The following is a 230,686-nucleotide window of genomic DNA, read 5'->3' as shown; positions in this document are numbered from 1 at the left end:
CGTAGAAGGACTCCTCTACGGTGTACAACGCACGGCCGACCGGCCGCGCCCGCCCTGCCTGCCGCCCTCCGGGAGTCCCTTTTGTCCCAGCCGTCCGTCCCCCTGCCCATCGCCCCGCACCCCCGGCGGTGGGTCATCCTGGCGGTGGTCTGCCTGGCCACGCTGGTGGTGCTGCTCGACAACACCGTGCTCAACGTGGCCATCCCCTCCCTGACGGAGGACTTGGGCGCGGGCACGGCCGACATCCAGTGGATGATCAACGCCTACGCGCTGGTCCAGTCCGGCCTGCTGCTGACGGCCGGCAGCCTGTCCGACCGGTACGGGCGCAAGCGCGCCCTGCTGGTCGGCCTGGCGCTGTTCGGCCTGGGGTCGGCGGCGGCCGCCCTCGCCCAGACCTCCGGGCAGCTGATCGCCGCCCGGGCCGGCATGGGCATCGGCGGCGCGCTGCTGATGACCACCACGCTGGCGGTGGTGATGCAGGTATTCCAGGGCCCCGAGGTGCCGAAGGCGATCGGCATCTGGGGGGCCGTCAGCTCGCTGGGCTTCGCGGGCGGCCCGCTGCTCGGCGGCGTGCTGCTGGCGCACTTCTGGTGGGGTTCGATCTTCCTGATCAACGTCCCGGTGGCGCTGCTCGGCCTGGTCGCGGTCGCCCGCCTGCTCCCGGAGAGCAAGGACCCTTCGGGCCGCCGGCCGGACGTACCGGGTGCGGTGCTGTCCACCGTCGGCATGGTCGGCCTGGTGTACGCGATCATCTCCGGTCCGGTGCACGGCTGGGGCTCCGGTCCGGTGCTGCTCGCGGCGGGGGTCGGCCTGGCCGCGCTGGCGGGCTTCGTCGCCTGGGAGGTGCACACCCCCACCCCGATGCTGGACATGGGCTTCTTCCGGAACCGGCGCTTCAACGGCGCGGTGGCGGGCGGCATCCTGGTCGCCTTCGGCATGGCCGGCTCGCTGTTCCTGCTCACCCAGTACTTGCAGCTGGTGCTCGGCTACCGGCCGTTGGAGGCGGGCTTGCGGATGTCGCCGCTGGCCCTGGTGATCGTGCTGCTGAACCTGTCCGGCGTCGGCGCCCGCCTGCTGCCGAAGATCGGCTTCGCGGGTGCCGTCGCCATCGGCATGGGGCTGCTGGCGGGCGGCCTGGCCGTGGTCGCCGCGATGGGCTCGGGCCACGGGTACCCGGGGCTGCTGGCCGGCCTGCTGCTGATGGGCTGCGGCATCGCCATCGCCAGCCCGGCGATGGCGGCGGCCGTGATGGGCGCCATCCCGCCGGAGCGGGCGGGGGCCGGCGCGGGCGTGCAGGGCACGGTCACCGAGTTCGGCGGCGGCCTGGGCGTCGCGGTGCTCGGCGCGGTGCTCGGCTCCCGGTTCGCGGCGGGCCTGCCGGGGTCGGTCCCGGCCTCGGCGGCGAAGTCGCTGCCGGAGGCGCTGGCCGCCGCCCCGGACGAGGCCGCCCGCACCGCGGTGCGGGACGCCTTCGCCCACGGCCTGACGGGCAGCCAGCTGATCGGCGCGGCGGCCGTCCTGCTCGGTGGCCTGCTCTCCGCAGCCCTGCTGTACCGGGCCGACCGCCCGGCCCCGGGAGCGCCCGCCGCCCCGCAGGGGCAGGACGCCGTCCCGGCCGCGCACTGACGAACCGCCCCCCGGCTCCGGGCCCGTGCACGCCGCACGGGCCCCGGGCCCGCTCCTTCGGATCTTGCCGGGCGCCCACCGCCGCGCGCTGATCCGACAGATCCGAAAGAGCGGGCCGAGGCCGTACGGTGTGGAAGCACCCGTCGAAGCGAAGGAGCAGCGTGGCCACCAAGCGAGCCTCGCAGGTCAAGAAGAGCGTGTGGCTCACCCCCGGCCCCGTCCGGGGCCGCCGCTCCCCGCGGGCCGGCGAGGGCGGTCCGGGCAGCCTGGACCGCGAGGTGATCGTCGCCGCGGCGATCGGCCTGCTGGACGCCCAGGGCGAGGCGAAGTTCTCGATGCGCGCCCTGGCCGCCCGGCTCGACGTCACGCCGATGTCCCTGTACTGGTACGTCGCCGACAAGGACGACCTGCTGGAGCTCGCCCTGGACGTGGTGGCCGGCGAGATGGCGCTGCCCGAGCCGGGCGACGGCTCCGACTGGCAATCCGGCCTGCGCGCCCTCGCCGTGACGTGGCGGGCAGCGATGCTGGCGCACCCCTGGGCGGTGCGGATCTACGCCGACTACCTGAACATCGGGCCGAACTCGGTCCGGTTCTCCGCCCGCGCCTTGGAGATCGTCCGCACCTCCCCGCTCTCCGAGACCGACGCCATGGCCGCCCTCTCCGCGATCTTCCAGTACACCTACGGCTTCACCTCCACCGAGGTCAACTGGGCCGAGAAGGCCGACCAGGCCGGCACCACCACCGAGGGCCTGGTCGCCGAGATCACCGAGGCCGTCCGCGACCTCCCGGGCGTCGCCGACTCCGGCGTCCTCGTCGAACGCCCCAGCGAGCCCGAACACCTGATCCGCGAACGCGAGTTCCACCGAGCCCTGGACTGGCTCCTCACCGGCATGCAATCCTCCCTCCCCTGAGGGCCGCGCACCGTCCCCTTCTTCGTTCCCGAGCAGGCTGCCCGGTGCCGGACGGGGAGCGGGTGTGCTCCACTCCCTCTCCGCCGCCGGGCGATTCGTGCTCGACACGCATGGGGTTCGATGGATGAACCGCCCCGCCGGTTCAGGTGAGTTCCTGTTGGCAGCGCTCCAGCCAGTCGAGTTCGGCCTGGAGGTGCAGGACCTCGCCCTCGATCAACAGGCGTGAGACGCCGTGATCGGGGGACTGGTCGGCGGTGGCGTGCAGGCCGCGGATGGCGGCGAGGCAGTACGAGCGTTGGAGGTCGATCAAGGTGCGTGGATCGGCGAGACGGGTGCGCGGGGCGAGGACGAGTTTGAGGAAGAACTCCTCGCGGACCTTGGCCCCGTCGGACGGGCGGGCGAACCAGTCGGCGAGGGCTCGTCTGCCGTCGTCGGTGAGGGCGAAGACGCGTTTGGCCGGGCGCCCGTCCTGGGCGACGTCCTCCCCTTCGATCAGGCCGGACTTCTCCAGCCGGCCGAGCGTGACGTAGACCTGCCCGTCGTTGGTGCGCGAGTAGGCCGGGCCGAACGTGGACTCCAGGGCTCTGCGGAGCTGGTAGCCGTGCGCCGGGCCGGTGGCAAGCAGCGCGAGGAGCGGAAGCCGCACTCGGATGCCTCCCTTCGAGGTGAGTGAGGGGAGTGCGCCGTGCGGCCGAACTTCGTCGGTCGTACGCCGGGCGGCTCTCCTGGGCTTTGCCCTACCCCGTTGTGCGCCCCCTTATTCGCCCTGATTCGCCCCAACTATTGGCACTCTCCGTCCCGGGAGGTGACATCTTCATCTCCTGTCTCCTGGACATGGTCTTTGGCCTATACCTAACATCTAGGTATCCCCGAGGAACTGACGAACTGTCAGCCCGGGTCCGTGCCTGTCAGCGCGACCTCCCTCGCGCGCTCCCGTGAAGGTGACGCATGATCACTTCCGTCGTCCCCACCGACCCGCCGCACGCCGCGGAGACCGTCGCGGACTCCGCCGTCCTCACCGCGGACGGCACGTTCCCGGAAGAACGGGCGGTCGCCGCCGCCCCCGACGCGCTGTGGTGGCGCGACGCGGTGATCTACCAGGTGTACGTGCGCAGTTTCCAGGACTCCAACGGCGACGGCATCGGCGACCTGCCGGGCGTGCGGGCCCGGCTGCCGTACCTGAAGCGGCTGGGCGTGGACGGGGTCTGGTTGAACCCGTTCTACCCGTCGCCGCAGCACGACCACGGCTACGACGTGGCCGACTACAAGGGCGTGGACCCGATGTTCGGCACCCTGGAGGACTTCGACCTGCTGGTCGAGGACTGCCGCAAGCTGGGCCTGCGCCTGGTGCTGGACACCGTGCCCAACCACTGTTCGGCCGAGCACCCGTGGTTCCTGGAGGCGCTGGCCGCCGCCCCGGGGTCGACGTCCCGGGCCCGGTTCCACTTCGCGGACGGCCGCGGCACCGACGGCGAGCTGCCGCCGAACAACTGGCGGGCGATGTTCGGCGGCCCGGCCTGGTCCCGGATCACCGAGCCGGACGGCACCCCGGGCCAGTGGTACCTGCACATGTTCACCCCGGAGCAGCCGGACCTGAACTGGCGCAACCCCGAGGTGCCGGTCGAGTTCGAGAAGGTGCTGCGGTTCTGGCTGGACCGGGGCGTGGACGGTTTCCGGATCGACGTCGCCGCGGGCCTGTTCAAGCACCCGGAGCTGCCGGACTCCCCGGACCCGGACGCCGACGAGCGGACCCGCGACTCGGTGAACCCGCTGGCCTGGAACCAGCCGGAGGTGCACGAGGTGTGGCGCTCCTGGCGGGCGATCTGCGAGGAGTACACGGCGCTGGACGGGCGGCAGCGGCTGCTGGTCGGCGAGGCGTCCGTGCCGACCCCGGCCGAGCAGGCCATGTACGTGCGCGGGGACGAGCTGCACCAGGCGTTCTTCTTCCACCTGCTGCACGCGCCGTGGGACTCCGAGCACTTCCACCAGGTGATCGACGCGGCGGTGCGGGACATCACGGCGACCGGCTCGACCGTCACCTGGGTGCTGAACAACCACGACCAGGTCCGCACCACGACGCGCTTCGGCAGCCCGGAGCGGGCCCGGGCGGCGGCGCTGCTGATGCTGTCGCTGCCGGGCGCGGCGTACCTGTACCAGGGCGAGGAGCTGGGCCTGCCGGAGGTCGACGACCTGCCGGACGAGGTGATCACCGACCCGATCTTCCACCGCACCGGTAACCGCAAGGGCATCCGGGACGGCTGCCGCGTCCCGCTGCCGTGGGCCGGGACCAGGGCGCCGTACGGGTTCAGCCCGGAGGGTTCGGCGCCGACCTGGCTGCCGCAGCCTGCCTCGTTCGCCCGGCACACCGCGGAGCGGGCGCTGGCCGACCACACCTCGCCGTACCACCTGTACCGGGAGGCGCTGCACCTGCGCCGGCTGCTGCCGCAGCTGGGCGAGGGCACGCTGCGTTGGATCGAGACGCCGCCGAACGTGCTGGCCTTCGTCCGGGGCGACGGCCTGCTGGTGGCGACCAACTTCGGCACCGTCCCGGCCCCGGCGCCGGTCACCGGCCAGCCGCTGCTGTCCTCCGGCCCGTGCCCGGCGGGGGTGCTGCCGCCGGCCACCACGGCCTGGTGGATCCTGCCCCGCCGCTGAGGGCCCCGTCCCCGGTGCCTCGCCCCCGGCGTCCCGCCCCCGGTGCCCGGCCGGTCGGTCGGTCGCCGGGGGCGGCCTCCCAGGACACGCCCGAAACTCGCAGCGAACTCACACCTTTCCCGAGGTTTGAATCACATAGCCCGGAAATTGAGCTGGATATGGACCGGTCTTTACCTGCGGGCTGACCGAAATGACCCATTCGGGTGTTCACATCGTGGACATGCGGTCGATGCCCGCAGGTCAGCCCTGTGACAATGGTGCAGACCATCGGTCCCACCCCGTCGACCGACGCGTGTCAGGCGCGCCGCCGACGATCCTCAACGGCGAGGAGGACCAGGGGCACTCCCCGGGACGGGAGCGCCCTCGTGCACCATCCGCATCACGGAAGGTTGTGCCTGAATGCCGGCCACCCCCACCTCCGCCGCGTCCACCGACGCCGGTGCCCGCCTGATCGAGCCGCTGTACCAGGAAGTCCTGCGCCGCAACCAGGGCGAGAAGGAGTTCCACCAGGCGGTCCGCGAGGTTCTCGAGACCCTCGGCCCGGTGCTGCAGCAGCGCCCCGAGCTGGTCGACGCCCGGATCGTCGAGCGCGTCTGCGAGCCCGAGCGCCAGCTGATCTTCCGGGTGCCGTGGTCCGACGACAAGGGCGGTATCCACGTCAACCGCGGCTTCCGGGTGGAGTTCTCCAGCGCCCTCGGCCCGTACAAGGGCGGCCTGCGCTTCCACCCCTCGGTCAACCTCGGCATCGTCAAGTTCCTGGGCTTCGAGCAGATCTTCAAGAACGCCCTGACCGGCATGCCGATCGGCGGCGGCAAGGGCGGCTCCGACTTCGACCCCAAGGGCCGCTCGGACGCCGAGATCATGCGCTTCTGCCAGTCCTTCATGACCGAGCTCCACCGCCACCTGGGCGAGTACACCGACGTCCCGGCCGGTGACATCGGCGTCGGCGGCCGCGAGATCGGCTACCTGTTCGGCCAGTACAAGCGGATCACCAACCGCTACGAGTCGGGCGTGCTCACCGGCAAGGGCCTGGGCTGGGGCGGCGCGCAGGCCCGCACCGAGGCCACCGGCTACGGCTGCGTGATGTTCACCGAGGAGATGCTGCGCACCCGCGGCGAGAGCCTGGCCGGGCAGCGCGTGGTGGTCTCCGGCTCCGGCAACGTGGCCATCTACGCGATCGAGAAGGCCCAGCAGCTCGGCGCGACCGTGCTCACCTGCTCCGACTCGACCGGCTACGTGGTCGACGAGAAGGGCATCGACCTGGCCCTGCTCAAGGAGATCAAGGAGACCCGCCGCGGCCGGGTCTCCGACTACGCCGAGGCCCGCGGCGAGCACGTGAAGTACGTGGCCGGCACCGGCGTGTGGAGCGTCCCCTGCGACGTGGCACTGCCCTGCGCGACCCAGAACGAGCTGCACGAGGCGGACGCCGTCGCGCTGGTCCGCAACGGGGTGAAGGCCGTCGCCGAGGGCGCCAACATGCCCACCACCCCCGAGGCCGTCCGGGTCTTTCAGGAGGCCGGCGTGGCCTTCGCGCCCGGCAAGGCCGCCAACGCCGGCGGTGTCGCCACCTCGGCGCTGGAGATGCAGCAGAACGCCTCCCGCGACTCGTGGACCTTCGAGCACACCGAGGCCCGCCTCGGCGAGATCATGAAGCACATCCACGACTCCTGCTTCACCACCGCAGAGAAGTACGGCAGCCCGGGCAACTACGTGGTCGGCGCCAACATCGCCGGCTTCGAGCTGGTCGCCGACGCGATGCTCGCCCAGGGCCTGATCTGACGCCCCCCTGACACCCCTTCCGACACACCGTCGGGCAACCGGGCCCGGACCGCGGCGGCGGTCCGGGCCCGGGCGCCTTCCCGCTCCCGCCGGCGGGGAGGTAGGTTGTGCCGTCCCGCCGGGCCCGGCGGGCGGTGCGCACGGGGGAAGGTGGGGATCCGCCATGTCCGGGAAACCGGCGAAGCCTGGAAAGTCGAGGAAGCCCGGAAAGCCGGACCGGACCAAGTACGGGCCGACGCCCGGGCGCGGCGAGCAGCGCGGCCCGGCACCCCGCCGCCGGCTCCCCTCCCCCGTGTCGGCGGTGCTGCGGGCCCTGCTCCCGCTGGCCGGGATCGCCCTCGGGGTGGGCGTGACGATCGGCGGCGCCGCCGCGATGGGGGACGTCCGCGCGCTGCACCACCGGCCCGAGCTGCGGATGACCATGACCGAGTGCCACACCACCGGCCAGTCCCGGAGCGCGGTCAACCACTGCCGGGGCACCGGCGATCCCGGCAGCACCGGCGTCACCACCGGGACGTGGTACTACAACGGCGCGCCGAACGACTACCGGGCCGGCACCGTCGCCACCGTCCGCTGCACCCCGGACGGCAGCTGCGAACGGCTCGGCGTCGGCAACCACGCCCTGTCCGCCGGCGCCACCGTCGGCGGCCTGCTGCTGGCCGGCGGCGCCCTGACCGCTCTGGCCCGGTCCCTGCTGGAGAGCTTCGCCCCGGCCCGCGCGGCGGCCCTGGCCGACCGCCGCACCGTCCGCGCCCTGCTGCTGACCGCCGGGGCCGTCCTGCTGCTCACCGTCGCCGCCTCCGTGCTGTACATGCTCTCCTGACCTGCCGTCAGTAGCCCCGGCGCGCCGGAACGGCGGGTCGCACCGGCCGGAACCGCCGCCCGCCGCCGACACTGGCAGGATGCCCGCCTCCTCCCTCCCGCCCGGCCGCCGCGCCCTCCTGCTCGCCGGGCTGGGCGGCGCCCTGGCCGCCTGCTCCTCCGGCCACCCCAGCACCCCGAACAGCCCGAGCGGCCCGAACTCCCCGAACAGCCCGGACAGCCCGAACAGTTCACCCAGCACCAGCAGTGCCTTCCCCGCGCCCGCCGCCTGGCAGCCCGGCCCGGGCGAGCTGCAGCCGGACGTGAAGCTGCGGGCCGTGCAGGTGGTGGAGGCGATCGGCGGGTGGCCGCCGGGCGGGCAGGGGGTGGCGGCGGCCCGGCAGCGGGTGGCGGCGCTCGGGGCGGAGCCGGGGCTGGCCGACCAGGGCGGCGCGCTGCTGGCGGACGCCCCGCGGGCGGCGCTGGAGGTGGTGTACGCCCAGTACGGCGGGCTGTTGGCGGATTCGGCGAGCGTGCTGGTGGTGTGCCGGCAGTGGCTGGCCGGGCCGGACGGGGCGCCGGTGTCCACCGGCAGCACGGTCGACGTCCGGCTGAGCAGCGCCGCGCCCCGGTGGGAGGTCACCGCGTTGCACCCGGCCGATCCGGGGCCCGCGGCGGCGGCGCTGGGCGATCCGGCGACCCGGGTGCTGGCCCAGCCGCGGATCGCGCTGCCCCCGGCGGCGGTGGCGGACGTGCGCAGCGGGCAGGTGCACGACGGGGCGCTCGCGGCGATGCTGGCGCTGGCGGGGGCGTACGCGTTCGAGGTGAGCGTGGTGCGTTCGGGGCATCCGCTGTTGGTGTTCGGCACGGACCGGCCGAGCGACCACCCGCAGGGGCGGGCGTTCGACACCTGGCGGATCGACGGCCGGGCGGTGGTGGATCCGGCGACCCCGGCCGACCTGGTGGACTCCTTCATGCGGGCGGCCGCGGCGGCGGGTTCGTACAACGTGGGCGGGCCGCGGCTGCTGTCGGGCGGGGCGACGGCGAACCAGTTCTTCAGCGACGCCACCCACCACGACCACGTGCACGCGGGGTTCCGGGGCTGACCGGCCGTCAACCCGGCGGGTGCGTCCACGAATGATTTGCCTTCGCGTCGGGTGCCGCGAGAATGTATGCCCCGCTGGTCATGTCTTCCGAGTTCGGATCCGTCCGGCCCGTCGGTCCGCGGGACCCGGGTGTCGTGCGGGGGTGGGGTGGGGTGGTGTCGGTGTCGAAGCGCGCGGTCGGGGCCGCCGCGGTGGCGGCGGGGGTCGTGCTGGCGGCCGTCCTGACGGGGTGCTCGGGCGTCCGCTCCGCGCTGGGCGCCGACTCGGCGGCACCGGACCACCGGGCGCAGGAGATCGAGCAGCTCAGGGCGGTGCTCACGGAGCCGGCGGAGCCGTTCTCGGCGTCGCTGTCGGTGAAGTCCTCGGACGACCGGACCTCGGTCGAGGGCCAGGGCACGGTGACCGTGTCGGACGTCCAGACCGGCGCGACCGGGGAGTGGATGATCTCCGGGAGCGCGCCCGTGCTGGTGTACACCACGACGACCCGGGACGCCGTGTACACCCAGCTCGACGGCGGGAAGTGGCACCGGGAGACCCGGCAGGGGCAGGTCCTGGTCGCCGACCACCGCCAGTTGGCGCTGGCCCTGCTGGCCGCCGACCCGGCGTCCTACCGGGGCCCGGAGCAGCTCCGTTCCGGCGGCACGGCCTACCGCCTGAACGGGCCGCTGCCGGTCGACCGGCTCTCCGACGCGCTGGGGGTGCTGCGCCGTCGGGTGGCCGACCAGCAGGTCCCGCAGTGCACCACCGACCTGCTGGTCGACGACCGGGGGCGGCTGTCCGAACTGAGCCTGACCTGCGAGGCCGGCACCTACCGGGCCGTCACCTACCTGGGCCTGGACGGGTACGGCCCGCCCCGCGAGGTCCCGCCGCCCCCCGACGCCGACCTGCCCGCCCCTTCCTGAGGTCCCCGGCCCCGCCCGCTCGGAGGGGCCGGGGGCTGCCGGCGCCCCGTCAGCAGGTGATGCTGCCCTTGCGCAGGGCGTGCTTGCCGGTGTTGCTGTCGTCCGCCCAGTAGACGGGCTTGCTGCCGCCCACGCACTCGTCGGCACCGGCCAGGGTGAAGCCCTCGTTGTTGAGGTTCGCCATCCCGGCGGGGCGGTTGTAGACGGCGGTGAGGGCGAACGCGCCGCTGCCGTCGACCTGGAAGGTGCGCAGCTGGCCGGAGCAGTTGTCGTCGCACACCACCCACATCCGGTGCGCCTGCGGCTCCCAGGACAGCTCCATCACGCCGGACATGCCGCTGCTGACGGTGGCGACCTTGGTGAAGCCCCCGGACTCCAGCAGCACGTAGCCGTAGACCTTGGCGCTGCCCTCGACACCGACGAAGAACACCCCGCCGGTGTGCGCCGGGTAGCGGCCCGGGTCGTAGGCGGCGCCGGTCGAGGCGTCCTTGAAGCCCGCGCCGGTCAGGTAGCCGTCGGGCACCCAGGTGACGCCTTCCAGCCCGAGGTTGGAGCCGGTGGACGGCAGGTCGGCGGTGAGGTTCCACTCGCGGGTGGCGGTCAGCGTGCCGCCGCTGCCGGAGACGTCGTAGCGCAGCACGGAGAGCCGGCTGGTGGAGGAGGAGTCCGCGTTGCGCTCGCTGGAGACGTACACCCCGCCAGCCGAGCCCGCACCGGTCAGGGTGACGCCCTCGTCGTCCGGGGTGCCGGTGCCGCCGGTGAAGCGCAGCGACTTGCCGGAACCCCAACCGTTGGCGGTGTCGGGCTTCCAGCCGCCGGAGCCGTTCGGGACCAGCCGCCACAGCTTGCCGGAGTTCTGCACGCCCCACATCACCCCGCGCTCCTGGTAGAGGCCGGACAGGTCGGAGCCGAACACGTTGGAGCCGTCCGCAGTACTGACGGCGGAACTGCCGGGCCAGGCCACCGCACCGGCCGCCGGGGCCGGAGCCGCGGTCAGGGCCCCGACGACGAGGGCCGACAGGACGACGGCCGCCGACGACAGGAAGCGGCGACGACGTTCGGGGGTGCGCGATTCGGTCACGGGTTCCGTCCCTCGGGTCGAGTGGTCAAGCGGTCGAGCGGTCGAGCGGTCGAGCGGTCGAGCAGCTGAAACGGCCGCGAAAACGGCATCCCCCAACCTCCCGGCCCCATCCCAACGAGCCCCCACCGCAACCCGCCCCCACCATGAACACCCGACGAACCCCCACCCCTCCCCCGGACAAAACCCCTCGCCCCGCCCCTTCCCGTCCGGCATCCTCTCCCCCGTGCGCCTCCTCTTCGACGGAACCACCCCGCTGCCACGCCTGCTCCTGCTCAGCACCTTCCTGGTCAGCCCCGACTTCGAGGCCGTCCTGAACCCCCCGGCCTTCCTCCCCGCCGGCCACCGAGTCACCTACCACCCCACCCACCTCACCGTCACCTCCCCCACCGGCACCCGCCACGCCGTCCCGATCGCCGACAGCTACTGGCTCTGCCGCCGCCGACCACCCGCGGGGAACTCCGCTGCCACCGACCGGCGTTGACGGACGGACCGTACTGGTGCGCTGTCGTTCCGGGTACAGCCGTTCGGGGCTGGTGGTTGTGCAGGCGCCGGCGGAGCTCGGGGTGGACACCGCTCGGCTGCTCGGCTCGCTCGGGCCGGGGTGAGCCCGACGGCCCGTCGACAGGGGGTGACGGGCCGTCGGGGTCAGGATTTCGCGGGGGGTCAGTGCTTGCGTTGCCGGCGGCGGCGCAGCAGGAGGGCGGTGCCGGCGGTGAGGGTGGCGGCGGCGGCAGTGGCGGCGAGGGGGAGGGCGGGGCCGGGGCCGGTCGCGGGGAGTTCGCCGCCCGGGCCGGTGGGGGTCGGGGCGGGCAGGGTGGTCGAGGGGCTGGGTGACGGGCTGCCCGTGGGGCTGGGCGAGGGGCTGGGCGACGGGCTGCCGGTGGGGCTGGGCGAGGGGCTGGTGTCCTCGCAGGCGATGGCGGCGTCGAACGGCCAGTAGTGCAGCTCCCCGGCGACCACCGACGTGCCGTGGACCAGCGGCCCGGCGTCGTAGGCGCGGGCGATGACGTCGCCCTCGATGTTGGAGGCGTTGAGGTCCTTGAGGTGGGCGCTGGGCGCGTAGATGGTGCCTTCGAGGGAGTCGCCGCTGGACATGGTGAGGTCGGTGGCGTCGGGGAAGTCCCACAGCACGTACGGAGCCTGCGGTCCGCTGATGCCCGCGGTGTTGGGGTTGTGCCAGTCGAACACGCCGTTCTCGGCGGTGGTGTCGGTGACGATCACCAGCGGGGTGTCCTTGGTGGGCTGGTTGTGGAAGTTGATCTCGCCGAGGGCGTTCATCTGCCGGCCCGTCAGGTGCAGCACGTTGGTGCGGCCCGGGGTGAGGGTCAGGTGGCCGACGGTGCCGGGCGGGTAGGGACCGTCGGGCAGCGGGTGGCCGGCGTCGTCGAGCAGGGTGACGTTCTGCGCGCAGCCGGCCATCGCCCGGGCCCGTTCGCGGAAGGCCTCGAACGCGGTGGTGAAGTCGATCAGGCCGGGGGCCGGTCCGACCGAGGCGGTGGGCTGGTGCAGCGTCATCTCGATCCGCGGCACCGAGTTGTGGACGGTTCCGGCGGCCACCACCTGGGTGTTGACCTGGGCGTTGTTGACGTCCCGGTCGACGGCGAGCGAGCCGGTCATGTCGCCGATCTTCGTGTAGCCGTTGCTGAGCACCTTCAGCACGCCGTCCGGGGAGCTCCCGGCGTAGTCGATCCGGCCGCCGACCACCAGCGCGGCGGGGTGGTCGTCGCCGGGGGCGGTGAAGGTGCCGGGGTTGTGCAGGCTGACGTTGTAGCCGGAGCCGAAGGCGAGGTTCCCGCCGGTGGCGACCGGCCCTTCGGCCTCGGTGCTCCCCAGCGTGGTGTCGTGCTCCACGAAGGCGTTGTAGCCGAGGTTCCCCTGGACCGGGTTTCCGATCGAGGCCCGCTTGGATCCGGCCGCGGCGGCGGTCGGCGACAGCAGGGCCGGGGCGAGCACGGGGGCGGCGGCGAGGCCGAGGGAGAGGGCCGCGAGGGCGAGGGGGCGTACGGGCATAGCGGGAGGTTAGGCAGAAGAAACGGTCGATCCGGCACCGCCACGCGGCACCCCCCGAACGGCGGCACCCACTTGACGGAGCGTCGGCAACTCCCCGCACCGGGACCGCGCCGCCTGCCGGACGGACGCCGACCGGACGCCGGACGGGCGCACTCGGCGGGCTCCCGGCCGCCTCGGCGCCGGCCCTCGGGAGCCCCGACACCGACCGCCCCCGCGCGCCGCCCTCCCCACGCACCGCGCACCGCGCACCACAGCCGACGGCCCGCCCTGCCCACCGCCGTCCGGCTTATCGCAGCATTATCCGCGGCTTGGATTCTGCCTAACCTTCCCGCCCGTCACCTGCACCGAAGCGCCCCCGGACGCCCCGCGCCCACCTCCGGACACGCCCCGGCCGACGCCCCGCGAGCAGCGTTTTCCCCACCGTTCTGGGGCTGCGGCCGATCGGCCGGAACCTGACGTGACGCCAGGTCGGCCTCGCCGGAAGGACAGTGCCGGTGGCCGAATGCCGCCATTCGCCAACTGCTCGCCGTTGGCCGACACTTGTCAATTGGTATAGGCCAATCGTAGCCTTCGGACGGCTCGCGGTGTGCCGGGTCCACACCACGCCGTCCCGGGGTCGCTCCCCGTGGCTCGCGGGCAGACGTGCCCGTTTTTCCCCCACGATCGGCCCGATCTTCCCGAGGAGAACCATGTCTTGGTCCCGCCGTCTGCTCGCCGCCTCCGCGGTGGGCGCGGGTGCCCTGGTCGCCACCACCGTCGCCGCCGGCACCGCCGGCGCGCACGGTGCCATGTTCGGTCCGCCCAGCCGCATCGCGGCCTGCTACGCGGAAGGCCCGGAGACTCCCAAGTCCCAGGTCTGCAAGGACCTCGTCGCGGACAGCGGAACCCAGCCGCTGTACGACTGGAACGAGGTCAACATCGCCAGTGCCAACGGCCAGAGCCAGCAGATCATCCCGGACGGCCACCTCTGCTCGGCCAACCGCGACAAGTACCGCGCCCTGGACTGGGCCCGCACCGACTGGCCGGCCACCTCGGTGGCGGCCGGCGCGAAGACCTTCGACTTCCGGGTCACCGCACCGCACCAGGGCACCATGAAGCTGTACCTGACCAAGGCCGGCTACGACCCCGCCAAGCCGCTGAAGTGGTCCGACCTGGACCTGGCGAGCCCGGTCGCGGTCTACGACACCGCCCGTACCTCGGACAACGGGTACTACCACGTCAACGTGAACCTGCCGCAGCGCACCGGCCGGCAGCTGGTCTACATGGTGTGGCAGCGCTCGGACAGCCCCGAGGCGTTCTACGGCTGCTCGGACCTCGACTTCGGCTCCACCACCACCGCCGCGGCCGCCCCGCCGGCCGCGAACACCCCGTCCGCGCCGACCCAGGCGCAGCTCGACGCGGGCGCGGCCCGCTCGACCGTCTCGCACCACGGCCACGGCGGCGACCTCACCGCCGCCGAAGCGGTGGTGGCCTCCTCCGGCACCGTCGCGGTGGACCGGCCCGGCCAGGACAACCTGCTGCTCGGCCTGGCCGGCGCGGGCCTGCTGGCGGCCACCGCCTCGGGCGCGTACCTGGCCCGCCGGATGCGCGGCACCGCCGTCTCCGCCTGACGGCCCACGGACGCCTGACTTCGGGTCAGGCGGGCGGCGCGGTCCCCTCCCCCACGTTTCGGGGGCCGCGCCCTCCGTCGTCCGATGGTTCCCCCATGCCTTAACTGCTCCTGATTGAACCGTCAACTCCTTGCAAAACCAAAGGACTTGACCTTGACGGCCCGGATTGGTCTGGACCATCTTGAGTGCGCCCCACGCACTCCGTGCCCGGCCCCCACCCATCCCCCACACCGTCAAGGAGGACTCGCCCATGAGGCGCGTCACCCTCTCCCTCGCCGCCGCGGCGGCGTTGATCGCCGCCCCGCTGGGCGCCACCGCCGCCGGTGCGGCCGGCGTCTCCGGCCTGACCGCCGACTACGCGGTCACCCAGAGCTGGTCGAACGGATTCCAGGCCACGTACACCGTGACCAACCACACCAACGCCACCGTCAACAGCTGGTCGCTCTCCTTCGACCTGCCGACCGGCGAGAGCGTCTCCAGCCTGTGGAACGGCACCCTGAGCTCGACCGCCACGCCGACCGGCACCCACTACACGGTGACCTCGCCGAGCTGGGCCGCCCCGCTCGCCCCCGGCGCCGCCGCCCCCGCAGTCGGCTTCGGCGTCACCACCGGCGCCACCCAGAGCGCCCCCGTCAACTGCACGATCAACAACCAGCCGTGCGCGGGCGCGCCCGCCGACACCGTCGCGCCGTCCGTCCCCGGCAGCCCGCACTCGACCGGCACCGGCCCGGGCAGCATCACCCTCGGCTGGACGGCCTCCACCGACAACACCGCGGTGGCCGGCTACCACGTGTACGAGGGCACCACCCCGGTGGCCACCGTGACCGGCACCTCCACCACCGTCCGCGGCCTGCTCCAGGGCAGCAGCCACACCTTCACCGTGACCGCCTTCGACGCGGCGGGCAACGAGTCGGCGGCCTCCCCGGCCGTCACCGCCACCGCGGGCACCGGCACCGGCGCGGGCACCGCCGCCCCCTACGTGGACCTCGGCGCCTACCCGACGCCCAGCCTGCCCGCGCTCTCCGCCGCCAGCGGCATCAAGGAGTTCTCGCTGGCGTTCATCATCAACGGCAGCCAGCCGTGCACCGCCAGCTGGTTCGGCGCCTACGACCCGGCCACCGGCTGGAACAAGGCCGACATGGACGCGATCCGGGACGCGGGCGGCGACGTCCGCCCGTCCTTCGGCGGCGCCAACGGCACCGAACTCGCCCAGTCCTGCACCACGGTGGCCTCGCTGGCCGCGCAGTACCAGAAGGTCGTGGACGTCTACGCGCTCGACCGGGTCGACTTCGACATCGAGGGCACCGCCGTCACCGACCACGCCTCGGTCGACCGCCGCTCGGCCGCGCTCGCCCAGGTCCAGGCCGCGCAGCGGGCCAAGGGACGCGACCTGAAGGTCAGCCTGACCCTGCCGGTGCTGCCCAGCGGCCTCACCGCGGACGGCGTCTACATCCTGCAGTCCGCCAAGAACGCCGGCCTCTCGGTCGACCTGGTCAACGTGATGGCGATGGACTTCGGCGACTGGGCCGCCCCGAGCCCGGCCGGCAAGATGGGCGCCTACGCGATCCAGTCCGCGCAGTCCACCCAGGCGCAGATCCGCTCGGTGTGGACCAACCTGACGGACGCGCAGGCGTACGCCAAGGTCGGCGTCACCCCGATGCTGGGCCAGAACGACACCGCCTCCGAGGTGTTCGGCCTCACCGACGCCCAGCAGCTGGTCTCCTTCGCCCAGCAGAACCACCTCGGCGAGCTGGCCTTCTGGGAGATGACCCGGGACGCCAACGCGTGCACCGGCTCGCTGCCCAAGTGCACCAACGTCCCGCAGACGCCGTACCAGTTCTCGAAGCTCTTCGCGGCCTACCAGGGCTGATCCTCCGTCCTTCCGCGGGGCACGTCCCCGCGCGGGGGCGGAGCCGGTGGCCCCGGAGCGCGCTGCTCCGGGGCCACCGGCTCCGCCCTTCCGCCCCGACGGGGCGTCAGGCGGGCTGGTGCTCGCCCTCCTTGCGGAGCGCGTCCTCCTCCCCGGAGCCGCCGTCCTCGCCGCCCTCGTGCTCGGGGCGGCCGTGCATCGGCAGCAGGAAGATCGCGGCGAAGACCACCACCAGCAGTCCGACCTCGGCCCACAGGGTGACCTGCTCGGCACTGGCGAAGTCCGCGCTCTTCAGCCGCTCGAAGAAGACCGTGCCCAGGATCGCGCTGCCCAGCGCCGCGCCGAGCTGCTGCACGGACGTCAGCGTGCCGGAGGCGGAACCGGTCTCGTGCGTCTCGACCGAGGCCAGCACCATCCCGAAGAACGGGGCCATCACCAGGCCCATGCCCAGACCGCTGACCGCCAGCGAGGGCACCATCTCCCAGGGCGTCACCCCGGCGCCCTGACTGTGCAGGGTGTACATCAGGCCCAGCACGCCGGCCAGCATCACCACCAGGCCCGCGTGCATCACCTTGCGGCCGTACTTCTGCAGCGCCTGGGCGGCGCCGAACGCGATCACCATGCCGATCGAGGACGGGATGCCCGTCAGGCCGGACTTGAAGGCGCTGTAGTGCAGGCCGAGCTGGGTGTACAGGCTGAACGTCAGCCAGAAGCCGGTCATCGCGGTGAAGAAGACCAGGCCGAGCGCCATGCCGCCGCTGAAGCCGCGCTTGGCGAACAGGCTGGGCTCGACCAGCGGGTCCGCCCCGACGGCCTTGCGGCGGGCCTCGTACCAGCCGAACAGGCCGAACACCGCCACGCCGACCGCCAGCAGCGCGAACGCCCACAGCGGCCAGTCGTGCTCGCGGCCCTGGACCAGCGGGTAGATGACCAGCGCCGCGCCGAGGGCGGCCAGCAGCGCGCCGAGCAGGTCGAGCCGGACGGTCGGACCGTGGCCCTGGGCGGGCAGGAAGACCCGGCCGCCGACGAAGGCGAACAGGCCGAGCGGGATGTTGATCAGGAAGATCATCCGCCAGCCGGTGCCCCCGAAGTCCGCGTCGATCAGCCAGCCGGCCAGGATCGGGCCGCCGACCGTCGACAGGCCCATCACCGGGCCGAACATGCCGAAGGCCGCGCCCTGCTCCTTGGGCGAGAAGATCTCCTTCATGATGCCCAGGCCCTGCGGCAGCATCACCGCGCCGAGCAGGCCCTGGAGCACCCGCGCGGCGACCAGCTGCCAGGGCTCCTGGGCCAGGCCGCAGGCGAGCGAGCCGAGGGTGAACCCGGCCGCGCCGATCATGAACATCCGGCGGCGCCCGAAGATGTCGCCGAGCCGGCCGCCGGTGATCAGGCCGATGGCCATCGCCAGCGTGTACGCCGCGCCGAGCCACTGGATGGTGGACTCGCCGCCGCCGATGTCCGCCCGGATCGCGGGGGCGGCGATGTTGGTGACCAGGGAGTCGAGCAGGTCCATCACCTCGGCGGCGAGGATGACGAACAGCGCGACCCAGCGCCACCGGTAGGGTTCGGCGGCGGCGCCGCCGCCGGAGGGCGGTGCCGATGTCGTGGGGCCGACCGCGTCGGTCATGACAGCTCCTGTTTGCTACCAGGCGCGGTGGACGGGGGCCGCGCGATTGAACGGTGTTTGCTTGGACGAACACTGTTCTACGAGTCGAGCGGCGTTCCCGTCAAACGGATTAACCCTGATTTCCCCCTTACTCCTCCCCTACTCCTCCCCCACCCCCGCCCCGGCCACCGTCGGCCCCCGCCCCCTCCGCACCCGCCCCCAGCTGCGGCGATCCCCCGCCGGACGGTGATCGCTTCGCACCCGCTTCGAACGGCGTTCGTCCGGAGTACGATGATCGCCGGTGGAACGTTCAGCGAAAGCAGGTGGCCCGATGCCCGCGCAGATGCCCGAGAACCCGTGGCACAAGCCCCGCAAGGCCGAGCCCCGGCAGCCGCTCAGCCGCGCACTGATCGTGGAGACCGCGGTCCGGGTGCTGGACACCGAGGGCCTGTCCGGGGTGACGATGCGCCGGGTCGCGCAGGAGCTGGGCACCGGCCCGGCCTCGCTGTACGCGCACGTCTCCAACAAGGAGGAGCTGCTCGACCTGGTGCTGGAGCGGGTGGTCTCCGAGATCCGGCTGCCCCGCCGCCCCGAGCCGGCCCGGTGGAAGGAGCAGGTCACCGAGATCTGCTTCGAGGCGCAGCGGGTGCTGACCTCCCACCGGGACGTGTCGCTGGTCTCGCTGGGCAACATCCCGCTGGGCGAGAGCCAACTGACCATCACCGAGTTCCTGCTCGACCTGCTGCTCCGGGTCGGCCTGCCGCCCCAGGTGGCGGCCTGGGCGCTGGACGGGCTCGGCCAGCTGATCGACACGGACGCGTACGAGGCGTCGGTGTACGCGGAGCGGATCGCCCGCGGCACGGACATCGGCGAGTACTTCGGGCAGCTGCACAGCTACCTGGAGGCGCTCCCGGCGGACCGCTTCCCGAACCTCCAGGCGATGGCGGACACCATGGTGACGGGCGACGGGGACGAGCGCTACGCCTTCAAGATCGAGGTGTTCCTGCGCGGCCTGGAGTCCTACCTCCCGACCCGGAGCTGACCCCGCCCGCACGCCCCCGCCCCCCTCCCCGCCCTCCTGACGTGGCGTCAGCGAATCCGCGACACCCGCTTTGACCTGTAATTTACCGGCATTTGACCGCCCCATGAACCACTCCGCCCCGGCTCCGGCCGGAAGGGTTGACGGCCGCCCAACACAGGTCTATACCAGTGGCAGTCACGTCAACCTCGGCTAGGTACCCGACCGTTGGCCCGGCCGCGCACCCCCACTTCCGCGCGTCCGGGCTGCCGTCCTCGCCGCCTCCTGGAGAGGTCCTCGATGGAACGCGCACTTCCCCCACACCCCCCTGCCGACGCCCCCGCCGCCACCGCCCCGGTGCGGCACCGCCGTCCGCGCCGCGCCGTCGCGGTCGCGCTGTCCGTGTTCGGCCTGCTGGCCGGCGGCGTCTCCGCGATCGCCGCGTCCGGCTCCGCCAGCGCCGCGACCACGGGCGGGCTCGGCTCCAACTGGTACGCCTCCGCGCCGTACCTGATGCCGGAGGACAACAGCCCGCCGGACGCCGCCGCCGTGATGGACGCCACCGGCCAGAAGGCGTTCCAGCTCGCGTTCATCCTGGCCCAGGGCAGCACCTGCAGCCCGTCCTGGGGCGGGACGTCCTCGATCGACACCGACACCACGATGCCGGCCGTCATCCAGACCATCCGCAACAAGGGCGGCGACGTCTCGGTGTCGGTGGGCGGCTACGGCGGCACCAAGCTCGGCCAGACCTGCGGCACCCCGGAGGCGACCGCCGCCGCCTACCAGAAGGTCGTCACCAAGTACAACCTCAAGGCGATCGACTTCGACCTCGAGGAGCCGGAGTACGAGAACACCGCCGCCATCCACAACGAGATCGGCGCGGCCCGCATCCTGCAGCAGAACAACCCGGGGATCTACGTCTCCATCACCACCGCGGGCACCAACGCCGGCACCGGCTGGTTCGGCACCCAGATGCTGCTCGAGGCGAAGTCCCAGGGCTTCACCCCGAACAACTACTCGATCATGCCGTTCGACGGCGGCTTCAGCGGGGCGGCGGCGCAGACCGACGCGCTGGTGAAGTTCAACCAGCTCCTGCAGAGCACCTTCGGCTGGAACGAGGCCACCGCGTACGCCCACGAGGGCGTGTCGATGATGAACGGCCGCACCGACGCCGCCGAGTACTTCAGGCAGGCGGACTTCCAGACCGTGCTGGACTTCGCCACCGCGCACAAGCTGGCCCGCTACACCTACTGGTCCGTCAACCGCGACCGCCAGTGCCCCGGCACGGTCGACCCGGGCCTGTCCGGCGCCTGCTCCAGCGTGGCGCAGAACGACTGGGACTTCACCAAGTACACGGTGAAGTTCGCCGGCGCGACCCCGCCCACCAGCTCGCCGTCCCCCTCGCCGAGCACCGGCACCAGCACCTCGCCGAGCCCCTCCCCCAGCACCGGGACCGGCACCTGCAGCCCCGCCTGGTCGGCGACCACCACCTACGTGGCCAACGACAAGGCCAGCTACAACGGCCACAACTACCACGCCAAGTGGTGGACGCTGAACGAGAACCCGGGCAGCAGCGGCCAGTGGGGCGTGTGGGCCGACGACGGCCCGTGCTCCTGACCGCTCCCGACCCGAACGACCGACGGGCCGTCCGGTCCACGAGCCTCGAGCTCGGGACCGGACGGCCCGTCCGCCGTACCACCTGCCTGACCCGCCGACCCGCTCGGCCCGCTACCGGGCCGTCGGTGCCGGTGTCGGTGACGAGAGGTCAGACCTCGGCGCGGTTGCGGAACTCCTCCGCCACGGCGCGGGTGGAGGGCAGGTCGGCGAGCGGTTCGCCGACCACCCGGGAGGCCAGCTCGGACGCCAACTTGATGACGTCCTCGCGCAGTTCGGCCTCGGCCAGCACCTTGTCGGCAGCCAGTTGCACCTGCGCCTCGGCCACCAGCTGCTCGCGCTGCTGCAGCGCCTCCGCCCGCAGGGCCGCGACCAGCGCCGCGCCCTCCTCGGCGGCGGTCTGCCGGATCGCGGCGGCCTCGTGCCGGGCGGCGGTGAGCTCGGCCTGGAACTCCTGGCGGATGCGTTCCGCCTCGGCCCGGGCCGCCTCCGCGCGGGCGATGCCGCCGTCGGTCTTGTCGTGGCGTTCGGCGAGGGTGCGTTCGATGCGGGGCAGCAGCACCTTGCCGAGCGCCCAGAAGAGGGCGAAGAAGACGATCAGTCCGAGGATCAGCTCGGGTACGTTCGGTTCGAGAGGTCCCATACTCAGTATGCTATCCGCTCATCCGATGAATCATTCGGCCGCCCCCCTGCCCAGCGCCCTTGCCCCGCAAGGAACTTCGTCCCGCGCTCCCCCACCCGGTCAGCCGCCGGTCACCCCGTCGGTGTGCTCGCGCAGCAGGTCGGCGTGCCCGTTGTGGCGGGCGTACTCGGTGATGACGTGCAGGTACGTCGTCCGCAGGGACTGCTCCTCCCCGTACGCGGCCAGCGTGGCGTCCAGCGAGGCGCCGGCCACCGCGAGGTCGGCGAGCCGCTGCTCCTCCAGCAGCGCCAGGTACTCCTGCTCGGCCCGCTCCGGCTCCAGCAGGTCGAAGTCCGCGTCCTTGTGGCCCTCCACCGCGTGCAGCGGCGGTACGTCCTGGGCGGCGAAGCGGATCCGGAACCACGTCCGCTCCACCTTGGCCAGGTGGCGCATCAGCCCGAGCAGCGAGAGCGAGCTCGCGGGCAGCGGGCGCAGCGCGAGCTGCTCGCCGGTCAGGCCGGCGCACTTGTGCAGGAAGGTGGCGCGGTGCCAGGCGAGGTAGCCGGGCAGCAACTCGGTCTCCGGGGCGGTGAGCGAGCCGCCGGTGCGGGTGGTGGCGGGAACGGTCCATGTCATGCGCCCGATCATGCCCGGACCGGCTCGGACCGCACCAGGGGATTTCCCCCGCCGCAGGGGCCGCCGGCCGGGCTTCCGGGACCCGCCCGGGCCCACGCGCCCGCCCCCGAACCGGGATCCGGCCCGGGGTCCGATCCGGGATCCGGCCCGGGGTCCGGCCCGGGTGATCCGGGGTCCGGCACGGGTCCGGCTCGGCGGTTGGTAGCATCGCGGTGAGCCGTGACTGGCGCGCTGGGATGGAATCACCATCGGGGAGCGGCTCCGTGCGGTGCCCTCGGGCACCGCCTGCTGTCGCCGTGCGCCTGGGCCGTCCGAATCGTCGCCGTTCCGTACGAGGAGACCGCCCGTGGCCGAGTCCCTGCCCGCGCACACCTTCGGCAGCCCTGCCGCCGACACCGCCTTCCGCAGCGCCCTGGACGTGGTGCGCGCCGTCGAACCCCGGATCGCCGCGGCGATCTCCGGGGAACTGGAGGACCAGCGCGCCTCGCTGAAGCTGATCGCCAGTGAGAACTACGCCTCGCCCGCGGTCCTGCTGGCGATGGGCAACTGGCTGAGCGACAAGTACGCGGAGGGCACCCCGGGCCGCCGCTTCTACGCGGGCTGCCGCAACGTGGACACCGTGGAGGAGCTGGCCGCCGAGCACGCCCGCGAGCTGTTCGGCGCGGAGCACGCGTACGTGCAGCCGCACTCCGGGATCGACGCCAACCTGGTGGCGTTCTGGGCGGTGCTCTCGCAGCGGGTGGAGAGCCCGGCGCTGCAGCGCGCCCAGGTCCGCAACGTCAACGACCTGAGCGAGCAGGACTGGGCCGAGCTCCGCCGCGAGCTGGGCAACCAGCGGATGCTGGGCATGTCGCTGGACGCGGGCGGCCACCTCACCCACGGCTTCCGGCCGAACATCTCGGGCAAGATGTTCGAGCAGCGCAGCTACGGGACCGACCCGGCGACCGGACTGGTCGACTACGACGAAGTCCGGCGGATCGCCCTGGAGTTCAAGCCGCTGATCCTGGTGGCCGGGTACTCGGCGTACCCGCGGCTGGTGGACTTCCGCCGGATGCGGGAGATCGCGGACGAGGTCGGCGCGACCCTGATGGTCGACATGGCGCACTTCGCGGGCCTGGTCGCGGGCAAGGTGCTGACGGGGGACTTCAACCCGGTCGCGCACGCGCAGATCGTCACCACCACCACGCACAAGTCGCTGCGCGGCCCGCGCGGCGGCATGGTGCTGTGCACCTCCGAGCTGGCGGAACACGTCGACCGGGGCTGCCCGCTGGTGCTCGGCGGCCCGCTGTCGCACGTGATGGCGGCGAAGGCGGTGGCCTTCGCGGAGGCGCGCCGCCCCGAGTTCCAGGTGTACGCCCAGCAGGTGGTGGACAACGCCCGGACGCTCGCCGAGGGCCTGCTGAAGCGCGGCGCCCGGCTGGTGACCGGCGGCACCGACAACCACCTGGTGCTGGCGGACGTCTCCTCCTACGGACTGACGGGCCGTCAGGCGGAGGCGGCGCTGCTGGACTCCGGCATCGTCACCAACCGCAACGCCGTCCCGCAGGACCCGAACGGCGCCTGGTACACCTCCGGCATCCGGCTCGGCACGCCCGCGCTGACCACCCGCGGGCTGGGTGCGGCCGAGCTGGACGAGGTCGCCGAGCTGATCCACACCGTGCTGACGGCCGCCGCGCCGGTCGGCTCCTCGAAGGCGCAGTACACCCTGGACGAGGCCGTCCGCGACGCGGTCGCCAAGCGCGCGGTCGACCTGCTCGCCGACCACCCGCTCTACCCGGGCATCGCGCTCACCTGATCCGCCCCTCTCCGCGTCCCCGTCCGGACGCCCCTCGGCCCGGCCCGCCGCCATCCCGGCGGGCCGGGTCTCCGGCTGCCCGCCCACCTCCGCCGACCGCCCGGGAAGAGAGCGCCGAAGTCCGTTGCAGAGGCGGCGGAGACCGTCACGGAGACGGCGCCGCGAACCCCCGCCGGGGCAGCCCCGGAGGCAGCCGCCGGAACCACGGCGGAGGCTGCCTAGGATGACCGCCATGGATGCCATGACCTCCGTGAACACCGGAACCGGCGACGGCGGACCGCTCGACCCGGCCGGCGTCCCCGGGGTGCGCAACTTCCGGGACGCGGGTGGCACCGGCGCGCTCCCCCGCGGGGTGCTGTACCGCTCCGGCGCGCTGGACCGGTTGACGCCCGACGGCGCGCGGACGCTGCACGGCCTGGGCGTGCGCACCGTGCTGGACCTGCGCAGCACGCCGGAGGTCGACGCCCGGCCGGACGCCCTGGCCGGCGGCGGCATCCGGTACCTGCACGTCCCGGTGTTCCCCGAGCAGCGCTGGCCGCAGGAGCAGGCCGAGCTGTACCCGCTGATGGCCGAGCTGGCCGGGCGGCCCGTGGTGGCCGCGGTCCGGCAGCTGCTGGTGACCGAGCAGCGTGCCGTGCTGGTGCACTGCGCGTCCGGCAAGGACCGCACCGGGGTGGTGGTCGCGCTGCTGCAGTCGCTGCTCGGTGCGCCGGAGGCCGAGGTCACCGCCGACTTCCTCCGTTCCAACGCCGCGCTCGGCCTGACCGTCGCCGACCCGGCCGTGCCCGGCCACGCCGCCCGGCCGGTCGCGGCCGGCCACCTGCGCCGGGCCCTGCTCTCCGTCCGCTCCCACCACGGCGGCCTGGACGAGCACCTGCGCGCCCACGGGGCCAAGGCCTCCGAACTCGCCGCGCTGCGCGCCGCGTTCCGAGCCCCACGGGGCCCGGGGCCGTCGGTCCCGGGTGCCGCCACCGGCCGGTGACCAACCGGCGGACGCTCCCGGCGACCGGGCCGCCCGCGCCGATAGGCTCGCCCCCGCCGCGGCCGGGTGCACGACGCACCGGCTGCCGTTCCGCACCCCTTCCGCAGGAGAACACCCATGCTCAAGGTCAACGAATACTTCGACGGCACGGTCAAGTCGGTCGCCTTCACCTCCGCGGACGGCCCGGCGACCGTCGGTGTGATGGCCCCCGGCGAGTACGAGTTCGGCACCTCCGCCCCGGAGGTCATGCACGTGGTCAGCGGCGCCCTGACCGTGAAGCTCCCCGGCTCCGACGACTGGCAGACCTTCTCCTCCGGCGAGCGCTTCTCCGTTCCGGGTGACAGCAAGTTCCACCTCCAGGTCTCGATCGACACGGCCTACCTCTGCGAGTACTGCTGACCCCGCGGCCCGCTCCGCCCGCCGCCGCGGACGTGCCGGACCGCCTCTCCCCGTCGGTCCGGTAAAGGCCCGGCCAACCCGGTCACGGCCCGGACGGCGCGCCCTACGGTGGACCGGTCGACCACCGACCGACGGGGGACCACCATGGGCAGAGCCGGACCGCACCGCCCGGAGAGGAGCGCACCCGGGCCGCTCCGCGCCCGCTCCCGCACCGGCTGCGCCGCCGTCATCGCGGTGCTCGCACTCCTCCTGGTCTCCCTGCTCGGCGGCACCCTCGCCTACGGCGCGGCCGGGAACCTCGGCTACCAGACCGGGTGGCGGGGCACCCCGCGCCTGGCGATGACCATCGACTCCTGTTCCTCCCACGGCAGCGGACAGAGCCTGGTGCACGCCTGCTTCGGCCACGGTGACCGGGGCAGCGCCGACACCGTCGACGGCGAGTGGCTGCTCGACGACCTCAGCCACGGCTACCACCGGGGCACTGTCCTGAGCGTCCGCTGCTCCCCCACCGGCGGCTGCGTCGAGGTCGGCGCAGGTCACGTGGCGGGGGACATCGCCAAGCTCCTGTTCGGCCTGTGGCTGGCCACCGCCACTCCCGGCGTGGGGCTCGCCCTGCTGTCCGTCCGCCGCAACGAACGCCCCGGCCGGGCCCCGAGGACCGGTCTCAGCCTGCCGTTCCGCCTGGGCCTGGTCTGGTTCGCCGCCCTACCGGCCCTGGCCCTGCTGTCGGGCGTCCTCTCCCTCTTCCTCTGATCTCCCCGTGAGCGGATTCCCTCCTCCTCTTCCGTTCGCCGCGAGCGGTCCGGCCCTGACCGCACCCGGCCCCGTCCCGCCCGGTGGCGTCCCCTCCTCGGCGTTGACGGCGCGTCAGCTCCGCGGATGCGTCTCGCACATCCCCACCGCCACGGTGGCGCCGGCCGCCGCGGTGAGCGCTGCGATGGGCCCGGATCGCGGTGGTCAGGCCGTAGGCGTCGATCAGAACGCCCGCGGCCGGTGCGCCGACCGCGCATCCCCCGTCACACCACCGCTTCCGCCGCAGACCCCAGCCCGACCCCAGCCCCAGCCCCGGACTCGGACTCGGACTCGGACTCGGACTCGGACTCGGACTCGGACGGCAGGCTCGCCGGCAGGTGGCGGACGGCGGGCAGCGCGAGGAGGGTGAGTGCGGCCGGAACCGCGAGGACGGTCATCCCGAACAGCGTGGGGCGCACGCCGAGGCTGTCCGAGAGCGGGCCGGCCAGCACCAGCCCGAGCGGCATCAGGGCGACGGAGATCAGGTGGTCGTAGGAGCTGACCCGGGAGAGCACCCGCTCCGGTATGTGCACCTGGAGCGAGGTCTCCCAGAGCACGAAGCACAGGGACACGCCCACACCCGTGACCGCCTCCAGTGCGGCGATCACCCAGACCGGCGCGCCGGACCCGATGATCGCGGCCTGGCAGGAGGCGACCGCCATCGCCACGGCCGCGACGGCCATCGGACGGGCCGGTTTCAGGCGGTAGGAGCACACGTCCCCCACGATCGAGCCGAGGCCGAACGCGATGACCACCACCGTCCACGCACCGGCACCGCCCCACTCGTGCTCCGCCAGCACCGGGCCGAGCACGAACACCGAGGGCAGCACCACCACGTGGTAGACCGCGATGGCCAGCATCCCCGACCACACCCACGTCCGGCTGCGCACCTGCTGCCAGCCGACCCGGAGTTCGGCCAGGAAGCCGAGCCGCTCGGCCCGCTCCGCCCCGCCGTCGACGCCGCCCGCGCCGCCCGTGGTGGCCGTACCGTCCACCGTGCCCAACCTGGCCAGCACGGCGGCGCTGACCGCGAAACTCGCGGCGTCCACCGCCAGCGCGCCGCCGGGCCCGACCGCCGCGATCAGCAGACCGGCCAGTGCGGGCCCGACCACCAGCCCCGTCGACTGCACGAAGCCGCGCAGCGCGTTCGCCTCGCGGAGGCGGTCGGCGGGGACGAGCAGGGGCAGCAGCCCGGTGGAGGCGGGGAGGAAGAAGGCGTCCGCGACACCGAACACCGCCATCAGCAGCGCCAGCAGCCCGACCCGGGCGGTGCCGGTGAGCAGCAGCACCGCGGCGGCGGTCTGGACGGCGCACCGCAGCAGATCGGAGGCCAGCATGATCCACTGTCTCGGCATCCGGTCCGCCCAGACGCCTCCGGCGAGCGTGAACACCAGCAGCGGGAGCAGTCCGGCGGCCGTGACCAACCCGACGTCGGCGGCCGAGCCGCCGATCGACAGCACGGCGAAGGGCAGCGCGACAAACGACACCCGGTCTCCCAGGACCGACAGCGACTGGCCGACGAACAGCCTGGCGAACCGGCGTTCGGTGCGGAGCACTTCAGGAATCAAGGCACCCACAGAACCTCCCCAACAAATTCGACGGATCCGACCACGCACCCACCGGAACAGCGAGCACGGCGATCGTAGGAAGCCCGCCGACCCCCTGTCGCATCATTTATCCGCAACGCCGCGAATGCCCCGATTCTCTCCAATTCGCCGTCTCAGCAGGCAAGTTGGCGGTCCACGACCATCGCCGCCGACGGATCGGGGCCCCTGCCTACCCCACTCCCCTCCGCCCCAATCCCACCGATCGGCCAGACTTCTCCAGCCGATCCGCCGACCGCTCCCCCGCCCGAGCCACCGTCAACAGGTCGTTCACACACCACGCAGGGCCCGGCGTGACGGAGGCGTGATCCGGGCGCGACGCGCTTGTGATTGCCACGTTCGAGTGAATAGGCTCGTCCCGGCCCGCACCGCCGGGCCCCCGCGCGCGACAACGCCGAGCCCTGTCCACCGCGTTGCGGGTCGACCACCACAACCCTTGGGCAGGGACGGGGGAACCACGTTAGTTGCCATCCCCCACGGCTAGGGGTGAAGCCGTCCGCGCCGGATGACCGGGGCGCGACGGCCGGGCCTCCCTCCCGGCCCGAACCCGACAGCTCACCCCGTAGGCGTGCGGAGAGGATCTCGCATGCTCTTCACGGGTTCGGGACGTCACCGCCGGCAGGGCCCGACGGAGAAGGCCGCCGAGCGGGCGATCGCCGCAGCCGGTGTGGCCGGTGTCGGCATCGCCCTGCCGCTGCTCGCCGTGACCGGCGCGCACGCCGCCCCCAGCGCGGTCTGGGACCGGGTCGCCGACTGCGAAAGCGGCGGGAACTGGAACTCCGACCAGGGCAACGGCGGCTACGGCGGCCTGGGGATCAACGCCCAGCGCTGGACCGACTACGGCGGCACCCAGTACTCGGCGCTGCCGAACGGCGCCACCCGCAGCCAGCAGATCGCCGTCGCCGAACGCATCCTGGCCACCGAGGGCCCGTCCCCCTGGTCGGCGTGCGCGGACGACGCGGGCCTGAACACCGCCAGCGCGCCGGGCGTCGTCGACGACAACGACTCGGCGGACGAGACGGGTTCGCTGCGCGGCGCCCGCGGCGTCGCGGCGGTCAACGCCGCCGCGGACGGCAGCACCGTCCCGGACGGGAAGAGCGCGCCGGTGTTCTCCGGCCTCCCCGGCTACGACCCGGTCTCGCACGTGTACTGGTACGAGAAGAACGGCGCCTGGTTCTGGACCAGCCACCAGAGCCTGTACGAGCGCTACATGCAGCTGGCGCACCCCCAGCCGCAGCCCAGCGCGCCCGCCACGGAGACCCCGGCCACCCCGGTCACGCCGGCCCCGACCACCCCTGCCCCGGACGCCTCGGCCACCCCGACCGTCCCGCCGGTCTCCCCCGGCCTCCCGCTGCTGCCGACCGACCCGACCGACCCGACCGCCACGCCCAGCCCGGGCACGCCCACCACCCCCAGCCCGGGCACGCCCGCCGACGGCGGCAACGGGACCGTGCTGCCCACCCTCCCGGGCACGGGAACGGGAACGGGCACCGCCTCGCCCAGCCCGTCCACCGGCACCGGTGCCGGCAGCACCGACAGCGCCACCACCCCCACCGCGACGCCCACCACCGGCAGCCCGACCGCTCCGGGCACGGGCAGCGGCGCCACCGCCGCCGCGGACGCGTCCGCCACGCCGGCCGCCCCGGCCGAGTCGACGCCCCCGGCCCAGGCCCAGGCGCCGTCCGCGCAGCCGTACACCGTGGGCCCCGGCGACACGCTGGCCTCGATCGCCCGCAACCACGACCTGGGCGGCGGCTGGTCCGAGCTCTACGAGTCGAACCAGCAGACGGTCGGGGAGAATCCGGACCTGATCCGTCCCGGCCAGGTGCTGAACCTGGGCTGACCGGCGCCCGGCCCGGCCGCCGTCACTTCGGGACGGCGGCCAGGCCGGTGCAGCCGCGCAGGCCGTCGCGGCGCTGCTGGGCGGCCTTCGCCGCGCTGCCGCCCTGCGGGACGGGCACGCCGCGGCCGTCGATGTGCGCGGGGGTGAAGGTCTCGCCGGTGACGCGGCCGTCGGCGGTGACGGTGATCGTGGTGACGCCGGTCTCGTCGGAGGCGGTGTAGTTCGAGGTGCCGTACCAGAGGAAGTTGCCGAAGCCGTACGACACGTAGGTCTTCCCGAGCATGCCCGCGCCGAGCATGGTGTGGGCGTGGGTGCCGACCACGGCGGTCGCCCCGGCGTCGGCGAGCTTCTTGGCGAGTGAGGTCTGCGCGCGGGTCGGGCAGGCCACGCCTTCGTCGCCCCAGTGCAGGTAGACCAGGACCACCGGCGCCTGCGCCTTCGCCCCGGTGACGGCGCGCAGCAGCGCGGCCTCGTCGAGGGCGGACGCGATGCCCGGCTTGTGCGCGCCGGCCCGCCACTTCTGGTTGGTGATCTCGTTGACCTGGCTGGCCGCCAGCACGGCGACCTTCACACCGCGCACCGTGCTGACGTGGGGGGCGTACGCCTCCTCGGCGTCCTTGCCGATGCCGATCACGGGTACCGGGGAGGCGGCCTTGGCGGCGAGGGTGTCGGCGAGTCCGTCGGGGCCGAAGTCGACGGCGTGGTTGTTGGCCTGGGAGACCACGTCGACGCCGGCGCCCTTGAGCGCGTCGAGCGCCTTGGGCGTGGTGCGGAAGGTGTAGGTCTTGGGCTCGGCCCTGCCGCGGGAGGTGATCGCGGTCTCCAGGTTGAGCACCGCCAGGTCGGCCGCGGAGAGCGTCGCGGAGATCGGGCCGAGCGCGGTGTCGGCCTTGGTCGCGCCGAGCCGGGCGGCGGTCCGGCCCTCGAAGTGGACGTCCCCGGCGAACGCCACCGTGATGCTGCCGCCCGCGCCGGCGTTCTCCGGCGCCTCGCTCCCCGTTCCGGCGGACGGCCCCGCCGTCGGCTGTCCCGCCGTCGGCTGCCCTGCCGTCGGCTGCTCGGACGGGGCCGCCGAGGTGGACGGACCGGGCGGGGTGGAGACCGGCGTGCCCCCGGCGGTGGGGGCGGCGCGGTCCGCGGACGGTGCCGGGCCGCCGCATCCGGCGACGGTGCCGAGCAGCAGGACGGCGGTGGCGGTGACGGTGGCGGCGGTTGAGCCGGCCGTGGTGCGGCGCATGAACGGACCCCCCGGTGGTTCGGTGACGACGCACTGTATCCGCGCCGCTCGAACACCGGAAGGCCACATCACCACCGGACGGTCACGATTCCCGTCCGCCTCGAGCCGCCGTCCGGCCCGGCGACCGTCGACCCGCGACCGGACACCCTGCGGCCGTCGACTCAGGCCACCACCCCGGCGGCGCGCAGCAGCCAGCGGTTGGTCCGGCCGACCAGTCCGGCCCGGTCCAGGACGGAAACCACCTTCTGCGCCATCTCGACCTTGGTGGCCCGCCAGTGGGGGTTGGCCCGGGCGACGGCCCGGCCGGTCTTCGGCTCGATGCCGACGGCGGCGTACAGCCGGGGGTGGATCAGCGCGGTGGTGGCGTAGTAGACGATCAGTCCGATGAACAGCTGCTCGTACCGGCGGCGGACCGGGCCGAGGCGCTTGCGGACCAGTTCCTCGCGGGCGTAGCTGATGTGCCGGGCCTCTTCGATGACGTGGATCCGGGAGACCTGGCGGGTGAGCGGCTGGAGGGTGTCGTCGTTCATCACCTCGCGCTGGAAGGCGTCCAGGATCTCCTCGACGTACATGGTGCCGCCGAAGGTCTGGCTGTGGGTGGAGATCGCCTTGAACAGCCGGCCGAGGTTGTGCGCGACGAATCCGGCGCCGTACGCGGGGACGCCCATCTTGGCGATCATCCGGGCGAACATGATCGAGTGCCGGCACTCGTCGGCGATCTCGGTGAGCGCGTACTGGACGTGGTTGCTGGTCGGGTCCCGGTCGAAGGCGTGGCGCAGCAGCATCTGCATGAGGATCTCCTCGAACCAGATGCCGACGCTGGCGATGGAGGCGACCTCGTGCTTGGAGAGTTCGATCCGCTCCTCGTCGGTCATCCGCTCCCAGAGGTCGGTGCCGTAGAGGGAGAGGTGGCGGGGCGGACAGTAGTAGGCCCCGGGGACGGGGTCGGCGTCCCAGTCGACGTCCTTGAGGGGGTTGAACGAGAGCTTCGCGGAGGAGGCGAGCAGGCGTTCGGCAGTGCGCTCCCGGTCGGGGGCGGTGCGGGCGGACTGGGTGGAGGCGGGCTGGGGCGGCATGCCGGCTCCTTCGCGGTGGGGGCGTGGAGGGTGGAGTGGTGGCACTGCCGTGAAGGTAGAAGTTATTAGACTTCCCGTCAATACACCGCGCGCAAAGCGGCCGTCGCCGACCCCGCGGGAGGCCGCCCGCCTGCCTGGGAGCCCGTCCAACCCCGCGGCAGCCCGCTCGCCCGCCTGGGAGCCCGTCCGGCCCCGCGGGAGCCCGTCCGCCTGCGCGGGAGCCCGTGCCAGGCGGTCAGCCGCCCCGCTCCGGCCGCCCGGCCGTCCTACCCCGCCGCCGCCCAGCCCTCGGGGTCCTGCCAGGCCGCCAGCACCCGTCCGCTGACGAAGCGCCGCCGCTCCCCGCCCACCGGGTCGGTGAACTCCAGCGAGCGGGCCAGCAGCTGGAGCGGGCGCCGGTAGTCCTCGGGGACGTCCCCGGCCAGCACCTCGGGGTAGAGCGGGTCGCCCAGGATCGGCAGCCCCAGCCGGTTCATGTGCACCCGCAGCTGGTGGGTGCGCCCGGTGCGCGGGGCGAGCCGGTAGCGGCCCAGGCCGCCGCGCGCCCCGACCAGTTCGATCCAGCTCTCCGCGTTGGGCTCGCCGGGCTCCTCGTAGGCGTCGAGCCGGCCGCGGTCCTTGCGGATGCGGCTGCGCACCACGGTCGGCAGCAGCGCCGCCGCGGCCTCCTCGTGGCGGGCGACGGCCTCGTACTCCTTGACGACCTCGCGGCGTTCGAACAGGCCCTGGTAGGCGCCGCGCAGCGCGGGGTCGGCGACGAAGAGCACCACGCCTGCGGTGAGCCGGTCCAGGCGGTGGGCGGGGCTGAGCCGGGGCAGGTCGAGGTCGCGGCGCAGCCGGGCGAGGGCGGTCTCGGTGGCGTGGCTGCCGCGCGGGGTGGTGGCGAGGAAGTGCGGCTTGTCGGCGACCACGATCCGCTCGTCGCGGTGCAGGACCTCGACCGGGAAGGGCACCACGGGTTCGGGCGGTCCGGGTTCGCGGTGGAACCAGACGTGGCCGCCGGGCCGGTAGGGCGTGCCGTCGGTGACCGGCCCGTCCGGGTCGACGAACTCGCCGGCCGCGAGCATGGCGGCGATCCGTCCGTCCCCGGCGGCGGCGCCGTAGCGCTCCTCGAGGTAGGCGCGCACGGTGGGCCAGCCGCCCTCGAGCGGCAGCCTGACGTGGACGGGGTCGATGCCGTCGCGCTGCGGCAGCGGGCTGACGGGGGCGGGTTTCCTACGCACCACCGTGCGCCGCCCCGGGGTGCCTCCGGCGGGTGTCCATCCGGGTCACCCTAGCGGCAAGTCACCCGTCTGGGCTCGGGCGGCCCGCCGTGCGACGATGGCAGGGCGGTACCCGCCCCCGAACGGTAGGTGGCCGGATGGATGCCGAGAACCAGATGGACGCCGGGCAGCAGCGCACGATCCCCCGGAGCCGTCCCACCTCCCCGCTCACGGCGGGCGGTGCGCCGGTGCCGGACGGCCTGCTGGCGATCCCGGTCGCCACGGCCCTGATCGCCGCGGACGGCCGGATCCTGCACTGGAGCCCGGACGCGGAGGCGCTGCTCGGCTTCCCGGCCGACCTCGCGGTGGGCACCCGCGCGGCGGACATCCTGGTCGGCCCGGAGCGGCGTCCGGCGGCGCTGGAGCTGTTCGCCCGGATCCTGAGCGGCCGCGCCTGGTCGGGGGTGTTCCCGGTGCGGCACCGGGACGGGCACCTGGTGCGGCTCGACTTCCGGACCTTCCCGGTGCTGGACCGGGAGGGCTCGCCGATGGTGCTGGCGGTGGCCTCGGACGTCAGCGAGGTGCGCCGGCTGGCCGCGGACCTGGCGGTGCTGGACGGGTTCTTCACGCAGTCGCCGGTCGGGATGGCGGTGTACGACACCGACATGCGCTACGTCCGGCTGAACGAGGCGCTGGCCCGGATCAACGGGCTGCCGGTGGAGCAGCACCTGGGGCGGCGGCTGAGCGAGGTGCTGCCGGGGATCGACGGCCGGGCGGCGGAGGAGACGATGCGCCGGGTGCTGGCCGACGGGCAGCCGGTGGTGGACGCCCGGACGCACGGCTGGACGGCGGCCGACCCGGACCACGAGCACGCCTGGTCGGTGTCGAGCTTCCGGCTGGAGCAGCCGGACGGCACGGTGCTGGGGGTGAGCACCACGGTCGTGGACATCACCGAGCGCTTCGAGGCGGAGGGCGCCGCCGAGGCCGCCCAGCAGCGGCTGGCGCTGCTGAACGAGGCGTCCACCCGGATCGGCACCACGCTGGACCTGGCCACCACGGCCCGGGAGCTGGCCGAGACGGCCGCGCCGAGCCTGGCGGACACCGTGGTGGTGGAGGTGCTGGACGCCCTGGTGCGGGGCGAGCCGGCCGCGCTGCCGGGCCGCGGGGACCGCTCCGCGGTGCTGCGGCGGCTGGCGTTCCACACCGTGCCGGGCAGCGGGATGTCGTCGATCGCCCCGGCCGACACCGTGCAGCGGCTGCACCCGAGCACCCCGTACGCCTGGGCGCTGTCGCACGGCCGGCCGGTGCTGGTGCCGCGGACGGACGGGGCGGCGATGAGTTGGTTCACGGACGACCCGGTGCGGGGCGGGGCGATCCGGGCCCAGGGGGTGCGTTCGATGATGGTGGTGCCGCTGATCGCGCGGGGTGCGGCGATCGGCACGGCGACGTTCTTCCGGTCCCGGACCGAGACTCCGTACGGGCAGGCGGACCTGGCGCTGGCCGGCGAGCTGGCGGCCCGGGCGGCGGTGTCGATCGACAACGCGTTGTTGTACACCCGGGAGCGGGACGCGGCCGAGCAGCGGCAGCGGGCGCTGGAGGCCGCCGAGGCCGCCCAGCAGCGGCTGGCGCTGCTGAACGAGGCGTCCACCCGGATCGGCACCACGCTGGACCTGACGATCACCGCCCAGGAGCTGGTGGACGTGGTGATCCCGCGGTTCGCGGACTTCGTGACGGTGGACATCCGCGAGGCGGTGCTGACCGGCGAGGACCCGGAGCCGGTGCCGGAGTCCGGTTCGGTGCCGCTGCGGGCGGTCGCGGTGGGCGAGCGGGAGGACGGCCTGCTGCTGACGGGGGCGGCGGACGAGGTCGGGGAGACCACGCACTCGGCCAAGCTGTACGCGCAGGCGATGCGCACCGGCCGGTCGATCCTGGTGCCGCACGTGGACGAGTTCGAGCTGCGCCGGATCGTGGCGCACCCGGACCGGGTCCAGCCGGGCCTGGACGCCGGGATCCACTCGTACCTGATGGTGCCGCTGCTGGCGCGCGGCCAGGTACTGGGCGGGGTGGAGTTCGTCCGGCTGGCCAATCCGGAGCCGTTCACCCCGGCGGACCGGGCGCTGGGCGAGGAGCTGGCGGCGCGGGCGGCGGTGTGCATCGACAACGCCCGGTTGTACCGGCGGGAGCGGGACACCGCGCTGACCCTGCAGCGCAGCCTGCTGCCGCAGGACGTGCACCACACGCCCGGGCTGGAGATCGCGCACCGCTACCTGCCCTCGACGGTGGGCGACGAGATCGGCGGTGACTGGTTCGACGTGGTGCCGCTGACCGGCGGGCGGGTGGCGCTGATCGTCGGCGACGTGATGGGGCACGGCATCCGGGCCGCCGCCACGATGGGCCAGCTGCGGACGGTGGCGCGGACGCTGGTGACGCTGGACCTGGATCCGGCGCGGGTGCTGCGGCGGCTGGACGAGGCGACCGCGCAGCTCGGCGAGGGCCAGTTCGCCACCTGCGTGTGCGCGGTGTTCGACCCGGTGGACGAGGAGTGCATCCTGGCCTCGGCAGGACACCTGCCGCCGGTGGTCTCGGAGCGGGACGGCCAGGCCCGGCTGGTGACGCCGCCGCCGGGCGCGCCGCTGGGCGTGGGCGGGGTGCCGTTCGAGTCGGTGCGCTTCCCGCTGCGCACGGACGGGCTGCTGGTGCTGTACACGGACGGCCTGGTGGAGCGGCGCGGGCAGGACCTGGACGAGGGTCTGGAGCTGCTGCGGGAGACGGTGACGCACCGTCAGTCGACCCTGGAGCGCGGCTGCGACGCGGTGCTGGGGGCGCTCGGGGCGACGATGGGTCAGGACGACGTGGCGGTGATCATGGCGCACGCGGGGCCGGTCGGCGCGGACCGGCTGGCGACCCTGGCGCTGTCGGGGGATCCGGCACTGCTGCGGCACGCCCGGGAGTTCACCCGGCGGACGCTGGCCGACTGGGGGCTGGGTTCGCTGGTGGAGCCGGTGGTGCTGCTGGCCGGGGAGCTGTTGGCGAACGCGGTGCTGCACGCGGGTTCGCCGTTGCAGTTGCGGCTGTTCCGGGGCTCGCTGCTGACGGTGGAGGTGTCGGACGCGGACAGCCGGGAGCCGCGGCTGCGGCCGGTGGGCGAGCACGACGAGGGCGGGCGGGGCATGCTGCTGATCAACGAGCTGGCGCACCGCTGGGGCAGCCGGGCCACCCGGGACGGCAAGGTGGTCTGGTTCGAGATGGAGCTTCCGGTCCGATCGTCACACTGACGTGACGTCAACTTCCTTGGCCCGCAGGGGCGTCAACCCCGCGCGCCGCCCGGTACGGCATCCGGCGGTACGGCGCTCACCCGTCGCGGCGGTGGATGTGCCCCGGCCGGGTGACCGACCGGCCCGCGGCGTACGGCCGGGGGCTCCGGGTGCCGATGATCGTCGCGTCCGGCCCCCGAAACCGCGCGCGACGCCACGGCGTTCAGCGCCGAGCATGGAGAACTCGATGCGTTCCAGCCTTGCCAAGGTCACCACCACCGCCTTCCTCACCGGGCTCGCCCTGCTCGGCACGGTGGGCACCGCCTCCGCCCACTCCCACCACCACCACATGCACCCGCACGGGGCGCTGGCCGTCGGCGGCGACGCGGCGGCCCGGGGCGGCGACGCGGGCGCGGTCGGCGGCGACGCCTGGGCCGAGGACGGGAACGCGGGCGCGGTCGGCGGGGACGCGGGCGCGCTGGGCGGCAGCGCCCTGGCGACGGGTGGCGACGCCTGGGCCGAGGGCGGCGACGCGGGCGCGATCGGGGGCGACGCCGAGGCGCTGTGCGGCTCCGCGCTGGCCGTCGGCGGCGACGCGCTGAGCGACGGGGGCGACGCCCTCGCGGTCGGCGGGGACGCGTCCTCCTCGCACTGACCTCCCCGGGTGCGCGCGGCGGCCGGGCGGTGTCCTCCGGGACCCGCCCGGCCGCCGCATGCGCTACGGGAGCGGGGTGACGTACGCGCCGGAGATGCCGCCGTCCACCAGGAAGGTGTTGGCGGTCATGAAGGAGGAGTCGTCGCTGGCCAGGAAGGCCACCGCGGCGGCGATCTCCTCGGGTTCGGCGAACCGGCCGAGCGGGATGTGCACCAGCCTGCGGGCGGCGCGTTCCGGGTCCTTGGCGAACAGCTCCTGCAGCAGCGGGGTGTTGACCGGGCCGGGGCACAGCGCGTTGACCCGGATGCCCTCGCGGGCGAACTCCACGCCCAGCTCGCGGCTCATCGCCAGCACGCCGCCCTTGGAGGCGCTGTAGGAGATCTGCGAGGTCGCGGCGCCCATCACCGCCACGAAGGACGCGGTGTTGATGATCGAGCCCCTGCCCTGCCGCCGCATGTGGCCGATCGCGTACTTGCAACACAGGTACACCGAGGTCAGGTTGACGTCCTGGACGCGCTTCCACGCCTCCAGGCCGGTGACCAGGATGGAGTCGTCGTCCGGCGGGGAGATGCCCGCGTTGTTGAACGCCACGTCCAGGCTGCCGTAGTGCTCGACGGCGGTGTCGAACAGGGCCCGGACCTGCTCCTCGTCGGTGACGTCGGTGCGCACGAACAGGCCGCCGGCCTCGTTGGCGGCCTTGGTGCCGGTCTCCTCGTCGATGTCGGCGCACACCACCTTCGCGCCCTCGGCGGCGAAGCGGCGCACCGTGGCCAGGCCGATGCCGCTGCCCGCGCCGGTGACGACCGCCACCCGGCCCTCAAGTCGCTTGCTCATCTGGCTCATTCCTCCGTGGCGATGAAGACGTTCTTGGTCTCGGTGAAGGCGTGCAGGGCGTCCGGTCCGAGCTCGCGGCCCAGGCCGGACTGTTTGAAGCCGCCGAACGGCGTCCAGTAGCGCACCGAGGAGTGCGAGTTGACGGACAGGTTGCCCGCCTCCAGGGCCCGGGCGACGCGCAGCGCCCGGCCCACGTCGCGCGTCCAGACCGACCCGGACAGGCCGTACTCGGTGGCGTTGGCGATCCGCACCGCGTCGCTCTCGCCGCGGAACGGGACCACGGTGACGACCGGGCCGAACACCTCCTCGGTGAACGCCCGGTGGTCGGGGGCGATCGGCGCCAGCACCGTCGGCGGGTACCAGAAGCCGGGCCCTTCGGGCGCGGCGCCGCGGAACGCCACCTCGGTGTCGCCGTCCACGTAGGAGGCCACCCGGGCCCGGTGCGCGGCCGAGACCAGCGGCCCCATCTCGGTCTTCTCGTCCGCCGGGTCACCGACCCGCACCCCCCGGACGGCGCGCTCCAGCCGCTCCATGAACTCCTCGTACACGCTCGCCTCGACCAGGATCCGGGAGCGCGCGCAGCAGTCCTGCCCCGCGTTGTCGAAGACCGCGTACGGGGCGGTGGCGGCGGCCTTGTCCAGGTCGGCGTCGGCGAAGACGATGTTGGCGCTCTTGCCGCCGAGTTCGAGCGTGACCGGCTTGACCTGGGCGGCGCAGCCCGCCATCACCGACTTGCCGACGGCGGTGGAGCCGGTGAACACCACCTTGCGGACGTCGGGGTGGGTGACGAAGCGCTGTCCGACCACCGGGCCGCGGCCGGGCAGCACCTGCAGCACGCCCTCGGGCAGGCCCGCGCGCAGGGCGAGTTCGGCCAGCCGCAGCGCGGTGAGCGGGGTGAGCTCGGCGGGTTTGACGATGACGGTGTTGCCCGCGGCCAGTGCGGGGGCCAGCGCCCAGGCGGCGATCGGCAGCGGGAAGTTCCACGGGACGATCACGCCGACCACGCCGAGCGGCTCGTGGAAGGTCACGTCGAGGCCGCCGGCCACCGGGATCTGCCGGCCGAACAGCCGCTCGGGGGCGCCCGCGTAGTACTCGATGACGTCGCGCGCGTTGCCGGCCTCCCAGCGGGCGTTGCCGATGGTGTGCCCGGCGTTGGCGACCTCCAGGGCGGCCAGCTGCTCGCGTTCGGCGTCCACTTCGGCGGCGAAGCGGCGCAGCAGCCGGGCCCGGTCGCCGGGGGCCACGTTCCGCCAGCTCTCGAACGCCGCCTTGGCGCGGGCGATCGCGGCGTCGGCGGCGGCCGGACCGGCCAGGTCGACGGTGGTGATCACCTCCTCGGTGGCGGGGTTGACCACCCGGTACGGCTCGGACTCCTCGGACACCTGCTCCTCCTCGCTCTCGTGCGCCTGCCGCGCCCGCCTCACAGCCGCTCGAAGCCGCGGCGGCGCTCCCAGTCGGTCACCGCGGCGTCGTACGCGGCGAGTTCGACCCGCCCGGCGTGGGCGTAGTGCCGCACGACGTCCTTGCCGAACGCCTCGGTGGCGGCCTCGCTGCGCTCGAACCGGTCGACGGCCTCGCGCAGCGTCGGGGGCACCCTGGGCGCGTCGGAGGCGTACGCGTTGCCGGTGAACTCTGGCTCCAGCGGCAGCTGGTGCTCCACGCCGTGCAGCCCGGCGGCGATCAGCGCGGCCACCGCCAGGTACGGGTTGACGTCACCGCCGGGCACCCGGTTCTCGAACCGCAGCGAGGCCCCGTGCCCGACCACCCGCAGCGCGCACGTCCGGTTGTCGCGGCCCCAGGCGATCGCGGTGGGGGCGAAGCTGCCCGGCACGTAGCGCTTGTAGGAGTTGACGGTCGGGGCGAGCAGCAGCGCGAACCGATCGAGGCAGGCGAGCTGCCCGGCCAGGAAGTGCTCCATCGTCCGGGAGAAGCCGTGCGGGCCCTCGCCGGGGAAGACCGGGCGGCCCCGCTCGTCGCGCAGGCTCAGGTGCACGTGGCAGGAGTTGCCCTCGCGCTGGTCGTACTTGGCCATGAAGGTGAGGCTGACGCCCTCCTGCGCGGCGATCTCCTTCGCGCCGGTCTTGTAGACGGCGTGGTCGTCGCAGGTGGTCAGCGCGTCGGCGTAGCGGAACGCGATCTCGTGCTGCCCGAGGTTGCACTCGCCCTTCGCGGACTCCACCGTCAGCCCGGCCCTGGCCATGCCGGTGCGCAGGCGGCGCAGCAGCGGTTCGATCCGGGCGGTGCCGAGGATCGAGTAGTCGACGTTGTACTGGTTGACGGGCGTGAGGTCCTGGTAGTGCTTCGCCCAGGCGTGCTCGTAGCTGTCCCGGAACACCATGAACTCCAGCTCGGTGCCCACGCACGCGCCCCAGCCGTAGCCGGCCAGCCGCTCCAGCTGGCGGCGCAGCACCTGCCGGGGCGAGACCGCGACCGGCGTGCCGTCGTGGTGGGCGAGGTCGCACTGGACCATGGCGGTGGCCGGGTGCCAGGGCACCATCCGCAGGGTGGCCGGGTCGGGGGCGAAGACCAGGTCTCCGTAGCCGTTCTCCCAGGAGGAGACGGTGTAGCCGTCGACGGTGTTCATCTCCACGTCCACCGCCAGCAGGTAGCCGCAGCCCTCGGCGCCCGCGCCCAGCACCTCGGTCAGGAAGTACCCGGCGTCCAGGCGTTTGCCCTGCAACCGGCCCTGCATGTCGGTGACGGCCAGGACGACCGTCTCCACCGCGCCCTCGGCCACCAGTCCCCGCAGCCGCTCCACCGTGAGCCGTGCCTCGGTCATCCGCCCACCACCTCCGCCACCCGGCCCGCCGCACGCGGACCGGTCCGCCACGACGACGATGATCCCGCTCCGGGCCCGGGCGCACCAGTGGCCGCGCGGGCACCGAACAAACCTGATTACCCGTCAGAAGATCGCTCATACCGATGAACTGACCGCTCATCAGTTTTTCCACCCTCGTTCCACTCGTCGTCCGATCCGAAATGCGATTGCCCCGGACGTCCGGACCTGCTTCGGTGGCGCCTGCCCGCCCGCCCCGTCCTCCTGGAGTCCACCGCCCGTGACCTTCCGCCTGACCGCCCTCACCGATCCCGCCGACAGCCCCTTCTCCCACCGCCTCGCCTGGCTGGCCTCCGCCCGGGACGGCACCCCGCTCGGCAGCGCCTTCCTCCGCCTGTTCGACTCCCCCGAACAGGCCCATCTCTGCGAACTCACCCTGGACGTCCACCCCGCCGAGCGACGCCGCGGCGCCGGGTCGGCACTGCTCGCGGCCGCGGTCGCCGCGGCCCGGGAGGACGGGCGCGGCGCCCTGCTCGCCCAGGCCGTCGAGGGCTCCCCGGGCGACGCCTTCCTCTCCGCCCGGGGCTTCGGACGGGCCCTCGTCCTCGACTTCGCCCGGCTGGACCTGACGGCCGGAACCTCCACCGGTGGAGCGGCGGCGGCCGGGCTCCCGTCCGGCTACCGGCTGGTCTCCTGGCTCGGCAGCTGCCCCGAGGAGTGGCTGCCGGCCTTCACCCGCTCGCGCAGCGCCATGGACGACATCCCGCTGGGCGACGTCGGGTTCGGCCGGGTCGTGTGGGACGAGGCCCGGGTGCTGGCCGTGGCGAAGGCCGTCGCCGACCGGGGCGAACTGCTGCACACCGTCGCCGTGCTGGAGACCGCCACCGGCGACCTGGTCGGGTTCAGCGAGCTGGTGCTGCCCGCCGACCGGTCCGGCGACGGCCAGCACTACGGCACCGCCGTCCAGCCCGCCCACCGCAGGCGCGGCCTGGCCCGGGCGATGAAGGCCGAGGCGATCCGTTGGACGCGGGCCGAGCACCCCGCGATCACCGGCCTGCTCACCGACACCGCCGACCACAACACCGGCATGCTGGCGGTCAACCGCGCCCTGGGCTATCGGAGCACCCACCGCTCCGTCGAGTTCCGCCGCCCGCTCTGACCCGGCGCCCGCCGCCCGCTCCGAACCGCCGCCCCGGACTGTCACGCAGCCGCCGCTCGGGGCGGCGGGCCCTCAGCTGCCCTGTCCCACCGGCTGCCCCACGGTCTGTTCCGCCGCGGCCGCTGTCGGGCTCCGCGGGCCCGCCGCGCCGCCGACCAGCACCACACCGATGGCGAAGGCGAGCAGGACCCGCCAGTCGGGCGATCCGCTCCGGGCCAGGCCCTGGACCGCCCAGCGGGCCAGGGCCCAGCCCACCGCCGCCAGCCCCGCGAGCAGCATGGCGGACCGTCCCGCGCCCGCTGTCCGGGCCTGTGCCCGGATGCGCCCGGCCAGCCGCAGCAGCAGGCCGTCGACCGGGCGCAGGGCGGCCAGCAGCGCGCCGAGCAGCACGGCCAGCACCAGCACCCACGCCGGGCGCCAGGCCCACCAGGCTGCCGAGCCGACCTCCGGTTCGGGGGCCAGGTCGGTGAGGTAGAACGCGGCCCCTACGGCCAGCACGGGCACCATGTGCCAGAGGTACAGCGACATGCCGGCCCGGCCGAGCTGGGCGATCAGCCGGCCGGGGCCCCGCCGGGCGTTCAGGACGCGCTCGGCGTACGGAGCCAGCAGCAGGCACAGCCCGCACTGGGCGAGCAGCCAGGCCAGCATCGCCAACGACGGCGGGTCGGTGTTCGAGACCTCCTCGCCGCTGACCAGGACCAGGCTGACCGGGAACGGCCCGAACCCGACCAGCGCCGCGTACCCGGCCGCCCCGCCCACCGCCAGGGCCGCGCCGAACACCGGGCGGGCCACCGCGCCGCCCGCCCGCCAGGCGAAGCCGAGCTGGTAGGCGACGGCCCAGACCAGCAGGTAGTTCAGCAGGCCGACCCGGTACGCCCAGTCGGCGTCCACCTCGATCACCAGCAGGCCGACCGCCGCCCCCGCCGCGGCGAGGGCCGCGACCGAGCCCAGGCCCCAACGCCGGTGCAGCGCGGCCAGCCACGGTGTCAGCATGCTGATCGCCAGGTACACGGGCAGGAACCAGAACTGCATCGCCAGCGCCCACCCGATCATGCCGAGCAGTGCCGGATCGGCCCCGCACGCCCCCGCGATCGCCAGACCGCCCAGCGTCGGCACCAGGTAGGCGGCGGTGGGCAGCAGCAGCCGCAGGGCGCGGCCGCGGATCCAGCCCGCTGCCGTCCCGCCCCCGGCCCGGCAGCGGTTCCAGGAACCGGCCGCCGCGTAGCCGCCGGCCAGGAAGAAAACCGGCATGATCTGGAAGCCCAGGGTCAGCCACTGCGTCCACGGCACGGCCGCCATCAGCTCGGGCGCCGCCAACGCTCCGTCAGGTGCCCGTACCAGTGCGGTGATCAGCCAGTGGCCGAGCACCACCAGCACGATCGCCCCCGCGCGCAGCAGGTCCACGTACCTGCTGCGACCCGTTCCACCGTCCATGGTCCTCCCCCGTCTCCCCGTGCCGGTTATCATCGCCAGCCGCCCCTCACGATCACGTCACCCGGCGCGTTGCGGTTCGGCCACAACCCGCCCTTCCCCTGCGCGCCCCACCGCGCCCCCGCTGCTCCACCGCCCCGCACCACTCCCCTGCACCGGCCCGGACCCGTCCCGTACGGCCGGGGGCCGGGCCGCTCCGAACGGAAAGTGATCGAGGAGTCAAACCCTGGTCAAGGATGAGGTGATGGGGGTGACGGGGGGCCTATCCTGGTCGCGCAACGACAAGACACCTCGTTCGGTGAGGCGTCTTCACGGACACAGGCCACTGATCCCACCCGTCGAGAGACGCTCCGGATCAGGACAGGTCTCCCCGGCTCAAGGGGTGATCCCAAGTGGCTTCCCCGCTGCCGGGGACACGCCGTGGAGTGCCAAAGCTCTGACGAGTTGGGGTGTGCCGGGCCGCCGCGGCCCGGTCGCCTGCCGTGCGGCCGCGAGCTGAACTCGTCGGCCAGAACCGGGAGGAGGCGGGATGGACAGTAGTAGTCCGGGGCACAGTCGGCCCCTCCCCGTTTCGTCCTCGCCGCTGTTCCGCGGTTCGAGGCAGTTCCTCCTCCACTGATTCCGCCGGACTCTCCGATTCCGAACGGCCGGGTACCCCGGTTGTCCGTCGTGTCGGCCGCCTTCCCTGCGGCCGGTTCGTCGGACCGCCGACGCCCCGCCGCGCCGGGGTGGGACCGGCGCCGCCTCCCGGCAGCAGCCGCCGTCGTCCGCTGCCCGGAGCCGGCCGCCACCGTCTGCCGGACGACCTCACCGGACCGGCCCCGGCCCGGGTCCACTCCCGACGCCACCGCGCCACGCCGCCACGCCCGCCTGCCCTTCACCGGGGCGGGCTGCCGGCCGGAGTGCACCGACGGGGTGTCGGCGGACCGCGGGCGGCCGTCGGCCGGTGACCGGTGCCGCTGGTCGGTGACCGGCGTCGGCGGGGCCGCCGGTACTCGGGCGCGCCCTCCGGGGGCGCCCGCCGGCCGGAGCGTGGAAGGAACTGTTGCGAGCCGCTCGTCGGCCCCGCCCTGTCGGGGCAGAGGAGGTGTTCCCCCATGGCCACCAACACACTGTTCAGCTCGACCACGGCCCGGCTGCGCGACCGCCGGGTCAACCTCGACCACCGGGCCACCGCCAGCCGCGCGGTGCGCGCCTCCCTGGTCTCGCTGGCCGGGCTGATCGGGGCGCCGGTCACCAACCAGGCCGGGGCGGAGGTCGGTCGGCTGGCCGACGTGGTCGCCCGGCTGTACGGCCCGGACCCGTACCCGCCGATGACCGGGCTGATCCTGCGGATCGGGCGGCGCCGGACGTTCCTGCCCGCCGAAGCGATCGGACGGCTTGGCGCCGGGCACGTCCGGCTCCGGGCGTCCCGCGTCGACCTGCGGGACTTCCAGCGGCGCCCCGGTGAGGTGCTGCTGGCCCGCGACGTGCTGGACCACCAGCTCGTCGACGTCGACGGCGTCCAGGTCACCCGGGCCGCCGACCTGTACCTGGCGCCGCTGGTCGGCCGGGTGGTGCTGGTCGGAGTGGACGTGTCGCTGCCGACCCTGCTGCGCCGGCTGGGCCCGCGCCGCTGGCAGGCCCGGCCCACCCCGGAACGCGTGCTGGACTGGCAGTCGTTCGCCCCGTTCGGCGAGCAGGCCACCGAGGGACCGGCCGAAGTCCGGCTGCGGTCCTCCCGCTCGGCCCTGCACCAGCTCCGCCCCGCGGACCTGGCCGACATCCTGGAGGACCTCGGCCGCAGCGAACGGCAGCAGCTGCTGGGCTGGTTGGCACCCGAGCAGGCCGCCGACGCGCTGGAGGAGATGGAGCCCGCCGAGCTGGAGAACCTGCTGCGCGAGGCCAGGCCGGAGCACGCCGCACGGCTGGTCGACGAGATGGAGCCCGACGAGGCCGCCGACGCGCTGCGCGACCTCCAACCGGGCGAGCGGGAGCGGCTGTTGGAACGGATGCCCCACGGGGAGGCCGCCGAGCTGCGCGGGCTGCTCGCCCACCGGGAGGGCACCGCCGGTGGCGCGATGACGACCCGGCTGGTCACCGCCCGGCTGGAGCAGACCGTCGCCGAGGTCCGCGCCGAACTGGCCGCGCAGGCCGAGCACCGCACCGAGATCGACGCCGTCGTGGTGCTGGACACCGCTGGGCGGCTGGTCGCCGACGTGCCGCTGTTCGACCTGGCGGTGGCCGAGGACAGCACGCCGGTCACCGATCTGGTGGCCTGGCTGGCCCAGTTCGGCCCGCCCGTCGCGGTCTCCCCCGACGCCCGGCTGGCCAAGGTCGCCGACCGGCTGGTGGCCGCCCGCAAGTCCTCCCTCCTGGTGGTCGACGAGGAGGACCGGCCGCTCGGCCGGATCCTCGCCGACGACATCCTCGACGCCCTGCTGCCCGAGCGCGGGCGCCTGCACTTCCGGAGGTTCCTCCAGTGAACGCCCGCACCGGCCTCGGCCCGACCGACCCCGCAGCCGCCCCCACCGCTGCCGGCCCCACCACTGCTCCCCGGTCCTCCGACCACTTCCCCTCCCAGACCGGTCCCTCCGCGGCCGGGCCCGTCACCGGGGCCGGGCCCGGGCGCCCGGCCCCGGCCCGTCGGCGCGGGCTGCGCCGGATCGCCGCGGTGGCGATGATCGCCGGCCCCGGGCTGGTCGCCGCCAACGCGGGCAACGACGCCGCCGGCATCGCCACCTATGCCTCGGCCGGCTCCCAGTACACCTACGGCACGCTGTTCTTCATGGTGCTGGTGACCGTCGCCCTGGTGATGGTCCAGGAGATGGCCGTCCGGCTCGGCGCGCACACCGGCAAGGGGCTCGGGGCACTGATCCGCGAGCAGTTCAGCCTCCGGCTGACCGCCCTGGCGGTCGGCTGCCTGCTGCTGGCGAACACCGGCCTGGTGGTCAGCGAGTTCGCCGGGATCGGCGCGGCCTTCGAGCTGCTGGGCATTCCGAAGTGGGCGGTGGTGCCGCCCGCCGCCGTGCTGCTGTGGGCGCTGGTGCTGTTCGGCTCCTACCGGTGGGCGGAGCGGATCTTCCTGGTGATGTCGCTGGCGTTCTTCTCCTACCCGATCGCCATGGTGCTCGGGCACCCGCACTGGGGGGAGGTCGGCCGGAACCTCGCGGTGCCGCACATGCAGCCCTCCAGCGACTTCGTCCTGCTGGCCGTCGCACTGATCGGTACGACCGTCAGCCCGTACATGCAGTTCTACGCGGCGGCCGGCGTCGTGGACCGGGGCGCGAAGCCGGAGGACTACCGGCTGATCCGGGCGGACGCCGTGCTCGGTGCGGTGTTCGCCTGCGTGATCAGCCTGACCATCATCATCGCCACCGCGGCGGCGATCGGCGGGACGGGACCGCTGCAGTCCGCCTCCGAGGCCGCCCGGGCGCTGGAGCCGGTGGCCGGGCCGGGCGCGGAACTGCTGTTCGCCTTCGGGCTGCTCGGCGCCTCGGCCCTGGCCGGGGCCGTGGTGCCGCTGTCGGCGAGCTACGCGATCGGCGAGGCGGCCGGGGTGGAGCGCTCGGTCTCCCGCCGCTTCCGGGACGCCCCGCTGTTCCTCGGCGTGTTCACCGCGCAGATCGCCCTGGGCGCGATCGTGGCGCTGACCCCGGTCGACGTCATCCAGCTGCTGATCGGCACCCAGGTGCTCCAGGGGCTGATCAGCCCGATCGTGCTGGTGTACCTGCTGGTGCTGACCAACCGGCGTTCCCTGCTCGGCGCCGCCGCGAACGGCCCGCGCTACCGGATCGCCGCGACCGCAGTGGTCGTCGGGGTGGCGCTGATGTCCACCGTCCTGCTGGTGCAGACCGTCCTCGGCTGGTTCGGCCTGGCCTGACCGCGTGCCCCACCGGGGGCCGCGGAGCAGCAGCGCCCGCACTGCCGCCCACCGGGCCCGTCCCCTCCCCGTGTTCCGCGCACCCATGCGTTCCCTCCTCCCGGGGCGCCGTCCCGACCGACCGGGACGGCGCCCCCGCTGGTTAATCCGTTTGTCTCCCGGCAACCGCCCTGCCAGGCTCCCTGCCATGTCTGCTCACGAACCGCCGGCCGATCTCGCCGCTTTCTTCTCCGACGGCCGTCTGGTCTCCGTCCCGCGCCGGCCGGCCCGCCGCGCCGCCCTGCTCGGGCACCTCGTGCGCGCCCTCTTCGACCCCGAGCGCTCGTACACCGAGCGGGAGGTCAACGAGACGCTGCTCGGCGTCCATTCCGACAGCGCCATGCTCCGGCGCTACCTGGTCGAGGCCCGGTTGCTGATCCGCACCCGGGACGGGTCTAGCTACCGGCGGGCCGTCGCCGACGACTGCGACGGCCCGGCTGCCCCGACCGGTCCGGCGAGCGCTCAGCCGCCCGCCGCGTAGCTCCAGAACTCGCGCAGCAGCGGTGGCGGGGTGGGCCCCGTCATCTCCCGCTGGGTGAGCAGTACCGTCACCAGCCCGGTGCGTCGCACCACGTGGGCGGCGGTGCCGGTGCCGCCGACCCAGCCGTAGCGGCCCGGCGTGTTCCACGGGTCTCGGCGGACCACGTCCACCGAGCCGCCGTAGCCCCAGCCCTGCCCCTCCAGGAACAGCTCGCTGTCCTTGCGTTGGCGCTCCGTCAGGTGGTTGGTGGTCATCAGCCGGACCGCGCCCAGCGAGAGCACCCGCCGCCCGTCCTCGGCGCGGCCGCCCGCGCGCAGCATCCGCAGGAACGTGAACACGTCGTCGAGGGTGGACACCAGGCCGCCGGCCCCGGACGGGAACGGGGGCGGGGTGCTCCACTGGCCGTCCGGTGGGTCGGCCACCGTCAGGGTGCCGTCCGGGTCCGGGTGGTACAGCGGGGTCAGCCGCCCCGGTGGCGCGTGGAAGGCCGTGTCGGGCATGCCCAGCGGTTCGAACAGCCGCTCCGTCAGGACTCGGTCGAGCGGCTGCCCGGCCGCCCGGGCGATCAGGACGCCCTGGATGTCGGAGCAGGTGTTGTAGAGCCAGGCCTCACCCGGCTGGTGGAGCATCGGGATGCCCGCCAGGGCGGCCGTCCACTCCTCGGGCGGTGCCACCTGCTGGGGCCGGGGCGGTGCCTGGGCGAGCTCCGCGAACAGCGGGGCCAGCGCCGGCAGGGTGAAGTCCGTCGAGAAGCCGTAGCCGGCCCGCGACTCCATGACGTCCCGTACCGTGACGGGCCGGTTCGCCGGGACGGTGTCCGTCACCGGGGCGCGTGGTGTCCGCACCACCCGCAGGTCGGCCAGCTCCGGCAGCCAGCGCTCGACCGGGTCGTCGAGCGCCAGCACCCCGTCGTCGACCAGTTGGAGCGCCGCCGCGGCCGTGACGGGCTTCCCGACCGAGGCGATCCGTACCGGCGACTCCCTGCTCAGCTCGCCCGCGGCGGCCGTCTCGACCCGCCCCTCGCGGGCGACCAGGGCGACCGCCCCCGGCACCGTCCCGTCCGCGACCCGACGCTCCAGCAGCGCCTGCAGTCCGCCCGCGCCGCGCGGCTCGTCCGTCGTGCGCATCCCGCTCGTCCCTCGCATCGTGCTCCCCTTTCGTCGCCGGTGCCCGATCCGCACCGTACGCCCCTTCTGTCTCCTGCTGTTTGAAGTGTGCCCCGCCCTCCCGGCCCGCCCACCGGACGATCGGCTGGCTTTGGCGCACCGATCAGTTGACGATCCGTCAGCCGATCGGTTGACCCCGATGTCAACCACCGGTTGGTTTTCCGCGGCGCAGGCGATTTCCGGCGTCGGAATCCGCCGTCCGGGTACTGTCCTCGAGTAGCGTGGCCCGCACCCTCGACCACACCGACCGGAACACCACGATCACCCCCGGCGTCGATCCGGAGGACATCACCGCCCTGAAGTCCTCCGCCGAGTCCGACCTCGCCGTCGGCGGCGCCGTCCTCGCCGCCGGGCTGTGCCGGCTGGACCTGATCGGCTTCACTATCGACTTCACCGGGGAGAACGCCCCTGCCCGGCGCGGAGCCCGACCATCAGGCTCCGGGGTGAAACGCCCAGCGGTTTTCGCCCTCACCGACTCCGCCGGCCTGCGCCTGGCAGAGACCGCCACGCCACCGGTCCACTGCCGGTGCGGCCGGCCTCCGGAGCGGCCCTTTCCCCGGCGGGGCCCCACATCGCAGGCGTCTTCCTCCGGTCCGCCCGCCGATCCGGACGAAACTGCCCGGCGGGGCGCCGCCGTGCGGGCCGTTCACCGCCCGGGCAGGTCCTCCAGGCCGGGCAGCACCTTGTCCAGCGTGACGGGCAGGTCCCGCACGCGGACGCCGCAGGCGTGCCACACGGCGTTGGACACCGCGGCGGCCGTTCCGACGATGCCGATCTCGCCGATGCCCTTGGTCCCCATCGCGTTGACGTGGGGGTCGTGTTCGTCGAGCCAGTGGGCCTCGACCTCGGTGACGTCCGCGTTGGCCGTGATGTGGTAGTCGGCGAGGTCGTGGTTGACGACGTGGCCGGTCCGGGGGTCGAGGACGCTGTGCTCGTGCAGCGCCATGGACAGCCCCATCGTCATGCCGCCGATGAACTGCGAGCGCGCCGTGCGCGGGTTGACGATCCGTCCGGCGGCGAAGACGCCCAGCAGGCGCGGTACCCGGATCTCCCCCGTGTCCAGGTGGACCCGGGCCTCGGCGAACTGGGCGCCGAAGGCGTGCATCGCCCAGCGGTCGTCCGCCGGCTGGACGGAGCCGGACGCCTCGGCCCGGTCCGGCGGCTCGGCGCCGTACCGGGCGCGGAGGGCGCGGGCGGCCTCGACCACGGCCGAGCCCCAGGTCGACATGCCCGAGGAGCCGCCCGCCACCGACGCCACCGGGTAGGCGGTGTCGCCGATCCGCACCTCGACCCGCTCGACGCCGACGCCGAGCGCGTCCGCGGCGATCTGCGCGAGCGTGGTCCAGGTGCCGGTGCCGAGGTCGGCCGCGCCGATCTCGGCGACGTACCGGTCGCCCTCCCGCCGGATCACCGCCGTCGACTTCGACATCCGGTGCACCGGGTAGGTGGAGGCGGCGACGCCGGTGCCGACCAGCCAGTCGCCGTCGCGGCGCACGCCGGGCCGCGGGTCGCGCCCGTTCCAGCCGAACCGCGCCGCGCCCTCGCGCAGGCAGCCGACCAGGTTGCGGCTGGAGAAGGGCTTGCCGGTCTCCGGGTCGGTGGCGGGTTCGTTGCGGATCCGCAGCTCGACCGGGTCGAGGCCGAGGCGCTCGGCCAGTTCGTCCATCGCCACCTCGGGCCCGAACATGCCGGGGCACTCCCCGGGCGCGCGCATCCAGGACGGCACGGGGACGTCGAGGGCGGCGAGGCGGTGGGTGGTGCGCCGGTTGGCGACGGCGTACATCATCCGGGCGGGCACGCCGGTCTGCTCGGCGAACTCCTTGATCCGCGAGGTCTGTTCGACGACGTCGAGCGCGAGGGCGGTCAGCGTGCCGTCGCGTTCGGCGGCGAGGAGGCAGCGCTGGATGGTGGGGGTGCGGTAGCCGGCGAGGGAGAACATCTGCTGCCGGGTCAGCGCGAGGCGCACCGCCCGGCCGGGGACGGCGCGCGCGGCCATCGCGGCGAGCACCACGTTGACGTGCGGGGTGCCCTTCGACCCGAAGCCGCCGCCGACGTACGGGCAGATGACCCGGACCTTCGCCTCGTCGAGGCCGAACACCGACGCCACGGCACTGCGGGCGGGGTGGACGCCCTGGGTGGAGTCCCACAGGGTGAGGCGGCCGTCGCCGGGCTCCCACCGGGCGGTGGTGGCGTGCGGCTCCATCGGATTGTTGTGGTACATCGCGGTGGTGTACGTCTGCTCGACCACCGCCGCCGCGGCGGCGGTGGCGGCCGCGACGTCGCCCTCGACGGTGTCGGTGGCGAAGTCCGGGTTCACCCGCTCGGGCGCGTACAGGTCGTCGCGGTCGGCCCGCAGCTCGCTGTCGTGCGCCGCCCGCGCGTAGCTCACCCGGACCAGGGCGGCGGCGTGCCGGGCCGTCTCGGAGCTGTCGGCGACGACCAGCGCGACGACCTGGCCGCGGAAGGCGACCTCGTCGTCCTGGAGGGCCGCCAGTTCCCGGTCCTCGGTGGAGGCCAGGCGTTCCGCGGTGGCGGGGGTGAGCACCGCGAGCACGCCGTCGAGCGCCTCGGCGGCGGCGGTGTCCAGCGCGGTGACCCGCCCCCGGGCGACGGTGGCCTGGACGGGGTGCGCGTAGGCGGGGTGCTCCACCGGCGTCTCGTAGGCGTAGACGGCGGTGCCGCGCACCTTGGCGGCGCCGTCCCGGCGGGGCAGGTCCAGGCCGATGGCGGCGGGGCGGTCGATGAACGTCATCGGGCGTCCTCCCGGACGAGTCCGCGCAGGGTGGCGGCGAGGGTGCGGCGCAGCAGCGGGATCTTGAAGGCGTTGCCGCCGTCCGGTCCGTCGGCCGGGCGGGCGTCGGCGAGTTCGGCGTCCGCGGCGGCGCGGTAGGTCTCCTCGGTGGCGGGGGCGCCGCGCAGCACCCGCTCGGCCCGGTGCGCGCGCCACGGCACGTGGGCCACGCCGCCGAGGGCGACCCGCGCGTCCGTGATCACCCCGTCCCGGACGTCCACCGCCGCGGCGACGCTGACCAGGGCGAACGCGTACGAGGCCCGGTCGCGCACCTTGCGGTAGGCCGAGCGGCGGGCGAGCGGCAGGGCCGGCAGGTCGATCGCGGTGATCAGGTCCCCGTGTTCGAGCACCGTGTCCCGCTCGGGGGTGTCGGCGGGCAGCCGGTGCAGGCCGGTGAAGGGGATCGTGCGTTCGCCGTCCGGCCCCAGCACCCGTACCTCGGCGTCGAGGGCGGCCATCGCCACGGCCATGTCGGAGGGGTGGACGGCGAGGCAGTGCTCGGAGGCGCCGAGGATCGCGTGGTGGCGGGTCCAGCCGCCGACGGCGGAGCAGCCCGAGCCGGGCTGCCGCTTGTTGCACGCCGTGGTGACGTCCTGGAAGTAGACGCAGCGGGTGCGCTGCAACGGGTTGCCGCCGGTGGTGGCCATGTTGCGCAGTTGGCCCGACGCGCCCGAGAGCAGGGCCTGGGACAGCACGGGGAAGCGCTCGCGCACCCGCCGGTCGGCGGCGAGGTCGCTGTTGCGGACGCCCGCGCCGATCCGGAGGGCTCCCCCGTCGAGTTCCTCGATCCCGGCGGGCAGCAGGTCGGCGACGTGGACGACCAGGTCGGGGGCGGCGACGCCGAGTTTGAGGTGGTCGACCAGGTTCGTCCCGCCGCCGAGGAACACCGCGGCCGGGTTCCCGGCGACGCTGCGGACGGCCGCCGCCGGGTCGGCCGGGCTCCGGTAGTCGAACGGTTTCACTCGGCCACCTCCGCACCCGGCGCGGCCGGGCCGGACTCGGCCGCGGCCTGCTGGACGGCGGGCACGATGTTGACGTAGGCCGCGCAGCGGCACAGGTTGCCGCTCATCCGCTCGGCCACCTCGGCCCGGTCCAGCTCCGGCGGCCGGCTGCCCTCGGTGACGGCGCTCGGCCAGCCCTGCGCGAACTCGTCGAGCATCCCGACCGCGGAGACGACCTGCCCCGGGGTGCAGTAGCCGCACTGGAACGCGTCGCAGTCGATGAACGCCCGCTGCACCGGGTGCAGCCCGTCGTCGGAGCGCTGCCCGTCGGCCCCCTGCCCCCGGGCGGCGAGCCCCTCGGCGGTGACGACCCGGGCGCCGTCCTGGGTGAGCGCCAGGGTGAGGCAGCTCAGCACCCGCCGTCCGCCGGAGAGCACCGTGCAGGCGCCGCACTGCCCGTGGTCACAGCCCTTCTTCGGGCTCGTCACCCCCAGCCGCTCGCGCAGGGCGTCCAGCAGGGTCGTGCGGGTGTCGACGGTCAGCCGACGCGGGGTTCCGTCAACGTGGACGGTGATCTCGCTCATCACCGCACGAAGGTTCCCGGCGCCGGTCCCGCTCACACGGGACCTGCCGGGACTCACCCGGGCGGGCCCCCGCGCGAGGATCTTGACTCGGAGTGGAGGGGAGCCTACGTTACTCGCGGGTCAACTCGGCCGGGCCGCGCCACCGCGTGCGACCGCCCTCGCCCTCGCCCCGACCGCGTGGGGCTCCCGTTCCGGAGAGGGTCGGACGACGCGTTCCACCGGGCACGGTCCACGGCTCCCCACCGCCGTCGCCGCGAGGAACCGGCCTCGGCCCCAGATCCCGCCGCCGATTGGACGCACCGCCATGGACTCCCTCCTGCTGTCCCGCCGCGACCTGGACTTCCTGCTCCACGACTGGCTGGACGTCACCGCCCTGACCGCGCGCGGGCGCTACGCCGAGCACGACCGGGACACCGTCGACGCGGTGCTCGACCTCAGCGCGGAGATCGCCACCCGGCACTTCGCCCCGCACAACAAGAAGAACGACGCCCAGGAGCCGACCTTCGACGGCGAGCGGGTGCACCTCATCCCGGAGGTCGGGCAGGCCCTGCGGGTCTTCGCCGACTCGGGGCTGGCCGGCGCCGCGATGGACCACGCGGTGGGCGGCCAGCAGCTGCCGCAGGTGGTGGCCAACGCCTGCATGGCCTGGTTCCAGGCGGCCAACGTCGGCACCGCCGCGTACCCGTTCCTCACCGTGGCCAACGCCAACCTGCTGCTGGCGCACGGCAGCGCGGAGCAGGTCGACACCTACGTGCGGCCCATGGTCGAGGGCCGCTTCTTCGGCACCATGTGCCTCTCCGAGCCGCAGGCGGGCTCCTCGCTGGCCGACGTCACCACCCGCGCGGTGCCGCAGCCGGACGGCACCCACCGGATCACCGGCACCAAGATGTGGATCTCCGGCGGCGACCACGACCTGAGCGAGAACATCGTCCACCTGGTGCTCGCCAAGATCCCCGGCGGTCCGGCGGGCGTGAAGGGCATCTCGCTCTTCGTCGTCCCCAAGTACCTGGTCGCGCCGGACGGCTCCCTCGGCGAACGCAACGACGTCGTCCTGGCGGGCCTCAACCACAAGATGGGCTACCGGGGCACCACCAACACGATGCTCAACTTCGGCGAGGGACGGCACACCCCCGGCGGCGCGCCGGGCGCGGTCGGCTTCCTGGTCGGCGAGCCGCACCACGGCCTGGCCTACATGTTCCACATGATGAACGAGGCCCGGATCGGCGTCGGCCTGGGCGCCGCCGCGCTCGGCTACACCGGCTACCTGCACGCCCTCGACTACGCCCGCACCCGCACCCAGGGCCGCCCGCCCACCGGCAAGGACGCCGCCGCCCCGCAGGTGCCGATCATCGAGCACGCCGACGTCAAGCGAATGCTGCTGGCCCAGAAGAGCTACGTCGAGGGCGGCCTCGCACTGAGCCTGTACTGCAGCCGCCTGCTGGACGAGGAGCGCACCGCCCCCGACGCGGACGAACGCGCCCGGGCCCGACTGCTGCTGGACGTGCTGACCCCGATCGCCAAGAGCTGGCCCTCGCAGTGGTGCCTGGCCGCCAACGACCTCGCCATCCAGGTCCACGGCGGCTACGGCTACACCCGCGAGTACGACGTCGAGCAGTTCTACCGCGACAACCGGCTCAACCCCATCCACGAGGGCACCCACGGCATCCAGGGCCTCGACCTGCTCGGCCGCAAGGTCGTCATGGGCGGCGGCGCGGGCCTGCGAGTGCTGCTGGAGACCATCGGCGCCACCGTCCGCCGCGCCACGATCGCCGGTGGCGAAGCCGGCACGCTGGCCGCCGCGCTGGCCGCGGCCGCCACCCGGGTCGGGGACACCACCGCCGCACTGTGGGCGGGCGGCGACCCGGACACCGCGCTGGCCAACGCCTCCGTCTACCTGGAGGCCGTCGGACACGTCGTGCTGGCCTGGATCTGGCTGGAGCAGTTCCTCGCCCTCCCCGAGGCCGGGGACGGCTTCCACGAGGGCAAGCGGCAGGCCGCCCGCTACTTCTTCCGCGTCGAACTGCCCCGCACCGGACCCCAGTTCGACCTCCTGGACGCCCTGGACCGCACCGCGGCCGACACCCGCCCCGACTGGTTCTGACCACCGCCGAGGGACAACCGCTACGGCGTGCCCGACCCGGCCGCCTTCGACGCACCCGCGGACGCTCCGGCCGAGCTCGCGTGCCCCGACGCCCCGCCGGAGGACGCACCGGGCGCAGACCCGGAGCCCGCGCCACCGCCCGGCGAACCGGACGAGCCGGAGTGCCCGGGCGAGCCCGGGCCGCCGGAGGACGGCGCGGACGACCCGCCGGACGAGGGCGCCGAGGAGGAGGCGCCGGACGGCGGGCCCGTCCCGGAGTGGCTGCCGGACGACCCGGAGCCGGAGGCACTGGGCGAGGCCGATCCGTCGTTTCCGCCCGTTCCGCCGACGGGACGGTCGAACTGACGGCCCGTCGCCTGGTCCACCAGCACGATCTGGTTCACCGGCGCCGCCGCGGGCTGCACCGTCACCACCCCGTCGGGGTGGAAGGAGGACCACGCCGTCCCGGTGTACGCACCGCCCGTCCCGCTCGGCGGGGTCAGCGGGTTGCCGCAGGCGCAGCGCACCCGCGGCACGCCCTGGCTGTCGACCAGCACGGCCGTCCCGGACTGCAGGACGGCCTGGTAGGGGGTGGCCTGCCCGCTCTGGTAGCCGTGGTTGGTGACCCGGGTGTCCTGGCGCAGCACCACGGGTGTCAGGCCGTGCAGGTAGCCGTCGATCTGCGAGCTGTCGATGCCCTCGACCCCGGCCCAGGCCTTGGCCTTGTCGGTGTTGGCGGCCAGGTAGCCGGAGAGTTTCGGCACGTCGCAACTGGCCACTTCGCGGGTTCCGCCGTACAGGCCGGGCTGCCCGCCGTCCACGGTGCCGCCGGACGCGCCGGAACTGCCGGACGCGCCCGGGGCGGAGGCGCTGCCGCCCGGGCCCGAGCCGCTGGGCGAGGCCGAGGCGGAGGCGGTGCCGTTGGCGACCGAGTCGGTGAACGGTTTCTGCCCGGAGGCAGCCACCGGCTGCATCTCGACGGCCTGGGCGCTGCTCCCGCCCGAGCCGCCGGTGGCGACCACCCCGAGCGCCACGCCCAGCCCCACGACGAGGACCGCCCCGGCGAGCACCGGCCCCTTCCGCCACCACGGCTTCCCCCCGTCCCCCGCACCGCCCCCGGCCGTGGGCCGCCCACCGCTCGGCGGCCCGCTCCCGCCCGCCGACGACCCGCCCCCACCGCCCGACGGCGCCCCGCCGCCCGCCGACGCGTCCGACGGCCGTGCCCCACCCGCCGACAGCGGCCCGGACGGCGGCCCCACCGGACCGTCCTCACCACCGGCCCCGGCCCCGGTCCCGCTCCCGGCCCGGGAGGAGAAGGACGGCGACGCCCCCGACCCGCCGTCCGCCGCTCCCCCGGCCGACGGCGACGGCCGCACCACCTCCGTGGGCTGCGCCTCCGCCGCCGATGCCGCGCCGGCCGCACCGCCCGCCCGTTCCACCAGTTCGGTCGGTGTCCCCGCCCCGTCTCCCGGATCCGTCCCGGGTTTGACCACTTCGGTGGGAGGGCCGGCCGTTCCGCCCACCACCTCGGTGGGCCGGTGCGGCGGCGGGGCCTGGGCCTCGTCGTTCCGGCCGTCCGGTCCTTCGGGCCGGTCGTGGTCGGGTTCTTCGGGCTGTCGGGGTGTCGGCTGCTCACTCACGGGACCGCCTCCCGGTCGGACTCCCCCGAGTCCAGCTGCGCATCCACCATTGTCCGCCCGCACCACCGCCCCCGCCGCTTCGAGCACGCCCCCGGACCGACCGGCCTCCCGCCCGCAGGCCGCCCCCGCACGCGGCGATTCGCCGCCCTCCCGGCCCTGTTGGAAGCTGGAGGGACCGGCCGGTCCGGGCCGGTGCCGGGGGGTCGCGCTCGAAGGGCCGGTGAGACGTGTGCCTGGTGCTGCCACTCCCGCGAACCCCCGCACCCCGCCGCCACCGCCACCGCCCTCGTCCGGGCCCCCCGACCGGCTGGCCGCTCCCGGATCCGTCCTGCTCTCCGCGCTGGTCACGGTGGTCGGCACGCTCGCGGCGATGGCGGCGGTGGCCGCGCTCGGCCTGTGGCTGGCGGGCGCGGACGAGTTGCCGGGCGGCGGTTTCGGCCCGGTGCTGGCCGCGACGCTGCTGATGGCGCTGGGGGCGCCGGCGCAGCTCGACGGGGGCGCCGCCTTCGTGGCGACCGCGCAGGGCGGGATCACCGCGATGCCGCTGTCGGTGACGCTGGTGGGCGCGCTGGTGGCGGCGTACCTGTTCCTGCGGCCGCTGCGCCGTCACGCGGTGGTGGGCGGGCGGCTGTTGCTGGCCCGGGTGCTGGCGCTGGCGGCGGGCTGGGTGGTGGCGGTGCTGCTGCTGTCCGCGGCGGCCCGGCACGGTTTCACGGTGTCGACGGGCGATCCGCTGCTGGACGAGCTGGGCGGGGCGTTCGGTGCGGCGCCGACGGTGGGGTTCCGGGTGGATCCGGGTCCGGCGGTGGGTTTCGGCCTGCTCTGGCTGGCGGTGGTGGTGCTGCTGGCCCTGGCGGCCTCGCGCCGCGCGCCGTTGCCGACCGGCTGGGTGCGCTGGCACGGCACGCTGCGGCCGACGGTGCACGCGGTGCTGTCGCTGCTGCTGGTGTACGTGCTGCTGGGCCTGGTGGGCGGCTTGGTGGCGGCGGTGACGGGCAGTGAGCCGCGGGAGACGCTGGCGGTGCTCTGCCTGGGGCTGCCGAACCTGGCGTGGCTGGGGTTCGGGGTGGGCCTCGGCGCGTCCTGGCACGGTCACGTCACGGACAGTCTGGGCCTGCCGTTCCCGCATCCGCTGGCGGCGGTGCTGCGTTCCGGGCAGGACGTGACGCTGGACCTGCCTGCGCTGGCGGCGCAGAACGGCTGGGCGTGGCTGCTGCTGCCGCTGGCGGCGCTGCTGGTGCTGGCGGCGGGCGTGGCGGCGGCGGCCCGGACGCGTCCGCCGCTGCCGGTGTGGCGCTCGGTCGTGCAGTGGGCGGTCGTCCTGGCGCTGGCGGTGCTGGCCGTCGGGTCGGTGACCCGGGTGTCGGCGGCGTACGGGCTGTCGCTGCTGGGCCTGGGCGGCGAGGGGCGGACGGTGCTGGAGCCGGACCTGCTCACCGCCGTCCCGATCGCCGCCGGCTGGGGTGCCCTGGCCGGTCTGCTGGGCGCGCTGGTCGCCCGTCGGCGCGGGGTCCCGTCCGACGCCGCCGCAAGGGCTCCGGCGGGCCGGACGGGGAGCTGACGCCGTGGCGCCGCGGCGCCTGACCGGGCGTCAGCCGTCGATGCGGTGCTGCGTCCAGAAGGACGTCAGGTCGACCGTGGTCGCGGCCTGCGCGGCGGCCTTGAACTCGGCGGTGGTGGAGATCCCGTACCAGTGCGCCGCCGCGTAGTCGTGCAGCAGCGTGGTCATCGCGGTGTCGCCGATGGTGCGGCGCAGGTCGTGCAGGGCGCACTTGCCGTAGCCGTAGACGACCGTCGAGTAGCGGGAGGAGTGGGCGTCCCAGTAGGCCATCGAGTTGCTGATCTTCTCGGTGGAGGACGCCCAGGAGGTGCTGTTCCAGCAGTTGCTGCCGGTCTTGCCGAGGGCGAGGTCGGTGGCGTAGTCGGTGAACGCCTCGTCCAGCCACGGGCTGTTGTACTCGTCGTCGCCGACGATGCCGTACCACCACTGGTGGCCGATCTCGTGGGTGAGCGCGGTGGTGGAGACCAGGTCGAGGACGAAACCGGGGTACTCCATGCCGCCGAACCAGAAGTTGTTGTCGATCACGGCGTCGAGTTCGCCGTAGGGGTAGGCGCCGAAGCGCGCGGCGTGCGCGTCGACGGCGGTCCTGGCGGTGCTCAGCATGGACTGCGCGTCGCTGGAGCTGATGCCGCTGACCGAGTAGACGTTGATCGCGGTGCCGGCCGCCGAGCTGCCGGAGACCTTGCTGAACGGGCCGGCCGCCCAGGCGAACTCGCGGACGTTCTTCGCGGTGGCCGTGGTGACGGTCCGTCCGCTGCTGCCGGGGGTGTCGACGGAGGTGCCGGTGGCGGGGACCAGCAGGCTGCTGGGGTGGTCGAGGGTGACGGTGTAGTCGGAGGCCAGGGTGTAGAAGGACTCGCCGTTGTTGGTGTAGGGGTCCAGGTGCCAGCCGTTCGCGTCGCGCACGGCGAGGACGGGCAGCGCGTTGCCGACGAAGGCGAACGCCCCGTCCCGGCCGAACCGGTCGGCGCCGGAGGGGACGGCGATGGACAGGTCGAAGCCGAGGCTGCCGCTCCGGCCCTGGCCGAGCGGCGCGGACAGGGTGACCTTCAGCGCGGTGCAGTCGGCGCTGAGCGCGCCGGCGGTGCCGCCGGTCAGGTTGCTGACGGTGACGGGGGTGCTGGGGCAGCTGCCGTGGGCGTTGTCCCAGAGCCGCAGGTACACCTCGGTCAGCGGGGTTGCCGAGGGGTTCCCGAAGGCGATGCTCTGGTGCCCGGTCCAGGTGGCGCCGCTCGCGTCGCTGCTCAGCGCCACGGTGTACCCGGCGGGGGCCGGCGTGCGGGTGGCGTCGGTGGCGGGCGGCGGGGTGGTGGTGCCGCCGGAGGCGTCGAGCGTGACGTCGTCGAGCACGAAGCCGGTCTGCAGCCCGGAGTCCTCGACGCCGCCGAAGGAGAGGCTGACGGTCTGCCCGGCGTACCCGGAGACGTCGATGCTCTTCTTCACGTAGCCGGCCGCGGCGTCCAGGTTGGAGTAGGTGGCGAGGGTGGTGCCGCCGAGCTTCACGGTCAGCTTGTCGTACGCCGTGGTCCTGCTGGTCTCGGCGGTGTCGACGTGCAGCCAGAAGCCGAGGGTGGCGCTGGTGCAGCCGGCCGGGAGGGTGACGGTCTGGCTGAGGGTGTCGGTGTGCGCCGACCCGTAGCCGTCCAGCCAGGCGAAGGACGTTCCGCCGTGGGCGCTCTGGCCGCCGCCGCTGGTGATCACGCCGCTGGACGAGGTCCAGGACGCGCCGCCGGACTCGAACCCGCCGTCCGCCACCACCTGGGCCGCTGCGCAGGTGGTCTGCGCGGTGGGGGCGGCGGTGGCGGTGGTCGCGGTGCCGGCGGCGGCGAGCACGGTGGTGCCCAGCACGGCGACGGCGCGGGTGGCGAGGGCGCGGAGTCTGTTGCTCATGGTGCTCCTCTCGGTCGCCAGGGTCTGTGGGGGCCCCGGCCGAGGGGCAGACTGTCAGCAAACGCTCGGCTTTGAAAGGTGCATGCCATCGATCGTTACACCCCGGAGACGGGGGAGTCCGGGTTCAGGGTTCGAACACCGGCCGCGCCCAGGCCGGCGGCCTCGGCGGCCCGTCCGGCCGCGGCACCTCCCCCGCCCGCGGAGCGACCCGCACCGCCCCCGCCCCCGCCCCGGCCCGCAGCGCCGCGACGAACTCCAGGCAGCTCCCGTACCGCTCGCCGGGCCGCTTCGCCATCGCCCGCCGCAGCGCCGCGCCCACCCCGGCGGGCAGGTCCGCGCGCTGCTCCCGGACGTCCGGCGGCGGGTCGTTGAGGTGCGCCCAGAGCAGGGCCAGGTCGTCGTCGCGCCGGTAGGGCGGGCCGCCGGTGAGCATCTCGAACACCACGCAGCCCAGGCTGTACACGTCGCAGCGGCCGTCCACCGGCTTGCCGGAGATCTGCTCGGGGGCCACGTAGTCGAGCGTGCCGACGAACTGGCCGACACTGGTCAGGCCGGTCAGCGAGAGCGACTTCTTGGTCAGCCCGAAGTCGGTCAGGTAGGCGTGCTCGGGGTGGTCGGGGTCGGTGCCCTCGGCGATCAGCACGTTGCCGGGTTTGACGTCCCGGTGGACCAGGTCGTGGGCGTGCGCGGCGTCCAGCGCGCTGGCCACCTGGACGGCGATCCGCACGGTCTGGGCGCTCGTCAGCGGCCCCTCCCGGTCGAGCAGCGCGCGCAGGTCGCGGCCGCGCACGTACCGCATGGCCAGGTACAGCACGCCCTCGACCTCGCCCGCGTCGTACACCGGGACGATGTTCGGGTGGTCGAGCGAGGCGGCGACGTGCGACTCGCGGACGAAGCGCTGCCGGAAGGTCTCGTTGCGCGCCAGTTCGGGGGCCAGCAGCTTGACCGCGACGGTGCGGCCGAGCCGCAGGTCCTCGGCGCGGTAGACCACCGCCATCCCGCCCCGCCCCAGCACGTGCTCCAGCCGGTAGCCGGCCAGCGTCCGCCCGTCCAGCTCGCCGGGTGCGGCGGCGGCCAGGGACGGCTGCTCCGGTGGCTCCCCTGGCATCGGGGGTCAGCTCCGGCCGTCGCGGTCGGCGGTCGCGTAGGTCTGCAGCTGGGCGGCGTCGCAGTAGTACCAGCGGCCCCGGTCGAGGTCGAGCAGCCAGGCGTCGGAGCCGTCCAGCACCGCGCCGAGCCGCAGGTCGCGGGTGCCGTCGCGGAAGGTCTCCAGGTCGATCCGGCCGGCCGCCCAGTCGTCGACCAGCCGCCGGTAGGTGGCCAGCGAGCGTTCCAGGGCGGCGAGCAGCGGGCGCGGGTCGTCGGTGGTGGCGAGCGGTCCGCCGGTGGCCGGGGGGCGCTGCGGGAGGGCGACCAGCAGCCGTCCGTCGACCCAGGCGGTCCAGCCGTTGGAGCAGACGATCCGGGCCCAGTTGCCGTTGGCCTCGGCGAGCGCGACCGGCAGCAGCGGGTCGAGCGGCACCCCGGCGGCGGCCGGGTCGGGCGAGGTCCAGGTCGGCAGGCCGTCGGCCGGGACGACGTGGGTGGGCCGGAAGCCGTCGGGCGGGCCCATGCGCTACCGCCGCATCACGGCGGGCTCGTGCCGGCGCAGCAGCCGGGCGACGACCAGCCCGTACGCGACGGACAGCACGACGAGCATGCCCAGGTCGAGCAGCCAGACGCCCTGCCGGTGCGCGAACAGCGGGTCGTCGGTGAGCGCGCCGGGGACGATCGCGTGCAGGTCGATGGTGGCGGCCATCGCGCCGAGCGCCCAGCGGGAGGGGACCAGCCAGGACAGCTGGTTGAGCACCGGGACGTGGTCGAGCTGCAGCAGCGCCCCGCAGAACACCACCTGGACGATGGCGACCAGCACCAGCAGCGGCATGGTCACCTCTTCCTTCCGCACCAGTGCGGAGATCAGCAGGCCGAGCATCATCGCGGTGATCGAGAGCAGCACCACGGCCAGCGTGATCTCCAGCAGCGGTGGCAGGAACACCCCGCTGCTGCGCGGTCCGAGCTTCACGCCGATCAGCGCGACCATGGTCAGCACCACCGACTGGACGGTCGTGACGGTGCCCAGCACGACGACCTTCGAGCACAGGTACGCGGATCTGGACAGGCCGACGGCGCGTTCGCGCTGGTAGATGGTCCGTTCCTTGACGAGTTCGCGCACCGCGTTGGCGGCGCCGGTGAGCACCCCGCCGACGCACAGGATCAGCAGCGCGTTCAGCGCGCTGTTCTGGTCGAGCCGGCTGCCGGCCAGGGCGTGCGCCATCGCGCCCATGACGAACGGCAGCGCGATCATCACGGCGAGGAAGGTCCGGTCGGCGGCGAGCGCGCTGGCGTACCGGCGGCACAGCGTGCCGACCTGCTTGCGCCAGCGCCGCGGCCGGGGCGGGTCCGCGGGGGTCGCGTCCGCGGGCAGCGCGCGTTCGGCGGGGGCGGGGGCGAGCGCGCCGGGCCAGTCGCCGACGCCGCCGGCCGGGCCGCTGACGTACTTGCGGTAGGGCTCGGAGGCCCGGAAGTCGCCGGCCCAGTCGCGGTCGGCCTGGTTCTCGAACGCCTCGAAGGCGTCCGGCCAGTGCGCGAAGCCGAAGTGCTCCAGCGTCTCGCCGGGCGGCCCGTACCAGGCGGTCCGGCCGCCGGGGGCGAGCAGCAGCAGCCGGTCGCACAGGTCGAGGCTGAGCACGCTGTGGGTGACCACGACGACGGTGCGCCCGTCGTCGGCGAGGCCGCGCAGCATCTGCATCACGGACCGGTCCATGCCGGGGTCGAGCCCGCTGGTGGGCTCGTCGAGGAAGAGCAGGGACGGCTTGGTGAGCAGTTCGAGGGCGACGCTGACGCGCTTGCGCTGGCCGCCGGAGAGGCTGGAGATGACCTGGTCGGCGCGCTTGCCGAGGCCTAGCTCGTCGATCACCTCCTCGACCCGGGCGGCCCGTTCCTCGGGCGCGGTGTCGTCGGGGAAGCGCAGTTCGGCGGCGTACGACAGGGCCTTCCGGACGGGCAGTTGGGTGTGCAGGATGTCGTCCTGCGGGACGAGGCCGATCCGGCGGCGCAGTTCGGCGTAGTCGCGGTAGAGGTCGCGGCCGTCGTAGCGGACGGTGCCGCGGTCGGCGGGTCGCAGTCCGGTGAGCGCGTTGAGCAGGGTGGACTTGCCGGCGCCGCTGGGTCCGGCGACCGCGAGCAGGCACTTCTGGCCGACCGGGAAGGTGACCTGGTCGAGCAGGGTGCGGCCGTCCGCGACCTGGACGGTGAGGTCCGCCACGTCGAGGTCGATGTCGCCGGTGTCGACGAACTCCTGGAGTTCGTCGCCGACCAGGCAGAACACCGAGTGGCCGATTCCGACCAGGTCCCCGGGCCCGACGGGGGCCTGTCGCACCGGCCGGCCGTTCAGGTAGGTGCCGTTGTGGCTGTCCAGGTCGGCGATCTCGTAGCGGCCGCCGGGCACGGCGCGCAGTTCGGCGTGGTGCCGGGAGACGGTCAGGTCGCCGACCACCAGGTCGTTGTCGGGGCCGCGCCCGATCCGCACCACCTTGGCCGGCAGCGGGCGGACGCTGGAGGGTGGCCGGAACGAGCCGGTGATGGCGGTCAGCGCGGACGGGCGGCGGCCGGGCAGCGGGTGCACGGCGGTCGGTTCGGGCAGCGCGCTGAACGTGCAGCGCGGCCCGTCGCCGGGACTTCCCAGGCAGAGCACGGTGCCGGGCCCGATCTCCAGGTGGATGACCCGGTGCCCGTCGGCGGCGTAGGTGCCGTTGGTGGAGCCGGTGTCGTCGACGATCCAGTGGCCGTCGCCGACGTGCAGTTCGGCGTGGTGCCAGGAGACCCGGGGATCGGTCAGCACGATGTCGCTGGTGGGGTCGCGTCCGAGGGCGTACCTGCGGCTCGGGGTGATGACCGTCGAGTCGCTGCCGGTTTCGAGGATCAGTTTCGGCGCGGTGAGCGCAGCCTCTCGCTCTCCCATAGGTCGATGCTAGACCGCGCGCCGGGCACCCGCCCGGGGGGCGGTTTTCGGCCCTTCGGGTGACAGTGGGAAGCGGCCGCCGCGGATCGGGTACCTGTGGGGTCGGGACCGAGAGGCCCGTTGGGCGGCGGATGGGAGCGGGCTTGTGAACACCTGGGCAACCTGGACCACTCAGGGGATTCTGTCCGGTCACGGCGGTGTGAAGACCGTGGAGATCGGCGTCATCACCGGGGACCTGACGGTGCACACCATGTGGATCGAGGGCGAGGCGCGGCTGACCGTGCAGTACAGCGGCGCGCTCGACTGGTTCACCGTGGAGGGCAGCCCCGTGCCCGCCGCGGACGAGGCGGCGGCGCGCGAGGTGCACCAGCACATGGTGGAGGCCGTGAAGACGGGCGGTGGTGCGACGGCGCCACAGGCCTGACCGGACCGCCCCGCCCGGGCCGCCGCCGACGCACCCGTCGGCCGCGACCCGGGTTTCGTGCGCCCTCCCGCCGGTGGCCCGGGTGCGGGTGGACCGTGGTGCGCCCCCGGCCGGAGGGGTCCGGCCGGGGGCGGGGAAGGTCGCGGTCCGGCTGTTCCGCGCGCCGGCCGCGGGGGCGTCACCAGGCGCTGTCCGCGGGCGGCACGTCGCGGCGGCGGGCGGACTCGGCGGACTCGGCGGCGGTGGAGCCGCGGTGGATCAGCTGCTGGCCGAGGGCGGTGAGGGCCCGGCCGACGGCGAGCTCGTCGCCGATCTCCGGGTCGGCGGGGTCGGTCCGGCTGCGGTGCGCCTCGGCCTCGACCTCGATCAGGTTGACCCCGGTGTCCAGGACGGCGTGCGCCTGGGTGAGGTCGCCGACCTCGACCACCCGCAGCCGGACCGACCACTCGGCGCTGTGCGGTTCGGGCGCCGCCGCGTGCCCGCTCACCGCCGCTCCTCCGGTTGCCGCTCCGGCCGGTCCGTGTCCGGGTCGCCCTCCGCCCGGGACTCCTCCCACGCGTGCATCGTCTGGTAGGAGGTGACGCCCTCCTCGGGGTCGGCGGCGCGGATGTCGTCCTCGTCCCGCCGGGCCTTCTCTTCGAGCCTGTCGCTCATCTCGGACATCCCGGGCTCCTCGCTCTAGAACCCCCGCTGCTCCCTCCAGCGTGCCTCCGCGGGCGGGCTCAGTCGAGTTCGGCCAGCAGGTCCGGGTTGACCGTACCGACGATCGTCCGGACGTCCGCCGCCGCGACGGCGGGCCACAGCACCGCCCGGGCGGCCCGGTAGCGCTCGGCCAGCCGGGCCCGGTCCGCCGCCGGGAGCAGCGCGGCCCGGTCGGCGCGGGAGTTGTGCGCGTTGTCGGCGATCTTGACCAGGGTGGCGGCGTGGTCGGTGACGACGTCCAGCAGCATCGTCCGGTAGTCCGTCCCGGCCGTCCGCGTCACCCGCCGGACGGTCGCCACCACGGCGGCGGGCACGCCGGCGGCGAGCAGTTCCCCGGCGGTGACCGGGGTGTCCTCCAGGACGTCGTGCAGCAGCGCCGCCATCCGCACCCCCGTCCCGAACGGGGCGACGCCCGCGGCCACCGCGCGCACGTGCTCCACGTAGGGCACCCCGATCCGGTCGTACTGGCCGGCGTGCGCGCGGGCGGCCAGGGCGTCGACCTGGTCGAGGGTCAGCTGCGGTGCGGCGGTCATGCGGTCTCCCCTTCTCCACTTCTCCACTCCGTCTGGAGTGCTCTGCCTGGAGTGCTCTGTCTGGAGTGCTCTGTCTGGAGTGCTCCGCCCGGGGCACTACGGGTGAAGTGCTCCGGGCGGAGTGCTCCACTGCACCGGAGTGTCGCACGGGCCGGGTCGGCGGCCGGTCGGCGGACGGTCCCTCAGGTGCCGCGACGTATAGTCCGGTTGACCGAAGGGAGTGATCGTCCGGTGCGGGTGACCCCGATCTCCCCGGAGCGGCTGGCCGAGCTGCTCGTGGGGCGGATCCACGAACTGGCCGACGACGACCGGCGGCTGCGGGTCGCGGTCGACGGCGCGGCGGCCACCGGGCCGGGCCGGCTGGCGGACGCCCTGGTGGAGCCGCTGCGCCTGCTCGGGCGGCCGGTGCGGCGGGTGTCGGCGGACGACTTCCTGCGCCCGGCGTCGGTGCGCTTCGAGTACGGCAAGGAGGATCCGGACGCCTTCCACGACCTGTGGCTGGACCAGGGCGCGCTGCTCCGCGAAGTCCTCGACCCGCTCGAACCGGGCGGCGACGGCCGCGTGCTGCCCACCTACTGGGACCGGGAGACCGACCGCGCCACCCGGGCCCGCTACGTGGAACTCCCGCCGCGCGGCGTGCTGTTGCTGGACGGGCCGTTCCTGCTCGGCCGCTGGCTGCCGTTCGAGCTGACGGTGCACCTGACCCAGTCCGCCGCCGCGCTGGCCCGCCGCACCCCGGAGGCCGAGCGCTGGACGCTGCCCGCGTTCGAACGCTACCGCACCGAGACCGGCCCGGACGAGCTGGCCGACCTGACGGTGCGGGTCGAGGACCCCCGGCACCCGGCGCTGGTGGAGCGGGACTGAACCGCCTTCGCCCCGCGTTCCGCCCGGAGAGCCTGCGCCCGCCGGGGAGCCCGGGGAGGCCCGGAGCCCGTCAGGCGGTCGGCGCGGGGCCGCGCTGGCAGCGCGGGCACCAGTAGGCGATGCGGTCCCGGTCGTGCTTGGCGGTGCGGATCGGGGTGCCGCAGCGCACGCAGGTGCGGCGGGCCCGGCCGTACACCCAGTGCTGGGAGCCGGGCCGGGTGTCGCCGGTGGTGACGTGCCCGGGGCGCAGTTTGTTGGCGTCCAGCAGTTGCCGGGCGCGGTGCAGCAGCCGCTCCGGGTCGGGCAGTTCGCCGACCGGCAGCCAGGGGGTGACACCGGCCAGGAAGGCCAGCTCGTTGGCGTACACGTTGCCGAGGCCGGCCAGGTTGCGCTGGTCGAGCAGGGCCGCGCCGACCGGGCGGCGCGGGTCGGCGAGCAGGCGGCGGCGCGCCTCGTCGGCGTCCCAGTCCGGGCCGAGCAGGTCGGGGCCGAGGTGGCCGACCACCCGGTGCTCCTCGTCGCTGCGCAGCAGTTGGACCACCGGCAGCCGGTAGCCGACGGCGGTGCCGTGCTCGGTGCCGAGGACCGCCCGGATCTGGAACGCGGGGCCGCTGCTCCAGCGCTCGCCGGGCCGGAAGGTCCGCCAGCGGCCGTCCATCCGCAGGTGGGTGTGGAGCGTCACGCCGCCCTCGAACCTGGTCAGCAGGTGTTTGCCGCGCGGCACCGTCCGCAGCACTCGGCGCCCCGTCAGGTCGGCGGTGGCGTGGGCGGGAACGCGGAAGTCCGTCACCGTCAGCACGTGACCGGCGAGCGCCTGGTTCAGCTGGGTGGCGACGAGGTAGATGCTGTCTCCTTCGGGCACCCCCCCATCATGCCGCCCGCCTGCGACAGCGCCACCCCCGCCCTCGTCCGCGCCCCGGGCTCTGCCCGCAGCGGAAATCCCTGGTCGGCGGCACGCTCCTGCTCTACGGTCGGCGGAATGACGATCACTCACGAGGTGGCTGGAAGCGGCCCCGCGGTAGTCCTGCTGCACTCCTCCGTCTGCGACCGGCGGATGTGGGACGGGCAGTGGGACGCCCTGCACGAGGCCGGGTACCGCGTGGTGCGGTGCGATTTCCGCGGTTTCGGGGAGACCCCCTGCGCGGACCGCCCGTACGACAACCTGACCGATCTGGCGGAGCTGCTGGACGAACTCGGCATCGAGCGGGCGGCCCTGGTCGGCTCCTCCTTCGGCGGCCGGATCGCCCTCCAGTTCGCGGCCCGCCACCCCGACCGGGTCGGCTCGCTGACCCTGCTCTGCCCGGGCAGCCCGGACCACGAGCCGAGCGCCGAACTGCTGGAGCTGGACGAGCTGGAGGTCGGCCTGGTCGAGTCCGGCCGACTGGACGAGGCGGTCGAGCTGATGGTGGACACCTGGCTCGGCCCGGACGCGGACGAGGCGGCCCGGGCGAAGGTCCGGACGATGCAGCGGCACGCGTACGAGGTGCAGTTGGCGCCCGAGGAGGAGGTCCTCCCGGCCCGGGTCGAGGTCGACCTGCGGGCGGCGGTCGCGCCCACCCTGGTGTACTCCGGCGCGCACGACCTGGACGACTTCCGCCGGATCGCCGCCGACCTGGCGGCCCTGCTGCCGGACGCCGAGCACCGCGAACTCCCCTGGGCCGGGCACCTGCCCGCGCTGGAGCGCCCCGCGGAGACCGCCGAACTGCTGCTCGCCCGGCTCGCCGAGGTCGGCGGGCGCTGACCGGCCGCACCGCGCGCCACCGCGGGCGTCGCGGGCAGCCAACTCTCCGAACCACGACCGATATTCACCCCCAGGAGTGAATGTCTCCGGTCGGTCGGGGTGCCGCAACCACTGGGTTCCCGGCCGACCGGCCCATTTTCCTGGCCCTGCAAGCCGATCCGCCGCCGGGAGAAACGATTCGCTCCTGACGACCCCGCACCGACCCGTTCTCGAACAGGAGGCGTGAGCGGTTCGAAAAAGCCCGTGCACACGATCGACCGCTCTGGTGTGATTCCGCTTGATCAACCTCCACGAGAGGAAGCACCACACCCTTGGACGGCACGATGCGCGACACGAACCACCCCCTCGCCTCCGGGTCGGAGGCCGTCCTGGCCCGGCTCGAAACCTACTACGACGCGGTTCCCAGGTTCTCCGCGACGACCGAGGAGCACGGCCCCTTCACCCTGTTCGTCCGCACCGGGCAGGGCTGGCACTACTACGCCCGGCCCACCCTGGACGGCCCGGGCGCCTTCACCGCCGAGGACGTCGAGCGGGTCCGGGCCCGACAGCGCGAGGTCGGGGCGCCCGAGAGCTTCGAGTGGGTGCACGAGACCACGCCGGGTCTGCGCGCCGTCGTCGAGGCCGGCGGGCTGGAGATCCACGAGCACCCGCTGCTGGTGCTCGACCTGGACGGTCCGTCCACCGCCGCCACCGGGACGGCGGCGGCAGCGGCGGACGGCGGCCCGGAGGTCCGGGTGCTCGCCGCCGACGACCCGCTGCTGCCCGCCGCCATCACCCTGCCGCACCTGGCCTTCGCCGAGTCCGGCACCCGGATCGGCACGGCCGGGCCCGAGCAGCTGGTCGAGGCGGTGAAGAGCCCCGACACCGATGCCGCGGTGGCCCGCATGGCCGGGCGGATATCGGCCGGACGCACGGTCCTCGCCGCCGCCGTCGGCCCGGACGGGGCCCCCACCGCCTCCGGCTGCCACCAGCCGATCGACGGGGTCAGCGAGATCGTCGCGGTGGCCACCCTGCCGGCCCTGCGCCGCCAGGGCCTGGCCCGTCGGCTCACCTCGCACCTGGTCGAGCACGCCCGCACCACCGGGGTGCGGACGCTGTTCCTCTCCGCCAGCGACGACGCCGTGGCGCGGATATACGAGAGCGTAGGCTTCCGGCGAATAGCCACCGCCCTGATCGCCGAGCCGCCCGCCGAGGGCTGACCGGCCGCCACCACCCTCCTCACCGGGGCCCGCCCTGCCACCGGCCCGCCGCGTCGACGCGAGGCGGACCGGGCAGGCCGGGACGACCGGGCGGTCCGGACCGCCCGGTCCCGACGGGCCCCGGTGCCGGCAGGCCCCGGTGAGCGGCGGTGCGCAGCGGTGCGCGGCCGTGCGCGGTGGACGGGCACCGGCGAGCAGGAGCGGCAGAGGTACCGGCAGGTGTCAGCAGACCGGATCAGCGGGTACCGACGGGAGGGCTGCCACTCGCTCAGGAGAAGAGCGCGGAGCGGAGCTTGAGCCGGTCGGAGGCGCGGCCGCCGGGGCGGAGGCTGTAGTAGTCCCCGTCGCAGTCGGAGCCGGTGAACACGGTGACGGTCGACCCGGTGAAGTTCTGCGGGGCGAAAGCGGGTTCGGTGGTGTCGGGGTCGGCGACCTCGGGCAGGGTCACGCAGGTGCGGCTGTCCGGTTCGACGAGAACACCGGCCGCCCGGTTCCCGAAGTCGTCGTAGTAGGTGTAGCGGAACTCACCGACGGCCGCACCGGCCGGGTTGGGCAGGGCGAGCAGCAGGGCGAACGAGGCAGCGGCGGCGGCAACCGTCTGACGCAGGTGCATGGAGTGGAACGGCCTTTCCGATCGGGTGGATCGGGCCGGATCGGGACGCCGGCCCAACACCCACCACCGTAGGAGCGGGGCACGGCGGCGAATCGATTCTGTCCGCCCGCCTCGCGTGTCACCCCGCTTCCCGCGCCTGCCTCCCGCACCCGCTTCCACGGATCGGGGCCGACACAACGTCAACTGGAGGGAATGCCAACGGACACCGAGCAGGTCGAGCGCGCGTTCGGGTGTTAGAACCGGCGTCCAGCGGGCACATGTGTTGCTACCTGGGAGCAGGGTCACGTCGGCGGGGAAGGCCGGGGCGTGCCTGCCTCGCGGCGCGGAGGTGGTTGATGGACGGACCCGCACTCTCCCCCCGTGAGCTACTGATCCTCGAACAGATCGAGGCAGAGCTGGGGAGCGATCAGGAGTTGGAGCGCGAGCTGCGCACGATGCGGACAGCGAGGATGGCCCGGCTGCGACGAACGCTGGTGGCCCGGCCGTGGTTGGTGGTCGTGGTGATCTCGGGCTGTCTGGCCGTCTCGTTCACACTGCTGGCGCTGGCGGTGGTGTTGAACGAACCGGTCCTGCTGCTGGCCGTGGTGGTCAGCTGGGCAGCCGTGTTGGTGATGCTGATGCTGGTGGCGATGCAGCTGCGCCGACGAGGACGGATCGAGTAACCGCCCACCGGCCCGGGGGCCTCGGTGGCAGAGGCCCCGGGCCGAGGACGCGCACGGACCGGATAGCAGCGCTCAGGTCGGCGACCGGCCGCCGGCCTGAGCGTCCGGGGAGAGGGAGGAGCGGCAGGACGGGTAGGTGGTGGAGCAACGGCGAAGAGTGAGGCGGGGCGTGGGGAGAAGGAGAGGAGCGGTGTGGAAGGTCGGCGGGCCCGGCCGGGCCCGCCGGGGTCAGACGCCGGGGAGACCGGTCTCCAGGTCGTCCAGGGCGTGGGAGCAGGGGCAGTCGCGGGTGGCGGGCAGTGATTCCAGGGCCTTGAACAGGACGGTGCGCAGGCGGTCGACGTTGCGGGCGAAGACCTCCAGCACCTCGGCGTGGGTGACGCCCTCGCCGCTCTCCACACCCGCGTCCAGGTCGGTGACCAGGGCCAGGGAGGTGTAGCAGAGGCCGAGTTCGCGGGCCAGCACCGCCTCCGGGTGCCCGGTCATCCCGACCACCGACCAGCCGTTGGCGGTGAACCAGCGCGACTCCGCCCGGGTGGAGAACCGCGGGCCCTCGACCACCACCAGCGTCCCCCCGTCCACCGGCTCCCAGGCCAGGCCCCGCGCCGCCGCCAACGCGGCACCCCGCCCCGGCGGACAGTACGGGTCGGCCATCGACACGTGCACCACCTCCGGCACCGAACCGTCCGGCAGGACCCGACCGTCGTAATACGTCTGCACCCGCCCCGACGTGCGGTCCACGAACTGGTCCGGCACCAGCAGCGTCCCCGGCCCGTACTCCGCACGCAGCCCGCCCACCGCACACGGCCCCAACACCTGCCGCACCCCCAACGCGTGCAGCGCCCACAGATTGGCCCGGTAGTTGATCCGGTGCGGCGGCAACCCGTGCCCGCGACCGTGCCGGGGCAGGAACGCCACCCGCCGCCCCGCCACCTCCCCCACGAACAACGCATCCGACGGCGGCCCGTACGGCGTCTCGACACGCACCTCGACGACATCATCGAGCAGGGCGTACAGACCCGACCCCCCGATGACGCCCAGTTCGGCGGTCGGGGTGCCGTCGGTGCGGGGCGGGTGGACGTCGGCCATGGCTCTCCCTCGGCTCTGCCGGTCGGTCGCGGCCCCGGATGCCCGGCCCGGGCAGGTCGGTGCGGGTCGGGGCCGTGGTGCGCGGGGTCGGTGCGCGGACGGAGCGGTCCGGCCGCGCAGCGCGGGCACGCTCCCACCCTACGAGCAGTCAGCTCCGGTGGCCCGCACCGGAGGTCGCGGTGCGCCGCCCGCCCGGCGCTCCGCTCGGGGTGCCTCCGCCCCGGACCCCTCCGGTCCGGGGCGGGCCGCCTCCCGGCGGCGCCCGCGTACAGTGGCAGGGCCGGGGCGGCGGACGCGTACGGGCGCGGGCGGACGGCTCCGGGTGACGACGTGTGCGGGCGGGCCGGGCGGCCACGGGTGATCGTGGGCGGCTGCGGGCGGACGGTGAACGACTACGGCAGGGACGGTGCGATGGGCGGGCGGGTGGCGGTGCGTTCCGGTGGTGCTGCGGTGGGGGCGGCGCACCGGGCGCTGTCCTGGCGGGTGCTGCCGCCCTCGCCGGAGGCGGCGGTGCTGGTGCTGCACGGCGGCAAGGAGCACGGGGCCGCGCCGCCGCCGGTGCTGAACCTGCCGGGGTTGCGGATGGTGCCGTTCGCCAGGGCGGTGCAGAGCGGCGCGAAGGCCGCGGGCGGCCGGTCGCTGGCGGTGGGCACGGTGCGCTACCGGTGCCGGGGCTGGAACGGTGAGCGGGCGGACGCGGCCCGGGACGCGGAGGCGGCGCTGTCCGAGCTGGTCGAGCAGTTGGGGCCGGTGCCGACGGTGCTGATCGGGCACTCGATGGGTGGCCGGGCGGCGCTGCGGGCGGCGGCCCACCCGTGCGTGCGGGGCGTGGTCGCGCTGGCGCCGTGGTGCCCGCAGGACGAGCCGACCGCGCACTTGGAGGGCCGCTCGGTGCTGATGCTGCACGGCGACCGGGACAAGATCACCGCGCCCGGCGACACCGACCTGTTCGCGCTGCGGGCCCGCGGCCACGGTGCGCGGGTGGCCGGTTACCGGGTGCTGGGCAGCGGTCACACCCTGATGCGGCGGGCCGGCGACTGGCACCGCGCCGCCGCCGCTCTCGCGCTGGCCCTGCTCGATCTGGGCCCGCTGCCCGAGGAGGTCGGCGCCGCCCTCGCCCTGCCCGGCCAGGCCCCGGACGGCCAAGCCCCGAACGGCCAGGCCCCGGACGGCCTGCACCTCCCTCTTCTAGGCCGCCGTTGACCGCCGGGCCCGAGGGCGGAGCCCGGGAAGCCCGGCTGACGGTTGGACGGACGGCTCGACGGAAGGTCCGGCGGACGGCCCGGCAGGCGGGCAGGCAGGCGGCCCGGGCGGGCAAGGTGGCCGGCGGGTGACCGTCCGGTGACAGGTGGTGCGGATCAGGCTTCCGGCTCGACTCGGGCGGGTAGGGGGCGCACACTCCGGTGGAGGGAGACGTCCGCCAATCGACTGAGGGAGGACCCGCCCATGGGGATCAGCCTGACCACTGATCGGCTCGTCGTCCGGGGCTGGACACCGGACGACGCCGAGGACGCGCTGGCCGTGTACGGCTCCACGGACGTCGCCCGCTGGCTGACGCCCGTGATGGACCAGGTCGCCGACGCCGAGGCGATGCGCTCGGTGCTGCTCGGCTGGGAGCAGGAGCAGGCCGGGCTGCTGCCGCCGCGCGGGCGGTGGGCGGTCGAGCGCCGCGAGGACGGGAAGGTGGTCGGCGGCCTGGGCATCCGTCCGCTGCCGCCGTACGACGAGGACCTGGAGATCACCTGGCAGCTCTCCCCGCAGGCCTGGGGGCAGGGCTACGCGACGGAGGCGGGCCTGGCGCTGCTGCGCTGGGCGTTCACCCAGGACATCGAGGAGGTCTTCGCGGTGGCCCGGCCCAGGAACGACCGGGCGCACGCGGTGGCGAAGCGGCTGGGCATGCGCTGGGTCGGCGAGACCACCAAGTACTACGGGCTGAACCTCCAGGTGTACCGGATCCGCCCGGCCGACCTGCCCGACGACCGCCCCTGACTCCCCGACCCCGAACCCCCGCGCACACCCCCCGTACCGGCCCGCGGAACGGGGCTGACAGCGCGTCGGCCCCGTTCCGTGCTCCGTGCTCCGTGCTCCGTGCTCCGTGGGGGGTGTTACTTCTCGGCGGGCAGTTCGTAGACGTGGCCGGGGGTGGCGATCGAGGTGACGGCGCGGGCGAACAGGGTGGAGGGTTCGCTGCCCTCGTGGATGGTGTCGGTGTTCAGCAGGACCACCAGGGTCGCGTCCTGTTCGGGCAGGTAGACGGTGACGCTCTCGTAGCCGGGCAGGGAGCCGTTGTGGCCGACCCAGCCGTTGATCCGGAACAGGCCGAGGCCGTAGCCGGCGTCGTCGCCGAAGCCCGGGACCGGGAGGTACTTCTCGCGTTCGGCCTGGGTGGCGGGGCTGAGCAGGGTGCCGGTGGCGAGGGTCTTGGCCCAGTGGTGCAGGTCGTGCAGGTCGGAGATCATCGCGCCGGCCGCCCAGCCCCAGGAGGGGTTCCAGTGGGTGGCGTCGGCGGTCCGGCCGTCCAGGGTCTGGTTGGTGTAGCCGTGCGCGTAGGGGCGGGGCAGTTCGGCGGCGCGCGGGAACAGGGTGCGCTTCAGGTGGGCGGGCTCGGTGACGTTGCGGTGGATGAAGTCGCGCAGCGGCATCCGGCCGAGCTTCTCGACCAGCAGGCCGAGCAGGACGGTGTTGGTGTTGGAGTACTGGTAGGCGCTGCCGGGCGGGAAGACGTTGTCGTGCTTGAACGCGTACGAGAGCAGTTCCTCCGGGGTGAACGGCCGGTCGGGGTCGCTGAGCAGCGCGTGCACGAAGTCGTCGTCGAAGGTGTAGGAGTACAGTCCGCTGCGCATCTCGGCGAGTTGGCGGATCGTGATGTGCTGGCCGTCGGGGACGCCGTCGAGGTACTTGCCGATCGGGTCGTCCAGGCCGACCAGGCCGCGGTCGACGAGTTCGAGGACGGCGGTGACGGTGAAGGTCTTGGTCTCGCTGCCGATCCGCAGGTTGAGGTTGGGGGTCATCGGCTGTCCGGTGGCCAGGTCGGCGACGCCGTCGGCGTGGACGTAGGTGCCGCGCCCGGGCAGCCACAGTCCGACGATGACACCGGGTGTTCCGGTCTCCTTGCGCACGCCGGCGATCGCCTCGTCCAGCCGGGCGACCAGGGCCGGGTCCAGCGGGCAGTCCTCGTCCGCGAGTTGGTGCACGGGGCGGTGGGCGGGCTGCACGGCCGGGCGGGCGAACGGGGCACCGGAGTCGGCCGCGGCGGGGACGGCGGGGACGAGGGCGCTCAGGGCGAGCAGGGCGACGGCGAGTCGCCGGGCGCGGGGACGGCGCATGACGGGCATCTCCTCCGGGAGGGCGGTGATCTGTTCCGCACAGGTCACCACCCCGGCGTCCCCGCCGGACCCCGTCCGGCCGCCCGGACACGACGATTCCACCCGTGCGGCGGTCGGCCGGTCCGCCTGCTGACAGACTGTCGCCGAACGGCCCCGCTCGGGTCGCGGAAGGGCCCTCTGCTGACGCATCGCCAGGGAGGCAGGACCCGCCCCTGCCCCTTCGGCCGTCGGCACCCCGCCGCCGACGGGCGGTCAGCGAGCCAGGCGGACCGGGTGCTTGCTCAGGATCGACACCCGGTTGAACGCGTTGATGGCGATCGCCACCCAGATCACCGCGGAGAGCTCCTGGTCGCCGAACACCCGCCGGGCCTGTGCGTACGCCGTCTCCTGCACGGCCGCGTCGGACGGGTGGGTGGTCGCCTCGGCCAGCGCGAGGGCGGCCCGTTCGCGCTCGTCGAACACCGCGGCGTCCCGCCAGGCGGAGAGCACGCCGATCCGCTGCACGCTCTCGCCCTCCTTGAGCGCGGCCTTGGTGTGCACGTCCAGGCAGTAGGCGCAGCCGTTGAGTTGCGAGACCCGCAGGTTGACGAGTTCGACCAGCCGGCGGTCGAGTCCGGCGTCGGCGGCCGCCTGCCGGACGGCCTCGGCGGTGCCCAGCAGGGCGCGGAACGCCTGCGGGGTCTGCTTGTCGACGTAGATCCGGCCCGTCGGGGTCGCCACCTCGGTCACCTGGACTCTCCTCCACTGCGCACTGGTGTTTGTCGGACGTCGCGGTCCATGATAGTTGAATATACAACGATCTGCTGGACGTGTCCGCCGGCCCACGGCGGCACGGGAGGGAGCACCCGATGAGCACCGTCGAGAACGGCGCGGCGAACGACGCCGAGAACGGTACCGGGAACGGCGCCGGGCCCGGCCCGGCCGAAGTCCTGCCCCCGCGGGACGTTCCGCTCGGCGGACCGCGCGCGATGACCGTCCGCCGCACCCTCCCGCAGCGCGGGCGCACCCTGATCGGCGCCTGGTGCTTCGTCGACCACTACGGCCCCGACGACGTCGCCACCACCGGCGGCATGGACGTCGCCCCGCACCCGCACACCGGGCTGCAGACCGTCAGTTGGCTGTTCAGCGGCGAGATCGAGCACCGCGACAGCCTCGGCGTGCACGCCTTCGTCCGCCCCGGCGAGCTCAACCTGATGACGGCCGGCCACGGCATCGCCCACTCCGAGACCTCCACCACCGCCACCACCGTCCTGCACGGCGTGCAACTCTGGGTCGCCCTGCCCGACGCCCACCGGCACACCGCCCGTGACTTCCACCACCACGTCCCCGACCCCGTCCCGCTCCCCGGCGGCGGCGAGGCCCGCGTCTTCCTCGGCACGCTGGCCGGCGACACCTCCCCCGTCCCCACCTTCACCCCGCTGCTCGGCGCCGAACTCACCCTCCCCGCCGGCGCCACCACCACCCTCGACATCGACCCCGCCTTCGAACACGGCCTCCTGGTCGACCAGGGCGACGTCCTCTTCGCCAGCACCCCCCTGCACCCCGCCGACCTCGGCCACCTCCCGCCCGGCCGCACCACCCTCGCCCTCACCAACACCTCCGCCGTCCCCGCCCGCCTGATCCTGCTCGGCGGCCCGCCCTTCGGCGAGGACATCGTCATGTGGTGGAACTTCATCGGCCGATCCAGTGAGGAGATCGTACAAGCGCGGCTCGACTGGGAGAAGGGGGTCCGGTTTGGCGAAGTCCAGGGCTACCCGGGCGAGCGGCTACCCGCGCCGGAGCTGCCGAACGTGGCTCTCAAGGCGCGCGGAAACCGGCGCTGACATGGTGAAACGCCTTCTCTCGGCGGTCTCGCGGAATGGGGCGAGGAGGGCGTTCCGCGACCGTCCCAGCCCAAGCATCGGAACCAACGAACGTCGCCCCCAGGCGCCTCAGTGGCGGTCGTGGGCACCCCGTTGATTCCCGCCTGTGGGCCGGTTTTGCAGCCTGCGAGCGGATGGATGCTGACCTTTTGCTGACTTTCCTGATGGTCCGTCAGCACATCGAGAGATCTCATCGGACCAGACGACAGATGCGGGACGACAACCTCGACGGACCCGTAAGGCGAGGCGGTCGGGCAGACTTGCTGTCTTCACACTCCCCTCAGCACCCCGGTTCTTCACGGTTTCGTCACGACTGTCGCCCGGCGCGCTCCCCCGCCCTACCCTGATGTCCCTGCCTTCGGATGGACCCTGGGGGGCTCGTGACAGATCCGGCGGACATCCCGGCGCCCGACGACACCGGCACCATCACTCTGCGCCGGTTCACGTACCAGGAGAAAATCGCGGCGCGCTACGTGATCGCCATGCTGGGCGATGGCGGCGGTGTCCTGAACGTCACGGGCGAGCACATCGAGGACGTCACGGTTGCAATCGGCCATCCCTCCGACCCTGCTGATGTGCTGTGGCACTTCATGCAGGTGAAGACGAAGGACGACCCCGCCCCTTGGGGACTGTCGGACGTCATCGCCAAAAAGTCCTTGAAGAGTCTGTGGCGCGCCTACCAAGCCGTTCGTGACTGCGGCTTCGCCTACGAGTTGATCTCCGCTCTCGAAGGACACCTCGATCCGGCTGACGGCGCGCTCACGGCACTGGCACAGGGGGCAGGAGGTGATCATCCCGACTGCCTGTCGCGAGTATCCAGGCACCTCGGGGCTCAGGATCCCGACGAGGTCCGCGGATACCTGTCGTTGGTCCGGATCAAGGGCTTGCCTCGGCGCGAGCACATCGACGACAAGAGCTTGGCCGGCCTCATGGAGCTCGCGCCGAGAGTCACCACCGGCGAGCAGCGTGCCGTGTACCTGGAAGTGCTGAGCCGGGTTCACGAGGCGATGCAGGGAGAGGCCGGCCCCGGCTGGAAGGAGAAACTCGGTGTTGAACACCCCGGCGAGACCGTGCTTCGCAAGAGACTCACCGCCGCTTCGATCAGCGACCTGGCGCAGCGGCTCCGGCGACCTGACCACGTTCTGCTGGCCGCCTACTCGGATCGCTTGGACGCCGTCGAAACAAACCTCGTCCGCAAACTGCGTCGTGGTGGGGCTTCGCCGGGGTTGATCCACGAAGCCCAGTTCCTGCGCGCCCAGGCCGATGAACAGAGGCTGAACGAGATCGCCCTCGGGGTGTGGCCGGAGAACCCTCGTGTGGAGCAGGACCTGGACACCCGTTTGAAGTTCACCGCGACTCCTGTCGTCCGACGGCACCAAGAACGTGAACACCGACCGGCTGACTACATCTGGGACGACCTGAAGCACGAGATCGCGTCCACCGCGGGGGAGGTCGACCGCCGCCCGCTGTACGCCAAGGACCCGTTGCTGCTCATGGGACGCGCCTGCGCGGTCTCCGACCAGTGCCACTTCGGTTGGGGGGTCGCTTCCGGTGAGGACTGACCCGACCGAGGCAGGCGGGGCGCCTTCGGTGGACGCACAAGCGCGGCTGCTCCTACTGATCGACGCGTTCGGCAAACCCGGGGTCGAGGGCCGAATGAAACTCGCGAAGCTGGATTTCCTCCTCCGCTACCCGGACCGCTTCGCCGCGCTGCTGGCCGCGCGCGCGCCGGGCGTCGCGGTGGGCGAAGATCCCTGGCTGACGGGAGCCATCGAACAGCGGATGATCCGTTACCGCTACGGCCCCTGGGATCCTGCCTACTACGGCCTGTTGGGGGCCCTGGTCGGCAAGCGGCTCATCACCACCCGGCAGCACGGAAACGTCGCCGTCTACGCCGTGACGGAGAGCGGGCACGGGGTTGCCTCAGCGCTCTCGATAACCGACAGCTGGAGGGCCGTACGGAGCAGGACGCAGTTGCTTCGCCGCTACTTCAACTTCACAGGAACGTCCTTGAAGGACCTGATCTACGAGACGTTCCCTGACATCGCCGAAGCGGACTGGGGGGTACGGCTGTGAGGCTGCGCGTCGAGGAACTGACCATCAGCGGCACGACCCGCACTATCCGCTTCTCGCCTGGCCTCAACGTCATCACCGGCGCGATGAGCGGCGGCAAGACCGCGGCCGTCAGTTGCCTGCGGGCTCTCTTCGGTGGTGATGTGAACGTCGTTCCCGAACTGAAAGGCCGGACAATCGCGGGCACGGTGATGATCGGCGACCGCCGGTTCCGCATCGTGCGCCTGCTGGTGACCACTGATACCGCGAAGGTGGACGTCGCGGAGATCGGCGGCGCGGAGCATGCCTGGCGTCTGCCCGCAGCACGGCTCGAACCCGGGTACGACCTCACGTTCCGCGGCTGGTACCTGCAGATGCTTGCCCTCCCCGAGGTCCGGGTACCCCGCGCTCCCAGCGACGAGACCAGTCCGCTGGTTCCCGTCACCGTCAATGACTATCTGATGTACTGCATCCTGCGCCAGGACCAAATCGATTCGTCGGTGTTCGGCACGCCCGACAACTACCACAAGGACATCAAGCGCCGTTACGTCTTCGAGATCTACTACGGGATCTTCAATCCGAAGGCAATCGAACTGCGTGAGAAGCTGAGAGAGGTCCTGGTCGAGCTCAAGGCCCTGACCGCTGACAGCAAAACCTTGGAAAGGGTTCTGGAATCCAGCTCCTTCTCCTCCGCTGCCCAGCTGCAGGAGAAACACGCCCAATCCGCCGCGGCGCTCGCGGCCTCCCGAGAGGCGGAAAGCTCACTCAACCGCTCGTTCGACCCGCCTGCCACGGTGGATGCACGTGCCCGCATCGCAGCTGCCGAGGTCGATCTACAGGAAGTGGAGACTGCTCTTCGGTCCGAGAGTGCGGCGATCGCCCGACTTGCGGCTCTGCGCGACCAACTCGTCGCGCAGAGCAGGAGAATCACCCGCGCGCTCGTCGCCGAAAGGCTGCTCAGCGATTTCGAGTTTCACATCTGTCCGAGGTGCGGCTCGGACGTCCCGGACCGTGGGGACGCCGACACCTGTCGGCTCTGCCTGCAATCCCCGCCAGCGGCTGCGCCCACGCCCGCTCTGGCCGCCGAACAGGACCGCGTCATCGAGCAGGTGGCGGAGACCGACCAACTGATCGTCCGGAGCGAAGAACGTCTGCGCTCGCTCGAACGCGCCCGCATCGATGCAGCCGCTCGCCGGGCGGCGCTGGGCGTCGAACTGGATCGCCTGTCGCATGGGTTTCTCACCGACCAAGTCGACCGGATACGCCGCTTCGCCGCTGAGCAGGCACGTCTCGAGGAACACCTGGCCCGGCTCGACGACGCGCTCAAACTGCACGAACGCCTACACGACCAGGGAAGCCGCGTCGCAGAACTGGAACGCGAGCGTGACGACCTGACCGAGCGCCTGGACTCCGCGCGCCACGACAACACGGCCGCCACGGAGCGCATCACCACCCTCGACCGAGCTTTCGAGAGCACGTTGAGATCGTTCGACGCACCGCGCTTCGACTCCATGCCCGGCTCCTACATCAACCGCAGGACCTACCTCCCCGTCGTCGACGGACGCCCGTTCACCGACCTCAGCTCGCAAGGCGTCGAGGTCATGGTGAACGTCGCCCACGCCCTCGCCCACCAACTCGTAGCACTCTCCCACCCCGAGAACGTCCTCCCCAACTTGCTGGTCATCGACGGCGTCAGCAGCAACGTCGGCCACGAGGGAATCGACCTGGACCGACTGCGCAAGATGTACGCGACGCTCCTGGCCGCCAGCCTCCAGCACGAGGATCGGCTGCAGATCATCATTGTCGACAACGACCCTCCGCCCATCCCGGGAGTGCGTGTCGCACTGACCCTGTCGGACACGGACCGCCTGGTGCCCACCCCGCCGCCGTCGGGATAGGCACGACTGATGCATCCGGCAACCGCCTCACGGGGCCCATCCGACGGAACGGCTCACCGACAGCCCTGCGATGGCGGGTTGAGCTTGGCCACGAGCGCGGAGAGGTACACCGGAAGCTTGTCGACCATGCCCTTGGAGACCGGGATGCTCTGGATGGTGCCGCACGGGACGTCCTCGTCGAGGAGAATGTGGGCGCCGTCCTCCTCGACGAGTTCGGCGGCGAAGAGCAGTGTCCGGGTGAAGGTCGCCATCAACGCTCCTGGATCTGGAGGCGTTGAGCCAAGCGGTCCACGCCTTGGTGGTCTGCTGTTCGTCGGTGTCCGCGGCGAACAGGTGGTGTCCGAGCCAGGTCGGCACGTTCCAGGTGCTGCCGTTGAAGAACCAGTACAGGGCGTCAGGGCCGCGCAGGCCGAGGAAGTCGGTACTGATCCAGTCGACGACCACCTCCTCGAGGTCGTGCTCGGGGCCCGGAGCGCAGAACGTGAACCGGTCACCGACGGCGGCGTCGGCGAGGAGGCCGAGGCGGGGGTCTGTACAGCCAGCGGCTCTGTCCCGTATTCGGGATGCTGTTGGTGATCTTCACTGGTGAGAGTGAGGTTGTCCTCGATCAGCGGCCTGTGATCGGGCCTGCCTGTTTTCCTGGTCGGGGAGTTTGGGCTGCTCAAAGGGGTGGGTTGCGGTGGCGACGGGTTCCTGGTCCGGTCGGGAGATCCCGCCGCTGACCGCGCGGATGGCCCGGGCGAGCAATCCTCGGGGCACAGCGGCGATGTGGGTACGGGATCACCTGGACAGGCTGTTCACGGACAGCGACTTCGAGGAGTGGTATCCACCTGACGGGCGTCGGGGCCTGTCGCCGGCACGGCTGGCGTTGGTGTCGGTGCTGCAGTACGCGGAGAACCTCACCGACCGGCAGACCGCCGAGGCCGTCCGGTGCCGTCTGGACTGGAAATTACTGCCTGGGGCTGGAGTTGGACGATCCGGGGTTCGACTTCTCGGTGCTGAGCGAGTTCCGTGACCGGATGGCCGAGGGCGACCGCGCGGACGGGTTGCTGGCTGTGATGGTGGACCGGCTGGCGGAGGCAGGACTGGTCAAGCGGCGCGGGCGCCAGCGCACCGACTCCACCCACGTCCTGGCGGCGGTGCGGCGCCTGGACCGGACCGAGCTGGTCGGGGAAACCCTGCGCGCGGCCTTGGAGGAGTTGACCGCCGCCGACGAGGACTGGGTGTCCGCCCTGGTCACCGACGAGTGGGCCCGACGCTACGGCCGGCCGGTGCGCTATGACCGGCTACCCAAGGAGGCAAAGGAACGCGAGCAGTACGCACTCACGGTCGGCGAAGACGGTATGCGCCTGTTCAGCGCTCTTCTCGCCGCTGATGCCCCGGCCCGGCTGCGGCGGCTGCCGCAGGTGGAGGTGCTGCGGCAGGTCTGGGTCCAGCGGTACTGGTACGACGAGATCGGCGTTCTGCGCCAGCGCGAGCCCAAGCAGACCCGCGACCGGCTCAGCCGGCGGATGACAGAGCGGCGGACTGCTTCCGGGGCGGCCGCTGCCGGCGGGAGCCCCGCGCCTGCTTCGGCCACCACACCCTGGTCGTCGGTGGAGATCGTATTTCCGCACGATCCGCAGGCCCGCTTCAGTCACAAGCCCGGCAAGGCCGAGTGGGTCGGCTACAAGGACCACCAGACCGAGACCTGCGACGAGGGCCTGCCGAACGTGATCGTCCATGTCGCCACCACACACCGGCGCCCGCGCAGGACATCGACGCCCTGGCGCGGATCCATGCCGACCTCGCAGCCCGTTCTCTCGCTCCGGCCGAGCACCTGGTCGACGGCGGCTACGTCACCCCGGCCACCATCCACCGGGCCAGGACCGAGCACGGGATCGACCTGGTCGGCCCGGTCAGGCTCGGCCCCAGGACACGGGCACTGCCGGGCTTCAACAAGGAGGATTTCCATCCCGACTGGCATGACAAAACACTCACTTGCCCGAACGGAGCAACCAGTCCGCCCTGAAAGCCGACACTCGCCGACGGGCACGAGCGGCTGTCGGTACTCTTTTCCCCGCGCCGTCTGCAGGTCTTGCGAAGACCGCCTGAAATGCACTGGGAACACCGCTGGACGAGGCTGGCACATCCTCCTGCTGCCTCAGCCCCTGCAGGAGATCCAAAACCGCGTCCGGAAAGAGCAGAACACCCAGGCCTGAAAAGACCGGTATGCCATGAGAGCCGGCTGCCAGGCCACCGTCTCCGAGACCGTCCACGCCCACGGCCTGCGCAACTGCCGCTACCACGACACAGCTAAGACTCACGTCAAGCACGTCCTCACGGCAGCCGGACGGCAGCGGGACCAGTCCGAAAACCCGCTTCACGCGCCTGTGCAGGCAAGTACGCGACGGACTCGAACCCACAACCCTTGAAGATCACCAACAGCATCCCGATTACGGGACAGAGCCGATGGCTGGACAGGCCCTGGGGACCCGGGGGTGAGGGAACGTCACCTGGCTGGCCGTGCCCCCGTGGCCGCCCCCCACCGTCCGTGGTCACCTGGTGGCGATCACGCCGGTACGGCGTTCGATCCCGTTGCCCTTTCACGTCGTCCACGGTGCAGGAGGTGCCATGTCGACTGAAGGTCCACCCGAGATCAATGTCCTCAACATGAACGTCGTCTCGCTGAAGAGGTTCGTCTTCGCGGTGCGCACGATCTCGCAGAACGACCTGTGGGACGAAGTGGTCGAGGAGCTCGCCGCCCGCGGCTGCCACTCAATCGCCATCAGCGTCGAACCGATCGAAGCCATGAAGGACGCCCTGCGGGAGCGGATGGCCTACACCGCGGCGACGAAGAAACGGCCGAGCCGGAGCCGCGACGACCGCGGCGGGCAACGCGCGGAGAAGCCGCCGGGGAGCGGTAGCCCGCAGCCCGACGCGTCGGGGGACCCTTTCGACATGAGCCGGCCTCAGCGCCACCTCGAAAGGTTCATGGCCTCCGCCTGCGGCACTCCTCCCACCAAGTACCCGCCGCGGCCCCCGGACGACTGGCCGGAAGGCCCCTGGGACCCACAGCAGATGGAGGAGTAGCGCCCGTGGCTCTCCCGGGCCGCTACGCCGGGCCGGCTGCCGGTTCGATCGCCGACGTCGCACGTCGGCGATCGAACCGGCAGCCGGTCGTTCATCCGGCGGGGCGCTCCTGCGCGAGCATACGGCCGGCTCGGTTCAAGAGGTCCGCGTTGTCCTCCAGGAGATCCCGCCGGGTCATCCGGTGGACTGCGTCCGGCGTGACCCCGAGGTCTTCCACCGGCGTGCCGGACCGGGCGCCCACCCGCAGCGTGCGGCGGATGGCGACCCTCATGTTGGACTGCTTGGGCAGAGGCGCGTAGGGCGAGGCGGGGTCGTGGACCATCAGCTCGCAGAGGACGTCGTGAGTCCAGACGTTGGCGCCTCCGGCACCGGTGTTCGGATCGGTGCCGAGCACGGGACCGATCCCGTGGTCCTGGAACCCAGCGGCGAAGATGTCCGTCGCGGAGAAGCAGCGCGCGTTCGTGACCAGCACGACGGGGCCGAAATACTGTCGGCCGATCGTGTTGGCCGCGGTGGGGGACGTGGCCGGGAAGGCTTCGGAGAACGTGGCGCCCAGTTCGAGCGCCTGGTCCATCGAGGGGATCCAGGCGGCGAGGTCGATGCCGAGGTCGGCCACGGCGGACCGGCAGATCCGCAGGTTCAGCGGGGAGCTCAGGAACTGGACCGGCTCGGGGGCCACCCGGTGCGGAGTGAAGACCTGCAGGAGGCATTCGGCGACCCGCATGTCGCCCCCGCCGTTGTCGCGGACGTCCAGGATCAACCCCTGCCGAGGCAGGAGGCGCACGAGACGGATCAGTTCCTGCGTGTAGCCCCTCGGGTCGTCGGTCTCGAAGGTGAAGATCCGGAGGTGGCCGAACGTCCCGGACGAGGTCCGGACCTCCCGGGCCCGGAAGGCGATCGGGTTCCTGGTGGGGATCTCCCCCGGGCGTGGCTCCGGGAGCGGCCCGCCGGTTGCGACCGCGTTCTGCCGGGCGAGCACCTGCGGGGCGAACAGCACGACCTTGGCGCGGTTCGTCTCCTGCGTGTCGATGTCGACGGCCTGGGCGATCGAGGCGGAATCGGTGGGTCCTGCACCAGCCGGACCCGAGGGGCTGTCGAAGATGCGCCAGCTCTCGCGCAGTTCCCCGGCCTCCCCGCCCGTGCCGATGTAGCTGACGGTCACCCACTGCTCGAACGGCGGGAGGTGGACCATCAACGGGCGCACCGTCATCGACTGCACGCCGCGGCTGCGCCGCGCCGCGCCGCGGCGCTGTTCCCGGCGAAGCGCGCCGCGTTGATCTCGACTGCCGTCGTGATGGGGATCCCGCTCCAGTGGGTGACAAGGGCCCCCGGGCCGAATCCGGGGGCGTGGAAGCCGCCGGAGACGAAGGTCACCATGAACCCGGAGCCGTCCCGGTCCGCGTACTCCTCGATGAGGAAGGGCAGGCAGGCGACCTTGCCGGCGAACGGCTCCGGGAGGAGGTAGTTGGTGTGCAGGTCCTTGAGGGAGAGGAAGATCGCGGAGACCTCCGAGTGGAAGTGCCACTCGGGAGGCATCGTCCGCTCGGTCTGCCGCTCCATCCGCCGCTGCAGGACTCGCAGGCGCTGGACCGGATTCACTCCGTACATCGCCGCTTTCAACGGGAGGTGCACGTAGTTCTGCTCCAACAGGACCAGCGCCTGCGCGACGATCAGGCGCCGCTCGGCCAGGGTCAGCAAACCGGCGCTCTGGAGGAAATCCGCCAACTCCCCCGACGTGTCCGGCCGGGAGTGCGCCACAGCACCGTTCCTGTCGGAATTGGCGTTCACATTGCCTCCCGAAGGGGCCGATCGTCCGGTTCGGTGCTCATCGTCCGCTCGCGGCCGGGTCTTCCCGGGGTGCCACACGGCGCACAGCCCATCTGCATCCGAATGGCGGATGGCCGGCACGACTGCGGGGCGGCTCGGACGCGACCGGACGCGTTGCTACTGAACTCGGGTGCGTGATGCAGGTCAGCCGTCCATGAGCAGACCGGTGCCGACCAGGCAGCGGTCGACCAGGTCGGGGTGGTGCTGGATCTGCTTGAGCCGGCGCTTCACAGTCCGGGTGATCTGGTCGAGGTTGGCAGCGGCGAGGGTACCGATGTCGCGTTTGACCGGCGACCAGATGCTCTCTTCCGGCTGAGGTCGGGCGCGTACAGGCAATGCCACCGATTTTCTGGCCGTTTGATCCTTTTTAACGCTCATACATCCTGAGGCACCAGATCGTGCACCGTTTACCCCGAGCGCGCGCACTGGCGCCCGGGGCCACCAGGCAGGTCGGCATCACGCCTGAGCCTCGCTGCTACACGAGCGATCCGTCCGATGCCTGGCGGGCCCCGGCCAAGGCAGACTCCCGTCTGTACTTCTACCGCGGCTCCGCGGGCTCGGGCACGCGCCTGGTTGACTCTGCGTCCGGCTGGCTACCGGAAGTCGACGGCGGGAGGTTGGTACCTTCGATGTCAACGTCGGGAGTGATGCGGTCGAGCCAGCGGGGCAGGGTCCAGGCGCGGCGGCCGAGGAGGGCCATGGCGGCGGGGACGAGGGTCATGCGGACGATGAAGGCGTCGATGAACACGCCGATGGCGAGGGCGAAGCCGATGGACTTGATGATCGGGTCGTGGTTGAAGACGAAGCCTCCGAAGACGGCGACCATGATGAGGGCGGCGGCGGTGACGACGCGGCCGCTGGCGGCGACGCCGTGAGTGACCGCCTGGTCGGCGTCTCGGGTGTGCTGGAAGTGCTCGCGCATGCGGCTGACGAGAAAGACCTCGTAGTCCATGGCGAGGCCGAACAGGACGCCGATGAGCAGGACGGGCAGGAAGGCAGTGACAGGGGCGGCGGTGGGGATGTCGAGCAGACCGTTGAGGTGGCCGTTCTGGAACACCCACACGGTGGCGCCGAGGGAGGCGGCGATGGAGAGCAGGAATCCGGCGACGGCCTTGAGGGGGACGAGGACGGAGCGGAAGGCGATGGTCAGCAGGGCCAGCGCGAGGACGACGATGATGCCGATGAACAGGGGCAGGGCGTCGGCGAGTTTGGCGGAGACGTCGATCGTGGCGGCGGTGGCGCCGGCGATGTAGAGGGTGCCGCCGTCGTGGGCGACGTCGGCCTTCAGGGCGCGCAGGTGGTCGACGAGGTCGGTGGTGGCCTTGTCGTCGGGGCCGGTGGTGGGGATGACGGGGATGGCGACGAGGGTGGAGTCGGCGTTGGGGACGGGAGTGTCGAGGTGGGCGACGCCGGGGACGTGGGCCAGTGAGGTGGTCAGGCGGCCGAGGGCGGCCTCGCGGTCGGCGGCCGGGATGCGGCCGGTGTCGACCACCGCGGTGAGGGTGGCATTGAAGCCCGGGCCGAAGCCCTTGGTGAGCAGGTCGTAGCTCTTGTGCTGAGTGGTGGCGGCGGGCTGGGAGGCGTTGCTGGGTAGGCCCAGGCGCAGGTCCTTGGCGGGGACGGCCACGGCGAGGAGCGCGAGGATGCCGGTGAGCAGGACGAGCAGGGGCTTGCGGGTGACGGCGCGGGCCCAGGCCAGGGACCAGGTGGTCTCCTTGCGCGCCCTGGCCTTGGGGGCCTTGGGGCGCAGGCGCTCCCCGAGCAGGCCCAGGACGGCGGGCACGAGGGTGACGGCGATCAGGACGGAGAGCAGCACGGTGGCGGCGGCGGCCAGGCCCATGACGGTGAGGAAGGGGATGCCGGTGACGGCGAGCGCGGCCAGCGCGATGACCACGGTGGCGCCGGCGAAGACGACGGCGCTGCCGGCGGTGGCGGTGGCGCGGGCGGCGGACTCCTCGACGTCGGCCTCGGGGTCGGCGAGCTGTTCGCGGTGGCGGGCGATGATGAACAGGGCGTAGTCGATGCCGACGGCCAGGCCGATCATGAGGGCCAGGGCGGTGGCGGTGCTGGTCATCTCGACGACGTTGGCAGCGAGCTGGGCTCCCAGGACGCCGATGCCGACGCCGATGAGGGCGGTCAGCAGGGGCAGGCCGGCGGCGATGAGGGAGCCGAGGGCGACGGCGAGGACGGCGAAGGCGACGACGACGCCGACGATCTCGGCGGGTCCGCCGACCTCCAGGCCCGGTTCCATGACGTCGCCGCCGTACTCGACCTGCAGGCCGGCGTCGCGGGCGGGGGCCATGGCACCGGTGAGGGCGTCCCTCGCGGACTCGGGGACCTTGTCGGCGCGTTCGCGGAATTGGATGTCGGCGAAGGCGATCGTGTGGTCGGGGGAGACGGTCTGGGTCTCGAACGGGTTGGCGACGTAGACGACGCCGGGGACCTGGGCGGCCTTGGCGAGACTCTTGCCGAGGGCGCTCTGTGCGCTTTCGGCATCGAGGGTGGTGCCCTTGGGGGCGGCGACGACGACGCGCACGGTGCCGCCCGCGGCCTCGGGCATCTTCTTCTGCAGCAGGTCCTGGGCCTGCTGGGACTCGATGCCCGGGACGGTGAACTCCGTGGTGGTGGGCCCGGCCATGGAGATGCCCAGGCCCCCGACCAGGGCGAGCAGCAGCAGCCACATGCCTATGACGCGTCCGCGGCGGCGTGCCGCCCATCGTCCCCACCCGTACAGCACCGATGCCATGACGTCCTCGCTTCCGGCGAACTCTCAGAATTCTCGCAGCCTAAAGCAACTTTGCAGAGCTCTGCAAAATTGCTTCCTCGTGTAGGATTTCTGTATGACCGAGGGTGTGAGAGAGCGCGGCAAGGCCCGGCGCAGGGAAGCGATCCTGCGCTCGGCGTACAGGCTGTTCGCAGAGCGCGGGTTCGACGCGACGACGATCGCGGACGTCGCCGAGGCGGCGGAGGTCTCCGCCCGGACGGTGACGCTGTACTTCCCGACGAAGCTGGACCTGGTGACCTCGCACCTGGAGGAGTTCACCGGGGAGCTGAGCTTGGCGCTGGCCGAGCGCGAGGCGGGCGTCACGACGCTGGGCGCGCTGGAGGCGTGGCTGCGCCACGACCTGGAGGACGGCGAGGGGGACGAGCTCGAAGAGCTGTGGGAGGTGATGATCGACCGGAACCCGCAGCTGCGGGCGATCGCCAACAGCCGGGTCACCGAGGCGATCCAGGAGGGCGCACGGATCTTCGCTGCCGAGCACGGGGACGACCCGGACTCCTTCGCGCCCCGGATGGTCGCCGCAGCCGCGGCCGCGGTGGTCTCGGAGGTCTACCTGGCTCCGAGCGAGGAGAACATCGCCGCCGCTATGGCCTTTCTCCAGGGCGGGATCGCGGCGCTGGGCTGAGGCCCGCCCGGCAACGGCCGGGGCCCCCTCCGGCCGGGCAGGCTGGAGGGGGCCCCGATCGCGCGCAGCGGCGGACGGGCCGGAGCGCGTGGCTGCTATGGGCCGCTGTGGGGCGCGGGCGGGTCGCAGCGGTAGAGCAGCCGGTACCACAGGACGGAGACCCGTTGGGCGAGTTCGTCGACGTCGCCGAACGCCTCCCGCAGGGAGGCGTCCTGCCAGGCGAAGTACTGCATGAGCACTCCGTCGAGCATCGCCTGCGCCGCCCGGGCGGCGGCGAGGTCGGGCTCTTGACCGGTGCGGCGTGCCACGCCGGCCGCGATGTGCTCGGCGATCGCGGCGTTGGCCTCCTGCCAGGCCGCGCGCACCCTCTCGCTCTCGTCGACGAGCTGCTGCAGGGCCCTGTTGAAGGGGCCCGCCGAGATGAACAGCGCGATGTAGCGGGTGTTGGTCTCCACGATGGCCGCGAAGGGGTCGCCGCCCTGTCCGGCGCCGACCAGGATCTCCTGCGTCACGCTGCGGACCACCCGGACGAGGACTTCCTCGCACAGGGCGCTGCGGTCCTTGAAGTGGGTGTAGAAGGTGCCCGCGGAGATCCGGGCCGCCGCGCACACGTCCAGCACCTTGAGGTCGTGGTAGCCCGATGCGGCGAGCAGGGAAGCGGCGGCTTCGATGATCCTGGCCCGGGTCTGCTCGCCCTTGCGGGTGGCGGGGACCTCGTCGGCGACGAGGGCGGCGATCGCGGTGGTGCCGTTCACGGGCGCTTGCTCCCGACGGCGGTCGCCGCCAGCGCGCGGCGGTTCAGTTTGCCATTGGGCAGCAGGGGCGGCTCGTCCATGAGGATGAACCGCTTGGGCACTTTGTAGCTGGCCAGCGTGGTCTTGAGCGCGTTGCGCACGTCGTCCTCGTCGAGGTCGGTTCCGGGGAGCAAGGTGAGGAAGGCGATGCCGACTTCGCCGAGCGTGTCGTCGGGCGCGGCGACGACGGCGGCCATCACGACATTTGGGAGGGCTTCGAGGGCTTCTTCCACCTGGCGGGGGAAGACATTGTAGCCACCGGACTTGAAGACGTCCCGGAGCCGGCCGGCGAGGCTGATGCTGCCGTCGGCGTTCCGCACGCCGAGGTCGGAGGTCTTGAAGTACCCGTCCTCGGTGAAGGCGTCAGCGCTCGCCTGGGGGTCGCCGAGGTAGGAGTGCATCACGCCGGGGCCGCGGACCTGGATCTCGCCGGCACTCCCGTCGGGCGTCCGGACTCCGGTGGCCGGGTCCGCGATGCGCACCTGCCAGCCGGGGTCCGGCAGGCCGACGGTGTCGACCAGGTGGTCGATGTCGGCGTCGGGCCGGGTGAAGGTGAAGCTGCCCGTCGTCTCGGTCATGCCGTAGAAGTTGTGCATCGGCTTGCCCAACGTGGCCAGCAGCATCGCGGCGTTCTTGGGCATGTGGCCGCCCGACCACAGGATGCGCCGTACGTGGGAGAGGTCGGTGCTCCAGAACTCCGGCTTCTCCATCAGGTAGAGCAGCATGGCCGGTACGCCGCCCAGCAGGCTGGCTTTGGTGCGGGTGAGCGCGTCGAGGAAGGTCTGCGGCAAGAAGTCCTCGACGAAGACCTGCGTGCCACCGGTGACCAGGGCGGTGAGGCCGATGTCGACGATGCACCCGACGTGGTTGATGGGCAGCGAATTGAGGACCGCGCCGCCCCACTGGCCGTAGTGGTGCGCCTGGATCCGGGCGCAGGCGAGCAGGCCCGACTGGCGCAGCAGCACGCCCTTGGGCTTGCCGGTGGAACCGGAGGTGAACACCAGCAGGGCCGGCTCATCGGGCGCGGCGTCCCCGCCGGTCGGGGTGTCGGCCGGCGGCGGGTCCAGCGGCAGCCGCAGGGTGCCGAACTCCTCGGTCAGGGCCGCAAGGTCGGCGGTGTAGTCGCGCTGCCCGATCTGCTGGCGCGCGTAGAGGGCCTTGGGGCGGGCGACGGCGAAGATGCCGCGCCACTCCTCCAGGCGGTAGCGCGGGTTGAGGCCCAGCCACAGGGCGCCGAGGTCGACGGCGGCCAGGAAGGTGAGCCAGTGGTCGACGCTCGGCGGCGCCAGGGTCGCCACGACGTCGCCGGGGCCCACCCTGCCATCCAGCAGGCCCTTCTGGAGGCCGCGCACGGCGGCGGGCAGCCGGCCGTAGGTGATCGAGGCGCCGTCGAGGTCGGAGACCGCCACGGCGTCGGGGGTACGCGCGGCGTAGTGCTCCACGTACTCCATGACCGTCTCGTAGCGGGGGATGTCGCCGCGCGGGATCGGCTGCCACACGGGGGCGGTCACGGCAGCACCAAGACCTTCCACTCGGCGACCAGCGCGACCGTCTCCGGCGCGCACCGCACGGTGACGTCGAAGGTGATCAGGGCGCCGCCGTTCTTGGGCTGCACCTCGCGGAGCACGAACTCGCCGCGGACCTCGGAACCCACGGGGACCGGCGCGACGAAGCGCACGCGGTCGAAACCGTAGTTGACGTTCTGGGTGAAGCCCAGCTCCCCGCCCGCCTCGTAGAGGAAGTGCGTCAGCAGCGACAACACCATGAAGCCGTGCGCCACCGCCCGGCCGAAGGGGCCGTCGGCGGCCTGGCGCGGGTCGATGTGGTGCGGGTCGAAGTCCAGCGTCAGGCCGCCGAAGGCCGTGACCTTGTCCTGGGTGATCGGCACCCAGTCGGACATGCCGATCTGCGTGCCGATGCGCTGCTCGGCCTGTGCGACGGCCTCGGTGAAACTGCTCATGGTGTCCTCCCGCCGTTCCCGGCGTGGATAGGGCCCCTCCGCGGAAAGGAGAGGGCGAGTTCATCAGGGATGGGTCGTGCACCCGGACACGGGGTCAGGCCGGCGGCGCGGCGGCGGGCTGTGCCTGCGGAAGGCGGGCGGCGGTGAGGCGGTAGCGCAGCAGCAGCGGGATCGAGGCGAGCAGCAGCAGGCTCGGCAGCAGGCCGGAGCCCAGCGCGATGGCCAGCCTGGCACTCTCGGGCTGCACCGCGGTGTGCCCGGCGGTCGAGGACACGTACCCGCCGCCGGCCAGCACCAGCGAGTACAGCGCCGGGCCGACCGCGAGCCCCAGGCTCTCCCCCGCGGTCCACACACCGGTGAACGTCCCCGCCCGACGCAGCCCGGTCAGCTGCGTGTCCTCCTGGATGGTGTCGGGCAGCATGGCCAGCGGGAACATCTGCATGCCCGCGTAGCCGACGCCGCACGCCGCGACGGCGAGGTAGACCAGCGCCGCAGGGATCCAGTTCGCGGCCGTCAGGACCAGCGCCCCGGCCAGGAAGACCACGCTGGCGCGCAGGTAGCCGACCCGCTTGCCCGAGCGGTTTGCCACCCGCTTCCACAGCGGCATGACGACCACCGCGGGGCCCACCAGGGCGACGAACAGGAAGGTGATCGCGCTCTTGCTGCCCACCAGGTCCTCGGCGAGGTAGGGGATCGCCGCGAGCATGGCCCCCGCCGCCAGGGTCTGGAGCGTGAAGGCCAGGAACAGGAACCGGAAGTCGCGGCTGTCGCGCACCGCGCGCAGCTGCTCGCGGATCGATCCCTCGGCTTCCGAGCGCACCACCGCCGGCACCCGGCGCATCCCCACCGCGGTGGTGAGGAACCCGGCCGCCAGGACCACGGCGGCCACCGCCCCCATCGCCCGGTAGCCGCCCAGGCCGCCGCCGAAGAGGTCGACCAGCACTGGTGCCCCGGCGCCGAACAGCAGGATCGCCAGCGTCAGCACGACGATGCGCACGGCCGTCATCGTGGTGCGCTCCTTGTAGGAGTCGGTGATCTCCGCGGGCAGCGCGACGTACGGCACCTGGAACAGCGCGTATCCGGTCGCCGCCAGCAGGAACATCACCGTCACGTACAGCGCGGCCCCGCCGCCGGTCAGATCGTCGGGCACGGCGAAGGTCGCCGCGAAGAACACCGGCAGGACGACCGCGCCCGCCGCCATCCACGGCACCCGCGGCCCCCACCGCGAGGTCGTACGGTCCGACCACGCCCCCACCACGGGGTTCAGCAGCACGTCCCACAGCTTCGGAGCGAGCACGACCACACCCGCCAGAGCCGCCGCCACCCCCAGCTCGTCCGTGAGGAACACCAACAGGAGTAGCCCCGGCAGGGTGCTGAAGCCACCGGTGCCCACCGAGCCGGCGGCGTAGGCGGCGTACGAGCGGCGGCCCAGCCTCCTACCCGCAGGCCCACCCGCTGGGCGCGCAGCGCTGTGAATCGACTCGTCATCCGGCATGTCGGGGATCTTAGTAATCCGGATTCAGTTTCGTAAAGAGTTGCGCCGCCTCGACTCGGGCTGACCCAAGGCGGAAGGCACAGGTCACCGGACGGCGAAGCGCCCGCTGCCCGCCCTCTCTCGTTCGGCTCGCAGACCGCCTCTCCGGCGGGGCAGGTCGCGCGGGCGGCCGGTCCGCGGAGGACGACCGCAGTACGGGTACAGGACCGCCTGAACGGACTGCGGCACGATGAGGACTTCGCCGACTGGCACCCAAGCGACGAGCGCCGTGGTCTTTTCGCCAGCCCGGCCGACCACCGCCTGCACACCACAACCCCCGTTTGGCCTGTCCGAGCAGCAGACCACAGGGGCGGACCGCCAACACCTCGGCTTCAAGTGCATCCCGGCCACAGGGCTGAGCGGCCCCGAATTCCACCACAGCGCCAGCAGACCCCCGCGAGCGCCTCACCTGGAACGGCGGCGCCGACCACCCCTGGAGCCGACACTCGCCCGCTTCAAACACCCCAACCAAGTTTGCATACGTACCCTTTTGCGCCCGAGCCCACGACGCCGGCCTCCTCAGTTGTCTCCACAGCCGTCCGACTACCGACACGCCCTACAGCGAGACCAGCGCCTTACCGGTCCTTCCCAAGCTCGAACTGACCATCGCGGTTTGACCGTCAACCCATCGGATGTCCACAGCGTCTCCGGGGCGACGGGGCTGATGCGCCGGATCGGCTTCAGCCTGCAGGTCTCCGCGCGGCGGGTGGCCGAGCACGACGAGCAGGCAGTTGCCGCGGGGAGGGAGGAGGTATGGCGAAGGTAGAAGAACCTGGGCGGCCTGGGAGAGCCACATCCGCTTCGAGGACGAGGGCAGCTCCACCCATCGACCGCCCAGAGACGCACCGAGGCCGTCCATGCCCTACGCCGGTCGTGACAGTCAGCGGCCGTCGCACCAGCCGCCTGTCCGTGGCCGGGCCGATCGCGATGCGGCCCGGCTCCCCCGCACCCGGCTGTGCTAGCGCCTGGCCACCTGCTTTACAGGCAAGGGCAGGCGCCGCAGCATGGGCGAGCGCGGCTTCCCTACTCCAGTGGACGGCATCCCCCAGCTCGCCGAGGCTCCGATCATGCTGGCCGGGGACCGCCTGAACACACACGCCTCCCACGCCATGGGCGAGTTGGTCGCCCAACATGCCTGGCTGGCGGTCTTCCCCTCTGACTCAACCCCGTCGAGTGGGTCTGGGCGCACGTCGAGCGCAGCTTGGCCAACCTCGCCGTCATGGCCCTCGATCGACTCGAGGTCCTCGTCCGCACCGGCTCAAGCACCTGCAATGCCGACCGACACCCTCGACGACCTCAGAGCCGGTACCGGCCCGGTCCTCGACACCTCCGGCCTGACAAGCCGAAACCAGTAATGCCCGACTCGGAGCGGTTCGCGGATACCGGCGAGCCCCCGTACCGGGAGGTTCAGCGACGTCGGTCCGGCATCTCCCTTGTCGCAACCGCCGCCCCGGCGCCGATGACGGTCCGCTTGCCTAGCCGCCGCTGATGCCCGCCGCAACCGCCTTGCCGATTGGGTCGCTTGTCGAAGCCGAAGTACAACCGCCAGAGGCCGACCTCAAGGAGCGGAACGGAAGGCCCTCGCCCGATGTGCCGCCAGACGGATCCGAAGGGGAGGACGCGCACCACGATGACTTCGGCCGAGAAGACCAAGCCGAGTCGTCGCCCCGTCCCTCTCCCCTCCGCACGGACTCACATCGTCAGCAGCGGTGGAAGGTGACGCTGCACGAATCGGGTCTTCCGTTCCCACACGTGGGCGAGGGTCAGCAGCGATTGGTCCTCGTGGTTGCGCGCGATGACCTGCAAACCTATGGGCAAACCCTGCGTAAACCCGGCCGGCATGGCAAGTGTGGGGGCATTGATGAGGGTGCCAATCGTAGCGACCTCCATCCAACGGTGGTACGAGGACATCTCAACGCTCTGGATGCTCCGGGGCCAGTGGGTAGCCGCATCGAAGGGCATCACCTGGGCCGTTGGAAGCATCACGTAGTCGTACGTCTCGAAGAGCTCCCTGAAGGTCAGGTACAGGCTGGTGCGCTTGGTGGAGTTGGTGTGGATGTCGATGGCGGTGAGTGGGCCGTTCCCGTCGGCTCCGACCGTGAGGCCTTCGTATTCGTAGAGCGCCTCAGGCTTGAGCAGTCCTCGCAGCGGGGAGTCGTAGGCGATCTTGACCTCCATACCGGACAGCCAGTGTCGGTAAGTCAGCCAGGTGGGCCAGAGGTCCTTGCTGACCTGGAATCCGTGTGACGTCGGCAGCTCGTCGAGGTGGGTGACCGTCATCCCCAGGCCGGTCAAGTGCTCCAGTGCCGCTCGGGTCGCGTCGAGAACGGCCGGCTCCATGGGGAGATAGCCTCCGAGGTCGCCCAGCCAGGCAACTCGTTTGCCCTGAACGGCGTCGCCCAAGTCGGTGAGGTGACCGGGGGCCTGCCTGTTGGACAGGGGTGCGCGATCGTCGTAGCCGGACATCGTGTGCAGGAGCAACGCCAAATCGAGGGCGGTGCGGGCCACTGGACCGATGAGACCGCCTTGGTTGATGAAGACCTCGCTGTCGTCCGACGGGACCCGACCGTAGGAGGGGCGCAGCCCGAGGACGTTGTTCCAGCCGGGTGGATTGCGCAACGAGCCCATGAAGTCGCTGCCGTCTGCGACCGGGACCATCCGCAAAGCAACGGCTACGGCGGCTCCCCCGCTGCTGCCACCAGCGGTCTTGGTCTGGTCGTAGGCGTTGAAGGTGGTACCGAAGACCGTGTTGTAGGTCTGAGAGCCGAGGCCGAGCTGGGGGGTGTTGGTCTTGCCGATGAAGATCGCGCCTGCAGTCCGGAGACGGGCGACGAAGAGTGAGTCGGCCGTTGCGGGGGTGGCTTCGGCCGCGGGGATCAGCCCGTAGGTAGTCGGGAGGCCGGCGACGTCTGCGAGATCCTTGACGGCCTGCGGGAATCCGTGCATCCATCCCTGGTACTCGCCGCTGGCGAGGAGGTTGTCCTTGGCCCGGGCTTCTGCCAGTAGCTCAGGGCGGGTACGCAGGCTGACGATGGCGTTGACGTGAGGGTTGATCTTGTCGATGTGGTCGAGGTAGGCGGTCATCACCTCGACGCAGGAGACGATACGGGCACGAATGGCGGCGGACAGTTCGGCGGCATCCCAGTAAGGGATGCGGCTGAGGTCCTCGGGTCGGCTGACCTTCGGCCAGTTCACCGCGGGAGGCACGTGGTACGACGTCGACTCGGCCGTCGGGCTCGCACCCGCAGACCCACGGGTGGCTTGGACGGTCGAGTCGTGTGCCTGCTGCCGAGGCGGCGCCGCGGGCCGGGGCAAGTGGTGACGAGATGGTGAGGTCATCGTCGCTCCTTAGGGCAAAAGCCCGGGGGGTCTTCCGGGGGTATCACGCTCTGTGCTCGACAAGGCGGCTTCGCCCTAAGTGGAACCGGAGGGTGGATGCGGTGCCGATTGAACAGGAGAGTGAGCATTGTTGTCCTCAAGGCCCCTTACAGATTGATGCAACCGTGGATGAATCACTGCCCCACATGCTGCTCGCACCCGCTCTGGGCCAGCTGGCGGCACTGGGCGCCGACACCAATCTCACTCGTGCAGCAGCGCGTTGCGGGATCAGTCAATCCACGCTGAGCCGGGCGATCCGCCGCTGGGAGGAGCAGCTCGGTTTGCAGTTGCTGGAGCAGGACGGACGGGCAGTGCGCTTGACCACGGCAGGATATGCCTTGGCCTCCGCAGCCGAAGATGTAGCCCAGCAGTTCGATGACGCGGTGCTGCGACTGCAACGCAGCACCGCGCGGTCCGTCACCGTCGGCTTCCTCAAGTCCCTCGGACCCACCGTCGTCGCAGAGCTCGTGGGCTCGTTCCTGGACGCGGTGCCCGCCGCTCTGGTGTCCCACCGCCAGGGGACGAGCAGTGAACTGCTGCGAAGCCTCGATGAGGGAGACATCGACGTCGCGGTGACCACGCAACCGCCGCAGAGGTACGCGTGGTTGCCTCTCGGCCGGCAGTCCCTCGTTCTGGTGGTCCCTGCGGGGCACCGGCTGGCCGGTGCTGCACCGATCACGCTCAAGGAGGTGCGTGACGAACCTTTCCTCGCGCTAGACCGGCGGTTCGATGCGCGTCGAAGGGTTGATGCTCTGTGCACCCAGGCGGGGTTCAGACCGCGCGTCGCCTTGGAAGCCGACGACGTGACGACGCTACGCGGCTACGTGGGCGCGGGGTTGGGCGTGGCTGTGCTTCCGGCTGACACGGCGGCGGGGGCACGAACCGTGGATGTCCCGATCCGCGCGGAGGGCACCACCTGGCGTGAGTTCGGGCTTGTCTGGCTTCCTCACCGGGCAACCGTCGAGTTGGAGGCTCTGCTCGAGCTCGCCAAACGGTTGGGCGAGGAGTACCCCGGCTGGGCGGACATCCTGACCTGAGTTCGAAGCCCTGGTGGCTACCCACCAGGCCAATGATGCATAAATGCATGAACCATGCATGGTCAGCGGCGCGGCGAAAAGCAAGGATCGTGACCTGGGCGCGCTCCAGGCTCCGCCCATTCACCGCTGAGACGCCGTAGAGAGTGGCCTGATCGCCGCCACGGCTCAGCACCATCCGCTAGAGAGGCAGTTCGCGCATGCCCGCCACCGCGCATCAATCCACCTCCCCCCATCCGACCCCATCGGCCCTGACGGGCATCCGGGTTCTCGACTTGTCCCGGATCCTGTCCGGCCCCTTCGCCACCATGATCCTCGGAGACCTCGGCGCCGAAGTGATCAAGGTGGAAGACACCCGACAGGGCGACGACACTCGCCAGTGGGGACCCCCCTTCCAGGGGCCTGAGTCTTCGTACTTCCTTTCCGCCAACCGCAACAAGCGCGGCATCGGTATCGACCTGAAGACTGAGGGCGGGATCGGCCTCCTGCACAAACTGGCCCGGCGCGCCGACGTATTCGTGGAGAACTTCCGCCCCGGGACAGCCGAACGGCTGGGGCTCGGCTACGGTGCGCTCGCGGAAGAGAACCCCGGCCTGATCTACGCGTCCATCTCCGGCTACGGCCACACCGGGCCCTGGTCCGCACGCCCCGGTTACGATGCCATCGCCCAGGCGGAAAGCGGCATGATGAGCATCACCGGCGAAGCAAGCGGTCCCCCACTGCGGCCGGGCGTGGCCACTGCCGACCTTGCCGCAGGCATGTGGGCCACGATCGGGATCCTCGCCGCCCTGCAAGCCCGCACGCACACCGGGCGTGGCCAACATCTCGACGTCTCCCTCCTCGACGGGCAACTCGCCTGGCTGAGCTACGTCGCGAGCGGCTGGTTCACAACTGGCAATCCCCCTGCACGCCACGGTTCCGCTCACCCGACGATCGTCCCCTACCAGGCGCTTCCCACCGCGGACGGCCACCTCATGGTCGCAGTGGGGAACGACCGCATCTGGCAGCGCTTCACCCGTGCGCTCGAAGCGCCAACCCTTGGTACCGATCCGCGGTTCAGCACGAACCCTGACCGCGTTCGCCACCGCGGCGAACTCATCCCCCTCCTGGAAAAGGCGTTGACGAGGCGCAGCACGCAAGACTGGGCAGCCACTTTGACGGAAGCAGGCGTGCCCTGCGCACCGATCAGCACCGTCGCCGAGGCTCTCACCAGTCCGCAGGCCACGGCCCGAGGCATGATCACACACCTCGACCACCCCACCGCAGGCCCCATCCGCACGGTCGGCTCCCCGCTGCGCCTCAGCGCCACCCCACCCCGGATCCGCACCGCTCCGCCCGTCCTGGGTCAGCACACCGACGAGATCCTCACCGAAGCAGGCTACGACCGAACCGCAATCGCCCGGCTGCGGGCAGAAGGAGCGGTCCGGTGAGCTCGACCGCCGCTGTCGATGTCCACCGTGCCGACGGCATCGCCACAGTTCGGATCGGACAGCGCCAGCACGCCAACGCCCTCGGCATCCGCGACTGGCGGGTACTCGCCAGCGTCTTCGACGACCTGGCCACCGATCTCTCCGTGCGAGCGGTCATCGTCGCCGGCCACGGCGACCGGACATTCAGCGCCGGCTCTGACTTGCGCGAATGGCTCGGCGCCGATCCAGAGGTCGTAGAAGCATCGTTCGTGGCGATGGAGAACGCCCTGACAGCTCTTGAGCGCATACCAGTACCGACCCTCGCGCGGATCCGCGGCGACGCGGTGGGTGCCGGTTGCCAGCTCGCTTGCGCCTGCGACCTACGCGTGATCACAGAAGACGCCCGGATCGGCATGCCCGTGGCCCGTTGGGGCATCCTCCTGCCGCCGATGTTCGCGGCCCGGCTCGCCGTCGTCGCGGGCCCGGCGGTGGCGATGGACCTGGTGCTCACCGGCCGCCTACTCGACGGCACACAAGCGGCCCGACTTGGGCTGGCGACCCGTGCCGTGCCCGAGGACGACCTGGAAGACGCCACCGCGGCCCTTGTCGCTGCGGTCACCGCTCAGCCTCTCGGCGCGCTGCGCGCCGCCAAGCAGGCGGTCCGCAACACCGTCGAACCCGTGCGCACCCACATGCGAGACCGCGCTTCCGGTCCTGCCGCCGACTTCGCGGTCATGCAACACAACCTGGGCGTTTTCCTGCGCCGACTCCCAGGCCGGGCAAGCAGGCTGTAGAAACAGATACTCGCGTGGGACGGGATTCACGAGTTCCAGTGACTGCGCTCGTTGCCTGGCCGGTGCTCCAGGACCAGGTCTGGGTCTCGATGACGCCGATCCGGCCCCGTACCTGGGGACGCCGTGGCCGAAGGCCTGTCGTCCGGGTGTGTGCCAGCTACGGCCGACGGGCCTCGATCACTGCCCTGACCTGCGACAAGGCCGACGAGCGCTCGCAGCCGACCTACCGCCCCGGCTGGACGACGGGCAGGGCCGGGGCAAGAGCCGCACGAACTCCGGCTGGACCGGCTACCGCGACCTGATCGTCGCCGCGCAGAACCAGCTCGACGGCCCGATCGTCCTGGTCCGGAACAGCCTGAACATCCATCTGGCCGCGCATGAAGGAGTGCGTCGCTCCCCAGAGACGGCTCAGCATCTCCCAGTTACCCCCGTACGCGCCCGAGCTCAACCCTGTCGAGGGCATCTGATGACTGCTGCGACACAGTTTCCTGGCCAACATCGCTTTCGCCGATCCGGACCACCTGGCGCGGATGGCCAGACATGGCTCACGGAAGATCGAGTAGTGGCCCCAACTCGCCCTCGTCGGTGGGAACATCAGGGAAACGGCTTCGTCTGACGAGCAGGCGAAGCCACTGTCTTTATCGGTTCCGGCACGGCGAGCAACCTCGACGATGCCATCCTGCCGGCCGACGATGGCTGGTCCGCTGCGTGACCGGAGCACTCGCCCCTCACGTGCTCACGCTGGGCGTTTGCCATGCTTCGGTCTTCGAACAGCAGCACAGGACGGACGATGTACTGCGGACGCAGTAGGCCACATGTCGGTATCCGCACGACGACACGCCGAGGCTGACCGGAAAGGCTGATGGGCCTCAGCGGTCGGCCTTACTCGTTTCCGCTGCCCGAGCGCCTTGGGAGGCCCTGTATGAAGAATCGGAAGCACGCGACTACAGCAGCTGAGCTTGCTCCGCCACGACGCCTGCACGCCCGAGGGCACTCGCTGGATCGAGCTCCTACTTCCCGCCTCGCCAGCAGCGCCCATGCACCCCAATGCCCTTGGTGAGAGCGGGATGGCTTCCTCGGTGCTGACAGCCGTACGACGTTGAGGCCGGCCCGTGTGGAAGACAGGTCGCACCCCCAGGTACATGCTGTTCCGGAGTCACTGCGCCCGGCCTGCGGCCCGCGTCAGTGGCACCTCCGCAGATACCTTGAATCCGCCGCCAGGCAGCGGTTCCGTTCGCAGGATGCCGCCCACCGAGTGGGCGCGTTCGCGCATGCCCAGAATGCCGTAACCAGGTGCAGTCGAGGGGATGTCGCGGGCCGGTCCCCGATTGGTGACGGTGATCCGCAGCCGGTCCGGATCGTAGTTGAGCCGTACCTCTGCACGATCGGTATCCGCGTGCTTGGTGACGTTGGTCAGAGCCTCTTGGATGATCCGGTAGGCCGTCAGCTCTGCGCCCGGCGGCAGCGCTCGCGATTCGCCCTCGACTGCAACGTCGACGATCAGTCCTGCTGAAGCAAATGACTCGATCAGGTCAGGGACGTGCGCAAGCCCTGGAGCAGGCTCCAGGGGTGCGGACTGGTCCGATGCCTGCCGCATCAGACCGACGGTCGCCTTCATCTCGCGTAGGGCTTCGGAGGTGGTCTGGGTCAGCTGGTCAACCAACTGTTGCGCCTGTTCCGGTTTGCTGCGCAGCAGGCGTGCGACGGCATTGGCCTGCGCATTCGCCAGGGCGAGGTGATGGGCCACCACGTCGTGCAGTTCACGCGCGATCCGCAACCGTTCCTCCGCGACCCGTTGCCGGGCCTCGTCCTCGCGCGTGCGTTCGGCGTACTCAGCTCGGTTGCGTTCGGCGGCCAGCACAGCACGGTGGAGTCGGCTGAGGCCGCCGAGTGCGGCGGGCAGCAGCAGCCAGGCCACGGGAGCGGCGGTCTTGAGCACGATCGGCTCGGTTGCTGATCCACCCAGCAGCGCCGCCACGATCACCGATCCGACGCTCAGCATGACGGCGGGGTACGACGCCCTGGCCGGCAGTCGGACGGTGACCTCGTACAGGGCCACCATCAGCGGTGCCAGTAGCAGGATGGTGGGGAGGTATCCGATGGCACATACGGCGACCGCGCACAGGTTCGTCACAGCGAGGGTTCCCCTGGGCCAGCCGTGGCGCCAGAGCAGGGAGACACATCCGATGAATGCGATCAGCAGACCCGGCCACCATGGCAGGGCGGCGTTGTGAGGGTATTGAGGCACCGTGCCAGGACCGGCGAGCACGAAGCAGACAGCTGCCAGGGCAGCGTCCATGGCGCGGGGGTGGTCACGCAGTGCCTGTCGCCACCTGCTGATCATGCCTCGTCCTGTCCAGCTTCGGGTCCCGTACGGGTAGAGACCGGGATTCCATCGTCTCGGAATTGTCGGATGCCGTCATCGTGTGCGCGCCGATGATTGCCTCGCCTTCATGTCATACATCTGCAGTAGGCGGCTGATCGCCTGGCGAGGTGCTCGGCCGGGGATTGCAGGGGCATGAGCTGTGTGTACTGAGATCGCCGTAGAGGAAGAGACGGCATCTGCACGACGACCGGAAAACCGTTTCATCAGAGCCTGGGCAGGTATCCGAGACAAGATCGGGAGACCTGCTTACAATGGCCGCATTCCTCTACCAGCTAGGCAGACTGGCATTCCGGCGTCGATGGACGTTTGCCGTGCTCTGGGTGGTTGTACTAGCCGGTGTCGGTGTCGGCGCGTCACTTGCACCTGCTGCGCCGGACAGCGGCTTTTCCATGCCTGGTACCGAGTCGCAGAAGGCACTCACCCTGATCGAAGAGCGCTTTCCATCCGCTGGAGCTGACGGTGCCAGCGCTCAGGTTGTGTTCGTAGCGCCGGGTGGCGAGAAGATCACCGAGGGAAAGAACAGGTCGGCCGTCGACACATTCGTCTCTGAGATTGCGAACGGCCCGCAGGTCGCGAGCGCGGCCAGCCCTTTCACAGCCCAAGCGGTCAGCCAGGACGGCACGACGACTTACGTCAACGTCAGCTACAAGGTCGCGGCCAAGGACCTCACGGCCGCCAGCAGGAAGTCACTGGAGGACGCTGTCCAACACGGCCGTGACGCCGGCGTCGCTGTCGAGGTCGGTGGTAACGCGCTCACTACCCAGCCGTCAGTGGGCGGTGCCACTGAGGGGATCGGACTCATCGCCGCCTCCCTGGTTCTGCTCGTGACGTTCGGCTCGCTGGCTGCCGCCGGTATGCCGTTGCTCAACGCGATTCTCGCCGTCGGCATCAGCACGGCAGGCATCATGGCGCTGGGCAGTGCTTTCGGGCTCTCGACCAGCACCTCAGCCCTGGCAAACATGCTCGGCCTCGCAGTCGGCATCGACTACGCCGTCCTGATCATCTCCAGGTACAGGGAGGAGCGGGCCAAGGGCCACAGCCCGCAGGAATCTGCCGGGCGCGCCTTGGGTACTGCCGGTTCGGCGGTGGTCTTCGCTGGACTGACTGTCATCATTGGCCTTGCGGGCTTGGCGGTGGTGAACATTCCCGCACTGACGAAGATGGGCTTGAGTGCCGCTGGCGCTGTCGCCGTGGCTGTCCTGGTCTCTCTCACACTGGTGCCGGCCCTGCTCGGATTCTGGCCGCACAAGACCCTGGCTCGCCGGGTTCGGAAGGGCACGGACAAGGTCGAGGCGAAGGGAAGCGGGGGCAAGGCGAACGGCGGGGCCCTGTGGGGCCGATTGGTACTGCGCCACCCGCTGCCAGTCCTGCTCCTCGCCGTCGTCGGCCTGGGCATCATGGCGTCGCCCGTGTTGAAGCTGAATCTCGGCACGACCGGGGCCGAGTCACAACCCACGTCCACCACGGAGCGCCGGGCATACGACGATCTTGCCAAGGCCTTCGGTCCCGGCTTCAATGGTCCGCTGACGGTCGTCGTGGACGCCAAGGGCACCCAGAATCCGCAGGCTGGGATATCCAAAATCGCGGACGTACTACGTGCCACGCCTGGAGTGGTCCACGTTTCCCCGGCCCACGTGGACACCGCCGGTGACACGGCCATTCTGTCAGTCGTGCCGTCAACCTCACCGACGGACACCAAAACCCGATCTCTGATTGAGAGTATCCGCAGCGAGCGGACATCGATTACGGCTGGGACCGGCATGGATTTCTCCGTCACCGGTTCAACGGCAATTAACATCGACAGCGGCCAAAAGGTACAAGGTGCTCTGGTCCCTTACCTGAGCGTGGTGGTCAGCTTGGCCTTCGTGCTCCTGATGGTCGTCTTCCGGTCGGTTCTGATCCCGCTCAAGGCTGCCGTCGGCTTCCTCCTCTCGGTGCTCGCGGCGCTGGGTGCGGTAGTCGCTGTCTTCCAGTGGGGCTGGGGCGCGAGCCTGCTCGGCGTGCATGCCACAGGCCCCATCATGAGCCTCATGCCGATCTTCATGGTGGGGATCGTCTTCGGGCTCGCCATGGATTATCAGGTCTTCCTGGTTTCCCGAATGCGGGAGTCCTACGCTCACGGCGAGGCACCACACGACGCGATCGTCTCGGGACTGCGTACCAGTGCCCGCGTCGTGGTCGCTGCCGCACTCATCATGGTCTCGGTGTTCTCCGGTTTCATCGGCGCCGCCGATCCACTAATCAAGTTGATCGGTTTCGGCATGGCGACCGCGGTCATCTTCGACGCCTTTGTGGTCCGCATGGCAATCGTCCCCGCAACACTCGTGCTGCTCGGCAGGAAGGCCTGGTGGATGCCGCAGTGGCTGGACCGTTTCCTGCCTCGCGTCGATATCGAGGGTGAGTCTCTCGCCCGTCGTCCATCTGTCGAGCAGAAGCTGGTCGACGTGAACTCGGTCCACTGACGGAACACCCGGGTGGGGCCGCCAGCATGCTGGCGGCCCCACCGAGTTCCCTCGAACGTTAAGTTGTGATGATGGAAGCAGCGTCGACGGGGCTGTCCGTTGCCCCTGGCACCTGGAGGAGAGGCGAATCGATGACCATCCGAGTGCTGCTGGCCGATGATCAGGCGCTGCTCCGCGCCACGTTCCGCCTTCTCATCGACATGGATGAAGACATGGACGTGGTCGGGGAAGCCTCAGACGGGGCCGAGGCAATCGCTCTGGCCTTCGCTCACCGTCCTGATGTCGTCCTGATGGACATCAGAATGCCCGGCATGGACGGAATCGCCGCCACCACCGCCATCTGTTCGGACCCTGCACTTTCCCGCACACGCGTCCTGATTCTCACGACGTTCGAGATGGACGAGTACGTGGCTCAGGCCCTACAAGCAGGCGCGTCCGGCTTCCTTGGCAAAGACGTCAGTGCCGACGACCTTCTCAACGGCATCCGCACCATCGCCGCAGGAGAAGCGTTGCTCTCCCCCCATGCGACCCGGACCCTGATCAGCCGGTTCCTCGCCACGCCCGACTCGCCGGGTGTGGAACCTCTGGCTGAACCAGTCGGTCTCGAGAATCTGACCGCACGCGAGCGAGAGGTCATGGCCCTGGCCGCCGAGGGCCTGGCCAACGACGAAATCGCCGCGCTGCTCGTCGTCAGCCCGCTCACCGTCCGCACGCATATTCACCGCGCCATGACCAAGCTCCACGCCCGCGACCGCGCTCAACTCGTCGTCTTCGCCTACAAGTCCGGCCTTGTCCGCGCCAATCCAAGAGGGCGCTGAAGGCTTTTACGCCCGATGCCGACTCGTCGCAGGCGCAACCCCGGGCCGTCTCGGATGTGGGGAAGCCCATCGCCTGGTACGTGACGGCTTCTCTCTTCCAGCAGCACGCCACGCGTCTCCTGCGTCAAGCAGCTGGCAGGTTTTCGGGTTCGGGAAAGTTGGGGATGAGCGGGTCCGCGGCGCCGGCGTGGACGTCATGGGGTCGGTTCCGGACGAGGTCGAGGGCGTCGGGGATCTCCTCGAGGAACAGCTTCTCGTACGTGAGCGAGCCGAAGCCGTGTTCACGTGAACCGTTCTGCCCGGGCGTGCGGACCCGGGTGCGGACGTGCCGCAGTTCGGGGCGGGTGGCGATGAACGCCTCGAACCGGAACGAGCGGAACGGTCCGCCGTTGTCGGTGACGACCAGCGGTTGAACGGTCCCGTCCGCGTCGCGCGGGGCGAGCTCGGCCAGTGGCTTTCCGGCCGCAACTCCGCTTCCTTGACGGCGAGTTCGATCGCGGCGATGGCGTCGTACCGGTTCGCGGTGGGCGACACGTGCCGGCCCAGCTCGTACGTCGACCAGTAGCCCCGGCAGCCCGCGAGCCGCCAGATGCCGCCGCCGGGCGTCTCGAACTCGGAGAAGTCCAGCTGCCGGACCTGGTTCGGGCCGGTCGGCCCGGTCGCGAAGGCGGCCTTACGGCGGGCGGCGAGCCGGCGCCGTTCCCGCTGGTAGCCGGCCTCCAGCAGCAGGCCCTCGTCGCGCAGCAGCCGCAACGCGGTCGCCTGGGACACGCGGTGACCGTCCCAACGGCACATCGCTCAGACCTTGCGGTGGCCCCGGGCCGAGTGGGCCGGTGCGTGCCGACGGGCGCTCTCCCGGACGCCCTCGCAAGCCGGGCGCGGGCACAGGCCTGGTGACGGCGCCAGGCCCGCTCGGGCACGCCGATGAGTCGGCAGAACCGCGCGGTCGGCATGCCCGCCCCGGTGCGGATCACCGCGAGGCCCTCGAAGGGCCCAGCCGACCCTCCGCGGACTTCTCCGGCCGCGGCCTCACCCAGCGCCTGGGTCAAGTCGGCGGTCTGGGCTTCGAGTTGCTGTTCCCGGGCGCTGGGACCGAACGTGCCCGCGAGGCCGGCCCGGCCGGACTCCGGGAACCGGCGTTTCCAGGTGCCGGTCGACTGCTCGGACACCTTCGCCTGCCGCGCGCCTCGGCGACGGTCATCTGACTGGCCAGGATCGGCAGCACGATCCGGGCCTTCTCCTCCGACGGAGGCGTCGGAGGCCTCACCATGATCGATCAGGCCCCTTCAAGCGGCAGGACCCGTGAGAAACGAGCCCTGCCACAAAGTCCGACGCCCGGCAGTCCAGCTCACCCTGGACCTGCTGCTCGCCTGGATTCCCATGCTCGCCCTGACCAGCGAAACCCGTAGGCGGGAACCAAAACGCCTACGGCTGCGCCTGTTCTCGGCCGCCGCCCATCTCGTTACGACGGGCCGCCGACCCTGGCTCCGGCTCTGCCGACACTGGTCCTGGATCCCGATCATCACCAGCGCGTACGACCGCCTCCGAGCACTGCTGAACCCCGGATGACCAGCAACGACGTCCCCTCTCCCCACACCCGAAGCGGCGGAAGCCGGCACCCACCCGACGCGGCAGCCGGGCTACAGGGATGCCCGCCATCAGCCCTAACAGCCGAAACGGCCCGCCGGACAAACCGACGGGCCGTCACGAAGCATCGAGGCTAGGGCGGGAAAGGTCAGATGCCCGGCGCCGATCCCACCCTGGTGATGATGTCCAGGAAGTCGCCGTACCCGGCGACGAGCACGGGCGACTCCCATGTCTTCTGCGCCATGACACGCAGGCGCGGGAAGATTGATACCGCCGCCTCGTCCTCGGTCCAACTGCCACCGCTGTTCCAAAGGTTGACGGCTGAACCGAGGTTGCCCGGAGCAGCCGGGCTCACAGTGGAAAACCCACTGGTGGGGTAGTCGCCGCTGTACGCAAATCCATGGAAGGTGTCGACACCCCAGTTCTCGTAGGTCCACGGCATCGACGGCTGCGCCGGCGGCCCCTGCGGGAAGTCGTACGTGGGGAAGAAACCACGGTTGTTGACGCGGTATCCGGCGTCGATCAGGGTCTGCGGCGAGTCGGGGTTGACCGGCTGGAACGGGTAGTAGAGGTCCGACCACCAGTCGACGACGAGGTCCTGGTCGAGCTTGACCACACCCTCGTGGCTGAACAGGTCGTTCCAGACCCGCATGGTGCGGCCCTGATCGCGCACGAAGTCGTGCATCTCGTTGACCAGACCGCGGACGCCGTCCTTGCCGATCGCGTTCGGCCCGAACTGCTGCTGGGCGTAGGCGACCAACTGCGGATAGGCGGCGTAGGCGGACGAGACGATGTACTCGTCCGCGCCCATGTGCCAGTACGGGCCGGGGAACAGGTCCAGGTACTCGGCGACCACCTGGCGCAGCAGGCGCCGGGCACCGGGGATGGAGTAGTCGATCTTTCCGGGCGCTACGACCCCCGAGGAGTCCCGCAGTTGGTACTGCGGGTAGTGGGCCAAAAGGGCCCCGGTGTGCGCGGGCATGTCGATCTCGGGGACCACCGTGACGTGGTACTGCGCGGCCAGCGCCAACAGGTTGCGGACCTGCTGCTTGGTCAGACAGGGATCGGATTGCACCCCGAGCCGGCTTTCGATGCGCCAGCCCTCGTCGTCCGTGAAGTGAAGGTGGAGCATGTTGAGCTTGAGGTAGGCCATATCCCGAATGCGGTCGGCCAGCCACTCGTATGAGAAGTTCATGCGAGCGGTATCCACCATGAGGCCGCGCTCGGTGTAGCGGGGCCAGTCCTTGGCGACACCGGCGGGGACGGTCGGCCCCTGCCGGAACAGCTGCAGGAGGGTTCGGGTGCCGTAGAACGCCCCCTTCACGGTGCGGGCGGTCACGGTGATGCGATCGCCGACCTCCAGCAGGTAGCCCTCGGCGCCGAGATCCGGGTCGACGGCGCCGAGCCGCAGGACGATGTCCCCTCGGGCCGCGGGGACGTCCCCGACGGCGATGCTCGCAGCGCTCTTGGCGTCGGCACGCAGATCGGCGGCGAAGGTCTCCGCCACTCCTCGGAGCTGTCCGCTTCCCCATCCGCACACGACGATGCGGCAGGAGGCTCCAAGGTGGTAGGCGCCGCTTCGCCCGGACCACTCACGCAGTGCGGGAATGGTCTGGGGACGGTCCGTACCGGCCGTCGCCGGGTCGGCAGCGTGCGCCGACCCGGCCGCGAACGGCACTGCCGCCATGCCGCCCAGCAGGGCGGCGGAGCCGACGAACGAGCGGCGGGTGATAGATGGTCTTGTCTTGTCTCGCATGGCCATTCACCTTCTTGGGTGTCGGCGGTGCACGGAAACTTCGGATTGCCGGCGCGGCGCTGTTTCGACTTCGCGCCGCTGTACTCACCCCTTGACGCCACCGGTAGCGAGACCGGACTGCCAGTACCGCTGCAGGAAGAGGAAAGCGATCATCAGGGGAATGATGGAGACGAACGCTCCGGTGATCACGGTGGAGAAGAGCACCTGGGCTCCTCCGCCGGCCGCAGCTGCGCCCTGCCACTGCGCCAGCCCGACGGTGACCGGGAACAGCTTGGGAGAGTTGAGCATGATCAGTGGCAGGAAGTAGTTGTTCCAGGTGGCCACCAACTGGAACAGCAGGACGGTGACGATGCCGGGCGTAAGCAGTTTGAGCGAGATGGTGCGGAATACCCGGAATTCACTGGCCCCGTCGATGCGGGCTGCTTCCAGAATGCTGTCGTCGACGGCGTCGGCCGCGTAGACGCGCATCAGGTAGACCCCGAAGGGGCTCACCAACGACGGCAGGATGACCGCCCAGGGGGTGTCGGTCAGGTGGGCGGCGGCGAAGAGCAGGTAGGTCGGAAGGGCGAGGGCGGTCAACGGGACCATGATGGAGCCGAGGACGATGTTGAACACCGCCCGCGAGCCCGGGAAGCGGTACTTGGCCAAGGCGTAGCCGGCCATGGTGGATAGCACGGCAGCCCCGACCGAGCCGACGACGGCGTACAGGACGGTGTTGATCAGCCACCGGCTGTAGATCCCGTCCTGAAAGGTGAACAGGGATCCGAGGTTCTTGAAGAGCTGGAAGGAGTGGCCGAGCTTGAGGCCGAAGGTGGTGAAGAGGTCGGCGTTGTCCTTCGTGCTGGAGATGACGAGCCACAGCAACGGGACGATGAAGTAGAGCACCGTGAGCCAGATGATGACGGTCAGCACGCTGCTCCGCTGCTTGCCGCGCTCCGCCTTGCGCCGCCGACGACCGACCACGGGTGCGGATTTCACCGCGGCATGCTCCGCCTCGGTGCTCATTGCAGGGGCGGTCATGCCTGACGCTCCTTCCGGTTGGTGACGCCCTGGACGACGAAGGCGACAATCATGACCACGAAGCCGAGCAGGAAGGCGATCGCAGCTGCGTAGTTGTTGTCCTGGCCGCGGAAGGCCAGATTGTATGCGTACAGGTTGGGGGTGAAGTCGCTGCCGATCGCGTTGGGGGCGATGTTGAACAGCAGATTGGGCTCGTTGAACAGCTGGAACGAGCCGATGATCGAGAAGATGAGCGTCAGCAGCAGCGCGGGCCGCAGTGCCGGCAGTTTGATGCTCCAGGCGATTCGCCACTGCCCGGCGCCGTCGATTTCGGCAGCCTCGTAGAGGTCGTTCGGCACCGAGCGGAGGGCCGCGTAGAGAACGATCATGTTGTAGCCGACGAACTCCCAGCACACGATGTTCATCGTCGACCCGAGAATGCTCCCCGGGGACAGCAGGTCGGGGGCGTGCAGGCCCACGGCGTCGAACATCTGGGTGATCAGCCCGTAGTCCTTGCCGTAGAGGTACCCCCACATCAGGGTGGCGACCACGCTGGGGACGGCGTAGGGCACGAAGACGAGCAGGCGCACGAACTTGCCGCCGCGAACGCGCTGGCTGTCCAGCGCGAGAGCGATGAACGTCGAGGCAGCCAGCATGATCGGCATCTGGACGCACAGGAAGAACGCCACCCGGCGCAGACCTTCCCAGAAGTGCGGGTCGTGCAGCGCCCTGCTGTAGTTGTCCAATCCGCTGAACACCTCGCCGCCCACCAGTTTCGAGGTGAAGAGGCTGAGGTACGCCGAGTAGCCGAGCGGGACGGTGAAGAACGCGGCGAAGACCAGCAGGAAGGGGAGGATCAGGAGCCACGCCGTCCTCGTCTGGCCGGCGTGGATGCCCCGGCTTCGGCGGGCGGCCGGTGCGGAGAGCGCCATGCGGCGCGGTGTTTCGGCGGTCATGACTGCCTTCTGGTGAAGTGGCCGGGCCCCCGCCCGGCCGGCGCTTACTTGACGCTGAAACCCTGCTGCTTGGCGTAGGTGACCAGCTGCTGCTGCCAGGCGCTCAGCGCGGCCTTCAGGTCACCGTGATCGGCGATCGCCTTGCCCAAGGTGTCGTTGTACGAGGAGTTCACGTAGTCCTCGAACGGCACGTACTTCTGGTTCTGCGGGACGGTGCTGGAGACGTCGGCGAAGAACTTGTTGACCTGCTGGCCGCCGTAGAAGTCGGACTTCGCGTCCGTGAACGCGGGGCTGGACAGCGTGCTGATCGTCGTGGGGTAGAGCGACTGCTTGTTGGCGAGCTCGATCGTGGACGACGGGTCGTTGTTGATGAACTTCGCCAGCTCGTAGGCCGGGATCGGGTTCTTGGTGGCGGCCATCACCGCGTCCGACGATCCGCCCCAGTTGCCCGAGACGTTCTGCCCTGCGCTCCACTGCGGCAGCGTTGCGGCACGCCAGGCGCCGCTCGTGTTCTTGGCGCTGCCGGCCAGGAAGGTGGGACCCCACGCCGCCGTCAGCCAGGTCGCGTACTTGCCGCGGGAGAGGCCCTGGTACCAGGCGTCGGTGAAGTCCGGGTCGGTGGACACCAGGTCCTTCTGGATCAGGTCCTGCCAGTAGGCGACCACCTTCTGGGTGACGTCGTTGTCGACGTTGATGCCGACCGTCGTCTTCCCGTCGTAGGTGAACAGACTGGCACCGGCCTGGGAGAAGAACCCGAGCGTCTGCGGCATGTCGTTGCCGGGGAGGTTGGTGATGTACGCACCGGTCTTGGACTTGACCTCCTGTGCAGCGGTGGCGAAGTCGGCCCACGTGGCGGGGGCGTCGACGCCGGCCTTGGAGAGGATGTCGGTGCGGTACAGGGTGCCCATGGGGCCGGAGTCCTGCGGGACGGCGTAGATGCCGCCGTTCTGCACGACCTGGCTCCAGACGCCGGGAACGAAGTCGGAGGCGATCTTGTCCGCCCCGTACGGGGTCAGTTCCAGCAGGCTCTTGGTCTGCGTGAAGGAGGGCAGGTAGTCGTAGCCGACCTGCGCGACGTCGGGGACCCCCTGGCCGGCCTTGACGGCGGCGCGAAGCTTCACGTACTGGGCACTGGCGTCGCCCTGGTTGACCAGGACCACCTTGATCTTGGGGTACTTCTTCTCGAACAGGTCGATCTGGTCCTGGATGTTGGGGAGCCACGACCAGAAGGTGATGGTCGTCGGCGTGTCCATCGCCTTGTCGATCTCCGACTGCGTCAGCGCCTTGGCCGGAGCCTTCGTACCGTTCCCGTCGCCGGAGGAGCTGCAGCCGGTGAGTGCCAGGACGAGCGAGGTGGCGCCGGCGGCGCCGGCCATCGTGGTTCTGCGGAGATTTCTCATGAGTGCTGCCTTCGATCGTGGGGGGAAGGGGGCGTCCGAGCGGGCGACCTGGAACCGGACGCACATGCGGGCCAGGCCACAGCCGGGCCGGTCTTGACACCGGGAGGTTGCGGAAGTTGGCGCCGGCCAGATCGGACCTCACGATCCGTGACGAGTCGATGTCGTCCCGTTCTGATGGCTGGCCCCGACCGTGTCGATCCGTCCGGTCACAGCAGTCCAAGCCCGGTTTCGGTACTCGCCTGCGAACCGCCCGGACTTTGACTGCGCAGTCAAGCGGTAGCGGTACCGTAAGTTTTCGGACGTGTGGCGTCAAGGGAGTCGACGCATTGGAATCGAACTTCCCAAGTCAGATGCCCTCTTGAGGAAGAGGTGGTGAACGGAAGGTCTTCCCAAGCGTTCATTGACTACGTAGTCTGAGGCCGCGCTGCAGCCGACACTGGGTCGCATCTGCTGAAGCACTGCGCGAAAGGATCGGACGAGCAGTGGCAACTACCAATGGGGACAAGGCGGTTCCGCGGCCTGCGAGCACCGACGTGGCGCGTTTGGCCGGCGTGTCACAGAAGACCGTGTCGCGCGTGATGCGGGGCGAGCCGCACGTCCGCCCGGAAGTGCGGGAGAAAGTGCTCCGGGCGGCCCAGCAACTGCGCTACCGGCCCAATGCGGCCGCCCGGAGCCTGACTTCGGGGCGGACCGGCCGGATCGGTGTCGTCGCGCTCGGAGCCAAGCTCTACGGACCGACGACACTCCTCGTCGCGGCGGAAGCCGCGGCCAGGAGCCTGGGTTACGCGGCCATCGTCGCGCACACGGACGAGGAGGCGGGCCATGCCCTCGCCGGGCCACTGGAGCGGCTGCTGGAACAGGGTGTCGACGGCATCATCCTGCCGGACGACATCGATGACGGAGAGCCCATCGCCGTGGACGTCGACGTACCGGTGCTGACCATGGGCCGCTTCCACCGGATCGCGTCACCTCGCCGGGTGGAGTCCGCCGAACGCGCTGACCGCAGCGGCTATGTGGCAACCCGCCACCTCATCGAACTCGGCCACACCGAGATCCGCCACGTCAGCGGCCCCGACCGGTGGTGGGCCGCCCGCGACCGGGCCGACGGCTGGCGCTCCGCGCTGGTGGACGCGGACCTGCCGCTGTCCGAACCCGTCGGCGGCAGCTGGTCCTGCGAGGGCGGCTACGAGGCGGGGCTCCGCCTCGCCGAGGACGCGGCAATGACCGCCGTCTTCGTCGCCAACGACGAGATGGCGATCGGCGTGATCCGGGCGCTGCACGACCGCGGCCGGCGCGTGCCCGACGACGTCAGCGTGGTGGGCATGGACGACATCCCCGCAGCGCGCTTCCTGAACCCCGCACTCACCACCATCGTCCAGGACCTGGACGCCATGGCGGCCGAAGGCGTCGCCCTGCTGGTCGAGGAGATCGTCTCCCCCACGCCCACCGGCCGCCGCATGCATCTTCGAGAACCAATCCTCGCGGTCCGAGAGTCGACCGCGCCGCCACGTCGAGTGGCTGCACACAGCTAGGAGTCTTCGTGACGAGTACGTCGCGCCTACCCCGACGGACCCTCTTCGGAGCGGCCTACTACGCCGAGTACCACCGCGGTCCCCGCGTCGCGGAGGACTTCGACCGGATGGTCGCGGCCGGGTTCAATGTCATCCGCGTCGGCGAGTCCGTCTGGTCGACCTGGGAACCCGAGGACGGCCGTTTCGAACTGGACTGGCTGCAGCCGGTCCTCGACCACGCGCACGAACGCGGCATCCAGGTCATCCTCGGCACCCCCACCTACGCCGTGCCACCGTGGCTCGCTCGCCGCTACCCCGAGATCAACGGCGAGACATCCACCGGCAGCCGCGTCGGCTGGGGGGCCCGCCAGGAGGTCGATTTCACCCACGCCGCCTTCCGCTTCCACGCCGAACGCGTCATCCGGGCCATCATGGAGCGCCACCTCGGACACCCCGCGGTCATCGGCGTGCAACTGGACAACGAGCCGGGCTACCACCTGCTGCACAACCACGGCGTCTTCCAGCGCTTCGTCGAGCACCTCCGCCACCGCTACCGGGACGTCGAGACCCTCAACCGCGAGTGGGGGCTGGTCTACTGGTCGCACCGTCTGTCCGACTGGTCGGACCTGTGGCGACCCGACGGCAACGCCCAGCCGCAGTACGACCTGGCCTGGCGCCGGTTCCAGGCCGAGCAGACGGCCGAGTTCATCCGCTGGCAGGCCGACATCGTGCGCGGCTACAGCGCCCCCGACCAGTTCGTCACCACCTGCATCGCCTACGAGCTCCCGGCCATGCACGACGAACGGGTCTCCCGCGAGCTGGACATCACTTCCGGCAACGCCTACTACGGCATGCAGGACGCATTGCTCCTCCCGCACTCCCCGCCAGCAACGCGGCAGTGGTTCACCTCGGGCGTGCACTCGCTCCACCTCACGGCCGACCGGATGTACGCCTCCCGGCAGGCCCCGTTCCTGGTGACCGAGACGACCGCGCTCACGGTGAACGACCCGGGCCACATGAAGCCCGCGTACGACGGGCAGTGGCGTCAAGCCGCCTGGACGCTGGTGGCCCGCGGTGCCCGCATGATCGGGTACTGGCACTGGCACACCCTGCACTTCGGCACCGAGACCTACTGGAGCGGAGTCCTTCCGCACAGCGGGGTCCCCGGTCGTGCGTACGGTGAGATAGCAAGGCTGGGGGCCGAATTCGCCGCAGCCGGCGACAAGGTCGCCGATCTGACGCCGCACAGCGACGTGACCTTCCTGTACTCCACGGCCAGCAAGTGGCTCATGCAGAAGCAGCCGCCACTGGGCGATGCGCAAGGCCAACCCGACAACAGGGCCTACCGCGAGGTGTTCGACGCCTTCTACCGGGGCGCCTTCGACGCCCGGCTGCAGGCAGGGCTCATACACGACGAGCAGATACTTGACGGCACACCGGGCGAGGACGGCCCGGATCCGGTCAGGTTCGCCCAGGAGCACCCGCTGCTCGTCGCCGTCGGCGCGCAGGTCGCCGAACGGCGACTGCTCGACTGGCTGACGGCCTACGCCGCCGCCGGCGGGCACCTGCTACTGGGACCGCGCACCGGCTACACCGACGAGGAGGGCCGCGCTCGCGACGAGGTGGCCCCTCCGGTCCTGTCCGGGCCTGCCGGCACCTCTTACAGCGAGTCCAGCAACCTCGACGCGGAGATCCCGTTGACCGCGGGCCCGGACGACGGCCTGCACCTGCCGACGGACGCCGCGGCCACGCGGTGGGTCGACGGCCTGGTCGCCGGCGACGCCCAGATCCTCGCCGGCTACCGGCACCCGCACCACCGGAAGTTCGCAGCAGTGACGACCCGGCAACACGGCGACGGTCGCATCACCTGCGTGGGCTCCGTACCCAACCCCTCCTTTGCCAAGGCCCTGTTCACGTGGGCGCGCCCCGCACCGATGCTCTGGGACGGCCTTCCGGAGAGCGTGACGGTCAACAGCGCCACGAACCCCCAGGGCCGGCGTGTGCACGTGCTCCACAACTGGTCCTGGGAGCCGCGGACCGTCACGACGCCGATCGATCTCGACGACGTGCTCTCCGACCGCAAGTTCCCTGCCGGGAACGTCATCCCGCTCGGCCCGTGGGACGTCGTCGTCACCACCGAGCTGTGACCCGGTCGAATCCCGGACTGCACACCGCACCGCACACGCGCCGACACCTTTTCCCGATTCCCGAGGACGCCACCACATGAACGATCGAGCCCTCGTCGGCAGCCGTATCAGGCGCGCAAGCACGGCGGTCGCCAAGTGACGCACCGGCCCAACCCCCTGCTTCCCGGTTTCCACCCCGACCCGAGCGTGGTACGCGTCGACGGTGTCTACTACCTCGTCACCTCGACGTTCGAGTACCTACCGGGCATGCCGGTGTACCGCAGCGCCGATCTCGCGGAGTGGGAGCACATCGGGAACGTCGCCGAGCGCCCGGAACAGGTGGCGGTGGGAAAGGCAGCCACCGGTGGCGGCGTTTTCGCCCCCACGATCAGGTACCACGACGGCCTGTTCCACGTCATCGTCACCGTGGTCGGCAGCGGCCGCGGCTGCGTGGTGTTCACCGCCGAGGACCCCGCCGGACCCTGGAGCGACGGCCGGACGATCGACGGTGTCGACGGCATCGACCCGGACCTCGTGTGGGACGAGGACGGCACCGCCTACGTCACGTACTCCGGGCTCCGGCTGTCCGGTGAGGAAGCCGGGAAGCACTACGGCATCGAGCAGGTACGGGTGGACCTCGCCGCCGGCCGAGCCCTGGAGCCTCCGCGGTCCTTGTGGTCCGGTACCGGACTGCGATATCCCGAGGCCCCTCACCTGTATCAGCACGGCGACTACTGGTACCTGGTGATCGCCGAGGGCGGGACGGAGCGCGGCCATGCGGTGAGCATCGCCCGCGGCGCCTCCCCGGCCGGACCGTTCACCGGCCACCCGGCCAATCCGCTGCTTCGGGCGAGCGGTTCCGCCCAACCGGTCCAGAACACCGGCCACGCGGACCTGGTGGAAACCCCCGAGGGCGGCTGGGCACTGGTACTTCTCGGGGTGCGCCCGCTCGGTGAGGCGCAGGCGTTCTCACCGCTGGGCAGGGAGACGTTCATCACCGACGTCACCTGGTCCGAGGACGGCTGGCCGGTCCTCTCCCCCGTCCGACTCGCCCCGCGTACCACCACCGAGACCGCTGTCTTCACGTTCGACGACGAAGCCGCCCTGGACGATCCCGGCTGGCTCGCCGTCCGTACGACGCCGCGGTCCCACTGCCGGATGGCTGACGGCCATCTGGTGCTGCTCGGCGGCCACGCCCAACTCGACGACCTGCAGCCGGTCTTCGTCGGCCGACGTCAACGCCACCTGAACGCAACGGTGGCCACCACGGTGGCCCTGTCTGCCGGAACGGGCGGCCTGGCCGCGAGGTACGACGAGCACCACCACTTCGGCCTGGCGGTATCGACAGCAGCCGGGACCACGCTCGTGACTGCGTGGGGCGCCGTCGCCGGCTTGCGGCAGGAGTGGTGCCAGACGTACTCCGCAGGTCCGGTGGAGCTGGTCATCGAGATCCGGACCCCCACCGGACCGGCCGCGGTTTCGGACCGGATCCGGCTGCTGGCCAACGGCACGCTGCTCGCCGAGCTCGACGGACGCCACTGGACGGCCGAGGCCTGCGCCTCCTTCACCAGCCGCATCATCGGACTCCACGCCAGCGAGGGCGCGGTGCGCTTCACCGACCTCCGCTACACGGGGTGGGAGACGCCGTCCGGCACGGCCTGAGCGCGACTCCAGCCCGTTCCAGGGCATACCGACGATCCATCTCCACCACCGACGGGAGCATTCCGTTGAAGGACCATCTGATCGACCGGACCACGGGCCAACTGCTCGTGAACGGCGAGCCGTACCTCATCCGAGGCGTCGAGCTTCACAACTCGACTTCCTCCGACGCCACCTACCTGCAGCCGTTGTGGGAACGCTGCCGTCTCGCCGGTGCGAACACCGTGCTCGCACCGGTGTCGTGGGAACTCCTCGAACCGAGCGAAGGAGAGTTCGACTTCGACCTGGTGAACGCGATGCTGGCCGGGGCCCGCAGCCAGGGGCTCAAGCTGGTGCTCCTCTGGTTCGGTAGCTGGAAGAACGGGTCCTCCAGCTACGCGCCCGCCTGGGTCAAGCTGGACCCGTCCCGGTTTCCGCTGCAGACCGACGAGACGGGTCAGGCGCTGAACAACCTCAGCCCGTTCTCCGCCGCCAACCGGGACGCCGACGCCACCGCGTTCGCCGCTCTCATGGCACACCTCGCCCGTGTTGACGGCTCCACCAGGACCGTGATCATGGTGCAGGTGGAGAACGAGGCCGGGCTGCTCGGTGCGGCGCGCTCCCACGCCGCAGACGCGGAATCCGCCTGGCAGTCCCCGGTACCGGACGCCCTGTTGGAGGCCCTGCGCGCCGGTGCCTCTCCGCACGTCGACGCCCCGGCCACCGCGGACGCGCCCACCTGGGACGGCCTGGTCGGCAATGCGGGCCGGAAGGCCGAGCTGTTCATGGCCTGGCACTACGCGGCCTACGTCGAGCACGTCGCGGCCGCAGGCCGGGAGCGCTACGACATACCCCTTTTCGTCAACGCGTGGTTGGAAGCACCCGCGCCCGAGGAGACCTCTCCCGAGGGCAGCGTCTTCGCCGGCGGCGACGAGCCCGGGACGTTCCCCAGCGGAGGTCCGCTCCCCCAGGTGAGCGCCGCCTGGAAGCTGGCGGCCCCGTCGATCGACCTCCTCGCGCCGGACGTCTACTTCGGCGACTTCGAACTCCCCTTCAAAGCCTACGCCGAGACCAATCCGGCCCTCTTCGTGCCCGAGATCCGGGCCGACAGCCACGGTGTCTCGTACAGCTTCCTGGCCATCGGCGCGTACGGTGCCATCGGTGTCGCACCGTTCGGATTCGAGTCGCTCGGCGAGGAGGAGACGCGCGACCTGCGACGCACCTACGGCCAGCTCGCCCTGCTGGAGCAGGAGGTCCTCACCGCGCAGGCACAGGACACCGTACGCGGCTTCCGGGTGGCGGCCGACGACGAGGAGGTGGTCGGGCTCGGCCCGTACGAGTTCCTGGTCAGGGCCCATGCACCCGGCGGCGGCGGCGAACCCCTCGGCTACGGTCTGCTGCTCCAGCACGACGAGCACACGTTCACCGCTGTCGGCCACGGGTTCACGGCGCTCCCGCGCCTGCGGAACGGACGGCCGGCCGCTGTTCTGCAGGCGGACGAGCTCGTGCCGGTGGACGGCCAGCTCGTACCGCAGCGACGGCTCAACGGCGACGAGACCGGTTCCGGAACCCTGATCAGGATTTCGGACACGGCTCCCGTGCACGCCTTCATGCCGATCTCGCGAGCCGTGTCAGGCATCGTACGTTTCTCGGTCTACTCCTTGCCGACGCATCACGATCGATCCCAAGACTGAGCAGCGCCATGCAGCGCGGGCGAGGCGCCGGTGGCCCGCGAGCCGGCCAAAGGTGCGTTCGACGGTCAACCAACGCGGGCGGAAGGCGCACATCCTGGCCGTGGGATCACGGCGAACGCTGTGCAGGTCGATTCCGAAGGAGCGACGTGTTCGACGGGTGTCGGCGGTAACCACCGTCGACCCAGGTCATGCGGGTAAGGGGGTGTTCGGAGGCGCCCTTCTGGATCAGGGTCCGGCCGACAGCCGAGTCGTACACGCTCGCAGCGGTGGCCGGGGGACCGACCGGGCAGGAGCCCGACGGTGCCGGTGCTGCGTTTGCGGCCGACGATCTCCTTGCCCTCGTCGAGGCCCTGCTCGCTGGCGGCGGCCTTGGCGGAGGTGTTGGCGCTCCGGGAGTCGACGACACAGGCGCTCGGCTCACCCTGCCCGCCCTCCTCTTTGCGGACTCGACACCGCAGCGGGTTGTCGAGCGGCTCGAAACCGCCTTTTTCCTGCCCGCCAACGAAGTAGGCGCAGACGGTGTTCCAGTGCGGGAGGCCGTGCCGTTCGCCCGAACCGCCGCGGCAACGACGTGGCGGTTCGGGCGAACGGAAGCCTGCGAGCTGGCAGGACGGAGTTCGGACGGCGGCAGGCTCGTCCGGATCTCGGAAGACCAGGTCTGCCTGCGCTTGCATCCGTCGGACAGGCCGTCTCGTGGCCCCGTGCCGAGGGGTACCCGTCCGCGAATCGCCCCGGATGGGTAGTGAGATGCGGCCGAACTCTACTGCCCGAGCCGACACCCGAGTTGAAGCCCGAGGCGGCTTGCATGTCGGGCCGTCAGGCACTGTTCTGCCGAGGGATAGTCGTCCCCTCGGCTCCGAAGAGGTCGAGGAACAGCATGGATGAGGCCAGCGATCGACGCCCCCCGACGATGGAAGACGTGGCCCAGGTCGCCGGGGTGTCGCACCAGACGGTGTCCCGGGTTCTCAGCGGCCACCCCAACGTACGCGAGGCAACGAAGGAATGCGTCCGCAGGGCCATCGCGGAGCTGGGCTACCGGCCCAACTCGGTTGCCCGCGCGCTGGTCACCGGACGGAGCCGAACTCTTGGCGTGGTGGCCGCGAACACGACACTGTTCGGCCCTGCGAGCATTCTGGCGAGCCTGGAATACGCCGCCCGGCGGGAAGGCTACCTCGTGGCCTCGGTCGGGTTGGAGGAACTCACCGAGTGGGCGCTGGGCAGGGCCCTGGAACGGCTCGGCATTTGGGGAGTGGACGGTGTGCTGGTGATGACGCCGCACCGGCACACCGTGGAGGCACTCGCTCGGCTTCCTCAGCCGTTCCCGATCGTGGCGGTCGAGGGTGGCCACGAACTCGGCTTCCCGAGCGTGGTCGTAGACCAGTTCAGCGGGGCGAAGGCGGTCACCGAACATCTGCTGTCACTCGGCCACACGCGCATCTGGCACGTGGCTGGCCCGAGCCAGTGGATCCAGGCCGAAGGCCGCCTCCGGGGATGGCGCACCACTCTCAAGGCCGCCGGTCTCCTGGTCCCCCCGCACTTGGGGGGCGATTGGAGCCCGGCGTCGGGCTACGCTGCCGGCCGACAGATCGCAGCAGCCTTCCACGGTGACGCCCGATCACGGCCGACTGCCGTCTTCGCCGCCAACGACCACATGGCCATGGGCGTCATCCGTGCGTTGAACGAAACCGGCATCCGCATACCGCAGGACGTGGCGGTGGCGGGGTTCGACGGGATCCCGGAGGGTGGGTACCTCACGCCGCCGCTGACCACCGTCCGACAGGACTTCACCGCCGTCGGCTACGCGGGGGTCAGCCTCCTCCTGCAACTGATCGAGGAACCCGGCGCGCCTCTGTCCCACCTGACGGTCCAGCCGGAGCTTGTCATCGGGGCGAGCACGGCCGGTTCGGTGCAGGCCGGCGTAGTCCCCGGCCCTGCTGTTGCCGCTGACTGATAGCGCCGGGTGCGAGCGGCGAAGCCGTGGGAGCGGGCCTGGACGAGGATGCTGCCGGTGGCAGTGGCCTCGGTGGGATCGGCGACGACGGGCCGGCCGGTCAGCTCGGCGGCGTGGCGCATGGTGCGGCGGTGGGCGAGGCTCACCAGGGTGCAGCGACGGGCGGGACAGCCCGTTCGAGCAGGCCTGGCAGGTGGTGGCTGCAGTCCCGGACGCGCTAGGTGCGTTGGTTACAGCTGAGCAGCCGCAGAGGCGCCGACGCCTTGAGGGTGCAGCAGTTCAGTCGGGCAACTGCTGGACAAGGGCCGCGCTCTGCCCCAGGCACAGGCCGACCATTGCGGCGACGAACTGGTCCAGGGCTGCGGGCCGATCCAGGCGCTTTTGCCCTCCGCCGGCGCCGAGCAGGAGGTGCCGGTCCACCAGCCCGGAGAATCCGGCGAGGAACAGCACGGCAATGTCCCGGGAGGGGAGGGACAGATCGATGCCGTGGGCATCGGCAAGTGCATCGAGGAGGTCTGCTGCCGTCTGCTCGCTCCGTTGTTCGTGCTCGCTGAGGATGCGCCGGAGATCGGGATCACGGAAAGCCATTGCGCTGAACTCGTAGAGGAGCACGTAGCGGTTGTAGTCGTCGGTCATGCCATCCCACAGCGCGTGCACCAGGGCTTCGACCTGCTGGGGGAACGGACCGTCGTCCGGATGAGCGGCGCGCACCCGGTCGATGTAGTCGTCCGTGAGCTGCTCGATGACAGCGCGGTAGAGGTCCTTCTTGGTGCCGAAGATGTACTGGAGGGTCGCCTGGGCCACGCCCAACTCGGCTGCGACGGCCCGGGTGCTTCCGGCGGCGATACCCTCGCGGCTCATCAAGTCGATCGCCGCTTTGATGAGCTGAGGTCGTCTCTCCGCCGCGGATACGTGGGCCATTCCGCAGAGAATACCGGTCCGAGGTCATCCACAGCCAGGACAACTGCCCGCTGGAGTCGCTCTGCTGCAGCAAGACGGGCTCCACTGGAGATGAAAGAGAGCCGGTCGACCTGTTCGTTCAGGCCGTGCCGGCCGCAGGCCTCAGCTGCCGCAGCCCCTTCCTTCAGGTGGGGCGGTAACGAGGCATGCGGGCGGCACATTGCGGCGGCGGACTCCGGATGAACCCGTGGAAACGGCCTCGCGGATCAGTAGACATCGGTGGCGTAGCGTCCGGCCGCGTGCAGCGCTTCCAGCCATGCCGCGCCGTCGTGCACCGGGGACGTTGGCGCACCGATACGGCGCAGAGCATCTTCCACGTCCGGGCCCATGCCCGTCGCGTCGCCGCAGACGTACACGTGCGCTCCTTCGTCGATCAGCGCACGTACGTCCTCTCGCCGTTGCCACAGGCGGTGCTGGACGTAGCGGATTTCGCCGTCCGGGAGCTGGGAGTAGGCGCGGTGGACGACGAGTCGGCCGGCTTTGGTGTGTTCGGCGAACTCGTCGGCGTAGAGGTCGTCCCAGTCGGGGTGCTGGCAGCCGAAGAAGAGCACCGTGGGGCCGACCTCCCGCCCCGATGCAGCGGCGTGCATGCGCGCGCGGATGAACCCGCGGAAGGGGGCGATGCCGGTTCCCGCGGCGATCATCACTGCGGGGGTGCGGGTGTCGGACGGCGGCCTGAAGGTGTCGGGGGGCGAGGTGACAGTGGCGGAGATGCGGTCGCCGGGGCGTACCCGTTGGAGGTAGCCGGAGGCAACGCCGCGGAAGGTTCCTTCACCCGACCTGGCCGGGCTTTCCAGGACGGACACGGTGAGTTCGACGCGCCCGTTCCGCTCTTCGGCCGCCGAGCTGATCGAGTACTGACGGGGACGGGGCGACGGCAGGAGTTCCAGCACGAGCGCCAGGTCGATCCGGCAGGAGGGGAACGCCTCCAGGAGGTCGAGGAGTGTGAGGCTGCGGGCCGAGTTTTGGCCGGCGTGTTCGTCGCCCGCCAGGCGTTCGAGCTCAACGCGTTCGGGCGGGCAGGGGGTCGAAGCAGCCAGGCGCTTGATGGCGCCGGACGTCGCAGGTGCCGCGAGGTCCACGTACCGGGTCAGGAGGTCTTCGACTCGCAGGGCACGGCCCAGCGGGATCAGTCCCGTCGGAGCGCTGGACTCGATGGTGCAGACACGGTCCGGCTGCGTTCCGAGCCGTTCGATCATCCGGGCGACCAGGCCGGGGTTGTTGTGGGGAAGGACGGAGAGGTAGTCACCGGTTCGGTAGCGCACGCCGTCGGGGAGCCGCAGCACGAGGTGGCGCTTGGACCTGTGGCTCGGACCGTGCACCAGTTCCCGGTTCTCCAGCACGAGCGTCTCGCCGGGCCGGTCGTCCTGGCCGCCGAGGTCCTCGACGATGCGAAAGCGCGGACCGGTTGGGATGGTGTGCTCGACGTGGTACTCGTCGGCCAGGAGCGGCCACAGCGGCTCGTACCACCGCTCCCAGTCGCCGAAGAAGTCGGTGCGGGCGTCGGCCTCTCCCCGGTCGCGGATCCGGCGTGCCCCTGCGGCGGCCATCGCCTTGTCGATGACCGCGGGCACGCGCTGATAGGTGGCCGCCCAGTCCAAGCTGCCGCAGCCGAGGACGAAGTAGTCGACTCCGCTCAGGTCGGGTGCCGCCGTGGTGAGCCAGGAGACGAAGGCCTGGGCGTTGTCGGGCGGAGTGCCGTTGTAGGAGGAGGTGATGACGGCCACCGGTCCGGCGGTGGGCAGGCGCCCGACGTACTCGTCGAGTGCCGCGACCGTGGTTGTCCAGCCCTGCAGCGCTCCGTCGGCCGCGATCGTCCTCGCCAGTCGTTCGCTGCTGCCGCCGTTCGAGCCGTACAGCACCAGCAGGGGCGTCCCGTGCCGCGCGGTGTCCGCAGTTGCAGCCATCGGGACGGAAGGCTGCGGGGCGGGTGCAGCCGCGGGTACGACCGGAGGGTTTCTGCGGGGCGCGGCAAGGACTGTGAGGTTCTTGGGCTTGATCGTCAGCGTTTCCTGAACGGTCAAGCGGTATGACGGGTCGGCAAGTCGGAAGTCGAATCGTTGGAGCATCAGGGCCAGGACCAGGGTGGCCTCCTGGAGCGCGAAGGGCCGGCCGATGCAGGCCCTGGCGCCGTGGCCGAAGGGCATCCAGGCGTACTCGGGGATCTCGCCCATGCGCTCGGGGGCGAAGCGGTCGGGATCGAAGGCGTCCGGGCGTTGCCATACCGCGGGGTCGCCGTGGAGGGTCGGCAGCATGACCAGCACGCTCTCGCCCTGGTGCACGGTGTAGCCGCCCAGCGTGGTGTCCTCGCTGGGTGCGAGGGCGAAGGCCGGTGCGGTGGGGTGCAGCCTCAGGGTCTCCCGGAGGATCTGGCCGATGTAGCCGAGTCGCGCCAGGTCCTCGAAGGCGGGAGTGCGTCCGCCGAGGGCTTGGTCGACAGTGCGGCGGGCACGCTCCAGCACCTCGGGATGGGCGAGGAGCTCGTGGGTGGCGAAGGAGAGCAGGCCGGATGTCGTTTCGTGGCCGGCGATGAGGAAGGTCGCCAGCTGGTACTGGATGTTCTCGTCGGGCAGCCGCTGCCCGGTGGCGGGATCGACAGCAGTGAGCATGCGTTCGAGCAGGTCGCTGGGGCGGGCGTGCTCGGGCTGGGCGATGCGGGTGGCGACGATCTCCTGGGTGACGGATCGCATGGTCGCGATGTCTTCGCGGTACTGGCGGTTGGTCTTGAAGAGCAGCGGCTGCACCAGCGCGAGCCGTTCGCTGCGGGCGCCTGCTTCCACGAGGCTGCGCACCATCGCCCCGACGAAGGGGTGCAGGTCCTCGGAGTAGAAGGAGTTGAGCCGGAGGTCGAAGGCGCACAGCGCGATGGTGTCCAGGGTCAGCCGGGTCATGTCGTCGGGTATGTCGATGGGGGCGGCGGGCCCGAAGCGCTCCCACCGGGTGAGCATCTGCTCCGCGATGTCGAGCATCGCGGGGAAGTAGTCCTTCATCGCCATGGCGCCGAAAGCGGGCATCAGGAGGCGGTGGGCGACCGCCCAGTTCGGCTCCTCGTTGTAGGCGGTGAAGAGGCCGTCGCCTGCGAACGCCCGGACCTCCTCCAGTGCCGCGTGGACGGATTTGGCCCACACCGGGCTGGAACACATCTCCGACACCACCGCGTGGCTGGAGGCGAAGATCATCCGCTTGCCCCCGGGGAGAGCCAGCGCGAAGACGGGTCCGTATTCGCGGTGGTACGCCTCGGTGAACTCGAGGCTCGTCTCCGCTGAGGTCGTGAACAGGTCGGCCAGGTTGCCGATGAGCGGTAGGGGCTTCGGGCCGGGAATCGGGGACTCTCGGTGCGGTTGCACACCGTCCAGCGCAGGAACGTCGGTCACGAGACTTCTCCTTGTCGCGGTTTCACGCAGGCCCGGGTCGGTGCCGGCCACTTGCTGGCGGCGGTTTCGGCCTGTTCCTGTCGACGGCCCAACCGTAAGTTTGTCAAGTGACCAAGTCAAACGACCAACTCGCGTTGCGCGGCTTGATCGGCTCCCTCCGCGGGAAGCGCGGGCCGGCGCACCTGAGCGCAGGCACCGCGCGGGGTGGCCGCCCCGATCCGTTGCGGCCCCCTCCGCCTGCTCCGCAGCGGACGACGGGAGGACCGACGGAGCGCTCGGCGGCCACCTGCAGTGGCCCGTTCCGCCCTTTGGCAGCGCCTTGGAGGAGTCGGATCGAACCCGGGGCGATGAGGTAATAGCGGCAGACACGGCCGACTGGCCAGCGCGGTGATCGGAATCGGCGACTGCCGCGCCAGCGGGCCTGCTATCCCAGTCGGCCACCCCGCAGGGACAGGCGCAGAACGGACGGGTCGTCTCGGCGAGAGTGGAGGGTCTGCGTGGCAACCGCGGTGGATCCGGGGTTCCAGAGGTCGTCATCGGTTCCCGGGTGGAGCGCGTAGAGCGGGAAGCAGGAGGTGCTGATCGCAAGCCGCAGCGCGTGCCCCGTGCGCAAGGCGTACGCGGTGTCCCCCATGTCGACCGAGACGCGGGTGGGCCCGGACCCGGCGTGCGCCACCACGGCGCCCTCGACGATCAGACGGGCCCGCCCGGACGGGTACACATCGAGAAGGCGCGCGATCACGTGCGTGGTCGAGGTCGGAGCCTCCACCACGAGTTCGGCGGCCACATGCCCGATGATCTCGACCGGGGCGTCCTGCGGGTGCGACGTGAACGTGGCGACGTCGGCACGGCCGTGCAGGACTCGCTCGTCCGGCAGGTCGGCGCACTGCCCCCACTCGGACTCGACGAGGTAGGGGACCGGGTCCGAGGGGTCGTGGCCCCAGGAGACCGACGAGGAGTCGGATGTCGCGCCCTGGACCAGCGCTCCCCCGTCGGTCGACGCGGTTGCACGGTCGAGGCGGGTGAGGGTGAGCAGGACCTCTGCCGCGTCCCCGGGTGCCCAGCGGTCGGCGACCCGCCAGCCGGAGTTGGCGACCTCGTAGCGCACCCGGGGTGCGTGCCACGCCCCTTCGCGCCCGCGCAGGTAGTGGTCGAAGAAGTTGAGCGGATCAGTGGTCATGACGTCGAGGTAGCGGTGCAGCGCGGCATCGTCGGTCTCGTGGTTGTGGTGCGGCTCGCCGTCCTCGTGCAGGGGGAAGTCTTCGTGGTCGGTGGCGCCCATGCGGAGGAACTGATGGCCCGCTGCGGGTGACGAGCTCGCCCTGCGCCAGTCCGCGAGCTGGTCCCTCTGCAGGTTGTCCCACCATCCGCCCATGTTCAGTGCCGGGATGTCGAGGCGCGCGGCGGGCGCGCCACCGGGAAAGACACGGTCCCGGATCGTCAGGTCGGCATTGGCGGCCACCAGGCCGCGGAGCAGTCGCGCCGCGTGCGGCGCCTCCTCCGGGAACGCGTACCGGATGCCGTGTGCGGATTGCGCGAAGGGTTCCTCGAGCATCCCGCGGGCTGAGAACGTGTGGACGACCCATTCGTACAGGGGGATCTTCGGCACCAGGTCGGGGGAGAACATCCGGAAGAACTCCGACCCGGTCACCCGGGGGACGATGGCGCGCAGCGCGGAGTGGCCCGTGGAAGCCGCCGCCCACTGGGTGAAGCCGTAGTAGGAGTCCCCCATCATGCCGACCACTCCGTTCGACCAACCCTGGCTCGTGAGCCAGTCGATGGTCGCCGCTCCGTCCGCGGCTTCGTTGACGAACGGGATGCGGTCGCCCTCCGACCGGAACTTCCCGCGCACGTCCTGGACCACGGCCACGAAGCCGTGAGCGGTCAGGCGGGCGGCGATCTCCGGCAGGAAGGTGTAGCGGCCGGACTTGTCATAGGGCAGCCGGACGAGGACTGCCGGCCTCCGCGTGCCTGCGGGTTCAGGCAAGTAGACGTCAGTGGCGAGGCGGATGCCATCAGGCATGGCCACCATCGTGGAGTCGGCTCTCGGATCGACCGGGGCGGGTCGGCTGGCTTTCGAGACGACGGTTCTTGCGAGATCGCCGGGGGCGGTTCCCATACCGATGGCTCCGAATCTCTGCGGTCGAGGCGTGCTGACGGCGGGCTCCAGGCACAGGAGGCAGGCATGAGCGACAGACCGGTCGAGCGAGTCGGTCTCGCGCACCCGCCACCCGGCCGAACAGTGCGGTGACCACTGCGGCCGTGGCGTTCCGGCCGACCGGCCGCAGTGAGCCGTAGCTGTGGGAATACGCAAAAAGCAGCACCGAAAGCTTCGGACCACCTGAGCCTGGTCCGCCCGTCAGCGTTGTATAACGGACGTTTTATCTCCGTACGGCGTGATCCTCGTCCACCGTCCGGGCGGCGTCAAGATGGGGACCGGTATCAACCGGTCGAGGTCGCCGCTGTCGGGACGTGTCGCCCCGGCGGCCGACGCCGCCGCCCCGCTCGCGCAGTGGGCGGCCGGAGAGAGCCCGTTCGAGACGGACGCGCCCACGACCGAGCGAGGCCGCGGCCATCGCTGGCGCGGCACGGGGCACCAGACCCCGAACAGGGGAAAGACTTCTGTTTTCAGTCGCGCTTGGAAGCGGTGTTCACCCGGGCGCCGGACGCGCTCGACGTCGCGCCGGGTGCGCCAGGACCTGGGGTGCTCGAACGCGGAAGAAGCCCCCTCAAACGGATGCCACCGGCAGGTCCATCAGCCTCATGAACTCCTCCAGGGCCTTCAGCTGACGTTCCCGTGTCCAGATCTCGGGGTGTTCGATGGTCGTGAGAACCACGCCGGCGGTCCACAGGCGGATCAGGTCCACGGTCGTCTCCAGCCGGTCGGCGGGGATGAAGTCCGCGATGGCGACACGAACCAGTTGCCTCATCCCCGGATCGATCTGCTCCATGTGCTCCGCCACGGCCGGCTCCACCTCCCGGTGGCTGGCGAGTGCCACCCGAGCGCGCTCGATGAGCATGGTTTCCTCATCGAGCGGCATGAAGTACTCGATGGTGGAACGGAGGCGCTCGTGCGGGTCGGAGATCGCCATGAGTTCGTCCTGCTTGCTCCGCGCCTCCGAGAGGGTGCGCTCGAGCAGCGCGTCGAGCAGCGCGTCCCGGCTCGGGAAGTAGTGGGTGACCAAGGTGACGGACCCGCCCAGGCGCTGCCCCACCGCGCGCAGGGTGAACTTGGCGAAGCCCAGCTCCCCCAGCACCTGCGTGGCAGCTGTCACGATCCGTTCACGCCGCTCATCGTGGTCGACGAAAATCGGCACTGCGCCTCCCGTACCGGCCTGTTATATAACGCCAGACACATCGTAGACGGTGTCCAGCGAACGCGACGCCGGAGGTGCCTGCACGCTTGGCGCAGACATCTGGAAACGCCCCGCCGGAGGGCGTAGGAGGCATGCCGAAGAACCTCTTCCGAGAAGAGGCGGGGTGGCTGCGGCACCCTACCGGGGTGCCGCAGCCACCCTTCACGCGGGCGCGGGCAGCAGGCCCAGCCCCGCCCGCCGATCAGGCCTTGGTGTCGACGACGCCCTCGTGCAGCGGCTCCGCCTCTTCCTTCAGCGCGGCCTTGTGGATCTTCCCGCTCGGCGTGTACGGCAGCTCGTCGCGGAACTCCACGTACCGCGGGACCTTGAACGCGGCGAGGCCTTCGCGGGCCCACGCGACCACCTGTTCGGGCGTCAGGACGGAGCCCTGCTCCCGCACCACGATGACCTTGACCTCTTCGTCGCGGTCGGGGTCGGGGACCGGAACCGCGGCCACGTCGTAGACGCCGTCGAGCGCGGCGATGTGGGCCTCCACCTCGGCCGCGGAGATGTTCTCGCCGCTGCGGCGGATCATGTCCCGCAGACGCCCCTTGTAGTAGTGCTGGCCGTCGGCCTCCTTGACCACGATGTCACCGGTGCGGAACCAGCCGCCGTCGAGGAACAGTTCGGCGTTGGCCTCGGGGCGGTTGTGGTAGCCGAGCATGATGCCGGGGCCGCGCATGCACAGCTCTCCGGGGGTGCCGGCCGGGACCTCGTCGAAGTTCTCGTCGACGACCTTCGACTCCCGGTTGGGGAAGCAGAACCCCATGGACCCGTTGCCGGCCAGGTCGTCGCGGTCGTAGGGGACGGCGGTGCCGTTGCCGAGCTCGGTGCTGGCGTAACACTCCCGGCCGCGGATGCCGAAGCGCTTGAGGATCGCGGGGTAGGCCCATGCGGGCATCCCCGCGACAGGTGCTCGGTTCATCACCAGGTGCGCGTCGCGCGGCTCCTCGGGGAATTCGAGGATGCCTTCGTCGATCCACGCGAAGTCGATCTTGTAGTCGTGGAGCCAGTCCATGAACTTGCGGCGGCTCAGACCCGGCGTGATGTACAGCGTGGCGCCCGTGAAGATGGCCAGCATCAGGTAGGCCTGGTTCTGCATGTAGTAGAAGGGGTGGTCGGCGAGCAGGCGCTTGGACGTGACGTCCAGCAGGGAACCGTAGATGCCGAGTTCCGTCCAGTACTCGTGGGTGAGCAGGCACCCCTTGGGCAGACCGGTGGTACCCGAGGTGAACTGGATGTTCGTGACCTCCAGGGGGTCGATGCCCGTCCGCCGCGCCGTGACCGGCGCCTCCAGGAGCCGCTCGTAGCGCAGGGCGGCGTGGGCGCTCGCACCGATCGAGACGGTCCGCCCGAGGTCGACCGGCCCCACCTTGCCGCCTACCACGTGGGCGTCGATCAGTGCACTCTCGCCGACCAGCCAGGTGGCGCCGGCATCGCCGAGGACGAAGCCGATCTCCTTGTCGGTGTACTTCGGGTTGAGCGGGACGATGGCTGCACCGGCCTCCACCGCGGCGAACCAGACCACGGGGAACTCGATGCGGTTCGTGATCAGAACGCCCACCCTGTCGCCCGGCGAGACGCCCGCCGACTCCAGGCCGGAGCGCAGGCCCGTCACGGCGCTACGGAACTCGGCCCAGGTGAGGCTCCGCTGTTCACCCTCGATCTCGTGGAGGGCCAGGTTGTCGGGCCACGCGGCGGCTGCGGCGTCCAGCGCCTCGGGCATCGACCTGCCGCGCAGGGATTCCTGGTAGGGGGCGAGTTCGGCGAACGGGCTACCGGCCATCATAATATACTCCATGTCATATAACGATGCTTACACAATAGGGGTTCGTGTGGCCCACCGCGCGGGGAGGGCACGCGGCAGCAGCCGCGGAACCTCACGGCGCCGACGGCCCCTCCGCGCGGGAAGCCCGGAGGGGCCGTCGGCTTGATGCGTCGCCCCAGGCGTCGAACTGCCGCGACCGGTAAGGGTCAGAGGCTTCTGCGCTTCGGGCGCCACCCTGGTCGCGGTACCGCCTCGACGAGCGCCCGGGTGTACGCGTCCTGCGGGGAGTCCAGGACGTCCTCGGTGCGGCCGGCTTCGATGACGCGCCCTTGCCGGAGGACGACACAGGTGTCGCTCACCTGCCGGACCACGCCGAGATCGTGCGAGACGAACATGTAGCTGACGTCCGCCTCTTGGCGGATGTCGGCCAACAGGTTGAGGACTTGCGCCTGGACGCTGACGTCGAGCGCGGAGACCGCCTCGTCGAGGATGAGCAGGGCCGGGTCGAGCGCCAGCGCGCGAGCGATCGCGACGCGCTGGCGCTGCCCGCCGGAGAGCGATTCCGGGTACTGGGCGGCGTGGCGTTCGTCCAGGCCGACCCAGGCCAGGAGTTCGGCGACCCGGTCCTGACGTTCGGATCTGCGGCGCAGCCCGTGGAGCCGGAGCAGCTCGTGCAGGCCGGACCCGATTGCCTGGCGGGGGTCGAGGGAGCCGTAGGGGTCCTGGAAGACCATCTGCACGCCGCGCCGGGCCTTGCCTGCGGCGGCTTGTGCCGGCAACCGCACCTCACCCTTGGTGGCCGTCTCGAGGCCGGCGACGATCCGGGCCGCGGTCGTCTTGCCGGAACCGGACTCCCCCACCACCGCGAGGCACGAACCGCGCGCGATGGAGAAACTGACGTCGGACAGCGCGTCCCGACCGTCGGCCGATCGGCTGTGGAAGGTCTTGCACAGACCCGTCACTTCCAGAGCCGGTTCCTGAGGGGTTGCGGCTGTCACGACGCACGCTCCTGGAGCAGGTCCACGACCTCTTCGGCCCGGTGGCACGCGACCGTCCTGTCCTCCACCAGGCGCGGATGCGGCACTTCGCCGCGGCACCGGTCGACGGCGAAGGAACACCGCGGGGCGAAGGAACAGCCGTTGGTGACCTCGTAGGCGGACAGGGGGCTTCCGGGGATGGTGACCGGCCGCCGCACCTCGGTCGTCGAGGGCCGGGACCTCAGCAGGGCCGCGGTGTAGGGGTGCAGGGGCCGTGAGCAGATGCCGTCAGAGGTGCCCGTCTCCACGACGGTTCCGGCATACATCACGGCGAGCCGGTCCGTGACAGCGGCAGCGAGGTCCAGGTCGTGCGTGACGAACAGCATGGCCACGCGGTGGTCCTGGATCTGTTCCAGCAGGATCGCCATCACGTCGGACTGGACGGTCACGTCCAGCGCGGTGGTCGGCTCATCGGCGAAGATGAGGCGCGGAGACGTGAGCATCGCGGTCACGATCATGACACGCTGGAGCAGGCCCCCGGAGAGCTGGTGGGGGAACTGCGCCAGCCTCTTCTCCGCGTCCTCGATGCCGACGTCCCGCATCAAAACACATGCCCGTTCGAGCGCGGCTTCCCGACTCATCACACCTGTGTGGACAGCACCCTCGGTGATGAACTGGGCGATGGTGCGGGTCGGGTTGATGTGCGCCCGCGGATCCTGATGGATCAGGGAGACGTCGCGTGCCCGGTACTGGGCGAGGTCGCGACGGCCCAACTCGTTCACGCTGCGGCCCTCGAACTCGATCGCCCCTTCGACCACCGCGTTCTTGGGCAGCAGGCGCATGGCGGCCTTGATCGTCATGGATTTGCCCGACCCCGACTCTCCCACCAGGCCCACGGACTCCGCCGCACGAACCGTGAGGTCGACGTCGTGCACCAGCGGACGACGTGAACCCCTGTGCCTCACCGAGATGTTCAGGCGCTCGACCTTGAGCAACGGCTGCGGACTCATCGGCGTCCTCCGGATCTGCTTGAAATCTGGGCCCCCAGCACGTTGAAGACGATCACGGTCAGCACGACGAAGCTGCCGGCCGCGAGGGTCTGCTGGAACTCGCCGTTCAGGAGTTCCGATCTTCCGTCGGACACCATGACGCCCCACTCGGACGTCGGCGGCTGGACCCCCAACCCGAGGAAGGACACGGCCGCGAAATCGGCCAGGGCTGCCCCCAGACCGTACGTGGCCTGGGCCACGACGATCGGCATGACGTTCACCGTCACGTGGCGAACACAGATGCGCCAGGCGGACATCTTCGCCAACTGCAGGCTTTCCACGTAGGCCCGGTGGCGTTCTCGCACCGCCACGCTTCGCACGACTCGAGCCATGTAGGGCATGTAGACGACGCCCAGGGCCAGTACCGGGGCCCAGAATCCGGCACCGAAGACGGCCGAGGCCAGCACGGCGACCAGGATCCCCGGTACCGAGAACATGACGTCGAGGAACCGGTTCACCACCCGGTCGACCCAGCCGCCGTGCCAGGCGCTGAAGATCGCCAGCGCAGTGCCGAGGAGCGCACTGATCAACACGATGAGTACGGACGCCGACAGGCTCAACCGGGCGCCGGTCAGCACTCGGGACATGATGTCCCGTCCCAGAGAGTCCGTTCCGAACCAGTGCGCGCCGCTGGGCCCTTGGCTCGCCGAGAGGATGTCGGTGGTGTCCGGCTCGTACGGCGCGATCCAGGGTCCGACCACACCGAGCAGCGCGATGAGGCCTGCCAACGCCCCGGACAGCACGAGCGCGGGCTGTCCGAGCGAACCCAGGCGGCGGCGCGAGGCCTGGACGCTCTCTCGCCAGGTGATCGCCATCAGACTGCCGCCCTCTCGCGCGGGTCCAGGGCGACCTGGACCAGATCGATCAGGGTTGTCACCAGGACGAACGCCACCACGATGATCATGCTCACGGCTGTCACGACGGGGTAGTCCTTGCTCGAGATGCTCCGGATGAGGAGAGCACCGATGCCGTCCACGGCGAAGATCTGCTCCACGACGACGGTGCCCGCGACCAAGCCGGCGACGGAGAGTCCCGACGCGGTCAGGACAGGCATGGCGGCGTTCCGGAGCGTGTGGTGACGCAGCACCACTCCGGGTGGCACGCCTCGTCCGTGGGCCGTGGTGACGTAGTCCTTCTCGGCCTCCTCCGCGATGGCCGCCGACGTCAGCTGGGTGACGTAGGCGCCGTAGCCGATGGACAGGGCGATGGAGGGCAGCGTCAGGTGCCAGATGCGGTCCCCCAGCCCCTCCCCTCCGCCGAAGGTGGGGAACCATCCGAGCTGCACCGCGAACACCCCGATGAGCACGTTCGCGGCGATGAAGCCGGGGACCGCGATTCCCAGGCCCACGAGGGTGGCGACCGCACCCCGGGCCCGCTCGCTCACGCCGCCGAAGACGCCGAGCGAGACGCCGACGGTGATGATGAGGACCGAGGCCATGGCCACCAGGAGGAAGGTGGTCAGCAGTCTGGGCTCGATGAGGCTGGAGACGTCCTGACGCGAGGTCAAGGACATTCCCAGGTCACCGTGGAGCGCGTGGGTCAGCCAGCTCCAGTAGCGTTCCGGCAGCGGGGCGTCCAACCCGAGCCTCTCCCGCATGCTGGCACGGGCCTCGTCGCTTGCCTTCGGGCCCAGGATCTGTGAGACCGGGTCCCCGGGTGCGGCGGCCAGGCCGGCGAAGATCACGAATGATGCGACGAGGACCGTCGCAACGGCACCCGAGACCGTTGCGGCGATCCGCCGTCCCGCTTTACTTCGCAGCACCGAGGTAGGCCATCTGCGGCATCGACCAGTAGGCGAAGGACGTGACCGCCCCGGTCAGCCGGTTGTTGACGAAAGTCGCAGCGTTGTTCGACACCAGGCTGATCACGCCGTTCAGGGGCTCGTAGATCTCCTGAGCCTTGACGATCATCGCAGCGCGCTCCTTCGCGTCGAAGGACGATCGGGCTCCGGTGAGGAGCTCTGTCACCTCCGGCACGTTGAAGTTGGTGTAGTTGTAGGCCTGTTCCGGGATCAGGTCGAATCCCAGGGGCTCCAGCGGCTCCTGGCGAGAGTTGAAGCTGGAGGAGTAGAGGAGGTCGATGCCCTGGCGCTTGGTCGCGTCGTAGGACGCCTGCGCGTAGACCAGGGGCTGCATGGTCTGGATCGTCACGGTGACCCCGATGGCCTTGGCCTGCTGCTGCACCAGCTGCGCGACACGCGAGGCGGTCTCGTCGCCGGCCATGATGGCGAGGACGAGCGGGCGTCCGTCGTAGGTGGACTCCTTCACCAGCTTCTTGGCGGCTTCGGGGTCGTACGACCGGGCCTTCACCCACTTGTCGTAGTCGGGCTGGTAGAGCGAGCGCTCGGCGGTCGGCCAGGTCTCCGGCGTCAGTTCGGTGTAGTTCGGCTCCGCGGCGCCGTTGAAGATCACCTTGGCGATCGCCTCTCGGTCGAGGGAGCGCTGGAAGGCGTCGCGCAGCTTCGCGTCCGCGAGCGGGGTGCCCGGGTTGGCCACGGAGAGCGCGGTGCTCTGGGTCGAGGGCCCGAACACCACCTGTCCGGACTTCGACTTGAGCAGCTTGGCGAGCGTGGACGGGGGAAGTTCGTAGGAACCGTCGATCTCTCCGGCATCGAGCGCCTGGGCGAGGGCGGTGTCGTCGGCGATGAACGAGAAGTCGATCTCCGCCGCCCTCGGCTTCAAGTCGGCGTTCCAGTAAGCGTCGTTGCGCTGGATGGTGATGCCGGTGCCGGATTGCCAGGAACCGAACTTGTAGGGCCCCGTACACATCAGGCCTCCGGTCGAGGTTCCGACCTTGTCGCCGGTCTTCTCCGCCCAGTCCTTCTCGATCACGACGCCGGCGAGGGTCGCCAGGTTGTCAACGAAGTTCGCGTCCGGCTGGGAGAAGGTGAGGGTGACCTCCATCGGACCGGTGGCCTGGATACCCTTGACGAAGATGAAGCCGAAGTTGACGACCGAGTCCTCCGCGGCCGAGCGCTTCAGGCTGTAGGCGACGTCCTCGGCGGTCAGCGGCTTGCCGTCCCAGAACTTCACGCCCGCCCGGATGGTGAGCTTGAGCTCCGTCGGAGAGACCTGCTGGTACGCCGAGGCGAGGTTCTCGCTCACCTTGAACTCGGGGTCCATCTTGAACAGGCCTTCGCACATGTTGCGCGTGATCTGGCCGCTGCCGTAGTTGACGGCATTGCGGGGGTCGAGCGTTTCGGGCTCGCCGTAGACGTTCCACTTGACCGTACTGACGTTCCCCTTGGGGTCCGGCAGCTTCGACACCAGCTTCGAAGCCTCGACCTTCGGCCCGGCGGTGTTTTGGCCGCCCTGGCCGCTGCACGCGACCAGCGTCGTGCCCGCGAGGAGGCCGGCCGCAGCCCTCAGCCCCCAGGTTTTCCGGACTCTTCTCATGCCATCCCTTTCATGGACAACGCACGTTCAACTCGCCTGTGTGACCCACGTTCCCTTCGTGTGACGAGGAAGATATAACACGGCAAACATCACAGGCAATGGTTGTGCAGGCTTCGATTGGGTTACCTCGGACAAGCCCGAACGGGCTGGTCAGACCATGTCTGACCAGCCCGTTCGGACATCACAGCGCTTTCGCTTCCCGCAGGAACGGGGGCTCGAAGCGTCCACCTGGAAGTCGACCGCCCCGGAGGCGCGGGGCTCGACCGCTCGATTCAGTCGAGCGGCTCCGGCGCCACCACGGGTGGCGGAGAAGTCCCGGCCTCTCCCCTCCAGGAGGCCGGGACCGTCCTTCTTGCAGGGCCGCGGCATCCTGCGGGGACGGCAGTCCACCACGCACTGCCGGGGGCGGGCAGGCCGCCACCGCGGAGGGGCACCAGCGCTCAGAGCACGGGGTGACGGGTGTGCCAGTCCGTTGCCCTCTGGTACCTGGCGGCCACCGAGATCACGTCGGCGTCCGCCCAGAGACCGCCGATGAACTGGAGGCCGATGGGCAGGCCCTCCGGGGTGAAGCCGCCCGGGACGCTGATGGCCGGCAGCCCGGCGTGGCTCGGGGGCTCCGTGGTCAGGTGGCAGAGGTGCCCCAGAGCTTCGACGGCGATCCCGTCGACGATGCCCGACGGGCCGCTCTCCCCGCCGTGCGGAAAGGCCGGCACGGCCGTCGTGGGCGTGACCATGACGTCGGCGCCCGTCATCGCGGCCCGGAACGCGTTGTAGATCGCGGTCTTGCCGGCGTGGTTGGCGTCGTTGACCTGACGCGCGGTCACGTCGCGGGCGCGCTTCGAGACCTCCTTGATCATCGGCCACAGCTCCACTCCTGCAGCCTCCAACTCCTCGGCGTACTGCTGGTAGGAGTGACCGTTGATGTGCGTGAAGAACTCCTCGGTGTCGGGGAGGGCGATCTCGACCTCCTCGACGACGGCGCCCGCGGCGCGCATGTCCTCGAGGGCCTTGCCGAACAGGCGGCGGACGTGCGGATCGAGGACGCTCTGCCCGAGGTGGCAGCAGGCGGCGACCCGGACTCCGGTGAGGTCGCCCGGCGCCAGGGCCGCTTCGATGTAGTTCCGCGCGTCCTTCTGCACGGAGAAGCGGTCGCGGGGGTCGTGTCCGTTCGTCGCTTCGAGCACCATGGCCGCGTCGAGGACGGTCCGCGCGATGGGGCCGTCCGTGGAGTCGCCGTCCTCGCAATCGGCGTACGGGACGCGTCCGATCGAGGGCTTGATGCCCACCGCCCCGCAGAGCGAGGAGGGCACCCGGATGGATCCGCCTCCGTCGGATCCCCAAGCGATCGGACCGACGCCCGAGACCACGGCGGCGGCCGCGCCCCCCGAGGAGCCGCCGGCGTTGTAGCCCGGGCGCCACGGAGTGCTGGTCGAGCCGGTCAGTTTGCTCTCGGTCACACCCAGGAGCCCGAACTCCGGCGTGGTGGTCTTCCCGAGCAGGATGACGCCCTGCGCCTTGAGTCGTTCCCAGCCGATGTTGTCGCTGTCCGGCACGTGGTCGGCGAAGGCGACGCAGCCGTAAGTGGTCCGCACGCCACTGGTGTCGGCCAGGTCCTTCACCGTCATCGGCACGCCGTACAGCAGCGGGAGGTCATCGCCGGCGGCGAACCGCTTCTCCGCGGCCCTGGCATCGGCCCGGGCCTGGTCCGCCGTCTCGGTGACCATGATGTTCAGGGCCGGCTGGACCCGGTCCATGCGGTCGAGAACGGCGTCGACCACCTCGACCGGGGACAGCTCACGGCTTCGGTACAGCTCACCGAGCTCCCAAGCGCTCTTCCAGATCAGTTCATCCGCCATGTCGTCTCCTCACCTGCGTACCGGTGCGGCGATTATGTGTGCCTGGCGTTATGTAACGCAAGAAATATTTCCTGTACTCTCCAGCGCACCGACACCGTGCACTGGAGGACACCCATGCCTGATCGCGATCCGGCCGCCCCCGTCACATGGCCGACCGACTTCCCCGGCACCTGGCTCGGCTGTCCGCGAGAGCCGCTGCTACAAGTGCTCGGGCGCGGCATCGACCGGTTCGGTCAGGAGCCCGTGCTGCTCTTCGACGACGGCGCCGCCTTCACCGGGCAGCAACTCCGAGAGCAGGCCGAACGCTTCGCGGGGTACCTGGCGCCCATGCTCTCCGCGGGTGATCGGGTCGCGCTCGCGCTGGGGAACCGCGCCGAGTACGTCATCGCCTTCCTGGCCGTGCTGGCCAACAGGGGCGTGGTGGTGTCCCTCTCCCCCGACATCGGCCCCCACGACGCGCGATACGCGGTCGAGAACGCCGGCTGCGTGCTGGCGATCACCGACCCCGGATCCGATGCCGTCATGGGCGAACTGGTCGGCACGGCGCCGTCCCTGCGGAAGACGATCAAGGTCGGAGAACCGGAGCCGTTCGGCTTCGCACACCTGCTGGAAGGCGTTGCGCCGCTGCGACTGGAGGACGTCGAGGCATCGCTCGACGACATGGTCGACATCGGCTACACGTCGGGCACCACCGGTCTGCCGAAGGCCCTGGGCGGACGCCACACCGAGACCCTGCGGTACATGGACGTCCACCTTCGCCGCCGTAGCGCTCGCTCGGAGCCGGTGCGCATGCTGATGCCCCTCCAGTTGCACTACGGGGACCCTCTGACCTACTTGTTCGGCGCCATGTGCTCCGGCGACTCCCTCGTGCTGATGCGGAAGTTCAGCGCCTCGCGCTTCTGGGACGTCGCCCGCTCGTCCGGCGCCACCGACATCCTGACCATCGGCTCCGTCCCGACCATGCTCCTGGCGCGCCCCGAGGGCCCCGCCGACCGCGATCACTCGATCCGGCACGCCACGGCCCTGGCCATCCCGCGCGACAGCCATGCCGAACTCGAACGCCGCTTCGGTTTTCCCTGGAACGAGACCTACGGGTCGTCCGAGTCAGGGCCCGCGCTCAGCATGCCTCCCCATGCGGCCGCGGAGTTCGTCGGCACGGGGGCGATCGGCATCCCGCTCCCCGACGTGGAGGCACGGCTCGTCGACCCGGACGGCCGCGTCCTGGAAGGCCCGGGCTCGGGCGAACTGGAGCTCTCCGGCGAGATCGTGTTCGGAGGCTATCTGGACAACCCGAAAGCGACCGCGGAGGTCCTCCACGACGGCTGGCTCCGGACCGGTGACCTCATGCGCCGTGACGCCCGCGGGGTCTTCTACTTCGAGGGGCGCCGCAAGGAGCTCATCCGCCGCAGCGGCATCAACGTCTCCCCGGCGGAGGTCGAGGCGGTGCTGCGCCGCCACCCCGCGGTGCTGGACGCCGCCGTCGTCCCGGTGGAGGACCCGGTCATGGGCGAAGAGGTCAAGGCGTACGTCGAACTGGTTCCCGGCGCGCCGTTCGACCCCGCCGGCCTCATCGAGTTCTGTGCGCAGCAGCTGACACGGCAGAAGGTCCCCCGGTACGTCGAGCACCGGGTCGAACCGTTCCCCCGCACCCCCACCCAGCGCATTCCCAAGAAGGAGCTGATGGTGGGCGGCGCGCACACGACCGATGCCGCGTGGGACCGGCTGGAGCACCGCCCGGAGGGCGGCTGAGGAACGTCGCGCACACCGGCGGTACCGGGCCGCCTTGCGTGCCGGCCCTCGGCAGATCGCCTGCTGCCGGGGGCCCTGCGTCCCACGATCCATCCGCGCGGCCGGCTGGCCGGTGCCACGCACAACGACCGTACGACTGAGCGAGCTTCCAGGAGACACGCCTATGGCCAAGCGCCCGAATCGATCGATGACTGCCTGGACGGGCACCCCGCCGGGCGGCCTTCTGGACTTCCTCGAACTGGAGCGGGTGGAACGCGACCTCTTCCGCGGCGTGTGTCACGAGGCCGCCCCTCTGCGCGCCTTCGGGGGGCAGGTGGCAGCCCAGGCGCTGACCGCGGCCGGCCACACCGTTCCCGCCGACCGGCCCGTCCACTCCCTGCACGGGTACTTCCTGCGCCCCGGGGACACGAAGCAGCCGATCGTCTACGCAGTCGAGAGGCTCAGGGACGGCGGCTCCTACGTCTCACGGCGGGTGAGCGCCGTCCAGGACGGCGAGATGATCTTCTCGCTGTCCGCCTCCTTCAAACGGCCGGAGCCGGGCTTCGACAGGCAACGGCGTGTCCCGCCCACGGCCGGACCGGACGAGCTACCCTCGGCCGGCTCCCCGAGCACGGACCGGGAGGAAGATGCCTCGGCCTGGCACCGGGTGCTCGACATCCGGCAGGCTGCCGTCCCGGCGGAGCAGGTGCAAGGGGGCCAGACGGAACAGCGGCTGTGGATCCGTGCGGCACGGCCCCTGTCCGACGATCCGCTGACGCACGCCTGTGCACTGGCGTACGCGTCGGACCTGGGGCTCGCACCCACCGCGGCCCTGGAGGAGTCGCCGAGCGGGCAGCGCTCGACGCTCCCGTCCCTGTTCGTGACCTCTCTGGACCATGCGATCTGGTACCACCGGCCGTTCCGGGCCGACGAGTGGATGCTGTTCGCTCAGCGCAGTCCCTCGGCCGGTGACGGGCGCGGACTGGCCATGGCCGACGTGTGGGACCAGGACGGTCTCCTGGTCGCCAGCGTCGTCCAGGAGACCGTCCTGCGCGGCAGAAGGTGACCGCGACCGGTACACGGCTGCCGTCATTGCTGCGGCCCCGCACAGACGATGTCTGTGCGGGGCCGCAGCAATGACGGCAGCCGTGGTCACCCTTTGCGGTGTCCGACTGCCACCGGAACCGGGCGAGAGCACCACTGAACTCAGGACTGCGGCGAACTCGGCTCCGGCCGGCGGACCACACCTATGCGGGGAGACGGGACCGGTGAAGGCGCCTCAGGAGTCGAAACCCAGTCCGGCCGCGTCGAGGGTCCGCAGGAACAGGTTCCGTCGTCCCTGCCGGTGGTCAGCGCGGTCGAGTGCCCAGCGGGTGAGGTTGATGCCCGCGCTGGCGATGGGCTCGGGAGGGAACGGCAGAGGGCGCTTGCGGACCATCTCCAGCTCGGTCCGCGGTGTCTTCTCGCCCGTCAGCAGGTCGAGCAGGACGTCGGCGGCGAAGCGTGTCGCCCCCACGCCCAGACCGGTGAACCCGGTGGCGTGGGCGACGCGGCCGCGGTGGGTGAGTCCGTAGAAGGCCGTGAACTGGGTGCACGTGTCGATCGCGCCGGCCCAGCGGTGGCTGAAGCCGATGTCCTCGAGCTGGGGGAAGGTGGCGAAGAAGTGCGACGCCAGTCGCGAGAAGCTCTCGGGGCGGTTCTCGTACTCCTGCTTGACTCGGCGGCCGGGGTGGTAGATCGCGTCGTACCCTCCGTAGAGGATGCGGTTGTCCTGTGTCAGGCGCGCGTAGTGGAACTGGTTCGCCAGGTCCGTGAGTCCTTGGCGACCGCGCCATCCGATCGATTCCAGCTGCCGGGCGTCGAGCGGCTCTGTGGTCAGGACGTAGTCGTAGACCGGGATCGTCATCAGGCGGTTCCGGCGCAGCAGGGAGCGGAACACGTTGGTCGCCAGGACCACGTGGTCCGAGGTGACCGTGGCGCGTGCCGTCCGCACGTCGACGGCCGTCGCAGCCTTGTTGGTGCGGAGGTCGACGACTTCCGACTGCTCGTGGATCTCGACGCCCAGGTCCACTGCGGCGCGGGCCAGTTCGAGGGCGAGACGGGCGGGATGGACCAGGGCGGCGCCGTGGGGGTCGAGCGCGCCGTGGAGGAAGAGGGGGCTGTGGATCTGGGCCTGGACCGCGGCACGGTCGAGTCCGTGCTCGGCGTCCTGGAGCCACGGAATCTGGTGCTCCTCCACGGCGACCGAGAGCGTACCGGTGCGTTCCCAGTGGCAGTCGAGGCCGAGGTCGCGCACGTCCTGCTCGAACGCGTCGAGGTTCTCCTCGCCGAGCCTGTGCAGGGTGTCGAACTCTTCGGGCCACCTGGCGCGGCCGTTCTCGTCCCCGTGCGTGATGGATGCCTCGCAGAACCCGCCGTTGCGCCCGGAGGCCGCCCAGCCGATGTTCTGGGCTTCCAGGAGCAGCACGCGCCGACCGGGGTCGCGGCGCTTTGCGTTCACAGCGGTCCACAGGCCGAGGTAACCGCCACCGACGATGGTCAGGTCCGACGTGGTGGACGCGGAGAGCGCGGGGTACTGCGTCCGCGCGTCGGCTTCTTCCAGCCAGTAGACCCCGTTCTTGGTTCCTGCGAAGGCGCGCTCGACTACGCGGGGGTCGGGGGCGTTGCGTTCGTAGGCGGTCTGATGGTGTCTCACGTGGGTTCCTGGTTTCGTGTCGTTCTTGGCCGGTGCGGCGATCGGGGTTGCGCCTTGCTCCGGCGTCCTCGACGGAGCAGGGCGGCACGGTGTCCGGGCGGATGCCGGCGGACCCGTCGGCGTCGGGTCGCGGAACGCTCCGATCGCCGACGGGCCGGTGCAACGCCTCGGGACGGCAGGCCTTCGCCCAGCCGCAGGAGTCAGAGCCTCCGGGAGGCTTCCACGATGCCGCGCGGCAGTTGGTAGCCCCACCAGTCGGCGACCATCGCGGGTCGCTCGGAGCCCTCGATGGTGAAGGTGCAGCGCCGGAGGACCTTGAAGCCCCCGTCCTTCGGCTCGACCGCGAGGGTCTCGAAGGTCGGCACGATGCTGTCGCCGACGTGCACCTGGGAGATGAAACGGACCTTGTCGAGCCCGTAGTTCAGACCCCACATACCGCCGCGGTTGTCGCCCAGCGCGAACTGGAGCACCGGGTCGACCAGGGCGAGGAGGTGGAATCCCTCGACGAGGTCCTCGGGGAACTCCGGCACGTCGCCCTCGGGGTAGGCGCGGTCGATCCACGTCCCGCTCTCGAAGCGTTCGACGTCCTCGCGGGACACCACGAACGGCTCGCCGGTGACCACCTCCCCGACAACCGCCGGGATTACGCCGTTGCTGATCGGCTCCCTGTCCATCGGCCTGTCCTTCCGCGCGTCATTGGATGAGCGCCACAACGACGCCTTCATGTAACGATGATTATATAACGAGAGTAATATTGAGCAAGGGCTGGCGTGTCTCGTTACGGTGGCCCGCCCCGCCTTCGAGGGGCGGCCGCATCCCTTTCAACGGAGCGGGGAGCGGCCGGACATGTCGCGGGGCAGCAGCCGGTGCTCCTCCCCGCGGACGATCTTCACTTTCGGCGGCCGCCGTCCTGGAGTGGACCACCGGTGTTCTCCGGAATGAAGCCGGCGGGCATCGCACCTCCGGCGGCTGGTTCCGGAAGACGCGGTCGAGTGGAGACGGGCAGCCGCAAAGCGCGTGCCAAGGAAGGGAACGGACCGGCAGCCGCCGCTTCCGCGGGCGGCTGCCGGCCCGAACATACCGCCCGACGGCCCGCGGAGGGGAGGTTCCGCGGTCGGATCAGGCGGGGCGGAAGGAGTCCCGGGCGGCGGGAGCAGCGTGCTTCACCATGACGTGCCGGGTCACCGAGTATTCCGCAACCGACTCCTGGCTCATGTCCTTGCCGAAACCGCTGCCCTTGACACCGCCGTGCGGGGCCTCGGAAGCGATCGGCAGGTGGTCGTTGATCCAGGTGACGCCCACGTCGAGGCGGTGGGCCACGCGCAGCGCGCGGGAGACGTCGCCGGTCCAGATCGAGGAGGCCAGCCCGTAGGGGGTGTCGTTGGCCAGACGGACGGCGTCGTCCTCGTCGTCGAAGGGGAGCACGACCAGGACGGGGCCGAAGACCTCTCCCTGAACGATCTCGCTGTCCTGGGCGGCGCCGACCAACAGCGTCGGCGGGTAGTAGAAGCCGGGCCTGTCCAGCGGTGTTCCACCACACAGCGCGCTCGCACCTTCGGCGACGGCGCGGCGGACGAAGCCGTCGACGCGGTCGCGGTGTGCCGCGGAGATCAGTGGGCCGATGTCGGTGCCCTCCGCCCACGGGTCTCCGGGGCGAACTGCACCCATCGCGTCCCTGAGCGCGTCGACGGCTTCGTCGAAGACGGCACGGTGGGCGTAGACGCGGGTCGCCGCAGTGCAGTCCTGGCCGGTGTTGTAGGTGGTTCCCATGACCAGGCCGCCGCTCATCTGCTCGAGGTCGGCGTCGGGGAAGACCAGTCCTGGCGCTTTGCCGCCGAGTTCGAGGTGGACCCGCTTGAGGCCCTCGACCGCTCCGCGCATGACGGCCTTGCCGGTCGCGGTCGAGCCGGTGACGCTCACCATGTCCACCCCGGGGGCGGTGACCAGTGCTTCGCCGACGGCTGCGTCGCCCAGTACGACCTGGACGAGGCCGTGCGGGGCTCCCGCCTCGACGATGAGCTCGGCCAGCCGGAGCGTGCCGCGCGGCGTCTGCGGTGCGGGCTTGATGATGACGGCGTTGCCCGCGGCCACCGCGGGCCCGATCTTCCAGATCGCCATGACGAGGGGGAAGTTCCACGGCGCGATCGAGGCGACGACCCCGACGGGCCGGCGCAGCAGCATCGAGGTGTACCCGGAGCTGAGCACCCCGGCTCCGCTTCCGTCGAGCGATCGCGCGGCACCGGCGAAGAACCTCAGGTTGTCGGCGGCGAACGGCAGCTCGCCGTCGGCGAACACGGCCGCCGGCTTTCCGGTCTCCTCGACCTCGAGCCGGGTGAGCTCGGTGGCGTTGGCCTCGACCAGGTCGGCCAGGCGCAGCAGCACCCGTGCGCGCTCACCGGGCGTCGCGTCCCGCCACGTGGCCTGCGCGACCCGCGCCGTTGCGACGATCCCCGGCAGTTCCGCCGGATCGGTGTCCTTGACCTCTGCGCATACCTGCCCGTCGGCAGGGTTGATCAGCTGACGCATGAAAGCCTTCTCTCACAGCTGGGCGGTTAGGAGTTGAAGCCGACGCCGAACGCGTCGAGGAGCCGGAGCCAAGGGCCGCGGCGGCCCTCGCGCCGGTCCGCGCGGACCAGTGCGCGCCGGGTGAGCTCGACGATCGGCCAGCGCAGGGGCTCCGGCGGGAAGGGCGCGGGGGAACGACGCACCATCTTCAGTGCGGTGCTCTCGGTGGCCCGTCGGGCGAGCAGGTCCAGGGCGACCCGGGCGCCGAAGCGGGATGCCGCGACGCCCAGCCCGGTGTAGCCGACGGCGTAACCGACCCGGCCGCCGAACGCGGTCCCGAAGGTGGCGGTGAACCGGCTGGTGGAGTCGATCGCTCCGCCCCAGCGGTGGCTGAAGCCGAGCCCCTCCAGTTGCGGGAAGGTCTCGAAGAAGTGCCGGGCGAGCAGGGCGTACGAGGCCGGCCGGCGGGCCTCGTGGTCGTCGACGGTCCCGCCGCGGTGGTAGATCGCGTCGTAGCCGCCCCACAAGATCCGGTCGTCGGAGGTGAGCCGGTAGTAGTGGAACTGGTTGCCGGCGTCCGTGAGCCCCTGCCGTTCGCGCCAGCCCAGCGAGGCCAGTTGTGGCGGCGACAGGGGTTCCGTCATCAGCGCGTAGTCCCACACGGGCAGGACCAGGTGGCGCAGCCGTCTCAAGGGGGCCGGGTAGGCGTTCGTGGCGAGGAGGACCTGCCCGGCGATGACCGACCCGTTGCCGGTCGCCACCCGCAGCCCCGCGCCTGCACGCGCCATGCCGGTGACGGGGGTCCGTTCGTGCAGCCGCACTCCGAGCCGTTCGGCGATCCGCGTCAAGGCGTCGACGAGGAGCCCGGGGTCGACCAGCCCTCCGGTGGAGCGGACTCGCAGTCCGCCCAGGTACGTCGGGGAGTCGACGTCGGCTCGCATCTCCTCGGCATCCAGCCAGACGGCGTCGTCGCCGTGCTCGAGGTGGAGCCGTTCGAGCGCGCGCAGCTCGCCGACCTGGTGAGGGGCGACTGCCACCGTGGTCTTTCCGGTCAGCCGCAACCCCACGTCCGCCTCGTGCCTGTCCAGGGTTTCGACGATCTCGGTGAGGTTCTCCCGGCCGAGCCGCACCAGCGTCTTCAGCTCCGACGGCCAGCGGGACGCCCCGTGCGAGAGGCCGTGGGTGAGGGAGTCGGAGATGAACCCGCCGTTGCGGCCGCTGCCCCCGAAGCCGATCGTGGACGCTTCCAGCAGCAGGACGTCGGTCCCTGGGTACTCCTCCTTTGCCATGATCGCGGCCCACAGTCCGGTGAAGCCGCCGCCGACCACGACCAGGTCCGCCTCGGCTCGCCCGGTCAGTGCGGGGAAGGGCCCCGGCCGACCCGGCCGGTCGGTCCAGAAGACCGCTTCGCGGGCGTCGGCCAGGCCGGGTGCCGTACCAAGGATCATGCCTTGGCCGCACGTTCGATGAGTTCGGCGGCCAGGGTGACGCCGTCACGGGCTCGGACATCCGCACCGGCACGGGCGAGACGGGCGTGCAGGTCCTTGTCGTTGAGGAGCCTGTCGATGGCGGCGATCAGCTCGTCGTCGGTGAAGCGGTAGGTGTCCAGGCGGACACCTAGGCCGAGTTCGTCGATCCGCTGGGCGTTGTCGTACTGGTCCCAGAACAGCGGCAGCAGGATCATCGGCTTGCCGAAGTGGAGGCTTTCGGTGGTGGTGTTGTTCCCACCGTGGGTGATCACCAAGTCGACGAGCGGAATCACCTGGGTCTGCGGGACGAACTCGGCCCCCCACATGTTCGGAGCCAGTTCGATCTCCGCGTGCAACGGCCCCTTGGAGACGATGTAGCGGTGCGGCGTCTTCGCGAGCGCGGCGACGACCCGCCGCATCAGTTCGACGTCTGCCGACCCGAGGGACCCCAACGAGAAGTAGACCAAGGAGCCCCTGCCGCCCCGGAGGCTCTCCGGCAGCTCGAAGTGCTCGTCCGTACCGCGCACGGAGGACTCCAGCCGGTGCCACGACGCGTCCAGGGTCCGCGGGTAGTCGGCTATCTCCGGGTAGACGTACAGGTTGAGGTCGCCGTCGTGGATGAACTCCAGGTCGGGCAACGGGCGGGCCCCCTGCTCGACGACCCAGGCGTTGAAGCTCTCCCACAGTTCGCGGTGGGTGCGGTCGTACTCGGCGCGGAAGGCGTCCCAGCCGGACCGGTCGGCGGCGGGGTAGCCGGAGAAGGCCGGCGGTATCCCGGAGGACTTCACCTCCAGGGGGTTGCACGAGACGATGCGGACGAACGGGACGCCGGCCGTGGTCAGCGCGGGGAACGCCACCACGTTGTCCTCCACGATGACGTCGGGCTTCACCCTGTCGATGATCGCCTTGAGCTGCGGCTCGCAGTACTTCGCGCCGGCCACCAGTTCCTCCCAGACCGGTTTGACCCAGGTGTCGAGCTGCTCGAAGGTCGGTTTGCGGAACTCCGGTGCGGTGCTGCGGATGAAGTCCTTCCAGAACTGTCCGGCGTCCTGCTCCTCGGCGTCCTCGGCCGGAGGCGCGAGCTCCACCAGGTCCTCCTCGAAGCCGAGCGCGGCGAGCTTGCCCCTCCACGAGGCCTCGGCGGCGAACACGACCCGGTGGCCTCGGCGGCGGAGCACGTCACCGACGCCGATGCAATTGTTGGTCGGCCCGTAGGCGCTCTCCGGCATGAACAGGACCGTCAACTGTCGGGCCACGGCAGCTCCCTGGAGCTCAGAAGGGGGCCTCCCCCTAACTGAAGGGTGATTCAAATAGGATGGGAGCATCCCCGTCAAGGGTCAGGGAGAGCGGAGAATGAAGCATGGCCACACGCAAGCCGAAGACAGAGCGGCGCCTGGACCTCATCGAGGCGGCCCGAAAGGCGATGGTGCTGTACGGCACCGACGGGGTCCACCTCAACCAGGTCGCCGAAGTGGCCGGGCTGACCTCGGGCGCGGTCCTGTACCACTACCCCAACTTGAACGACCTGCTGCTCGAGGCGCACCACGCGGGCATGGAGCGCTTCTACGACCTGCGCATGAAGAAGATCGCAGCGATCGCCGACCCGGCGGAGCGGCTCATCACCACGATCCGCTCGGGGCTGCCGTCGGGTCCGGACGACGCCGACGTCCGGCTGCTGTGCGAGCTGGGGGGCTCGGCGGGGCGCAACCGGGTGTACGCCACCCTGCTCACCGCTCTCTACGACCGTCAGGTGACGATGTACCAGCTGGTCCTGGAGACGGGTGCGGCACAGGGCGTGTTCGCCCTCACGGGGGACTCCGTGACGATCTCGCGCAACCTGGTGGCCCTCGAAGACGCCTACGGCTACCGGATCGTGGCACGGCACCCGCTGATCGGCCCCGACGAGGCCGCCGAGCTGATACTCGACTACGCGCGCCAGTGCACCGGCCATCCGCTGGAGCGGCACGCCCCGCCCAAGGCGCCGGCCCGACGGAGGACCAAGGCGACCGGAGCCCCGCAAGCCTAGGGCGAGGGCGTTCCTGCTGGTGCGCGCCGGAAGGCGGCCTCGCCCTGTCGGCAATTTCATTTGAACCCGCCATCAATAAGGCTCTGGCGGCGTGTGGTCCCCAGCCCGGCCGATACGGCGCTCCCATGGCTCGCGTCGCTGTGGTCTCGGCGGAGGCGGTTCCCTGTCCACCCTGCCCCGGCCGAGCCATCGCGTGGGGAATGCGGCCCGCAGACAGGGACCGGATCCGGTCGAGTCGGTCCATCGAACCGTGACGGGACGTCAGCCGCGGCTCCACCATGTGGCGGCGAGAAGCTCGGCCACCAGGGTCTCGGTGAGCAACGCGACGTCGGGGTCGGTGTCGTGGCGATAGCGGACCGCGGCCCGCGCGCCCCGCACCTGTCCGCCGACCGTCACGACGGTGGAGCCGCGGAGGTTGATCCACTCCATCACCTGGGCGTCGTAGCGAGAGCCGGGGAACAGCAGGGCCCGGTAGTCCCGCGTCTTGGTCAGGTAGACGTCCACGTGTGCCCAGTCACCGGTCTCGCAGGCGTCCGCGGGGCGGCGTGGTCCTTCGCGAACCATCAGGGCGGACTGCTCGGCCGAGGAGATCCGTTCGTAGGGCGCGATCGCGTACAAGCCGTCGGAGCTGTCGAGGAGCGGGCCGGCTGCGGCCAACCACCTGCCTTCCAGCAGGTCCTCACTGGCCTCGGCCGCACGTTCCAGCAGGCCGGGCAGATCGCGTCCGGCGCCGGTCAGCCGGTTCTCCAGGGCCAGGAGCAGCGCCAGCGTGTGCTGGAAGGAACGGCACGCGACGCCGCCCTTCTCCTCTCCCGCGAGCATCGGCACCACAAGAGAAGCGCCCTCGGTGACGGGCGAGCCTGCCACATTGGTCAGGGCGACGTGCCCCGGGTAGGCGGGGAGAGCGTCGAGGACCTCGCGGCTGGCACCGGTCGCGGAGATCGCCACTACCAGGGTTCCGGCCCTGGCAGGCGCGGGGAGGGCGGAGGCGTATTCGGCGACCGCGTCGATCCCGGCGCGGCGCAGCCGGTGGGCGGCGACGGTGGCGGCATAGCGGGAGCTTCCCATGCCGAGGAACACCACCCTCTCCACGGCTTGAAGCCGGGTGAAGGGGTCGGCGCCGCGGAGTTCGGCCGCCAGGGTGCGCATCGACTCGGGCTTGGCCTCGATGTCCGAGCGGAAGAGTGCGGGATCCATCAGTGCCCTTCGTACCAGGAGCGAAGTACGCCCAGTGGGGCGTAGCGCCAGCGGGGCAGGAACCGGGCTGCGTATATCAGCTCCCGGCACTCCTGCTCGATGGAGAACGCCTTGAGCAGGCGTTCGTCGAAGACCTCGGGTGCGCCGTAGGCGGCGAGGAAGTCGGCGCGGGCCTGGCGCACCCAGGCGGAGGCGTCGTGGCCGTTGCGCCGCCGGGCGACCTGTCCGACATGCTCCAGACTGGTCAGCATCTGCGCGACGTCCCGCGCTGCGGGCTGCAGTTCGTCGGAAGCCACCGCGGGGTTGCCGTCGAAGTCGATGACCGCGTACCCCCCGCGCCAGCGCAGGACCTGGCCGACGTGGAGATCGCCGTGGATGCGCAGCAGCGGCGTGACGGCCGGATCGCCCGGCTGGTTGAGGTCGGCGCGCAGCCGGGGGGCGACGCCGTGCAGCCACGGATCGTCGGTCAGCGCGAGGGCCTCGTCGAGTACGGCGAGCGCTGCCGGCAGTCGCTCCAGCCTTCCCCGAACGACCGGTGACGGATCGGCCGTGGTCGGTGCGGCGAGCGCCCGGTGCAACTCCCGGGTGACGTCTCCCAGGACCCTTCCTGCCGGTTCCTCCGAGAGGGCCGCGGTGACGCACCACTGCCAGCCGTCCCGGGCCTCGGGCAGGAAGGCGGTGACGAGTGCGACCAGGGCGTCGTCGGGCCCGAACACCGCACGGTAGGGCTGCGCCGTGGCAGTGAACCCGGCCGCGGCCAGCCGTTCCAGGACCGTCAGGGCGCGGTGCGGAGGCGGCGTGGGCGGCGTGAACCACTTGACGACGAACCGGTCCCCGACGACCACGGACCGATGGGTCTGGTCGTCCGGGATGGGCCGCTCGTCAAGGTCGTCGAGTGGCGGCAGCGGGGCGAAGTCCCGTGCCGTGTAGGGGCTGGGCACCCCATCCGGGTGAACTAGGTCTTTTGAATCCATATTCAGTTCCGTAACAAGAAATAGACCCCAGCAAGGCGAACAGAGTCTTGTCCATGTTGACGTGAGATGCAACACTCGGCCTCCGTCCGCAGTCCCCCCGACCCGGAAGGTGGTGCCGGCATGCGCCGCATGTCGGCCGCGACGCTCACCGCGGCTCTCGTCCTGACCCTCGCCGCCTGTGGTGGAGGCCCCTCCTCCGAAGGCCCCGCCGCACCCGACCAGTTGGACCCCTCGGCCGACCTGAGCAAGCAGACGCTCACGATCTCCAACTGGGACAAGTACATGCCGGAGGACCTACCGGCCACGTTCAAGGCGAAGACCGGGACCACCGTCACGGTCACCAAGCACGCCACCAACGAGGAGGTGGTCGCCAAGCTGACCGCAGGCGGCGACAGCGGCATCGACGTCGCCTTCGTATCCGGCCAGTACGCCCAGGCGCTCGCCGAACAGGGCCTGCTCGAACCGATCCACCCCGAGCTGGTCCCGAACCTGAAGAACCTCTCGCCCGAAGCGACCCAGCTCGCCTACGACAAGGGCAACAAGTACTCGGTCCCCTACACCTGGGGCACCACCGGGCTCTGCTACCGGCGCGACCTCACCGGGTACGACCCCGACAGTTGGAAGGACCTCCTCGACCCGAGGCCCGCGCTCAAGAACAAGGTCACCATGCTGGCCACCGAGCGCTGGCTCATGCTGCCCGCCCAGAAGGTGCTCGGCTTCTCCGCCAACACCCAGGACAAGGCGCAGCTCGACCAGGTCAAGGACACCTTGGTGAAGGCGAAGGGAAACCTGCTGGCCTTCGACGACACCACGTTCGGCGACCGGCTGAAGTCCGGCGAGGTGGCACTGGCCGAAGCCTGGGACGGCTGGTGCCCCACGGACCAGAAGGACATCAAGTTCGTGGTGCCCAAGGAGGGCAGCGACCTCTGGGTCGACACGATGGTGATCCTCAAGTCCTCCAAGAACAAGGAAGCCGCCCACGCGTTCATCAACGACGTCCTCGACCCCGAGGTGCACGGCTGGGCCGTCTCCAACATCCTCTACAAGGTCCCCAATGCCGCGGCCATGGCCAAGGTCGACCCCGCCCTGCTCAAGAACTACCCGGCGCTGGCGATGACCCCCGCCGATCTGCTCAAGGGTGAGGGTCTGGTCGACCTCGGCGACGCCGGACCGGCGTACACCCAGATCGCCACTGAGGTCACCGCCAAGTGAGGGGGCGCGTCAGACGGCTGCGCGCCGAGCCGTTCGTCCTGCTCGGCCCCGGCCTGGCCTACCTCCTGGTCTTCCTCGTCGTCCCGCTCGGCCTCGTCCTGAGCTACACGGTCTTCAAGCGGGGGCGCTTCGGCGGGATCGTCTACGAGGCCAACGGCGGCAACTTCGCCCGGGCCGCCGACCCGATCTATGCCGACGTGCTGATGCACTCGGTGACGCTGGCGCTGATCACCACCGTGCTCGCGCTGCTGATCGGGTACCCCACGGCCTACGTCATCGCCCACCTGCCGGCCCGCTGGAAGGCGTTCGCCCTGGTGGCGGTGGTACTGCCGTTCTGGACCAACTTCCTGATCCGCACCTACGCCTGGATCGTCCTGCTGAACTCGCAGGGCCTGGTCAACTCCGCGCTGATCGATCTGGGCCTCGTCGACAAGCCCCTCCAACTCCTCTACACCGACGGGGCGATCGTCACCGGCCTGCTGTACGCCTACCTGCCGCTCATGATCCTTCCGCTGTACTCGGCGATCGAGCGGCTGGACCCTCAGCTGCGCGAGGCATCGGCGAACCTGGGGGCGCATCCTGCCCGGACCTTCCTGTCCGTGACGCTCCCGCTGACGCTGCCCGGCACCCTCACCGGCTGCGTCTTCGTGTTCGTCCCCTCCCTCGGCAACTTCGTCATCCCCGAACTCCTCGGCGGCGGCAAGCGCATCATGGTCGGCAACCTGATCCGCGACCAGTTCCTCAAGGCCCGCGACTGGCCGTTCGGGTCGGTTCTGGCGGCAGCCGTCGTCGCCGTCCTGATTCTGCTGCTCACGGCGCAGGCATGGACTGCGCGGCGCTTCTCCGGAGAGGAGGACCATGCGTAGCCGCTGGCTGTACGGGCCCTTCTGGATGACGTACCTGTTCCTGTACGCGCCGATCGTCGTGCTGGTCGTCATGTCGTTCAACGCCCTTGAGACGCCGTACTCCTGGGGTGGCTTCAGCACGTCGTGGTACGGGAAGCTCGCCGGCGACCAGCAGATCCGCAAGGGTCTGGTCAACACCCTGATCGTGGCGTCGGGCGCGACCGCGCTCTCGACCGTCCTCGGCACGCTGCTGGCCGTGGGCCTGGCGCGGCACACGCGCTCCAGACTGCTCGGGGCACTCGCCACCCTTCCCGCGGTCGTCCCGGACGTGGTGCTGGCGATCGGCCTGCTGGCCTTCTACTCCTCGGTCCAGGCAACACTCGGCCTCCACTCGGTGCTGCTCGCCCACACCGTGTTCGGGCTGGCCTTCGTCACGACCGTGGTCCGCACCCGGCTGTCGCACGTCGACACCTCGCTGGAAGAAGCCTCCCGGGATCTGGGCGCCGGTCCGGCGGCCACGTTCCTGCGCATCACTTTGCCGACGCTGCTTCCCGGCATCGTCGCGGGCGCGCTCCTCACCTTCACCCTGTCGATCGACGAGTTCGTGATCGCCTTCTTCACCGCCGGGCCCAAGGACCCGACCCTGCCGATCGTCATCTACTCGATGGTCCGCTTCGGTGTCACCCCCGAGATCAACGCGCTCGCCACGGTCCTCCTGGCGGTGAGCTTCACCGTCGTGATCCTCGCCCAGCGCCTCACCCGTCTCACCGACTCCCTCCGTTAGGAACCGCATGACCTTGCTGAGCGTGCAGGGCGTCACCCGCCGCTTCGGCGACGTGACGGCCCTCGACGACGTCACCCTCGACATCGCCCCGGGAGAGTTCTTCGCCCTCCTCGGTCCATCGGGCTGCGGCAAGACCACCCTGCTCCGGATCCTCGCCGGCTTCGAGCGACCCGATTCCGGCGGCGTCACCCTGGACGGCTCCGATCTCCTCGCCCTCCCTGCCCACCGCAGCCCGGTGAACTTGATGTTCCAGTCCTACGCGCTCTTCCCGCACATGACCGTCGAGAAGAACATCGCCTACGGCCTGGCGCGCGAAGGCCTGCCGAAGCCGGAGATCCGCACCCGTGTCACCGAGGTGCTGGAGACCATCGGTCTGTCGGGCGCGGCACGGCGCCGTCCTCACCAGTTGTCGGGCGGGCAGCGCCAGCGGGTGGCACTGGCACGCGCCATCGTGAAGCGGCCTCGTCTCCTGCTCCTGGACGAACCCCTTTCGGCCCTCGACAAGAAGGTCCGCGCGGAAATGCAGCTGGAGCTCAAGCGCCTGCAGCACGAGGTCGGCATCACCTTCGTCGTGGTCACCCACGACCAGGAGGAGGCGATGTCACTGGCCGACCGCATCGCGGTCTTCAACGCGGGCCGCATCGAGCAGATCGACCCGCCGGTTCCACTGTACGAACGGCCCAGAACCCGCTTCGTCGCAGATTTCGTCGGCGCGAACAACCTGCTCGACGGCACCGTGCGCGAGCAGGGGTTCGAGGTCTCCGGCGTGGGCTTGCTGCCTTGCGAGACCGGCGTCGGTACCGGCGGGAAGGCACTCCTGGCGATCCGACCCGAGAACATCACTTTGGCCGAGGACGGTCCGCTGACTGGCACCGTGATCGACATCAGTTTCTACGGCGGCCGCTCCCAGCTGGCGGTAGCCGTTCCGGGCCTGCCCAGGCCCGTGGCGGTGACCGCCTCCGGCGCCCTCACCGCCACCCCCGGCTCGACGGTCCGTCTGACCTGGCCCCCTGATCGGGCCGTCCTGATACCGGAGGAATCCGCAGCGTGAACCTCACCAAGGTGGTCATCCCGGCAGCGGGACTCGGCACCCGGTTCCTGCCCGCCACGAAGGCGATGCCCAAAGAGATGCTTCCCGTCGTCGATCGGCCGGCGATCCAGTACGTGGTCGAGGAGGCCGTGTCGGCCGGCCTGACCGACGTCCTGATGGTGACGGGCCGCAACAAGCGTCCCCTTGAGGACCACTTCGATCGCGCCTACGAACTGGAGGACGTCCTGCGCGCCAAGGGCGACACCGACAGACTCAGCAGCGTTCGCACTTCCAGCGCGCTGGCGAGCATCCACTACGTGCGCCAGGGCGATCCCCGGGGTCTCGGCCACGCCGTCCTGTGCGCCGAACTCCACGTGGGCCGCGAGCCCTTCGCCGTACTGCTCGGCGACGACCTCATCGACGCACGGGACCAGGTCCTCCCCACGATGATCGACGTCCAGAAGCGTTACGGCGGCTCGGTCCTGGCCCTGATGGAAGTGCCCCCCGAACAGATCCACCTCTACGGCTGCGCCGACGTCACCGCCACCGCAGACCCTGCCGTCCTACGCGTCACCGGCCTGGTGGAGAAGCCGGCCCCAGGCGCCGCACCCAGCAATCTGGCGGTCATCGGACGCTACGTCCTCGCCCCCGAGGTCTTCGACGAGCTGCGGAGCACGCCACCGGGCAAGGGCGGTGAGATCCAGCTCACCGACGCCCTCGGCACGCTCCTGGCCAAGGCCCCCGTCCACGCCGTGGTCTTCAACGGCCGGCGGTACGACACCGGCGACCGTCTGACCTACCTGAAGGCGATCGTGCACCTCGCCGGCGCCCACCCCGAACTCGGAGAACCCTTCCGCGCCTGGCTGCGAGAGCAGGCCCCCACGTTGTCCTGACTTCGACCGGACAGCTCCGAGCGCACCCCGGCGCCAGAGTCACGGCATGCGCGCAGGGCAGCATTGAAATCAGCGACCGTCACATTCTGCGCCTTACCGTAACGACAGCACAGCCTGCACTCATATTTTCCGCGCCCGCTCACGACCTGCCATCGACTGCTGGCACGCCATTCGCCGCACCAGCCCTTACCCCGGCAAAGACGCGCCTCCAGTCGAGGCGCAACACTTCCGCCCCCAAAGGGATAATCGCCAGACTTTCCACCGCCGGAAGCGCTACTTGCCCCGCCACTCGACTTGACGACCCGATAAATATCCACCCATCGAATCGGAAGGAGACCATTCGAAGGAAGGATCCGATCCACCGAAGGGCCACACCATCCGACACCCCCGTCGGGGTCGGCACCGGGGCCACCCTGCCGTCCAACCAACGCGCCCGGCCTCGGACTGGAAGCTATCTCACCAGCGGGAACAGGGGATACACGGTCGCCCCGAGCCGGCCTGCCCAAGGGCGCGAGACACGCGAACGGCACGCCCTCCGGCGGCGCCGATGATTCGAACGCGCTCAAATTCCGACCATTCCGACGCAGATCCGGAAAGCGCTCCTGCACGGGATCGGCGAACCGGCGGCAGTCCATCTCATCACGATGACTGCCGCCGGTTGATCTTTTCCGCGCAGAGCAGGGCTACCTTCACCAGCGAGCACGGCATCCGACGGCAACGGGCAATCCGTTCGAAAAAATCTTGGATTGTATAGTTGTCGTAATACAACGGTAGCTATATACATGTGACCCACACTCACAGATGTGGAGCCGCGATGAAGCGATCGCTCGTTCTCACCGTTGTGGCCAGCCTGTTGCTGGTCTCCCTCTCGACAACCGCGCAAGGGGCGGCGGCGCCGTCGTTGTCGGCAGCGTCCCCCTTCGACGCCGCGGTCGACCAGCTCCTGAGCCAGCAGTACCCGCAGAGCGTGGTCAACACGATCAACAGCTACGGCGACTCGGCCATCGGCTTCCGCATGGCCGGCGCTCCCGCGGACGACGCCGCAGCGAACTACATCGCCGCCCAGTTCACGGGCCTCGGGGCGTCGTCCGTGCGCAAGGAGCCCGTCCCGGTGGACGAATGGGCCCTGAAGGGCGCCTCGGTGACGGTTGCGGGCCGGACGATGACGGCATCCCAGTTCCCGGGCGTGCCCGGTACGAACGGGGCACTCATGGCACCGATCGTCTACGTCGGCCCGGGGCGTGCAGACGACTACGCGGACGTCGACGTCACGGGCAAGCTGGTCCTGGTCGACATCGAGTTCGACGACTACTGGTTCAACATGACCGGTGAGGAGGCCAAGCGTCGCGGTGCGGTCGGCGTCGTCTTCACCAACGGCGCCAACACCGCGCCCGCCCACGCGGACCCCAACGGACTCGCCAGCGACGAGAGCCGCTGGAGCAGGACCGGGCTGCCCGCCGTGTTCGTCACCACGAACGACGGCAACTGGCTGAAGAAGCGCCTCGCCACCAACGGGGCCGTCCCGGCGAGCGTCACCAGCAAGGTGAGCGTCACGATGCACAACTTCGCCAACCCCTCCAGCGGCGGTGTCGGCTACAACGTGGTCGCCGAGATTCCCGGCACCGACCCCAACGCGAAGGCCATCGTCGTCTCCGCGCACCACGACGCGTACTTCCGCGGCGGGCTCGACGACACCGCCGGCGTCGCACAGCTCCTGACGATCGCCAAGGCGATGAAGATGAGCGGCACCCAGCTCAAGCGCCCCGTGATCTTCATGGCCACGACCGGCGAGGAGTTCGGCTACACCGACACCCAGTACGACTACCTCGCCGGCGCCTGGTGGGCGGCGACCAAGTCGCACTCGAGCTCGGCGAGCGATCCCGCCCAGCGCTGGACGGGATCCGACGGACGCATCGCCCTGGTCATCAACATCGAGGACAGCCCTCAGCAGGACTCGCCGCTGATCGCCAGCGCGACGTCCGACCTCGCTCCGTGGTTCGCATCGGTCGCCGGATCCTCCGGGGACCTCCTGCAAGGCGGCTACTACCCCTCCCAGCCCTTCACCCTCTGGCAGGACGGCGCGACCTGGGCCGCGGCGGGCGTGCCCACCGTCGTGACGGTGGCCGAGGACGCCTCCTACGAGGGCATCAACCACACGGACCGGGACACGTCCGGCCTGATCGACTACGCCTACCTCGGCAGGCTGGCCAAGTTCTACGTCCGGACGATGACGTCCGCCTCGACGGCGCTGCTGCCGCACGACATCAACGGCCAGGCAGACGAGCTGACGGCCAGCGTCTCAGCTGCCGACCTCAAGGCCGTCGGTGCGAACACCCAGGCCGTCGACGCGCTGGTCGCGGCGGTGAGCAAGTACAAGGCGGCCACCGCCGCGTACGCGGATCGCCGGTCCAGCATCAGTCCGGCCCGCTGGACGGCCGTCAACGACCAGCTCACCTCCCTGGAGCGCTACTGGTACACGCACCTGTCCGGGTTCGACGCGGGCGACAGCAGCCTCGTCTTCCCGTTCCAGCAGACGCTCAGCGACATCGGCCACCTGGAGGCGGCCATCGGTCTGCTCCAGGGCGGCGCGGCCAACGCGGACGCCGCCGTCCAGGAACTCGCACAGGTGGGCCTGACTTCCGTCGGCCTCCAGTTCAGCCCGGATGTCTACACCGCGGAGCTCAAGCGCTACCTGCCCGACTACTACCTGCGCAACTGGGGCGGGCAGGTCAACCAGTTCTGGCACGTCGACATCACCGACAAGGTCCGCCAGATCGAGGCCGGCGACTTCACCGGTGCGATCAACGGCCTCCAGTGCGTCGTCGCCAACGCCGTGGGCGGGGTCAACGTGCGGGGAGCGCAGACCACATCGGTCCACATCGACGGACTCGACGAGCGGCTGAGGGCCATGACGGCAGCGCTGAACACGATGACGCCGATGGTGGACAACCTGAAGTGACTTGCTCGTCCGCGGCCGGGCCCGAAGTGACAACGGCACCGGGCACGGACGAGGTGGCCCGGAGCAGCCCGCTACCGAGCTACAGCCGCCGAGGGCGGCTTCCCGCAATGACAAACCGATTGGAAGGACCCATGGCACTCACTCCGTCCGACGGGCTCAGCCGTCGATCGCTCAGCCGTCGATCGCTCCTCCGCGCCGGAACTCTCGCCGCCGTGGCCTCGGCCACCGGCCTGGCCGCCTCCTCGCGGGCGTTCGGGGCGGCAACCGGATCCTCCACCGTGTGGGACACCATCGTCGTGGGCGCCGGACCGTCCGGGCTCACCGCCGCGCGCAAGCTGGCCGACGCCGGCCAGCGGGTGCTCGTGCTCGAGGCCCGCAACCGCATCGGCGGACGCATGTGGACCGACCGCACCACGATGAGCATCCCGATCGAGCGCGGCGCGGAGCTGATCCACCACGGCCCGAACGCCGCCCACTGGCCCCTGGTCGTCTCGCAGGGGCTGACGACGCACCAGTTCACCAAGCAGTACTCCCGGTTCACGCCCCAGGACGCCAAGTGGGTCGACCAGAACTTCTACGAGTTCTGCCACTTCCCCCAGGGCAAGCCGAGCTTCCCCAACGGGCTGCCGCAGCCGACCTCGACGGAGACCGCGGAGGCGTGGCTGCTGCGCATCGGCATCCCGCGGAGCAACTACCCGCTGTCCCTGCTCGTCATCGAGACGGACACCGAGCAGTTCGACGTGCTGCTGGCGACCAACATCGTCGACTACGTCCAGGAGACGCTCGACTTCGCGGACAAGACCGGCTCCCGGGGCCCCTACTCGCCCGACGGCGACTACCGTGTGATCGGCGGTTACGACCAGGTCCTCGCCCCGCTCGCCAACGGCATCTCGATCCTGCTGAACCGGCCGGTCACGCACGTGTCCTACCGGCGATCGGGCGTGGAGATCGTCACTGGTGACGGTCAGGTGTACCGTGCCCGCACCGCCGTCATGGCAGTGCCTGCAGGTGTGTTGCAGAGCAACACCATCTGCTTCGACCCGGTCCTGCCGTCCTCGCGTATCGCCGCCATCAACGACGTCGAGTACCTGGCGGTGTACAAGGGCATCTTCGAGTTCGCCCAGCCCGTACTCGCGGCGGACCGGTCGATCCCCGCCAACTGGGACCTCCTGGAGACGTACTCGCTGAACCCGCCGTCCCTCTGGAACGCCTCGGTCGGCACCCCGAACTTCCGCGGTCAGATCGTCGTCGCCTGGGCGACGGGCGCGGAAGCGCAGGCGCTCCTGAACCTTCCGGTGGCCCAGCGCCACGCGGCCGGCCTGGAGCACGTGCGCAAGACGACCGGGAACCCGGGACTGCAGTACGTCAAGGCGTCGACCTACGACTGGTCGAAGGACCAGTACGCGCGCGGCGCCTACCCCGGTCTCGACTCGAACTGGGACTTCGACGGGCTCTACCAGCCCATCAGCGGCAGCCTCTTCTGGGCCGGCATCATCACCGACACCGTCGGCGACTCGGTCGCGGCGGGCAGCACCGTGGCGGACGGCGTCCTCCAGGTCCTGGCCTGACCCGGGGGCCACGCGCCGGAGGGCGCGTGGCCCCACACGGCTGCCTGCGGTCCCTCCGCGTTCGAACCCGGGGCAGCGCCGGCTCGGTCGATCACGGTGTGGGGGGTCTCCGTCGGTGGGGCGTCCGCGGGGGAAGGGAGCGGCCGTCCCGCCGACGGAGCGACAGGGGTGTGGTGCGGATCAGGCGTGGATCTGGTCGCTGGGGGTGACGGCCAGGTGGTCGATGATGTCGGCGAAGGCCAGGGCGACGGGAACGAGGTCTGGCTTGTGGACCTTGTCGATGGTGTCGGCCTTGTCGTAGAGGTAGAGCGGACCGCTGATGAGGTTGATGATGGGAATTCCGGCTCGGTGGACGAGATCGGCGTCGGTGGGCAGTTCACCCATGGCCTGGGCGAGCGGGTCGGCGGGAACGCGCAGGGTGCGGTGCAGGCCGTGGGTGATGACGGCGTTCTCGATGGCGGCCTTCAGCGGGGCACTGACGTTCTCGAAGATGCCGCGGTACTCGGGGCGGTCGTAGACGACGAGGGAGCCGTCGGGGCCGATCTCGGCCTGCTTGGCGATGTGTTCGAGGGTGACGTTGGCGACGATCCGCCGGGACGTGGCCGGGTTGGTGATGAAGGTGTCGACGAACTCCTCGTGGGCCTGGTAGCCGGTGAAGTGGCTGTCCATCAGCACGAACATCAGCGTCTTGGGGCGCTGCTGGGGAGTGAGCTGGCTGTAGTAGCGGGCCAGGGCCATGACCTCGGCGGTACCGGAGGCGTCCTCGACGCCTCCGTCCCAGGCGGAGTCGTGGTGGGACTGGACCATGATGGTGTCGTCGCTGGCGCCGGGGAGGTAGCCGATGACGGTGCGCGCGGGGGTGGTGACCTTCTCACCCTCCAGGCAGAGGGTCGCCCTAGCGCCGCCGACGGCAAGGTCGCGGATGCGTGCGCCGTTGGCCTTGGTGACCCACAAGCCCGGGATGGTGATGTCCTCGGTGTACTCGGGGCGGATGTCGTGGGAGTCGAAGTAGTCCGCGAGGACGCCGACGAAGCCGACCGCGCCGGCCCCGATGGCGAGCTCCAGCACCTCCTCGAAGTTGCTGAGGTAGGGGTTGGCGGTGTTCATGTCCGCAGGGTCGACGGTGTCGTGCGGGTCGTGGAAGAACTCGCCGACCGCCAGCAGGAGGCTGCGGGGAAGGGTGAAGCGCAGGTTGAACAGCACGATCTTGCCGCGTACGTCCGCGGCGGCGAAGTCGCCCTCACCGCCGTCGCCGACATCGACGATCGACGCGGTGAGCCCGTCCGCGCCGGTGGAGAACGGGCCGATGCCGGTGTCGTGGGAGAAGGCTGCGGGTGCGTGGGGGACGGGGGTGCCTGCGACGGTCAGTTCGGAGCGGGTGGCGTGCCAGTGGAGGGAGTCGGCTTCCTGGACCTGGATGTCGGAGAGTCCGAAGCGGGTGAAGGCGTCGACGAGGTAGTCGGCGGAGCGCCGGTCGTCGAGGGTCTGGGTGCCGCGGCCGGAGAAGGTGGCGAGGTCGCTGATCCACGAGAAGATCGTGTCGGTGTCGGGCATCTCGGGGCGGGTGCCGGGGTGGTGCTGGGTCACGTGTACTTCCTTCCCGGGGCCGGTCTCCGATGGAGGGCCGGCCGGAGCGGTGCCGCCCGGTGACCGGATGCCGCACCCAACGCTCATCGCAGTGGTGAATGGGGTGGGGCCCTGCGCGCGGGCGGCGGTGCCTCCGGCGCGGACAGTTGCCCGCGCGAACCCGAGGGCACAGGCCCGTCACCACTATTTATATCACTCGATGCACAAAAGGGGGAGGTTGACCGAGCGGAGGTTTGGGCTGGCAGGCGAGGTGTGACGCGGGCCTTGCGGTTGTGTAGCACTTGCTCTATCAATGAACCAGGGCGTTGTTTCACAGCGTCAGCCACACGATCTTTGCGCGTCACGCGGTGGATCTCGGAGCCTCCCTGCCGGGCAGAACTCGCCGTTCCGGCCGCCCGCCGGATCCGCCGATCGCCTTGTCGGCACGAGCTGACCCACCCGCCTTCGCGGGCCGCATGCTCGCCTGCCTGACCCCCTTGCGGCCGGATCGCTTCCGGCGTTCGAGAAAAGAGCCCCGATGTCGACTCAGAGGCTACGACCGGTGGGCACCGAGCCCTCCGCGGCACTCTCTGCCCGCAGGAGCGTGCGATGAGCCGGACGCCGACTGCGCGCGCGGTCGGCGTGGCGGTGGGCGCCGCCTTGATCTCGGGCGTCTCGCTGGGAAATCTCGGCAACAACCTGATGCCGGTCCTGCTACCGGGGATCATCGACCGCTTCCACGTCTCCAGCGGCACCGCCGGCATGGTCGCCACCGTGCAGCTGTTCACCACCGCGGTCACCACGCTCCTGCTGACCCCCCGGGTGGCGCGCCCCGGCCGCGCCCGCGTGGCCGGGCTGGGCGTCCTCGCCGCGGTCGCCGGACTCGTCCTCGCCGCCACCGCCCCCGACCTCGCGGTACTGATCGGCGCCAACGTCCTGGCCGGTGCGGGTCTGGGCGCGGTCAACGCCGCCGGCACGGCAGCGATCGCCGCCGCCGCCGACACCGACCGGGCCTCCTACGTCGCCGTCCTCGGCGGCACCATCGTCCTGGCCGTCCTGGTCCTCGCCGTCCCCCAAGCCACGGGCGCATGGGGCGGTTCCGCCGGCTTCGCCGTCCTGGCCGTCTGCTGCGCACCGGTCTTCTGGCTGGTGCGGGCACTACCCGACGCCGCGGAGCCCGAACACGGCGCACCCACCACCCCCGTACCGCTGCCCTACCTCCTCGCGCTCATCCTCCTAGGCGCATCCGACCAAGGCGCCTGGTCCTACAGCGAGATCATCGGAGAGCACCACGCAGGCATGTCCGTCGACGCCGTCTCCCTGGTGCTCGCGATCGCCTCCATCGGCTCCCTCGTCGGGGTGTTCGTGAGCCAGGCCGTCACCCCCCGCCTGGGGCGGCTGACCGCCCTCGCGGTGTTCATCGGAGCCGAGGGCATCGCGAAGCTCGTCCTGGCAATGGCCCCGTCAGGGGTCGTGTTCTCCGCCGCCGCGATCATTTGGCAGATCTGCTACATGGGCATGCTCGTCTCCGTCCTGGCCGTGGCAGCGGCTGCCGACGCCTCCGGGCGCTGGGTTGCGTCCTCCAGCGCCGGAATGGCCATCGGCACCGGCCTGGGCACTGCGCCCGCCGGCTGGATCCTGGACGCCTGGGGCGCCCCGACATTCGGCGTGGTGCTCACTTTCGCCACCGCAGTGGCCGCCGGACCGCTCCTTCGGGCTGTCCGGACCGCGGGAAGGGCATGCGAGCCCGCGCTGGAGCCCAGCCTCCTCCGTTGACAGCGCGCCGCGTGTTCGGTGGAAACCTGCAGGGCTTCCACCGAACCCGTGCCATCCGGGACCGGTCCTCACCAGCGGCAACTCTGTATAGTGACCGTCATATAACGTCAACTGATCGAACTGGGAGCATCCATGCCGCGTGCTGTCGACCGGGACCAGCGCGTCAGGGAGATCGTCGACGCCGCGGTGGGGCTGCTCGCGGAGGACGGCTACCGGGAGCTGACGCTCCGCAAGCTCGCCACCCGCATGGGCGGCTCCATCACTCTGGTGACGCACTACTTCGCCAACCGCGACGAGCTGCTCAACGGCGTGATGCAGACGGTGGTGTCGGAGTCGGTGGCCTTCACCGAGGAGCTCGCAGGGATCGAGGACCCGCACCAGCGCCTGCGCGAGGTACTGCTGTGGTTCTTGCCGCTGACCGAGGGCGAGCAGCGCACGGAGCGCGCGCGTCTGGCGCTGGTGGTGCAGAGCAACGTCTCCCCTGTCGTCGTCGGCTACGGCGACGAGCTGGAGGATGCCATGCGCCGGGTCGTACGACGCGCTGTGCAGGACCTGGTGCCCGCCGAGCGGCTGGACGGCACGGTGGAGCTGGTGCGGGTGTGGACCCGCGGCATGGTCCTGTCGGTGATCGAGCACCCGGAGAGCTGGCCCGAGCGGCACCAGATCGAAGCCATGGAGCGCTTCCTGCGCACCCTGGAAAGCGGCCTGGGGCTCGTCCTCCCCACAGGGCACGGGCACTGAAGCACATCTTTGGGCCCCGCACCGTGACGGTGCGGGGCCCGCTGTGTCTGCGTCCTGTCAGGTTCAGCCGCCGGGGCGGGTATCGACGACGCCGTGTCCGGAGGACTCCTCCTTGAGTGCAGTCTTGCGGACCTTTCCGCTGAGCGCGCAGGGCAGTTTGTCGCGGAACTCGATGCGGGACGGCATCCCGGCCAGCTGGATCGGGGTCGTCGCGGGGGCGGTGCGGCAGAGTGAGCTCCGGGCCCGACCGGTGCTGCGGGCCCGGAGCAGGGTGGGTCAGTCCTGCGCGAGGGTGATGGCGGGCAGGGTCAGGCTCGCTCCGTGGAGGCCGCCGACGGTCAGGGACTGTGTGGTGGGCTGCTTCTCGGTGGCGGTCCAGGGGTTGTCGTCGGTGCCGGGGTGGATCCCGAAGTGCGGGAAGTCGCTGGACTGGACCTGCAGTTGCAGACTGTGGCCGGCGCGCAGCCGGTAGGCGTTGTCGTCGAGGGCGACGAGGAGTTCGCGGCCGGCTTCGGGGGTGAGGGCGGCGCGGCCCCAGGAGATGGGGCGGGTGGTGCCGTCCGGGTGGACGTCCTGGAGCTTGAGGTAGAGGTGGGAGGAGGGGGATGAGAGCTCGACGTGGGCGCGGAAGACGGGCTGGCCGGCGAAGTCGGTGTCCTCCGCGAGCGGCGGGGTGCGGAAGGTCAGAACGTCGGCGCGCTCCTGGACGGCGCGCTCGTCGGGGTAGTCCGCCAGCAGGTACCAGATGGCCTCGGTGTCGACGGTGGAGGGGACGGGGTCGGCGGGGTCGTGGGTCCAGGAGAGGGGGACGGGGTCCGCGGCGGGGTGGCGCGAGAGCCGGTGGGTCTGCTCGCCCAGGACCGCTTCCAGGTGGAAGGTCAGCGGCGTGCTCGGCGGGGGGTACTCCTGGGAGGACTGCCAGCCGACATGGCCCACGTGCCAGCGGGCGTGCGGGCGGGGCTGCTCGGGGGCGACGTCGTTGAGGTGCTCGTCGAAGAAGTCGGCCACCTCCCCGCACTCGGTCATGATCTTCTCGGTGAGTGCGGCCTCGCTCAGGTACGGGTTGCGCTCGTCGCCGGCGTCGACGTCCTCCAGCCGGAACCCGGCGTGGTCGGCGGAGCCGACGCGCAGGTAGTGCAGGTGGCGGGTGGAGGCCAGGGAGCGGAAGTGGCGCCAGTCCCGCAGGCCCGAGGGGGCCAGGCCCGGGTCGTACCAGTTCTGCCAGTGCAGGATCGGGATGCCGGTGGTGTGGTAAGGGTGGCGCTCCCCGTACGGGTTGTACCAGTCGAGGGTCTCGGTGGCGGCGAGCAGGTGATTGGCGCCCCAGGACTCGCCGATCTGCTCGCGCGCGGCGGCGATGATCTCCGGAACGCCGGCGGCGAAGTCGATCTCGGCGAGATAGCCCTTGTTGTCGGTCCAGATCTGCAACAGGTCCTTGAGCGCGGCCAAGCGCGGCACGTCCTGCTTCCAGTTCCCGGCGACGTGGTCAGCGCCCATGTCGATGCCGGTGACCTGCGGGACGGCCGCCTTGATCGCGGGGTGGCCGCTGGCGACGGCCGCCCAGGTGGTGAAGCCGTAGTAGGAGTTTCCGGTGACGCCGACGCTGCCGTTCGACCAGGGCTGGTGGGTGATCCACTCCACGGTGTCGTAGCCGTCGGCGACGTCGTGAGCGTAGGGAACGGTCTCGCCCCGGGAGCGGAACTTGCCGCGCACGTCCTGGGTGACGAAGGCGAAGCCGCGGGCGCGGAAGTACTCGGCCTCGTAGGTGAGGGCGGTGTAGCGGCTCGACTTGTCGTAGGGCGTGCGCACCAGGATTGCCGAGTGGACGGCCCCGTTGTCGGGGAGGTAGACGTCGGTGGCGAGTTCGACGCCGTCGCGCATCGTCACCATGAACTCGCGGGCGTTCTCCGACGGCTCCTCGGCCGTCATGGCCTCAGTGATCTTGAAAATCATCGGCTGTCGTCTTTCGGTGTCGGGCGGGCAGGTTTCCAGCTGGCGGGCACGGAGGCCATGAGCCAGCGGGCGCGGTGGTGAGATGAGGGGCGCGCACGGTGTCGGTGAGAACCCGAGCAGGCAGTGAGTCCTGCACCAGTCGAACGGCGGGGAGAGTCAGGCTTGCTCCATGGATGCCGCCGACAGTCAGGACCTGTCTGATGGCTTTCCTCTTCGCAGCGGTTCGAGGGTTCGCTCGCGCACCGGGATATACGCCGAAGTGCGGGAAGTCGCTGGACTGGATCTGGAGTTGGAGACGATGGCCCGGCTGCAGCCGGTAGGCGTTGTCCGTCAAGGGAAGAGTGACGCTCCGGCCTGCTGCGCGGGTTATGGCGGTGTGCCCCCAGGAGATGGGCCGGGTGGTTCCGTCCGGATGGACGTCCTGGAGCTTGAGGTGGAGATGAGCGGAACCCGAGGGCAGATCGACTCGGCCGTGGAACAGCGGTTGGCCGGCGAAGTCGACGCTTTCGCTCAGCGGGCCGGTACGGAAGGTCAGGACGTCCGTCCGGTCCTGGAGTGCGCGCTCGTCGGGGTAGTCCGCCAGCAGGTACCAGATGGACTCGATGCCGACGCTGGAGGGGACGGGGTCGCCAGGGTCGTGGATCCATGACAAGGCGACGGGGTCCGCTGCCGGGATACGGGAGAGCCGGTGAACACGCTCGCCCAGTAGCGCTTCCAGGTGGAAGGTCAGCGGTGTGCTCGGTGGAGGGTATTCGTGCGAGGACTGCCAGCCGACGTGGCCCACGTGCCAGCGGGCCTGCGGTCGCGGCCGTCGGGGGGCGATGCCGTTGAGGTGCTCGTCGAAGAAGTCGGCCACCTCTTCGCATTCCATCACGATCTTCTCAGCGAGTGTCCTCCCGTTCAGGTGGGAGGCGTACTCGTCCTCGGCGTCGACGTCCTCCAAGCGAAATCCGGCGTGATCGGCCGACCCTGCGCGCAGGTAGTGCAGGTGGCGGGTGGAAGTCAGGGAACGGAAGTGGCGCCAATCCCGCAGGCCGGAGGGAGCGAAGCCCCGGTCGTACCAGTACTGCCAGTGCAGGACCGGAATGGCGGTGGCGTGGAGGGGATGGTGATAACCGTAAGGGCTGTGTCGGCCCCGGGTCTTGGCGCTCCTGCTTTCAACGATCTGTTCACACGTCTCGGAGCTGGCGTCTGCGGCGCTGACTGCTCCCTGCTCCGCGTCTGCGACGCATCCGTCGGGGTCGCTCCAGAACTGCAGCAGGTCCTTGAGCGCGGCTAGGACCGGGACACCTTGTCGCCGGTTTTTCGGGGCGTAGCCGGCGCCCAGGTCAATGCTCGTGGATTTCGGAACGGCAGCCTTGATGGCGGGGTGGCCGCTGGCGACAGCGGCCCAGGCCGTGAAGCCGCTGCAGGAACTTCCGGTAACCCCGACGCTGCCGTTCGACCAAGGCTGCCGAGTGATCCACTCCACGGTGTCGTAGCCGTCGGCAACCTCTTGCGAGTAGGAGGCGACCCCATCCTGCGAGAGGCGCTTGTCACGGAGACCCTGAGTGACGAAGGCAAAGCCCCGGCCACGAAAGTACTCCGCCTCGCGTTCGAGAACCGCGTGGCGGCCCAACCTGGCGTAAGGCGTACGGACCAGGATCGTGGAGTGGACCCCGTCCCCCTCCGGGAGGTAGACGCTCGTAGCAAGGTCGTTGCCGTCGCGCATCGCCACCACGGACTCGCAGACGCTCGCCGGGACCTTTTCCCCGGACGCGCTCTCGACGATCCTGAAACTCATCGGGCTCGGTCTCTCGCTGTGAGTCGGGCAGGTTTCCCATCGGTGCCAGGGGCGACGGCGAAACGTCGACTGGCACAGCCGCGCTGGGGGGCTGCAGTCGGCAGAGCCTGGTGGGCGCTAGGGCCTGCCGGACCGTCTCAGCCGATATTCAGAGGGAGGCAAGCGCAACTGGCGGCCCGGCTCCAAGCCCCGATGGAGGCAAGCCGGGCCAATCCCCCGGGGAGGTTTTACAGCACAGGACGAAGGTGCGCCCAGGGGCGCGCCGCCTCGAAGGCCGCAGCAGCGCGCAGTACCGCAGCGTCCGCCCACTGGGGAGCGGCGATCTGCAGGCCCACCGGCAGGCCGTCGCTGCTGAACCCGGCGGGCACGGTGATGGCGGGGAAGCCGCCGTGGGAGACCGCCTCGGTGAACAGCTGGTTCTGCAGGGCGCGCACGCTGGCGTCCGACCAGCCGTCGTAGCCGACGACCTCGACGCCGGCGACGTGAGTGGGGCCGCCCAGGTCGCCGACGTGCGGGAACGCCGTCATCTTGGTGGTCGGCCACACGAACAGGTCGTGGCCGGTGAAGATCTGCGCGAACGCCTGGTAGATGTCGCCGCGCAGCCCGAACGCGGCCTGGACGAAGTCCGTCGCGGACATCTGAGCGGACTTGTCGAGGATCTCCGCGATGTGCGGGGGCAGCATCTCGCGCGGCACCTCACCGAGTTCGAGGACCGACTGCGGGCCCCAGAACATGGCGAAGTACTCCAGCGGGTCCGGCAGGCTGATGCTCACCTCCTCCAGGTGCGCACCCGCCTGCTCAAGGGCCCGCAGCGACTCCTCGAAGACCCGGGCGACCTCCGGTTCGACGGGTCCGTTGCCCAGGTCCCGGCTGTAGGCGATGCACAGCCCGGCCACCGACGCGCCCTTGAGGGCCCCGGTGAAGTCGATGCGGGTGGGCAGGGAGAAGGGCTGCATCGGGTCGGGCCCGCACATCACGTCCAGCAGCAGCGCGTTGTCGGCCACGGTGCGGGTGATCGGCCCCACCACGGTGACGTTGTCCCACGGCGAGGAGTCGCCCAGCAGCGGAATCAGGCCCGGAGTGATCTTGTGGCCGACCACGCCGCACAGCGCGGCCGGCACGCGGATCGAGCCGCCGCCGTCGCTGCCGGTGGCCAGCGGGCTGATGCCAGCGGCGACGGCGGCGGCCGCGCCGCCGCTGGAGCCGCCCACCGTTCGCTCCGGGTTCCAGGGGTTGCGGGTGATGCCGGTCAGCTCCGGCTCGGTGACCGAGTGCAGGCCGAACTCGGGAGTGGTGGTCTTGCCGAGCAGCACCGCGCCGGCCTGGCGAATGCGGGTGACCAGGATCGCGTCCTCGTCCGGGACGTGGTCCTGGAAGAACGCCGAGCCATAGGTGGTGCGGATGCCCTTGGTGGGGGTGAGGTCCTTGATGGACACCGGGACGCCGTGCAGCGCGCCGAGCTCCTCGGCGGGCAAGCGCACCACGTCGTCAGCGGCCCGGGCTGCGGCTTCGCGCGCCTGGTCGGCGACGACGGTCACGTAGGCGTTCACCTGTCCGCCGACGCGGTCGATGCGGTCGAGCACCGCTTCGGTCAGCTCGACCGGCGACAGCTCCCGCTTCCTGATCAGTGCGGCGAGTTCATTCGCCGGAGTGAAGCAGAGGTCATCGTTGGAGGAAACAGACATGGTGCGAACTCCTAGAGCAAAGCAGTGCGAGAGAAACAGAAGAAAGTCGGCCGGCCGGTGAAGCCGATGCGGGCCAGTAATGAGGCGATCAGACAGGAGAGCGGGCCGAGCAGTCCCTCAACACGCTTGCCAAGGAGGGCAGCCTTGCTCAGCTGCACCACCGAGGGTCGGCCGCTTCCCCCGGCCAGGGCCCATGTCCGGAACAACGCCTTGCCCGAGCGCTTGGAGAGCGGTCCTGCGGCCATAGCGCTGGCCGATCCAGCCTCAGTCTTCAGACAGCGGCGTCGGCTGACGAGCATGCCCATCGAATCTCCAGACCGGTGAAACGAAGCGGAAGCAAGGCGAGGCACCCTGCGGCGCAAGGGTGGGATGCATCGCGCCAAGAGACACGTGCCCCGCAGCATGCACTCGGAGTTTCAAACGACGCAGGCAGCGGGCAACCGACCTGTTCAGCCGCATCACTCGGAACCACCCGGCGAAGTATGACAGTCAATGTACATCGGTCGATATAAAGCGGCAATGCTCGGTTCGCCCGGCAGTCACATGCACACGAGGACTGCAGGCGGACCACCGGACGACCCTCTCGCGACAGGCGCCCTTCACCCCGCCGACTACCCGCGACATGCAGAAGCGCCCCCGGGCGAGCAGGACCGGCCGCGACGGCGAGCAGGCACCCGGCACGCGGACCGACGCACCGCCGAACCGCATCCGCGGGTGCGGCGGCCGACGCGCACCCCATCTCACCGCGCACCACACAGCAGGCGGCGCGCACGCACGCACATGGCGCCACGGGACCCAGAGCAGCCAATCCATCGTTATACATCGACTGATATATATTGGCTGGAGGGTCGCCCGCTTCAAGATCCAGACCAAAAACTCCTACCGGAGGCACCACCCCGTGATGGACCGGCTCGTCGATCGCATCCACCACAGCTTCTGCGATGAGCGTTGGGTGCGGCATCCGGTCACCGGGCGGCACCGCTCCGGCCGGCCCTCCATCGGAAACCGGCCCCGGGAAGGAAGTACACGTGACCCAGCACCACCCCGGCACCCGCCCCGAGATGCCCGACACCGGCACGATCTTCTCGTGGATCAGCGACCTCGCCACCTTCTCCGGCCGCGGCACCCAGACCCTCGACGACCGGCGCTCCGCCGACTACCTCGTCGACGCCTTCACCCGCTTCGGACTCTCCGACATCCAGGTCCAGGAAGCCGACTCCCTCCACTGGCACGCCACCCGCTCCGAACTGACCGTCGCAGGCACCCCCGTCCCCCACGCACCCGCAGCCTTCTCCCACGACACCGGCATCGGCCCGTTCCATTCCTTCGGCAAAGCCGACGCCATCGACCACACCACCACCCCCGCGGCCAGACCCACGTCTGACCTGCACCCCTACCGCAGGCCCCCAAGTCTTGCGGCGCTTCAGCACACACCCGGCACGGCCCCCAACTCGACCATTCCAGAAAACCTTCCACCGTCCGGCCGCACCAACGGCGCTCCCCACCCGCCGCCGCAGGGCCAGGAGGCACCATCCCTATGAACGACCAGCAGCTCGACCAACTCCTCGACGCGGCAAGCCCCGTGGCACTGTGGCTCGACACCGACGAGAGGCCACCCGCGCGACCGGCCCTGTTCGGCGCCGCCCGCGCCGACCTGGTCGTCGTGGGCGGCGGCTTCACCGGCCTGTGGACCGCCCTACGCGCCAAGGAACGCGACCCCGACCGAAGCGTCCTGCTGATCGAGGCCGGACGCATCGGCGACGCCGCCAGCGGCCGCAACGGCGGATTCTGCGAAGCGAGCCTCACCCACGGCGAGCCCAACGGCGTGGACCGCTGGCCCGAGGAGTTCGACGAACTCCAGCGCCTGGGCCGCGAGAACCTCGCCGCCCTCATCGAGACCGTCGAGCGCTACGGCATCGACTGCCGGATGGAAGCCCCCGACACCCTGCGCGTCGCCACCGCCCCCCACCAGGTCCAGGGCCTGGGACCCGGCACTCCCGGCTTCCTCGGCCAGGACGCCGTACGCGCCCTCGTCGACTCCCCCACCTACCTCGCCGCCCGCGCCAGCGCCGGCGACTGTGTCCTGATCGACCCCGCCCGCTTGGTGTGGGGCCTGGCCGACGCCGCCGAACGCCTCGGCGTGCGCATCGTGGAGAACACCCCCGTCAGGAACATCAGCGAGCGCGGCACCGGCCTGTGGGTCGACACCGCTGGAGGCAAGGTCGCCACCGACCGGGTCGCTCTCGCCACCAACGCCTTCCGCCCGCTGCTACAGCGCCTAAGCCTGTTCACCGTCCCGGTCTACGACTACGTCCTGGCCACCGAACCCCTCACCGCCCAGCAACTCGCCTCCGTCGGCTGGAGCGGCCGGCAGGGGATATCCGACTCCGGCAACCAGTTCCACTACTACCGCCTCACCCCCGACAACCGGATCCTGTGGGGCGGCTACGATGCGATCTACCACTACGGTCGCCGTATCCACCCCGACCTCGACGACCGCCGCGCCACCCACCGCCTCCTCGCCCGCCAGTTCTACGACACCTTCCCCCAGCTCGCCGACGTGCGCTTCAGCCACCGCTGGGGCGGCGTCATCGACACCAGCACCCGCTTCTGCGCCTTCTTCGGCACCGCCAGGAAGAACCGCGTCGCCTACGCCCTCGGCTTCACCGGCCTCGGAGTCGCTGCCACCCGCTTCGCAGCGGACGTCATGCTCGACCTCCTCGACGGCCAGGACACCGAGCGCACCAGGACCACTATGGTCCGCCGCCGCCCCCTGCCCTTCCCGCCCGAACCCCTCGCCTGGATCGGCATCCAACTCACCCGCCGCTCACTGGCCGCCGAAGACCGCCGCGGCCGCCGCAACCTGTGGCTGCGCGCCCTGGACCGCCTCGGCCTCGGCTTCGACTCCTGACACCTGAGCAGGAAGTGAGCGCGCAGCACGGTGGCGACTGCTGCCGGGCCGGTCTCGGTGCACGGCGGAAGCCGCCCCTCGATTGCCGAGTTGGCGGCCTCCTGGTGGGGTCAGCCGATGCGGATGGGTCCGACAGCGACGGTGCACACGATGGTGGCGCCGAGGGCGGACTTGTCGGTGGTGGTGGCGGTGATGCCGACCGCACCGACGATAGTCGCAGCGGGGACGGTGGTACTGGTCGGTGAGTTCGCAGTGAACGAAGTCACCGACAGACCTTCTTCGCCCGCAGCAGCGGCTGCATCCCACCTGGCCGTACGGGTGGCGCATCCGGCCGCTCACCGAATACCGCTGCTGGTGACGGCCGTTGGCCGTCACCAGCTCGGACGGCGTGCCGCGCCGCCCGGCCCCGGCCCCCGTCACCGGTTGCCGAAGGACGGCCACCACAAGACGGAGTGAGCCGGGCAAGGAGGGCACCACTGCGCCGCCCCCGCTTGCATGGTCATGCTTCAAGCCAGTTATTAAAGACCACTTCGGCAGAATCGCGCACGGGAACCGTCCACCGAATGCAACCGATCGCCCCTACCGCTCCCGGCACTAGGGTGGCGCCCATCGCGGGCACCCCAACGGCGCCCTCTATCGAAGCCCTGGACGCCCTGGTCGACCGCGCCTGCCAGCCGCCCACTGGCGCCCCCGGGCCGATCAACTGCGCCGTTTCACCGGGGAGTTACGCACCACCCTGGAGCGCGGAGGATCCCGCCGAAAGCCGCCGCTACCCTCCCCGAACGCGACCGGCCCGCCGTCACACTCCGGTCCGTGGTCGCCGCCCGCCCGCGCGGCATCCTCCTCGCTCACCTGGAACACGCCGTCCGCGCCGGCACCGACGACATCGCCTGGACCCTCGACAACACCGACCGCAAAGAACTCGGCGCCCCGGCCTGCCGCACCCACCGCTTCGCACGCCAACACCCCCGCCCCCACCGGCCACACCCGGCCAACCGCACCCCCGCCTCGACGACCCCACCGACGACCGGCCCATGTGGCCCGGCCACCACCATGCGACCACCACCTGACACGGCAACAGAAAGAGTCGGCACTCGGTCTCCCAGGTACCATCTCCCACAACCGTTTTTACAGTCGGGACGACAGCATGTGAACCTGCGACCCCTCGACCCCGGCCCCGGCCTGACCACGAAGCATCAGACTCTGGAGTGCACCGTACTCATAGGTGAAGCCTATAGCCACGCCTTGACAGCCCGGGCCTCCCGTTCACGAGAAACGGGTAACGGCACAAGAGCACGACAGCGAGCCCGGAACCCGAACAGCGCCACCGCGCCCGTTCCGTCACTGCAGCCAGCAACGTCCAATGACACCTCAGGGCGGCGTCGTTCTGGCGATCCGTCCGGTTTGATCACGTGATGCCGAGGGTAGCCAGCGGTCGGGTGGCATCTCGGCCGTGCTTGCGCAGGCCAGCGGCGATGTTGTCGCAGCCGGTGAGGCGGAGGGCGCCGATGGCCAGGTTGCGCAGTGCGGCCATGGCCCTGGGTGCGGTCCCGGTCCGTACGCGTGAGGCGTCCTCGGCGAAGGTGGTGTCGCGGACGTGGTGGATCTTGTTCTCAATGCCCCAGTGCTCGCGGACGCGGTGTGCGATCTCGGGGGCGTCGGCCTGCTCGGCTTTCAGGTCGGTGACCGCGTAGACGCGTTCCAGGGTGACCTTGCCGGTGGTGACGGTCCGGCGGCGGCGCACGATCTGCACGGCCTGGGCGGCGTGGGGGAAGCCGAGACCACGGGTGACGGTGCAGGTCTTGACCCGGCGGATCTCGTCACGGCCGTGCTCCGTGGCGCGGGTCTTGTCCAGCAGCGGGACGTACCGCCAGGGCAGCTGCTTCAGGTGCTGGTGCAGCAGCGGTTGATTGCCCTTGATCACGGCGATGTAGTGGGCCTTCTTCTCCTCGACCAGGAGGCGGGCGTGGCCGGTCTGGGAGTGGAGGGCGTCGAAGGTGACCACGGTGTCGGCCAGGTCGAGCCCGGCGAGCATCGGTTTGAAGACGGTGATTTCGTTCGTTTTGGAGCCGACCTCGCGCTGGGCGGCGACCAGGCCGGTGCCGGTCATCGCGGCGAGTAGGTGGACCTGGGTGCCGTCGGCACGACGGGCGCCCCGAACGGTTTTGCCGTCTACCGCCAGCGAGCGGTTGGCACGCCTGCCCGGTTCCTGGTCGGGCGGCGTGCGGTCGGGGTCGCGGGCGGCGAGCCAGGCGCCGATCGCCGCGTCGAGGGCGTCGCCGTCCACACGCTGCAGGATCCGGCGCACGGTGGCCTCGGCCGGGGCGGTGGGGCCGGACGGTTCGCGGGTCGGGGCTCCGAGGGCGGTGAGCACGGCAGCCGGGGCGTCGGCGGCCCACTCCGCGATCGCGGTCAGCGATTTCGCGCCGGCCAGCACCGCGCACGCGGCGAGCGCGAGGACGAAGGCGAGGGGATGGCGGCGCCCCTTGGCCCGGCGCGGATCGGGCACCGCTGCCAGGCGGTCCAGCAGCTGCGGCTGTTTTCCGGGCTCGGCAGGCCGGGCGTCGGCGAGCCGGCCCAGGCCAGCAGGGATAGGCGATGATGATCGGGCAGGCACGGTCTTCCGTCGTGGTGATCAGGGACTCGACACCTCATGATCACCCGGAGGCCGTGCCTGCTTCCGCTGCGGCCCGATCCGAGGACATCGCAGCCAGGCCAGGCACATGAGCTGCCATCAAGTCGGCAGACCGACTGAACGACACCGCCCTGGCCCCGGAGCCTCTACTGGCCGACCGTAAAGATCACGTGGCGTCCTGCGTCCGCCGCCTGCCGGAAGAAGACGACCAGGTCAGTGAAGTTCGCCCAGGTGTAGGCGAAGTCCTCGTGGCCGAAGTTCGGCCCGTAGTCTTCGATGTCGATGCAGTCGTAACCTGCTTTCAGTGCCTCGCGGCCGACATCGGCCACGGCATCGGCGACATCGCGAACCCGATCCGGAGTGAGCAGGCTGACGATGTAATCGTCCCCTTCATGAAGCTGCACGCCGCCCAGGATCACGGCGTTCAGCGGGTAGCTGCCGTTGTCGTAGCCAAGGTAACCGTCGGTCAGGCTGCGATGGATGGCATCCCACGCCTTGTCGGTGTCACAGTGCCCGACACCGATGCCCTCTTCCTCAATCTCCTCGACGAGCGCAGCAACCTCATCATCGTCTGCGGCCGCGAGCAGGCGATCGGCGGTCTCCGCATCGATGGCGAAGTGGACTCCCAGGCTCATACGGCACACCGTACAGGGGCGGTAAGACCCATCACGTCCAGCTGATCACAGCCGGCCGCGCAGGTCTGTCAGGCCGAGGGCCGCTCAGCAATAGCCAGGGACTCATGCCGCATGACCAGGCCGGATGTCTTCATCGACGCCCGCACCTCGCGTCCCTCGGCCTCACATGATCACAAAACGGACAGACATACTGAACGACGCCGCCCTGCGGCCCGACCGGCTTCGCCTCGGCGCAGCGGCCCCCGTGAGCACCCTCGCTGCCATGGACGTGCTGTTCTTCAGCGCCGACCGCCCGCACGAAGCACTCGACCCGCTGACGGCCTACCCCCAGGACCCATGGCTCCTGGCATACACCCTGACGTGGACCACGTACTTCGGCTGGGCGATGTTCACCGCTTCCCGGCTCTCCTTGCAGTGGTCGCGCCGGCCGGGCCCGGACTCGCTCCGCCGCGGGCTCCGGCTCATCTGCCTCGGCACCTGCATCGGCATCGCGTACACCGCCCACCGGGCCTCGATGCTCGTGTTCGGCAAGTTCGGACTCCAGCCACTGCCGGCCGACACGGAACGGCTGCTGAACGGCCTGCTAGCGCTCGTCCCGCTGCTGCTGGTCTCGCTCGGCAGCACGCTGCCCGTGGTCCCGGCGCTTGCCCGGACAGCCCGACACCACTGCAGCCTCGTCCGGCTGTACCCGCTCTGGGCGCACCTGAGCGACGCTGTCCCGCAGATCCGCTACGGTCCGAAACGGCACCCGGTCGCCGATGCCCTCGACCTGCGTGGCACCCGTGACCGGCTCTACCGGCGGACGATCGAGATCCGCGACGCGATACTCGTCCTGAACGGCGCCGCCACCGTCCCGATGCGGCTCCGCGCGGCCGACCACGTGGAGGACGCGGGACTCACCGGCAGCGCCGCAACCGCCGCCGCCGAGGCCTGCTGGCTGCGCGCCTCCCGCGAGGCCCACATCGCCGGGCACGCCCGGACCGGGCGCCTCGAGGCTCCTACCCACTCCGGCTCGGACCTCGACACCGAGACCGCCTTCCTGCTCGCCCTGTCCGACGCCTACTTCTCCGACCTCGCCACCGCCTTCGCCCACGCGCACCTCGCGCGCCTGACCGCCCCCGCCGGAGCCACCCCGTGACGTTCGAACCGCCCGCACCGCCTGCCTTCGCCGACAGCACGTCCCGGCAGAAGGCCGCGAAAATCATCACGGACGTCCTCGCCCCGGCCAACCTGGTAGTCGTGCTCCTGCTGCTGATCGGCTGGCACAGCACCGGTTCCTGGTCCGGCCTCGGCTGGGGCCTGCTGGCCGCGCTCTTCTGCGGCATCATCCCGATCGGCATCGTCCTGCTCGGGGTGAAGCGCGGCGGCCTGACCGACAAGCACATCCGCGTCCGCCGCCAGCGAATCCTGCCCATGACGCTCAGCCTGGTCTCGGTCGCCACCGGCATCACCCTGCTCTACACCCTCGGCGCCCCCACCGACGTGTCCGCGCTCGTCGTCGCCATGCTGATCGGGCTCGTCTCCACCCTCCTCGTCACGATCGGCTGGCAGATCTCCATCCACAACAGCGTCGCCGGCGGCAGCGTCATGATCCTCGTGCTCGCCTTCGGCCCCTGGATGCTGCTCACCGCGCTGGGCGCCGCCGCGATCGGCTGGTCCCGCACGGTGCTCAAGGCCCACACCCTCACCCAGATCCTGGCCGGCACCGCCCTCGGCGGCATCGCGGCCCTGGTCTTCGCCCTGCTGCGCTGAACCGCCGGGGCGGCCTGGATGTAGGAGGCCCGAAGGAAGCTGTCCAGCAGCCTCCTTCGGGCCTCCGTTGCGAATCCGACTTCCGCGCAGGGCTGTTGCCCCCTCGGTGGTACCCGATCGGCTACCCGACGGTCCGGTCGCCCGCGCCGGGGGCGAAGTAGTCATCGAGCATGTCGGTGGTCCACTGGGCCTGGTAGACCTCCCCGCGCGGTCCGAAGTCGACGAACCGGGGCTTCACGTCGAGAACCGCCAGGCCCTACCGCACCGAACAAGAACGACGAGACGCCTACCCCGCCTGGCTCCACACCTACAATCACCACCGCGGACACACCGCACTCACAGGCCAACCACCCTCCAGCCGCGTCCCCGACCTCACAGGACAGAACACCTAGTAGTGCTTTGTTAGGTGGTGCGTGGGCTCTGGTCCCGGGTGTGTTTCGGGGGTTCTCTGGAGGTATGACTCCGGATGAACTGGGTTCGTTACGTGATGAGTTGGAGGCGTTCGCGGCGGAGGTGTTCGCTCCGCTGCGACGCTCGGACCAGCAGGACAAGGGCGTCAGCTACCTCCGTGGCCTGCTGCTGGACGGCCGGCGCAAGTCGATGCAGCCGATGGCCGAGCGGCTCGGCATCGACCACCAGCGCCTGCAGCAGTTCATCTCCTCCTCGACGTGGCCGGTGGAGCAGATCAGGTCCAGGCTCGCCGACCGTGCGACACGCGTCCTGGGAGCGGATGCGTGGGTCGTGGACGACACCGGCTTCCCGAAGGACGGCGCCGGTTCGCCGGGCGTGGCCCGCCAGTACTCGGGCACTTTGGGCAAGGTCGGCAACTGCCAGGTGGGGGTGAGCGTTCACGCGGTCACCGACAGCGCGTCCTGCCCGCTGAACTGGAGACTGTTCCTGCCCGAGTCCTGGGATCCGGCGAAGGCCGCAGACCCGGCCGGGGCGGCCTTCGCCGAGCGTCGCCGGGCCCGTTGCGGGATCCCGCCCGCCGAGGGCCACCGGCCGAAGTGGCAACTGGCCCTGGAGATGCTCGACGAGCTCGCAACGTGGAAGCTCCTCCCTCCGGTCGTGGTCGCCGACGCCGGCTACGGCGACAACGCGCACTTCCGCGCGGCCCTCGACGAGCGCGGGCTGCGGTGGATCGTGCAGGTCAAAGGTCTGACGACCGCCCACCCCATCGACGCCGTCACCCACCGACCGCCCTACGGCGGACTCGGCCCACGGCCCAAGCCCCGCTATCGCACCCGTCCCGTTCCGTTGGCCGAGCACGTCCGGGCCGCAGGTCGGGAAGCGGCCCGGACGGTGACCTGGCGGCGTGGCTCCCGCGACCACCTGACCTCGACCTTCGTCGTGCTGCGCGTGCGTCTGGCCGGACGTCGTCCACGGATCGAGGAGGACGGCACCCTGCCGCCGTGCTGGCTTCTTGCCCAGTGGCCGCCGGAGGTGTCGGAGCCGTCCCACTACTGGGTCTCGAACCTGTCCGAGGACACCCCTCTCGAGGAACTCGTGCGGCTCGCCAAGATCCGCTGGCGGATCGAGCACGACTACCGCGAGCTCAAGACCGCCCTCGGCCTGGACCACTTCGAGGGCCGTTCCTGGATGGGCTGGCACCGGCACGTCACGCTCGTCACCGCGGCCCACCTCTTCGTGACACTGACCCGGAGCCGCCCAAAAGTCCCTGCTCGGGCATGACCCTCTACCAGGCCGTCAGAGCACTCCAACAGCTCCTGGCCACCTGGAACGGACCATGCCCGACATGCCACCGCCCCGCCGCCACACCAACCCCAGCCCCGACCTAACAAAGCACTACTAGGTGAACTCCTCGGCGGGCTCCTCGGCTCGTGAGGGCCACCCAGACGTCCCGCCCGGAGGTGGCGAACGGATCGACCTCCGGCGGCGGCGAGCGGAAGCGGCGCGGTCGACTGCTGATTCACGGGATCGTACAAAACGCCCATCAACGGCCTTAGGCGTCGCTTGGTCTCACAAGTAACTGGAGTAACGTCCTGCTGCAGGTGCGAAGCGGCGTTCCGCGAATTCGAAGGATTCAGCAGATCACGCCCGTGGGTGGAAAATTCGACACAAGCTCCGCACTCGCCCAGAAATGTGGGAGACCGGCAGGAATTCTCCTTTCGGACATTCGGCGACCCTATTCGGCCACGTCCTGCCTCCAGTACTTCTCGATCTTGTTCGTTGGGTGAGCATCACCTCGGCCCTCATTGGGCCGGACCCGAACGAAGGAAGGTCGGATGAAGCATCTCGCCCGCCAGTTAGGCTTTGCCGCGCTGTCGGCCGCCCTGATAGCCGGCGCACTAGCCCCCGCAGCTTCGGCACGCCCGCTGACCGGCTCTGCTGTCTCCGTGGTGCAGGCCACCGCGCCACCCACCGCCACGCCGCCGCAGTCACCGCTGTCCATGGAGCAGAAGCGGGAGCAGGCCAGGAAGCGGCCGAGCCAAGCTCTTCCCCATGGGCCCGCACCGGCCGTGCCGCGCGTTGCGGGGCCGGGTATGCCGGGCTACCGCGATCTGACTGCCGCTGAGTACGTCGCGGAATACGGCGGTTCCGCGTCGAAGCCGAAACCGGGGGTGTCTGGTGCGGCGAGCCAAGCCGTGGCCGATTTCACCGGCGGCCATCCGTACATCGAGAACCTCAGTTTCTAGCCGGGTAGCATACAGACGGAGACTCCCGGCCAGGCCTGGTGTATCGACTGGGATTTCGATCCCAATACCCCGAGTAATCTCACTGTCAACGCCATGGCGTCAGTGGCGCTCTATCGCGGCTCGGATGGTGTGATAGTCGATGCAGGCCAGTGGCGGGTGCTGGAGGCCACCGGCTGGTGTGCTCACAGGGCGCTCGACCCGAATGCCTTCTACTACGCCGTGGTCAGGTACGGGTATCCGGACGGGACTGCAGACTCTCTCACGTCGACCTTGCAGAAGCCGACCCCGATTTATGGGGTTCCGGATAACGTGTCGTTGACGTGTCCGGGTTCGCCCGCGAGCACCGGCATCGTCATGGAGCTGGTGAAGTACTGCGGTGACCCGGTCAACACGTCGACCGGCGCGTTCGGCGAGGTCTTCACCGACGCCCAGATCCCGGGCCCGGGGCAGACAATCCAGCTCACACGCAGCTACTCGTCGTCCCTGACCGCCGCGGGTGTGTTCGGCAAGGGCTGGGCGTTCCCATACTCGGCGTGGTTGAACGTGGGTCAGAGCCTGGTCACCTTCCATGCGGAGGACGGTTCCCAGACCGCCTACACCGTCCAGGCCGACGGATCGCTCGCTCCGACACAGCCCTACATTCACTCGACGCTGAAGAAGACCGCGTCCGGCTACCAGCTGACGACCCCTGACCAGCACCAGGTGCTGTTCGACGCCACCGGTCGGCTGACGGCCATGCGCGACCCGGCCGGGCTGGGCGTGACGCTCTCTTACACGGGCAGCCAGCTGACCGGCGTCACCGACGCCGGCGGTCACACCGTGACCTTCGGCTACACCTCCGGGCGGCTGACCTCCGCCACCCTCCCCGGCTCCCGCACCATCTCCTACGGCTACACCGACGACCGCCTCACCAGCGTCACCGACCTGCGCGGCAAGACCACCACGTTCGGCTACGACGTCACGAGCGGACTGCTGACCGCCGTCACGGACCCGCTCGGCAAGACCCGCACCACCAACGTCTACGACAGCAGCGGCCGTGTCACGAGCCAGACCGATTCCCGCGGCTTCACCACCACGTTCGCCTACGACGCCGCGAACCCGGGGACCACGTACGTCACCAACCCGGACGGCGGGATCTGGACGCTGAAGTACACCGACGGCGTCATCAGTTGGCAGTCCGACCCGTACGGGAAGGTCACCTCCTACGGCTATGACCAGAACCTCAACCGGAACTCGCTGACCGACGCCAACGGCAAGACCGCCACCTTCACCCACGATGCGAACGGCAACGTGCTCACCAGCACCTCGCCCGCGCCGACCTCCGCCGTCGACACGTGGACCTACGACGGTCTGAACAGGGTCACCACACACAAGGACGCCCGCAGCAACACCACCACGTACAGCTACAACAGCCTCAACCAGGTCACGCAGACCACCGACCCCGCCGGCGGCTCGACGTCGTACACGTACACCGGCCTGGGCCTGCTCTCCACCGTGACCAGCCCGCGCGGCGGTATCACCACCTACGGCTACGACGGCGCCGGAAACCGGTCCTCGGTCACCACGCCGCTCGGTGAGAAGACCACCTTCGGCTACGACACTGCCGGAAGGATCACCAGCAAGATCGACCCGCGCGGCAACGTCACCGGCGCGAACCCGGCGACCTGCACCACGACCTACGCCTACGACCCGTCAGGCCTGCTGACCTCGGCCACTGACCCGCTCGGCCACACCACCACCTACGGGTACGACGCAGACGGCCAACTCACCACCGTGACCGACCCCTTGAGCCACGCCACCACGTACGGCTACGACTCCGAGGGCAACCGCACCACGATCACCGACACGGCCGGCAAGACCTGGACCAGCACCTTCGACTGGGCGGGCGACCCGACCTCCACGACCGACCCGCTCGGCAACAAGACCACCACCGCCTACGACAAGAACAAGCGCCCCCTCACCGTGGTCAGCGCCCGCGGCAATGCCACCGGCGCGAACCCGGCCTCCTTCACCACCACGTTCGGCTACGACGTCGCGGGCAACCGCACCACCGTCAAGGACGCCCTCGGCAACACCACCACCACGGCGTACGACGCGGCCAACCGTCCGACCTCCGTCACCGACCCCCTCGGCCGCACCACGTCCACCGCGTACGACGCCGCCGGGCGCGTCGTCACGGTCACCGACCCGACGGGCGCCGTCACCTCCAACGGCTGGAACACCGTCAACGACCGCACCTCCCGCACCGACGCGAACAACCACACCACCACGTTCACCTTCGACGCAGTCCACCGGCTGGCCACCACTACCGACCCGCTCGGCCACACCACCACCTACGGCTACGACCCGGAAGGCCACACGACCACCGTCACCGACGGCCGCGGACAGACCACCACCGCCGGCTACGACCCGCGCGGCCTGCCGACCGGCACCACCTACTCCGACAGCACCGCCCCGATCACCAAAGCCTACGACGCCGCCGGCCGCGTCACCTCGGTCACCGACGCCACCGGCACCCGCACCCTCGGCTACGACAACGCCGACCGCCTCCTGTCGATCACCGCGCCGGGCGGCGGAACCGGCTTCACCTACACCTACGACACCCGAGGCAGCGTCAAGTCCCGCACCTACCCCGACGGTGAGAGCCTCACCTACGGATACGACGACGACGGCCGGCAGACCCAGCTGACTGCCGACGGCGCCAGCACCAGCTATGGCTACGACGACGCCGGCAACCTCACCACCACGACCCTGCCCACCGCCAACGGCTACACCGAGAACCGCACCTACGACAACGTCGGACGCATCTCGGCAATCGCCAGCACCAAGGGCACCACCACCCTCGCGTCCTGGCAGCTCCACCGCGACAACGCTGGCCAACCGCAAAGCGTCGACATCAAACGCCTGGGCCTCACCGCTGGCACCGAGAGCTTCACCTACGACAACGCCGGCCGACTCACCTCGGGCTGCCCCGTCACCCCGAACTTCACCGGCTGCACCGCGGGCACCCTGACCTACACCTACGACAACGTCGGCAACCGCCTCACCCAGACCGACTCCTACGGCACCACGACCTACACGTACGACGCCGCCGACCAGCTCACCTCGAGCAAGGGCAACTCCGTCACCACGACGTACGCCTACGACAACGACGGCCGCACCACCTCCGTCACCCTGCCCTACCGCAACCGCACCATCGCCAGCGGCACCACCCTCACCCCCGGCACGGTCATCGCGTCCAACAACGCCCGCCTGACCATGCAGAGCGACGGCAACCTCGTCCTCACCCAGATCGACACCGGCCGCACCGCCTGGTCCACTGACACCTACGGCCACCCCGGCGCCACCGCCACCCTGCAGAGCGACGGCAACCTCGTCGTCACCGACACCACCGGCACCATCCTGTGGGCGTCCAACACCGCAGGGAACACCGGCGCCATCGCCAAGGTCCAGGACGACGGCAACTTCGTCATCTACAACACCGCCGGTACGGCCGTCTGGAGCTCCAAGACCTACCGCCCGGCACTGTCCAACTACACCACCACCTACACCTACGACGCCGCGGGCAACGCCACCACCGTCGTCGGCAAACAGACCTACACCTTCACCTACGACGCCGACGGCAACCGCGTCACCACCAAGACCGACGGCACCCTGAGCAACACCCTCACCTGGGACATCAACAACTCCCTCCCGCAGATCGCCACCGAGACCAACGGCACCGGCGGCCTCATCGGCGACTACACCTACGACCCGCTCGGCCTTCCCCAGAGCCAGCACAACCCCTCCGGCACCTACTACCACCACCACGACTGGGTCGGCTCCATCACCGACCTCACCAAGTCCGACGGAACCCAGCAGCTCCGAACCGGCTACGACCCCTTCGGACAGTCCGGCACCGCCACCACCGCCACCGGAGCACCCGCCACACCCTTCGGCTTCGCCGGCCAGTACAACGACCCTGTCATCCCCGGCAAGCAGTACCTCAGGGCCCGCGAGTACAACACCGCCACCGGCCGCTTCAACAGCCGCGACCCGCTCTCCAGCCCAGCCGCGGCACCCTATGGCTCGGCCTACTCCTATGCCGCCGACGCGCCCACGATCTACACCGACCCCAGTGGAATGACCCCGCAGGACGATGACCCGGCGCACATGAGCAACGTCGAAGCCATCATCAGCGGGCTGAAGATCGGCTTCACGTCGCCGTTCGAGTACATCGGCGACATGTACAACGCCGCCACCGGCCAAAACGGCGGAGCCGGGGCCTTCGTCGACAAGTACTACCCCGTCCGCCCCGCCTATGCCCTCTACATCGCATCCAACAAGCTCCGCGAGTTCGGCTGCAACAACGTCGCCGACGAAGTCGACAAGAACGCCGATGAACTCGTTCAGCAGCTCGCTGTCGGAATGATCGGAGGAATCGACTCCTGGGCGATGAAGAAGTTCCGGGCCAAGGCCACCCCGGACAACCCCGTCGAGTTGGGAGCCGCAACCCACGTACCTCTCATCAATCTGTGGGACCTTCCCGCTCATCTGCGAGGCGTCGACTTTGAGAAGGTCCTTGAGCTGAGCAACCTTCCCGATAGGCACGCTACCTTCGATCATTGGGATGCGGCCACCAAGACTGCGATTAGCCTCAAGAGCCTCGATACCACCAAGCCCAGCTACCAGAAGCCGGCAGCCATCTTCAGCAACCTGAAGGAAGCGATTAACGACGCTTCGAACTATGTGGAAGACCGCAACAATCCCGGCGTTCTCCTCGGCTCAGATATTCAGACACGCGTGATGTTCGTGGTGGTCAACGGAAACGTCCCGCTCACCTCGGCTCAGACTGAAGGCCTACGCCGGTTGGCAAACTATGGCCGGGAGCTACCCACACCTGTCACAGTGTTGTTCGGCACCTCGAAGGGATGATCGAGAGGACAGCATGAGCTACGACTTCCACATCACCCGTGCAGAGCACTGGTTCGACAGTCAGGACGCTCCGATCCCCCGCGAATCGTGGGAAGAACTGGCAAGCCGGAGTCCGCTCCTCGAGGAACGTGGGGCCTTGGAGTGGTCGGACATCGGCGCTCAGAAGACATTCGCCGCTCCTGGAGAAGACACCTTCTTCTCCTGGCGTCACGGGCGCATCGACATCAGGGGAGAATGGACAGCAAAAACGCAGGAGGTTGCAGAGCGGCTTGCAGTCGCCATGGCCGCGCGCGTGCAGGGCGATGAGGATTAGGAGGTCCTAGGAGAATTGGATCCGAATTTCACATCACTCGGGCGCAGGGCTGGACGGAGAGCGAAAGCGACCCGATCGGAATCGAGGGATGGGAGGATCTTGCCACCCGGAGTCCGTTGATCGAAGAATGGCCTCCCTGGGAGTTCAGCGACTCCGGCCTGGAAAATACATTCAGCGTTCCGGGCGAAACTGCAGAATTCGCATGGTGGTGCGGAACATCGACATCACCGGTCGGTAAGGTGGAGCAACAAAAACCGCAGCCGAGGTCTTGGCGGCAGCCCTGGGTGCTCACGTACTCGGAGATGATGATTAACGGCTGAGATCCGCTTCAGGAGCTACTTCGGAGCAAGAAGAATTCCAGGTCTGCCCCGCCACCACCTGTGGTGGCGGGGCAGATTGCCTGGCCGGAGACCGGGCGAGGGGCAGGATCGGCGACTGCTCGGCTGGCTCTGTGTGCTCCGCTCGCGCAGAGGAGGCGGGAACGGCGCGGCCGGTGAGGGATCATGGATCCGGCGCGGGGGCGCATTCCTGGAGGACCTGCGCCCATGCCCCGCCCTACCCGGGCTCAGCGCGCCGCCATCGCCCAGCGGCGGGCGGACGCCGTCGAACTGCGCCTGGCCGGCGCCGACCCGCTGACCGTCGGCCGCAAGCTCGCCGCCGACCCGACCCTGAACTCCGACCGGATCGCCTACCCGCTGGGGTACGGGCACGAGCTGTACGCCAAGGGCCGCCCCGCGCCGGACGAGGAGACCCTGATCCGGTCGGTGAACCGGGACATCACGGAGGCCCTGGAGCAGCGGATCGCCTCGTCGCAGGCCGACATGGAGGCGCTGCGGGCCCTGGAGGACGCCCGGCTGGACCGGCTGTTCCTCGTCGCGTACCGGCGGGCAGTGCGCGACGGCGAGCTGCCCGCGATCGACCGGGCGCTGCGGATCATGGAGCGTCGGGCCCGGTTGCGCGGCCTGGACCGGCCGCTGCGCACGGAGATCAGCGGGCAGGACGGCGGCCCGATCGAGGTCACCGACGCGACCGCCGACGAGTTGGCGGCGCTGATCGCCCTGACCGACCCGGACGCCGAGCGGGGCGGGCAGTGAGCGGCGTCGACGTCCTGGTCGAGCAGTACCGGGTGCTGCCGGCGGAGCGGCGCCGGGAGATCGCCGCCCGAGCGTCGCCGGCGCTGCGCAGCCGGCTGGCCGCGGTCGAGCGGGACTTGGCGATGCGGCACTCGCCCGGGTCGCTGGCCGCGGTCCTCACCGACGGTAAGGAGATGCAGGCCCCGCACCTGGACCTGATCGACCAGGCGTTCCAGCGGATCGGCGCGGGGGAGTCGATTCGGCTGCTGTTGACGATGCCGCCCCGGCACGGGAAGTCGAGGCGCGCGGCCCGGTGGGCGCCGCTGTGGTACTTGGCGCAGCGCCCGGATCACCGGATCATGATCGCCTCGTACTCCTCCGATCTGGCCGATGACCACGGCCGGTGGATCCGGGACGCGATCACCGAGTGGGGCGACCAGCTCGGCCTGAACCTGCACCCCGGGTCGAAGGCCGCGAACCGGTTCGACATCCTCTCGAAGGAGGGCGGCCTGTTCGCCGCCGGTGTCGGCGGCGGCCTGACCGGCAAGGGCGCGAATCTCGCGGTCGTCGACGACCCGATCAAGGACGACGCCGACGCCCAGTCACCGATGATGCGGCGCAGGTTGTGGGAGTGGTGGCAGGCCGTCCTCCTCACTCGCGTCGAGCCGGGCGGGTCCGTGATCGTCATCCAGACCCGCTGGCATGAAGATGATCTTGCCGGGCGGATTCTCGCCGGGGAGACCGCCTCGGACTGGACGATCATCGACCTGCCCGCCATCGCGGACAGCGAGGACGACGCGCTCGGCCGGAAGATCGGCGAACCGCTGTGGCCCGCCCGGTACGGGCGCAAGGCCCTGGCGGCGATCCGGCGCGCCGTCGGCGAGCGGGTCTGGTGGAGCCTGTTCCAGCAGAAGCCCCGCCCCGTCGAGGGCGGGGTGTGGCAGCGGGCCTGGATCGACAAGCACCGCCTCACCCCGGTCGAGTTCGCCGCCATCGAGCTGGCCCGGGTCGTCGTCGCCGTCGACCCGTCCGGCGGCGACTCCACCGTCAACGACGAGACCGGCATCGTCGGCCTCGGCGCCGACAACGACGACCACCTGTACGTCCTGGCCGACAAGTCCGGCACCCTCGGCGCCAACGACTGGGGCCTCACCGCGTGCCGACTGGCCCTGTCGCTGCGCGCGGACGCCATCGTGGTCGAGGCCAACTACGGCGGCAACATGGCCAAGTCCGTCGTCTCGCAGGCCTGGGACCAACTCGCCCGCGACGGGGAGACCCGCGGCCAGCTGATGCCGATGATCGTCGAGGTCAACGCGAAGGTCGGCAAGCGGCTGCGGGCCGAGCCGGTGGCGCAGCTCTACGACCAGGGCCGCGTCCACCACGTCGGCCACTTCGCGGAGCTGGAGGGGCAGATGGTGACTTGGGTGGCCGGCATGAACAGCCCCGACCGGATGGACGCCGCAGTCCACGACCTCACCGAACTGGCAGGCGGCGGCCAGGCCGACGCCCTCGGACAGGGCATGGACGACGGCCGCCTGCGGGGCCGCCGGTAGCCGGGGCTGGCCCGCAGAAGCGGGCCGCCCATACCGTCGGGCGCAGCAACTGCTCCGCCAGACCTAGACTGCCCGGTCGGGTTGGGGACAGCTCCGTTGCAGGTGAATCGTCTTGCCTCTGTCCAGGGTTGGTCACATTTCGCCTTCTCCCGGTGTACGACCCGGACGGGACAGCTAGTACTCCAGTGTGACTTTGCGATCTACGTTCCTGAGGGAACGGAAAGTCGCCGCCGATAGTGGCTGCGACGTGCCGAAGCCTGGTGGCTTCTGCGCCAGTTCGACCAGTGCAGGAGCGCACGCAGGGACGTGGCCGGAGGGCTGAACAGTACGCCGATCAAGCGGCGGACCTCCGGGACGGTGAGGTCGACCGGTTCCCCGTTTCGGGTGGGACGGTTCGGATCCGCAGGCCTGGTCGGCCGCGCGTCGTCGACGGCGACAGCCAGGAACGCAAGGGCGAGCATGGCCAGGGTGACGTGCCGATGCCAGGCAGTCCAGTTCCGGACCTGGTAGTGATCCAGGCCGACCTGGCCCTTGGCCGCCTGGAAGCATTCCTCGATGCACCAGCGGGTGCCGGCGACGCGCACCAGCTCGGACAGTGGCACGGTCCGGGGTGACCAGCACAGGTAGAAGGCGAGCTCGCCGGTCGTGGGATTGCGGCGGATCAGCAGGTGGCGGTAGTCGCCAGTGCCGATGCGCACCCAGGCCCAATCGTAGTAGCGGGGCCCCTTCGCCCCGGCGCCGGCACTCTGCCGGTGCCAGGCGGAGACGGGCAGGCGATTGGCGACCTCGTCCGTGCGGATCGGGGTGCGTCCCTGGTTGATCCGCACCCTGGTCGCGCATGAGACCGCCAGCACGTAGCCGATCCCGCGGGCCTCCAGCCCGGCCCGCAGGCCGGGGTCCTGCCCGTATGCCTCATCGCCGGTCACCCACGACGTACTCACTCCGGCGTCCAGCACCGCCGCGATCATCTGCAGGGCGAGGCGGGGTTTGGTCGCGAAGACGATGTCGTCGGGCACGCCGGCCCTGCGGCGGCGTTCAGCGTCCTGGCACCAGGTGTGTTCGGGCAGGTAGAGCCGACGGTCGATTAACGCCCGACCCTTGCTGGAGGCGTATGCGAGGAAGACGCCGACCTGGCTGTTCTCTATCCGTCCGGCGGTGCCGGTGTACTGCCGCTGGACACCGGCCGAACCGCGGCCCTTCTTCAGGAATCCGGTCTCGTCCACGATCAGGACACCATCGTCGGTGCCGAGGTGGTCCAGGACGTAGCGGCGAACCTCGTCGCACGCTGCGTCCGCGTCCCACCGGGCACCCCGCAGCAGCCGCTGCATCGGTCCGGGCCGGGCATGGCCGGCGTGCTCCGCAGCCGCCAGCAGTTCTTGCGCTCGGTGCCGGACAGCAAGCCGAGCAGATAGGCGCGGGCGGTGGCCCGCGGTTCCACCCGTCCGAACAGGCCCGCAATCCTGGCCATGGCCTGGTCGAACAACGCCCGCCATCGAGCAGGGTCTACGCTATCGCTCGCGGCCACCACACGATCTTCAAGAGTCCACACAACCCTTGATCATCTCGCGGTGGCCGCAGCCGTCAGGCGTCGTAGTACTCGCCGTCGTCGCCCTGAACCCGGGCGTCCAGCTCCTTCGCCACCCGGCACATCGTCGCGATCACCGCATCGCTCGGGTTCTTGGACACGATCCGCCCGGCGTTCCACCACATCGGAACCATCACGAGGCTGGGGTCGGTAGCGACCAGCACTTCCCATTCCGCCGTGCTGATGTCCTGGCCCTCTTCATCCCACCAGTTCTCGCGCCGCGTGATGTGCACGTCGTAGCCCATGGCCAGCAAGGGTAGACCGGGAGACCGACATGATCGCGAAGTCGCACTGGAGTACTAGTGGCGGACGGTCTCGACCTCGGCGTCCATCACCTCCCACAGTTGCCGCAGATCCCAGGCGGTGACCTGCGGGAGGTGGTCGGAGACCGCTTCCACCTCGGGCGTGGCGGGGGTCGCGGACGAGAGGAGTGCGGGCTCCAGCTCCCGGGAGACGTAGGTGCGGTCGATCGGGCCGAGGCCACCGGGCGGGCAGTCCTCGGCCGGGATCTGCTGGCGGGCCTTCTTGGGCCCGTCCCAGGTGGTGGCCCGGTCCGCGCCGGTCTGGCCGAGCACGGTGGCGGCGTGCCGACCGACATCGACCATGTGGCGGGTGGTCATGATCCGGTCGGGCACGTCGTCGGGCCCGGTGGTTACGTCGGCCCGGATGATCGAGCGGTCCAGAGCGAACGCACGGTCCACGACCCGGTCCAGGGAGAGCGGGCAGCCCCACACCGGCCAGCTGTTCATGTCGCCCTGGAAGAGGGCCAGCCAGTTGTGCTTGTACATGTTGGCCAGCAGCCAGCGGATCTGGTGCTGCCGGTTGTCGGGGTCGCCGAAGTCGAGGTGGATGCTCGCCACCGACATCTCGCGCCGGCCGAGGACGCCGGTGTCGGGGTGGATGAGGCGGAGTTTCGCGGTGGCGGGGCGGTGCCGGACCTCGGTGGAGTAGGCGGTCCAGTCCGGGTCGGGCTGGAACATCTCGGGGTCGTAGAAGAGCGCGTTGCGCGACCCGGGGCGGACGTTGGGTGCCTCGACGCAGGCCAGCCCCAGTTGCTCGGCCACCTTCTCGGCCTGGTCCTCCTGGAGTTCCTGGAGGGTGAGCAGGTGCGGGCGGTCAACGCCGTGCTCCTGGGCGAACTGCTTCAACAAGCCGATCGCCTCGGGGAGCTTCCAGCCGTGCTGGATGTTCCAGCCGACGTGCAGCATGACCGGGCGGGCGGGCTCGGCAGTGGCGGGCGGGGGCGTGGTGGTCATGGATGTGTGCCTCTCAGTGTCGGGGTCGGTGCGGACGGCGTACCGGGGAGCTGCGCCGGACCAAACCGCGGGGGTGCCCGGGAGTGCGGCGCGGTAGTCGGCCCGGTCACGGCTGCTGCGGCAGGGCGGAGTTGGCGGTGGCGCTGGTGATGGCCTCGGCGGCCAGGGCCAGCGCGGCCGTGACCCGGCCGTCGAGGTCGTGCGGCAGCGCGGCAGCCCGGAATCCGGCGCGGATGGTGGTCTCGGTCAGTTCCCGTCTGTGCTCTTCGGGCAGTCGGGCGGCGAGGTCGTGGCCCAGCAGGGCGCGGGCGCTGTGGCCGTCGGGGGTCTGGAGCGCCCAGTCGGTGGCGATCTCGTAGAGCCGGTGCGCGCCCGCCGGCCGCTCCGCAGCGGTGCACAGGTCGGCGCAGGCGAGCGTCAGCTGCGTGTCGAACAGCGGGTCGCCGGTGGGGTCGTAGGTGTCGTGGGCGTCACCCAGCACGTCGAACAGTGCGGTGAGTTCGCCGCTGTCTGTTTGTCCGGCGAGCAAGGCGCAGACGACGGCGAGCGCGGCGGCGACCGCGTGTTCCCAGGGGGTGCGGGGGTCGAGGGGGGGGTCTTGGCCAGCAGTGTCGCGGCGATCCGGTGCTGGCCGCCGAGGGCCAGGGTGATCGTCTCGATTTGCCGGGCGGCGGCCGGGCCGGGCGGCGGAACAGGGTCTGCCTTCAGGACGAGCCGGGCCTTCGACCACTCGCCGGCACGCACCAGCGCGGTGGCCAGGAGCTGCAGAGAGGCGTTGTCCCACCAGTCATAGAGGGTGATGCGGTCCTGCTCGGTGGCGGTGAGGCCGGCCAGCGGCAGGATCCCGGCGGCGGCCGCCGCGGCATCCTGGCCCGCCCCGATGGCCCGCAGGATCTCCTGGACCAGCTCGATGGCGGTGCCGGGCAGGCCCTCACGGATCAGGAGCTCGGCGTGGGTGAGCTGCAACTCCAGCGCGCACCGGGCGAGTTCGACGCTCAGCGGGCGGTGCCCGAGGAACAGGGCGGTGTGGAGGTTGCACAGCGCGTACGCCGTACCGGGGTGGCCCAGGTCGAAGTGCAGCAGTGCGGCGCGGCGGTGCACCTCGGCAGCCAGCGCGGTGTCGCCACTCTCGGCGGCGCGGCGGGCCAGCGCGTCCAGGTCGTCCACCCGCTGCTCCAGCGGCGGCGCCGTCCGGGCAGGGACAGGGGGTGTGAGGGGGAAGCGGGCGAGCGCAGCGCCGAGGGCGCCGTCGGGCAGCGGGGTGGCGGTCACCGGCTCACCTGCCCCGCGAGCTGCGGCTGTCGGGCCGGAAGCGTCTCGCCCGCCGCGGCCGTCGGCCGGTTCTGGTCGAGGCGGAGCGCGGCGTCGACAAGCGCCCAGTGGGAGAACGCCTGCGGGTAGTTGCCGAGTTGCCGGCAGGCGTGCGGGTCCCGCTCCTCGGCGAGCAGGCCCAGGTCGCTGCGCAGCGACAGGAGCCGGTCGAACAGCTCGCGGGCCTCGCCGTCGCGGCCGATGGCGGTCAGTGCTTCGACCAGCCAGAACGAGCAGGCGAGGAAGGCGCCTTCGTGGCCGGAGAGACCGTCGACGTTCGCGGCGGCGTGCTGCCCGGTGGCGTAGCGCAGCACGAGGCCGTCGTCGGTGGACAGTTCGCGCTGGATGGCCTCGACGGTGGCGATGACGCGCTTGTCGTCCGGCGGGAGGAAACCGACCAGCGGGATCAGCAGCAGAGAGGCGTCCAGCTCCCGGCAGCCGTAGTACTGGGTGAAGACGCCCCGTTCGGGGTCGACGCCTCGTTCGCACACGTCGGCGTGGATCTGCTCGCGCAGTTCGGCGAGGTGGTGCAGGAGGGCGGCATCGGGGTCGGGGCGGCGTTGCAGCAGCCGCAGGGTCCGGTCGACAGCCATCCAGCACATGATCTTGGAGTGGGTGAAGTGGCGGGCTGGGCCGCGGATTTCCCAGATCCCCTCGTCCGGCTCGTGCCAGCGGCGCTCCACCTGCCGGGCGAGGGCCAGCAGCAGGATGTCGGTCCACGGCTCGGGGACAGTCCGGCGTCCTCGGCCAGCAGCAGGGTGTCGGCGATCTCGCCGAACACGTCGAGTTGGAGCTGGCCGGCGGCGGCGTTGCCGAGGCGCACCGGCCGGGAGCCCTCGTAGCCGGGCAGGTGGTCCAGGATCTGTTCGGTGAGGTCGGTGGTGCCGTCGAGGCGGTAGATCGGCTGGAGGTGTGCGGGGTCGACGGTCGTGATGAGCCAGTGCAGCCAGCGCCGGGCCTCCTCCAGCCGCCCCAGGCGCAGCAGGGTGGCGGCGGCCAGCGCGCTGTCGCGCAGCCAGACGAACCGGTAGTCCCAGTTGCGGGTGCCGCCGATCTCCTCGGGCAGGGACGTGGTCGGCGCGGCCACGATGCCGCCGTCCGGGTGGCACATCGCCGCCAGGGTGAGGGCCGAGCGCATCACCGCCTCCCGGTGGGGTCCGCGGTAGGTGCACCCGCGTGCCCACCGCTCCCAGTGCCGCACGGTCTCGACCAGCTCGGCGAGGGCGTCCGGCCGGGCCGGGGCGGACCCGCCGCGTCGGGTGGGGCCCCAGGTGAGGATGAACGCGGTGACCTCGCCCGCGGCCAGGGTGAACGTGGCACGGCACATCCGGTCGCGGTTGACCGAGTGGTCGCGACCGCCCTGGAGCCAGTAGGTGTCGGCCCCGACGGTGGCCGACAGCCACGGAGCACGGGAGGTGGCCTGCTGGATGAGCGGCGCGGCGGCGCCGTAGTCGGCGCGGGGCCGGTAGACGGAGACGACGTCCACGACACCGCTCACGCATTCGACGATCCGTACGATCCGCGGCGCGGCCGCGCCGGTGGAGTCGGGGGCCGGCATGAAGTCCGTGACGGCCAGGGTGCCGCTGGCGGTGTCGTACTCCTGCCGCAGGACCATGGTGTCGCCCAGGTACTGGCGGCGGTCGGCGTCCGGGGGCGGGCCGTCCGGGACGGCCGGGCCGATGCGCCAGTAGCCGTGCTCGGGGCCGCCGAGCAGGGAGGAGAAGAGCGCCGGGGAGTCGAAGCCGGGCAGGCACGCCCAGTCGACGGTCCCGTTCGGGAGGACCAGGGCGGCCGAGGCGGTGTTGCCGAGGAGCGCATGGTCCTCGATCCGGTACCGGGGCAGGGTGCGGAGCATGGAGATCCTGACGTGGGCAGGTGGGTGATGGGTGGTCAGTACCGAGGTGAGGCGGCGACTTCGAGTTCGGCGAGGGCTGCAGAGACGGTGCCGGCGAGCGTGTCCGCGACGGCCAGCCACGGCAGGGCATGGACGAGCAATGCGCGGTTGGCCCGTTGGACGATGTCGGCGGGGTCGCAACCGACGACCACCGCCCCGCCGTACGCGGTGGACAGGTGGGCTTGGTAGCACTCCTGTACGCGTGCGTGGCTGAGCGGGTTCCAGAACAGCACGACACTGGTACGGCGGATGTTGCGGTCCTGCCAGCCGAACGGAGACCACGCGGCATAGGAGTTGGTGACGGTGTTGCGGGAGGGCCTGGGGTTGAGGACGGTGCCGTCGAAGCCGGCGTCCTCCAGCAGGCCGACCGCCTCCGACTGCCAGTCCGGGCAGCCGACGGTCGCCCCGGCCAGGTACAGCGACGGGCGGCCGTCCGGGTGGAACGGCTCCGGCGCCTCGATGTAACGCAAGCCTGCGGGGAGCGAAACGAATGAGGGGAGTTGAGGGCTCATCACTTCTCTGCAGGAGGAACCGGTGCGGAGGTAGGAGAGGTGCGGCCCTGACCCGGACGGCCGCCATGGGTGCGGTGCGTGGAAGTACGGCCGCCTGCCGCACGGCAGCGCAGCAGCCAGTCGCAGCCCGCGGCCGCCGCGAGGGCAGAGCCGGCAGCCAAGGCGAGCCAGGCCGGCTGGGCGCTGGCCCGGTGTTCGAGCAGGAACATCAGCGCGGCCCCGACCGGCCAGCCGAGCAGGAAGCACACCAGCACCGCTCCGACGCGGGCGATCCGGCGTTCCGGAGTCACTGCTCCGCTCCCCGGGTCGGAACCGGCACACCGGTGGCGCGGACGGTGGCCGTGCTCGCCAGCGCCATGGGGCACACCCCGGGGAAGCCGGTGGTGGAACCGAGGCAGTAACACGCCCGACGCGGTATGTCGCAACCGTCTCCCGGCTGGCGTCCGCCCTGCGTGTTGGGGCTCACGGCGTCACCTCCGCCGGGTACGGATCTCCGGGCAGTTCGACTCGGACGAGGCCCGAAAGGACGGCCACGACCATGGCCTGCTCGAGGGTGTCCACGTCCAAGTGCAGTTGCAGGGTGCGGATGTAGACGTCCAGGATCGGCTGGGAAACGTTGAGCTCCTTCCTGATCTCCTCGGTGGAGCGGCCGTCGGCCCAGCCCTGGAGAATCGTCTGGATCCGGGGCGGTAGAACTGGCGGGGAGGTCAGCGCCTTCGTGTCGCGGGACGGAGCGGTGACGATCTTCGCGGCGGTTGCCCAAGCGGTGAGCTGGCGGCGGTGGCGGGCGCCGGTCTTGCGTAGAAGGTGTTCGACCGCTTTTCGGGCGCCTTCGGTACTCCGGTAGGTGCTGGAGCCGCGGGCGATGTCGCGGGCGGTGCGGCCGGCCGCGATGGCGACAGCGAGTTCGATGCTCTTGGGGGTGAGGTCGCTGAGGCTGTTCGCGACCGCAGCCGTCTCCTGGTCGAGGCCGGGAGCGGGCGCGGTCGGCGGAGTGGGGTGACCCAGGCGAGCCAGCAGGCGCGGCCCCAGCAGCCGAGCCGCCCCGGTGCCGATGACGAGGACCAGGTCCCCCTCCCCGACCAGTCCGTCGATCTGCTGCTCCGGGCTACGGCCGGTGCGATGGACGGTGCCGTCACCGCGCCGCTGACGGGCCATCTCCTCGATGGCCTCCAGCGGGTCCGGCCCGGCGTGTCCGGCCAACGGGGTGTTGACCGGCAGCAGCAGTACCTGGTCGGCGCCGACGAGGGCGTCTCCGAGTTCGGCGGCGTGGGCGCCGGCGCGGGCGATACCGTCCGGTTCCAGGACAGCGATCAGCGCGCCTTCGGTCAGCAAGCGGGCTGCCTGCACGTCCTGGGCGACCTCGTGCGGGTGCCGGGCACGGGACATGGCCACGGTGACGCCGCGCTGGGTGGCGGCAGTGGCGAGGCAGCCCTCGACTCCGCGGAAGCCGGCGGCTCGGGCGACGACGGTCTGCGGGTGCTCGCCGAGCGCCAGCGCGCAGGCGACGGCGGCGCACACCGCTCGGGCGTGGTGCTCGCCGGTGACCGGCAGGAGGAAGGAGTGCTCCTCCTGCCGGTAGCGCAGTACGGTGCGATAGCCCACCCCGGTGCGGGTGAGGTGAACGATCCGGGCGGTGGAGTCGGGGGCGATACCGACGGTGACCACGTGCTGGCCGGGCACGGGGCGGTCTGCCAGGCGTTCGCGCAGGTTGACCGTGCTGTTGTCCCAAGTCGGCAGGACGAGGATGTCGGTGCGGCGGGCGAGACGTTCGGCGGCGTCGAGACCGGCGACGTGGTCCTCGTAGTGCGGGACGTTGGCGCCGGTCGCCATGATCAGCGCGGCGGCGAGCTGTTCGGTGGCGAGCCGGACGTACGGTGTGGGACGTCGCTGCCAGCCGCCCCTCGGGGCGGCCTCGTGGGTGGCGGTGTCCGGGCACAGGTCCACCACGACCCGCTGCCCGGCCGCGTGCCCGGCGGTGGCTCCGCGGGCCGGAGTGTTGAGGATCCAGCCGGTGGCTCCGTCGTCGAGGAGATGGGCGAGGGCGGCGGCCGCGGTAGCAGTGCTGTGGCTGCCGGCCACGGCCACCGCCCCGCTGCCGGCCTCGGCGCAGACCGCCCTGAGGGCAATGTCCCGGCTCAGGATCGGCAGCCGTAGCGCCTGGGCGCGGTCCAGTTCGGGGTGCGGCCCGCTCGCCCCCGACCACAGCACCGCGGTGCGGTCGGCGAGCAGGTGTTCGGCGTCGAATCCGACCCGCACCCGGATGCCCGCCTCGGCGAGGGCGGCCACGGCCGGGGCGCCCTGCTCTGCCTCGGGGACGCTGCCGGTGACGTCGGCACCGGCCCCGGCCAGCCAGCGGGCCAGGCCCTCCATTCCGGGCTCGCAGGACCCGACGAGGTGGACGGCCGACAGCAGTCCGGGTAGCGGCGCCGTACCGGACGGGGCGGTGATACTCATGTGGATCTCCAACAGTCGTTCAGTACAAGGAAGTTGGTTCAGGCCGACGGCGGGCTCGGAGGCTGGTCCGCTGCCGTCCCGGGACTCACGCCTGGGCCAGGCCGCGCTCGACCTCGGCGTCGGTGACGCGCGCGGCGTGGTGGTCCAGGTCCATCTGGGCCACCCGCGCCAGGTGCCGGACCACAGGTTCGCCCAGTAGTTCCCCGGCCAGCGCGCTGGCCTCGAACAGGCCGACGGCCTCCTGGAGGGAGCACGGCACCGGTGGGGCGTCGAGCAGCACGTAGGCGTCGCCGCTGACGGCGGGCGGGGGTTCGAGCCTGGCGGTGATGCCGTGCCGGATGCCGGCCAGCGCTGCTGCCAGGGCGAGCAGCGGGTTGGCGTCCGCGCCCGGCAGCCGCACTTCCAGCCGCAGGCTGGGGCCGTGGCCGACCACCCTGACCGCGCACGTCCGGTTGTCCCGACCCCACGCGAGGCGGGTCGGCGCGAAGGAGTGGTCGGTGGCGAGCCGCTTGTAGCTGTTGACGTACGGCGCCCACAGCGGGCCGAACTCCCCCATCGCGGCCAGCAGCCCGGCCACCGCCCACCCGCCCAGTTCCGACAGCTCCGTGCCGCGCTCCGGGTCGGCGGCCAGCAGCGACCGGCCGTCACCGTCGTGCAGGGAGACGTGCAGGTGCATCCCCGAGCCGACCCCACCGGGGTTCGCCGCCATGAACGACGCTGTCAGCCCCAGCCCGTCCGCGACCGTCTTCGCGGCATGCTTGAACAGCACGTGCTGGATGCACGCTTCCTCGGCGACTCCGTACGGGAAGGTCACTTCGACCTGACCGGGCGCACCTTCCCCTTTGACGGCCTCGACCGGCAGGCCGGCCGCCCCGAGGACCTGCCGCAGGCGACGGCCGAACTCCCGCACCGGGCCGGGGGCGTCCAGCGCGTAGTCGCGGTTTCCGCAGGCCGCGGGGCGAAGGCGACGCCACCCGGACGCCTCCGCGTCCCGGAGGGTGCCCTCGTAGAGCACGAACTCCGTCTCGATGCCGACCTGGGGTACGACGCCGAGGCGGGCCAGCAGGCGCAGTTGCCGCTCCAGCACCGTAGTCGGAGCCAGCGGATGCGGGGCTCCGTAACTGACCAGGTCGGCGAGGACCAGCGCGGTGGCCGGCAACCACGGCAGCAGCCGGGCCCGCTCCGTACCGGGCAACATCTCGACGTCGCCGAACCCGCTCGTCCACGAGAACGGTCCGCGTGCTGCCGGGGTCATGTCCACATCGGTGCCGAGCAGGTAGCCGCACACCTCCAGCGACGACCCTGCCGCCAGCCGCTCGGCCAGCCCGGCCGCGTCGTACTCCTTGCCCTTGAGTCTGCCCTGTTGGTCGATCATCGCCACCAGCACGGTGTCGAGGTCGAAGTCGGTGACCAGTTGCTCCAGCGGTCCGACCGGTCTGGTGGGAGGGGTTGCCGCGGGGCGAGCGGCCCGCATCGTCGTCCTCATACGATCTGGGCCTCGATCTTGGCCAGGTGGGCGTCGGCCACCACCGGGACGTCGAACTTGTCGCCGGCGAGCTTCCACCACACCCACGCCATGGCGAGGACCGCCAGCAGGGTGAGTGGTGCGTAGTTGAACGAGTCGACCGTCACCGGGGCGCGCTGCGGCAGGCACACCAGTACCGTCAGCACCGCCACCCATACCACCGCCGCGATCCCCACCGGCCTGCTCCAGCGGCCCAGGTTCCACGGCCCCGGGGTGAACTTGTGCGGGTAGCGCAGCTTCAGGAAGACCGGGACGACGTACGACGGGGTCATGCCGATCACGTTCACCGCCGTCACCGCGCCGTACGCGGTGGCCGACCAGAGTGAAGGGACGGCCAGGACGAACGCCACCGTCACCGCCAGCCACACCGCCGGCACCGGAGTGCCGTTGGCCGAGACCCGGCGCCACGTCGCCGAGCCCGGCAGCGCGCCGTCCCGCGAGAAGGAGTAGATCATCCGGCTCGCGGCGGTGGTCTCCGCGCTGCCGCAGAACAGCTGCGCGCCGATGACGACCAGCAGCAGCGTCTTCGCGCCGCCCGCGCCGAGCGCATCCAGGAAGATCTGTGCGGGCGGCACCGCGGCGGCGACCGTCCCGTCGTAGTCCTGAACGGCGAACAGCAGGCCGCCCAGCAGGACGAACCCGACCAGCAGCGACACCCAGATCGAGCGGACGATGCCACGGGGCGCGGCCACCCGTGCGTCAGCGGTCTCCTCGCTCATGTGAGCGGAAGCGTCGAAGCCGCAGAAGGTGTAACCGCCCAGCAGCAGCCCGATCGCAGAGGCGTAGAGGGGGCTGGACCAACCGGTGCCGTTCTCGAAGTGTCCGATCACCCAGCCCATCGTCTGGTGGCGGGCGGGCACGACGGCCAGCACACCGACGATCAGCGCGACACCGGCCAGGTGCCACCATACCGAGACCGAGTTGAGCACACTGACGGCCCGGACCCCGACGACGTTCAGCAGCGCATGCAGCAGCAGGACGCCCGCGAAGACGCCCAGGATCAGGCCTGGCGTCGGAACGACGCCCCACTGCAGTCCGGCGAACGCCGCGATGAAGCCCGCTGCCCCGTAGTCGATGCCGGCGATCCCGCCCAGCAGCCCCAGCAAGTTCAGCCAGCCCGTCACCCAGCCCCACCGGGGGCCGCCGAGCTGCCTCGACATGTAGAAGAGCGCGCCGGAAGTGGGGTAGGCGCTGGTGACCTCCGCCAGCGACATGCCGACCAGCAGCACGGCCAGGCCCACGGCGACCCAGCCCAGCATCATCACGGTCGGCCCGCCGGCCGTCAGCCCGAAGCCGAACAGCGTCATGCAGCCGCTGAGTACCGAGATGACCGAGAAGCTGACAGCGAAGTTCCCGAAGGAGCCCATCTTGCGCAGCAGTTCGGGCTGGTAGCCGAGAGAGCGGAGGTAGTCGTCCTCGGGCAGAAGCACGGGATTGGATCCGGGCATGGCGAAACCTCCAGTGAAAAAGGGGAGTTGAGTCCGGCGGACGGAAGAGCAGCGGTCAGCCGGCGACGGCGTACGACTGGGCCAGCGCCTGCCGCAGCAGGTCACCCGGCCGGTCCGGGGACATGGTCACCCAGGGTTCCGAGGCGACGAACGGGCTCATGCCGGTGAATACCTCGGCCGCCTCCCGGGGTCGGCGGCTCGCCCAGAGCGCGTGGGCGAGGTGACTCTCGTCCCCCACCGGCCACCGGGCACCCCGCTCGAGCGCGAACTGCCAGTGCGAGAACGCGGTCAGCACCGTGGCGCGGACCTTCTCCTCGTTCGTCCACTGCAGCAGAACGGCGTCCTTGCGCTTCGCTCGGCGGTAGCGGTCGACGTACAGGTACAGCGGCAGGGCGTGAAGGGCTGAGCCTTCCGGTGCGCCGGGCAGGTGGGCGGCCAGGAACTCGGCAGCGGGACCGCTCTCACCGCGGGCCGCCCAGAAGCGCAGCATCCGGTGGAACGCCTCCCGGCCCCACGGGTCGACCCGGCGGGCCTGGCCGAACAGCCCCCACGGCCCCGGTGGCAGCATCCGGTCGGGCGCCGACACTCGGTGTTCCTGCCGGACCTGCCGGGAGTCCAACTGCGCGAGGGTGAGCAGGCCCAGCCACGGCACCGGGTCGCCCTCGGTCGCCGAAGCCGTCAGCCAGCACCACTGCCGGGCAGCCCCGTCCAGCGCCGCGGCATCGCGCGAGCCGGGCTGCTGCCGGCCGGCCAGCACGGCGCGGTCCACCGCGACACGGGTGCACAGCGCGATCAGGCCGACGGCCTCCGGCTCCTCGGTCTCCCAATGGCGGAGCACGTCGGAGTGGCCGGCTGCCGCGCCGAGTACCTGGGTCCGCGCCGCCCACAGCCCCGGGTCCCCCCAGGTACGGGCGAGCAGCGCCCGCGCTGCGAACCGCCGTCCCTGCCGCAGTTCCTCGACCGCCGCCCGCAGCTCGCCGTCATGGCCGGCCGGATGCGGCACGAGTTGGGCGGTGCCGACCGCCGTGGGCGCTGATGACATGACCTGCTTCCTCCTTCGTGGTCCGTCGGTGCGGCCCCGGCAGCCGTAGCAACGGCCGTGGTATCTGCCACATGGCCGGTAGCGCAGCAGCTTTTTGATCTGAACATGACATACAGGGACCCGCTTCGACATCGGAGAGCCGCACCAGCGCCTCTGCCTGTCGGTGTTCGTCCGCACGCCGACCGAGTCGCGCCACTCTCCCGAACGAACCGGATCGGGTGTGAGTACAGAGAATCAGGCACGAACTGGAGCTGAACAGGTCAGACTTGGGGACATCCGTGGGACAGCCTTGGGACATCGCGGCTTTGAGCTGCGGTTTCTCCGGGCATCGAAGTGGGGGTTGCCGATGAACGACTCGTCGCCGCTGGCGATGCGCCGCAGGGCGGTCGGCCACTCCCAGGACGATGCCGCTCGGGCAGCCGGGGTCGACCGCCGGACCTGGGGCCGGTGGGAACGCGGCGAGGCCACGCCCTACCCCAGGCAACTTCCCCGGGTCGCAACGGCGTTGAAGATCAGCGTCGAAAAGTTGGACGCTCTGCTCAACTCGGCGGCCGACAGCAGCCGAAGCCCCGGCCCGTCTTCCAATCCGTCGTCGTTGCATGACCTCGACGACATGGTCAACGACTGGATCGGCCTGTCACCGACCGGTGGGCCCTCCCCTGGCCGGGCCCTGCGGGTCACGGAGGAGGATCTGGGGATGGTGAGGCAGATGCTGGCCGTGTTCCGCCAGCTCGATCACACCTACGGCGCCAGGCAGAGCGCCGGACAGGTCACCGATTTCATCGAACGTCAGCTCAACGACCTCCAGCAGCGCCCCGCAGCCAGTCCCTCGATCGCGCACCAGCGGGCCATGCTGACCGCCGAAGCCTGCGAGCTGGCGGGCTACCAGGCCGTGGACAACGGCCGCCCCCAGCAAGCGCAGGCGTACTACCAACGCGCGCTGAACCTGACCGTCGCCACCGGCGACCACGCCTACGGTGCGTACCTGACGGCCGTCAACCTCGGGCACCTCGCGTTGCACTGCGGCGAGGCCGAGTTGGCGCTGCGCTGGGCATCGGCCGCCCTGGCCGCTGCCGGGACGGCCGCGAGCCCTGCCACCAGGGCGGCGATCACGGCGGTGGTGGCCAGGGCCAACGCGCGTCTCCAGCGGGAAGACGAGGCGACCAGGCTGCTCCTGGAGGCGGAGCGGCTGCTCGACGAAGGAGGCTCGGACGAACCGCCGTGGATCGGCTACTTCACCCACGCCTACCTCGCGGACGAGGCGGCCCACTGCTTCCACGACCTCGGCAGGCCGCCGACCGCCCGGGGACAACTGGTCGACGCGCTCGGCGGAGTGGGCACCGACCGGGTGCGTCGGCGTGCGATCGACGCGGCCCTGCTCGCTTCCACCTGGATCGCTTCCGGCGAGTTGGACCAGGCGTGTGCGGTAGGCACCGAGGCCGTCGAGTACGCCGCGCGCACCGGGTCGGGCCGGTGCGTCGAACGGGTCGGTGCGGTCCTCGGCGCGCTCGGCCCGCACAGCGGGTACGCCCCCGTGCGGGAGCTGCAGGAGTTCACGAGGGCGGTTTTGCCGGCCGCCGTCACCGGATGAGACCGAGCACCGCCGTACGGTAGAAGCCGAGTTCGGCGGCCAGCGCCGCCGCACGGTGCCGGGGGTCGGACAGGTAGTGGTCGCCGCCGTCCAGCAGCAGCACCTCGCCCGCCCCGCGGGCGGCGAGGGCGCGGCCGAACTCCATGGCATCCTCTCCGGACGTGATGGTGTCCTTCGAACCGTGGATCACCAGGACGGGGCAGCGGATCCGCTCCGGCCGGACAGCACCGGCCGGGCCGCGGAGGGCCACCGCGTGCGGGCGCTGCCACGCCGGTACCGACTGCTCCCACCGGGCCGGGTCGATGATCGCCGAGATCGCGGTCGCCGCGGCGAACGGGCCCGGCCGGCAAGCGGCTTGGAGCGTGGTGTACCCGCCGGCGCTGGCACCGCTGAGGAAGAGGGCGTCGGGGCGGGCCACGCCCTGGGCGACGAGGTGCTCGGCCACGGCGGCGCAGTCGTCCACGTCGAGTTCGCCCCACCGGCCGTCCAGTTGCTGCCGGAAGGCCCGGCCCCGGCCGGTGCTCCCGCGGTAGAGCGGTTCCGCGACCGCGAAGCCGTGGCTGACGAAGTACTGCACCGACCAGTCCAACCGCAGGGGCACCCCGTCGGTCGGTCCGGGGTGCGCGCGGACGAGCACCGGTACCGGGCCGTCGGCCTCGGGCAGGTGGAGCAGGTAGCGCACCTGCCCGTCGGCCCCGGGGACGGACCGCACCACGGGCGGCGGCCCGGACCGAGGTCCGGTGAGCGGCTCCGCGGCGGAAGCCGGAAGGGCCACCGCGCCGGACCGGCTGTCGAGATCAGCCGTCCAGATCGCCGGTGCACTCGTCGGAGTCGATCCGATCACGGCGACCGCATCATCCAGGAGCGCCACGTACGGCTTCACGGAGCTGAGGTTCGCCCCGATCCGCGACACCTGCCCTGCGCCGTCCACCACGAGCAACTCGGTGGTGATGCCGTCCGTCGCGGTCAGGACGGTGTCGCCGGCCGGGGAGAGCGCGTACGACCGGTAGCCGCCCTCCCACGGGGCCGGAGCGCAGTCGGCTTCGATCGGGGCCACTGCTTCGACGGCGCCCGCGGCGCGGTGGCGGTAGAGGTTCCACCACCCGGTGCGGTCCGACAGGAAGTACAGCTCGCCGTCGGGGCCCCAAACGGGCTGGACCACGGATTCGGCGGGCCCGCCCGCGATCCGGCACGCAGCTGACGGGCTGTCACCGATGCCCGTGACAACCAGCCGGGTACCGTCCCAAGGCATCCGGTGCCGGTCCCACTCCAGGAAGGCCAAGCGGCCTCCCGCGACACGGGGGTGGCCCAGGAAGTCGGGGGAGCCGACGAGCACCTCCACCTGTCCGTCCGGAGCGATGGCGACGATCTCGTCCGTGCCGTCGTTGCCGCGGACCGCGAGCAGCCTCCCGTCCGGGCTCAGCGAGAGGTCCCCGTAGGCCCAGCCGTTCCCTTTTTCCAGCACGACCGGATCGCCGTCGACGGGCTGGAAGAAGACCCCGTCCCCCGGGCCGACGAACCACACCGCGTCTTCGGCGACGGCGAAGTTCCCGCCCCCGTAGGCGTGCAGCGAACCACCCACCGGCAGTGCGGAAGGAGTGACCGGGACGGCCCGGCCGGACGGTTCGGATCGGACCAGCCGTTTCCCTCCGCCCTGGTCCGGATCGGATTCCAGCCACCAGAGCGCGCCGTGAGCCGCCACCAGCTCGTCGCGGGTGACAGCGGCTCTAGCCGCTTCCGCAGCCGACAGTCCGTCGTTCTCGGTCATGTCGTCCCGGTCCTCTCGGCTGCCGTGTCGTCTCGAAGGCTACTGGCCGCCCCGGCTCCGCGACGAACCGCGCGACCGGTTCAGAACGGTTCTCCGCAACCCGCTGCCCGCATCTCGGCGACGGCCGTGTCGAGGCGCGCCGACTGCACGACCGCAGCGAGTTCGACGGCGACCGCCGCATGGTGCCGGGCCTCGTCCAGCTCCCCTTGGCGGACCAGGACGGTGGCCAGCCGGGCTGCACCCATCGCCTTCGCCCGAGGCTGGGCCGTCGCGGATACCCCGGCGGCGCGACGCAGTTGCGGCACCAGATCGGGAACGAGATGGCCGGTGGTCGCGGACAACCGGTACAGGGCGTAGCCGAGGTCGGAGCGGAGTTTGCCCGGGGTCAGGGTCTGCATCCACCCTTCGCCTTCTTCGGCAGCATCGGCGCGGGACGCGTGGGCTTCGGCCTCGTCGACGGCCCGCATCACGCTCCGGACGTCACCGCGGAGTGCGAGGCCCTGCGCGGTGACGGCGGCGATCATCGCCCGAACCGCGGGCGGGTGAGCACCGGGGACGGAAGCGGTGAGGGCCAGTGCCCGGTCGGCGTCGGCCGCGTGGACGGCCTGGCGGGCGGCGTTCGTGGCGATGCGGCAGTAGGCGGAGGAGTCGTTCGCCTCCCGTGCTGCTTCGAGGGCCAGGTCGAAGACGGGCCCGGCGCCGTTCGCCCCGGCGTCGAAGGTGGTCCATGCGTACAGGCCGGCCAACCGGGCCACCTCGGTGCTCCAGCTGGTGCGGACGGCCGGGTTCATCGACGCCGTGCCGAGGCCGATCGCGCGCTGCAGTTCCAGGCCGGCGAAGTGGCGGGTGGAACGGCCCCCGGAGCGGCGGTCCCAGTCGGCCAGGGCTTCGACGTGGTACCGGAGTTCGCGCACATCGTCGGCGCCGAGTCGGGTCGGTGCGATCGCGCTGTCGGGCAGCACGGCGGCTGCGCCGATCGACAGGAAGGTTCGGCGTCTCGTCGTACTCACCTCGGGCTTCGCGGTCCGCGGCCTCCGCCTGCCGTGCAGGCCGAGTTCCGCATCGGTGTCGACCCCGAACACCGCACGCAGTGCCGTCCGCGTCTCGTCCCGTGGCCACCTGATGCGACCGCATTCAAGGCGGCTGACCGTACTGGCGTCAAAGCTCCCGGGATCGAAGTCACGTTCCAGGAGCCAGTCCTGGACACGGTCGGCCACATCCTGCTGAGTCCAGCCCGCTGCCTCCCTGGCCTGCCGCAAGGCCCGGTTCTCCATCTGTCCGATCCCCCAACTGAGCGAGTAGGAAGGGGATTCAGCCTACTCGGCAGCCGTAATTCACCCACCTAATCTGCCCTGCCACGACCACCTGATCGGGTGTCGGATTGAGCTCTCCCCGATCGAGCGGCGAACGTGCGCTCGACCGCCGGGGGCGGGCCCGGGAGGCCCGGCCACCGTCGCGGACCGACGTGCGGCGGCCGCTGACGCATTCCGTCCGACCGGTACGAGGCTCCACGGTCCGGTTCGCCCGGCCGACTCGTTCCCCCCTCGCCCGTCCGTTCCGCCCACTGCCGTGGAGGATTCCATGACGCCCATCTCCATCACCGAGGCCGGTCCGTCCATCACCGTCCGCCCCGGCCGCCCGCTGGCCGGCGCCGTGCGGGTGGACGGCTCGAAGAACGCCGCCCTGCCGTTGCTGGCCGCCGCCGCGGCGGTCCGCCGCCCGGTCACCCTGGACAACGTGCCCGACAGCACGGACGTCCAGCTGATGCTGACGCTGCTCCAGCGCGCGGGCAACTGCCTGACCCGCCCTGTCTCCGCTCCCCGGGCGGTCGCCCTCGCTCCCGTCGAGGACCGCACCCGGCTGTCCCATCTCACCGAGGCCGCCCGGATCCGCGCTTCCTACTACCTGGTGCCCTCCCTGCTGGCCACCTACGGCCAGGCCCAGTTGCCCTGGCCCGGGGGCTGCCGGATCGGTGAGCGGGGCATGGACCTGCACTTCAAGGTCTACGAGGCGTTCGGCGACGAGGTCGAGACCGGCGACGCCGGCTACCGAGTCGCCACCGCCGCCGGCCGCGCCGGGCAGGTGGCGATCGAGCTGCCGTTCCGCTCCCGCGGGGCCAGCGTCGTCGCGGTGCTGCGCGCCGTGGCGGGCGATCGGCGGCTGCTCCTGGGCAGCCCCAACCTGTCACCGGAGTTCACCGGCGTACTGGACTTCCTGCGGCAGGGCGGATGGCGAGCGGACCTCGGCGAGAACCGCCTCGTCCTCGAACCTCCGTCCGTCACCAGCGGTGCGGACCTGAGCTGGACGGTACCCGGCGACAAGATCGAAGCCGGAACGCTGGCCTGCGCGATCGCCGCGACCGGCGGCAGCGGCCGGATCGAAGGCGTGCACGGCCTGGACACCGCCCCTGTCGTCCGGGCGCTCAACCGTCTCGGCATCCCCGCCATAGCTGAACCCGAGGCCCTGGTTCTGCCCGGTGGCGGCACCCCGAGCGGCAAGCCGCTGTCCGCCGTAGCCTCGCTCGACCCGGACGGCCTGGACGCCGACTTCGAACCCGCCCTGCTCGCCCTCGCCCTCGGTCTGCCCGGCACCCACCGGTTCGCCGACGCAGTCAACCCCGGCCGACACCACAACCTGCTCTCCCAACTGCGCGCACTCGGGGCCGAGTTCGAAGAGATCTCCTCGACCGAATGCCACCTGACCGGACCCCAGCGGCTCACCGGCACCGCTGTCCGGGCCACCGACATCCGCACCGGCACTGCGCTGCTGATCGCCGGCCTGACCGCACGCGGCACCACGACCGTCAGCGGTCTCGACCAGCTCCGACGCGGCCACGCCGATCTGCCCGGAAAACTCCGCGCGCTGGGGGCCGACATCACCGAGGCCACCCGATGACCCCGCCGACGCGGACGCTGCGGCAGATCATCGCCACCACCGACATCCACTCCTCCCTCGCCGGGTCGACCGGGATGCTGGCCCACCTGCACGCCGCCCGCGAGGGCGCCCTGGTGGTGGACTGCGGCGACTTCTTCGAGGGCACCGGCATCTACCGCCTCGGCCAAGGCCGTGTCGAGCGGCGCGTCCTACTATCGCTGTTCGACGTGATCGCACCGGGCAACCACGGCTGGAGCCATCACTTCGAGCCAGGCCTGCGCGAGTTGACGGTCTGCGCGAACGCTGTCGACTCGGAGACCGGTGAACTGCTGTTCCGTCCGCTGCAGAAGGCCGAGGTCGGCGGCCGGAGAGTGGCGGTCACTGCGGTCATCGGCGAGCAGGCGTTCTCCGCTATCCCACTGGGCGATCGTGTCGGCCAACGCGCCACAGACCCGGTCCGGGCCCTGCGCGACCTGCTGATCGCCCACCACCACGAGGTGGACTCCTGGGTAGTGCTGTCCCACTCCGGATTCGAGCACGACCTTCGGTTGGTCGACGAGTGCCCGTTCCTGGACGTCGTCTTCGCCGGGCACTGCCACAGCGACCGCTACGGTCCCGAGCAGGTCGGCACCACCCTGATCGTCAAGGGCGCCGAACTCGGCGCCGGGTACGCCCTCGCCGAACCCGCCGGTGTCGGCTGGGCCGCCCGCACCGGCTGCTTTCCCCAATCAGCTCCACTCCCTGCCGAGTTGGAGCCGATCGGCGAGCAGATCGAGGCGCTCGCAGCCGAACTCGCCATCCCGCTCGGGCGGCTCGCCGACCGCTGGCGGAACGTGGTGCCCGATCGGCGCGAACTGCTGGAAGCCATCGCGGTCCGGCTGCGCACCGAACTCGGTGCGGAGGCCGTGATCCTCAACGAGACCGTGCTGCGGGAGACCCCACTCGGCGACGAACTGTGCCTGGCCGACCTGCTGTCCGTCGAACCGTGCGGCAACCGACTCGTCCACGTTCCCCTCCCCGAAGACGCCGATCCGGACCTGCCCGCTCTGCTTCCCGTGCTCGCCGAGCGGGCCGGGCCACTGGTGACCGTCCCCGACCCGCTGCCGCCCGGGGTGCGCGCCGTACTCACCACCGACTACCTGGCCGAGGGTTTCCCGGCCGGGCCCGCACACCGGCTCGGCCACCCGCTCGGGCTGGCCGTCCGACACACCCTCACTGACACCCCATTCGACGAAGGAGCCGTCTCATGATCCTCACCGGACCGGAGATCACCACCGCCACCGGCGACGGCCGGATGCGCATCTCCCCGTTCGAGGCCGACCAGGTCAACCCCAACAGCTACAACGTCAGCCTCGGCAGGACGCTGCGGGTCTACACCGGCACCGTCATCGACGCCCACCGCCCCAACCCCACCAGGGAGTTCGAGATCGGTGCGGGCGGATTCGTCCTGGAGCCCGGCGAGCTCTACCTCGGGCACACCGTGGAGGAGGTCGGCTCCGACACGTTCGTCCCGCTGCTGTTCGGCCGCTCGTCGGTGGGCAGGCTCGGCCTGTTCGTCGAGATCACCGCGCCGATCGGCGACATCGGCTTCCACGGGCAGTGGACCCTGATGCTCTCCGCCACCCGCCCGCTACGGGTCTACGAGGGCATGAAGATCGGCCAGATCATGTTCTTCCTCTCCGTCGGCGCCGTCGACCTCTACCGCGGCAAGTACCAGGCCGCACAGGGCCCGCAGCCCTCTGCCTACTGGCGCGACCTGCCCGGTGCCGGGGCGGCGGCCTGATGATCCTCACCGGCCCCGCGATCGCCGCCGCCGTCGCAGCGGGCGAGATCGCCATCGAGCCGTTCGACCCGGCCCGGCTGTCCCCCAACGCCTACGACTGGCGCCTGGGCGAGACGCTGCGGGTGTGCGACGGCGACCTGGACGCCGCCGCGCCCACCTCCTCCACGGAACTCACCATCCCGCCCGAGGGCGTGGTCCTCGATCCGGGCGTGCTCTACCTCGGGGTGACGCTGGAGCGCACCGGCTCCGAGCGGTACGCGCAGATGCTCAACGGCGACCGCACCGTCGGATCGCTCGGCATCTGGGTCCACGTCTCCGCTCCGCTCGGGCACGCCGGCCACGCGATCCGCTGGACCCTGGAGATCCGCGCCGTCCGCCCCGTCCGGGTCCACGCCGGCATGACGTTCGGGAAGGTCGTCTTCCTCCAGACCTTCGGCGCCCCCGCCAGCTACCAGCAGCTCGGCCTCAAGTACACCGGTACCGACGGCATCGACACCTCCCGTCTCTACGAGGAGATCCCCGGAGGCCCCCGATGACCACCCCCATGCCCCGGCCGCTGGTCGCCACCTGCCTCGACCTGCCCGCCGACAGCCCCGGCGGCAGCGTCGAACTCTTCCACGACTTCTACACCGGCCCCGACCCGCTGATCCCCGCCCGGGCCTTCATGCTCCGGCCGTCCGGCCCAGCACCCGTGCTTCCGGCCGGGCTCGGCCTGCTCACCGTCACCGGCAAGACCCTCCAGGGGCCCACCTTCCACCGGTACGTGGCCGCCCTCTCCCGAGCCCTCGCCCACGCCCTGGCCGCGGAGCCGGTCGAGGTGCTGCACCTGCAACACCTCGCATTCGGTGCCACCCCCGCGCTGCTCCGGGCCCTGCCCGACCGTCCCCGGATCGCGCTGATCCACGGCACCGACCTGCTGTTCGCCGAGCAGCACCGCGACCAACTGCAGGTCCTGCGCGAGAGCGCGCGCCTCGCCGACGCCGTCGTGGCCCCCACCCCCGCCATGGCCGACCACCTGCTCCGCCTCGCACCCCACACCGATCCGCGCAAGATCCACCACATCCCGTGGGGCGTCCCCGACCGTCTCCTACGCCACCCGCCCGCACCGTTCGGGGCGGCCCCGGCCGAGCGCCTGCGGCTGCTGTACGCCGGACGGCTCACCCCGGAGAAGGGCGGCGTCGTCCTCGCCCAGGCACTGGCCGCCCTCCCCGGGATCGAGCTGAGCATCGCCGCACCGGCCGCGGAGTTCGGCGCGTTCCGCCCCGTGCTCCAGCAGGCGGGCGTCGACGCCCGCTACCTCGGCTGGCTGCCCCGTCCGCAGCTCTGGCAGGCCTTCACCGAGCACGACGCGCTCGCCGTACCCTCCACCACTCTGGAGGCCATGGGCCTGGTCGCGCTCGAGGCCCAGGCCTGCGGCCTGCCCGTCCTCTACCAACCCGTCCCCGGACTGGTGGAGGCCCTCGGGGCCTCCGCGCTGGCCGTCGACTTCACCGATCCCGCCGCCGTCGCCCGCACCCTGGGCCGGCTGCGGACCGCCCGCACCCTCCTCACCGAACTACGCGACGCGGGCCGGGCCAACGCGGCCCGCCACCCGCTCAGCACCACCGCCACCGCCCTGGCCGAACTCGGCCGCCGACTCGGCTGACGCCGCGTCACGCCGCAACCCGTTCCGCTCCGGCCCGCTCACTACGCTGGCCGGAGCGGGACGTCCACAGCGAATCGGGGAGACGATGACACCCAGCACCGACCGCATCCAGCAGCTCCTGGCCGACGGTGTCCGCGACCGGGCCTACCCCGGCGCCGTATGGGCCGTCGGCAACGCGGCCGGATTCCAAGTGGGCGGCGCCGTCGGCGTCCTCGACCCCGCCTGCCCGGACACCCCGATGCTGCCGGACACCGTCTTCGACGTCGCCAGCCTCACCAAGATCCTCGCCGTCTGGTCCACCGCTGGCACGCTCTGGGAGGACGGCCTCCTCCCCCTCGACGAACCGCTCGGCGCCTTCTGGCCCGAGGTAACCGGGCACCCCCTCGGCCGGGCCACCGCACGGAACCTGCTCGCCCACACCGCCGGCCTCCCGCTGCGGGCCCAACTCAAGAACCTCTACGGCACCGACCCGGCCGCCGTCCGCGAAGGCGTCCTCCACGAAGCCCTCCACCGTCGCCCGGGCGAAGCCGTCGACTACACCGACCGCGCCGCCCTCGTCCTCGGCTACCTCGCCGAACACCTCTCCGGCCACCCCCTCGACCGACTCGCCGCCGAACGGATCTGGCAGCCCCTCGGCATGGACTCCACCCGCTTCGGCCCGCTACCCGCCGACCGGGCCGCCCTGAGCGCCCCCACCGAATTCGACGAGGAGACCGGCCGCCACCTCCGCGGCACCGCCCACGACTTCTCCGCCCGCCTCCTGAACGGCGTCTGCGGAATCGCCGGCGTCTTCTCCACCGCCGACGACCTCGCCCGGTTCCTCCGCCACCTGCTCACCCCCTCCCCCACCGGACAGGCCGGCTTCGGCCCCACCTGGGTCAAGGAGTCCCTGACCGTCCACACCGGCGAACTGACACCCGCACGCGGCCTGTTCTGGCACCCCGCCCCGGGCACCGACCCCGCCGACGACACCTGGGTCCACTACGGCTTCACCGGCACCGGCATGTGGATCTCCCCCAGCCGGGAAACCTGGGCCGTACTGCTCACCAACAAGCTCTACTACACCCGCGACCGGCAGCCCCTCACCGGCATCCGCAACGCCTTTCGGGAACTCGCCTTCGACGAACGGCCCATCCAGACCTGACCTGACGGGAAAGCACCGACCGAGCCTGAGCGCTCCGGCGCAACTCCGCACGCTAGAAGAGGGTCTGTACGGTGACCGGTGCATCTCCTGATCAAGGAAGAGCACCTGATGAGCGACGTGACTGCCTCGGTTGAGGCGGTTGAGGAGGTTCGGCCGGTTGAGATGGCGGCGGACCTGTTGGACGAGCAGTTGATCGGGCAGCTGGTCGACCGGGCCCACGCAGGCGGGATCCGGCTGACCGGCGAGGGCGGGCTGCTGCAGCAGCTGACCAAGCGCGTGCTGGAGTCCGCTCTGGAGGGCGAGATCACCGACCACCTCGGCTACGAGAAGCACGACAAGGTCGGGGCCGGCAGCGGGAACTCCCGCAACGGGATCTGTTCGAAGACCGTGCTGACCGATGTCGGGCCGGTCGAGATCGCGGTGCCGCGCGACCGTCAGGGCTCCTTCGAGCCGCAGCTCGTCAAGAAGCGCCGGCGGCGGCTGGCCGGCGTGGATGAGATGGTGCTGTCCCTGTCCGCAAGGGGTCTGACGCACGGTGACATCTCTGCCCACCTGGCCGAGGTCTACGGCGCGAGCGTGTCCAAGTCGACGATCTCCACCATTACCGACAAGGTCGTGGACGGAATGGCCGAGTGGCAGAACCGTCCCCTCGACCCGGTCTACCCGGTCGTGTTCATTGACTGCATCCATGTGAAGGTCCGCGACGGGCAGGTCGCCAACCGGCCGGTCTACGTCGCTCTCGCGGTCACCGTCGACGGCGCCCGCGACATCCTGGGCCTGTGGGCCGGCGACGGCGGTGAGGGCGCCAAGTACTGGCTCCAGGTCCTCGCCGAGATCAAGAACCGCGGCGTCGAGGACGTGTGCATGGTCGTCTGCGACGGCTTGAAGGGGCTGCCCGACGCCATCGGCACGGTCCGGCCGCAGGCGATCACGCAGACCTGCGTCGTCCACCTGATGCGCGCCTCGTTCCGCTACGCGGCCCGCCAGGACTGGGACAAGATCTCGAAGGCGCTCAAGCCCGTCTCCACCCCCCCCCCGACCCAGGACGCCGCCGAGGAGCGGTTCCTGGAGTTCCAGGAGGCATGGGGGAGGAAGTATCCGGCGATCGTGCGGCTGTGGGAGAACGCCTGGGCCGAGTTCGTGCCCTTCCTGCAGTTCGTTGTCGAGATCCGTCGCGTCGTCTGCACGACGAACGCGATCGAGTCGGTCAACGCCCGTATTCGCAAGGCCGTCCGGGCCCGCGGGCACTTCCCGAACGAGCAAGCGGCGCTGAAGTGCGTTTACATGGCCGTCATGAGCCTCGACCCCACCGGCCGGGGCCGCAAACGCTGGACCATGCGATGGAAGCCCGCCCTCCAGGCGTTCGACATCGCCTTCGACGGCCGACTCTCCATCGGCCGCCGGTAACTCACACAACATCAGATACACCAGTCACTGGACACACCCGGAGCATGCTTTCTCTCCAGTTGGGCAGGTTCTGTTGCTGTTGTCGACCGGTTCGACATCGCGCTGTTGGCAGAGGATGGTAGGCAGTGCCGTGCGGCCGGTGCCGCGGGGCGAGGGTCTGGGGCGAGGAGTGAGCAGTGAGCGATCGCAGCAGCATCGAGTGGACGGAGGCGACATGGAACCCGACCACCGGGTGCGACCGCGTCTCGGCCGGCTGCGACAACTGCTACGCCCTGGCCCTGGCGAAGCGGCTCAAGGCGATGGGCGCGGCGAAGTACCAGGAGGACGGCGATCCTCGGACGTCGGGGCCCGGATTCGGTCTGACGCTGCATCCGGACGCGCTGTCGGTGCCGTACGGGTGGCGGGCGCCGCGGACGGTGTTCGTCAACTCGATGTCGGACCTGTTCCACGCGAAGGTGCCGCTCGATTTCGTGCGTCGGGTCTTCGCTGTGATGGCCGATACGCCGCAGCACACCTATCAGGTGCTGACCAAGCGGGCCCGTCGGCTTCGCCGTGTGGCTGATCGGTTGGATTGGCCGCCGAACGTGTGGGTCGGTGTCTCCGTGGAGAGCGCGGCAGAGCTGGACCGTGTCGACGACCTGCGTGCCGTGCCCGCCGCTGTGCGGTTCCTGTCCTGCGAGCCGCTGCTCGGCCCGCTCGACGGCCTGGACCTGGAGGGCATCGACTGGGTGATCGTCGGTGGGGAGTCCGGGCCCGGTCATCGGCCGATGGAGGAGGAGTGGGCCTTGGACGTGCGCGACGCCTGTCTGCGGGAAGAGGTCGCGTTCTTCTTCAAACAGTGGGGTGGACACACGCCCAAGGCCGGCGGTCGGCTGCTGGAGGGTCGGACGTGGGATCAGATGCCGCTGCCCCTCACGGTCTGAGCGGGGGAAGTACCTGCAGGTTGTGGATCGGTGAGCCGGTGCCGTCGCTCGGTGTCCCACCCGCCGTTCTCAGGTGCTTGACCGCTTTGCGGGCCACCGTCTCGGGCACCTGACCGTAGAACTCTCCGAAGACGTCTGCCGTGTGCTCGACGAGTTTGAAGGCTCGGCCCTGCTGGAGCAGGCTGGCAATGTTGTGGGCCATGACGGGGATCGCCTGGTCGTGGATCTTCTTCGGGTCTGGGCGCTGCATGCTCGCCACGGAGAACAGCCCGTCGTCCTCTTCTCGGAGTTCCAGCCCTTCCCACCACGTGTCGCGGGCACGGGAGTGCGCGTCGCCGAAGACCCACAGGCCGTGGTTGCTGCGGGTTCCGAAGACGAGGTTGTAGACGGCCTTCTGGCCGGGGGCTTTGGTGACCGGGACGGAGACCGTGTGCATGCCCGTGGCCTGCCCGAGGCGTCGGCTGTACTCGGCTGCGACCTCGTCGTCCGCGTCCCGGCTGTAGCCGGCGGCGAAATACTCCCGCCACCACTGGCCGCCGCAGACCTCGTCCAGGCGCTTGCTGGTTCGCTCGTTGCCTTTGTCGGAACGGGAGTTCCCGCCGATGCGGCGCACCGCCATCATGCTGAAGTTGAGCAGCAGTTCGGTCGGGGGCCAGGTCTCCCTGCGGCGGCGGGCCAGGATGTCCACGAGGGTGTCGAACGGCAGTCCCAGACCGCAGGGGTCAAGGAAGAGGAACAACGGCCGCCCGACCGCGGCAGCCAGGACGTCGTCCATCAACGTGAGGACGTCGCCGTGGAAGGCGCGAGCGTCGACGCCCCGGCCGCAGTATTCACCGACGAGGGATTCCAGGTGGGCGAACGAGGACGCCGACCGTTCGGCGAAGAAGCAGGTCCAACGGATCAAGCCCTTGGCCTGGTGGTCCGCCGCGATGCGCAGCACCGTATCGACCGACCCGGGATCACCGTTCTCGTACCGCCCCTCGCCCGCGTACCCATCCAGGTAGACGACCTCATGGCCGCTCTTCGACCCCGTCATTCCGCCGAACTTGGGTATGTAGCGGCTGAGCAGCGCGTGCTTGAACACGCTTGGCAGAGCGGGCGCGTGCCAGTACTCCCTCGAGGTTCCGTTCGACATCCGTCCCCCTTCACGACCGGTGGCACATGTCAGGCGGTGCTCGATCAAGCGTGGAGGAACCGCGCCGCCGCCGTAAAGACCTCGTATCGGCCGGAGCATTGCGATCCAGCGTAGCCGGGTGGCGGAAGCCGCAGCCTGGATCAGTGTTGTCCGGCTGCTGTGGTCACGGGCTGCAGGCGGGCCGGTAGTTCGCTCCAGTCGTTCAGGGCTCCTTGGAGGAGGTTGTCGAGCTGGGCCTTGCCCTCGTTGAGCAGGAGGTCGCGCAGGCAGGCGCAGTCGTTCATCATGCCCGCGTCGGTGAAGCAGATGACGATGCCGGCTGCCTGGAGGCCGCGGGCGGCGAGGGCGATCTCGTGTCCGAACGGAAGCGGTACGCGGCTGGCGAGCTCCTGCGTGAAGACCTGCTCGATGCGGGGGCGGCCGAGTGCGGCCAGCAGGGCGCCGACGAGGCTGCCGACCACGCCGTGCAGGGACTTCTTACCGTCCAGCAGCGCGCGGGCGAAGGCGGCCAGCGCGTCGCAGCCCTTGCCACGGTGCCGCTCGACGAGGGCGTTCCAGATCTCCGGGGCCACGTAGCGCACCGCCTGCGCCGCGATGACGTCGCCGCCGCCCCCGCCGACGAGCTGCGCGCACGCCCTAACGGCGCTGTCCGTCTCCGTACGGGACACGACGCGCGGCGCCCGGGGTGAGGTGGACGGTCCGCTGCGCTGGGGCGGGATCCGAAGGGGCGGCGGGGCCGGAGCCGTCCGGCGGGGCCTGGACGGCGTGGGCTGCGGGCGGTTGGCGGCGCGCCGAGGAGCGGGCCCGAGAGACCTCGGACCCGCGGGGAGCCCTTGATGCAGGTGACAGCGGAGGCCCGCTTGGCGTACGAGGTTCCTGCAGAGTTTCCCGTCCGGCTTCATCGCACGGCACCTGTTGACCATCCGCAGAGAGTGACGGCTCGTCAGGTCGCGGGCAACACCGCGGGAGTGGCGGCGGAACGATCCGGCCACCGGTCCTCACAGGCCGTGCCACGGCCTTTGACGGCCCGCGGAACGGACGTCGAGCTCTCGGCCCGGTGGCCGCGGGTCGATCGTGCCCGGATCGCGGGAGCGCACGCGCCGCGCGGGCACCTCCGCGGGCCGCACGGTGCGCCCGGCGTACTACCCGGAGGTGCCCGGCCGGAACCCACCGGCCGGGCACCTCCTCCGCATCAGCCGCTCAGGCGTGGGCGGCGGCGGTCAGCTTGCGGGTGCCGTGGCGCAGTCCGGCGGCAGCGAGGAGGGCGCCGATGACGCACAGGACGGCGGTGACCAGGACCGCGGTGTGGACGCCGTTCATGAAGGCGTTGCCGCTGCCTTCGACGACGGCGGCCTTCAGTTGGGCGGGCATGGTGGCGTCGACGGGGGCGACGCCCATCGCGACGGCGTCCTTGGCGCCCGCGAAGCCCTGGGCGGCGAGTTCCGGCACGCCCGCACCGGTCAGCTCCCGCACCAGCGTGGCGCCGACCCGGCCGCTGACCAGGGAGACCAAGACGGAGGTGCCGAGCGCGCCACCGATCTGCAGCGCGGTGGCCTGTAGGCCGCTGGCCACGCCGCCGTCGCGGACGGGGGCGTTGGCGACGATGGCGTCGGAGGAGGCGGACATCACCATGCCGACGCCGAGGCCGATCAGGACGAACGGCGGCCACATCGCCCCGTAGGCGGAGTGGCTGTCCCAGGTGCTCATCCACAGCGCGGCGACGGCTTCCAGCAGCATGCCCGCGGGCATGGTCAGGCGGGCGCCGAAGCGTCCGGTCAGGGCGGCGCCGAGGGGTGCGGCGACGACGGAGGCCAGGCTCATCGGGAGGGTGCGCACGCCGACCTCGACGGGGCTGAGGCCTCGAACGTTCTGCAGGTAGAGCATCAGGAAGAAGATGACGCCGAGCAGGACGAAGAAGTTGATCGCGGTGACGACCGTGCCGATGGTCAGGGCCGGGCTGCGGAACAGCCGCATCGGCAGCAGCGGGTGGGCGATCCGGCTCTCGTGCCGGGCGAAGAGCGCCAGCAGCACCAGGCCGCCCGCCAGGGTGCCCAGGGTGCCGGGCGAACTCCAGCCCCAGCTCTCGCCCTTGATCACGCCGAAGACCAGAGCGACCAGCCCGAGGGCCAGGACAGCGACGCCGACCAGGTCGAAACGGTGATGCCCGGTGGAGTCCTTGCTCTGCGGCAGGACGAGCAGGCTGAAGACCAGCGCGCCGATGCCGATGGGCACGTTGATGTAGAAGACGGACTCCCAGCTGACGTGCTCGACCAGCAGGCCGCCGACGATCGGGCCGAGCGCGGTCGAGCAGGAGGCGACCATCGCCCACAGGCCGACGGCGGTGCCGAACTGCCGGGGCGGGAAGACCGCGCGCAGCAGGCCCAGGGTGTTGGGGATCAGCAGCGCGCCGAACAGGCCCTGCAGGGCGCGGAAGGCGATGACGCCGCTCACGGAGCCGATCAGGCCGATCATCACCGAGGAGACGACGAACCCGGCGGCGCCGACCAGGTAGAAGGTGCGGCGGCCGAACCTGTCGCCGAGCTTGCCGCCGAGGATCAGCGCGGCGGCCATCGCCAGCAGGTAGGCGTTGGTGACCCACTGCAGGTCAGAGGTGGAGGCGTGCAGGTCGCGGCCGATCTCCGGGTTGGCGATCGAGACCACCGACCCGTCGAGGTTGACCATGAACAGGCCGATCGCGACGGCGATCAGCGTCAGCCACGGGTTGGCGCGCCGCCCGCCGGATCCACTGGGCGGTTCGGCCGGTGCGGGCAGGGCGGTGCGGTCCACCGGGGTGGAGGAGGGCATGAAGGTGCCTTGTCTGAAAGGGAGTTGACGGAGACGTCGCGCCCGGCCGCGTTCGCGGCACGGACGCGCGCCGGAGCGCCGTCGGACCCGCCCGTGTGCACCGGTTCGACGGGTGGAGCGGGCGGTGCCGGACGGTCAGCCGGCGGGGTGGAGGTGCCGGACGAGCGAGTTCAGGGCGCCGAGCGCCGAGCCGAGGGCGTCCTGCTCCCCGTCGGTGAGCGTGGCCAGCAGCCGCGTCAGGTGGGCGGTCTTGATCGCCCGGGCCTCGGCCAGCCGCGAGGCGGCCAGCGGCGTGGGGTGCAGGTGCGCGACGCGCTTGTCACCGGCGTCCTGCCGACGCTCCAGCAGGCCCTGGTCGGTGAGCTGCGTGACGAGGGCGCTGACGTTGTTCGGCTTCATGAGCAGCACCTCAGCGGCCTCGCGGACCGTGATGCCCGCGCGCTCCTCGACCAGCCTCAGCAGGGCGAGCTGCCCCTCGGGCAGCCCGGGGTGCGGGAAGTCCAGCGCGACCTGCCGCTCCAGCACCCGGTTCAGCACGGGCAGGACGGACACCAACACCTCGGCGGTGGAGTCGACTTGCTCACTGCGAACACGGAAGGAGGGCACCGCCCCAGGTTAGATACCCCGACATACCTATGTCAACATATCCAACATCCCGAACCACGGCACTCGGGCCGCTCCAGCCGCCCGCAGCACTGCGGCCCGGACGAGGTGGCAGTGCCGTCTCGCCCGGGCCGCAGCGGATCCGGTCAGCCGAGGGTGATGGTGCGCTGGACGGGCAGGTCGCGGGAGGACCGGCCGGCGGAGAGGGTGTACAGGCCCGGGGTCAGGCACCAGGCGCCGGACTGCCAGGTGGAGAGGTCCTGGGCGGTGACGGTGAAGGCGACCCGGGTACTGGCACCCTTGGCGAGCTGGACCTTGCGGAAGCCGACCAGGCGACGGGGTTCGGCGTTGGCGGCAGCGGGCAGGGCGGCGTAGAGCTGGACGACGCTCCAGCCGGTGCGGGTGCCGGAGTTGGTGACCTTGGCGGTGGCGGTGAGGGTCTTGGCGGAGGCGTCCCAGGCGAGGGTGAGGTCGCCGACGGCGAAGGTGGTGTAGGACAGGCCGTGGCCGAAGGGGAAGAGGGGGTTCTGGCCGTAGCGGTCGTAGGAGCGGTAGCCGACGGCGGTGTCCTCGCTGTAGGCGACGGTGGTGCCGTCGCCGGGGTAGGTCGCGGGGGTGGCGCCGGCGCCCTGGGTGGCGGTGGCGGGGAAGGTGACGGGCAGGCGCCCGGCGGGGTCGCTGTCACCGAACAGGACGGCGGCGAGCGCGGTGCCGGCGGCGCGGCCGCCGTACCAGGCCTGGACGACGCCGCTGACGGAGTTCAGCCAGGGCATCGCGACGGGACCGTCGGTGTTGAGGACGACGATGGTGCGGGGGTTGGCGGCGGCGACGGCGGCGATGAGCTGGTTCTGGTCGCCGGGGAGGTCGAGCGAGGTGTGGTCCATGTCCTCGCCGGCCGTGCGGTTGGCGAAGACGACGGCGGTGTCGGCGGTGCGTGCGGCGGCGACCGCGGCGGGGATGAGGGAGTCGGGCTGCCAGCCGAGGGTGAGGCCGCAGGTGCCGTACTGGGCGCTGGCGTTGGTGTAGGTGACCTCGACGTCGACGGGGGTTCCGGCGGTGAGGGTGGCGGTGCCCTGGAGGGGGTAGTCGAAGGGGCCGAGGAAGAAGCGGGCCATGTGGCGGGTGCCGGAGACGACGGTGGTCCCGCCGAGGGCGAGGCTCGCGGTGCCGGAGGGCAGCAGCGAGAAGCGGTGCAGGCCGGTGCTGGTGGGAGTGAGCTTGCCGGTCCAGCGGGCGGACCAGATCGGAGGCAGGCTGCTGAGCGGGGCCTGGGTGAAGTCGATGGTGGAGACGGTCTGGGTGGCGACGGGGGTGCCGGTGGGCTGCGGGCCGGCGTAGTAACTGACGGTCAGTCCGGTGGCGCCCGCAGCGGTCTTCAGCGCGGTGGCGGGGACGGCGGCGAGCGGGACGTCGCCGGTGCTGCCCTGAGTGAAGGTGACGGTGGCTGCGCTGCCGGCCCGGTCGCGGATGGCCTGCAGTGGGGTGGTCCAGGTGCCGGGGTCGACGTAGCTGGAGCCGGAGACGCCGGTGATGGTGTCGGCGCCGGCCGGGCCGATGACGGCGATACGGGCGCCCTGGGCCAGGGGCAGCGCGCCGTTCTTGTTCTGCAGCAGGACGGTGCCGTGGATGGCGAGGTCGTGGGCGAGGTTCTGGTGGGCCTGGGTGCTGACGTTCGCGGCGGGGGCCGGGAGCGGGTTGTCGAACAGTCCGGCGCCGATCATGGTGGCCAGGACGCGGCGGGCGGCGTCGTCGAGGCGGGCGGAGCTGACGCCGGAGGTGATGCTGCCGGCCGGGGCCTGAACGCCGCCGGGGCCGAGTCCGACGAGGTCCATCCCGGCTCGGACGGCGGCGACCTGGTCGTCACCGGCCCAGAAGTCGGGGACGGTGTAGCCCTGCAGGCCGATGGTGTTCTTCAGGTCGTTGAACAGGGCCTGGCTCTGGACGGCGAAGACGCCGTTGACCTTGGGGTAGGCCATCATCACGGAGGTCAGCGGGGTGGTGGCGATGATGCGGCGGAACGGGGCCTGGTAGACCTCGTGGAGGGCGCGGTCGGAGACGGTGACGTTGACCGCGCTCCGGTTGTCCTCCTGGGTGTAGGCGGTGAAGTGCTTGACGGTGGCGACGACGCCCTGCTGCTGCATCGAGGCGGTGAAGGTCGTTGCGAGGGTGCCGGTGAGGTACGGGTCCTCGCCCATGCCTTCGGCCTGGCGACCGGAGTGCCAGTGCCGGGCGATGTCGATGGTGGGGGCGAGCAGGTTGTTGTAGCCCTTGGCGCGGCCTTCCGCGCCGATGGCGGCGCCGAGCGCGCCGGTGCGGTCGGCGTCGAAGGTGGCGGCCTGGGCGATCGGGACGGGGAAGGCCGTCACGCCGCTCTCGCCGCGCAGGCCCGCCGAGGCGTCGGCGATGGACAGGGCAGGGATGCCAAGGCCCGCGAGCGCGCCGAAGTCGCACCGGATCAGTGCTTCCTTCTGGGCTGGCGTCATCGTGGCGAGGAGTTGGTCGGCTCGGGTCCGGGGGGTGGCGCCGGCCGTGGCGGCGCGGGCGGCGGGTGCCGCAGCCGATGGGGGGACGGTGGTGGCCAGGGCGGACAGGACGGCGGTGGTGAGGAACGCGCGGCGTCTCATGCGGCTCTCCGGGGGAATCTAGCAACGGGCCGGGCGTGCGTGGTGGAGCACGCGCCGGTGGTGGGGGGCGGGGCGGTGCGCGGATGGGAGTTCCGCAGCACGCGGGTGTGACGGATGGACCGGACGGGGCTTCTCGCCGGGCAGCGGTCATGAAGGCTTCCGGGCAGTTGCTCCGCCAGCCTTGTCGAGGAGTTCCGTGACCGCCGAGGGCGGAGCGTCGTCTCGGTCCGCAGCGAATTTCCGGTGCGGGAGCGGATCGGACGGGGGTTTGGCCGCGTGTGGGCAGGCGGTCATCGGCGATCGAGAGGGGGTGAGCCAAAGACTGTCCGTCAGATCCGCGGGGGTGGGGGTGGGCCTGACACTGCGCCTGCCGCGCGTAAAACGTTCTACATGTCGCGGAAATCTAGACGTCACCTACGGGGCGGTCAAGGCTTGCGGCGGCGCCTCTTCCGCCGGGCACTCTGCCCCAACATCGACCTTGCGTAGCAAAGTCGCAGGATGGCGGCCGCATCGGCACTCGATCCGACCTGGCCGCCGCGAACCCTTTCGGCGCCTTCACCCGTAAAACGTTGTCCACCTACCTGTCGATCCGGCTCCCGGCAGTGGCGAGAAACCTTCTTGCAGCGCGTTGACCAGGTGCCGCCCGACCCATATCGTCTATGCATCAATGATTGATGTACTGATCATATGGGGCGGCCGCCCACCCGACGCCGCCCTCCCCTCCCACTCCTGAACGAGGAGGCCGCATGCCCTCGTCATCCCCGCGTCCGCTCGCCGTCGTCGGCGGCGGGATCGGCGGTCTCGCCGCAGCGCTGGCCGCTGCCCGCGCGGGCCGCACCGTCACGCTGGTCGAGCGCGCCGCGCAGTTCGGCGAGATCGGTGCCGGCCTGCAGCTGGCGCCCAACGCCTCGCTCGCCCTGGACGAACTCGGCGTCCTGGCCGACGTGCAGCGCAACGCCGTCATGCCGCCCCGGCTGGTCATGATGGACGCCGTCTCCGGCACCGAGGTGAGCTCGCTCGACCTGCGCAGCAGCGCCTACACCGAGCGGTTCCGGCACCCCTACATGGTCACCCACCGCACCGACCTGCACGCGGCCCTGCTCGCCGCTTGCCGAGCCGAGCCGCTGATCACCCTGTGCACCGGCCTCACCGTCATCCACGCCGAGCAGGACAACGACCACGTACGGCTGTTCTTCGAGGAGCAGGACGAGGCGCTGCTCGCCGACGCGGTGATCGCCGCCGACGGCCTGCACTCCCGGCTGCGCCGCGCGCTGACCGGCGAGGGCGACCCGGTCTGCTCGCGCTACGTCGCCTTCCGCGGCGCGATCCCCACCGAGCGGATGACCGGCCGGATGTCGCAGGCGGCGGCCGACGAGGCCGTCATGGTCTGGGCCGGGCCCGCCATGCACCTGGTCCAGTACCCGGTGCGGCGCGGCGAGCTGTACAACCAGGTCGCCGTGTTCCGCAGCGACAGCTACACCCTCGACTCCGACGACTGGGGCACCGAGGCCGAGCTGGAGCAGCGCTTCGCCGGCGCCTGCGACGCCGTCCGCGACGCGCTGCCGCTGGTCGCCCGCGACCGCCGCTGGCCGCTGTACGACCGCCCGCCGCTGAAGCAGTGGGCCTACGGCCGGATCGCCCTGCTCGGCGACGCGGCGCACCCGATGCTGCAGTACCTCGCCCAGGGCGCCTGCCAGGCACTGGAGGACGCCACCGCACTCGGCCGGGCACTGCGCGAACAGCCCGACGCCTCGGACGCGTTCACCGCCTACGCCGCGCGGCGCACCGAGCGGGCCGGGCGGATCCAGACCAGCGCGCACCTGTTCGGCGACCTCTGCCACCTGGAGGGCATGGGCGCCACGATGCGCAACCTCGCCCTGGCCCACCGCTCCCCCGCGGACTTCGACGACATCGCCTGGGTGTGGATACCCGCCCCCGACACCGTCGCCGCACCCGCCACCGCGACCGCTGCTTCGATCGGAGCCCCGGCATGACCGACGACCAGGCGTACCAGAACCTGGAAGGACTCGGCGCCGCCCCGCTGTGGCGCTTCTACGGCAACCTCTTCCCCGCCCAGCCCCGCAGCCGGGCCGTGCCGTTCCGCTGGAGCTGGCAGGACCTGCGCCCCCACCTGCTGCACTTCTCCAAGACGCTCTCCCTGCACGAGGCCGAGCGGCGCGTGCTGATGCTGGTCAACCCCGGCCTCACCGACCCGCCCGCCACCGTCACCACCCTGTACGCGGGCCTGCAGATCATCCTGCCCGGCGAAACCGCCCAGGCCCACCGCCACACCTCCAACGCCTTCCGCTTCGTCCTGGAGGGCGAGGGCGCCTACACCACCGTCAACGGCGAACCCGTGCGGATGGCACCCGGCGACCTGCTGCTCACCCCCGGCTGGCACTGGCACGACCACACCCACCAGGGCGACGCGCCGATGATCTGGCTCGACGCCCTCGACTACCCGCTGGTCAACGCCCTCGAAGCCGGTTTCTACGAGCAGTACCACCAGCGGCTCCAGCCGCTCACCCGCACCGCCGACCTCGGCAGCCGTCAGTTCCTGCACGGCCGCCTCACCCCCACCTGGCTCACCCCGGACGGCACCGGCAACTCCCCCGTCACCCGCTACCCCTGGCAGGAGACGGCCCGCGCGCTCGACGCCATCGCCGACGACGCCACCGGCAGCGAGGTGGACGGCATCGCGCTGGAGTACACCGACCCGTTCACCGGCGGACCGGTCATGTCCACCATCGGCTGCCGGATCCACCGCCTGCGCCCCGGCTTCGACGGCGCCGGCCGCCGCCACACCGCCTCCACCATCGTCAACGTCGTCCGCGGCGAGGGCGCCACCATCGTCGACGGCGTCCGCCTGGAGTGGTCCGAGCACGACACCATCGCCATCCCCGGCTGGGCCACCTACCGGCACGTCAACGCCTCCGCCTCCCAGGACGCGGTGCTGTTCTCCTACAGCGACGAGCCGGTGATGCGCGCCCTGGGCCTGTACCGCACCGAACCGGGCGACCCCGGCGCCTGATCCTCCTCCCCTCCCCAGCAAGGACCACCTATGCGTCTCGCACTCTTCGACCAGGACCGGATCGGCCTGGTCGACGGCGACCACCTCGTCGACGTCACCGAACTCCTCGCCGGTCCGGGCCCGTACGGCCCGGCCGGGCCCCTGCAGCGTCACATCGAGCTCGGCGGCACCCTGCCCGCCGACCTGTCCGGCCTGCCGCGCGTCCCGCTGGCGGACGCGAAGCTCGAAGCCCCGCTCCCCCGTCCCGGGAAGATCGTCGGCGCGCCGGTCAACTACCTCGACCACAAGGCCGAGATGGAGTACCCGACCTCCATCGCCGAGCTCGGCGTCTTCCTCAAGGCCAACTCCTCCGTGATCGGCCCTGGCCGGGACGTCCTGCTGCCCTACAGCGACACGCGCACCGACCAGGAGGGCGAGCTCGCCGTCGTCATCGGCCGCACCGCCAGCCACGTGCCTGCGGGCGAGGCCCTCGACTACGTCTTCGGCTACAGCTGCCTGCTGGACATCACAGTCCGCTCCACCGAGGACCGCTCCACCCGCAAGTCCTACGACACCTTCACCCCCCTCGGCCCGTGGGTCACCACCGCCGACGAGGTCCCCGACCCCGACGCGCTCGACCTGCGCTGCGCGGTGGCGGGCGAGGAACGGCAGCACACCAGCACCGCGGACCTGATCTTCGGCGTCGCAGAGCTGATCGCCTACACCAGCTCCGTGATGACCCTGCACCCCGGCGACGTGATCGCCACCGGCACCCCGGCCGGCGTCGGCCCGATCCGGCACGGCGACCGGATCACCGTCGACATCGAGCGGATCGGCCGCCTGGAGGTCGGCGTCGACGGCAGCCGCGCCACCCCGTACGCCGAGCGGCCCGGCCGCCGGGTGCGCACCGCCGACTGATCCGGGCCCTGCGCCGCGCCGGGGCGGTGCCGCGCGCTCGTAGACTCGACGACCGGTCGCACCCACGCGCGCCCGCGGCACCCCTCGGCGAAGGAAACGGCAGCACCTTGACACGCTCACTGGAACTGGACCACTACGTCGGGCACCTCATCCGCCGGGCGGAGCAGGTCCACACCTCGCTCTGGGCCGCGCACGTCTCGCGCGAGGTCACCTCCCAGCAGTTCGCCGTCCTCAACGCGCTCGCCCGCATGCCCGGCAACGACCAGCGCACGGTGGCGTCCGCGACCTCCCTGGACCGCTCCACCGTCAACAACATCGTCCGGCGTCTGACCGACCAGGGCTACGTCAGCCAGGTCCGCGACGACGCCGACCGCCGCCGCACCCTGCTGGAGCTCACCGCCGAGGGTGCGCGGCTGCTGCAGCAGCTCATCCCGCCTGCCGAACACGTCAACGAACTGCTGCTGGCCTCCCTCCAGGACGGCGAGCGGCCCGTCGCGATCGACCTGCTGCGGAAGATCGCCTGCGTCGACGACGCCGGCTGACCTCCCGGGCGGAGCGGCGCACCTCACACCTCCGGGCGTCCGGAGACCGGAGCCCGCTCCCGCACCATGGAGGCGGAACCCCTCCGGGCTTCGGTGACGTCGACGCCGCTCGACCCAGGTCGCCACGCGCCCGACCGACCGGCGTGAACCTCCAGGAGCCCCCATGAACCACCGCGCTCCCGCACAGCCCCCGCACGCCTGGCGCACGGGCGTGGTCGCGGGCATGGCCTCGTACGTCGACGCCGCGGCGATCGTCTCCACCGGCATCGCCCTGGTCCTCTACCAGGAGCCGCTGCACCTGACCGGCGGCCACATCGGCGTCCTCTCCGGCGCGCTGACCGCCGCCATCGCCACCGGCGCCCTGCTGGGCGGGCGCCTGGGCGACCGCTTCGGCCGCCGCCGCGTGTTCGCCGCCACCATGGCGATGGTCGTCGCCGGATGCGCACTCACGGTCCTCTCCACCGGCTTCGCCCCCCTGCTGCTCGGCGTCCTGGTGCTCGGACTGGGCTCCGGGGCCGACCTGCCGGTGGCGCTCGCGATGGTCTCCGAGTCCGCGACCGACCGGAACCGGGCCGCGCTGATCGGCTTCTCCAACGTCCTGTGGGGCGTGGGCGCCGCGGCCGCCGGTACGGTCGCCGCCCTCGTCGGCGGCTGGGGCCGAACCGGCGGGCAGATCCTCTACGGGCACGTCGGCGCGGTCGCGCTGGTCCTACTGCTGGCCCGGCTCCGCCTGCCGGAGTCCCCGGCCTGGCTGGCCGCCCGACGCGAACGGGCGTCGCCCCGGGCGGCTGCGGCCTCGGCCCGCGCCCTGTTCACCGGCCCGTACCTGCGCCCGTTCGCCGCACTGCTCGGCTTCTACGCCCTGACCAACCTGGCCGCCAACACCAGCGGCCAGTTCGGCGCCTACGTCGCGGCCAACGTCGCCCACCTCCCGGTCGACGTCAGCGCGCGACTGTCGCTGCTGGTGCTGCCCGTCACCGTGGCAGCGGGCCTGTGGTTCATGCGGATCGCCGGCACACCGCGCCGCATGGGGTACTTCGCGTTCGGTGCCGCCTGCCTGGCGGGCGGCTACCTGATCCCGCCGCTGTTCGGGTTCTCCCTGGCCACCCTCGCACTCTCCATGGCGGTCAACGCGATCGGCGGCGCGTTCGCCTTCGAGGGGATCATGAAGACCTGGGCACAGGAGTCCTTCCCCACCCTGCTGCGCGCCACCGCCCAGGGCGCGGTCATCGCCACCGCCCGCTACCTCGCCGCCGCGTTCGCCCTGGTCACCCCGGCGCTGCTGCGATTCGACCCGGCCCTGCTCTACGGAGGGCTGGCCGCCGTGTCGGCCGCGGGTCTGGCGATCGGCTGGTTCGGCTTCCGCGGGGTCCGGCGCGACGAGTTCACGACGGTGCTTCTCCGGCCGGTTCAGCTCAGGCCGACGCGGGCGGCGGCGGAGTCCCAGGCGCGGGTGTCGCCGCTGGGCTCGTAGCGCTTGAGGTGCTGGGTGCGTGCGACCAGGCGGCGGATGGCGCGGCGGTCGGCGACCAGGCCGTGGGTGCGGGCCTGAACGAGGATGTTGCCGATGGCGGTGGCCTCGGTGGGGCCGGCGATGACGGGCAGGCCGGTGGCGTCGGCGGTGAACTGGCAGAGCAGTTCGTTGCGGCTGCCGCCGCCGACGAGGTGGACGGTGCGGATGGGCTTGCCGGTCAGTTCGGCGGCCCGGCGCAGGGTGTGGCGGTGGGCGAGGGCGAGGCTCTCCAGGATGCAGCGGACGACGGCGCCCGGGTCGTCGGCCGGCAGGTGCTGGCCGGTGCGGGCGCAGTACTCGGCGAGGCGGGCGGGCAGGTCGCCGGGGGCGAGGAACTCGGGGGCGTCGGGGTTGACGAGCGCGGCGAAGGGGCGGGCGGCGGCGGCGCGTTCGAGCAGCTCGGGCAGCTGGTGGCTGCGGCCTTGGGCGCGCCAGGTGCGCTGGCTCTCGCTGAGCAGCCACAGGCCCATGACGTTGCGCAGGTAGCGGACGGTGTTGTCGATGCCGAGCTCGTTGGTGAAGTTCGCGGCGCGGGAGGCGTCGGTGAGCACCGGCTTGTCGAGTTCCAGTCCGACCAGCGACCAGGTGCCGCAGGAGATGTAGGCGAAGTCGGCGGTGGTGGCGGGGACGGCGGCGACGGCGGAGGCGGTGTCGTGGGAGGCGACGGCGACCAGGGGGTGCCGGGGCGCAGTCCGGTGGCGGCGGCGACGTGCGGCAGGACGGTGCCGGCGTGGTCGCCGGGCCGGCGCAGCGGGGCCAGGACGGCGGGGTCGAGGCCGAGGGCGGTGAGGATCGGGGTGGACCAGTTGCCGGTGCGGGCGTCGTACAGGCCGGTGGTGGAGGCGTTGGTGGCCTCGGTCCCGAGGGTGCCGGTGAGCCAGTGGGTGAGCAGGTCGGGGATCAGCAGCAGGGTGCGGGCCCGGTCGAGGTTCTTCTCGGCGGCGAGCTGGAAGAGCGTGTTGAACGGCAGGTGCTGGAGGCCGGTGATGCGGTAGAGGTCGCGGGCGGGGACGCGGCGCCAGACGTCTTCGACGGCGGCGGCGCCGCGCGGGTCGCGGTAGTGGAAGGGGTTGTTGATGAGGGCGCCGTCGGCGTCGAGGAGTCCGTAGTCGACGGCCCAGCTGTCGATGCCGACGGAGGCGATCTCCCAGCGGGCGGCGGCTTCGCGCAGTCCGTCGAGGACGCCCTGGTACAGGCCGAGGGCGTTCCAGTGCAGGCCGTCGGGGAGCTGGGCGGGGGTGTTGTCGAAGCGGTGGGTCTCGGTGAGCTCCAGGCTGTCGCGGCCGACGCGGCCGACGACGACCCGTCCGCTGGTGGCGCCGAGGTCCGCCGCGGCGAAGGCGGTCGGGGCGTGGGGGGCGTGGGGCTTCACGGCGGTGTGTCCTCGGTGGTGCGGTGGTGGTGTGGGGAGGTGGTGCGGGCCGCGAAGAGGAGTACACGGCCCGCACCGGTTGCCCCGGAGCCCGGTGCGCGGCGGCGTCGCCGCGCACCACCCTCATGTCCCGCAGGTGACGGAGCGTTGTCGCGGGGGGCTGCCGGAGCGGTTCAGGGGGTCAGCGCAGGAAGGCTGCGGCGACGCCTGCGTCGACCGGGACGTGCAGGCCGGTGGTGTGGGTGAGGTCGCCGCCGGTGAGGGCGAAGACCGCGTTCGCGACGTGCTCGGGCAGCACCTCGCGCTTGAGGATGGTGCGCTGGGCGTAGAACTCGCCGAGCTTGTCCTCCGCGATGCCGTAGGTGGCGGCGCGCTGCGCGCCCCAGCCGCCCGCGAAGATCCCGGAGCCGCGCACGACGCCGTCGGGGTTGACGCCGTTGACGCGGATGCCGTGCTCGCCCAGCTCGGCGGCCAGCAGCCGGACCTGGTGGGCCTGGTCGGCCTTGGTCGCGGAGTAGGCGATGTTGTTGGGGCCGGCGAAGACGGCGTTCTTGGAGGCGATGTAGACGATGTCGCCGCCCAGGCCCTGCTCGATCATGATGCGGGCGGCCTCGCGGGAGACCAGGAAGGAGCCGCGGGCCATGATGTCGTGCTGCAGGTCCCAGTCGCGGGCGGTGGTCTCCAGCAGCGGCTTGGAGATGGAGATGCCCGCGTTGTTGACCACCAGGTCGACGCCGCCGAAGGCGAGGGCCGCGGCCTTGAACGCCTCGGCGATCTGCTCCTCGCTGGTGACGTCGACGGTGACGGCCACCGCCTTGTCGGGGCCGCCCAGCTCCTCGGCGACGGCCGCCGCGTTCTCGGCGTTCAGGTCCGCGATCACCACGCAGGCGCCCTCGCCGACCAGCCGCTCGGCGATCGCCCGGCCGATGCCCGAGCCGGCGCCGGTGACCAGCGCGACCCGGGTGGCCAGCGGCTTCGGAGCGGGCATCCGCCGCAGCTTGGCCTCCTCCAGCGACCAGTACTCGATGCGGAACTTCTCCGCCTCCTCGATGGGGGCGTAGGTGGAGACGGCCTCGGCGCCGCGCATCACGTTGATCGCGTTGAGGTAGAACTCCCCGGCCACCCGGGCGGTCTGCTTGTCCTTGCCGAAGGAGAACATGCCCACGCCGGGGACGAGGACGATCGCCGGGTCGGCGCCGCGGATCGCCGGGGAGTCGGCGCCGGCGTGCCGGTCGTAGTAGGCGCGGTAGTCCGTGCGGTACTGCTGGTGCAGCTCGCGCAGGCGTGCGGCCGCCTCGTCGAGGGTGGCGGTGGCGGGCAGGTCGAGGACCAGCGGGGCGATCTTGGTGCGCAGGAAGTGGTCGGGGCAGGAGGTGCCCAGCGCGGCCAGCCGCGGGTGCTCGGCGCGGGCCAGGAAGTCCAGCACCTCAGCGCTGTCGGTGAAGTGGCCGACCTGCGGGTGGTCGGTGGAGGCCAGGCCGCGGATCAACGGCGCCAGCGCGGCGGCCCGCTCGCGCCGCTGCGCCTCCGGCAGGGCCTGGTAGCCGTCCAGGAGCGGGCCGAACGGCTCCGCCTTGCCGCGCTCGGCAAGGAAGGCTTCGGCGGTGCGGATGATGTGCAGCGCGTTGGCCTCGCACTCCTCGCTGCTCTCGCCCCAGGCGGTGATGCCGTGGCCGCCGAGGATGCAGCCGATCGCCTGCGGGTTGTTGCGCTTGATCTCGGCGATGTCCAGGCCGAGCTGGAAGCCGGGGCGGCGCCAGGGCACCCACACCACGCGCTCGCCGAAGCACTCGGCGGTGAGCTTCTCGCCGTCGGCGGCGCAGGCCAGCGCGATGCCGGAGTCGGGGTGCAGGTGGTCGACGTGCGCGGCGTCCACCAGGCCGTGCATGGCGGTGTCGATGGACGGGGCGGCGCCGCCGCGCCCGTGCAGGCAGTAGTCGAACGCGGCGACCATCTCGTCCTCGCGCTCCACCCCCGGGTAGACGTCGACGAGGGAGCGCAGCCGGTCCAGGCGCAGCGCCGCCAGGCCGGAGGCGGTCAGGGTGCCCAGGTC

General features: G+C 71.2%; 176 protein-coding genes, 7 pseudogenes and 3 riboswitches (1 of these 186 cut by a window edge). Of the genes and pseudogenes, 89 read left to right on the top strand and 94 right to left on the bottom strand.

Features of this window, described 5'->3' with window-relative positions; genetic code table 11:
- Positions 1-81: 81 nt before the first annotated feature.
- Complete coding sequence (locus tag EDD39_RS24510) at positions 82-1,626, top strand: MFS transporter (RefSeq protein ID WP_123559367.1); 1,545 nt, start codon at positions 82-84, stop codon at positions 1,624-1,626.
- Between the two features lie 161 nt (positions 1,627-1,787).
- Entirely contained in the window at positions 1,788-2,537 is a 750-nt protein-coding gene (locus EDD39_RS24505) for a TetR/AcrR family transcriptional regulator (protein WP_123559365.1), read from the top strand.
- A gap of 142 nt (positions 2,538-2,679) precedes the next feature.
- On the opposite strand, the gene EDD39_RS24500 is transcribed toward EDD39_RS24505, so the two are convergent.
- A complete protein-coding gene (locus EDD39_RS24500) occupies positions 2,680-3,183 on the bottom strand; it encodes a PadR family transcriptional regulator (RefSeq protein ID WP_030464137.1) in 504 nt (167 codons plus the stop codon).
- A 302-nt stretch (positions 3,184-3,485) separates the two neighbouring features.
- Between EDD39_RS24500 and EDD39_RS24495 the strand changes: the two genes are divergently transcribed.
- The 5 genes from EDD39_RS24495 to EDD39_RS24470 all read left to right on the top strand — a co-directional run bounded on the left by EDD39_RS24495 (position 3,486) and on the right by EDD39_RS24470 (position 9,780).
- Entirely contained in the window at positions 3,486-5,192 is a 1,707-nt protein-coding gene (locus EDD39_RS24495) for a glycoside hydrolase family 13 protein (protein ID WP_244256999.1), read from the top strand.
- Between the two features lie 399 nt (positions 5,193-5,591).
- A complete protein-coding gene (gdhA, locus tag EDD39_RS24485; RefSeq protein ID WP_123559362.1) occupies positions 5,592-6,971 on the top strand; it encodes an NADP-specific glutamate dehydrogenase in 1,380 nt (459 codons plus the stop codon).
- 163 nt (positions 6,972-7,134) lie between these two features.
- Positions 7,135-7,794 (top strand): hypothetical protein, encoded by a 660-nt coding sequence (locus EDD39_RS24480; protein ID WP_148089510.1) that lies wholly within the window; start codon positions 7,135-7,137, stop codon positions 7,792-7,794.
- 79 nt (positions 7,795-7,873) lie between these two features.
- Entirely contained in the window at positions 7,874-8,878 is a 1,005-nt protein-coding gene (locus EDD39_RS24475) for a hypothetical protein (RefSeq protein WP_244256998.1), read from the top strand.
- Positions 8,879-9,039: 161 nt separating this feature from the next.
- On the top strand, positions 9,040-9,780 hold the full coding sequence (locus tag EDD39_RS24470; RefSeq protein WP_148089509.1) for a hypothetical protein: 741 nt from the start codon (positions 9,040-9,042) through the stop codon (positions 9,778-9,780).
- A gap of 49 nt (positions 9,781-9,829) precedes the next feature.
- On the opposite strand, the gene EDD39_RS24465 is transcribed toward EDD39_RS24470, so the two are convergent.
- Positions 9,830-10,861 carry an SdiA-regulated/phytase-like domain-containing protein gene (locus EDD39_RS24465; protein ID WP_123559356.1) on the bottom strand — a complete coding sequence of 344 codons (1,032 nt, stop codon included), beginning with the start codon at positions 10,859-10,861 and terminating at the stop codon, positions 9,830-9,832.
- 223 nt (positions 10,862-11,084) lie between these two features.
- Between EDD39_RS24465 and EDD39_RS24460 the strand changes: the two genes are divergently transcribed.
- Positions 11,085-11,342, top strand: coding sequence for a hypothetical protein (locus EDD39_RS24460; protein WP_123559354.1), 258 nt, complete (start codon positions 11,085-11,087; stop codon positions 11,340-11,342).
- Positions 11,343-11,524: 182 nt separating this feature from the next.
- On the opposite strand, the gene EDD39_RS24455 is transcribed toward EDD39_RS24460, so the two are convergent.
- Positions 11,525-12,871: a choice-of-anchor A family protein gene (locus EDD39_RS24455; protein WP_123559352.1), complete on the bottom strand. Its 1,347-nt coding sequence runs from the start codon at positions 12,869-12,871 to the stop codon at positions 11,525-11,527.
- 689 nt (positions 12,872-13,560) lie between these two features.
- On the opposite strand from EDD39_RS24455, the gene EDD39_RS24450 reads away from it, so the two are divergent.
- Positions 13,561-14,481, top strand: a complete 921-nt coding sequence (locus tag EDD39_RS24450) for a lytic polysaccharide monooxygenase auxiliary activity family 9 protein (protein WP_123559350.1) — start codon at positions 13,561-13,563, stop codon at positions 14,479-14,481.
- Positions 14,482-14,731: 250 nt separating this feature from the next.
- A complete protein-coding gene (locus EDD39_RS24445) occupies positions 14,732-16,351 on the top strand; it encodes a cellulose binding domain-containing protein (protein ID WP_123559348.1) in 1,620 nt (539 codons plus the stop codon).
- 106 nt (positions 16,352-16,457) lie between these two features.
- Here the strand turns inward: EDD39_RS24445 and EDD39_RS24440 are convergent, their stop codons facing one another.
- Positions 16,458-17,978, bottom strand: coding sequence for an MFS transporter (locus tag EDD39_RS24440; protein WP_123559346.1), 1,521 nt, complete (start codon positions 17,976-17,978; stop codon positions 16,458-16,460).
- Between the two features lie 310 nt (positions 17,979-18,288).
- Here EDD39_RS24440 and EDD39_RS24435 point away from each other — a divergent pair, with 310 nt between their 5' ends.
- The gene (locus EDD39_RS24435) at positions 18,289-18,999 is read left to right on the top strand and encodes a TetR/AcrR family transcriptional regulator (RefSeq protein ID WP_244256995.1); all 711 of its coding nucleotides are present in this window, start codon (positions 18,289-18,291) and stop codon (positions 18,997-18,999) included.
- A gap of 276 nt (positions 19,000-19,275) precedes the next feature.
- Positions 19,276-20,592 (top strand): carbohydrate-binding protein, encoded by a 1,317-nt coding sequence (locus tag EDD39_RS24430; protein WP_123559342.1) that lies wholly within the window; start codon positions 19,276-19,278, stop codon positions 20,590-20,592.
- Between the two features lie 148 nt (positions 20,593-20,740).
- Here the strand turns inward: EDD39_RS24430 and EDD39_RS24425 are convergent, their stop codons facing one another.
- Positions 20,741-21,232, bottom strand: coding sequence for a F0F1 ATP synthase subunit B family protein (locus EDD39_RS24425; RefSeq protein ID WP_030916565.1), 492 nt, complete (start codon positions 21,230-21,232; stop codon positions 20,741-20,743).
- Positions 21,233-21,331: 99 nt separating this feature from the next.
- Positions 21,332-21,847: a DinB family protein gene (locus EDD39_RS24420; protein WP_123559340.1), complete on the bottom strand. Its 516-nt coding sequence runs from the start codon at positions 21,845-21,847 to the stop codon at positions 21,332-21,334.
- 209 nt (positions 21,848-22,056) lie between these two features.
- Positions 22,057-22,162, top strand: a riboswitch (ZMP/ZTP riboswitch).
- Between the two features lie 31 nt (positions 22,163-22,193).
- On the opposite strand from EDD39_RS24420, the gene EDD39_RS24410 reads away from it, so the two are divergent.
- The 4 genes from EDD39_RS24410 to EDD39_RS24395 all read left to right on the top strand — a co-directional run bounded on the left by EDD39_RS24410 (position 22,194) and on the right by EDD39_RS24395 (position 25,776).
- The gene (locus EDD39_RS24410; RefSeq protein WP_208765572.1) at positions 22,194-23,642 is read left to right on the top strand and encodes a glycine hydroxymethyltransferase; all 1,449 of its coding nucleotides are present in this window, start codon (positions 22,194-22,196) and stop codon (positions 23,640-23,642) included.
- 232 nt (positions 23,643-23,874) lie between these two features.
- Positions 23,875-24,624, top strand: a complete 750-nt coding sequence (locus EDD39_RS24405) for a tyrosine-protein phosphatase (protein WP_208765571.1) — start codon at positions 23,875-23,877, stop codon at positions 24,622-24,624.
- 117 nt (positions 24,625-24,741) lie between these two features.
- Complete coding sequence (gene ppnP, locus EDD39_RS24400) at positions 24,742-25,023, top strand: pyrimidine/purine nucleoside phosphorylase (RefSeq protein ID WP_123559337.1); 282 nt, start codon at positions 24,742-24,744, stop codon at positions 25,021-25,023.
- Between the two features lie 144 nt (positions 25,024-25,167).
- Positions 25,168-25,776 carry a hypothetical protein gene (locus EDD39_RS24395; protein WP_148089508.1) on the top strand — a complete coding sequence of 203 codons (609 nt, stop codon included), beginning with the start codon at positions 25,168-25,170 and terminating at the stop codon, positions 25,774-25,776.
- A 263-nt stretch (positions 25,777-26,039) separates the two neighbouring features.
- Here the strand turns inward: EDD39_RS24395 and EDD39_RS24390 are convergent, their stop codons facing one another.
- Positions 26,040-27,371, bottom strand: coding sequence for an MFS transporter (locus EDD39_RS24390; RefSeq protein ID WP_244256994.1), 1,332 nt, complete (start codon positions 27,369-27,371; stop codon positions 26,040-26,042).
- A gap of 463 nt (positions 27,372-27,834) precedes the next feature.
- Positions 27,835-28,002, top strand: a riboswitch (cyclic di-AMP (ydaO/yuaA leader).
- Positions 28,003-28,005: 3 nt separating this feature from the next.
- Here EDD39_RS24390 and EDD39_RS24385 point away from each other — a divergent pair.
- Positions 28,006-29,262, top strand: a complete 1,257-nt coding sequence (locus EDD39_RS24385) for a LysM peptidoglycan-binding domain-containing protein (RefSeq protein WP_162870118.1) — start codon at positions 28,006-28,008, stop codon at positions 29,260-29,262.
- Positions 29,263-29,284: 22 nt separating this feature from the next.
- Here EDD39_RS24385 and EDD39_RS24380 read toward each other — a convergent pair whose 3' ends face one another.
- The 3 genes from EDD39_RS24380 to EDD39_RS24370 form a co-directional block, all read right to left on the bottom strand.
- Positions 29,285-30,499 (bottom strand): CapA family protein, encoded by a 1,215-nt coding sequence (locus tag EDD39_RS24380; RefSeq protein WP_123559329.1) that lies wholly within the window; start codon positions 30,497-30,499, stop codon positions 29,285-29,287.
- A gap of 161 nt (positions 30,500-30,660) precedes the next feature.
- Positions 30,661-31,575 carry an AurF N-oxygenase family protein gene (locus EDD39_RS24375; protein ID WP_030461280.1) on the bottom strand — a complete coding sequence of 305 codons (915 nt, stop codon included), beginning with the start codon at positions 31,573-31,575 and terminating at the stop codon, positions 30,661-30,663.
- Between the two features lie 266 nt (positions 31,576-31,841).
- Positions 31,842-32,801, bottom strand: a complete 960-nt coding sequence (locus EDD39_RS24370) for a pseudouridine synthase (protein ID WP_123559326.1) — start codon at positions 32,799-32,801, stop codon at positions 31,842-31,844.
- 134 nt (positions 32,802-32,935) lie between these two features.
- On the opposite strand from EDD39_RS24370, the gene EDD39_RS24365 reads away from it, so the two are divergent.
- Both EDD39_RS24365 and EDD39_RS24360 read left to right on the top strand, forming a co-directional pair.
- The gene (locus EDD39_RS24365; protein ID WP_244256992.1) at positions 32,936-36,052 is read left to right on the top strand and encodes a SpoIIE family protein phosphatase; all 3,117 of its coding nucleotides are present in this window, start codon (positions 32,936-32,938) and stop codon (positions 36,050-36,052) included.
- A gap of 226 nt (positions 36,053-36,278) precedes the next feature.
- Positions 36,279-36,686 (top strand): hypothetical protein, encoded by a 408-nt coding sequence (locus EDD39_RS24360; protein ID WP_123559324.1) that lies wholly within the window; start codon positions 36,279-36,281, stop codon positions 36,684-36,686.
- 63 nt (positions 36,687-36,749) lie between these two features.
- Here the strand turns inward: EDD39_RS24360 and EDD39_RS24355 are convergent, their stop codons facing one another.
- Genes EDD39_RS24355 through EDD39_RS24345 form a run of 3 tightly spaced genes read right to left on the bottom strand, consistent with a single transcriptional unit; the run spans position 36,750 to position 40,299 of the window.
- Complete coding sequence (locus EDD39_RS24355) at positions 36,750-37,529, bottom strand: 3-oxoacyl-ACP reductase (RefSeq protein ID WP_123559322.1); 780 nt, start codon at positions 37,527-37,529, stop codon at positions 36,750-36,752.
- On the bottom strand, positions 37,526-38,902 hold the full coding sequence (locus EDD39_RS24350; RefSeq protein WP_123559320.1) for an aldehyde dehydrogenase family protein: 1,377 nt from the start codon (positions 38,900-38,902) through the stop codon (positions 37,526-37,528). Before EDD39_RS24350 ends, EDD39_RS24355 begins: the two co-directional genes overlap by 4 nt.
- A gap of 38 nt (positions 38,903-38,940) precedes the next feature.
- A complete protein-coding gene (locus tag EDD39_RS24345) occupies positions 38,941-40,299 on the bottom strand; it encodes a glutamine synthetase family protein (protein WP_123559318.1) in 1,359 nt (452 codons plus the stop codon).
- A gap of 277 nt (positions 40,300-40,576) precedes the next feature.
- On the opposite strand from EDD39_RS24345, the gene EDD39_RS24340 reads away from it, so the two are divergent.
- On the top strand, positions 40,577-41,455 hold the full coding sequence (locus EDD39_RS24340) for a GNAT family N-acetyltransferase (RefSeq protein WP_123559316.1): 879 nt from the start codon (positions 40,577-40,579) through the stop codon (positions 41,453-41,455).
- 72 nt (positions 41,456-41,527) lie between these two features.
- Here EDD39_RS24340 and EDD39_RS24335 read toward each other — a convergent pair whose 3' ends face one another.
- Positions 41,528-42,889, bottom strand: a complete 1,362-nt coding sequence (locus EDD39_RS24335; RefSeq protein ID WP_123559314.1) for an acyltransferase family protein — start codon at positions 42,887-42,889, stop codon at positions 41,528-41,530.
- Positions 42,890-43,169: 280 nt separating this feature from the next.
- A riboswitch (M-box (ykoK) riboswitch) is annotated at positions 43,170-43,342 on the top strand.
- 641 nt (positions 43,343-43,983) lie between these two features.
- Between EDD39_RS24335 and EDD39_RS24330 the strand changes: the two genes are divergently transcribed.
- The 3 genes from EDD39_RS24330 (at position 43,984) to EDD39_RS24320 (ending at position 47,268) form a co-directional block, all read left to right on the top strand.
- The gene (locus EDD39_RS24330) at positions 43,984-45,351 is read left to right on the top strand and encodes a magnesium transporter MgtE N-terminal domain-containing protein (RefSeq protein WP_123559312.1); all 1,368 of its coding nucleotides are present in this window, start codon (positions 43,984-43,986) and stop codon (positions 45,349-45,351) included.
- A complete protein-coding gene (locus EDD39_RS24325; protein WP_244256991.1) occupies positions 45,348-46,748 on the top strand; it encodes an NRAMP family divalent metal transporter in 1,401 nt (466 codons plus the stop codon). The genes EDD39_RS24330 and EDD39_RS24325 overlap by 4 nt, the downstream gene beginning before the upstream one ends.
- A gap of 187 nt (positions 46,749-46,935) precedes the next feature.
- Positions 46,936-47,268: a DUF2087 domain-containing protein gene (locus EDD39_RS24320; RefSeq protein WP_123559310.1), complete on the top strand. Its 333-nt coding sequence runs from the start codon at positions 46,936-46,938 to the stop codon at positions 47,266-47,268.
- On the opposite strand, the gene EDD39_RS24315 is transcribed toward EDD39_RS24320, so the two are convergent.
- From EDD39_RS24315 to EDD39_RS24300, 4 genes are all read right to left on the bottom strand, one after another.
- Entirely contained in the window at positions 47,250-48,395 is a 1,146-nt protein-coding gene (locus EDD39_RS24315; protein WP_123559308.1) for a serine hydrolase domain-containing protein, read from the bottom strand. The two genes, EDD39_RS24320 and EDD39_RS24315, sit on opposite strands and share 19 nt — an antisense overlap.
- Before the next feature lie 685 nt (positions 48,396-49,080).
- A complete protein-coding gene (locus EDD39_RS24310; protein ID WP_123559306.1) occupies positions 49,081-51,186 on the bottom strand; it encodes a xanthine dehydrogenase family protein molybdopterin-binding subunit in 2,106 nt (701 codons plus the stop codon).
- A complete protein-coding gene (locus EDD39_RS24305; RefSeq protein WP_123559304.1) occupies positions 51,183-52,187 on the bottom strand; it encodes an FAD binding domain-containing protein in 1,005 nt (334 codons plus the stop codon). The genes EDD39_RS24310 and EDD39_RS24305 overlap by 4 nt, the downstream gene beginning before the upstream one ends.
- Positions 52,184-52,753, bottom strand: coding sequence for a (2Fe-2S)-binding protein (locus EDD39_RS24300; protein WP_123559302.1), 570 nt, complete (start codon positions 52,751-52,753; stop codon positions 52,184-52,186). Before EDD39_RS24300 ends, EDD39_RS24305 begins: the two co-directional genes overlap by 4 nt.
- Before the next feature lie 301 nt (positions 52,754-53,054).
- On the opposite strand from EDD39_RS24300, the gene EDD39_RS24295 reads away from it, so the two are divergent.
- Entirely contained in the window at positions 53,055-54,851 is a 1,797-nt protein-coding gene (locus tag EDD39_RS24295) for an acyl-CoA dehydrogenase (protein WP_123559300.1), read from the top strand.
- Between the two features lie 20 nt (positions 54,852-54,871).
- Here the strand turns inward: EDD39_RS24295 and EDD39_RS24290 are convergent, their stop codons facing one another.
- A complete protein-coding gene (locus tag EDD39_RS24290) occupies positions 54,872-55,900 on the bottom strand; it encodes a DUF6777 domain-containing protein (RefSeq protein ID WP_123559298.1) in 1,029 nt (342 codons plus the stop codon).
- A gap of 799 nt (positions 55,901-56,699) precedes the next feature.
- On the opposite strand from EDD39_RS24290, the gene EDD39_RS24285 reads away from it, so the two are divergent.
- Positions 56,700-58,031 carry a streptophobe family protein gene (locus EDD39_RS24285; RefSeq protein WP_148089507.1) on the top strand — a complete coding sequence of 444 codons (1,332 nt, stop codon included), beginning with the start codon at positions 56,700-56,702 and terminating at the stop codon, positions 58,029-58,031.
- A 30-nt stretch (positions 58,032-58,061) separates the two neighbouring features.
- Here EDD39_RS24285 and EDD39_RS24280 read toward each other — a convergent pair whose 3' ends face one another.
- From EDD39_RS24280 to EDD39_RS24265, 4 genes are all read right to left on the bottom strand, one after another.
- On the bottom strand, positions 58,062-59,921 hold the full coding sequence (locus tag EDD39_RS24280; RefSeq protein ID WP_123559295.1) for a M1 family metallopeptidase: 1,860 nt from the start codon (positions 59,919-59,921) through the stop codon (positions 58,062-58,064).
- 124 nt (positions 59,922-60,045) lie between these two features.
- Positions 60,046-61,029, bottom strand: a complete 984-nt coding sequence (locus EDD39_RS24275; RefSeq protein ID WP_123559293.1) for a serine/threonine-protein kinase — start codon at positions 61,027-61,029, stop codon at positions 60,046-60,048.
- Positions 61,030-61,035: 6 nt separating this feature from the next.
- Positions 61,036-61,533: a hypothetical protein gene (locus EDD39_RS24270; protein ID WP_123559291.1), complete on the bottom strand. Its 498-nt coding sequence runs from the start codon at positions 61,531-61,533 to the stop codon at positions 61,036-61,038.
- Between the two features lie 3 nt (positions 61,534-61,536).
- Positions 61,537-63,921 (bottom strand): FHA domain-containing protein, encoded by a 2,385-nt coding sequence (locus tag EDD39_RS24265; RefSeq protein WP_123559289.1) that lies wholly within the window; start codon positions 63,919-63,921, stop codon positions 61,537-61,539.
- 199 nt (positions 63,922-64,120) lie between these two features.
- Between EDD39_RS24265 and EDD39_RS24260 the strand changes: the two genes are divergently transcribed.
- On the top strand, positions 64,121-64,345 hold the full coding sequence (locus tag EDD39_RS24260; RefSeq protein WP_425269723.1) for a hypothetical protein: 225 nt from the start codon (positions 64,121-64,123) through the stop codon (positions 64,343-64,345).
- Positions 64,346-64,523: 178 nt separating this feature from the next.
- Here the strand turns inward: EDD39_RS24260 and EDD39_RS24255 are convergent, their stop codons facing one another.
- From EDD39_RS24255 to EDD39_RS24245, 3 genes are read right to left on the bottom strand one after another with little or no spacing between them, the layout of a single operon-like run.
- Entirely contained in the window at positions 64,524-64,832 is a 309-nt protein-coding gene (locus EDD39_RS24255; RefSeq protein WP_244256989.1) for a dsRBD fold-containing protein, read from the bottom strand.
- Positions 64,829-65,008, bottom strand: coding sequence for a hypothetical protein (locus EDD39_RS24250; protein ID WP_123559287.1), 180 nt, complete (start codon positions 65,006-65,008; stop codon positions 64,829-64,831). The genes EDD39_RS24255 and EDD39_RS24250 overlap by 4 nt, the downstream gene beginning before the upstream one ends.
- 59 nt (positions 65,009-65,067) lie before the next feature.
- Positions 65,068-65,580 carry an HD domain-containing protein gene (locus EDD39_RS24245; protein ID WP_123559285.1) on the bottom strand — a complete coding sequence of 171 codons (513 nt, stop codon included), beginning with the start codon at positions 65,578-65,580 and terminating at the stop codon, positions 65,068-65,070.
- 231 nt (positions 65,581-65,811) lie between these two features.
- On the opposite strand from EDD39_RS24245, the gene EDD39_RS24240 reads away from it, so the two are divergent.
- Positions 65,812-66,444: a nucleoside/nucleotide kinase family protein gene (locus tag EDD39_RS24240; RefSeq protein WP_123559283.1), complete on the top strand. Its 633-nt coding sequence runs from the start codon at positions 65,812-65,814 to the stop codon at positions 66,442-66,444.
- Positions 66,445-66,514: 70 nt separating this feature from the next.
- Here EDD39_RS24240 and EDD39_RS24235 read toward each other — a convergent pair whose 3' ends face one another.
- Positions 66,515-67,306: a DNA-formamidopyrimidine glycosylase family protein gene (locus EDD39_RS24235; RefSeq protein ID WP_123559281.1), complete on the bottom strand. Its 792-nt coding sequence runs from the start codon at positions 67,304-67,306 to the stop codon at positions 66,515-66,517.
- A gap of 117 nt (positions 67,307-67,423) precedes the next feature.
- On the opposite strand from EDD39_RS24235, the gene EDD39_RS24230 reads away from it, so the two are divergent.
- Positions 67,424-68,185 (top strand): alpha/beta fold hydrolase, encoded by a 762-nt coding sequence (locus EDD39_RS24230; protein WP_123559279.1) that lies wholly within the window; start codon positions 67,424-67,426, stop codon positions 68,183-68,185.
- A gap of 323 nt (positions 68,186-68,508) precedes the next feature.
- Positions 68,509-69,384: a GNAT family N-acetyltransferase gene (locus EDD39_RS24225; protein ID WP_123560814.1), complete on the top strand. Its 876-nt coding sequence runs from the start codon at positions 68,509-68,511 to the stop codon at positions 69,382-69,384.
- 268 nt (positions 69,385-69,652) lie between these two features.
- Here the strand turns inward: EDD39_RS24225 and EDD39_RS24220 are convergent, their stop codons facing one another.
- Positions 69,653-69,997: a hypothetical protein gene (locus tag EDD39_RS24220; protein WP_123559277.1), complete on the bottom strand. Its 345-nt coding sequence runs from the start codon at positions 69,995-69,997 to the stop codon at positions 69,653-69,655.
- 335 nt (positions 69,998-70,332) lie between these two features.
- On the opposite strand from EDD39_RS24220, the gene EDD39_RS24215 reads away from it, so the two are divergent.
- The gene (locus tag EDD39_RS24215; protein WP_123559275.1) at positions 70,333-70,659 is read left to right on the top strand and encodes a hypothetical protein; all 327 of its coding nucleotides are present in this window, start codon (positions 70,333-70,335) and stop codon (positions 70,657-70,659) included.
- A gap of 228 nt (positions 70,660-70,887) precedes the next feature.
- On the opposite strand, the gene EDD39_RS24210 is transcribed toward EDD39_RS24215, so the two are convergent.
- The gene (locus tag EDD39_RS24210; protein WP_123559273.1) at positions 70,888-71,748 is read right to left on the bottom strand and encodes an S-methyl-5'-thioadenosine phosphorylase; all 861 of its coding nucleotides are present in this window, start codon (positions 71,746-71,748) and stop codon (positions 70,888-70,890) included.
- Between the two features lie 411 nt (positions 71,749-72,159).
- Between EDD39_RS24210 and EDD39_RS24205 the strand changes: the two genes are divergently transcribed.
- Together EDD39_RS24205 and EDD39_RS24200 are read left to right on the top strand one after the other, a co-directional pair.
- A complete protein-coding gene (locus tag EDD39_RS24205; protein WP_123559271.1) occupies positions 72,160-72,951 on the top strand; it encodes an alpha/beta fold hydrolase in 792 nt (263 codons plus the stop codon).
- A 243-nt stretch (positions 72,952-73,194) separates the two neighbouring features.
- Positions 73,195-73,737 (top strand): GNAT family N-acetyltransferase, encoded by a 543-nt coding sequence (locus tag EDD39_RS24200; RefSeq protein WP_030459356.1) that lies wholly within the window; start codon positions 73,195-73,197, stop codon positions 73,735-73,737.
- A gap of 116 nt (positions 73,738-73,853) precedes the next feature.
- Here the strand turns inward: EDD39_RS24200 and EDD39_RS24195 are convergent, their stop codons facing one another.
- On the bottom strand, positions 73,854-75,074 hold the full coding sequence (locus EDD39_RS24195; RefSeq protein ID WP_244256987.1) for a serine hydrolase domain-containing protein: 1,221 nt from the start codon (positions 75,072-75,074) through the stop codon (positions 73,854-73,856).
- A 252-nt stretch (positions 75,075-75,326) separates the two neighbouring features.
- Positions 75,327-75,794: a carboxymuconolactone decarboxylase family protein gene (locus tag EDD39_RS24190; protein ID WP_123560810.1), complete on the bottom strand. Its 468-nt coding sequence runs from the start codon at positions 75,792-75,794 to the stop codon at positions 75,327-75,329.
- Positions 75,795-75,922: 128 nt separating this feature from the next.
- Between EDD39_RS24190 and EDD39_RS24185 the strand changes: the two genes are divergently transcribed.
- From EDD39_RS24185 to EDD39_RS24170, 4 genes are all read left to right on the top strand, one after another.
- A complete protein-coding gene (locus EDD39_RS24185) occupies positions 75,923-76,897 on the top strand; it encodes a pirin family protein (protein ID WP_162870116.1) in 975 nt (324 codons plus the stop codon).
- A gap of 419 nt (positions 76,898-77,316) precedes the next feature.
- A complete protein-coding gene (locus EDD39_RS24180; RefSeq protein ID WP_162870115.1) occupies positions 77,317-78,498 on the top strand; it encodes a dsDNA nuclease domain-containing protein in 1,182 nt (393 codons plus the stop codon).
- Between the two features lie 28 nt (positions 78,499-78,526).
- On the top strand, positions 78,527-79,012 hold the full coding sequence (locus EDD39_RS24175; protein WP_123559267.1) for a hypothetical protein: 486 nt from the start codon (positions 78,527-78,529) through the stop codon (positions 79,010-79,012).
- Positions 79,009-80,886, top strand: a complete 1,878-nt coding sequence (locus EDD39_RS24170) for an ATP-binding protein (protein ID WP_123559265.1) — start codon at positions 79,009-79,011, stop codon at positions 80,884-80,886. The genes EDD39_RS24175 and EDD39_RS24170 overlap by 4 nt, the downstream gene beginning before the upstream one ends.
- Before the next feature lie 53 nt (positions 80,887-80,939).
- On the opposite strand, the gene EDD39_RS24165 is transcribed toward EDD39_RS24170, so the two are convergent.
- A complete protein-coding gene (locus EDD39_RS24165; protein ID WP_123559263.1) occupies positions 80,940-81,137 on the bottom strand; it encodes a hypothetical protein in 198 nt (65 codons plus the stop codon).
- A gap of 479 nt (positions 81,138-81,616) precedes the next feature.
- Here EDD39_RS24165 and EDD39_RS42755 point away from each other — a divergent pair, with 479 nt between their 5' ends.
- From EDD39_RS42755 to EDD39_RS24145, 3 genes are all read left to right on the top strand, one after another.
- Positions 81,617-81,901 (top strand): transposase, encoded by a 285-nt coding sequence (locus EDD39_RS42755; protein ID WP_425269762.1) that lies wholly within the window; start codon positions 81,617-81,619, stop codon positions 81,899-81,901.
- Positions 81,855-83,087, top strand: a complete 1,233-nt coding sequence (locus tag EDD39_RS24150) for a hypothetical protein (RefSeq protein ID WP_162870114.1) — start codon at positions 81,855-81,857, stop codon at positions 83,085-83,087. The genes EDD39_RS42755 and EDD39_RS24150 overlap by 47 nt, the downstream gene beginning before the upstream one ends.
- Before the next feature lie 412 nt (positions 83,088-83,499).
- The gene (locus EDD39_RS24145) at positions 83,500-83,958 is read left to right on the top strand and encodes a hypothetical protein (protein WP_123559257.1); all 459 of its coding nucleotides are present in this window, start codon (positions 83,500-83,502) and stop codon (positions 83,956-83,958) included.
- Positions 83,959-84,049: 91 nt separating this feature from the next.
- On the opposite strand, the gene EDD39_RS24140 is transcribed toward EDD39_RS24145, so the two are convergent.
- The 4 genes and pseudogenes from EDD39_RS24140 to EDD39_RS24130 form a co-directional block, all read right to left on the bottom strand.
- The gene (locus tag EDD39_RS24140) at positions 84,050-85,168 is read right to left on the bottom strand and encodes a S41 family peptidase (protein WP_244257277.1); all 1,119 of its coding nucleotides are present in this window, start codon (positions 85,166-85,168) and stop codon (positions 84,050-84,052) included.
- Positions 85,165-85,716 (bottom strand): hypothetical protein, encoded by a 552-nt coding sequence (locus EDD39_RS41245; RefSeq protein ID WP_244256985.1) that lies wholly within the window; start codon positions 85,714-85,716, stop codon positions 85,165-85,167. The genes EDD39_RS24140 and EDD39_RS41245 overlap by 4 nt, the downstream gene beginning before the upstream one ends.
- A 213-nt stretch (positions 85,717-85,929) precedes the next feature.
- Positions 85,930-86,114: pseudogene (locus tag EDD39_RS24135) on the bottom strand (IS630 family transposase); the annotation flags it as partial.
- 209 nt (positions 86,115-86,323) lie between these two features.
- Positions 86,324-88,531 (bottom strand): MMPL family transporter, encoded by a 2,208-nt coding sequence (locus tag EDD39_RS24130; RefSeq protein WP_123559253.1) that lies wholly within the window; start codon positions 88,529-88,531, stop codon positions 86,324-86,326.
- Positions 88,532-88,625: 94 nt separating this feature from the next.
- On the opposite strand from EDD39_RS24130, the gene EDD39_RS24125 reads away from it, so the two are divergent.
- Positions 88,626-89,192 (top strand): TetR/AcrR family transcriptional regulator, encoded by a 567-nt coding sequence (locus EDD39_RS24125; protein ID WP_123559251.1) that lies wholly within the window; start codon positions 88,626-88,628, stop codon positions 89,190-89,192.
- A gap of 95 nt (positions 89,193-89,287) precedes the next feature.
- On the opposite strand, the gene EDD39_RS24120 is transcribed toward EDD39_RS24125, so the two are convergent.
- The 4 genes from EDD39_RS24120 to EDD39_RS24105 all read right to left on the bottom strand — a co-directional run bounded on the left by EDD39_RS24120 (position 89,288) and on the right by EDD39_RS24105 (position 93,441).
- Entirely contained in the window at positions 89,288-89,947 is a 660-nt protein-coding gene (locus tag EDD39_RS24120; protein WP_123559249.1) for a TetR/AcrR family transcriptional regulator, read from the bottom strand.
- Positions 89,944-91,497 (bottom strand): class I adenylate-forming enzyme family protein, encoded by a 1,554-nt coding sequence (locus EDD39_RS24115; RefSeq protein WP_123559247.1) that lies wholly within the window; start codon positions 91,495-91,497, stop codon positions 89,944-89,946. The genes EDD39_RS24120 and EDD39_RS24115 overlap by 4 nt, the downstream gene beginning before the upstream one ends.
- Positions 91,494-91,946, bottom strand: coding sequence for a MaoC/PaaZ C-terminal domain-containing protein (locus tag EDD39_RS24110; RefSeq protein WP_123559245.1), 453 nt, complete (start codon positions 91,944-91,946; stop codon positions 91,494-91,496). The genes EDD39_RS24115 and EDD39_RS24110 overlap by 4 nt, the downstream gene beginning before the upstream one ends.
- Before the next feature lie 94 nt (positions 91,947-92,040).
- Positions 92,041-93,441 carry an MFS transporter gene (locus EDD39_RS24105; RefSeq protein WP_123559243.1) on the bottom strand — a complete coding sequence of 467 codons (1,401 nt, stop codon included), beginning with the start codon at positions 93,439-93,441 and terminating at the stop codon, positions 92,041-92,043.
- Positions 93,442-94,117: 676 nt separating this feature from the next.
- Between EDD39_RS24105 and EDD39_RS42750 the strand changes: the two are divergent.
- A pseudogene (locus tag EDD39_RS42750) lies at positions 94,118-94,835 on the top strand (transposase); the annotation flags it as partial.
- A 337-nt stretch (positions 94,836-95,172) separates the two neighbouring features.
- On the opposite strand, the gene EDD39_RS24095 reads toward EDD39_RS42750, so the two are convergent.
- Entirely contained in the window at positions 95,173-96,675 is a 1,503-nt protein-coding gene (locus tag EDD39_RS24095) for an amidase (protein WP_208765570.1), read from the bottom strand.
- A 329-nt stretch (positions 96,676-97,004) separates the two neighbouring features.
- Here EDD39_RS24095 and EDD39_RS24090 point away from each other — a divergent pair, with 329 nt between their 5' ends.
- The 3 genes from EDD39_RS24090 to EDD39_RS24080 all read left to right on the top strand — a co-directional run bounded on the left by EDD39_RS24090 (position 97,005) and on the right by EDD39_RS24080 (position 100,095).
- Positions 97,005-97,895, top strand: coding sequence for a LysR family transcriptional regulator (locus tag EDD39_RS24090; protein WP_162870113.1), 891 nt, complete (start codon positions 97,005-97,007; stop codon positions 97,893-97,895).
- A gap of 197 nt (positions 97,896-98,092) precedes the next feature.
- Complete coding sequence (locus EDD39_RS24085; protein ID WP_123559237.1) at positions 98,093-99,322, top strand: CaiB/BaiF CoA transferase family protein; 1,230 nt, start codon at positions 98,093-98,095, stop codon at positions 99,320-99,322.
- Positions 99,319-100,095 carry an enoyl-CoA hydratase/isomerase family protein gene (locus EDD39_RS24080; protein ID WP_123559235.1) on the top strand — a complete coding sequence of 259 codons (777 nt, stop codon included), beginning with the start codon at positions 99,319-99,321 and terminating at the stop codon, positions 100,093-100,095. The genes EDD39_RS24085 and EDD39_RS24080 overlap by 4 nt, the downstream gene beginning before the upstream one ends.
- A gap of 1,156 nt (positions 100,096-101,251) precedes the next feature.
- Here the strand turns inward: EDD39_RS24080 and EDD39_RS24070 are convergent.
- Entirely contained in the window at positions 101,252-102,394 is a 1,143-nt protein-coding gene (locus EDD39_RS24070) for a sensor histidine kinase (protein WP_244256981.1), read from the bottom strand.
- Positions 102,395-102,732: 338 nt separating this feature from the next.
- On the opposite strand from EDD39_RS24070, the gene EDD39_RS24065 reads away from it, so the two are divergent.
- The 3 genes and pseudogenes from EDD39_RS24065 to EDD39_RS24045 form a co-directional block, all read left to right on the top strand.
- Entirely contained in the window at positions 102,733-104,943 is a 2,211-nt protein-coding gene (locus EDD39_RS24065; RefSeq protein ID WP_123559231.1) for an MMPL family transporter, read from the top strand.
- A gap of 131 nt (positions 104,944-105,074) precedes the next feature.
- Positions 105,075-105,761 carry a response regulator transcription factor gene (locus tag EDD39_RS24060; protein WP_123559229.1) on the top strand — a complete coding sequence of 229 codons (687 nt, stop codon included), beginning with the start codon at positions 105,075-105,077 and terminating at the stop codon, positions 105,759-105,761.
- A gap of 1,275 nt (positions 105,762-107,036) precedes the next feature.
- Positions 107,037-107,330 (top strand): annotated as a pseudogene (locus EDD39_RS24045) (transposase); the annotation flags it as partial.
- 166 nt (positions 107,331-107,496) lie between these two features.
- Here the strand turns inward: EDD39_RS24045 and EDD39_RS24040 are convergent.
- The 4 genes from EDD39_RS24040 to EDD39_RS24025 form a co-directional block, all read right to left on the bottom strand.
- The gene (locus EDD39_RS24040; protein ID WP_162870112.1) at positions 107,497-109,104 is read right to left on the bottom strand and encodes a beta-N-acetylhexosaminidase; all 1,608 of its coding nucleotides are present in this window, start codon (positions 109,102-109,104) and stop codon (positions 107,497-107,499) included.
- Positions 109,105-109,188: 84 nt separating this feature from the next.
- Positions 109,189-110,124: a carbohydrate ABC transporter permease gene (locus EDD39_RS24035; RefSeq protein ID WP_123559225.1), complete on the bottom strand. Its 936-nt coding sequence runs from the start codon at positions 110,122-110,124 to the stop codon at positions 109,189-109,191.
- The gene (locus EDD39_RS24030) at positions 110,121-111,059 is read right to left on the bottom strand and encodes a carbohydrate ABC transporter permease (RefSeq protein ID WP_123559223.1); all 939 of its coding nucleotides are present in this window, start codon (positions 111,057-111,059) and stop codon (positions 110,121-110,123) included. Before EDD39_RS24030 ends, EDD39_RS24035 begins: the two co-directional genes overlap by 4 nt.
- A 44-nt stretch (positions 111,060-111,103) precedes the next feature.
- Positions 111,104-112,459, bottom strand: coding sequence for an ABC transporter substrate-binding protein (locus EDD39_RS24025; RefSeq protein ID WP_208765569.1), 1,356 nt, complete (start codon positions 112,457-112,459; stop codon positions 111,104-111,106).
- A 482-nt stretch (positions 112,460-112,941) separates the two neighbouring features.
- Between EDD39_RS24025 and EDD39_RS24020 the strand changes: the two genes are divergently transcribed.
- The 5 genes from EDD39_RS24020 to EDD39_RS24000 all read left to right on the top strand — a co-directional run bounded on the left by EDD39_RS24020 (position 112,942) and on the right by EDD39_RS24000 (position 121,379).
- Entirely contained in the window at positions 112,942-113,991 is a 1,050-nt protein-coding gene (locus EDD39_RS24020; RefSeq protein ID WP_244256978.1) for a LacI family DNA-binding transcriptional regulator, read from the top strand.
- An 8-nt stretch (positions 113,992-113,999) separates the two neighbouring features.
- Positions 114,000-116,117: a beta-galactosidase gene (locus tag EDD39_RS24015; RefSeq protein WP_244256977.1), complete on the top strand. Its 2,118-nt coding sequence runs from the start codon at positions 114,000-114,002 to the stop codon at positions 116,115-116,117.
- A 135-nt stretch (positions 116,118-116,252) separates the two neighbouring features.
- Complete coding sequence (locus EDD39_RS24010; protein ID WP_123559219.1) at positions 116,253-117,758, top strand: glycoside hydrolase family 43 protein; 1,506 nt, start codon at positions 116,253-116,255, stop codon at positions 117,756-117,758.
- 65 nt (positions 117,759-117,823) lie between these two features.
- On the top strand, positions 117,824-119,428 hold the full coding sequence (locus EDD39_RS24005) for a GH35 family beta-galactosidase (protein WP_123559217.1): 1,605 nt from the start codon (positions 117,824-117,826) through the stop codon (positions 119,426-119,428).
- Between the two features lie 877 nt (positions 119,429-120,305).
- Entirely contained in the window at positions 120,306-121,379 is a 1,074-nt protein-coding gene (locus EDD39_RS24000; protein WP_123559215.1) for a LacI family DNA-binding transcriptional regulator, read from the top strand.
- A gap of 279 nt (positions 121,380-121,658) precedes the next feature.
- Here the strand turns inward: EDD39_RS24000 and EDD39_RS23995 are convergent, their stop codons facing one another.
- The 11 genes from EDD39_RS23995 to EDD39_RS23945 all read right to left on the bottom strand — a co-directional run bounded on the left by EDD39_RS23995 (position 121,659) and on the right by EDD39_RS23945 (position 138,114).
- Positions 121,659-122,300, bottom strand: coding sequence for a TetR/AcrR family transcriptional regulator (locus tag EDD39_RS23995; RefSeq protein ID WP_123559213.1), 642 nt, complete (start codon positions 122,298-122,300; stop codon positions 121,659-121,661).
- A 245-nt stretch (positions 122,301-122,545) separates the two neighbouring features.
- On the bottom strand, positions 122,546-125,713 hold the full coding sequence (locus EDD39_RS23990; protein WP_162870111.1) for a bifunctional cytochrome P450/NADPH--P450 reductase: 3,168 nt from the start codon (positions 125,711-125,713) through the stop codon (positions 122,546-122,548).
- Between the two features lie 424 nt (positions 125,714-126,137).
- Positions 126,138-127,736, bottom strand: coding sequence for a CocE/NonD family hydrolase (locus tag EDD39_RS23985; RefSeq protein WP_162870110.1), 1,599 nt, complete (start codon positions 127,734-127,736; stop codon positions 126,138-126,140).
- Between the two features lie 706 nt (positions 127,737-128,442).
- Complete coding sequence (locus EDD39_RS23980; RefSeq protein ID WP_123559206.1) at positions 128,443-129,030, bottom strand: TetR/AcrR family transcriptional regulator; 588 nt, start codon at positions 129,028-129,030, stop codon at positions 128,443-128,445.
- A gap of 241 nt (positions 129,031-129,271) precedes the next feature.
- On the bottom strand, positions 129,272-130,858 hold the full coding sequence (locus EDD39_RS23975; RefSeq protein WP_244256973.1) for a class I adenylate-forming enzyme family protein: 1,587 nt from the start codon (positions 130,856-130,858) through the stop codon (positions 129,272-129,274).
- A gap of 185 nt (positions 130,859-131,043) precedes the next feature.
- Entirely contained in the window at positions 131,044-131,835 is a 792-nt protein-coding gene (locus EDD39_RS23970) for an ABC transporter ATP-binding protein (RefSeq protein ID WP_123559202.1), read from the bottom strand.
- Entirely contained in the window at positions 131,832-132,824 is a 993-nt protein-coding gene (locus EDD39_RS23965; RefSeq protein ID WP_123559200.1) for an ABC transporter ATP-binding protein, read from the bottom strand. The genes EDD39_RS23970 and EDD39_RS23965 overlap by 4 nt, the downstream gene beginning before the upstream one ends.
- Complete coding sequence (locus tag EDD39_RS23960) at positions 132,821-133,678, bottom strand: ABC transporter permease (RefSeq protein ID WP_244256971.1); 858 nt, start codon at positions 133,676-133,678, stop codon at positions 132,821-132,823. The genes EDD39_RS23965 and EDD39_RS23960 overlap by 4 nt, the downstream gene beginning before the upstream one ends.
- Entirely contained in the window at positions 133,678-134,625 is a 948-nt protein-coding gene (locus tag EDD39_RS23955; RefSeq protein ID WP_244256968.1) for an ABC transporter permease, read from the bottom strand. Before EDD39_RS23955 ends, EDD39_RS23960 begins: the two co-directional genes overlap by 1 nt.
- On the bottom strand, positions 134,612-136,258 hold the full coding sequence (locus EDD39_RS23950; protein ID WP_123559198.1) for an ABC transporter substrate-binding protein: 1,647 nt from the start codon (positions 136,256-136,258) through the stop codon (positions 134,612-134,614). Before EDD39_RS23950 ends, EDD39_RS23955 begins: the two co-directional genes overlap by 14 nt.
- Positions 136,259-136,698: 440 nt before the next feature.
- On the bottom strand, positions 136,699-138,114 hold the full coding sequence (locus EDD39_RS23945) for an amidase (RefSeq protein ID WP_123559196.1): 1,416 nt from the start codon (positions 138,112-138,114) through the stop codon (positions 136,699-136,701).
- A 114-nt stretch (positions 138,115-138,228) separates the two neighbouring features.
- Here EDD39_RS23945 and EDD39_RS23940 point away from each other — a divergent pair, with 114 nt between their 5' ends.
- Positions 138,229-139,863, top strand: a complete 1,635-nt coding sequence (locus tag EDD39_RS23940; protein WP_123559194.1) for a class I adenylate-forming enzyme family protein — start codon at positions 138,229-138,231, stop codon at positions 139,861-139,863.
- Positions 139,864-140,026: 163 nt separating this feature from the next.
- The gene (locus EDD39_RS23935) at positions 140,027-140,908 is read left to right on the top strand and encodes an acyl-CoA thioesterase (RefSeq protein ID WP_244256966.1); all 882 of its coding nucleotides are present in this window, start codon (positions 140,027-140,029) and stop codon (positions 140,906-140,908) included.
- A gap of 213 nt (positions 140,909-141,121) precedes the next feature.
- Here the strand turns inward: EDD39_RS23935 and EDD39_RS23930 are convergent, their stop codons facing one another.
- The 5 genes from EDD39_RS23930 to EDD39_RS23910 all read right to left on the bottom strand — a co-directional run bounded on the left by EDD39_RS23930 (position 141,122) and on the right by EDD39_RS23910 (position 147,767).
- Positions 141,122-142,444 (bottom strand): NAD(P)/FAD-dependent oxidoreductase, encoded by a 1,323-nt coding sequence (locus EDD39_RS23930; protein WP_425269761.1) that lies wholly within the window; start codon positions 142,442-142,444, stop codon positions 141,122-141,124.
- A 293-nt stretch (positions 142,445-142,737) separates the two neighbouring features.
- On the bottom strand, positions 142,738-143,211 hold the full coding sequence (locus tag EDD39_RS23925; RefSeq protein WP_162870109.1) for a hotdog family protein: 474 nt from the start codon (positions 143,209-143,211) through the stop codon (positions 142,738-142,740).
- Between the two features lie 445 nt (positions 143,212-143,656).
- Positions 143,657-145,063 carry an aldehyde dehydrogenase family protein gene (locus EDD39_RS23920; protein ID WP_123559185.1) on the bottom strand — a complete coding sequence of 469 codons (1,407 nt, stop codon included), beginning with the start codon at positions 145,061-145,063 and terminating at the stop codon, positions 143,657-143,659.
- A gap of 26 nt (positions 145,064-145,089) precedes the next feature.
- Complete coding sequence (locus EDD39_RS23915) at positions 145,090-146,490, bottom strand: NAD(P)/FAD-dependent oxidoreductase (RefSeq protein ID WP_123559182.1); 1,401 nt, start codon at positions 146,488-146,490, stop codon at positions 145,090-145,092.
- A complete protein-coding gene (locus EDD39_RS23910) occupies positions 146,487-147,767 on the bottom strand; it encodes a glycosyltransferase (protein WP_244256965.1) in 1,281 nt (426 codons plus the stop codon). Before EDD39_RS23910 ends, EDD39_RS23915 begins: the two co-directional genes overlap by 4 nt.
- 104 nt (positions 147,768-147,871) lie before the next feature.
- On the opposite strand from EDD39_RS23910, the gene EDD39_RS23905 reads away from it, so the two are divergent.
- Positions 147,872-148,537: a TetR/AcrR family transcriptional regulator gene (locus EDD39_RS23905; protein ID WP_123559178.1), complete on the top strand. Its 666-nt coding sequence runs from the start codon at positions 147,872-147,874 to the stop codon at positions 148,535-148,537.
- A gap of 261 nt (positions 148,538-148,798) precedes the next feature.
- Here EDD39_RS23905 and EDD39_RS23900 read toward each other — a convergent pair whose 3' ends face one another.
- Both EDD39_RS23900 and EDD39_RS23895 read right to left on the bottom strand, forming a co-directional pair.
- Positions 148,799-149,734 (bottom strand): SIS domain-containing protein, encoded by a 936-nt coding sequence (locus EDD39_RS23900; protein ID WP_123559176.1) that lies wholly within the window; start codon positions 149,732-149,734, stop codon positions 148,799-148,801.
- A complete protein-coding gene (locus EDD39_RS23895) occupies positions 149,734-150,675 on the bottom strand; it encodes an aminoglycoside phosphotransferase (RefSeq protein WP_123559174.1) in 942 nt (313 codons plus the stop codon). The genes EDD39_RS23900 and EDD39_RS23895 overlap by 1 nt, the downstream gene beginning before the upstream one ends.
- 153 nt (positions 150,676-150,828) lie before the next feature.
- Here EDD39_RS23895 and EDD39_RS23890 point away from each other — a divergent pair, with 153 nt between their 5' ends.
- The 7 genes from EDD39_RS23890 to EDD39_RS23860 all read left to right on the top strand — a co-directional run bounded on the left by EDD39_RS23890 (position 150,829) and on the right by EDD39_RS23860 (position 159,999).
- Positions 150,829-151,920, top strand: coding sequence for a polyamine ABC transporter substrate-binding protein (locus EDD39_RS23890; protein ID WP_244256963.1), 1,092 nt, complete (start codon positions 150,829-150,831; stop codon positions 151,918-151,920).
- Positions 151,917-152,786, top strand: a complete 870-nt coding sequence (locus EDD39_RS23885) for an ABC transporter permease (RefSeq protein ID WP_208765568.1) — start codon at positions 151,917-151,919, stop codon at positions 152,784-152,786. The genes EDD39_RS23890 and EDD39_RS23885 overlap by 4 nt, the downstream gene beginning before the upstream one ends.
- Positions 152,779-153,549 carry an ABC transporter permease gene (locus EDD39_RS23880; protein WP_123559172.1) on the top strand — a complete coding sequence of 257 codons (771 nt, stop codon included), beginning with the start codon at positions 152,779-152,781 and terminating at the stop codon, positions 153,547-153,549. Before EDD39_RS23885 ends, EDD39_RS23880 begins: the two co-directional genes overlap by 8 nt.
- Before the next feature lie 7 nt (positions 153,550-153,556).
- Positions 153,557-154,600, top strand: a complete 1,044-nt coding sequence (locus EDD39_RS23875) for an ABC transporter ATP-binding protein (RefSeq protein WP_162870108.1) — start codon at positions 153,557-153,559, stop codon at positions 154,598-154,600.
- Entirely contained in the window at positions 154,588-155,472 is an 885-nt protein-coding gene (galU, locus tag EDD39_RS23870; RefSeq protein WP_123559170.1) for a UTP--glucose-1-phosphate uridylyltransferase GalU, read from the top strand. The genes EDD39_RS23875 and galU overlap by 13 nt, the downstream gene beginning before the upstream one ends.
- A 901-nt stretch (positions 155,473-156,373) precedes the next feature.
- Complete coding sequence (locus EDD39_RS23865; RefSeq protein WP_162870107.1) at positions 156,374-158,431, top strand: M28 family peptidase; 2,058 nt, start codon at positions 156,374-156,376, stop codon at positions 158,429-158,431.
- 212 nt (positions 158,432-158,643) lie between these two features.
- Positions 158,644-159,999: a flavin monoamine oxidase family protein gene (locus EDD39_RS23860; protein ID WP_162870106.1), complete on the top strand. Its 1,356-nt coding sequence runs from the start codon at positions 158,644-158,646 to the stop codon at positions 159,997-159,999.
- Positions 160,000-160,179: 180 nt separating this feature from the next.
- On the opposite strand, the gene EDD39_RS23855 is transcribed toward EDD39_RS23860, so the two are convergent.
- Positions 160,180-161,586 carry a M28 family peptidase gene (locus tag EDD39_RS23855; RefSeq protein ID WP_123559164.1) on the bottom strand — a complete coding sequence of 469 codons (1,407 nt, stop codon included), beginning with the start codon at positions 161,584-161,586 and terminating at the stop codon, positions 160,180-160,182.
- Between the two features lie 588 nt (positions 161,587-162,174).
- On the opposite strand from EDD39_RS23855, the gene EDD39_RS23850 reads away from it, so the two are divergent.
- Both EDD39_RS23850 and EDD39_RS23845 read left to right on the top strand, forming a co-directional pair.
- Positions 162,175-163,341, top strand: coding sequence for an MFS transporter (locus EDD39_RS23850; RefSeq protein WP_123559162.1), 1,167 nt, complete (start codon positions 162,175-162,177; stop codon positions 163,339-163,341).
- A 132-nt stretch (positions 163,342-163,473) separates the two neighbouring features.
- Positions 163,474-164,082 (top strand): TetR/AcrR family transcriptional regulator, encoded by a 609-nt coding sequence (locus tag EDD39_RS23845; RefSeq protein WP_123559159.1) that lies wholly within the window; start codon positions 163,474-163,476, stop codon positions 164,080-164,082.
- A gap of 63 nt (positions 164,083-164,145) precedes the next feature.
- Here EDD39_RS23845 and EDD39_RS42185 read toward each other — a convergent pair whose 3' ends face one another.
- From EDD39_RS42185 to EDD39_RS39045, 5 genes are all read right to left on the bottom strand, one after another.
- Positions 164,146-164,268, bottom strand: a complete 123-nt coding sequence (locus tag EDD39_RS42185) for a hypothetical protein (protein WP_279638409.1) — start codon at positions 164,266-164,268, stop codon at positions 164,146-164,148.
- A 90-nt stretch (positions 164,269-164,358) separates the two neighbouring features.
- A complete protein-coding gene (locus tag EDD39_RS23840) occupies positions 164,359-166,011 on the bottom strand; it encodes a CocE/NonD family hydrolase (RefSeq protein WP_162870105.1) in 1,653 nt (550 codons plus the stop codon).
- A gap of 4 nt (positions 166,012-166,015) precedes the next feature.
- Positions 166,016-167,818: a CocE/NonD family hydrolase gene (locus tag EDD39_RS23835; RefSeq protein ID WP_123559155.1), complete on the bottom strand. Its 1,803-nt coding sequence runs from the start codon at positions 167,816-167,818 to the stop codon at positions 166,016-166,018.
- A gap of 227 nt (positions 167,819-168,045) precedes the next feature.
- Positions 168,046-169,503 carry an amidase gene (locus EDD39_RS23830; RefSeq protein ID WP_123559153.1) on the bottom strand — a complete coding sequence of 486 codons (1,458 nt, stop codon included), beginning with the start codon at positions 169,501-169,503 and terminating at the stop codon, positions 168,046-168,048.
- Between the two features lie 11 nt (positions 169,504-169,514).
- Entirely contained in the window at positions 169,515-169,808 is a 294-nt protein-coding gene (locus EDD39_RS39045; protein ID WP_148089505.1) for a hypothetical protein, read from the bottom strand.
- 723 nt (positions 169,809-170,531) lie between these two features.
- On the opposite strand from EDD39_RS39045, the gene EDD39_RS23825 reads away from it, so the two are divergent.
- Both EDD39_RS23825 and EDD39_RS23820 read left to right on the top strand, forming a co-directional pair.
- Positions 170,532-171,044, top strand: coding sequence for a hypothetical protein (locus EDD39_RS23825; protein WP_123559151.1), 513 nt, complete (start codon positions 170,532-170,534; stop codon positions 171,042-171,044).
- Positions 171,041-172,414 (top strand): NAD(P)/FAD-dependent oxidoreductase, encoded by a 1,374-nt coding sequence (locus EDD39_RS23820; protein ID WP_123559149.1) that lies wholly within the window; start codon positions 171,041-171,043, stop codon positions 172,412-172,414. Before EDD39_RS23825 ends, EDD39_RS23820 begins: the two co-directional genes overlap by 4 nt.
- Before the next feature lie 110 nt (positions 172,415-172,524).
- Here the strand turns inward: EDD39_RS23820 and EDD39_RS39760 are convergent, their stop codons facing one another.
- The 3 genes from EDD39_RS39760 to EDD39_RS23810 all read right to left on the bottom strand — a co-directional run bounded on the left by EDD39_RS39760 (position 172,525) and on the right by EDD39_RS23810 (position 175,684).
- Positions 172,525-172,680: a hypothetical protein gene (locus EDD39_RS39760; protein ID WP_162870104.1), complete on the bottom strand. Its 156-nt coding sequence runs from the start codon at positions 172,678-172,680 to the stop codon at positions 172,525-172,527.
- Between the two features lie 1,142 nt (positions 172,681-173,822).
- Positions 173,823-175,031, bottom strand: a complete 1,209-nt coding sequence (locus EDD39_RS23815; RefSeq protein WP_208765567.1) for an ISAs1 family transposase — start codon at positions 175,029-175,031, stop codon at positions 173,823-173,825.
- Between the two features lie 164 nt (positions 175,032-175,195).
- Complete coding sequence (locus EDD39_RS23810; protein ID WP_123559147.1) at positions 175,196-175,684, bottom strand: YfbM family protein; 489 nt, start codon at positions 175,682-175,684, stop codon at positions 175,196-175,198.
- A gap of 124 nt (positions 175,685-175,808) precedes the next feature.
- Between EDD39_RS23810 and EDD39_RS23805 the strand changes: the two genes are divergently transcribed.
- From EDD39_RS23805 to EDD39_RS23765, 9 genes and pseudogenes are all read left to right on the top strand, one after another.
- Positions 175,809-176,822: an MAB_1171c family putative transporter gene (locus tag EDD39_RS23805; protein WP_341869317.1), complete on the top strand. Its 1,014-nt coding sequence runs from the start codon at positions 175,809-175,811 to the stop codon at positions 176,820-176,822.
- Positions 176,819-177,436: a hypothetical protein gene (locus EDD39_RS23800; protein WP_123559143.1), complete on the top strand. Its 618-nt coding sequence runs from the start codon at positions 176,819-176,821 to the stop codon at positions 177,434-177,436. The genes EDD39_RS23805 and EDD39_RS23800 overlap by 4 nt, the downstream gene beginning before the upstream one ends.
- Positions 177,437-177,717: 281 nt before the next feature.
- Positions 177,718-177,828 (top strand): annotated as a pseudogene (locus EDD39_RS41235) (IS481 family transposase); the annotation flags it as partial.
- Positions 177,829-177,892: 64 nt separating this feature from the next.
- The gene (locus EDD39_RS23790; RefSeq protein ID WP_123559141.1) at positions 177,893-179,128 is read left to right on the top strand and encodes an IS701 family transposase; all 1,236 of its coding nucleotides are present in this window, start codon (positions 177,893-177,895) and stop codon (positions 179,126-179,128) included.
- 554 nt (positions 179,129-179,682) lie between these two features.
- Positions 179,683-180,093, top strand: coding sequence for a hypothetical protein (locus EDD39_RS23785; protein WP_123559138.1), 411 nt, complete (start codon positions 179,683-179,685; stop codon positions 180,091-180,093).
- A 315-nt stretch (positions 180,094-180,408) separates the two neighbouring features.
- Positions 180,409-185,007 carry a DUF6531 domain-containing protein gene (locus EDD39_RS23780; RefSeq protein WP_162870102.1) on the top strand — a complete coding sequence of 1,533 codons (4,599 nt, stop codon included), beginning with the start codon at positions 180,409-180,411 and terminating at the stop codon, positions 185,005-185,007.
- A gap of 13 nt (positions 185,008-185,020) precedes the next feature.
- Positions 185,021-185,320 carry a hypothetical protein gene (locus EDD39_RS23775; RefSeq protein ID WP_123559134.1) on the top strand — a complete coding sequence of 100 codons (300 nt, stop codon included), beginning with the start codon at positions 185,021-185,023 and terminating at the stop codon, positions 185,318-185,320.
- Between the two features lie 545 nt (positions 185,321-185,865).
- Positions 185,866-186,414 (top strand): hypothetical protein, encoded by a 549-nt coding sequence (locus tag EDD39_RS23770; RefSeq protein WP_123559132.1) that lies wholly within the window; start codon positions 185,866-185,868, stop codon positions 186,412-186,414.
- Positions 186,411-187,946: a terminase large subunit domain-containing protein gene (locus EDD39_RS23765; protein WP_123559130.1), complete on the top strand. Its 1,536-nt coding sequence runs from the start codon at positions 186,411-186,413 to the stop codon at positions 187,944-187,946. Before EDD39_RS23770 ends, EDD39_RS23765 begins: the two co-directional genes overlap by 4 nt.
- Positions 187,947-188,146: 200 nt before the next feature.
- Here EDD39_RS23765 and EDD39_RS23760 read toward each other — a convergent pair.
- From EDD39_RS23760 to EDD39_RS23710, 12 genes and pseudogenes are all read right to left on the bottom strand, one after another.
- Positions 188,147-189,414, bottom strand: a pseudogene (locus tag EDD39_RS23760) (IS701 family transposase).
- Between the two features lie 113 nt (positions 189,415-189,527).
- Entirely contained in the window at positions 189,528-189,776 is a 249-nt protein-coding gene (locus tag EDD39_RS23755) for a hypothetical protein (RefSeq protein ID WP_123560794.1), read from the bottom strand.
- Between the two features lie 54 nt (positions 189,777-189,830).
- The gene (locus EDD39_RS23750; RefSeq protein WP_123559128.1) at positions 189,831-190,787 is read right to left on the bottom strand and encodes a hypothetical protein; all 957 of its coding nucleotides are present in this window, start codon (positions 190,785-190,787) and stop codon (positions 189,831-189,833) included.
- A 106-nt stretch (positions 190,788-190,893) separates the two neighbouring features.
- A complete protein-coding gene (locus EDD39_RS23745; protein ID WP_123559126.1) occupies positions 190,894-191,268 on the bottom strand; it encodes a hypothetical protein in 375 nt (124 codons plus the stop codon).
- Positions 191,205-192,059 (bottom strand): hypothetical protein, encoded by an 855-nt coding sequence (locus tag EDD39_RS23740; protein WP_123559124.1) that lies wholly within the window; start codon positions 192,057-192,059, stop codon positions 191,205-191,207. The genes EDD39_RS23745 and EDD39_RS23740 overlap by 64 nt, the downstream gene beginning before the upstream one ends.
- Positions 192,056-193,953, bottom strand: a pseudogene (locus tag EDD39_RS23735) (glycoside hydrolase family 15 protein). The gene EDD39_RS23740 and the pseudogene EDD39_RS23735 overlap by 4 nt, the downstream one beginning before the upstream one ends.
- 35 nt (positions 193,954-193,988) lie before the next feature.
- The gene (locus tag EDD39_RS23730) at positions 193,989-194,462 is read right to left on the bottom strand and encodes a hypothetical protein (protein ID WP_123559122.1); all 474 of its coding nucleotides are present in this window, start codon (positions 194,460-194,462) and stop codon (positions 193,989-193,991) included.
- 41 nt (positions 194,463-194,503) lie between these two features.
- Positions 194,504-194,794 (bottom strand): hypothetical protein, encoded by a 291-nt coding sequence (locus EDD39_RS39040; protein ID WP_148089504.1) that lies wholly within the window; start codon positions 194,792-194,794, stop codon positions 194,504-194,506.
- A gap of 172 nt (positions 194,795-194,966) precedes the next feature.
- Positions 194,967-196,961 carry a Mur ligase domain-containing protein gene (locus EDD39_RS23725; RefSeq protein WP_123559120.1) on the bottom strand — a complete coding sequence of 665 codons (1,995 nt, stop codon included), beginning with the start codon at positions 196,959-196,961 and terminating at the stop codon, positions 194,967-194,969.
- Positions 196,962-197,046: 85 nt separating this feature from the next.
- Complete coding sequence (locus EDD39_RS23720; protein WP_162870101.1) at positions 197,047-198,435, bottom strand: glutamine synthetase family protein; 1,389 nt, start codon at positions 198,433-198,435, stop codon at positions 197,047-197,049.
- 8 nt (positions 198,436-198,443) lie between these two features.
- A complete protein-coding gene (locus EDD39_RS23715) occupies positions 198,444-199,934 on the bottom strand; it encodes an amino acid permease (protein WP_123559116.1) in 1,491 nt (496 codons plus the stop codon).
- Positions 199,935-199,989: 55 nt separating this feature from the next.
- Complete coding sequence (locus tag EDD39_RS23710) at positions 199,990-200,976, bottom strand: hypothetical protein (RefSeq protein ID WP_123559113.1); 987 nt, start codon at positions 200,974-200,976, stop codon at positions 199,990-199,992.
- Positions 200,977-201,322: 346 nt separating this feature from the next.
- On the opposite strand from EDD39_RS23710, the gene EDD39_RS23705 reads away from it, so the two are divergent.
- The gene (locus tag EDD39_RS23705) at positions 201,323-202,567 is read left to right on the top strand and encodes a helix-turn-helix transcriptional regulator (RefSeq protein ID WP_123559111.1); all 1,245 of its coding nucleotides are present in this window, start codon (positions 201,323-201,325) and stop codon (positions 202,565-202,567) included.
- Here the strand turns inward: EDD39_RS23705 and EDD39_RS23700 are convergent.
- Complete coding sequence (locus EDD39_RS23700; protein ID WP_123559109.1) at positions 202,557-204,335, bottom strand: S9 family peptidase; 1,779 nt, start codon at positions 204,333-204,335, stop codon at positions 202,557-202,559. The genes EDD39_RS23705 and EDD39_RS23700 overlap by 11 nt on opposite strands.
- 80 nt (positions 204,336-204,415) lie before the next feature.
- A complete protein-coding gene (locus tag EDD39_RS23695) occupies positions 204,416-205,609 on the bottom strand; it encodes a helix-turn-helix domain-containing protein (RefSeq protein WP_123559107.1) in 1,194 nt (397 codons plus the stop codon).
- Between the two features lie 307 nt (positions 205,610-205,916).
- Between EDD39_RS23695 and EDD39_RS23690 the strand changes: the two genes are divergently transcribed.
- From EDD39_RS23690 to EDD39_RS23655, 8 genes are all read left to right on the top strand, one after another.
- On the top strand, positions 205,917-207,230 hold the full coding sequence (locus EDD39_RS23690; protein WP_123559105.1) for a UDP-N-acetylglucosamine 1-carboxyvinyltransferase: 1,314 nt from the start codon (positions 205,917-205,919) through the stop codon (positions 207,228-207,230).
- A complete protein-coding gene (locus tag EDD39_RS23685; protein WP_123559103.1) occupies positions 207,227-208,459 on the top strand; it encodes a bifunctional UDP-sugar hydrolase/5'-nucleotidase in 1,233 nt (410 codons plus the stop codon). The genes EDD39_RS23690 and EDD39_RS23685 overlap by 4 nt, the downstream gene beginning before the upstream one ends.
- Positions 208,456-208,992, top strand: coding sequence for a dCTP deaminase (gene dcd / locus EDD39_RS23680; RefSeq protein ID WP_123559101.1), 537 nt, complete (start codon positions 208,456-208,458; stop codon positions 208,990-208,992). Before EDD39_RS23685 ends, dcd begins: the two co-directional genes overlap by 4 nt.
- On the top strand, positions 208,992-209,528 hold the full coding sequence (locus tag EDD39_RS23675; protein ID WP_123559099.1) for a dCTP deaminase: 537 nt from the start codon (positions 208,992-208,994) through the stop codon (positions 209,526-209,528). The genes dcd and EDD39_RS23675 overlap by 1 nt, the downstream gene beginning before the upstream one ends.
- Complete coding sequence (locus EDD39_RS23670; protein ID WP_123559097.1) at positions 209,525-210,637, top strand: glycosyltransferase family 4 protein; 1,113 nt, start codon at positions 209,525-209,527, stop codon at positions 210,635-210,637. Before EDD39_RS23675 ends, EDD39_RS23670 begins: the two co-directional genes overlap by 4 nt.
- A gap of 85 nt (positions 210,638-210,722) precedes the next feature.
- Positions 210,723-211,781: a serine hydrolase domain-containing protein gene (locus EDD39_RS23665; protein ID WP_123559095.1), complete on the top strand. Its 1,059-nt coding sequence runs from the start codon at positions 210,723-210,725 to the stop codon at positions 211,779-211,781.
- A 162-nt stretch (positions 211,782-211,943) separates the two neighbouring features.
- Positions 211,944-213,188 (top strand): IS256 family transposase, encoded by a 1,245-nt coding sequence (locus tag EDD39_RS23660; protein WP_244257273.1) that lies wholly within the window; start codon positions 211,944-211,946, stop codon positions 213,186-213,188.
- A gap of 176 nt (positions 213,189-213,364) precedes the next feature.
- The gene (locus EDD39_RS23655; RefSeq protein ID WP_123559092.1) at positions 213,365-214,111 is read left to right on the top strand and encodes a DUF5131 family protein; all 747 of its coding nucleotides are present in this window, start codon (positions 213,365-213,367) and stop codon (positions 214,109-214,111) included.
- On the opposite strand, the gene tcmP is transcribed toward EDD39_RS23655, so the two are convergent.
- The 5 genes from tcmP to EDD39_RS23630 form a co-directional block, all read right to left on the bottom strand.
- The gene (gene tcmP, locus EDD39_RS23650) at positions 214,101-215,246 is read right to left on the bottom strand and encodes a three-Cys-motif partner protein TcmP (RefSeq protein ID WP_162870100.1); all 1,146 of its coding nucleotides are present in this window, start codon (positions 215,244-215,246) and stop codon (positions 214,101-214,103) included. The two genes, EDD39_RS23655 and tcmP, sit on opposite strands and share 11 nt — an antisense overlap.
- A 140-nt stretch (positions 215,247-215,386) precedes the next feature.
- Positions 215,387-215,914 carry a hypothetical protein gene (locus tag EDD39_RS23645; protein WP_123559088.1) on the bottom strand — a complete coding sequence of 176 codons (528 nt, stop codon included), beginning with the start codon at positions 215,912-215,914 and terminating at the stop codon, positions 215,387-215,389.
- Positions 215,915-216,446: 532 nt separating this feature from the next.
- Positions 216,447-218,051: an MFS transporter gene (locus tag EDD39_RS23640; RefSeq protein WP_123559086.1), complete on the bottom strand. Its 1,605-nt coding sequence runs from the start codon at positions 218,049-218,051 to the stop codon at positions 216,447-216,449.
- 135 nt (positions 218,052-218,186) lie between these two features.
- Complete coding sequence (locus EDD39_RS23635; protein ID WP_123559084.1) at positions 218,187-218,657, bottom strand: MarR family winged helix-turn-helix transcriptional regulator; 471 nt, start codon at positions 218,655-218,657, stop codon at positions 218,187-218,189.
- A 143-nt stretch (positions 218,658-218,800) separates the two neighbouring features.
- Positions 218,801-221,278 (bottom strand): beta-glucosidase H, encoded by a 2,478-nt coding sequence (locus tag EDD39_RS23630; RefSeq protein ID WP_123559082.1) that lies wholly within the window; start codon positions 221,276-221,278, stop codon positions 218,801-218,803.
- A 746-nt stretch (positions 221,279-222,024) separates the two neighbouring features.
- On the opposite strand from EDD39_RS23630, the gene EDD39_RS23625 reads away from it, so the two are divergent.
- The 5 genes from EDD39_RS23625 (at position 222,025) to EDD39_RS23605 (ending at position 227,222) form a co-directional block, all read left to right on the top strand.
- Positions 222,025-223,272 carry an FAD-dependent monooxygenase gene (locus tag EDD39_RS23625; protein ID WP_123559080.1) on the top strand — a complete coding sequence of 416 codons (1,248 nt, stop codon included), beginning with the start codon at positions 222,025-222,027 and terminating at the stop codon, positions 223,270-223,272.
- The gene (locus EDD39_RS23620; RefSeq protein WP_123559078.1) at positions 223,269-224,309 is read left to right on the top strand and encodes a cupin domain-containing protein; all 1,041 of its coding nucleotides are present in this window, start codon (positions 223,269-223,271) and stop codon (positions 224,307-224,309) included. The genes EDD39_RS23625 and EDD39_RS23620 overlap by 4 nt, the downstream gene beginning before the upstream one ends.
- Positions 224,310-224,339: 30 nt before the next feature.
- On the top strand, positions 224,340-225,206 hold the full coding sequence (locus EDD39_RS23615) for a fumarylacetoacetate hydrolase family protein (protein WP_123559076.1): 867 nt from the start codon (positions 224,340-224,342) through the stop codon (positions 225,204-225,206).
- 107 nt (positions 225,207-225,313) lie between these two features.
- Positions 225,314-225,748, top strand: coding sequence for a MarR family winged helix-turn-helix transcriptional regulator (locus EDD39_RS23610; RefSeq protein ID WP_123559074.1), 435 nt, complete (start codon positions 225,314-225,316; stop codon positions 225,746-225,748).
- Positions 225,749-225,911: 163 nt separating this feature from the next.
- Complete coding sequence (locus EDD39_RS23605; protein WP_123559072.1) at positions 225,912-227,222, top strand: MFS transporter; 1,311 nt, start codon at positions 225,912-225,914, stop codon at positions 227,220-227,222.
- On the opposite strand, the pseudogene EDD39_RS23600 reads toward EDD39_RS23605, so the two are convergent.
- Both EDD39_RS23600 and EDD39_RS23595 read right to left on the bottom strand, forming a co-directional pair.
- Positions 227,159-228,633: pseudogene (locus EDD39_RS23600) on the bottom strand (rhamnulokinase). The gene EDD39_RS23605 and the pseudogene EDD39_RS23600 sit on opposite strands and share 64 nt — an antisense overlap.
- Before the next feature lie 181 nt (positions 228,634-228,814).
- Positions 228,815-230,686 carry the 3' portion of a bifunctional aldolase/short-chain dehydrogenase gene (locus EDD39_RS23595; RefSeq protein ID WP_123559070.1) on the bottom strand. It continues 168 nt past the right edge of the window, so only the last 1,872 of its 2,040 coding nucleotides appear in the window; its start codon lies off the right edge, out of view; its stop codon occupies positions 228,815-228,817.

The organism is Kitasatospora cineracea (assembly GCF_003751605.1).
In the GTDB taxonomy this organism is placed as follows: Bacteria; Actinomycetota; Actinomycetes; order Streptomycetales; family Streptomycetaceae; genus Kitasatospora; species Kitasatospora cineracea.
Note: the sequence above shows the minus strand (reverse complement) of the source record. Positions and strands in the feature narration are given on the sequence as shown.

Coding starts and splice junctions, on each gene's coding strand:
- EDD39_RS24495 (WP_244256999.1), top strand. CDS start 3,486: ATGATCACTTCCGTCGTCCCCACCGACCCGCCGCACGCCGCGGAGACC.
- gdhA (WP_123559362.1), top strand. CDS start 5,592: ATGCCGGCCACCCCCACCTCCGCCGCGTCCACCGACGCCGGTGCCCGC.
- EDD39_RS24480 (WP_148089510.1), top strand. CDS start 7,135: ATGTCCGGGAAACCGGCGAAGCCTGGAAAGTCGAGGAAGCCCGGAAAG.
- EDD39_RS24475 (WP_244256998.1), top strand. CDS start 7,874: ATGCCCGCCTCCTCCCTCCCGCCCGGCCGCCGCGCCCTCCTGCTCGCC.
- EDD39_RS24455 (WP_123559352.1), bottom strand. CDS start 12,871: ATGCCCGTACGCCCCCTCGCCCTCGCGGCCCTCTCCCTCGGCCTCGCC.
- EDD39_RS24450 (WP_123559350.1), top strand. CDS start 13,561: ATGTCTTGGTCCCGCCGTCTGCTCGCCGCCTCCGCGGTGGGCGCGGGT.
- EDD39_RS24445 (WP_123559348.1), top strand. CDS start 14,732: ATGAGGCGCGTCACCCTCTCCCTCGCCGCCGCGGCGGCGTTGATCGCC.
- EDD39_RS24440 (WP_123559346.1), bottom strand. CDS start 17,978: ATGACCGACGCGGTCGGCCCCACGACATCGGCACCGCCCTCCGGCGGC.
- EDD39_RS24435 (WP_244256995.1), top strand. CDS start 18,289: ATGCCCGCGCAGATGCCCGAGAACCCGTGGCACAAGCCCCGCAAGGCC.
- EDD39_RS24430 (WP_123559342.1), top strand. CDS start 19,276: ATGGAACGCGCACTTCCCCCACACCCCCCTGCCGACGCCCCCGCCGCC.
- EDD39_RS24425 (WP_030916565.1), bottom strand. CDS start 21,232: ATGGGACCTCTCGAACCGAACGTACCCGAGCTGATCCTCGGACTGATC.
- EDD39_RS24420 (WP_123559340.1), bottom strand. CDS start 21,847: ATGACATGGACCGTTCCCGCCACCACCCGCACCGGCGGCTCGCTCACC.
- EDD39_RS24405 (WP_208765571.1), top strand. CDS start 23,875: ATGGATGCCATGACCTCCGTGAACACCGGAACCGGCGACGGCGGACCG.
- ppnP (WP_123559337.1), top strand. CDS start 24,742: ATGCTCAAGGTCAACGAATACTTCGACGGCACGGTCAAGTCGGTCGCC.
- EDD39_RS24395 (WP_148089508.1), top strand. CDS start 25,168: ATGGGCAGAGCCGGACCGCACCGCCCGGAGAGGAGCGCACCCGGGCCG.
- EDD39_RS24385 (WP_162870118.1), top strand. CDS start 28,006: ATGCTCTTCACGGGTTCGGGACGTCACCGCCGGCAGGGCCCGACGGAG.
- EDD39_RS24380 (WP_123559329.1), bottom strand. CDS start 30,499: ATGCGCCGCACCACGGCCGGCTCAACCGCCGCCACCGTCACCGCCACC.
- EDD39_RS24375 (WP_030461280.1), bottom strand. CDS start 31,575: ATGCCGCCCCAGCCCGCCTCCACCCAGTCCGCCCGCACCGCCCCCGAC.
- EDD39_RS24365 (WP_244256992.1), top strand. CDS start 32,936: ATGGATGCCGAGAACCAGATGGACGCCGGGCAGCAGCGCACGATCCCC.
- EDD39_RS24360 (WP_123559324.1), top strand. CDS start 36,279: ATGCGTTCCAGCCTTGCCAAGGTCACCACCACCGCCTTCCTCACCGGG.
- EDD39_RS24355 (WP_123559322.1), bottom strand. CDS start 37,529: ATGAGCCAGATGAGCAAGCGACTTGAGGGCCGGGTGGCGGTCGTCACC.
- EDD39_RS24345 (WP_123559318.1), bottom strand. CDS start 40,299: ATGACCGAGGCACGGCTCACGGTGGAGCGGCTGCGGGGACTGGTGGCC.
- EDD39_RS24335 (WP_123559314.1), bottom strand. CDS start 42,889: ATGGACGGTGGAACGGGTCGCAGCAGGTACGTGGACCTGCTGCGCGCG.
- EDD39_RS24330 (WP_123559312.1), top strand. CDS start 43,984: ATGGCCACCAACACACTGTTCAGCTCGACCACGGCCCGGCTGCGCGAC.
- EDD39_RS24320 (WP_123559310.1), top strand. CDS start 46,936: ATGTCTGCTCACGAACCGCCGGCCGATCTCGCCGCTTTCTTCTCCGAC.
- EDD39_RS24315 (WP_123559308.1), bottom strand. CDS start 48,395: ATGCGCACGACGGACGAGCCGCGCGGCGCGGGCGGACTGCAGGCGCTG.
- EDD39_RS24310 (WP_123559306.1), bottom strand. CDS start 51,186: ATGACGTTCATCGACCGCCCCGCCGCCATCGGCCTGGACCTGCCCCGC.
- EDD39_RS24295 (WP_123559300.1), top strand. CDS start 53,055: ATGGACTCCCTCCTGCTGTCCCGCCGCGACCTGGACTTCCTGCTCCAC.
- EDD39_RS24280 (WP_123559295.1), bottom strand. CDS start 59,921: ATGAGCAACAGACTCCGCGCCCTCGCCACCCGCGCCGTCGCCGTGCTG.
- EDD39_RS24275 (WP_123559293.1), bottom strand. CDS start 61,029: ATGCCAGGGGAGCCACCGGAGCAGCCGTCCCTGGCCGCCGCCGCACCC.
- EDD39_RS24270 (WP_123559291.1), bottom strand. CDS start 61,533: ATGGGCCCGCCCGACGGCTTCCGGCCCACCCACGTCGTCCCGGCCGAC.
- EDD39_RS24265 (WP_123559289.1), bottom strand. CDS start 63,921: ATGGGAGAGCGAGAGGCTGCGCTCACCGCGCCGAAACTGATCCTCGAA.
- EDD39_RS24250 (WP_123559287.1), bottom strand. CDS start 65,008: ATGTCCGAGATGAGCGACAGGCTCGAAGAGAAGGCCCGGCGGGACGAG.
- EDD39_RS24245 (WP_123559285.1), bottom strand. CDS start 65,580: ATGACCGCCGCACCGCAGCTGACCCTCGACCAGGTCGACGCCCTGGCC.
- EDD39_RS24230 (WP_123559279.1), top strand. CDS start 67,424: ATGACGATCACTCACGAGGTGGCTGGAAGCGGCCCCGCGGTAGTCCTG.
- EDD39_RS24225 (WP_123560814.1), top strand. CDS start 68,509: ATGCGCGACACGAACCACCCCCTCGCCTCCGGGTCGGAGGCCGTCCTG.
- EDD39_RS24220 (WP_123559277.1), bottom strand. CDS start 69,997: ATGCACCTGCGTCAGACGGTTGCCGCCGCCGCTGCCTCGTTCGCCCTG.
- EDD39_RS24215 (WP_123559275.1), top strand. CDS start 70,333: ATGGACGGACCCGCACTCTCCCCCCGTGAGCTACTGATCCTCGAACAG.
- EDD39_RS24210 (WP_123559273.1), bottom strand. CDS start 71,748: ATGGCCGACGTCCACCCGCCCCGCACCGACGGCACCCCGACCGCCGAA.
- EDD39_RS24205 (WP_123559271.1), top strand. CDS start 72,160: ATGGGCGGGCGGGTGGCGGTGCGTTCCGGTGGTGCTGCGGTGGGGGCG.
- EDD39_RS24200 (WP_030459356.1), top strand. CDS start 73,195: ATGGGGATCAGCCTGACCACTGATCGGCTCGTCGTCCGGGGCTGGACA.
- EDD39_RS24195 (WP_244256987.1), bottom strand. CDS start 75,074: ATGCGCCGTCCCCGCGCCCGGCGACTCGCCGTCGCCCTGCTCGCCCTG.
- EDD39_RS24185 (WP_162870116.1), top strand. CDS start 75,923: ATGAGCACCGTCGAGAACGGCGCGGCGAACGACGCCGAGAACGGTACC.
- EDD39_RS24165 (WP_123559263.1), bottom strand. CDS start 81,137: ATGGCGACCTTCACCCGGACACTGCTCTTCGCCGCCGAACTCGTCGAG.
- EDD39_RS42755 (WP_425269762.1), top strand. CDS start 81,617: ATGGCCCGGGCGAGCAATCCTCGGGGCACAGCGGCGATGTGGGTACGG.
- EDD39_RS24145 (WP_123559257.1), top strand. CDS start 83,500: ATGTCGACTGAAGGTCCACCCGAGATCAATGTCCTCAACATGAACGTC.
- EDD39_RS24140 (WP_244257277.1), bottom strand. CDS start 85,168: ATGACGGTGCGCCCGTTGATGGTCCACCTCCCGCCGTTCGAGCAGTGG.
- EDD39_RS24130 (WP_123559253.1), bottom strand. CDS start 88,531: ATGGCATCGGTGCTGTACGGGTGGGGACGATGGGCGGCACGCCGCCGC.
- EDD39_RS24125 (WP_123559251.1), top strand. CDS start 88,626: ATGACCGAGGGTGTGAGAGAGCGCGGCAAGGCCCGGCGCAGGGAAGCG.
- EDD39_RS24110 (WP_123559245.1), bottom strand. CDS start 91,946: ATGAGCAGTTTCACCGAGGCCGTCGCACAGGCCGAGCAGCGCATCGGC.
- EDD39_RS24105 (WP_123559243.1), bottom strand. CDS start 93,441: ATGCCGGATGACGAGTCGATTCACAGCGCTGCGCGCCCAGCGGGTGGG.
- EDD39_RS24090 (WP_162870113.1), top strand. CDS start 97,005: ATGCTGCTCGCACCCGCTCTGGGCCAGCTGGCGGCACTGGGCGCCGAC.
- EDD39_RS24085 (WP_123559237.1), top strand. CDS start 98,093: ATGCCCGCCACCGCGCATCAATCCACCTCCCCCCATCCGACCCCATCG.
- EDD39_RS24070 (WP_244256981.1), bottom strand. CDS start 102,394: ATGGACGCTGCCCTGGCAGCTGTCTGCTTCGTGCTCGCCGGTCCTGGC.
- EDD39_RS24065 (WP_123559231.1), top strand. CDS start 102,733: ATGGCCGCATTCCTCTACCAGCTAGGCAGACTGGCATTCCGGCGTCGA.
- EDD39_RS24060 (WP_123559229.1), top strand. CDS start 105,075: ATGACCATCCGAGTGCTGCTGGCCGATGATCAGGCGCTGCTCCGCGCC.
- EDD39_RS24040 (WP_162870112.1), bottom strand. CDS start 109,104: ATGCGAGACAAGACAAGACCATCTATCACCCGCCGCTCGTTCGTCGGC.
- EDD39_RS24035 (WP_123559225.1), bottom strand. CDS start 110,124: ATGACCGCCCCTGCAATGAGCACCGAGGCGGAGCATGCCGCGGTGAAA.
- EDD39_RS24030 (WP_123559223.1), bottom strand. CDS start 111,059: ATGACCGCCGAAACACCGCGCCGCATGGCGCTCTCCGCACCGGCCGCC.
- EDD39_RS24025 (WP_208765569.1), bottom strand. CDS start 112,459: ATGAGAAATCTCCGCAGAACCACGATGGCCGGCGCCGCCGGCGCCACC.
- EDD39_RS24000 (WP_123559215.1), top strand. CDS start 120,306: ATGGATGAGGCCAGCGATCGACGCCCCCCGACGATGGAAGACGTGGCC.
- EDD39_RS23995 (WP_123559213.1), bottom strand. CDS start 122,300: ATGGCCCACGTATCCGCGGCGGAGAGACGACCTCAGCTCATCAAAGCG.
- EDD39_RS23985 (WP_162870110.1), bottom strand. CDS start 127,736: ATGCCTGATGGCATCCGCCTCGCCACTGACGTCTACTTGCCTGAACCC.
- EDD39_RS23975 (WP_244256973.1), bottom strand. CDS start 130,858: ATGATGGCCGGTAGCCCGTTCGCCGAACTCGCCCCCTACCAGGAATCC.
- EDD39_RS23965 (WP_123559200.1), bottom strand. CDS start 132,824: ATGAGTCCGCAGCCGTTGCTCAAGGTCGAGCGCCTGAACATCTCGGTG.
- EDD39_RS23960 (WP_244256971.1), bottom strand. CDS start 133,678: ATGGCGATCACCTGGCGAGAGAGCGTCCAGGCCTCGCGCCGCCGCCTG.
- EDD39_RS23950 (WP_123559198.1), bottom strand. CDS start 136,258: ATGAGAAGAGTCCGGAAAACCTGGGGGCTGAGGGCTGCGGCCGGCCTC.
- EDD39_RS23945 (WP_123559196.1), bottom strand. CDS start 138,114: ATGGCGGATGAACTGATCTGGAAGAGCGCTTGGGAGCTCGGTGAGCTG.
- EDD39_RS23940 (WP_123559194.1), top strand. CDS start 138,229: ATGCCTGATCGCGATCCGGCCGCCCCCGTCACATGGCCGACCGACTTC.
- EDD39_RS23935 (WP_244256966.1), top strand. CDS start 140,027: ATGGCCAAGCGCCCGAATCGATCGATGACTGCCTGGACGGGCACCCCG.
- EDD39_RS23925 (WP_162870109.1), bottom strand. CDS start 143,211: ATGGACAGGGAGCCGATCAGCAACGGCGTAATCCCGGCGGTTGTCGGG.
- EDD39_RS23920 (WP_123559185.1), bottom strand. CDS start 145,063: ATGCGTCAGCTGATCAACCCTGCCGACGGGCAGGTATGCGCAGAGGTC.
- EDD39_RS23915 (WP_123559182.1), bottom strand. CDS start 146,490: ATGATCCTTGGTACGGCACCCGGCCTGGCCGACGCCCGCGAAGCGGTC.
- EDD39_RS23905 (WP_123559178.1), top strand. CDS start 147,872: ATGGCCACACGCAAGCCGAAGACAGAGCGGCGCCTGGACCTCATCGAG.
- EDD39_RS23900 (WP_123559176.1), bottom strand. CDS start 149,734: ATGGATCCCGCACTCTTCCGCTCGGACATCGAGGCCAAGCCCGAGTCG.
- EDD39_RS23890 (WP_244256963.1), top strand. CDS start 150,829: ATGCGCCGCATGTCGGCCGCGACGCTCACCGCGGCTCTCGTCCTGACC.
- EDD39_RS23880 (WP_123559172.1), top strand. CDS start 152,779: ATGCGTAGCCGCTGGCTGTACGGGCCCTTCTGGATGACGTACCTGTTC.
- EDD39_RS23875 (WP_162870108.1), top strand. CDS start 153,557: ATGACCTTGCTGAGCGTGCAGGGCGTCACCCGCCGCTTCGGCGACGTG.
- EDD39_RS23850 (WP_123559162.1), top strand. CDS start 162,175: ATGAGCCGGACGCCGACTGCGCGCGCGGTCGGCGTGGCGGTGGGCGCC.
- EDD39_RS23845 (WP_123559159.1), top strand. CDS start 163,474: ATGCCGCGTGCTGTCGACCGGGACCAGCGCGTCAGGGAGATCGTCGAC.
- EDD39_RS42185 (WP_279638409.1), bottom strand. CDS start 164,268: ATGCCGTCCCGCATCGAGTTCCGCGACAAACTGCCCTGCGCGCTCAGC.
- EDD39_RS23840 (WP_162870105.1), bottom strand. CDS start 166,011: ATGACGGCCGAGGAGCCGTCGGAGAACGCCCGCGAGTTCATGGTGACG.
- EDD39_RS23835 (WP_123559155.1), bottom strand. CDS start 167,818: ATGAGTTTCAGGATCGTCGAGAGCGCGTCCGGGGAAAAGGTCCCGGCG.
- EDD39_RS23830 (WP_123559153.1), bottom strand. CDS start 169,503: ATGTCTGTTTCCTCCAACGATGACCTCTGCTTCACTCCGGCGAATGAA.
- EDD39_RS39045 (WP_148089505.1), bottom strand. CDS start 169,808: ATGGGCATGCTCGTCAGCCGACGCCGCTGTCTGAAGACTGAGGCTGGA.
- EDD39_RS23820 (WP_123559149.1), top strand. CDS start 171,041: ATGAACGACCAGCAGCTCGACCAACTCCTCGACGCGGCAAGCCCCGTG.
- EDD39_RS23810 (WP_123559147.1), bottom strand. CDS start 175,684: ATGAGCCTGGGAGTCCACTTCGCCATCGATGCGGAGACCGCCGATCGC.
- EDD39_RS23805 (WP_341869317.1), top strand. CDS start 175,809: ATGTCTTCATCGACGCCCGCACCTCGCGTCCCTCGGCCTCACATGATC.
- EDD39_RS23790 (WP_123559141.1), top strand. CDS start 177,893: ATGACTCCGGATGAACTGGGTTCGTTACGTGATGAGTTGGAGGCGTTC.
- EDD39_RS23785 (WP_123559138.1), top strand. CDS start 179,683: ATGAAGCATCTCGCCCGCCAGTTAGGCTTTGCCGCGCTGTCGGCCGCC.
- EDD39_RS23775 (WP_123559134.1), top strand. CDS start 185,021: ATGAGCTACGACTTCCACATCACCCGTGCAGAGCACTGGTTCGACAGT.
- EDD39_RS23770 (WP_123559132.1), top strand. CDS start 185,866: ATGCCCCGCCCTACCCGGGCTCAGCGCGCCGCCATCGCCCAGCGGCGG.
- EDD39_RS23755 (WP_123560794.1), bottom strand. CDS start 189,776: ATGGGCTACGACGTGCACATCACGCGGCGCGAGAACTGGTGGGATGAA.
- EDD39_RS23750 (WP_123559128.1), bottom strand. CDS start 190,787: ATGACCACCACGCCCCCGCCCGCCACTGCCGAGCCCGCCCGCCCGGTC.
- EDD39_RS23725 (WP_123559120.1), bottom strand. CDS start 196,961: ATGAGTATCACCGCCCCGTCCGGTACGGCGCCGCTACCCGGACTGCTG.
- EDD39_RS23720 (WP_162870101.1), bottom strand. CDS start 198,435: ATGCGGGCCGCTCGCCCCGCGGCAACCCCTCCCACCAGACCGGTCGGA.
- EDD39_RS23715 (WP_123559116.1), bottom strand. CDS start 199,934: ATGCCCGGATCCAATCCCGTGCTTCTGCCCGAGGACGACTACCTCCGC.
- EDD39_RS23710 (WP_123559113.1), bottom strand. CDS start 200,976: ATGTCATCAGCGCCCACGGCGGTCGGCACCGCCCAACTCGTGCCGCAT.
- EDD39_RS23705 (WP_123559111.1), top strand. CDS start 201,323: ATGAACGACTCGTCGCCGCTGGCGATGCGCCGCAGGGCGGTCGGCCAC.
- EDD39_RS23700 (WP_123559109.1), bottom strand. CDS start 204,335: ATGACCGAGAACGACGGACTGTCGGCTGCGGAAGCGGCTAGAGCCGCT.
- EDD39_RS23695 (WP_123559107.1), bottom strand. CDS start 205,609: ATGGAGAACCGGGCCTTGCGGCAGGCCAGGGAGGCAGCGGGCTGGACT.
- EDD39_RS23690 (WP_123559105.1), top strand. CDS start 205,917: ATGACGCCCATCTCCATCACCGAGGCCGGTCCGTCCATCACCGTCCGC.
- EDD39_RS23685 (WP_123559103.1), top strand. CDS start 207,227: ATGACCCCGCCGACGCGGACGCTGCGGCAGATCATCGCCACCACCGAC.
- dcd (WP_123559101.1), top strand. CDS start 208,456: ATGATCCTCACCGGACCGGAGATCACCACCGCCACCGGCGACGGCCGG.
- EDD39_RS23675 (WP_123559099.1), top strand. CDS start 208,992: ATGATCCTCACCGGCCCCGCGATCGCCGCCGCCGTCGCAGCGGGCGAG.
- EDD39_RS23670 (WP_123559097.1), top strand. CDS start 209,525: ATGACCACCCCCATGCCCCGGCCGCTGGTCGCCACCTGCCTCGACCTG.
- EDD39_RS23665 (WP_123559095.1), top strand. CDS start 210,723: ATGACACCCAGCACCGACCGCATCCAGCAGCTCCTGGCCGACGGTGTC.
- EDD39_RS23660 (WP_244257273.1), top strand. CDS start 211,944: ATGGCGGCGGACCTGTTGGACGAGCAGTTGATCGGGCAGCTGGTCGAC.
- tcmP (WP_162870100.1), bottom strand. CDS start 215,246: ATGTCGAACGGAACCTCGAGGGAGTACTGGCACGCGCCCGCTCTGCCA.
- EDD39_RS23640 (WP_123559086.1), bottom strand. CDS start 218,051: ATGCCCTCCTCCACCCCGGTGGACCGCACCGCCCTGCCCGCACCGGCC.
- EDD39_RS23630 (WP_123559082.1), bottom strand. CDS start 221,278: ATGAGACGCCGCGCGTTCCTCACCACCGCCGTCCTGTCCGCCCTGGCC.
- EDD39_RS23625 (WP_123559080.1), top strand. CDS start 222,025: ATGCCCTCGTCATCCCCGCGTCCGCTCGCCGTCGTCGGCGGCGGGATC.
- EDD39_RS23620 (WP_123559078.1), top strand. CDS start 223,269: ATGACCGACGACCAGGCGTACCAGAACCTGGAAGGACTCGGCGCCGCC.
- EDD39_RS23615 (WP_123559076.1), top strand. CDS start 224,340: ATGCGTCTCGCACTCTTCGACCAGGACCGGATCGGCCTGGTCGACGGC.
- EDD39_RS23605 (WP_123559072.1), top strand. CDS start 225,912: ATGAACCACCGCGCTCCCGCACAGCCCCCGCACGCCTGGCGCACGGGC.